General features: G+C 46.7%; 206 protein-coding genes, 4 tRNA genes, 2 other RNA genes, 5 pseudogenes, 2 riboswitches and 1 other annotated feature (1 of these 220 running past the window's edge). Of the genes and pseudogenes, 181 read left to right on the plus strand and 36 right to left on the minus strand.

The features are described 5' to 3' along the window. A partial coding sequence (locus DWX28_RS19710; RefSeq protein ID WP_147342070.1) for a hypothetical protein occupies nucleotides 1–202 on the plus strand: 202 nt, incomplete at its 5' end. Nucleotides 203–650: 448 nt separating this feature from the next. Here DWX28_RS19710 and DWX28_RS00125 read toward each other — a convergent pair. Then, nucleotides 651–1,100 carry an Rrf2 family transcriptional regulator gene (locus DWX28_RS00125; protein ID WP_118064724.1) on the minus strand — a complete coding sequence of 150 codons (450 nt, stop codon included), beginning with the start codon at nucleotides 1,098–1,100 and terminating at the stop codon, nucleotides 651–653. A 323-nt stretch (nucleotides 1,101–1,423) separates the two neighbouring features. Between DWX28_RS00125 and DWX28_RS00130 the strand changes: the two genes are divergently transcribed. Next, nucleotides 1,424–2,050 carry a DUF3786 domain-containing protein gene (locus DWX28_RS00130; protein ID WP_118251310.1) on the plus strand — a complete coding sequence of 209 codons (627 nt, stop codon included), beginning with the start codon at nucleotides 1,424–1,426 and terminating at the stop codon, nucleotides 2,048–2,050. Here the strand turns inward: DWX28_RS00130 and DWX28_RS00135 are convergent. After that, nucleotides 1,972–2,619, minus strand: coding sequence for a TetR/AcrR family transcriptional regulator (locus DWX28_RS00135; protein ID WP_118251311.1), 648 nt, complete (start codon nucleotides 2,617–2,619; stop codon nucleotides 1,972–1,974). The two genes, DWX28_RS00130 and DWX28_RS00135, sit on opposite strands and share 79 nt — an antisense overlap. A 168-nt stretch (nucleotides 2,620–2,787) precedes the next feature. On the opposite strand from DWX28_RS00135, the gene DWX28_RS00140 reads away from it, so the two are divergent. The 19 genes from DWX28_RS00140 to DWX28_RS00225 all read left to right on the plus strand — a co-directional run bounded on the left by DWX28_RS00140 (nucleotide 2,788) and on the right by DWX28_RS00225 (nucleotide 22,065). Continuing rightward, nucleotides 2,788–3,558 (plus strand): ATP-binding protein, encoded by a 771-nt coding sequence (locus DWX28_RS00140; RefSeq protein WP_118251312.1) that lies wholly within the window; start codon nucleotides 2,788–2,790, stop codon nucleotides 3,556–3,558. A gap of 85 nt (nucleotides 3,559–3,643) precedes the next feature. After that, nucleotides 3,644–4,576 carry an AAA family ATPase gene (locus tag DWX28_RS00145; protein WP_118251313.1) on the plus strand — a complete coding sequence of 311 codons (933 nt, stop codon included), beginning with the start codon at nucleotides 3,644–3,646 and terminating at the stop codon, nucleotides 4,574–4,576. A 6-nt stretch (nucleotides 4,577–4,582) separates the two neighbouring features. Next, entirely contained in the window at nucleotides 4,583–6,400 is a 1,818-nt protein-coding gene (locus DWX28_RS00150; RefSeq protein WP_118251314.1) for a cobaltochelatase CobT-related protein, read from the plus strand. Between the two features lie 16 nt (nucleotides 6,401–6,416). Continuing rightward, on the plus strand, nucleotides 6,417–6,611 hold the full coding sequence (locus DWX28_RS00155; protein WP_015542178.1) for a hypothetical protein: 195 nt from the start codon (nucleotides 6,417–6,419) through the stop codon (nucleotides 6,609–6,611). 22 nt (nucleotides 6,612–6,633) lie between these two features. Next, a complete protein-coding gene (locus DWX28_RS00160) occupies nucleotides 6,634–7,344 on the plus strand; it encodes an ATP-binding protein (protein ID WP_118251315.1) in 711 nt (236 codons plus the stop codon). Further along, on the plus strand, nucleotides 7,322–7,657 hold the full coding sequence (locus DWX28_RS00165; RefSeq protein ID WP_227222719.1) for a hypothetical protein: 336 nt from the start codon (nucleotides 7,322–7,324) through the stop codon (nucleotides 7,655–7,657). The genes DWX28_RS00160 and DWX28_RS00165 overlap by 23 nt, the downstream gene beginning before the upstream one ends. Before the next feature lie 200 nt (nucleotides 7,658–7,857). Next, entirely contained in the window at nucleotides 7,858–8,562 is a 705-nt protein-coding gene (locus DWX28_RS00170) for a LytR/AlgR family response regulator transcription factor (protein WP_118251316.1), read from the plus strand. Between the two features lie 149 nt (nucleotides 8,563–8,711). After that, nucleotides 8,712–9,893 (plus strand): ATP-binding protein, encoded by a 1,182-nt coding sequence (locus tag DWX28_RS00175; protein WP_243002273.1) that lies wholly within the window; start codon nucleotides 8,712–8,714, stop codon nucleotides 9,891–9,893. 141 nt (nucleotides 9,894–10,034) lie between these two features. Continuing rightward, nucleotides 10,035–12,896, plus strand: a complete 2,862-nt coding sequence (locus DWX28_RS00180) for a glycoside hydrolase family 3 C-terminal domain-containing protein (RefSeq protein WP_118251318.1) — start codon at nucleotides 10,035–10,037, stop codon at nucleotides 12,894–12,896. Between the two features lie 26 nt (nucleotides 12,897–12,922). Further along, nucleotides 12,923–15,361 (plus strand): glycoside hydrolase family 3 C-terminal domain-containing protein, encoded by a 2,439-nt coding sequence (locus DWX28_RS00185; protein ID WP_199611779.1) that lies wholly within the window; start codon nucleotides 12,923–12,925, stop codon nucleotides 15,359–15,361. Continuing rightward, a complete protein-coding gene (locus tag DWX28_RS00190; protein ID WP_118251320.1) occupies nucleotides 15,358–15,948 on the plus strand; it encodes a hypothetical protein in 591 nt (196 codons plus the stop codon). The genes DWX28_RS00185 and DWX28_RS00190 overlap by 4 nt, the downstream gene beginning before the upstream one ends. Before the next feature lie 303 nt (nucleotides 15,949–16,251). Beyond that, nucleotides 16,252–16,566, plus strand: coding sequence for a hypothetical protein (locus tag DWX28_RS19760; protein ID WP_243002275.1), 315 nt, complete (start codon nucleotides 16,252–16,254; stop codon nucleotides 16,564–16,566). Between the two features lie 21 nt (nucleotides 16,567–16,587). Further along, the gene (locus DWX28_RS00200; RefSeq protein WP_243002277.1) at nucleotides 16,588–17,508 is read left to right on the plus strand and encodes an RNA-guided endonuclease InsQ/TnpB family protein; all 921 of its coding nucleotides are present in this window, start codon (nucleotides 16,588–16,590) and stop codon (nucleotides 17,506–17,508) included. Between the two features lie 621 nt (nucleotides 17,509–18,129). Beyond that, nucleotides 18,130–19,548 carry a GH25 family lysozyme gene (locus DWX28_RS00205; protein ID WP_118251322.1) on the plus strand — a complete coding sequence of 473 codons (1,419 nt, stop codon included), beginning with the start codon at nucleotides 18,130–18,132 and terminating at the stop codon, nucleotides 19,546–19,548. A 96-nt stretch (nucleotides 19,549–19,644) separates the two neighbouring features. Further along, complete coding sequence (locus tag DWX28_RS00210) at nucleotides 19,645–20,259, plus strand: metallophosphoesterase (RefSeq protein ID WP_158565263.1); 615 nt, start codon at nucleotides 19,645–19,647, stop codon at nucleotides 20,257–20,259. A gap of 89 nt (nucleotides 20,260–20,348) precedes the next feature. Continuing rightward, entirely contained in the window at nucleotides 20,349–20,558 is a 210-nt protein-coding gene (locus DWX28_RS00215; RefSeq protein WP_118251324.1) for a hypothetical protein, read from the plus strand. Nucleotides 20,559–20,592: 34 nt separating this feature from the next. Continuing rightward, nucleotides 20,593–20,745, plus strand: coding sequence for a hypothetical protein (locus DWX28_RS19320; RefSeq protein WP_022215567.1), 153 nt, complete (start codon nucleotides 20,593–20,595; stop codon nucleotides 20,743–20,745). A gap of 119 nt (nucleotides 20,746–20,864) precedes the next feature. Beyond that, a complete protein-coding gene (locus tag DWX28_RS00220) occupies nucleotides 20,865–21,578 on the plus strand; it encodes a flavodoxin family protein (RefSeq protein WP_118251325.1) in 714 nt (237 codons plus the stop codon). A 7-nt stretch (nucleotides 21,579–21,585) separates the two neighbouring features. Further along, nucleotides 21,586–22,065, plus strand: a complete 480-nt coding sequence (locus DWX28_RS00225) for a DNA-deoxyinosine glycosylase (RefSeq protein ID WP_118251326.1) — start codon at nucleotides 21,586–21,588, stop codon at nucleotides 22,063–22,065. A 61-nt stretch (nucleotides 22,066–22,126) separates the two neighbouring features. Here DWX28_RS00225 and DWX28_RS00230 read toward each other — a convergent pair whose 3' ends face one another. Continuing rightward, nucleotides 22,127–24,067, minus strand: a complete 1,941-nt coding sequence (locus DWX28_RS00230; protein WP_118251327.1) for a hybrid sensor histidine kinase/response regulator — start codon at nucleotides 24,065–24,067, stop codon at nucleotides 22,127–22,129. A 175-nt stretch (nucleotides 24,068–24,242) separates the two neighbouring features. On the opposite strand from DWX28_RS00230, the pseudogene DWX28_RS00235 reads away from it, so the two are divergent. After that, nucleotides 24,243–24,569, plus strand: a pseudogene (locus tag DWX28_RS00235) (hydrolase); the annotation flags it as partial. A 116-nt stretch (nucleotides 24,570–24,685) separates the two neighbouring features. Further along, nucleotides 24,686–26,056 carry an MATE family efflux transporter gene (locus tag DWX28_RS00240; protein ID WP_118251328.1) on the plus strand — a complete coding sequence of 457 codons (1,371 nt, stop codon included), beginning with the start codon at nucleotides 24,686–24,688 and terminating at the stop codon, nucleotides 26,054–26,056. Nucleotides 26,057–26,074: 18 nt separating this feature from the next. Here DWX28_RS00240 and DWX28_RS00245 read toward each other — a convergent pair whose 3' ends face one another. Then, nucleotides 26,075–27,055: a restriction endonuclease gene (locus DWX28_RS00245; RefSeq protein ID WP_022215572.1), complete on the minus strand. Its 981-nt coding sequence runs from the start codon at nucleotides 27,053–27,055 to the stop codon at nucleotides 26,075–26,077. A gap of 212 nt (nucleotides 27,056–27,267) precedes the next feature. Here DWX28_RS00245 and DWX28_RS00250 point away from each other — a divergent pair, with 212 nt between their 5' ends. Continuing rightward, nucleotides 27,268–28,344 (plus strand): NAD(P)H-dependent flavin oxidoreductase, encoded by a 1,077-nt coding sequence (locus DWX28_RS00250; RefSeq protein ID WP_118251329.1) that lies wholly within the window; start codon nucleotides 27,268–27,270, stop codon nucleotides 28,342–28,344. 97 nt (nucleotides 28,345–28,441) lie between these two features. On the opposite strand, the gene ilvN is transcribed toward DWX28_RS00250, so the two are convergent. Beyond that, nucleotides 28,442–28,951: an acetolactate synthase small subunit gene (gene ilvN, locus DWX28_RS00255; RefSeq protein WP_022215574.1), complete on the minus strand. Its 510-nt coding sequence runs from the start codon at nucleotides 28,949–28,951 to the stop codon at nucleotides 28,442–28,444. 13 nt (nucleotides 28,952–28,964) lie between these two features. Next, entirely contained in the window at nucleotides 28,965–30,683 is a 1,719-nt protein-coding gene (gene ilvB, locus DWX28_RS00260; protein ID WP_118251330.1) for a biosynthetic-type acetolactate synthase large subunit, read from the minus strand. 66 nt (nucleotides 30,684–30,749) lie between these two features. Continuing rightward, nucleotides 30,750–30,995: a binding site (T-box leader), on the minus strand. 118 nt (nucleotides 30,996–31,113) lie between these two features. On the opposite strand from ilvB (DWX28_RS00260), the gene DWX28_RS00265 reads away from it, so the two are divergent. Genes DWX28_RS00265 through DWX28_RS00275 form a run of 3 tightly spaced genes read left to right on the plus strand, consistent with a single transcriptional unit; the run spans nucleotide 31,114 to nucleotide 34,259 of the window. After that, complete coding sequence (locus DWX28_RS00265; protein ID WP_022215576.1) at nucleotides 31,114–32,025, plus strand: radical SAM protein; 912 nt, start codon at nucleotides 31,114–31,116, stop codon at nucleotides 32,023–32,025. After that, nucleotides 32,026–33,225 (plus strand): 23S rRNA (uracil(1939)-C(5))-methyltransferase RlmD, encoded by a 1,200-nt coding sequence (rlmD, locus tag DWX28_RS00270; RefSeq protein ID WP_118251331.1) that lies wholly within the window; start codon nucleotides 32,026–32,028, stop codon nucleotides 33,223–33,225. A 44-nt stretch (nucleotides 33,226–33,269) separates the two neighbouring features. Next, nucleotides 33,270–34,259, plus strand: a complete 990-nt coding sequence (locus tag DWX28_RS00275; RefSeq protein ID WP_022215578.1) for a guanosine polyphosphate pyrophosphohydrolase/synthetase — start codon at nucleotides 33,270–33,272, stop codon at nucleotides 34,257–34,259. A 101-nt stretch (nucleotides 34,260–34,360) separates the two neighbouring features. On the opposite strand, the gene DWX28_RS00280 is transcribed toward DWX28_RS00275, so the two are convergent. Both DWX28_RS00280 and DWX28_RS00285 read right to left on the minus strand, forming a co-directional pair. After that, a complete protein-coding gene (locus DWX28_RS00280) occupies nucleotides 34,361–35,659 on the minus strand; it encodes an HlyC/CorC family transporter (protein WP_118251332.1) in 1,299 nt (432 codons plus the stop codon). 175 nt (nucleotides 35,660–35,834) lie between these two features. Then, nucleotides 35,835–36,707 carry a phosphoribosylaminoimidazolesuccinocarboxamide synthase gene (locus DWX28_RS00285; RefSeq protein ID WP_118251333.1) on the minus strand — a complete coding sequence of 291 codons (873 nt, stop codon included), beginning with the start codon at nucleotides 36,705–36,707 and terminating at the stop codon, nucleotides 35,835–35,837. Nucleotides 36,708–36,954: 247 nt separating this feature from the next. Between DWX28_RS00285 and DWX28_RS00290 the strand changes: the two genes are divergently transcribed. The 4 genes from DWX28_RS00290 to DWX28_RS00305 are packed head-to-tail and all read left to right on the plus strand — an operon-like array spanning nucleotide 36,955 to nucleotide 39,817. Continuing rightward, a complete protein-coding gene (locus tag DWX28_RS00290) occupies nucleotides 36,955–37,335 on the plus strand; it encodes a diacylglycerol kinase family protein (RefSeq protein WP_118251334.1) in 381 nt (126 codons plus the stop codon). A 34-nt stretch (nucleotides 37,336–37,369) separates the two neighbouring features. Continuing rightward, a complete protein-coding gene (locus tag DWX28_RS00295; RefSeq protein ID WP_179978631.1) occupies nucleotides 37,370–37,756 on the plus strand; it encodes a hypothetical protein in 387 nt (128 codons plus the stop codon). Between the two features lie 21 nt (nucleotides 37,757–37,777). Next, nucleotides 37,778–39,376, plus strand: coding sequence for an ABC1 kinase family protein (locus DWX28_RS00300; RefSeq protein WP_118251336.1), 1,599 nt, complete (start codon nucleotides 37,778–37,780; stop codon nucleotides 39,374–39,376). A 21-nt stretch (nucleotides 39,377–39,397) separates the two neighbouring features. Next, on the plus strand, nucleotides 39,398–39,817 hold the full coding sequence (locus DWX28_RS00305) for a C-GCAxxG-C-C family protein (protein WP_118251337.1): 420 nt from the start codon (nucleotides 39,398–39,400) through the stop codon (nucleotides 39,815–39,817). A 131-nt stretch (nucleotides 39,818–39,948) separates the two neighbouring features. On the opposite strand, the gene DWX28_RS00310 is transcribed toward DWX28_RS00305, so the two are convergent. Continuing rightward, on the minus strand, nucleotides 39,949–41,712 hold the full coding sequence (locus DWX28_RS00310) for an ABC transporter ATP-binding protein (RefSeq protein WP_118251338.1): 1,764 nt from the start codon (nucleotides 41,710–41,712) through the stop codon (nucleotides 39,949–39,951). Beyond that, nucleotides 41,709–43,490 (minus strand): ABC transporter ATP-binding protein, encoded by a 1,782-nt coding sequence (locus tag DWX28_RS00315; RefSeq protein WP_118251339.1) that lies wholly within the window; start codon nucleotides 43,488–43,490, stop codon nucleotides 41,709–41,711. The genes DWX28_RS00310 and DWX28_RS00315 overlap by 4 nt, the downstream gene beginning before the upstream one ends. Nucleotides 43,491–43,606: 116 nt before the next feature. Between DWX28_RS00315 and DWX28_RS00320 the strand changes: the two genes are divergently transcribed. Continuing rightward, complete coding sequence (locus DWX28_RS00320; RefSeq protein ID WP_118251340.1) at nucleotides 43,607–44,278, plus strand: YkgJ family cysteine cluster protein; 672 nt, start codon at nucleotides 43,607–43,609, stop codon at nucleotides 44,276–44,278. 26 nt (nucleotides 44,279–44,304) lie between these two features. Here the strand turns inward: DWX28_RS00320 and folK are convergent, their stop codons facing one another. From folK to folE, 4 genes are read right to left on the minus strand one after another with little or no spacing between them, the layout of a single operon-like run. Further along, nucleotides 44,305–45,123: a 2-amino-4-hydroxy-6-hydroxymethyldihydropteridine diphosphokinase gene (folK, locus tag DWX28_RS00325; RefSeq protein WP_118251341.1), complete on the minus strand. Its 819-nt coding sequence runs from the start codon at nucleotides 45,121–45,123 to the stop codon at nucleotides 44,305–44,307. After that, a complete protein-coding gene (folP, locus tag DWX28_RS00330) occupies nucleotides 45,123–45,938 on the minus strand; it encodes a dihydropteroate synthase (RefSeq protein ID WP_022215589.1) in 816 nt (271 codons plus the stop codon). The genes folK and folP overlap by 1 nt, the downstream gene beginning before the upstream one ends. Nucleotides 45,939–45,951: 13 nt before the next feature. After that, complete coding sequence (locus tag DWX28_RS00335) at nucleotides 45,952–46,431, minus strand: HD domain-containing protein (protein WP_118251342.1); 480 nt, start codon at nucleotides 46,429–46,431, stop codon at nucleotides 45,952–45,954. An 11-nt stretch (nucleotides 46,432–46,442) separates the two neighbouring features. Next, the gene (gene folE, locus DWX28_RS00340) at nucleotides 46,443–47,000 is read right to left on the minus strand and encodes a GTP cyclohydrolase I FolE (RefSeq protein ID WP_022215591.1); all 558 of its coding nucleotides are present in this window, start codon (nucleotides 46,998–47,000) and stop codon (nucleotides 46,443–46,445) included. A gap of 174 nt (nucleotides 47,001–47,174) precedes the next feature. Then, a riboswitch (THF riboswitch) is annotated at nucleotides 47,175–47,271 on the minus strand. Nucleotides 47,272–47,554: 283 nt separating this feature from the next. Between folE and DWX28_RS00345 the strand changes: the two genes are divergently transcribed. The 10 genes from DWX28_RS00345 (at nucleotide 47,555) to pap (ending at nucleotide 60,373) form a co-directional block, all read left to right on the plus strand. Continuing rightward, nucleotides 47,555–48,130, plus strand: a complete 576-nt coding sequence (locus DWX28_RS00345; protein WP_118251343.1) for an anthranilate synthase component II — start codon at nucleotides 47,555–47,557, stop codon at nucleotides 48,128–48,130. 105 nt (nucleotides 48,131–48,235) lie between these two features. Then, entirely contained in the window at nucleotides 48,236–49,597 is a 1,362-nt protein-coding gene (gene pabB, locus DWX28_RS00350; RefSeq protein ID WP_118251344.1) for an aminodeoxychorismate synthase component I, read from the plus strand. 19 nt (nucleotides 49,598–49,616) lie between these two features. Beyond that, nucleotides 49,617–50,363: an aminotransferase class IV gene (locus DWX28_RS00355; RefSeq protein ID WP_118251345.1), complete on the plus strand. Its 747-nt coding sequence runs from the start codon at nucleotides 49,617–49,619 to the stop codon at nucleotides 50,361–50,363. A gap of 144 nt (nucleotides 50,364–50,507) precedes the next feature. Further along, nucleotides 50,508–50,996, plus strand: a complete 489-nt coding sequence (locus DWX28_RS00360) for a MarR family winged helix-turn-helix transcriptional regulator (protein ID WP_022215595.1) — start codon at nucleotides 50,508–50,510, stop codon at nucleotides 50,994–50,996. Beyond that, nucleotides 50,989–52,722 (plus strand): ABC transporter ATP-binding protein, encoded by a 1,734-nt coding sequence (locus DWX28_RS00365; protein WP_118251346.1) that lies wholly within the window; start codon nucleotides 50,989–50,991, stop codon nucleotides 52,720–52,722. The genes DWX28_RS00360 and DWX28_RS00365 overlap by 8 nt, the downstream gene beginning before the upstream one ends. Next, nucleotides 52,715–54,613, plus strand: coding sequence for an ABC transporter ATP-binding protein (locus DWX28_RS00370; protein ID WP_022215597.1), 1,899 nt, complete (start codon nucleotides 52,715–52,717; stop codon nucleotides 54,611–54,613). Before DWX28_RS00365 ends, DWX28_RS00370 begins: the two co-directional genes overlap by 8 nt. A gap of 237 nt (nucleotides 54,614–54,850) precedes the next feature. Continuing rightward, entirely contained in the window at nucleotides 54,851–55,678 is an 828-nt protein-coding gene (locus DWX28_RS00375) for a Cof-type HAD-IIB family hydrolase (RefSeq protein ID WP_022215598.1), read from the plus strand. 194 nt (nucleotides 55,679–55,872) lie between these two features. Beyond that, nucleotides 55,873–57,777, plus strand: a complete 1,905-nt coding sequence (locus DWX28_RS00380) for a PTS beta-glucoside transporter subunit IIBCA (protein WP_118251347.1) — start codon at nucleotides 55,873–55,875, stop codon at nucleotides 57,775–57,777. A 129-nt stretch (nucleotides 57,778–57,906) separates the two neighbouring features. Then, nucleotides 57,907–58,878: a LacI family DNA-binding transcriptional regulator gene (locus DWX28_RS00385; RefSeq protein ID WP_022215600.1), complete on the plus strand. Its 972-nt coding sequence runs from the start codon at nucleotides 57,907–57,909 to the stop codon at nucleotides 58,876–58,878. 22 nt (nucleotides 58,879–58,900) lie between these two features. After that, complete coding sequence (pap, locus tag DWX28_RS00390; RefSeq protein WP_118251348.1) at nucleotides 58,901–60,373, plus strand: polyphosphate:AMP phosphotransferase; 1,473 nt, start codon at nucleotides 58,901–58,903, stop codon at nucleotides 60,371–60,373. Nucleotides 60,374–60,750: 377 nt separating this feature from the next. On the opposite strand, the gene nrdR is transcribed toward pap, so the two are convergent. Beyond that, the gene (gene nrdR, locus DWX28_RS00395; protein ID WP_022215602.1) at nucleotides 60,751–61,203 is read right to left on the minus strand and encodes a transcriptional regulator NrdR; all 453 of its coding nucleotides are present in this window, start codon (nucleotides 61,201–61,203) and stop codon (nucleotides 60,751–60,753) included. A gap of 123 nt (nucleotides 61,204–61,326) precedes the next feature. Between nrdR and DWX28_RS00400 the strand changes: the two genes are divergently transcribed. Then, on the plus strand, nucleotides 61,327–61,578 hold the full coding sequence (locus DWX28_RS00400; protein WP_118251486.1) for a YlmC/YmxH family sporulation protein: 252 nt from the start codon (nucleotides 61,327–61,329) through the stop codon (nucleotides 61,576–61,578). Nucleotides 61,579–61,694: 116 nt separating this feature from the next. After that, nucleotides 61,695–62,474 carry an RNA polymerase sporulation sigma factor SigG gene (gene sigG, locus DWX28_RS00405; RefSeq protein WP_022215603.1) on the plus strand — a complete coding sequence of 260 codons (780 nt, stop codon included), beginning with the start codon at nucleotides 61,695–61,697 and terminating at the stop codon, nucleotides 62,472–62,474. A gap of 65 nt (nucleotides 62,475–62,539) precedes the next feature. On the opposite strand, the gene gdhA is transcribed toward sigG, so the two are convergent. Continuing rightward, nucleotides 62,540–63,874, minus strand: a complete 1,335-nt coding sequence (gene gdhA, locus DWX28_RS00410; protein WP_022215604.1) for an NADP-specific glutamate dehydrogenase — start codon at nucleotides 63,872–63,874, stop codon at nucleotides 62,540–62,542. Between the two features lie 246 nt (nucleotides 63,875–64,120). Here gdhA and DWX28_RS00415 point away from each other — a divergent pair, with 246 nt between their 5' ends. The 9 genes from DWX28_RS00415 to DWX28_RS00455 all read left to right on the plus strand — a co-directional run bounded on the left by DWX28_RS00415 (nucleotide 64,121) and on the right by DWX28_RS00455 (nucleotide 71,621). Continuing rightward, nucleotides 64,121–65,341: an aminotransferase class I/II-fold pyridoxal phosphate-dependent enzyme gene (locus DWX28_RS00415; RefSeq protein WP_022215605.1), complete on the plus strand. Its 1,221-nt coding sequence runs from the start codon at nucleotides 64,121–64,123 to the stop codon at nucleotides 65,339–65,341. 174 nt (nucleotides 65,342–65,515) lie between these two features. After that, entirely contained in the window at nucleotides 65,516–66,877 is a 1,362-nt protein-coding gene (locus tag DWX28_RS00420; protein ID WP_022215606.1) for a citrate/2-methylcitrate synthase, read from the plus strand. 13 nt (nucleotides 66,878–66,890) lie between these two features. Then, complete coding sequence (locus DWX28_RS00425; RefSeq protein ID WP_022215607.1) at nucleotides 66,891–67,394, plus strand: YqeG family HAD IIIA-type phosphatase; 504 nt, start codon at nucleotides 66,891–66,893, stop codon at nucleotides 67,392–67,394. Continuing rightward, on the plus strand, nucleotides 67,391–67,903 hold the full coding sequence (locus DWX28_RS00430; protein WP_022215608.1) for a shikimate kinase: 513 nt from the start codon (nucleotides 67,391–67,393) through the stop codon (nucleotides 67,901–67,903). Before DWX28_RS00425 ends, DWX28_RS00430 begins: the two co-directional genes overlap by 4 nt. 74 nt (nucleotides 67,904–67,977) lie before the next feature. Further along, nucleotides 67,978–68,535: an elongation factor P gene (gene efp / locus DWX28_RS00435; RefSeq protein WP_022215609.1), complete on the plus strand. Its 558-nt coding sequence runs from the start codon at nucleotides 67,978–67,980 to the stop codon at nucleotides 68,533–68,535. Between the two features lie 73 nt (nucleotides 68,536–68,608). Beyond that, nucleotides 68,609–69,616 carry an aldo/keto reductase gene (locus tag DWX28_RS00440; protein ID WP_022215610.1) on the plus strand — a complete coding sequence of 336 codons (1,008 nt, stop codon included), beginning with the start codon at nucleotides 68,609–68,611 and terminating at the stop codon, nucleotides 69,614–69,616. A gap of 39 nt (nucleotides 69,617–69,655) precedes the next feature. Beyond that, entirely contained in the window at nucleotides 69,656–70,237 is a 582-nt protein-coding gene (locus tag DWX28_RS00445) for a nitroreductase family protein (protein WP_118251349.1), read from the plus strand. Between the two features lie 333 nt (nucleotides 70,238–70,570). Further along, nucleotides 70,571–70,927 (plus strand): CidA/LrgA family protein, encoded by a 357-nt coding sequence (locus DWX28_RS00450; protein ID WP_022215612.1) that lies wholly within the window; start codon nucleotides 70,571–70,573, stop codon nucleotides 70,925–70,927. Between the two features lies 1 nt (nucleotide 70,928). After that, complete coding sequence (locus DWX28_RS00455) at nucleotides 70,929–71,621, plus strand: LrgB family protein (RefSeq protein WP_022215613.1); 693 nt, start codon at nucleotides 70,929–70,931, stop codon at nucleotides 71,619–71,621. A 250-nt stretch (nucleotides 71,622–71,871) separates the two neighbouring features. Here the strand turns inward: DWX28_RS00455 and putP are convergent, their stop codons facing one another. Continuing rightward, nucleotides 71,872–73,410, minus strand: a complete 1,539-nt coding sequence (putP, locus tag DWX28_RS00460; RefSeq protein WP_118251350.1) for a sodium/proline symporter PutP — start codon at nucleotides 73,408–73,410, stop codon at nucleotides 71,872–71,874. A 310-nt stretch (nucleotides 73,411–73,720) separates the two neighbouring features. Between putP and DWX28_RS00465 the strand changes: the two genes are divergently transcribed. Further along, nucleotides 73,721–74,038 (plus strand): hypothetical protein, encoded by a 318-nt coding sequence (locus DWX28_RS00465; protein WP_022215615.1) that lies wholly within the window; start codon nucleotides 73,721–73,723, stop codon nucleotides 74,036–74,038. 46 nt (nucleotides 74,039–74,084) lie between these two features. After that, nucleotides 74,085–74,174, plus strand: a riboswitch (cyclic di-GMP riboswitch). Between the two features lie 130 nt (nucleotides 74,175–74,304). Here DWX28_RS00465 and ssrA read toward each other — a convergent pair. Next, nucleotides 74,305–74,653, minus strand: a transfer-messenger RNA (tmRNA) gene (gene ssrA / locus DWX28_RS00470). Nucleotides 74,654–74,878: 225 nt separating this feature from the next. Here ssrA and DWX28_RS00475 point away from each other — a divergent pair. From DWX28_RS00475 to DWX28_RS00595, 23 genes are all read left to right on the plus strand, one after another. Then, nucleotides 74,879–75,361, plus strand: a complete 483-nt coding sequence (locus tag DWX28_RS00475) for a transcriptional repressor (protein ID WP_118251351.1) — start codon at nucleotides 74,879–74,881, stop codon at nucleotides 75,359–75,361. A gap of 236 nt (nucleotides 75,362–75,597) precedes the next feature. Further along, entirely contained in the window at nucleotides 75,598–75,912 is a 315-nt protein-coding gene (locus tag DWX28_RS00480; protein ID WP_118251352.1) for a DUF6110 family protein, read from the plus strand. 74 nt (nucleotides 75,913–75,986) lie between these two features. Further along, nucleotides 75,987–78,059 carry a heavy metal translocating P-type ATPase gene (locus tag DWX28_RS00485; protein WP_022214553.1) on the plus strand — a complete coding sequence of 691 codons (2,073 nt, stop codon included), beginning with the start codon at nucleotides 75,987–75,989 and terminating at the stop codon, nucleotides 78,057–78,059. A 245-nt stretch (nucleotides 78,060–78,304) separates the two neighbouring features. Further along, on the plus strand, nucleotides 78,305–78,856 hold the full coding sequence (locus tag DWX28_RS00490) for a DUF3793 family protein (protein ID WP_118251353.1): 552 nt from the start codon (nucleotides 78,305–78,307) through the stop codon (nucleotides 78,854–78,856). 24 nt (nucleotides 78,857–78,880) lie between these two features. Then, a complete protein-coding gene (locus tag DWX28_RS00495) occupies nucleotides 78,881–79,303 on the plus strand; it encodes a flavodoxin (RefSeq protein WP_022214555.1) in 423 nt (140 codons plus the stop codon). A gap of 27 nt (nucleotides 79,304–79,330) precedes the next feature. Further along, on the plus strand, nucleotides 79,331–80,626 hold the full coding sequence (eno, locus tag DWX28_RS00500; RefSeq protein ID WP_022214556.1) for a phosphopyruvate hydratase: 1,296 nt from the start codon (nucleotides 79,331–79,333) through the stop codon (nucleotides 80,624–80,626). Nucleotides 80,627–80,923: 297 nt separating this feature from the next. Beyond that, complete coding sequence (locus DWX28_RS00510; protein ID WP_118251355.1) at nucleotides 80,924–82,579, plus strand: putative bifunctional diguanylate cyclase/phosphodiesterase; 1,656 nt, start codon at nucleotides 80,924–80,926, stop codon at nucleotides 82,577–82,579. 87 nt (nucleotides 82,580–82,666) lie between these two features. Then, complete coding sequence (locus DWX28_RS00515) at nucleotides 82,667–83,350, plus strand: response regulator transcription factor (RefSeq protein ID WP_022214558.1); 684 nt, start codon at nucleotides 82,667–82,669, stop codon at nucleotides 83,348–83,350. Then, nucleotides 83,347–84,879, plus strand: coding sequence for a sensor histidine kinase (locus DWX28_RS00520; protein ID WP_022214559.1), 1,533 nt, complete (start codon nucleotides 83,347–83,349; stop codon nucleotides 84,877–84,879). Before DWX28_RS00515 ends, DWX28_RS00520 begins: the two co-directional genes overlap by 4 nt. 100 nt (nucleotides 84,880–84,979) lie before the next feature. After that, entirely contained in the window at nucleotides 84,980–85,600 is a 621-nt protein-coding gene (hisH, locus tag DWX28_RS00525) for an imidazole glycerol phosphate synthase subunit HisH (RefSeq protein WP_022214560.1), read from the plus strand. A gap of 1 nt (nucleotide 85,601) precedes the next feature. Next, complete coding sequence (gene hisF, locus DWX28_RS00530) at nucleotides 85,602–86,360, plus strand: imidazole glycerol phosphate synthase subunit HisF (RefSeq protein WP_022214561.1); 759 nt, start codon at nucleotides 85,602–85,604, stop codon at nucleotides 86,358–86,360. Nucleotides 86,361–86,373: 13 nt separating this feature from the next. Then, nucleotides 86,374–87,069 carry a uracil-DNA glycosylase gene (gene ung, locus DWX28_RS00535; RefSeq protein ID WP_022214562.1) on the plus strand — a complete coding sequence of 232 codons (696 nt, stop codon included), beginning with the start codon at nucleotides 86,374–86,376 and terminating at the stop codon, nucleotides 87,067–87,069. 2 nt (nucleotides 87,070–87,071) lie between these two features. Further along, nucleotides 87,072–88,688: a putative polysaccharide biosynthesis protein gene (locus DWX28_RS00540; RefSeq protein WP_022214563.1), complete on the plus strand. Its 1,617-nt coding sequence runs from the start codon at nucleotides 87,072–87,074 to the stop codon at nucleotides 88,686–88,688. Between the two features lie 244 nt (nucleotides 88,689–88,932). Beyond that, entirely contained in the window at nucleotides 88,933–93,159 is a 4,227-nt protein-coding gene (locus DWX28_RS00545) for a 2-hydroxyacyl-CoA dehydratase (RefSeq protein ID WP_022214564.1), read from the plus strand. A 583-nt stretch (nucleotides 93,160–93,742) separates the two neighbouring features. Further along, nucleotides 93,743–94,885, plus strand: coding sequence for a tRNA guanosine(34) transglycosylase Tgt (gene tgt / locus DWX28_RS00555; protein ID WP_022214565.1), 1,143 nt, complete (start codon nucleotides 93,743–93,745; stop codon nucleotides 94,883–94,885). A gap of 106 nt (nucleotides 94,886–94,991) precedes the next feature. Further along, complete coding sequence (gene yajC / locus DWX28_RS00560; protein WP_022214566.1) at nucleotides 94,992–95,297, plus strand: preprotein translocase subunit YajC; 306 nt, start codon at nucleotides 94,992–94,994, stop codon at nucleotides 95,295–95,297. Between the two features lie 197 nt (nucleotides 95,298–95,494). Then, nucleotides 95,495–96,580 carry a 3-isopropylmalate dehydrogenase gene (leuB, locus tag DWX28_RS00565; RefSeq protein ID WP_022214567.1) on the plus strand — a complete coding sequence of 362 codons (1,086 nt, stop codon included), beginning with the start codon at nucleotides 95,495–95,497 and terminating at the stop codon, nucleotides 96,578–96,580. A gap of 70 nt (nucleotides 96,581–96,650) precedes the next feature. Next, nucleotides 96,651–98,324 carry a dihydroxy-acid dehydratase gene (gene ilvD, locus DWX28_RS00570; RefSeq protein ID WP_022214568.1) on the plus strand — a complete coding sequence of 558 codons (1,674 nt, stop codon included), beginning with the start codon at nucleotides 96,651–96,653 and terminating at the stop codon, nucleotides 98,322–98,324. A gap of 38 nt (nucleotides 98,325–98,362) precedes the next feature. Continuing rightward, the gene (ilvB, locus tag DWX28_RS00575) at nucleotides 98,363–100,054 is read left to right on the plus strand and encodes a biosynthetic-type acetolactate synthase large subunit (protein WP_118251357.1); all 1,692 of its coding nucleotides are present in this window, start codon (nucleotides 98,363–98,365) and stop codon (nucleotides 100,052–100,054) included. Beyond that, nucleotides 100,038–101,120 (plus strand): 3-phosphoserine/phosphohydroxythreonine transaminase, encoded by a 1,083-nt coding sequence (serC, locus tag DWX28_RS00580; protein ID WP_118251358.1) that lies wholly within the window; start codon nucleotides 100,038–100,040, stop codon nucleotides 101,118–101,120. Before ilvB (DWX28_RS00575) ends, serC begins: the two co-directional genes overlap by 17 nt. Next, complete coding sequence (locus DWX28_RS00585) at nucleotides 101,120–102,283, plus strand: phosphoglycerate dehydrogenase (RefSeq protein ID WP_118251359.1); 1,164 nt, start codon at nucleotides 101,120–101,122, stop codon at nucleotides 102,281–102,283. Before serC ends, DWX28_RS00585 begins: the two co-directional genes overlap by 1 nt. 332 nt (nucleotides 102,284–102,615) lie before the next feature. Further along, nucleotides 102,616–102,861 carry a hypothetical protein gene (locus tag DWX28_RS00590; RefSeq protein WP_118251360.1) on the plus strand — a complete coding sequence of 82 codons (246 nt, stop codon included), beginning with the start codon at nucleotides 102,616–102,618 and terminating at the stop codon, nucleotides 102,859–102,861. Between the two features lie 55 nt (nucleotides 102,862–102,916). Continuing rightward, nucleotides 102,917–103,231, plus strand: a complete 315-nt coding sequence (locus tag DWX28_RS00595; RefSeq protein WP_118251361.1) for a hypothetical protein — start codon at nucleotides 102,917–102,919, stop codon at nucleotides 103,229–103,231. Between the two features lie 3 nt (nucleotides 103,232–103,234). Here DWX28_RS00595 and DWX28_RS00600 read toward each other — a convergent pair whose 3' ends face one another. Further along, the gene (locus DWX28_RS00600) at nucleotides 103,235–104,206 is read right to left on the minus strand and encodes a carbohydrate kinase family protein (RefSeq protein WP_118251362.1); all 972 of its coding nucleotides are present in this window, start codon (nucleotides 104,204–104,206) and stop codon (nucleotides 103,235–103,237) included. 203 nt (nucleotides 104,207–104,409) lie between these two features. Between DWX28_RS00600 and glgB the strand changes: the two genes are divergently transcribed. The 9 genes from glgB to DWX28_RS00645 all read left to right on the plus strand — a co-directional run bounded on the left by glgB (nucleotide 104,410) and on the right by DWX28_RS00645 (nucleotide 115,063). Then, a complete protein-coding gene (glgB, locus tag DWX28_RS00605; RefSeq protein ID WP_022214575.1) occupies nucleotides 104,410–106,701 on the plus strand; it encodes a 1,4-alpha-glucan branching enzyme in 2,292 nt (763 codons plus the stop codon). A 100-nt stretch (nucleotides 106,702–106,801) separates the two neighbouring features. After that, nucleotides 106,802–106,874, plus strand: a tRNA-Thr gene (locus DWX28_RS00610). Between the two features lie 208 nt (nucleotides 106,875–107,082). Then, nucleotides 107,083–108,390, plus strand: coding sequence for an amidohydrolase (locus DWX28_RS00615; protein ID WP_118251363.1), 1,308 nt, complete (start codon nucleotides 107,083–107,085; stop codon nucleotides 108,388–108,390). A 24-nt stretch (nucleotides 108,391–108,414) separates the two neighbouring features. After that, the gene (locus DWX28_RS00620) at nucleotides 108,415–109,506 is read left to right on the plus strand and encodes an ABC transporter ATP-binding protein (protein WP_118251364.1); all 1,092 of its coding nucleotides are present in this window, start codon (nucleotides 108,415–108,417) and stop codon (nucleotides 109,504–109,506) included. Then, nucleotides 109,503–110,357: an ABC transporter permease gene (locus tag DWX28_RS00625; RefSeq protein WP_022214578.1), complete on the plus strand. Its 855-nt coding sequence runs from the start codon at nucleotides 109,503–109,505 to the stop codon at nucleotides 110,355–110,357. Before DWX28_RS00620 ends, DWX28_RS00625 begins: the two co-directional genes overlap by 4 nt. Next, on the plus strand, nucleotides 110,354–111,145 hold the full coding sequence (locus DWX28_RS00630) for an ABC transporter permease (protein ID WP_118251365.1): 792 nt from the start codon (nucleotides 110,354–110,356) through the stop codon (nucleotides 111,143–111,145). The genes DWX28_RS00625 and DWX28_RS00630 overlap by 4 nt, the downstream gene beginning before the upstream one ends. Before the next feature lie 91 nt (nucleotides 111,146–111,236). Beyond that, nucleotides 111,237–112,271, plus strand: a complete 1,035-nt coding sequence (locus DWX28_RS00635) for a polyamine ABC transporter substrate-binding protein (RefSeq protein ID WP_118251366.1) — start codon at nucleotides 111,237–111,239, stop codon at nucleotides 112,269–112,271. A 21-nt stretch (nucleotides 112,272–112,292) separates the two neighbouring features. Beyond that, nucleotides 112,293–113,921: a phosphoenolpyruvate--protein phosphotransferase gene (gene ptsP / locus DWX28_RS00640; RefSeq protein ID WP_022214581.1), complete on the plus strand. Its 1,629-nt coding sequence runs from the start codon at nucleotides 112,293–112,295 to the stop codon at nucleotides 113,919–113,921. Between the two features lie 2 nt (nucleotides 113,922–113,923). Continuing rightward, on the plus strand, nucleotides 113,924–115,063 hold the full coding sequence (locus DWX28_RS00645; RefSeq protein ID WP_118251367.1) for a DUF362 domain-containing protein: 1,140 nt from the start codon (nucleotides 113,924–113,926) through the stop codon (nucleotides 115,061–115,063). Between the two features lie 284 nt (nucleotides 115,064–115,347). On the opposite strand, the gene DWX28_RS00650 is transcribed toward DWX28_RS00645, so the two are convergent. Continuing rightward, nucleotides 115,348–116,217, minus strand: coding sequence for a homocysteine S-methyltransferase family protein (locus DWX28_RS00650; RefSeq protein WP_118251368.1), 870 nt, complete (start codon nucleotides 116,215–116,217; stop codon nucleotides 115,348–115,350). 407 nt (nucleotides 116,218–116,624) lie between these two features. Here DWX28_RS00650 and DWX28_RS00655 point away from each other — a divergent pair, with 407 nt between their 5' ends. From DWX28_RS00655 to DWX28_RS00705, 11 genes are all read left to right on the plus strand, one after another. Beyond that, on the plus strand, nucleotides 116,625–117,365 hold the full coding sequence (locus DWX28_RS00655) for a DUF3825 domain-containing protein (protein ID WP_022213565.1): 741 nt from the start codon (nucleotides 116,625–116,627) through the stop codon (nucleotides 117,363–117,365). A 221-nt stretch (nucleotides 117,366–117,586) separates the two neighbouring features. Further along, on the plus strand, nucleotides 117,587–118,660 hold the full coding sequence (locus DWX28_RS00660; protein ID WP_118251369.1) for an ABC transporter ATP-binding protein: 1,074 nt from the start codon (nucleotides 117,587–117,589) through the stop codon (nucleotides 118,658–118,660). Further along, nucleotides 118,650–119,465, plus strand: a complete 816-nt coding sequence (locus DWX28_RS00665) for an ABC transporter permease (protein WP_022215665.1) — start codon at nucleotides 118,650–118,652, stop codon at nucleotides 119,463–119,465. Before DWX28_RS00660 ends, DWX28_RS00665 begins: the two co-directional genes overlap by 11 nt. Beyond that, nucleotides 119,462–121,342 (plus strand): extracellular solute-binding protein, encoded by a 1,881-nt coding sequence (locus DWX28_RS00670; protein WP_118251370.1) that lies wholly within the window; start codon nucleotides 119,462–119,464, stop codon nucleotides 121,340–121,342. The genes DWX28_RS00665 and DWX28_RS00670 overlap by 4 nt, the downstream gene beginning before the upstream one ends. Continuing rightward, entirely contained in the window at nucleotides 121,339–121,995 is a 657-nt protein-coding gene (locus DWX28_RS00675; protein ID WP_118251371.1) for a DUF3786 domain-containing protein, read from the plus strand. Before DWX28_RS00670 ends, DWX28_RS00675 begins: the two co-directional genes overlap by 4 nt. A 273-nt stretch (nucleotides 121,996–122,268) precedes the next feature. Beyond that, nucleotides 122,269–122,751: a complex I 24 kDa subunit family protein gene (locus DWX28_RS00680; RefSeq protein ID WP_022215662.1), complete on the plus strand. Its 483-nt coding sequence runs from the start codon at nucleotides 122,269–122,271 to the stop codon at nucleotides 122,749–122,751. Continuing rightward, nucleotides 122,751–124,619 (plus strand): NADH-ubiquinone oxidoreductase-F iron-sulfur binding region domain-containing protein, encoded by a 1,869-nt coding sequence (locus tag DWX28_RS00685; protein ID WP_118251372.1) that lies wholly within the window; start codon nucleotides 122,751–122,753, stop codon nucleotides 124,617–124,619. Before DWX28_RS00680 ends, DWX28_RS00685 begins: the two co-directional genes overlap by 1 nt. A 26-nt stretch (nucleotides 124,620–124,645) precedes the next feature. Beyond that, the gene (gene fdhF, locus DWX28_RS00690) at nucleotides 124,646–127,351 is read left to right on the plus strand and encodes a formate dehydrogenase subunit alpha (protein WP_118251373.1); all 2,706 of its coding nucleotides are present in this window, start codon (nucleotides 124,646–124,648) and stop codon (nucleotides 127,349–127,351) included. Nucleotides 127,352–127,577: 226 nt separating this feature from the next. Continuing rightward, entirely contained in the window at nucleotides 127,578–128,783 is a 1,206-nt protein-coding gene (locus DWX28_RS00695) for a molybdopterin molybdotransferase MoeA (protein ID WP_118251488.1), read from the plus strand. A gap of 13 nt (nucleotides 128,784–128,796) precedes the next feature. Then, nucleotides 128,797–129,351, plus strand: coding sequence for a molybdopterin-guanine dinucleotide biosynthesis protein B (mobB, locus tag DWX28_RS00700; protein ID WP_118251489.1), 555 nt, complete (start codon nucleotides 128,797–128,799; stop codon nucleotides 129,349–129,351). A gap of 36 nt (nucleotides 129,352–129,387) precedes the next feature. Continuing rightward, on the plus strand, nucleotides 129,388–129,789 hold the full coding sequence (locus tag DWX28_RS00705) for a winged helix-turn-helix domain-containing protein (protein WP_118251374.1): 402 nt from the start codon (nucleotides 129,388–129,390) through the stop codon (nucleotides 129,787–129,789). A 73-nt stretch (nucleotides 129,790–129,862) separates the two neighbouring features. On the opposite strand, the gene fdhD is transcribed toward DWX28_RS00705, so the two are convergent. After that, the gene (gene fdhD / locus DWX28_RS00710) at nucleotides 129,863–130,666 is read right to left on the minus strand and encodes a formate dehydrogenase accessory sulfurtransferase FdhD (RefSeq protein WP_118251375.1); all 804 of its coding nucleotides are present in this window, start codon (nucleotides 130,664–130,666) and stop codon (nucleotides 129,863–129,865) included. Between the two features lie 156 nt (nucleotides 130,667–130,822). On the opposite strand from fdhD, the gene moaA reads away from it, so the two are divergent. From moaA to DWX28_RS00725, 3 genes are read left to right on the plus strand one after another with little or no spacing between them, the layout of a single operon-like run. After that, nucleotides 130,823–131,797 carry a GTP 3',8-cyclase MoaA gene (gene moaA, locus DWX28_RS00715; protein WP_118251376.1) on the plus strand — a complete coding sequence of 325 codons (975 nt, stop codon included), beginning with the start codon at nucleotides 130,823–130,825 and terminating at the stop codon, nucleotides 131,795–131,797. 21 nt (nucleotides 131,798–131,818) lie between these two features. Next, nucleotides 131,819–132,412 (plus strand): molybdenum cofactor guanylyltransferase, encoded by a 594-nt coding sequence (gene mobA, locus DWX28_RS00720; protein ID WP_158565264.1) that lies wholly within the window; start codon nucleotides 131,819–131,821, stop codon nucleotides 132,410–132,412. Between the two features lie 23 nt (nucleotides 132,413–132,435). Next, nucleotides 132,436–134,685, plus strand: a complete 2,250-nt coding sequence (locus DWX28_RS00725) for a glycoside hydrolase family 95 protein (protein ID WP_118251378.1) — start codon at nucleotides 132,436–132,438, stop codon at nucleotides 134,683–134,685. Here DWX28_RS00725 and DWX28_RS00730 read toward each other — a convergent pair. Next, the gene (locus DWX28_RS00730; protein WP_022215653.1) at nucleotides 134,673–135,506 is read right to left on the minus strand and encodes a helix-turn-helix transcriptional regulator; all 834 of its coding nucleotides are present in this window, start codon (nucleotides 135,504–135,506) and stop codon (nucleotides 134,673–134,675) included. The genes DWX28_RS00725 and DWX28_RS00730 overlap by 13 nt on opposite strands. Before the next feature lie 192 nt (nucleotides 135,507–135,698). Between DWX28_RS00730 and gnpA the strand changes: the two genes are divergently transcribed. Continuing rightward, complete coding sequence (gene gnpA, locus DWX28_RS00735; RefSeq protein WP_118251379.1) at nucleotides 135,699–137,861, plus strand: 1,3-beta-galactosyl-N-acetylhexosamine phosphorylase; 2,163 nt, start codon at nucleotides 135,699–135,701, stop codon at nucleotides 137,859–137,861. A 96-nt stretch (nucleotides 137,862–137,957) separates the two neighbouring features. Here gnpA and DWX28_RS00740 read toward each other — a convergent pair whose 3' ends face one another. Then, on the minus strand, nucleotides 137,958–139,136 hold the full coding sequence (locus DWX28_RS00740; protein WP_118251380.1) for a response regulator transcription factor: 1,179 nt from the start codon (nucleotides 139,134–139,136) through the stop codon (nucleotides 137,958–137,960). Nucleotides 139,137–139,160: 24 nt separating this feature from the next. Beyond that, nucleotides 139,161–140,945 carry a sensor histidine kinase gene (locus DWX28_RS00745; RefSeq protein ID WP_118251381.1) on the minus strand — a complete coding sequence of 595 codons (1,785 nt, stop codon included), beginning with the start codon at nucleotides 140,943–140,945 and terminating at the stop codon, nucleotides 139,161–139,163. A 234-nt stretch (nucleotides 140,946–141,179) separates the two neighbouring features. Here DWX28_RS00745 and DWX28_RS00750 point away from each other — a divergent pair, with 234 nt between their 5' ends. The 4 genes from DWX28_RS00750 to DWX28_RS00765 all read left to right on the plus strand — a co-directional run bounded on the left by DWX28_RS00750 (nucleotide 141,180) and on the right by DWX28_RS00765 (nucleotide 145,734). Further along, entirely contained in the window at nucleotides 141,180–142,526 is a 1,347-nt protein-coding gene (locus DWX28_RS00750; RefSeq protein WP_022215649.1) for a carbohydrate ABC transporter substrate-binding protein, read from the plus strand. Nucleotides 142,527–142,648: 122 nt separating this feature from the next. Then, nucleotides 142,649–143,530 carry a carbohydrate ABC transporter permease gene (locus DWX28_RS00755; RefSeq protein ID WP_022215648.1) on the plus strand — a complete coding sequence of 294 codons (882 nt, stop codon included), beginning with the start codon at nucleotides 142,649–142,651 and terminating at the stop codon, nucleotides 143,528–143,530. A gap of 11 nt (nucleotides 143,531–143,541) precedes the next feature. Beyond that, nucleotides 143,542–144,369: a carbohydrate ABC transporter permease gene (locus DWX28_RS00760; protein ID WP_022215647.1), complete on the plus strand. Its 828-nt coding sequence runs from the start codon at nucleotides 143,542–143,544 to the stop codon at nucleotides 144,367–144,369. A gap of 30 nt (nucleotides 144,370–144,399) precedes the next feature. Beyond that, complete coding sequence (locus tag DWX28_RS00765) at nucleotides 144,400–145,734, plus strand: alpha-L-fucosidase (protein ID WP_118251382.1); 1,335 nt, start codon at nucleotides 144,400–144,402, stop codon at nucleotides 145,732–145,734. A gap of 420 nt (nucleotides 145,735–146,154) precedes the next feature. Here DWX28_RS00765 and DWX28_RS00770 read toward each other — a convergent pair whose 3' ends face one another. Together DWX28_RS00770 and DWX28_RS00775 are read right to left on the minus strand one after the other, a co-directional pair. Beyond that, a complete protein-coding gene (locus DWX28_RS00770) occupies nucleotides 146,155–146,949 on the minus strand; it encodes an ABC transporter permease (protein WP_022215645.1) in 795 nt (264 codons plus the stop codon). Next, nucleotides 146,942–147,709, minus strand: a complete 768-nt coding sequence (locus tag DWX28_RS00775) for an ABC transporter ATP-binding protein (RefSeq protein WP_118251383.1) — start codon at nucleotides 147,707–147,709, stop codon at nucleotides 146,942–146,944. Before DWX28_RS00775 ends, DWX28_RS00770 begins: the two co-directional genes overlap by 8 nt. Before the next feature lie 134 nt (nucleotides 147,710–147,843). On the opposite strand from DWX28_RS00775, the gene DWX28_RS00780 reads away from it, so the two are divergent. The 7 genes from DWX28_RS00780 to DWX28_RS00810 all read left to right on the plus strand — a co-directional run bounded on the left by DWX28_RS00780 (nucleotide 147,844) and on the right by DWX28_RS00810 (nucleotide 156,003). Beyond that, a complete protein-coding gene (locus DWX28_RS00780) occupies nucleotides 147,844–148,503 on the plus strand; it encodes an epoxyqueuosine reductase QueH (protein WP_118251384.1) in 660 nt (219 codons plus the stop codon). Between the two features lie 100 nt (nucleotides 148,504–148,603). Beyond that, nucleotides 148,604–149,983: an argininosuccinate lyase gene (gene argH, locus DWX28_RS00785; RefSeq protein WP_118251385.1), complete on the plus strand. Its 1,380-nt coding sequence runs from the start codon at nucleotides 148,604–148,606 to the stop codon at nucleotides 149,981–149,983. 106 nt (nucleotides 149,984–150,089) lie between these two features. Continuing rightward, on the plus strand, nucleotides 150,090–151,175 hold the full coding sequence (asd, locus tag DWX28_RS00790; RefSeq protein ID WP_022215641.1) for an aspartate-semialdehyde dehydrogenase: 1,086 nt from the start codon (nucleotides 150,090–150,092) through the stop codon (nucleotides 151,173–151,175). Nucleotides 151,176–151,336: 161 nt separating this feature from the next. Continuing rightward, on the plus strand, nucleotides 151,337–152,368 hold the full coding sequence (gene selD / locus DWX28_RS00795) for a selenide, water dikinase SelD (protein WP_118251386.1): 1,032 nt from the start codon (nucleotides 151,337–151,339) through the stop codon (nucleotides 152,366–152,368). 163 nt (nucleotides 152,369–152,531) lie between these two features. Continuing rightward, nucleotides 152,532–153,290 (plus strand): formate/nitrite transporter family protein, encoded by a 759-nt coding sequence (locus DWX28_RS00800; RefSeq protein ID WP_022215639.1) that lies wholly within the window; start codon nucleotides 152,532–152,534, stop codon nucleotides 153,288–153,290. A gap of 1 nt (nucleotide 153,291) precedes the next feature. Beyond that, nucleotides 153,292–155,334, plus strand: coding sequence for a DNA topoisomerase (locus DWX28_RS00805; RefSeq protein ID WP_118251387.1), 2,043 nt, complete (start codon nucleotides 153,292–153,294; stop codon nucleotides 155,332–155,334). Further along, nucleotides 155,335–156,003 (plus strand): UDP-N-acetylglucosamine pyrophosphorylase, encoded by a 669-nt coding sequence (locus DWX28_RS00810; protein ID WP_118251388.1) that lies wholly within the window; start codon nucleotides 155,335–155,337, stop codon nucleotides 156,001–156,003. A gap of 3 nt (nucleotides 156,004–156,006) precedes the next feature. Here DWX28_RS00810 and DWX28_RS00815 read toward each other — a convergent pair whose 3' ends face one another. After that, entirely contained in the window at nucleotides 156,007–156,759 is a 753-nt protein-coding gene (locus DWX28_RS00815) for a TraX family protein (RefSeq protein WP_118251389.1), read from the minus strand. Nucleotides 156,760–156,918: 159 nt separating this feature from the next. Between DWX28_RS00815 and DWX28_RS00820 the strand changes: the two genes are divergently transcribed. The 7 genes from DWX28_RS00820 to DWX28_RS00850 all read left to right on the plus strand — a co-directional run bounded on the left by DWX28_RS00820 (nucleotide 156,919) and on the right by DWX28_RS00850 (nucleotide 163,389). Continuing rightward, nucleotides 156,919–157,683 (plus strand): alpha/beta hydrolase, encoded by a 765-nt coding sequence (locus tag DWX28_RS00820; protein ID WP_022215636.1) that lies wholly within the window; start codon nucleotides 156,919–156,921, stop codon nucleotides 157,681–157,683. Nucleotides 157,684–157,687: 4 nt separating this feature from the next. Beyond that, nucleotides 157,688–158,446: an esterase family protein gene (locus DWX28_RS00825; RefSeq protein WP_118251390.1), complete on the plus strand. Its 759-nt coding sequence runs from the start codon at nucleotides 157,688–157,690 to the stop codon at nucleotides 158,444–158,446. Between the two features lie 27 nt (nucleotides 158,447–158,473). Next, on the plus strand, nucleotides 158,474–159,670 hold the full coding sequence (locus DWX28_RS00830) for an ATP-grasp domain-containing protein (RefSeq protein ID WP_118251391.1): 1,197 nt from the start codon (nucleotides 158,474–158,476) through the stop codon (nucleotides 159,668–159,670). Nucleotides 159,671–159,789: 119 nt separating this feature from the next. Further along, the gene (locus DWX28_RS00835; protein WP_005422272.1) at nucleotides 159,790–160,482 is read left to right on the plus strand and encodes an iron-sulfur cluster assembly scaffold protein; all 693 of its coding nucleotides are present in this window, start codon (nucleotides 159,790–159,792) and stop codon (nucleotides 160,480–160,482) included. A gap of 33 nt (nucleotides 160,483–160,515) precedes the next feature. Beyond that, on the plus strand, nucleotides 160,516–161,526 hold the full coding sequence (locus DWX28_RS00840) for a GGGtGRT protein (protein WP_118251392.1): 1,011 nt from the start codon (nucleotides 160,516–160,518) through the stop codon (nucleotides 161,524–161,526). 244 nt (nucleotides 161,527–161,770) lie between these two features. Further along, nucleotides 161,771–162,244, plus strand: coding sequence for a hypothetical protein (locus tag DWX28_RS00845; RefSeq protein ID WP_118251393.1), 474 nt, complete (start codon nucleotides 161,771–161,773; stop codon nucleotides 162,242–162,244). A gap of 50 nt (nucleotides 162,245–162,294) precedes the next feature. Next, a complete protein-coding gene (locus DWX28_RS00850; protein ID WP_158565265.1) occupies nucleotides 162,295–163,389 on the plus strand; it encodes an acyltransferase family protein in 1,095 nt (364 codons plus the stop codon). Between the two features lie 60 nt (nucleotides 163,390–163,449). Here DWX28_RS00850 and DWX28_RS00855 read toward each other — a convergent pair whose 3' ends face one another. Next, nucleotides 163,450–164,931, minus strand: a complete 1,482-nt coding sequence (locus DWX28_RS00855) for a nucleotide sugar dehydrogenase (protein WP_118251395.1) — start codon at nucleotides 164,929–164,931, stop codon at nucleotides 163,450–163,452. 150 nt (nucleotides 164,932–165,081) lie between these two features. Continuing rightward, on the minus strand, nucleotides 165,082–166,560 hold the full coding sequence (locus DWX28_RS00860; RefSeq protein WP_118251396.1) for a glycosyltransferase family 2 protein: 1,479 nt from the start codon (nucleotides 166,558–166,560) through the stop codon (nucleotides 165,082–165,084). Nucleotides 166,561–166,761: 201 nt separating this feature from the next. Between DWX28_RS00860 and DWX28_RS00865 the strand changes: the two genes are divergently transcribed. The 6 genes from DWX28_RS00865 to tagD all read left to right on the plus strand — a co-directional run bounded on the left by DWX28_RS00865 (nucleotide 166,762) and on the right by tagD (nucleotide 174,740). After that, nucleotides 166,762–167,904 carry a glycosyltransferase family 2 protein gene (locus tag DWX28_RS00865; protein WP_118251397.1) on the plus strand — a complete coding sequence of 381 codons (1,143 nt, stop codon included), beginning with the start codon at nucleotides 166,762–166,764 and terminating at the stop codon, nucleotides 167,902–167,904. A gap of 89 nt (nucleotides 167,905–167,993) precedes the next feature. Continuing rightward, the gene (locus DWX28_RS00870) at nucleotides 167,994–170,393 is read left to right on the plus strand and encodes a glycosyltransferase (RefSeq protein ID WP_118251398.1); all 2,400 of its coding nucleotides are present in this window, start codon (nucleotides 167,994–167,996) and stop codon (nucleotides 170,391–170,393) included. A gap of 17 nt (nucleotides 170,394–170,410) precedes the next feature. Beyond that, entirely contained in the window at nucleotides 170,411–171,634 is a 1,224-nt protein-coding gene (locus DWX28_RS00875) for an FkbM family methyltransferase (RefSeq protein ID WP_118251399.1), read from the plus strand. A gap of 22 nt (nucleotides 171,635–171,656) precedes the next feature. Then, on the plus strand, nucleotides 171,657–172,778 hold the full coding sequence (gene glf, locus DWX28_RS00880) for a UDP-galactopyranose mutase (RefSeq protein WP_118251400.1): 1,122 nt from the start codon (nucleotides 171,657–171,659) through the stop codon (nucleotides 172,776–172,778). 126 nt (nucleotides 172,779–172,904) lie between these two features. Beyond that, nucleotides 172,905–174,296 carry an InlB B-repeat-containing protein gene (locus DWX28_RS00885; protein WP_118251401.1) on the plus strand — a complete coding sequence of 464 codons (1,392 nt, stop codon included), beginning with the start codon at nucleotides 172,905–172,907 and terminating at the stop codon, nucleotides 174,294–174,296. A gap of 36 nt (nucleotides 174,297–174,332) precedes the next feature. Then, complete coding sequence (gene tagD, locus DWX28_RS00890; protein ID WP_022215553.1) at nucleotides 174,333–174,740, plus strand: glycerol-3-phosphate cytidylyltransferase; 408 nt, start codon at nucleotides 174,333–174,335, stop codon at nucleotides 174,738–174,740. A gap of 13 nt (nucleotides 174,741–174,753) precedes the next feature. Here the strand turns inward: tagD and DWX28_RS00895 are convergent, their stop codons facing one another. Then, the gene (locus DWX28_RS00895) at nucleotides 174,754–175,596 is read right to left on the minus strand and encodes a polysaccharide deacetylase family protein (protein WP_022215552.1); all 843 of its coding nucleotides are present in this window, start codon (nucleotides 175,594–175,596) and stop codon (nucleotides 174,754–174,756) included. 522 nt (nucleotides 175,597–176,118) lie between these two features. Between DWX28_RS00895 and eno (DWX28_RS00900) the strand changes: the two genes are divergently transcribed. The 47 genes and pseudogenes from eno (DWX28_RS00900) to DWX28_RS01130 all read left to right on the plus strand — a co-directional run bounded on the left by eno (DWX28_RS00900) (nucleotide 176,119) and on the right by DWX28_RS01130 (nucleotide 220,789). Further along, nucleotides 176,119–177,444, plus strand: coding sequence for a phosphopyruvate hydratase (gene eno, locus DWX28_RS00900; protein ID WP_118251402.1), 1,326 nt, complete (start codon nucleotides 176,119–176,121; stop codon nucleotides 177,442–177,444). 312 nt (nucleotides 177,445–177,756) lie between these two features. Further along, on the plus strand, nucleotides 177,757–177,996 hold the full coding sequence (secG, locus tag DWX28_RS00905) for a preprotein translocase subunit SecG (protein ID WP_022215550.1): 240 nt from the start codon (nucleotides 177,757–177,759) through the stop codon (nucleotides 177,994–177,996). A gap of 73 nt (nucleotides 177,997–178,069) precedes the next feature. Continuing rightward, nucleotides 178,070–180,103, plus strand: coding sequence for a ribonuclease R (gene rnr / locus DWX28_RS00910; RefSeq protein ID WP_118251403.1), 2,034 nt, complete (start codon nucleotides 178,070–178,072; stop codon nucleotides 180,101–180,103). Nucleotides 180,104–180,116: 13 nt separating this feature from the next. Then, a complete protein-coding gene (gene smpB, locus DWX28_RS00915) occupies nucleotides 180,117–180,584 on the plus strand; it encodes an SsrA-binding protein SmpB (protein WP_022215548.1) in 468 nt (155 codons plus the stop codon). Between the two features lie 122 nt (nucleotides 180,585–180,706). After that, nucleotides 180,707–181,678 carry a hypothetical protein gene (locus DWX28_RS00920; RefSeq protein WP_022215547.1) on the plus strand — a complete coding sequence of 324 codons (972 nt, stop codon included), beginning with the start codon at nucleotides 180,707–180,709 and terminating at the stop codon, nucleotides 181,676–181,678. A 41-nt stretch (nucleotides 181,679–181,719) separates the two neighbouring features. Beyond that, nucleotides 181,720–182,415, plus strand: a complete 696-nt coding sequence (gene pyrH / locus DWX28_RS00925; protein WP_022215546.1) for a UMP kinase — start codon at nucleotides 181,720–181,722, stop codon at nucleotides 182,413–182,415. A gap of 29 nt (nucleotides 182,416–182,444) precedes the next feature. Next, nucleotides 182,445–182,996, plus strand: a complete 552-nt coding sequence (frr, locus tag DWX28_RS00930) for a ribosome recycling factor (protein WP_022215545.1) — start codon at nucleotides 182,445–182,447, stop codon at nucleotides 182,994–182,996. Between the two features lie 85 nt (nucleotides 182,997–183,081). Then, nucleotides 183,082–183,789, plus strand: a complete 708-nt coding sequence (locus tag DWX28_RS00935; protein ID WP_118251404.1) for an isoprenyl transferase — start codon at nucleotides 183,082–183,084, stop codon at nucleotides 183,787–183,789. 6 nt (nucleotides 183,790–183,795) lie between these two features. After that, a complete protein-coding gene (locus DWX28_RS00940) occupies nucleotides 183,796–184,590 on the plus strand; it encodes a phosphatidate cytidylyltransferase (protein ID WP_022215543.1) in 795 nt (264 codons plus the stop codon). 30 nt (nucleotides 184,591–184,620) lie between these two features. Further along, complete coding sequence (gene dxr / locus DWX28_RS00945) at nucleotides 184,621–185,763, plus strand: 1-deoxy-D-xylulose-5-phosphate reductoisomerase (protein ID WP_118251405.1); 1,143 nt, start codon at nucleotides 184,621–184,623, stop codon at nucleotides 185,761–185,763. Between the two features lies 1 nt (nucleotide 185,764). Next, nucleotides 185,765–187,054 carry an RIP metalloprotease RseP gene (gene rseP, locus DWX28_RS00950; RefSeq protein WP_118251406.1) on the plus strand — a complete coding sequence of 430 codons (1,290 nt, stop codon included), beginning with the start codon at nucleotides 185,765–185,767 and terminating at the stop codon, nucleotides 187,052–187,054. Between the two features lie 27 nt (nucleotides 187,055–187,081). Further along, a complete protein-coding gene (locus DWX28_RS00955; RefSeq protein ID WP_118251407.1) occupies nucleotides 187,082–188,002 on the plus strand; it encodes a phosphodiester glycosidase family protein in 921 nt (306 codons plus the stop codon). 72 nt (nucleotides 188,003–188,074) lie between these two features. Then, the gene (locus DWX28_RS00960) at nucleotides 188,075–189,343 is read left to right on the plus strand and encodes a peptidoglycan-binding protein (RefSeq protein ID WP_118251408.1); all 1,269 of its coding nucleotides are present in this window, start codon (nucleotides 188,075–188,077) and stop codon (nucleotides 189,341–189,343) included. A 115-nt stretch (nucleotides 189,344–189,458) separates the two neighbouring features. Then, nucleotides 189,459–189,543 (plus strand) — tRNA-Leu (locus DWX28_RS00965). Nucleotides 189,544–189,722: 179 nt separating this feature from the next. Then, nucleotides 189,723–189,807, plus strand: a tRNA-Leu gene (locus tag DWX28_RS00970). An 82-nt stretch (nucleotides 189,808–189,889) separates the two neighbouring features. Then, nucleotides 189,890–189,974, plus strand: a tRNA-Leu gene (locus tag DWX28_RS00975). A gap of 196 nt (nucleotides 189,975–190,170) precedes the next feature. Beyond that, nucleotides 190,171–191,178, plus strand: a complete 1,008-nt coding sequence (locus tag DWX28_RS00980) for a deoxyguanosinetriphosphate triphosphohydrolase (RefSeq protein ID WP_118251409.1) — start codon at nucleotides 190,171–190,173, stop codon at nucleotides 191,176–191,178. 20 nt (nucleotides 191,179–191,198) lie between these two features. Beyond that, on the plus strand, nucleotides 191,199–193,001 hold the full coding sequence (gene dnaG / locus DWX28_RS00985; RefSeq protein ID WP_118251410.1) for a DNA primase: 1,803 nt from the start codon (nucleotides 191,199–191,201) through the stop codon (nucleotides 192,999–193,001). A 39-nt stretch (nucleotides 193,002–193,040) separates the two neighbouring features. Continuing rightward, nucleotides 193,041–194,165: an RNA polymerase sigma factor RpoD gene (gene rpoD / locus DWX28_RS00990; RefSeq protein ID WP_022215535.1), complete on the plus strand. Its 1,125-nt coding sequence runs from the start codon at nucleotides 193,041–193,043 to the stop codon at nucleotides 194,163–194,165. Beyond that, the gene (locus tag DWX28_RS00995; protein WP_118251411.1) at nucleotides 194,165–194,908 is read left to right on the plus strand and encodes a tRNA (adenine(22)-N(1))-methyltransferase; all 744 of its coding nucleotides are present in this window, start codon (nucleotides 194,165–194,167) and stop codon (nucleotides 194,906–194,908) included. The genes rpoD and DWX28_RS00995 overlap by 1 nt, the downstream gene beginning before the upstream one ends. Beyond that, nucleotides 194,871–195,653 carry a Nif3-like dinuclear metal center hexameric protein gene (locus DWX28_RS01000; protein ID WP_118251412.1) on the plus strand — a complete coding sequence of 261 codons (783 nt, stop codon included), beginning with the start codon at nucleotides 194,871–194,873 and terminating at the stop codon, nucleotides 195,651–195,653. The genes DWX28_RS00995 and DWX28_RS01000 overlap by 38 nt, the downstream gene beginning before the upstream one ends. Nucleotides 195,654–195,698: 45 nt before the next feature. Further along, entirely contained in the window at nucleotides 195,699–197,354 is a 1,656-nt protein-coding gene (locus tag DWX28_RS01005; RefSeq protein WP_442857728.1) for a nucleoside kinase, read from the plus strand. Nucleotides 197,355–197,414: 60 nt separating this feature from the next. Beyond that, nucleotides 197,415–197,763, plus strand: an RNA gene (gene rnpB / locus DWX28_RS01010) — RNase P RNA component class A. Between the two features lie 373 nt (nucleotides 197,764–198,136). Further along, nucleotides 198,137–199,036 carry a DUF6017 domain-containing protein gene (locus DWX28_RS01015; protein WP_117515954.1) on the plus strand — a complete coding sequence of 300 codons (900 nt, stop codon included), beginning with the start codon at nucleotides 198,137–198,139 and terminating at the stop codon, nucleotides 199,034–199,036. Between the two features lie 6 nt (nucleotides 199,037–199,042). Then, nucleotides 199,043–199,531: a PcfB family protein gene (locus tag DWX28_RS01020; protein WP_118251414.1), complete on the plus strand. Its 489-nt coding sequence runs from the start codon at nucleotides 199,043–199,045 to the stop codon at nucleotides 199,529–199,531. Further along, a pseudogene (locus DWX28_RS01025) lies at nucleotides 199,528–199,824 on the plus strand (VirD4-like conjugal transfer protein, CD1115 family); the annotation flags it as partial. The gene DWX28_RS01020 and the pseudogene DWX28_RS01025, both read left to right, overlap by 4 nt. A 54-nt stretch (nucleotides 199,825–199,878) precedes the next feature. Next, the gene (locus DWX28_RS01030) at nucleotides 199,879–201,729 is read left to right on the plus strand and encodes a recombinase family protein (RefSeq protein WP_055304249.1); all 1,851 of its coding nucleotides are present in this window, start codon (nucleotides 199,879–199,881) and stop codon (nucleotides 201,727–201,729) included. Nucleotides 201,730–201,808: 79 nt separating this feature from the next. Further along, nucleotides 201,809–202,024, plus strand: a complete 216-nt coding sequence (locus tag DWX28_RS01035) for a transposon-encoded TnpW family protein (RefSeq protein WP_055304251.1) — start codon at nucleotides 201,809–201,811, stop codon at nucleotides 202,022–202,024. Nucleotides 202,025–202,158: 134 nt separating this feature from the next. After that, nucleotides 202,159–202,461: a hypothetical protein gene (locus DWX28_RS01040; RefSeq protein WP_055304253.1), complete on the plus strand. Its 303-nt coding sequence runs from the start codon at nucleotides 202,159–202,161 to the stop codon at nucleotides 202,459–202,461. 83 nt (nucleotides 202,462–202,544) lie between these two features. After that, nucleotides 202,545–203,105 (plus strand): RNA polymerase sigma factor, encoded by a 561-nt coding sequence (locus DWX28_RS01045; RefSeq protein ID WP_055304255.1) that lies wholly within the window; start codon nucleotides 202,545–202,547, stop codon nucleotides 203,103–203,105. Beyond that, on the plus strand, nucleotides 203,102–204,124 hold the full coding sequence (locus DWX28_RS01050) for a DUF4179 domain-containing protein (protein WP_055304257.1): 1,023 nt from the start codon (nucleotides 203,102–203,104) through the stop codon (nucleotides 204,122–204,124). The genes DWX28_RS01045 and DWX28_RS01050 overlap by 4 nt, the downstream gene beginning before the upstream one ends. Before the next feature lie 112 nt (nucleotides 204,125–204,236). After that, on the plus strand, nucleotides 204,237–204,533 hold the full coding sequence (locus DWX28_RS01055; RefSeq protein WP_117628576.1) for a DUF3847 domain-containing protein: 297 nt from the start codon (nucleotides 204,237–204,239) through the stop codon (nucleotides 204,531–204,533). A 252-nt stretch (nucleotides 204,534–204,785) separates the two neighbouring features. Beyond that, nucleotides 204,786–206,294 carry a MobQ family relaxase gene (gene mobQ / locus DWX28_RS01060; protein ID WP_227194740.1) on the plus strand — a complete coding sequence of 503 codons (1,509 nt, stop codon included), beginning with the start codon at nucleotides 204,786–204,788 and terminating at the stop codon, nucleotides 206,292–206,294. 16 nt (nucleotides 206,295–206,310) lie between these two features. Beyond that, nucleotides 206,311–208,188, plus strand: a complete 1,878-nt coding sequence (locus tag DWX28_RS01065; protein WP_117628574.1) for an AAA family ATPase — start codon at nucleotides 206,311–206,313, stop codon at nucleotides 208,186–208,188. Nucleotides 208,189–208,344: 156 nt separating this feature from the next. Continuing rightward, nucleotides 208,345–209,922 (plus strand): annotated as a pseudogene (locus DWX28_RS01070) (VirD4-like conjugal transfer protein, CD1115 family); the annotation flags it as partial. A 2-nt stretch (nucleotides 209,923–209,924) separates the two neighbouring features. Next, nucleotides 209,925–210,146, plus strand: coding sequence for a Maff2 family mobile element protein (locus tag DWX28_RS01075; RefSeq protein WP_087374121.1), 222 nt, complete (start codon nucleotides 209,925–209,927; stop codon nucleotides 210,144–210,146). 79 nt (nucleotides 210,147–210,225) lie between these two features. Next, a complete protein-coding gene (locus DWX28_RS01080) occupies nucleotides 210,226–211,080 on the plus strand; it encodes a VirB6/TrbL-like conjugal transfer protein, CD1112 family (RefSeq protein ID WP_050617401.1) in 855 nt (284 codons plus the stop codon). A 13-nt stretch (nucleotides 211,081–211,093) separates the two neighbouring features. Further along, on the plus strand, nucleotides 211,094–211,990 hold the full coding sequence (locus DWX28_RS01085; protein ID WP_165858883.1) for a radical SAM protein: 897 nt from the start codon (nucleotides 211,094–211,096) through the stop codon (nucleotides 211,988–211,990). Nucleotides 211,991–211,994: 4 nt separating this feature from the next. Next, on the plus strand, nucleotides 211,995–212,381 hold the full coding sequence (locus DWX28_RS01090) for a PrgI family protein (RefSeq protein WP_059004499.1): 387 nt from the start codon (nucleotides 211,995–211,997) through the stop codon (nucleotides 212,379–212,381). Continuing rightward, complete coding sequence (locus DWX28_RS01095; protein WP_118251417.1) at nucleotides 212,347–214,788, plus strand: VirB4-like conjugal transfer ATPase, CD1110 family; 2,442 nt, start codon at nucleotides 212,347–212,349, stop codon at nucleotides 214,786–214,788. The genes DWX28_RS01090 and DWX28_RS01095 overlap by 35 nt, the downstream gene beginning before the upstream one ends. After that, complete coding sequence (locus DWX28_RS01100; protein ID WP_059004497.1) at nucleotides 214,781–215,542, plus strand: BRO family protein; 762 nt, start codon at nucleotides 214,781–214,783, stop codon at nucleotides 215,540–215,542. The genes DWX28_RS01095 and DWX28_RS01100 overlap by 8 nt, the downstream gene beginning before the upstream one ends. A gap of 4 nt (nucleotides 215,543–215,546) precedes the next feature. Beyond that, nucleotides 215,547–216,167 (plus strand): hypothetical protein, encoded by a 621-nt coding sequence (locus DWX28_RS01105; protein WP_118251418.1) that lies wholly within the window; start codon nucleotides 215,547–215,549, stop codon nucleotides 216,165–216,167. Then, the gene (locus tag DWX28_RS01110; protein WP_118251419.1) at nucleotides 216,160–217,182 is read left to right on the plus strand and encodes a DNA cytosine methyltransferase; all 1,023 of its coding nucleotides are present in this window, start codon (nucleotides 216,160–216,162) and stop codon (nucleotides 217,180–217,182) included. Before DWX28_RS01105 ends, DWX28_RS01110 begins: the two co-directional genes overlap by 8 nt. Further along, entirely contained in the window at nucleotides 217,179–219,068 is a 1,890-nt protein-coding gene (locus DWX28_RS01115) for a C40 family peptidase (protein ID WP_243002280.1), read from the plus strand. Before DWX28_RS01110 ends, DWX28_RS01115 begins: the two co-directional genes overlap by 4 nt. A gap of 21 nt (nucleotides 219,069–219,089) precedes the next feature. Further along, complete coding sequence (locus tag DWX28_RS01120; RefSeq protein ID WP_330417569.1) at nucleotides 219,090–219,824, plus strand: phosphoadenosine phosphosulfate reductase; 735 nt, start codon at nucleotides 219,090–219,092, stop codon at nucleotides 219,822–219,824. Continuing rightward, nucleotides 219,811–220,101 carry a DUF4315 family protein gene (locus DWX28_RS01125; RefSeq protein WP_118251421.1) on the plus strand — a complete coding sequence of 97 codons (291 nt, stop codon included), beginning with the start codon at nucleotides 219,811–219,813 and terminating at the stop codon, nucleotides 220,099–220,101. The genes DWX28_RS01120 and DWX28_RS01125 overlap by 14 nt, the downstream gene beginning before the upstream one ends. Then, nucleotides 220,091–220,789: a DUF4366 domain-containing protein gene (locus DWX28_RS01130; protein WP_118251422.1), complete on the plus strand. Its 699-nt coding sequence runs from the start codon at nucleotides 220,091–220,093 to the stop codon at nucleotides 220,787–220,789. Before DWX28_RS01125 ends, DWX28_RS01130 begins: the two co-directional genes overlap by 11 nt. A gap of 70 nt (nucleotides 220,790–220,859) precedes the next feature. Here DWX28_RS01130 and DWX28_RS01135 read toward each other — a convergent pair whose 3' ends face one another. Then, nucleotides 220,860–221,213 (minus strand): hypothetical protein, encoded by a 354-nt coding sequence (locus tag DWX28_RS01135; RefSeq protein ID WP_118251423.1) that lies wholly within the window; start codon nucleotides 221,211–221,213, stop codon nucleotides 220,860–220,862. Nucleotides 221,214–221,298: 85 nt separating this feature from the next. On the opposite strand from DWX28_RS01135, the gene DWX28_RS01140 reads away from it, so the two are divergent. From DWX28_RS01140 to DWX28_RS19485, 6 genes and pseudogenes are all read left to right on the plus strand, one after another. Then, entirely contained in the window at nucleotides 221,299–223,398 is a 2,100-nt protein-coding gene (locus tag DWX28_RS01140; protein WP_118251424.1) for a DNA topoisomerase 3, read from the plus strand. Then, entirely contained in the window at nucleotides 223,385–223,921 is a 537-nt protein-coding gene (locus DWX28_RS01145) for a hypothetical protein (protein ID WP_243002282.1), read from the plus strand. Before DWX28_RS01140 ends, DWX28_RS01145 begins: the two co-directional genes overlap by 14 nt. A 12-nt stretch (nucleotides 223,922–223,933) precedes the next feature. Beyond that, nucleotides 223,934–224,488, plus strand: a pseudogene (locus DWX28_RS20710) (antirestriction protein ArdA); the annotation flags it as partial. Nucleotides 224,489–224,971: 483 nt separating this feature from the next. Further along, nucleotides 224,972–225,160: pseudogene (locus tag DWX28_RS20715) on the plus strand (hypothetical protein); the annotation flags it as partial. A 39-nt stretch (nucleotides 225,161–225,199) separates the two neighbouring features. After that, nucleotides 225,200–225,793, plus strand: coding sequence for a DUF3846 domain-containing protein (locus DWX28_RS20720; RefSeq protein WP_416386886.1), 594 nt, complete (start codon nucleotides 225,200–225,202; stop codon nucleotides 225,791–225,793). After that, nucleotides 225,790–225,966, plus strand: coding sequence for a hypothetical protein (locus tag DWX28_RS19485; RefSeq protein WP_173878860.1), 177 nt, complete (start codon nucleotides 225,790–225,792; stop codon nucleotides 225,964–225,966). The genes DWX28_RS20720 and DWX28_RS19485 overlap by 4 nt, the downstream gene beginning before the upstream one ends. 207 nt (nucleotides 225,967–226,173) lie before the next feature. Here DWX28_RS19485 and DWX28_RS01155 read toward each other — a convergent pair whose 3' ends face one another. Next, nucleotides 226,174–226,404, minus strand: coding sequence for a helix-turn-helix domain-containing protein (locus DWX28_RS01155; RefSeq protein ID WP_059004488.1), 231 nt, complete (start codon nucleotides 226,402–226,404; stop codon nucleotides 226,174–226,176). A gap of 157 nt (nucleotides 226,405–226,561) precedes the next feature. Between DWX28_RS01155 and DWX28_RS01160 the strand changes: the two genes are divergently transcribed. Beyond that, nucleotides 226,562–227,047 (plus strand): hypothetical protein, encoded by a 486-nt coding sequence (locus tag DWX28_RS01160; RefSeq protein ID WP_059004487.1) that lies wholly within the window; start codon nucleotides 226,562–226,564, stop codon nucleotides 227,045–227,047. Between the two features lie 196 nt (nucleotides 227,048–227,243). Here DWX28_RS01160 and DWX28_RS01165 read toward each other — a convergent pair whose 3' ends face one another. From DWX28_RS01165 to DWX28_RS01180, 4 genes are all read right to left on the minus strand, one after another. Next, nucleotides 227,244–227,597 (minus strand): DUF6050 family protein, encoded by a 354-nt coding sequence (locus tag DWX28_RS01165; RefSeq protein ID WP_118251426.1) that lies wholly within the window; start codon nucleotides 227,595–227,597, stop codon nucleotides 227,244–227,246. Between the two features lie 92 nt (nucleotides 227,598–227,689). Further along, nucleotides 227,690–229,039 (minus strand): relaxase/mobilization nuclease domain-containing protein, encoded by a 1,350-nt coding sequence (locus DWX28_RS01170; protein WP_118251427.1) that lies wholly within the window; start codon nucleotides 229,037–229,039, stop codon nucleotides 227,690–227,692. Further along, on the minus strand, nucleotides 229,000–229,329 hold the full coding sequence (locus tag DWX28_RS01175; RefSeq protein ID WP_118251428.1) for a plasmid mobilization protein: 330 nt from the start codon (nucleotides 229,327–229,329) through the stop codon (nucleotides 229,000–229,002). Before DWX28_RS01175 ends, DWX28_RS01170 begins: the two co-directional genes overlap by 40 nt. A 240-nt stretch (nucleotides 229,330–229,569) precedes the next feature. Further along, nucleotides 229,570–229,926, minus strand: a complete 357-nt coding sequence (locus DWX28_RS01180; RefSeq protein ID WP_002584957.1) for a helix-turn-helix transcriptional regulator — start codon at nucleotides 229,924–229,926, stop codon at nucleotides 229,570–229,572. A 398-nt stretch (nucleotides 229,927–230,324) separates the two neighbouring features. On the opposite strand from DWX28_RS01180, the gene DWX28_RS01185 reads away from it, so the two are divergent. Beyond that, complete coding sequence (locus DWX28_RS01185; protein WP_003431289.1) at nucleotides 230,325–230,510, plus strand: cysteine-rich KTR domain-containing protein; 186 nt, start codon at nucleotides 230,325–230,327, stop codon at nucleotides 230,508–230,510. A 16-nt stretch (nucleotides 230,511–230,526) separates the two neighbouring features. Beyond that, nucleotides 230,527–230,686 carry the beginning of a 23S rRNA (adenine(2503)-C(2))-methyltransferase RlmN gene (gene rlmN / locus DWX28_RS01190; protein WP_002584956.1) on the plus strand. It continues 824 nt past the right edge of the window, so 160 of the gene's 984 nt are visible here — the first part of the coding sequence; the start codon lies at nucleotides 230,527–230,529; its stop codon lies beyond the right edge, outside the window.

A 230,686-nucleotide genomic window follows, 5' to 3' on the forward strand; every position in this document is an offset into this window, starting at 1 on the left:
TTTTGTAGAACAGGTGGATATTTATGAGCAGGAGCAGCCAGATGGCAGATTTCTGAAGCACATAAAGTTCCGTTTTCCGGTGTATTTTGGAGACAGAGAGACACAGGAACTTTGTTGGGACAACGAAAGTATCGTTGAAACTGTGTGCCTCTTGAGCAACCGAAAACCAGATACCAGATGCCAAGGTGAAAATAGGCATTGATATGGATGATTATTACCGTATCAGGGAGAATGCTGAAAGCAAATAAACCTTTACAAAACCGAATAATACACTGAATTAAAGCAGGATAGAAGCTGTTGATGCGTTAGAAGATAACGTGTCAGCGGCTTTTTCTTTTTATCTGAAAATCTATTAGTCAAATCTGAAAGGAGTCAATTAAGTTAATGCACCAAAAAGAAAAGTATATCAGGCGCACGGGATCTTCTTGCTTAGGATCCGGTGAAGGATACGCCAGTGGCTGTGAATGGGATTGTTTCTATTCCTGTTGAGGAAATATATCCGTTTCATGATTATCCATTCCGGCTGTATGAGGGAGAATGCCTGGAAGACATGTACAGAGCATCAGGGAGTTTGCAGCAAGTGATACAGGAGAACTCTTGGAGTGAGTTTTCCAAAATTATCACAAAATGTTTCCTGCCTATTTCTCCTGTCATATAATGTTTTGCAAATTATTTTGCATGGATGTTCGCTGATAATAGGTATTTATGATATCCTGTAAAGTAATCGTATTCATTTTTCCTTCAGCAGTTTTTTGGATTTCATCATAGAATCCCTGCAAAGACAACTGAATATTAATACCAATGCCGCAATCGGGGTTGGTATGAGTATCTAAATGAAGCAGAGGTTTCTCGCCTTCAACTGCTTTATAAATATCCAGTAATGTGATCTGGTCTGCTGGTTTTGAAAGAGAAGGACGGGCATGTCCAGCTACACTGGTCATAAGTCCGGCTTTTTTTAGTTTTAACATAAGTTGGCGTACAAAGCCGGGATTTGTATGGACACTTTCTGCAATTGAGGCACTGGAGAGAGATTTTTCCTGGTTGATAGCAATCAGAACCATCACATGAACAGTATCGCTTAATTTCGTTGAATATTTCATGATAAGAAACTCCTTGTAGTATGATATAATGATTTTGGTTTCACGTTTTTGAGGCGAAAATATTTCTGGTTTGTCAAAAACATCCCAAGTTCTCAACAGCTCTTTTTAATGTGTTGAGAAACTGTACATATTTTTTATTTTGATGATTGTAAATAATATAATTACAACTATAATGAAATTTAAAGGAAAAGTCAACATAGGAATGAAACTTACGGAGGATGGTATAAATATGCTGATCGTAGACAAATTTATGAAACCACCAAAATCCTTGCATAAACATTGATTATTATATGATGCGATAAAATATTCACAAAGGAGAACTTATGGAATACAAAAATCAAACAGAAAATCGTGCATTTCAGGAAATGTTGCAGGCAGCAGTAAAACGGTTACAAAATCGTTCCGGAGAGGAGATTGCTGCAAAAAGTGGGGCTGTTTTTCATAGCAACCGAAATGTGCTTGAAGTACTGAGTTTTTATGAAACGATTGAAATTCAACTCCCTGAGTTTCGTATTAACTCAGACATGGACGAATGGCATTATCTGACATTGCTGCATTATCTGGATATGGCTGATGGAACAGAAGGTTCACAGAAGCTCATTACTTTTGGTAACCTGAAAGATGGATTGATTCGGGGAACCAGGTTTGACCGGACTGCAGAGCAGAAACTGGAAAAGCTTTTGCAGGATAAAGATCCTGAGAAAATTCAGAAAGCATGTAAAAATCTAGGTGCAGAATTCACAGAGACAAAGGCGGATCTGTGTGCTGTTTTTCCAGTTCTGCCAAGATATCCGGTAACTTTAAAGATATGGTTTGCAGATGAAGAATTTCCTGCATCTGGAAAACTATTTCTTCAAGATCATGCCAATCATTATCTGAGTGTAGAAGATGCAGTAACAGTCGGAGAAATCTTGCTGCAAAAATTATCGGAAGCATTTTCTTCCCTCTGATCATGAATCAGAAAACTTTCCAGTCCGGCTTTGATAAACTTGTCAATTGTTGTCTGAATCTGTTTCCAGTCATTACAGTGATTGCGGAGCATCAGTCTGTTGATGGAAAGGCAGCCATTCATTTGAAAATAAAAAACCGATTCTGCCTGCTCAAAGGTCAGGAGGCTGTGTGACATAAGCCAGGTCACATAGCCTTCTTTTGTATTTTCTGCTAATTTTTCCAGAAGAATGGGGGCAATTGCATCATCCAGAAACAGTGCCCTGTATTGTGATTCCATCTGTATTTTCTGACAGAACGGATAGGAACAGCTTTTTTGATTTAGACAGAATAAATGATCTACAGTTGTTAACATATCCTGAGTCATATCATTAAAAATATCTGATAATACATCATGGACATCGTAGTAATGAAGATAAAAAGTGCCACGGTTGATTTCAGCATTTTTGCAGATCTCTGTAACTGTAATTTTCGTAAAACTTTTCTGCTTTAACAATTCTAAGAACGTATCTTTTATGGTTTGCCTGGTATAGCGGGTACGGCGATCTTGTTTTCTCGTTTTTTCTGACATTATATACTCCTGTATTATTTGGGATCATATGATTCCTCAACAATTTTTCTGATGTGTTGAGTAACCATACAAATCTCACAGACTGATTATTGTAATTTATATAGTAACAACTATAATGAGGTTTAAAGAAAAAGTCAACAGATTGTTCAGAATTTTAGGAGGAAAAACATGGGACATGTAATTGCAGTATCAGGAAAAGGTGGCGTAGGGAAAACAACCCTTTGTGGATTGTTAATTCAATATTTATGTGAAAATAGAAAACATCCGGTTTTAGCTGTAGATGCAGATGCAAATGCGAATTTGAATGAAGTGCTCGGCGTTGAACCGGAGATTACACTCGGAGAACTGAGAGAAGAGATTGAACGTGCAGGAGTTGATCCACGATATCAGATTCCGGCAGGAATGACAAAACAGGCTTATCTGGAAATGCGTCTTTCCGATGCAATTGCAGAAGAAGACGATTATGATTTGATGGTAATGGGGCGAACCCAGGGACAGGGCTGCTATTGTTTTGTAAATGGTCTTGTGCAGACCCAGGTTCAGAAACTGCAAGGTCATTATCCATATATTGTGGTTGATAACGAAGCAGGTATGGAACATATCAGCAGAGGAATCCTGCCAATGATGGAAGTTGCGATTCTTGTAAGTGACTGTTCCAGAAGAGGTGTTCAGGCAGCCGGACGTATTGCAAAGCTGATGAAGGAGTTAAACTTTAAACCACAGAAAACTGGATTAATCGTGAATCGTGTTCCGGATGGAAAACTGGATGCCGGAACTCTGGAAGAAATTCGAAATCAGGGACTGGAATTGTTAGGGGTTGTGCCACATGATGACCAGGTATATCAGTATGACTGTGATGGAAAGCCGATCATACGGCTTCCGAAAGATTCTCCTGTAAGAAGTGCACTGGGAGAAATTGTAAAGAAGTTAGGATTGTGAATTGGAGGATTGAAAGTTTGAAGATTGAGTAAACAGAAATATTATCTAATTTGGTATAACCAATTGCAAAGAAAGGAAAATCTTCATGAGAAATCATTGGACAGAAATAGAAAAATATTTAGAAGACCAGAAGATAGCGCAGGAATTGATTGGAGAACTGAGAGATTTTCACATGCGTTATGAGGTAGAGAATCAGGTAAAGGAACGGGTAGAAAAACCGGATATCCTGTTTTATGGGAAAAAGATTCTGGAAATGTCAATAGCAGCGCTTCTTCAGGAAGATAACCTGTTACTTTCCGGTGCGAAAGCTACAGGAAAAAATGTACTATGTGAGACACTGGCATGGATATTCGGAAGACCGGAATACGACATTTCTTTTCATGTAAATACAGACAGTGCCGATCTGATTGGAACGGATACCTTTATAAATAATGAGGTTCACCTTCGGAAAGGCCCCATCTACCAATGCGCGGAATTTGGAGGATTTGGAATCCTGGACGAAATCAATATGGCAAAAAATGATGCGGTTTCTGTACTGCATGCCACGCTGGATCATCGGCGCAGAATCGATATTCCAGGATATAACAGGATTTTACTTCATCCGGCCACACGATTTATCGGCACGATGAATTATGGTTACGCAGGTACCAGAGAGCTAAATGAAGCATTGGTTTCAAGGTTTATGGTAATTGATATGCCTGAAATGGATGAGGATAGTGTCCTTTTTGTATTAAGACAACATTTTCCAGATGGGGAAAAAAGTGCACTGAAAGCTTTTGCAGGACTGTTTCTGGATCTGCAGATCAAAGCTTATCATGGAGAAATCTCAACAAAATCTCTTGACCTGAGAGGATTGGTTTCTGCTGTAAAAGCCACAAGAAGCGGACTTTCTCCAATTGATGCAATCCAGATGGGGATCATAAATAAAAGTTTTGATGTATTTGAAAAAGAAATCATAGAAGATGTGGTTTCTACCAGAATCCCATCTTCCTGGACCGGAAAAGACATATGGGGGTAAACTTGTATGGAGGATATCAGATGGCCGGCGGAACAACTGGAAGAACATCGTCTGGAGGTCAGCAATCGTATCAGAAATCTTTTTTGGACAGTCAGTGGTGATTATGGTATGGAATTTGAACCGGACACAGAAAAATATGTTTATTCAAAACAAACGGTTCTATATGAGGCAGTGAAGCAGGGTGCCTTTGCACGATATTTTGATCAGAAGAAACTTGGCATGTATTTGATGAAAAAATTACATTTTTCTGCTGGAGAAGATATGCTTTTACCTCTTGCTGGATTATGCATGGATGCTGCAGTGGAGCGCTTTATCATTCGAGAACGTTTGGGAACAAAGGAAATCAGAGAACAGGCGTTCAGAGAATTGGAAAAGGCCGAGGAAGAGCAGGTATCAGATAATGCTGGAACAGACCTGATTCACAGGATTAGGCTTCTGTATATAAGGCATGTTCTGAAGAACACAGACGATGAGGGAATGGATCCGCAGGCAGAGATTGCATTGTACAAGATTCTTTCTCTGAAGGATGCAGAAAATACGGAAGATGTCATAAACGTGATAGATGAGATTTATAACCATGTTCTGGATCCCTCTTTTGAAAAAAAGAATGGAAATCTGGAGAAGATTCTGAATTTACCGGATATGGCATTGGCCAATGACGCGTGGCAGGAATGCATGACAGATGAACAGATGGAAGACATCATTCAAAAATATCTTTCTAATATCAAAAAAAAGATGATGAGTCTGGATATCAGAAACAAAAAGAAAAAAAGATTTTATTTCTCTCCGGAAAATGAAGAAGTTCCGGAAAGCTCGGAGAATATAAATCCACAGGCAGTGCGACGGATACGGGAATATGTGGAACTGAATTACGGAAAATCGTATCTAAGTGAATCGGAGCAGGCCAGAGTCAACCGGAAATTTTGTACAGGAATTCACAAAAACTGTATCCTGTATCTTACAGATGGAATTTTACAGAGCCCTGTGATTAAAAATAATCAATACCGTTTTTCTCAGCTGCAGTTTGAAAAAAATAAAGCCTATTATGGAAATAATCACTGGATCATCAAAAGAAATATTTCTGTGTTGGCAGAGTCACTGAAACGGGCATTTATAATCCGAAAGGATGATTTTGTCAGCAGATCTGATGCAGGGCAGCTTGTTCCTGAGAGGTTATGGAAAATTGGAAGAACAGACGATGACAAGTTATTTAATAGAAAAAAGAGATCTGAAGATTCTGAGTTTGTAATAGACGTCCTGATTGATTCCAGTGGTTCCCAAGCAGGCAGACAGGCTCAGGTAGCGGCTCAGGGATATATTATCAGTGAAGCATTAAGCCAGGCAGGAATTCCTCATCGGGTGACAGGATACTGTGCTTTCTGGGGATATACAGTACTTCAGAGATTTCGGGATTATGAAGATCCAAGGGAAACAAATGAAAGAATCTTTCAATTTCGGGCGTATGCCAATAACAGAGATGGGCTTGCACTGAAAACAGTCTGTTCCTCTCTCATGGAGCGACCGGAAAAAAATAAGATTTTAATCGTATTAAGTGATGGAAAACCCTGTGATATGAGCATACAACGATCAGGAACCCGCCAGCCCAAGATCTATGACGGAGAAGGAGCTGTGAAAGATACTGCATATGAGGTGCGTCGGGCCAGAAATCAGGGAATTTTCGTAATTGGTATTTTTGTAGGGAATGAAGAAGAGCTCTCCGTGGAAAAGAGAATCTATGGAAAAGACTTTGCCTATATTCGTAATATCAGCAATTTTTCCCGTATGGTAGGAACTTTTTTGCGAAGACAAATTGATATGGAATGAAAATGGAGGAATCACTATGGGTAAAATTGAATTCGCCAATTGCCAGGATGTAAGAAATCAGAAAAAGATACAGGAATTAGATTGTCCACGCTGTCATGAACCGGGAGGCATTGAAGCCTTTGTGAAAGACGGGATACTTGCAGAGGATGGAGTATGTGATAACTGCGGATATATTCTTCCAGAAGGAACAGAACTGGAGGAAGTGGAGTAAGAAGCATTTAAGGAGATAACAGATGAAAATTGCTGTAACTGGAAAAGGCGGAGTAGGGAAAACTACGATATCTGCAGTATTAGCACGGCTGTATGCAGAAGAAGGGAAAAAAGTATTTGCTGTAGATGTGGATCCAGATGCAAATCTTGGACTTGCACTGGGTTTTTCAGAGGAAGAACTGGAGAGTATTACGCCTATCAGTAAAATGAGAAGGTTGATTGAGGAGAGAACAGGTGCAGATAAAAGTAATACTTTTTATAAAGTCAATCCAAAAGTGGATGATATTCCTGAAATTTATGGAAAAGAAAACAATGGTGTTCAACTTCTGGTTTTGGGAACTGTGGAAACTGCGGGAGGCGGATGTGTATGCCCTGAAAATGTAATGTTGAAACGAATTATTAATAATTTGGTTTTACATAGAGATGATATAGTAATCTTGGACATGGAAGCAGGACTTGAGCATTTAGGACGGGGAACAACGGAAGGAATGGATCAATTTATCGTCGTGATAGAGGCGGGGGCCAGAAGTGTTCAGACTTATAAAAATGTAAAACGTTTGGCAGAAGAATTGGGTGTAAAGGAGGTAAAGGTCATAGCAAATAAAATCAGAAATGATGAAGATGAAAAGTTTGTAAGGTCTAGAATTCCGAAGCAAGATTTTTTGGGATGTTATCCAAAATCTCAGGCTTACAGAAGATCAATTTGCGCTAATGGATATGGAGGCTGGTATTGAACACTTTGGACGTGGAATTGATAACGGTGTAGATTTGATATTGATAATCATAGATCCATCCTATGAATCCCTACAGCTTTCCAAAAAAATCGGGGAATTATCGGAAAGTATTCGAAAACCATTTTATTACGTTCTCAATAAAGTAACAAAAGAGAATCAGGAAATGATGTATGAAGCTGTATGGAATTCAAGTCGAGTCGCTGTATCTCTTAGTGCGGATCCCGGTATTATGGGAGAGGGACTGATGGGGAAAGAACTATCAGAAAAACCAGATGCTATTGAAAACTTAACAGAATTTCTACTTTCTATTTAAAGAACGAGGAGATTTACTGTGGATATATGATAAAAGAAAACCAGATTATACAGCTGTAATTTGTAATATTACATCCGCTTGACGCAAGAAAAAAGCAGTGATATACTGAAACAAAAATTATTTATAAAATAATAAAAACCTGGAACTATATTGTGTGATTGAACAGTTACAAAAAATGCAATTCTTGTGGAGGGTATGGGATGATACAGATTGCAATTGTGGAAGATGAAGAAATTTACGTAAAACAATTAACAGAGTATATCCGGAAATATCAAACGGAAAGGGGAAGAGCAATAAAGGTTACGGTATTTGGTGATGGAGAAGATATCACTGAGAATTACAGTGGCGGTTTTGACATTATTCTGATGGATATTCAGATGCGGTTCATGGATGGTATGACAGCAGCAGAAAAAATCCGTCAGATGGATCAGAAAGTAATTATTATGTTTATTACAAATATGATTCAATATGCAGTACGTGGATATGAAGTTGATGCAATGGATTATGTAGTAAAACCAGTTGAGTACTTTTCTTTTTCGCAGAAACTGGATAAAGCAGTTGGACGTATGCGCTCTGAGGTTAAAGAATTTCTTACGATTCCGATTGGGGAAGGAGTTGTAAAGATAGATATAGCAGATATCTATTTTATTGAGGGGCAGAGACATAATGTAATTTATTATACTTCGAGAGGAGATTACTGTTCAAGAATTACGATGAAAGAACTCGAAGAAAAACTTGCGGTACATAATTTTTTTCGATGTGCAAAGGGATATCTGGTAAATATGAATCATGTAGAGGGATTTGTTGGTTCTGATTGTGTGATCCATAATGTACATATACCTGTCAGCAGAACCAGAAAAAAAGAATTCATGAATCTACTTCTGCAAAATCTTAATATGGAATGATTTCATGCGAAATGGAGGATACTATGTTATATCAGGATATTCCAAGAACTTATACGGCAATAGCAGAGTGGGGATCGTGTTTGGTTTATCTTTATATCCTAAAAAAAGAAAACATGAAATCTGTACATTTTCTTACAGGCAGTCTTTTCATGTTGGCAATGCAGAGTATCTTTCTGACTTTGACAGGCAGCGTAACTGAAATTTTGTGGATTCCCTGTATGATGATCGCTGTAGGTATGATGTATGGATTTCTTATGGTCGGAGGAAATATGAAGCCTCTGGGAGCGGCTTATTGCTGTGCCCGTGCATTTGTTCTTGCTGAGTTTGCAGCTTCGCTGCAGTGGCAGATGGTATCTGTTGTACAGGCATGGGGGAATCAGAGCCTCTGGGTTGAAATTCTGATCACGATGGTTGTTTTTGGAGGCTGCTTTACTATTGATATTTATTTAGAAAAAGATCTTCTGAAGCAGAATTATCTTGAACAGATGACAGTAAAGGAAGTAGCAGCGGCGGCAATCATGGCTGTTGCAATCTTTGCTTTTAGTAATCTGAGCTTTTTAAATGAAAATGCACCATTTGCGAGCAGAGAACGTGCAGATATTTTTTCTATCAGAACACTGATCGATTTTGGAGGAATTGCAATCCTGCATGCTTATCAGAGCAGGATTAGTGAGTATATTGCCGAAAAAGAACTTTCAGCAATGAATGTGATCCTGAAAAGTCAATATGAGCAGTATCGAAATTATCAGGACAGTCTGGATCTCATACAGATGAAATATCATGACTTGAAGCATCAGATCACAGCACTTCGTGCAGAATCAGACGAAGAAAAACGTAAAAAATGGATTGATGCAATGGAGGAAGAAGTCTCTGCCTTTGAAAATATGAGCAAAACAGGTAATCAGGTGCTGGATACAATTCTTGCAGCTAAAATTTTTCATTGTCGAAAAAATTACATACAGATTACCTGTGTAGCGGATGGTAAGTTACTGGATTTTATACATGTAACAGATTTGTGTTCCATTTTTGGAAATGCATTGGATAATGCAATTGAACATGTAATTATGATACCGGAAGTGGAAAAAAGACTGATTCATCTGACGGTATCTGCAAAAAAGAGTTTTGTTTTTATTAAAATAGAAAATTATTGTGAAGATAAAATTCAGAAAAATGAAAATGATCTGATTACAACAACAAAAGTAGATCGACAAAACCATGGATTTGGATTAAAAAGCATTCGTACTGCTGTGGAGAAATATAATGGTTCTGTGGATTTTGGAGTGGATCAGAACTGGTTTGAATTAAAGATTCTTTTACCCAGAGTAATGTAAAGCTCTGGGTGTTTTTTTGCATTTCATGCCATATTTTTGCATGTTGTGCCAAAACCGGCACGATGAAAAAGATATGATATAGTAAGGTCAACAGGAAACAGTTCCTGAAATTACAGGACAGATAAAAAGGAGGAGAAGAGAATGATCAGTGTTGAAATGGAAGACGTCCTGGCGGTATTACAGTTGTGCAAACCGTATATTATCGGTATTGTTGCTGCACTTGTAATTGGAATCGTAATTATGATCGCGTGCCGCAGGATGTGCAGGGACAAAAAATTTCTGATAAGAAGGGAAGCTGCGATCGCAATGGTTCTTGCAGTTGTTGCCTGCGTGAATATGATCTGTTTTGGACCAATGGCTACGTTGATTGGACTTGCAACGGGAAATGGAACTTTAAGCGATGAAACAAATGAGGAAGCTGCGGAAGCAGCAGAAGAAATTATGGAAGACGGAATTGTTCTTCTGAAGAATGAAAGCCTGCTTCCTTTAAATGAAACAAAAAAAATGAATATTTTTGGCTGGGAATCTATTAATCCGGCTTACGGAGGAGCTGGTTCCGGTGGAATTAATGATCTGTATGATATTGTCAGTCTGAATCAGGGACTTGAAAATGCCGGATTTTCTATTAACCAGGAGCTGGTTGATTTTTATAACAATTATGGTGCAGATAATCCGGAAATGTCTATCCAGAAACAGAGTTGGACGTTACCGGAGCCACCTGTAGATACTTACAGTGATGAGCTTATTAAAAGTGCGAAAGAGTATTCTGATGTGGCAGTTGTGGTTCTTTCCAGAAAAGCAGGTGAAGGTCATAATGATATTCCTATGGATGTAAGAAAAGCAGCATATGATAATAATTCAGAGGAATATGATGATTTTCCTGAGGGAGAGCATTATTTACAGCTTTCACAAACTGAGAGAGATATGGTGGATATGGTTTGCTCAAACTTTGATAATGTGGTTGTGATTTATAATGGAGCAAATCAGTTTGAACTTGGTTTCGTAGATGAATATCCACAGATTAAATCTGTTGTATGGTGTCCCGGAACTGGAAATGTGGGATTTGATGCACTTGGTAAAGTTTTTTCAGGAGAAGTCAATCCTTCCGGAAAAACACCGGATACATTTATTTATGATATGACGACTGCTCCGTGGTGGAATAATGCAGAAAAAATCGAGTATATAAATCTGGCAGATATGGCAGTTGAGGGAATGAATGCAGGAACTGCTCAGGTGTATGCTCCGGCATTTACCAATTATGTGGAAGGTATTTATGTAGGATACAAGTACTATGAAACAGCTGCACAGGAAGGTGCGATTGATTACGATAAGACTGTACAGTATCCATTTGGATATGGTCTGAGTTACACAGAATTTGAACAGAAAATGGGTGAACTGGAGGAAAAAGACGGACAGATTTCTGTAGATGTAGAAGTAACCAACACAGGAGATGTTGCCGGAAAAGATGTAGTAGAAGTGTATTATAAACCGCCATATACAAATGGGGGAATTGAGAAATCTTCTGCAAATCTGATTGAGTTTGCAAAAACAGATCTGCTTCAGCCGGGAGAATCTCAGACTGTTACAGTTACATTTAGTATAGAAGATATGGCCTCTTATGATGAGAATAATGCAAAAGCATATGTTCTTGAAAAAGGCGATTATGTGATTTCTATCAACAGCGATTCACATACTGTGCTGGATCAGAAAACTTATACTGCAGATAAAGATGTAGTATATAAGGGAGAAAATAAAAGAGCATCAGATGATACTGCAGCAACAAATGTATTTGAAGATGCAAAAGGAGATATAACATATCTGTCACGTGCGGATCATTTTGCAAATTATGAAGAGGCTACAGCAGCGCCGGCATCTGCAGAGCTGGGTGAGCCATATGTTTCCGAATATCATCTGAACAGCAACTTTGACAAGACTACATACCTCAATGATAAGGATGTAATGCCGACAACGGGAGCAGATAATGGACTTACATTAGCTGATATGCGTGATGCTGATTATGACGATCCTCGTTGGGAAAAACTTCTGGATCAGCTTACTGTTGATGAAATGGCAAATATGATTGCAATGGCTGGTTATCAGACAGCAGCCATGGATTCTGTGGGAAAAGTGGCTACACTTGATTTCGATGGACCAGCAGCAATTAATAACAACTTTACAGGAGTTGGTTCTATTGGATTTCCAATTGAAGTTGTGGTTGCCTCCACATGGAATAAGGAACTTGCACAGGCCTGGGGTGAATGCATGGGCAAGATCAGTCAGGAAATGGGTGCAGAGGGCTGGTATGCACCAGGTATGAATACTCATAGAACCGCATTTGGAGCAAGAAACTATGAATATTTTTCAGAAGATGGAGTTCTTGCAGGAAATATGGGTGCAAATGCAGTAGAAGGTGCAAGAAAATATGGAGTTTATTCTTACATTAAGCATTTCGCACTGTATGAAGGAAATGCAAAGATGGTAAGTGTCTGGTCAAATGAGCAGGCAATCCGTGAAATCTATCTGAAACCATTTGAAATCTCTGTAAAACAGGGAGGCGCAAATGCGGTTATGGTTTCCTGGAGTTTCCTTGGAGATAAATGGACTGGAGAATGCAGTAATCTTATGAACACAGTTCTCAGAGATGAATGGGGCTTCAGGGGAATGGCGCTTACAGACTTCTTCCGAAACAATGGTCATGGATTTATGAATGCAGATGCAGCTCTGGCGAATGGGGTAGATGCAATGCTGTCCACATTCAACGGAGAAGAGAACAATGTAGCCAATCCGGAACATCCAACATCTGTACTTCAGATGAGAAATGCCTGCAAAAATGTCATGTATACAGTTGTAAGCAGCTGGGCTTATGATGGAGAACACGAAGAAACAGGTATGGAAAACTGGAAAAAAGCAGGAATTGGTATCGACATTGTAATAGCACTTTTCATGGCAGGAATGGAAGTACTGGTAATCAGAGGATATAAGAAAAGAAAGAGTGCTGAATAAGGATGAAAGTGGGATGGAAAACAATTATGAAACAGCAAAAATTGGTTGAAAAGATGACAATAGAAGAAAAGGCAGCGATACTCAGTGGAAAAACTGTCTGGCAGACCAGAGAAATTGACAGGCTTTCCATCCCGTCCATCTTTCTTTCAGATGGACCGCATGGAATCAGAAAACAGGCAGGAGCAGGAGACCATCTGGGACTGAATGCATCCTTGAATGCAACTTGTTTTCCCACAGCAGCGACGATAGCAAACAGCTGGAATCAGGATCTGGGGGAAGAGATTGGACAGGCTCTTGGAGAGGAAGCAGCAAGTATGGATGTAAATATCCTGCTTGGTCCGGGATTAAATATTAAAAGAAGCCCATTATGTGGAAGAAATTTTGAATATTTTTCAGAAGATCCATATCTTTCCGGTAAGATGGCGGCGTCATATATTCGTGGAATACAAAGTAAAGGCGTTTATGCCTGCCCGAAGCATCTGGCGGTTAACAGTCAGGAACTTCGGAGAATGGCAATGGACGCAATTGTTGACGAACGGACATTAAGAGAAATTTATCTGACCGGTTTTGAGATAGCTGTTAAAGAAGGACACGCAAAAGCAATCATGAGCAGTTACAACCAGATTAATGGGATTTATGCTAATGAGGACAAACATCTTTTGACAGATATCTTGCGCAAAGAATGGGGATTTGATGGAATTGTAGTAACAGACTGGGGCGGAAGCAATGACCATGTGAAAGGTGTTGCTGCCGGCTCAAATCTGGAGATGCCGTCCTGTGGGTACGATTCTGCAAGGGAAGTGATTGCTGCTGTCCGAAATGGAAAGCTGAAGGAAGCGGATTTAGATGAAAGAGTTGGAGAACTGGTGGATGCAGTGATGGAACTGACATCAGGGAAGAAGCTTTCAGATAAAAACTTTGACAGAAACGCACATCATCAACTGGCAAGGAAAGCAGCAGCAGAAAGCATGATTCTTCTGAAAAATGAAAAACAGATTCTTCCGCTGGATACCAAAAAATCCATCGCTATTATTGGAGATTTTGCTTTTTCACCCAGATATCAGGGGGCAGGATCTTCTATGGTCAATCCAACAAAAGTAGAAGATATGTCATCGATTTTGCAGCAATATGATTTGAATATTTTGGGAATGACAAGAGGCTATCATAGAAATGGAGATGTAGATGAGAATGATAGAAAGTTTGCATTAAATTTGTCTATGAACGCGGATATTGTAATTTTCTGTTTTGGTCTTGATGAGATCAGCGAATCAGAAGGACTGGACAGAACCCATATGCGTATTCCGCAGGATCAGATAGATCTTCTGCAGGATATCAGTAAAGTGAATGAAAATATTATTGGAATACTGAGTGCAGGATCTGCGATAGAAATGCCATGGCATACCTGCTGTAAAGCGATTTTGCATGGTTATCTGAATGGACAGGCAGGTGCTTCTGCAACATTGGATATTCTGACCGGAAAAGTGAATCCATCAGGAAGACTGGCAGAAACATATCCCATATCTTATGAACAGACACCGGCATTCCGATATTATCCAAGTAATGAGAAAACATCGGAATACCGCGAGAGTGTTTATGTGGGATATCGCTATTATGATACTTCAAAAGTACGGGTGCAATATCCATTTGGCTTTGGGCTTTCCTATACGGAATTTACATATTCTGATCTTATCATAGAAGAGGATGGAATCAAAGTATCGGTTACCAATACAGGTGACAGAGACGGAGCTGAGGTTGTTCAGATGTATGTAGGACTTCCTAATGCAATCGTGTTCCGACCGGAAAAAGAACTGAAAGGTTTTGCAAAAGTTTATTTAAAGGCAGGAGAAAGCAGACAGATCAGAATTCCCTTTGATGATAAGACATTCCGTTATTGGAATATAAAAACGGGACAGTGGGAAATAGAAACAGGAACTTATCAGATTATGGTAGGAGCCAGTGTTGCAGATATTCGTTTAACAGGTATGACTGAGAGAACAGGAAATAGTAAAGGGTATCCGTATAATCCGGCAAAAATGCCTTACTATTATACAGGAATCGTGCAGAAAATATCAGATGAGGAATTTCGTGAACTTCTTGGTCATGAGATACCGAACGGAAGATGGAGTGGAAATCTGGAAATCAATGATGCAATCTGCCAGATGTATTATGCAAAAAGCAGACTTGCAAGACTGATATATAGATGTCTCACAAAAATGAAAAAGAAGAGTGAAGAACAAGGGAAACCAGATCTGAATATTCTATTTATTTACAACATGCCATTTAGAGGTATTGCCAAGATGACCGGCGGGGCAGTCAGTATGGAAATGGTATATGGAATTGTCGATGCTGTGAATGGACACTTTATGCGTGGAGTAAAAAAAGTAGTTGGCGGATATTTCAGAAACAGAAGAAATAATAAGAAATATGAAAAATTATTAAAAGGAGCTGGAGGGAAGCGCAGATGAATCATATAAGAAATATATGGAAATGTTTTGAAGAGAAACATTCTGCTCTTGCAAAATGGCTTTATCAGATATTCTATTTTGTTATATTCAGTATGGGCGTGACAGTATTCCAGTATCTTGTATTTACATTTTTACCAGGGATTTTGGGAATTGGTCTGGCTGGTACAGAATTTATGTGGCCAAAGGTTTCTATGAATCTGTTTGGAGTAAAATTTACATGGAGTCTGCTGGGGTATAATGTATTGCGTGATGCAACGGGGAATATACTGATCGGTGGTGGACTTGGCTATTTTATCAGTTATGAACTGGGGTCATTTCTTGCACAGTGTATCAATTTTCCGCTTCAGAGAAATATTACTTTTAAAAGCCATGGAAATCCTGTATATCAGGCAATCTGGTATTTTGTTGCATGGGTGGTAATTTCACTGATCTGTAATGGATTTAATAATCTGTGGATGCCAGTTGCATCTGCATATGTGGCACCGGCAGTCTATAACATGCTTGTGACAATTATCACAGGTGGAGTTTCTATGGTGATTTTTTTCTTTGTGTTTAAAATTATTTTCCCAGAGGGGAAGGCTGAATAGAAGAAATTAGCAAGTATGCCTGAAATCTAATAATAAAAGAGATGAGGACAGGATGTGTTTATTTGAAAATAGCAAGATTTTGGGACAATAAGCGGGAATCCTCGGCAATTCAATTACCGAGATGAAAGCGCAGGAGTGTGCGTATCCGCACAAAAAATATAACAGCAAAAATTTATTTCTTATATCTCCTGATTCTTGTATTTGTTTTCAGAAGAAAGCAGGTCAGATCTGCGTTGAAAGGCAAGAGCATTTTGTGCTATGATATAAGCATAATAAAAACTATCAATCAGAAGGAGAATGGAGATGCTGCTGTCACATAAAACATCCATAAAGATCTGTCCGGAATATTCTAACATTATAGGGCATATGTGTTATGCGGCTTCCAAACTCTGGAATGTCTGCAACTATGAACGCCATCATTATAAAGAACTGGGACTGAAAAAGTATCCTGACTGGTATTATCAGAAAAAAGCACATAAAGGAGATCTGTGGTATAGACAGCTACCGTCACAGACAGCGCAGGAGACCTGCAAGCAGATGGACAAGGCATGGAAATCTTTTTATATCCTGAAAAAGACCGGAGGGATCAAAGAGCCAAATCCGCCCTGTTTTAAATAGGATAATATACCGGTCACATACATGCAGATGGGGATCCGGCATGAGAAAGGTTCAGACCAGCTGCGTCTGTCTCTGTCAAAGGATCTGAAAAGCTACATGGAAGAAACATATGGGATCCATGAAAAATTTCTATATCTTGAAAATAAGATTTTCAGGAACATGGATCATATAAAACAGCTGCGGATCTATCCGCCGGAAAATGGAACATGTGAGCTTATCGTTATCTATGAGATTGAAGAGCCGGAACAGCTTTCTCAGAATGGACATTATTTATCTGTTGATCTGGGACTTCATAATCTGATGACCTGTTATGATTCCGGAAATGGAAGAACTTTTATCCTGGGAAGGAAATATCTTTCATTGGAAAGATATTTTCATAAAGAGATTGCCAGAGTACAGTCTGCATGGTATGCACAGCAGTCGGAAGGAGGAATAAAATATCCAAAATCATCGAAACATATCCAGAGACTTTACAGGAAAAAGCAGAATACAGTGAAGGATTATCTTCACAAAGTGACCAGATGGATTGCAGAATATTGTAAAAAAGAAGATATCCGCTGTGTGGTTGTGGGAGACATCCGAAATATCCGTAAAGAAAAAGATATGGGACACAAGACCAACCAGAAGTTTCACGGACTGCCATATAACAAACTATATATCATGCTGGAATATAAGTTGAAACTGTATGGGATTCAATTGATAAAACAAGAGGAAAGCTATACCAGTCAGTGCAGCCCGTTTTCACCGGAAATATCAAAGAGATATGCAGAATCATCAAACCGAAAAGAGCGGGGTATGTATATAACTGACGGAGTAAGATTTAACGCAGATGCAGTAGGCGCGTTTAATATCCTGCGGAAATATCTTTCCGTATCCGGAAAACAAAAGGAACTGTCCGTAACCGGACTAAAAACATCAGAAATAATAAAAGTAGCTGCATAGCCGAAAGGCGAGCAGTATTGGTGTTATGGACGCACCCTGAAAAAAGGCGGTATCCCGCCAGATTTCAGATGCTCTGGTAACTTGTTGCCGAGTAGTTCACGAAATACCAACCATTGATTACGATGTCATCATCTACGATATAGGTCCACACGGTTGACGAAACATAGGTGATATTCGGCACAAGCTCAATGTTCGCCACATTGGTGGTATCAATGCGATACACCTGATAGGCCCAACCGAACCACGAGGTCCCACAGGCCCAGGACATCCGGTATCGCCTTTCATGCCACGAGGTCTGGCAGGTCCCTGTTCTCCTCTTGAACCCTGCTCTCCACGAGGTCCTTCTGGTCCCATAGGTCCGGGAGGACCCTGGATCGTTACGTAAGTGCCACAGGATCCGCTGCAGTTATTACAACAATTTCTGGATTTATTATTTGGACAGTTCATAACAAAATTCCCTGCATAAAATTTGTAGTTGCTTATATATTATGCAGAAGTGCCGCATATGAGAAAAATACAGCGAAATAAATGAAACAGTCTGAGAAGACCAGTAAAATCACAGTTTGGAGACAAATGGAATATGGATATAGAGAGAAGCTTTTGCCATAAGGAGACGCGGCTATGGAAATCAAAAGCATTGATGTATCAAGTTATCAGGGGAAGCCCGACTGGGCGAAAGTAAAGAAGGCGGGCATAAATTTTGCAATTCTTCGAATCCATCAGAAAAACGGACCAGATACAAGTTTTGAACATAATTATAAGGGATGCAGGGCGAATAAGATTGCTGTGGGTGGATACAAATACAGTTATGCTCTGACAGAAGCGCAGGCATTAAAAGAAGCAGAAGAAACACTCGCAGTCCTTGACGGGCGCGAACTGGATCTTCCGGTATTCTATGATCTGGAATGGGAGAAACAGAGAAAACTTGGAAAAGAGGCAGTCGAGAAGATTGCGGTGGCTTTTCTGGATCATATCAAAAAAGCAGGATACAGGGTCGGAATTTATTGTAATGTAGACTGGTATCAGAATGTTCTGAGTACAAAATTGAAATCCTATGACTTGTGGCTTGCCAGATACCCGGCAAATGATGATGGAACTGTGCAGACACGCCTTAAGCCGGAGCAGGGAATCGGCTGGCAGTATTCCAGCAAGGGAAAAGTTGCCGGGATCAGCGGAAACGTGGATATGGATCTGTTTTACAAAGATTATAAAGAAAAAGCAGAAGAGAAGAAAAAAACTACAGGAAATAAGTTGGAGAAACACATAAAACTTGGAAATTATTATGCCAACTATGGCGGTAAGAAACCGTATCTGGAAAAAAAGAGCAATGCATATCTGGATGATTTTACCAGAAATGCCGGCAGCAAAAACTATACGAAATTTGCCCGTGATGTCAATAACTGGGGACAGCCTGGATGCCAGGGGCAGCCGTGGTGTGCAGTTTATCAGTTCTGGAAACTGGTCAAAATATTTGGCCTGGCGAGGGCACTGCAGATCATGGGCGGTGGTTTTTATAACTGTCGGAGTGTGACGCGGCATGCGAAACAAAAAGGAACCTGGCATAGTACGCCGAAGAAGGGTGCGCTGGTCGTGTTCCGAAATGGGGCACATATTGGATCCGTTACGAAATATGATGACATTTATATTTATACAAACGAGGGAAATACATCCAGTACACCAGGCGTTGTAGCCAATGGCGGGTCATGCCGCAATAAAAAATACAAACGTACAGATCCGGCGATTGACGGGTATGTATGGATTGATTATAGCACTGCCTCCGACCAGAGATCCACAGAAACAGCAATCCATCTTGACAAGACTCCAAAGTGGGTGGGAATGGTGAATACAGCAGAACTCAATGTGCGCTCCTGGGCAGGTACAGAGTATCCAAGGATCAAGAAGTATCCGCTTCTTGCACAGCACAATCTTGTTGACGTGTGCAATACGATCAAAGCCGACGACGGCACAGCCTGGTATTATGTTCGGATCGTGAACAAATATTATGGTTTCGTGGCGGCCCGTTACATTACAAAAGTGTAAAAAATGAAAGCCCTGAGATAATACTGATAGTAGGCAGAGCAGCTTTTTTCCTGTACAATGGGAAATAACACAGGAAGAAAGAGGGCGATAAGGATTATGACTATGTGGCTTATTTTGATGATCGTCCTGGCAGTTTTGTCTTTTGCAGGGATTTTGTATCTTGCGAACAGGATTGGGAAATTTGCATTTATCAGAAAAATAACAAAAGGCAAAAAAGGATTCAGCACACTGACAGGACTTCTGATTGCTGTAGTTTATACCGCAGTTATCTGGATGGCATGGGGTTCTATGAATGCTATTGTGTGTATTCTGCATCTGATCGTATTCTGGATGGTCAGCGAAGCGATTTTTGCCCTGATCACAAAGATACGCAAAAAGACATTTGCAAAATATTATGCCGGGATCGTGGCGATTATTTTTACTGTATGCTATCTTGCAGCAGGCTGGTATCAGGCACATCATGTGTGGGAGAAGAAGTATGAGATACAGACAGATAAAGAAGTCGAGGATCTTAAGGTGGCAGTTTTTTCCGATTCACATACAGGAACGACATTTCATGGAGAAGGTTTTGCGGACCATATGAAGACCATCGAAGCACAGAATCCGGATGTTGTACTGATTGTTGGCGATTTTGTGGATGATGATACGACGAAGGAAGACAGGACAAGTCTGAGGATTATGCAGGAGGCCGTGAGACGAAGGAAGAACTGACAGCTGATCTGGATCCGGACAAGTTTTCTATCGTTCTGGATCATCAGCCACAGGATTATGAGGCACAGGCAGAGGCGGGCGTTGATCTGGTGCTTTCCGGGCATACTCACGGCGGACAGCTTTTTCCGCTTATGACGATCGAGAACCACACAGATCTGGCCCCGGATGACCGGGTTTACGGATACGAAAAAAGAGGCAGTACAAACTTTATCGTAACGTCAGGAATCTCAGACTGGGCGATCAAGTTCAAAACAGGATGCAGATCAGAATATCTGATGCTGGAGATTGACGGGAAATAAAATACAAAAATAAAAGAAGCACGGGGATATAGATATGGAACATGGAGAAAAGGAATACAGACTGCTGAAATCGGCATATGCTTTTTTGAACCGCCAGATATCACTGTATGAAAAAACGGTAGAGAGAAAAGTAGCAGAGTATAATCTTTTAACGAGGACCGTCAGCAGACCAGGGAAGCAGGAATGAATGAACATATCGCCAAGCCCCTCGATGCAAAGCCGCTGATGAGGAAGATCATGGAGTATTGTAAGCGCAGGGATGCATAAAGTAGATAGAAGAGATATAACAGGAAAGGAAGCGATACTGTGAAAATTACAGTTATACATGGTCAGAACCATAAGGGGAATACGTATATGATTGCGCATGAACTTGCGGAAAAGATCGGCGGGGAGGTGACGGAATTTTTCCTGCCGCGTGATTTTGATGAACCATGTCTCGGATGCTGGACGTGTTTTAACAAGGACCTGACACATTGCCCGCATTATAAGAAGCTCAAGCCTCTTATGGATGCGATGGATGAGGCGGATGTAGTAATTCTGGCAAGCCCGGTATATGTGTATCATGCGACCGGGCAGATGATGGCCTTTCTGGATCATTTTGGTACGAGATGGATGGTGCACCGGCCGGATGCACGTGCCTTCCAGAAGCAGGGCGTGGCGATTGCGACAGCTGCCGGCGGTGGCATGGCGAGCACGACGAAGGATCTTTATCACAGTATGTTTTTCTGGGGCTATCCGCGGATCTACCGCATGGGATTTGCTGTCAGGGCAGCGAAGCCATCCGAGATCCCGGAAGATATCCAGAAGAAGATCCACCAGGAGACCGACCGGATGGCAGCAAAGATCCGAAAAAATCATGCCCCATTCAAACCAACACTCAAGACCCGCATGTGGTTTTCGATGATACGCTGGATGCACAAAGCATTCTGGAAGTTCGAGCCGGATTATGGCTACTGGGAAGAACATGGATGGCACGGTAAGAACAGGCCGTGGAAGGTGAAACGGAAGAAAAGAGGATAAAGAAATTATGGAACATACAATAGACCCTGTATACGACGAACACTCACGGATATTGATACTTGGGAGTTTTCCGTCAGTGAAGTCCAGGGAGCAGAAGTTTTTTTACGGACATAAGCAGAACCGGTTCTGGAAAGTGCTTGCAGGGATTCTGGGATGTGAGGTGCCGCAGACGATAGAAGAAAAGAAAGCAATGCTCCTTGAGCATCATATTGCTGTGTGGGATGTGATCCAGAGCTGTGAGATCGAGGGCTCTTCCGATGCGAGCATCCGCGATGTGGTCCCAAATGATCTGTCCGAAATACTGGACACTGCTGACATCCAGGCAATCTATACGAATGGCGGCAAGGCGTACGAGCTGTACTGTAAATATATTTACCCGGTAAATGGCATCGAGGCACATAAGCTTCCGTCAACCAGCCCTGCCAATGCAGGCTATTCCCTGGACCGGCTCAAAGAAGCCTGGTCACAGATTAGTGAGTTTAAATAAAAAAGCAAACAAAATCCCCATCCAATGTCAGCCTGATACTGACCGGATGGGGATTTCTGACTTAATTTTCTTTTTTGGTTCGTATATGTTTTTCCAATACAGGAATCAGGACATTCATATCAACAGGTTTGGCGACATGGTCGTTCATTCCGACAAAGAGCGCTTTCTGACGGTCTTCGGCAAAAGCATTGGCAGTCATGGCGATGATCGGAATGCTGGAACGGAATGGATCCTCTAACTGTCGGATCTTGCGGGTGGCGTCATATCCGTTCATGACGGGCATCTGAATATCCATGAGGATCAGATCATAAAAATCAGGTGCTGCTTTCTCAAGTTTTTCCACACAGGCAACGCCGTTGCTGACACGGTCGACAAGCAGACCTTCTTCACTGAGAAGTTCGATGGCGATCTCAGCATTCAGATCATTATCCTCAGCAAGAAGGATCCTTTTTCCTGCAAGAGTTTTCTGTGGGCGGTCGGATGAGGATTTCCTTGGCTCAGCCTCTTCTTTGCGTGCAGTGCGGCATGGAATACAGATCGTAAAAGTGGAGCCTTTTCCCGGACTGCTCTGGATCTCGATCGTTCCATGCATCAGGTCTACCAGATTTTTTACGATACCCATGCCAAGACCGGTGCCTTCGATACCGCTTATGGTAGAAGAACGTTCACGTGAAAAGGATTCAAAAATATGTGCCTGGAATTCCTCGGACATACCGATACCATTGTCAGCAATAGAGATTTCCATGTAACACCAGTCGGCATCTTCATGCGGCTTCTGAGTAAGACAGCAGTCGATTTTTCCATTCTGCCCGGTGTATTTGATGGCATTGCTGATAACATTGAGTACAATCTCGGACAGATGGGAACTGTCAATATAGACATAAGGATTTGCAACCTGCTTATGTACGGTAATAGTCTGGTGCTTTTCCTGAACTGCCGTATTGAACATGACGATGCAGGAGTCAAAACTTTCTTCAATGTTGCAGATGCTTTCTTCGAGAACGATCTGGTTGTTTTCAATCCGGGCAATCTCCAGGATGTTGTCAATGATGGAGAGCATTTTTTGTCCGCAGGTGCGGATGTTGGAAAGATACTCGCTTAATTTGTCTGGTTCATGCAGATGATTCCGGGAAAGCCCTGCGTAGCCGATGATCGCATTCATAGGAGTCCGGATGTCGTGTGACATATTAAAGAGGAATGCGGATTTTGCCTTGTTTGCAGCTTCGGCGGCAGCGGCAGATTTCCTGAGGAGCATCTGCTGTTCCCTGTCCTTCGCCCTCTGGTTCTGCAGAATGTGATAAACACAGACAAGCAGAAGCAGTGCAATGATGGCTGCGGCGATTGCGATCTGGAGAGAATTCCGGCTGCTTTTGCTCAGAAAAGTATAGGCAGATTCCATGTCCATTTCGATGCAGAGTGCGCCGATGATCTCGTTGGAGCCATCGGTTGCCTTGACGGGATAGCATGCTGTGAAGATATGTCCCCATGTGGTGTCAATGGTCTCCTGCGAATAAATGGTTTTGCCTGACAGTGTAGAATTAATGTAGGGAATCATTTCATCCTCTATGTAGGTTCCCGGATAAGCAAAATCAGAGGTATCAAGATCGAGGCCATCGACCAGATAGATCAGTTTTCCCTCAGAGTTGCTTTTGGCAGTGTAGAGATATCGGGTGGAATTCAGGCTTCGGATCTGGTTCAAAGTAGTTTGAAGTGTCTGATACCGCTCAGAGGACATATCATCAACCGTGTTGATGTCCGTAAAGTCGTCCCTGGTAAAAGTGTTGGAAACAAGTTTGTGGATGGCATCGGAACAAGTGATATTCTGGTCAACGTTTGCCTCCAGAGTGCTGGTACTGTAGCTTTTTTGCAGTAGAAAAGTATAAACTGCGATAAGAAATACAGCCAGCAGAAATAAAAAGATATAATTGGACAGATGATGGATCTGCTTTGAACCAGAAGATGTGGGAGCAGAATCTTTGTCTGCATGTCTGGGCTTGCTCATGAAAATACCTCATTTCAGTTTTACAAAAGGGGAAGATGATACGAAATTCCACAGATGTTTTATTTCTATTATAACAGGACAGAAACAATCCTGTAAACAGGAAAACACAAAATTGACTTCAACATAGTAAAGTAGTATATTAATAGAAATTAAAATGTGTAGCAGGAGGAATTTTTATGGGATCACTGTTGGATGCGGGGCAACGATCGATGTAAAACCAGAGCACGAAATGGAAAAAGTCCTCTTCGCGGCAGATGAGCTTACAGGGCTGATCTGGGCAGTCGCTCTGATGCGTCCGTCCAAGAGTACAAAGGACATGGAATTTAAATCCTTCAAGAAAAAATACAAGAGCAAAGGTTTTGCGGCAGGATGTTCCAGAGAGGTCATCGAGCGCGGGGCAGAGCAGATTGGATGGGAACTTCCGAAGCTTCTGACCATGACTCTTGAGGCGATGGCGACCTGCGAAGATGAGATCCAGGCAGAGATGCGAAGCGAAGAGTAAAACTGACGAAAAACAGACAGAAATATTTTCAAAAATAATCAAAAAAACGGGTTTACGAATACCAAAAAGCAGTATATAATATGCATTCGATTAAAGAAAAAATAAGGAGTGTAGAGATGAAATCAGCACAGAATGATATGACTGTCGGAAATCCGATGAAGATTATTTTTGGCTTTACCCTGCCGATTTTTATCGGTAATGTATTTCAGCAGTTTTACAATATGGCAGATGCTGTGATCGTTGGTAAGTTTGTCGGAAACAAGGCTCTGGCGGCGGTCGGCAGCACGGGAACGATCATGTTTCTGATCTATGGTTTTGTCGTGGGAATGACGGCTGGTTTTACTGTCCTCACGGCGCAGAAATTCGGAGCCGGTGATATGAAGGGCATGCGAAAGACAGTAGCGGGAGCAGGGATTCTTTCTTTTGTAGTCGGAGCACTTCTGACGATACTGTTTATGGCATTTATGAAACCGCTTCTGATCCTTATGAATACGCCATCGGATATTTTTGCGGACGCATATTCGTACATAATGATCGTCAGCGGCGGAATCCTGGCACAGATGCTTTATAATCTTCTGTCCAGTATCCTCAGGGCGCTTGGAAACAGTAAGCTTCCGCTTGTATTTCTTATTATAAGCGCACTTTTGAACATTGTCCTGGATCTTGTGTTTATCGTAGGATTCGGGATGGGCGCGAAGGGAGCCGCAGTTGCGACGGTTATTGCACAGGGCGTTTCCGGAATCCTCTGCCTGTTTTATATCATTGCGAAGATTCCGATTCTTCATTTGAAGCGTGAAGATCTGGATGTTGGAAGTACGATCTACAAAAACCAGCTTCGGATCGGAGTTCCGATGGCACTGCAGTATTCGATCACAGCGATCGGTACCATGATGGTGCAGTCTTCCTTAAATATCCTCGGATCAACACTGGTTGCAGCGTACACGGCAGCAGGCAAGATCGAGCAGGTGGTAACACAGGCATATGTGGCAATGGGAACGACGATGGCAACTTATGCAGCCCAGAATATGGGCGCCGGTTCTGTGAAGCGTATCCGTGAAGGATTCAAGGCATGTACGGTTATTGGTGTTGTATATTCCTTCGTGGCAGCAGGATTTATCATGACTGTCGGCAAATATATGACCTATCTTTTTGTATCAGAAGATGTTGATATCATTATGAATTCCGTAGATATTTATCTGAAATGTATCGGGATTTTCTTTATTCCGCTGGCAGTGGTAAATATTTACCGAAATGGTATTCAGGGACTTGGCTATGGACTCCTTCCGATGATGGCGGGTGTCGCAGAGCTGATCGGACGAGGCGTTGTAGCGGTGATCGCCGGGGCAAAGAGAAGCTATCCGGGTGTCTGTCTGGCAGGTCCGGCAGCCTGGGTGCTTGCGGGCGGCCTTCTGATCGTGATGTATTATTTTATCATGAATGTAAATATGAGAAAGATCTTTGGCACAAATGGCAAAGACCACAAATAAAAAAAATCAGGACAGTTTTCAGTCGGAACTGTCCTGATTTTTTTTGTTCTTTTTGGGGATGCGGTGCAGATAAAACTGAGAATTGTTGATTCTCTGAAGGCGGTAGTGGTCTTTCATGGAGCGGTTCATTTCTTTTTCGAGGAGAGCAAGATCTTTGGCAGAGCATTCGTCTATGTGATAAAGAAATTTTTCTCCGTAGTCGGCTTCCTCAGAGGACAGAAACTGCACTTTGGAGCGAAGCCCCTGAGAGAGAAGTCTGGTGTAGGCTTTGCCGGTATTCTGGTTTGATAAAGTCCTCTGATGGTCAGTGGAATCCTGGCCGTCGCTGTCAGAGCTTTTTTGCCGCTGCAAAAAAATGGCATGTCCGGAGAGAAGGACTGCCGGGAGCAAAAATACCGGAAGAACCTCAGAAGGAAGGATCTTTGCTGCCCCGGAAAACAGAAGCAGGAAAAACAGGATCAGATACAAAGCTCCGGAAAGCAGGTTCAGTGACAAAAAACGCCATCCGAAGATACCCAAAAGGGAGGCAGTGACCGCCAGAAAAACATCCAGATAGTTCAGAAGAGACGGTTTTGGATACTGAAAAATCTGCATGGAAGCACCCGCAGCAATTCCTGCCAGAAGAAAAAGAAACAGAAAAGCATGGATCAGTTTGCGGAATTTTCCTGTTTCTCTGCCAGGTGAACAATGCTCCCATAATTCTACTTCCAGTTTATCGGCGAGTTCTCTTGCAGCTTTTGTGAAGGTATGGTTTGTCATGACCACAGCACGGTCACAGTCATAGAAGCGAGCCCCGCTGTATGCTTCCTGTACCGCCTTGTTTCCGACTGGAGCAGAATAATATTTACACTGTATGCCGTATTTCACCCCTGATTTGTATGCGATCACATCAATCCCCTGGTCGCCGCTTGGTGGTGTAACGCTTACTTTGCGATAGCCCTTGGTTTTGAGAAATGCCGCGCAGCGGTGTTCAAATTCAAATCCATCCTGATAGTTCATAAAAAACTTCCTCTTTGTCAGTCTGTATAGTATGAAGCTATTTTAGTAAAAAGAGTCTGATTTGTCCAATGATTTTTAATAAAAACATAAGTAGTAATAAAAACTATATAAACTAGAAAAAGATTCAGCAATACATTGACATCACAATTACGAAAGAGTATACTATCAAATAGTTTGATAATCAAAATAAATGATAGATGGGAGAAATCAGGATGAATACAGATAAAAGCACACTCAAAGAACTTCGCATTGGAGAAAAGACGGCGCAGCTTCCGATCATCCAGGGCGGTATGGGAGTCGGGATCAGCCGGAGCAGTCTTGCCGGAGCGGTAGCGCGAGAGGGCGGCGTTGGGGTGATCTCGACGGCACAGATTGGATATGATGAAGAGGGATTTGAGCAAGATCAGGCAAAATGTAACCGTATCGCGATAGGGAAGCATGTAAAGAAAGCAAAAGAAATCGCGGGCGGCAGAGGACTTGTCGGGGTCAATATCATGGTGGCATTGAAACATTATGAGGAACATGTCCGGGAATCGGTGAAAGCAGGCGCAGATGTGATCATCAGCGGAGCGGGACTTCCGATGGATCTTCCGAAACTGGTGAGCGAAAAGTCAGGAACGAAGATCGCACCAATCGTTTCTTCCAGGCGTGCGGCGAATCTGATCCTCAAAATGTGGGCACACAGATACGACAGGACAGCAGATTTTATTGTGATCGAAGGACCGAAAGCAGGGGGACATCTTGGATTTTCCAGGGAGCAGCTGGCAGATATAAATGCGTTGGATTTTGATGAAGAAATCTGCAGGATCATCGAATGCAAAAAGGAATACGAAGAGAAATTTGACAGAAAGATCCCGGTGATCGTTGCGGGAGGGATTTTTGACCGGGCAGATATTGATCATATGATGGGACTTGGCGCAGATGGTGTGCAGATCGCAAGTAGATTTGTGGCGACAGAGGAGTGTGATGCTTCTGACGCGTACAAGAGAGCCTACATTGAGGCGGAGGAATCTGATATCCAGATCGTACAGAGCCCGGTGGGAATGCCGGGACGTGCGCTTCGAAATGAATTTATCCGGCATCTGGAGGCAGGAAGAGAGCCGATCCGTAAATGCTACAATTGTCTGGAAAAATGTGACCCGCGCAAAGTCCCGTACTGCATTACAAAAGCACTGATCGAGGCAGTGAAAGGAAACCTTGATAAGGGACTGATCTTCTGTGGAGCGAATGTTGGAAAGATCCATGAGATGACGACCGTTCATGAACTGATGCAGGAACTGGCATATTAAAAAAAGAAGTTAAACAGTGCAAAAAACAGGCAGCATTTGATCTTGTACAATAACCAGTCATAAAAGACGGGGGACAAGATCAGTGCTGCCTGTTGATTTATCGTTCCATCATGCTGATGGACTCAATTCCGACACTTCCGCCGCGAACAACTTCGATGTATTTGAATTCTTCTTTGATCAGTTTGACAACGGCATCGTTTTTGGTTGCAGTCTGGACAAACTCAAGAAGAAGGCTGTCCTTGCCATAATCGATGACTCTTGCCTTGAAGGTCTCTGCGATCTGGAAAAGTTCCACCTTGTCTGCTGCAGAGCATTTCTTGACTTTGATGTAAAGAATCTCTTTCATGCGGACGAAGATATCTGTAAAGTCAATGACTTTGATGACTTCGACCATGCGGTTTAACTGCTTTTTGATCTGTTCAAATGTTTCATCGTCGCTGACAGTTGCGATCGTCATTCTGGAGATTGTAGGATCCTCAGTGGTTCCAACGGTAAGACTGTCCAGGTTATAGGACTTTCCGGAAAAAAGCCCGGAGATCTTGGAGAGTACACCTACCTGGTTTTCTACATAGAGAGAGATCCATCTTGTTTTCATTCCTTTATCCATATCCTGATTCCTCCTAACAATCCATGATCATATCTGCAAGTGTTCCACCTGGTTTGATCATAGGATAGACCATTTCCTCCGGATCGATCAGAAACTCGATGATCGTAGGTCTTTTCTTATTTTTCTTTGCTTCTTCAAAAGCGGCGGCGATTTCTTCACGTTTGGAGACGCGGATGCCTTTGGCACCATAGCTTTCGGCGAGTTTGACGAAATCCGGTGTGTATTCCGGATATTCTTCACCATCAGTACGGCGGGAGAGGGCACCGGCTCTTAAGTTGGTCATTGCGTAACGTTTGCCGTAGAATAATTTCTGCCACTGGCGTACCATTCCGAGATAAGTGTTGTTGAAGATGCAGCAGATGATCGGTAATTCTTCCAGAACTGCAGTTGCGAGTTCCTGAATGTTCATCTGTACACCGCCGTCACCGGAGATGGAGATGACAGGAGTATCCAGATTGCCGATTTGTGCACCGATCGCACCGGGGAGGCCATAGCCCATGGTGCCGAGACCGCCGGACATGATGAGCTGACGTTTCTCAGTGATATCGACAAACTGAGAAGTAAGCATCTGGTGCTGTCCAACGTCGGTGACGATGATCGCGTCATCAAACTGTTCGTTGATCGCTGCAAAAATATCAAGAGGTCCCATAAGCGGGCGATTTTTCATGGTAAGTGGATGTTCGTTCTTCCATCCTTCGATTTCGGAAAGCCATTTTTTGGTACCGCAGTTGGTAACGTATTCAGCCATTTTTGTGATCGCTTCTTTGGCATCGGCAACGATCGGAACATCTACGTGGATGTTTCTGGAAATAGATGCGGTATCAATATCAATATGAACGATCTGCGCGTTTGGTGCAAACTCGTGGAGCTTGCCGGTGATACGGTCGTTGAAACGGGTTCCGATGGAGAACAGGAGGTCACAGTTGCTGACTGCCATGTTTGCAGCATAGGAACCATGCATTCCAAGGTTTCCGATGAATAACGGGTGCTTTGTGGAGATCGCGCCACGTCCCATGACAGTTGTAACGACTGGAACCTGTGTTTTCTCAACTACAGTGGTAAAAATCTCGTTTGCGTGAGCGATATTTACACCGCCGCCTGCGAGGAACAGAGGCTTCTTGGCTTTCTGAAGCATCTTGAGGGCTTTTTTGAGCTGGCCCATGTGAACGCTGGTGTTTGGTTTGTAGCCGCGGATATTTACACTCTTAGGATATTCTGCGCTTCCAAGTTCAGCCATGACGTCCTTAGGAAGGTCGATAAGAACAGGTCCCGGACGGCCGGTTCTTGCGATATAAAAAGCTTCTTTGATGATGCGGCCGAGGTCCTCACGGTTACGGACGGTTACGCCATATTTGGTGATGCTGCGGGTGATCCCTACGATGTCAACTTCCTGGAAAGCGTCGTTTCCGATCAGATGTCTGGCAACCTGGCCGGTAAAACATACGAGAGGAACGCTGTCATAGTTGGCAGTTGCAAGTCCGGTGACAAGGTTGGTAGCACCAGGACCGCTGGTTACAAGACATACGCCGACTTTGCCGGTAGTTCTTGCATAGGCATCTGCTTCATGGACAAGTGCCTGTTCATGGCGCGGAAGGATAATGTCGATCCCGTTCTGTCTGTATAATTCGTCACTGATATCGATGGTGCATGCACCAGGATATCCGAATAAAGTTTCAACACCTTCTTCTTTTAAGGCTTTTACTAAAAGCTTGTTTCCTGAAATCTGTTTCAAATAAAACCCCTCCTTTGATAAAAAAGATTCTGATACCATAAAAAAAGTCCCAAGCATATAATATATGCTCAGGACGGATAAATCCGTGGTACCACCTGATTTCAGAGAATACTCTCCCTCTGTCAGTACATGATCATACTGCTTTCCTGTAACGTGGAAACTACGTTGAAGCCTACTGTATGATTCTGATGAGATCATGGTTCAGTTCACTGCTCGGGGACTACTTCCATAATTCTGTCACGAAGGTTCACACCAGCCACCTTCTCTCTGGGCATCCTGAAATCATGTACTGCTTCCCGTCACTGCATTTAAAGATATTTGAAAATTTATGATAATTATACGGGAAGCAACAGAATTTGTCAACGAATAACTTGGATTTTGGGTTCTTTTTTGGTAGAATAGGGGGAGTTAAAAAGAAAGAAGAAATTTTATGCAGGAAGAATTACAGACAATGCTGAAGGACTGCCATCTCTGTCCGAGAAACTGCGGCGTGGATCGCCTGGCGGGCCAGAAGGGATTCTGCGGCGTGGATGCAGGGATCATGGTAGCACGGGCTGCCCTTCATATGTGGGAAGAACCGTGTATTTCAGGAAAAGAAGGCTCCGGGGCGGTGTTTTTTTCCGGCTGTTCCCTGGGATGTGCGTTCTGCCAGAACCGGACGATTTCCAAAGGGCAGAGCGGTAAGGTGATCACAGTGGAGTACCTTGCAGAACTTTTTCTGGATCTGCAGGTACAGAAGGCAAACAATATCAATCTGGTGACGGCGGGACATTTTCTGCCGCAGGTGCGGGAAGCACTGATCCTTGCGAAAGAGCAGGGGCTTACGATCCCGGTGGTGTACAACAGCAGTGGATATGAAAAAGCCGAGATGCTGCGGTATCTGGAGGGGCTGGTCGATATTTATCTTCCGGATCTTAAATATCTGGAGGCTGACCTTGCGGGGAAATATTCACATGCAAAGGATTATCCGGAAGTTGCTATGAAAGCACTGGAAGAAATGGTTCGTCAGGTCGGAATGCCGGAGTTTGACGAGCGGGGAATGATGAAAAAAGGTGTGATCGTGCGTCATCTGCTTTTGCCGGGACATGTACGGAATTCCAAAAAGGTACTGGAATATTTATATGGGACTTATGGTGACCAGATCTATATCAGCCTGATGAGCCAGTACACGCCGATGCCGGCGATGAAAGACGATCCGCAGTTATCCAGAAAAGTTACGGACAGAGAGTATGACCGCCTGCTCGACCATGCGATCTCTCTTGGAGTGACGAATTGTTTTATCCAGGAGGGTGAGACGGCAAAAGAAAGTTTTATACCGGAATTCAACGGAGAAGGAGTATAAATGACATCAGAAAAGAAATTCAAAAACAATAAGAAAAATTACAAGGCAAAGTCTGCCACGAAATCACTCTGTCCAGTGCATGGCAAATGCGGTGGATGTCAGCTACTTGACATGCCGTATGAGCAGCAGTTAAAGAGAAAACAGACAGAGGTTGCGAAACTTCTGAAGCCATACTGTCAGGTGGAGAAGATTATAGGAATGGATGATCCGTTCCATTACAGAAACAAAGTTCATGCCGTTTTCGGTCATAAGAAAGACGGTACCGTGATCTCAGGAATCTATCAGGAGGGAACGCATTTTATTGTGCCGGTTGATGAATGTCTGATCGAGGATCAGAGAGCAGATGCGATCATCCGTGATATCCGCGGGCTGCTGAAATCTTTCAAGATCAAAACTTATAATGAAGACACGGGATACGGTCTGTTTCGTCATGTGCTGATCCGTACCGGCTATCACAGCGGACAGATCATGGTAGTTCTGGTACTCGGTTCTCCGATCCTGCCGTCCAAGAACAACTTCGTCAAGGCACTGCGTAAGCTTCATCCGGAGATCACGACGATCGTTCTCAATGTAAACGGACAAAAGACAAGCATGATCCTTGGCGAGAAGGAAACGGTTCTTTATGGAAAGGGTTATATCGAAGATGAACTCTGCGGAAAGACTTTCCGTATTTCCTCCAAATCTTTCTATCAGGTCAATCCGGTTCAGACAGAGAAACTGTACGGCAAAGCAATCGAACTGGCAGGACTTACCGGCAAAGAGCGCGTGATTGATGCATACTGCGGAATCGGAACCATCGGTCTGATCGCCAGCGACAAGGCAAAAGAAGTCATCAGCGTGGAACTGAATTCCGACGCCGTGCGTGATGCGATCGCAAATGCGAAACGCAACGGAATCAAAAATGTCCGTTTCTACAACAACGATGCAGGCGTTTTCATGCGCCAGATGGCAGACGCCGGAGAAAGCGCAGACGTTGTCTTCATGGACCCGCCGAGAAGCGGAAGCGACGAGAAGTTCCTCTCTTCCGTGATCACCCTGCACCCAAAGAAGATCGTCTACGTCTCCTGCGACCCGACAACCCTCGCACGAGACCTCAAATACCTCACCAAACACGGCTACAAAGCCCGCCGCGTCATCCCCGTAGACATGTTCCCGGCGACCGAGCATTGCGAGAATTGTGTGCTGCTTGAGAGAAAATAACAATAAAAGATCCAACGGCTGATAAAACAGAGGGGGCACAAACTATGATCACATTAAACGATTACCTATATTCAGGAGATACGCTTCTGCGGATCCTTCATAATTATTCGGGGGATCTCCGCAGGGATGCGCGGAAGAGCAGGAATGAGATCGATCTGGCGCATTGTAATTTTTTGCTGCAGATCACGGAGCTTCTGGAACATAATGATTTCCTTACTGCGCAGTCTCAGAAGATTCGGGAATTTTATAAGTATATGGCGAGGGAGTATCCGTTTCTGGCGTTTACGTTCAAGGGCAGGATCAAATCCCTGATCCGTGCGGAGGAGAAATTCAACGGTTATATTGTAGAATATATTTATGATTATCATATGGAACATGGAACTTATCCATCCGTTTCCGAGATCAAAAACCGCCTGACCTGTTTTCGTGACCTGATCGCTTACCGGATTGTGATCTCCATGCCGAGATGCCATCTCAAGAGCGAGCAGGACAGAGAAAAAGTAGAAGAGAAGTATCTCTATGAGATTGCAAATGTACTTCCGGCCTTTCTGGAAGAACGTGGATTTACGGTAGAGTCAGCGAGAGGGATCATGGAGAGTCCGTCAGAGTTTCTGAATGATGAGGTCCGTCCATATTACCGCGACTATGTTGCAGGAAAAACGCCGCAGGATTATCGATCACTACATATCACATTGTATGATAACAGTTCCAGATGTTTTATGGAGGTCCAGCTCCGGACAAAGTCCATGGACGATGTGGCTGAGATCGGACCAGCAAACCATCTTGGCTATGAGAAAGGACAGGACGAGGCGAGAGCAAGGAGAGATGCGATCCCGGAGGGAGAGTGCATTTATTTTGATGAGGCGTATGAAAGAGGGATGCGTCTTCAGAAACTGGAACTTTCGAAGCTTGATGTCAATATGTTTGCAGCAGTGAACAACAGCCTGATCAATGACGGATGCGGCCTGTACAGGGGAAGACTGATCCTTCCGTATGAGCATCTGTCACGGTTCCAGAACGATCTGATAGATTAGAGAAAAAAACTGGCATGTCCCATTGCAATATAATAAGAAAAGCCCGTTTCCGGCAGAATCAATTACTGTGATTGCCGGAGCGGGCTTTATTATTAGGATAATCAGGATTCTTTGCTTTCGTCAGGTTCCTCTGCATCTTCAACAGCAGGTTCTGGAAGATAGACATGTACCCGTTCGATACGGTTCTTGTCAAGCTTGTCGACAACCAGTCTGACATTGTCAGTGGTGACAACTTCATCGCCATCCTCTGGGAGCCGGTCGAGATGTTCGATGATCAGACCGCCGAGAGAATCATAATCCTCGGAAGTAAATTCCGTATGAAGATGATCGTTGACATCGTCAAGGCTCATGGAGCCCTCAACAATATATTCCTGATCGGAAATTTTCTTGATGAGTTCGTCTTCGTTCTCGTCGTATTCGTCGTGAATCTCACCGACGATCTCCTCAAGGATATCCTCGAGGGTGATAAGACCGGTCATCTCGCCGTATTCGTCAAGAACGATAGCGATATTAAAAGTAGATTCCCTCATTTCCACGAGAAGATCAGAGATATCCTTGTATTCATAGGTAAAATGTGGCTTACGGAGAAAGTTCCTGATATCAAAAGGATCATCCTGATTATAAAGAAGAAGGTCCTTCATATTGATGATACCAACGATATTGTCCTGTGTGTCCTCATAGACTGGAAGACGGGTAAATCTGTCTGTACGGAAAATATCGATCAGTTCTTCGTAAGTATTGTTTACGTTGGCAAAAGTTACATTGACACGGGGAACCATGATGTCCTTGGCATCTGCATCTCCGAGATCGAAAACGTTGTAGATCATTTTTTTCTCGTCGGATTCAATGACGCCATCTTCGTGGCTGACATCCACGATGGTACGGAGCTCTTCCTCGGTCATGGCTTTGTTGACAGCATCCGGATCTACATGCAGGATGTACAGGAAAAATCTGGATATCAAATTGATCACAAAGATCACGGGTGTCATGAGAGTCATCAGAAAATGAATGACAGTGATATAACGCAGGGTAAGCTTTTCGGAATTAAGTGTTGCATAGTTTTTTGGTGTGATCTCTCCGAATACCAGGATCGCAACTGTCAGTGCCAGCGTTGCAATGCTGACCATGTAGCCTCCCAGGTGATATGCAAGTGTAGTTGCAAGCGATGATGCATATACGTTTACGATGTTGTTACCAATCAGGATCGCACTGAGCATCTTGGGAGTCTTATTCTCCAGAATGTCCAGGGCAAGAGCTGCTCGTCTGTTGCCGTCATCTGACAGGGTACGAAGCCGGATCCTGTTTACAGACATCAGTGCTGTCTCAATCGAAGAGAAGAAAGCAGAGAGTGCCAGCAAAACAGCAAGTACGATAAATTGGTAAGTGTCACGTATGTCCACTTTAAATGTTCACTCCTTTGGTGTTTTAATAAAAATAAAATAAATACCTTAATGGTAAAAATATGCATTTATTATATACTGTTTTTATTACTTTGGCAAGTTTTTATAAAAGAGCATATACAACGAAAAAACTGCCCGACCTGTCAGTGGCGGGCAGTTATGAAGCATAGATTGATCATGCAAGTTCTTTGCCGGTAAGCATCTTGTATGCCTGGAGATATTTGGCGATGGTCTTGTCAACGATCTCCTGCGGAAGTGTCCAGTCATTTCCTGGATTGGCTTTGAGCCAGTCACGTGCGAACTGTTTGTCGAAGGATGGCTGTCCATGTCCTGGTTCGTAGCCTTCTAATGGCCAGAAACGGGAGCTGTCAGGAGTAAGCATCTCATCACCAATCACCATGTTTCCGTCCTCGTCAAGACCGAATTCGAACTTGGTGTCTGCGATGATGATTCCCTTGCTCAGTGCATATTCTGCACATTTTTTATATAATGCGATGGTATTGTCACGAAGTTTTTCTGCAAGCTCGCGTCCTCTGCCCGGGAAGTATTTCTCCAGGTGGTCGATGCTCTGCTCGAAGGAGATATTCTCGTCGTGATCACCGATCTCAGCTTTGGTAGATGGTGTGTAGATCGGCTCAGGCAGCTTGTCGGATTCCTTTAAACCTTCCGGAAGTTTGATACCACAGACAGTGCCGTTTTCTTTGTAGCTTGCCCAGCCGCTTCCGGTGATATAGCCACGGACGATACACTCGATCGGGAGCATGTTGAGCTTACGGCACATCATGGATTTGCCTTCGTATTTCTCCTGCTGGAAAAATTCCGGCATATCCTTTACATCGACAGAAATCATATGGTTGGGCAGAATATCCTCTGTCAGATCGAACCAGAATTTGGACATCTGTGTCAGTACAGTGCCTTTTTTGGTGACTTCATTGTTCAGGATCACATCGAAACAACTGATACGGTCGGTGGCAACCATGATCAGGCTGTCGCCATTGTCATAAATCTCACGTACTTTACCTTCTTTGATTGGTTTTAATTCCTGCATCTTCTCATACCTCGTCATTTGGTTTTTTGATTGGAAATTTTACAGTAGTAAAGTATCACTTTTTATGCCGGACTGTCAAGAGAGATTTTGACAAGCATGTGATTAAATGCAAAAAATATATATTAATGTGAAAATTTGCACAGAACTATGGTTGTTTTAGGACAATTCTGTTATAATATAACTAAACGAATTGCGCAGCTTGCTGCGGAACAATCCGTATATAGAAGACAAAAGGCAGGTGAGCAGAATGGCAGGCAGAAAGAAGGATCCGCTGCACAAGAGCTTTAGTTATGCTTTTGAAGGGATTTTTACTTGCATCAGAAATGAAAGAAATATGAAGATACATATTGCAGTCGCGGCTCTTGTCGTGATCGCCGGATGGATCCTGGGACTTTCGATCACAGAATGGTGCATCTGTCTTGGGCTGTTCGGGCTTGTGATGGCACTGGAACTGGTCAACACAGCAGTTGAGGCTGTGGTAGATCTCGTGACCACCGAGCGTCATCCGCTTGCAAAGATCGCCAAGGATACGGCAGCAGGAGCAGTCCTGATCGCAGCGATCATGGCAGCGATCGTCGGACTTCTGATCTTTGTACCGAAAGGGCTTTTGTTTCTGAAGCAACTTTAAAAATGATAAGATTTTATGAAAGGAGATATATATTATGGAATTAGGAGACGGACTTAAAAAACTTTTACTCGCAGGCGTAGGTACTGTTGCAGTGACAGCAGAGAAATCCAAGGAGATCCTGGACGAGCTGGTTAAGAAAGGTGAACTTACCGTAGAGCAGGGCAAGGTTCTGAATCAGGAACTGAAACACAACATCAAAGAAACAATCAAGACCAAGACAACACCTGCACCGAAAGCACCGAAGGAAGACATCAAGGATACCCTTGCCAAACTTTCACCGGAGCAGCTTGCAGAACTCAAAGAGCAGATCCTCAAGATGGAAGCACCAAAGGCAGAGGAAGCACCAAAAACCGAAGAAGCTCCAAAGGAAGAAGCTCCTGCAGCAGCTGAAGAGCCGGCACAGGAAACAACGGAAGAATAAACAACAGAAACGGAGCAGCAAATGAGCAGACCAGACAATGAAGCAGAGCAGAAAGACGGCTACGGAGAGCGCCTCAAAGAAATCACCGCTGTTCTGAAGAAACATTCTATCACGCGAGGTGTCTCTCCGGAGAAACTTCGTCTTATACTGGAAGATCTGGGCCCAACTTATATCAAGTTGGGTCAGCTTATGTCACTTCGTTCAGACATCCTTCCCAAGCGTTACTGTGATGAGCTGATGAAACTGTGTTCCGATGTACCGCCGATGCCTTTTTCGGAGGTGATCGAGGTTTTGGAAGAGTCGATGGGATGTCCCTGGCAGGCAGAGTTCAAAGAGATCCAGGAGCGACCACTCGGTTCCGCCTCCATTGCACAGGTTCACCGGGCAACGCTCAAAACAGGCGAGGAAGTTGTCGTCAAAGTACAGCGCAAGGGAATCTACGAGACGATGGCAAGGGACATTGGCCTGATGCACAAGGCAGTGCGGCTGATGCCGCCGGTCAGCATCAAGGGTGCCGTTGACCTGAACATGGTCTTAAGCGAACTGTGGACAGTGACACAGGAGGAGATGAACTTCCTGACAGAAGCCGCCAACATTTCCGAGTTTGCCAAAAAGAACAAGGGCGTTGCCTTTGTAAAAACGCCGATCCTGTATCGGGAATATACGACGACGCATGTACTGGTCATGGAATATATTGACGGGATCGCGATTAACGATAAAGAAAAACTTCTGCAGAACGGCTATGACCTGAATGAGATCGGAAGCAAGTTTGTGGACAACTTTATCAAGCAGGTGATCGAGGATGGCTTTTTCCATGCGGATCCTCATCCTGGCAATGTGCGGATCCAGGGCGGCAAGATCGTCTGGATCGATATGGGGATGATGGGAAGGCTCACGGAGAGAGACAGAGAACTGATCAGCCAGGCTGTGGAAGGCGTGGCACTGAATGATATCGGAAAGATCCAGGATGCAGTTCTGGCACTTGGAGAATTCAAGGGCAAACCCGACCACAGCAAGCTCTATCAGGATATCCAGGATCTGATGGAGAAATATGGAACTGCAGATATCGGAAATATCGATCTTGCAGAGGTCATGGTAGATCTCATGGAGGTCATGAAGGAAAACAAGATCATGATGCCTCACGGACTTACCATGCTGGCGCGGGGTCTGACTCATGTAGAAGGAGTCCTTGCAGATATCAGTCCGGAGATCAATATGGTCCAGATTGCGGCAGCCCGCATCAAAGAAGAATTTTTTGGCGAGGGAAACTGGAAGAAGGAGCTCAGGGCAAATACCAAAAACATCTACCGGTCCTTCAAGAAATCCATCGAAGTTCCGTCGCTTGCAGCAGATTTTCTGCAGGGCTGCATGAAGGGACAGACGAAGATCAATCTGGATCTCCATGTGGCAGATGATCTTTCCAGACTGCTCCGAAGGCTGGTGCGAAATATCGTTATGGGACTGTGGGTGATGGCACTTCTGATCAGTTCCAGTATTATCTGTACGACAGATATGAAGCCAAAGCTGTGGGGGATCCCGGCGTTGGGAGCACTGGGGTATATCAGTGCGTTTATCATTGTGATGTATGTGTTTTTGAAACACTTTTTTTCAAAAAAATAATACCAGGAGGAATTTTTTTAAATGAGTACAAAAGCAGAACAGGCGATCGCATTTCACGATCAGGGATATAACTGTGCACAGGCAGTTGCATGTTCATTCTGTGAGGAGTTTGGAGTGGACAGAGAAGAGATGTTCAAGATCGCAGAAGGATTTGGTTTCGGAATGGGGATCATGGATATGTGCGGTGCGCTGTCAGGAATGATGATGGTGATCGGACTGCAGAACAGTGTGGGAGATCCGGAGAAAGGCAAGATGACCAAGGGCGATACCTACAAGAAAGCCAAAGCCTACATCAACAAATTTGCAGAGCAGAACGGCTCCTATCTCTGCCGCGACCTCAAAGGCGTAGAGACCGGAAAAATTCTCCGTGCCTGCCCGGACTGCATCCGCGATGCAGTTGCCCTGACAGAAGAATATCTGGCATCACAGAAAGAGAAATAATAATATCAATAACAAACAAAAATCCTGCCACAGCAGAGAGGAATACCTTTCTGGTCCGGCAGGATTTTTTGATATTGCATATTGAGGAAACACCGGCGGTGCATTCATTGATCTTTACGAAAGATCCAGGATCATTCAGCAACTTTGACAAACTGGCTGTTATAAAGATTCTGGTAAAATCCGCCTTTCGCCATCAGTTCTTCGTGAGAGCCCTGTTCGATGATGCTTCCGTCTTTCATGACGAGGATCTCGTCTGCATTTCGGATCGTGGACAGACGGTGTGCAACGATGAAGCTGGTACGACCCTCCATCAGACGATCAAACGCTTCCTGAACCATGAGTTCGGTTCGTGTATCGATGCTTGATGTTGCTTCATCCAGGATCAGCATAGGCGGCAGGCAGAGCATGACACGGGTGATGCACAGAAGCTGCTTCTCACCCTGGCTTAAGCTGTCTTCCTTGAGCATGGTATCAAGTTTGTCCGGGAGACGGCGGATGAATTCCCAGCTGTGGGAACGCTTTGCTGCCTCGATGATCTCTTCGTCAGTGGCATCTGGTTTGCCGATGTTGATATTGTCACGGACAGTACCGTTTTTGATCCAGGTTTCCTGAAGGACCATACCGAAGCTGCTTCGTAAGGAATGGCGGGAGATCTCGTTGATCGGATGTCCGTCGATGGAAATGGTTCCTCCGGTCACATCATAAAATCTCATCAGCAGGTTGATAAAAGTAGTTTTACCGCATCCGGTCGGTCCAACGATCGCGATACGTTTACCAGGCTCTGCATGGAGATTGAAGTCTTCGATAAGCTTCTTGTCCGGAACATAGCGGAAGCTGACATTGTCGATATCGACTTCACCTTTAACATCGGAAATCGTTTCCTCAGGATCTTTGCTTTCCGGTTCTTCTTCCAGAAGTGCGAAGATTCTGGTGGCGCAGGCAAGTGCGTTCTGAAGTTCTGTGATAACGGAACTGATATCATTGAATGGTTTCATGTACTGGTTCGCATAGGAGAGCAGTACAGAAAGTCCGCCGACAGTCAGAGCACCGCCAGGAATCATAAAGGCACCGACCAGAGCTACACCTGCGTAGATGACGTTGTTTACGAAACGGGTAGACGGGTTGGTCAGACTACTGTAGAAGACAGCTTTCTGGCTGCATTCCTTTAATTCCTGGTTGATCTCGGCAAAGCGAGCAGAGGATTTGTCCTCGTAACCAAATGCCTGAACGATCTTCTGGTTTCCAATCATTTCCTCGATGAGAGCAGTCTGACGGCCGCGGGCATCACTCTGTTTCCGGAACATATGGAAAGAACGTGAGGAAATGAATTTTGCCACAAAGAAGCTGAGTGGTGTCAGGACAATGACCATCAGTGTGATCCAGAAGTTCTTGGAAAACATGAAGATCAGAGTACCGATGATCGTCACGATACCGGAAAAAAGCTGTGTAAATCCAAGCAGAAGACCATCGGAAAGGATATCCGTATCCGCAATGACACGGCTGATGATATCTCCGGTACTGTGTCCGTCCAGATAGGAAAGCGGAAGCTTCTGGATGTGACGGATCGCTTTGGCACGGATGTCCTGCACGGTACGGAAAGTCATACGGTTGTTGATGATGTTCATGATCCAGGTAGCAAGACTGGATACAACGACCATGACAAGGATCCTGGAAAGGTAATACCACATCCTCTGGAAGTTTACCTGATGTTCTGCAACGACCTGGTCGATTGCGTCACCAAACAGTACCGGCACGTAGAGCTGAAGGACTACGGAGACTGCGGCAAGGATGATACTGAGAATCAGGAGCAGACGGTATCTTCCGATGAAACGGAGTACCTTCCACAAAGTTTCTGTGCTGTTTGCATTTGACTGCTGTTTGTTTTTTGTACTCATGATAAGGTCACCTCCGCAGCATTGCCGGAAACGGCAGTTTTTGAAGAATCATATTTTGCCCGTTCTTCAGGGAACTGGGAGAAGTAGATCGCTCGGTAGATCTCGCAGGAGCGGATCAGGTCATCATGAATGCCTTTGCCGACAAGCTCACCATCGTTCAGAACGAGGATCAGGTCTGCCTGACGGATGCTGGCAGCTCGCTGAGATACCAGGAAGGTGGTGACATTGCCGCTCAACTGATGCAGGGATTTACGAAGTGCTGCATCTGTCGCAAAGTCAAGTGCACTGGCACTGTCGTCCAGGATCAGGAATTCTGGTTTCTTGACAACGGCACGCGCGATGGTGAGACGCTGTTTCTGTCCTCCGGAAAGGTTGCGGCCATTTTGTTCCAGTTTGAAATCAAGCTGACCATCCTTGCCTTCGACGATCTCACGCGCCTGGGCTGTTGTGAGTGCATCCCAGATCTCTGCATCTGTGGCATCGTCGCGTCCCCATTTCATGTTTTCGCGGATCGTTCCTTTAAAGAGGGCTGCACGCTGTGGTACAACACCGATTTTTTCACGGAGGTCATGCTGGCTGTAACTGCGGATATCCTGTCCATCAATACGGACAGTACCCTGTGTCGCATCATAAAAACGTGCGATCAGATTGACAAGTGTGGATTTACCGCTTCCGGTACCGCCGATGATACCAACTGTCTGGCCTTTTTTGACAGAGAAGCTGATATCGGAAAGGCTTGGTTCGCTGGAACCTGCATAGGCAAAAGTAACGTTCTCGAATTCGAGGGCATTTTTGCCGGAAGTCTGAGCAGCGGAAGCTGCCGGGTACTCCATGGAAGTTTTTACTTTGAGGATATCTGCCACACGGCCTGCACAGGCTGCGGATTTGTTGAGGGTGATGATCAGGGAAGCCAGTTTGATAAGCTCGACGATCATCTGTGCCATATAGTTGTAGAGCGCTACGACCTCACCCTGCTGCATGTTTCCAAGGTTTACCTGGAGACCGGCGTTGCTGATCAGGATGACAGTCGCGATGTTGATGAGTACGTAAGTCACCGGATTGAGAAGGGCAGAAAGTCTGCCGACGAATTCATTTAATTTAGTGAGCTGTTCGTTGCTCTCGTCAAATTCCTGTACGGATTCTTTTTCGCGGCAGAATGCACGGATGACGCGTACACCGGTGAGGTTTTCTCTGGTCAGTCTTGTGACGGTATCCAGACGGCTCTGTACCTTGCGGAAAAGCGGGATACTGAGATACATGATCACAAAAACGACCAGAAACAGGAATGGGATCGCAACGGCGAAGACCAGGGCACAGCGGAAGTTGATGGTGAATGCCATGACCATGGAGCCGAGTACGATAAACGGGCTTCGAAGAAGAAGACGAAGTCCCATATTTACACCATTCTGTACCTGGTTGATATCGTCGGTAAGGCGGGTGATCAGAGTGTCTGTTCCGAGGGTGTCGAGTTCCGTGTAAGAAAGTTTCTGTACATGGTCATAGACAGCCTGACGGAGTTCTGTGGCAAATCCAACGCTGGCCTTTGCAGCAAAAAACTGGGCTGTGATGCTGACTGTAAGTCCTGCAGCAGCCATCAGGACAAGGATAAAAAACCGTTCGATAATGTAATGACGGTCATTTCCTGTGATACCCACATCGATGATCTGGGCGATGACTACCGGAACAAGCAGGTCAAACACAACTTCCAGAAATTTGAAGAAAGGTGCAAGGATGCTTTCTTTCTTGTAGTTTCTCAGGTAGATTGCGAGAGATCGCATTTTGTGTTTCCTCCATTTTTCTTGATGATTGACAATCCCTATTATAGTCCTGTATCATAAGGCTTGCAACGATTAAAAACAATATTTACTTATTATAGAAGAAAAGGGGTAGAAATATGCGGCGTGAGGTAACTCTGGAAGAGATTTCAGATGGAAGATTATATGATGCAAATGATATGGTAAAGGCAGACTGTCAGGATTGTAAGGGATGCTGCGACTGCTGTAAGGGAATGGGAGATTCTGTGATCCTGGATCCGTATGATGTCTGTCGTCTGTCAAGAGGACTTGGAAAACAGCCACAGGAACTGATCGGGACAGTTCTGGAACTTGGCGTATCTGACGGAAATATCCTTCCACATCTGATGATGAAGGGAAAAGAAGAGAGCTGTGTGTTCTTAAATGAAGAGGGCAGATGTTCTGTGCATGCGATCCGTCCGGGATTCTGCCGCCTGTTTCCACTTGGAAGATATTATACAGAAGATGGCTTTAAGTATATCATCCAGATCCATGAATGTGCGAAGAAAAACCGCTCCAAGATCAAAGTAAAGAAATGGATCGACACACCGGATCTTCGGCAGTACGAGAAATTTGTCTGGGACTGGCATCAGTTCCTTTTGGATGTGCAGGAAGTTTTTTATCAGACAGAGGACACGGAACTGATCAGAAACCTGAATATGTATGTGATCAGCCGTTTCTATACGAAACCGTATGAAGAATCACAGGACTTCTATGCACAGTTCTACGAACGTCTGAAAGAAGCAAAAAACCTTCTGAGCCTTGGAGTATGACTCCGGACTCAGAAGGTCTGAAAGCTTTATTTGGCGAGAAGTTCATCGAGAAGCTGGTGGATGGTTTTGTTCAGTACCGGATGACGGTAGTGTGATGCGATCTCATCCATCGGTTTCAGCACAAAATCACGGTTTTGCACGTCGATATGCGGAATGTGAAGATCCGGAGTGTCGATGATCTCATTGTCATAAAAGAGAATGTCAAGATCCAGGGTACGTGGCCCCCAGTGGATCAGGCGTTCGCGGTTGGCTTCTGCCTCCAGTTCATGAAGTCTGTCGAGCAGTTCTTCCGGAGTCAGGAGTGTACGGAGTCTCAGGACTCCATTCAGAAATTCATCCTGTTCTACACCACCGTAAGGTTCTGTGACCAGATATTTGGACACAGCTTCCACTTCGCAGTCTGGTGTATCTTTGAGTCCCTGGATCCCGTTATCCAGGTATTTCTTTTTGTCCCCGAGGTTGGAGCCGAAAGCTACATAGGCAGTGTGCCAGCTTCTGGTGATCTCAACGGCAACGGTATCGAGCGGAAGCCCTACAGGAGCCCATGGTTTCTCGATGCGGAGTGTGATCTTTTTTAATAAGGGCAGTTCCGAAAGGAGCATCTGGCAGAGATTTTCGGCGAGAGCTTCGAGAAGTTTGTAGGTGTGCTCTTTGGCGAACTTCGTGATCATGTGGCTGACTTCTCCGTAATGGATGGAGGCTGTCAGCTCATCGGTCAGGCCGGCCTTTCGGGTATCTGTGTAAAGAGTCGCAGATACGACAAATTTCTGTCCGAGTACATTTTCCTCCGGAAATACTCCGTGGTTTGCAAAAATCTCAAGGTTTCTGATCTCGATCTTATCCATTATTTTATGTTCCTTCCAAGAATTGCTTCAGTCATCAGTACGGCACGTTTGTTTTCTTTGACATCGTGGACGCGGACGAAAGCACAGCCCTTCATAACGCCGATGACGGAAGTGGCAATGGTACCTTCTACACGCTGGTCAACCGGGAGATCCAGAGCAAGACCGATCATGGACTTGCGGGAAGTTCCGAGCAGTACCGGGAATCCAAGGTGCTGGAAAAGTTCCAGATGGTTCATGGTCTCCAGGTTCATCTCGTAAGTTTTGCCGAAGCCTACACCCGGGTCGAGGATGATGCGCTCATCTTTGATGCCGGCTTTTCTTGCGATGTTGACACATTCCTGTGTCTCTGCAAGCATATCAATAAGGAAGTTATTGTATTCTGTGTTTGCCTTATTGTGCATCAGGCAGCAGGCAGCGTCGTGCTTTGCGATGACACCGGCCATTTCCGGGTCGTATTTGAGTCCCCAGACATCGTTTACAAGGTCTGCGCCTGCCTGAACAGCGACATCAGCAACGCTTCCTTTGTAAGTGTCAACGGAGATCGGCACGTCGAAATGCTTGCGGAGTGCCTCGATGACTGGAACGACACGGGCAGCTTCTTCCTCTGCACTGACCGGTGTATGGCCCGGACGGGTAGACTCGCCGCCGACATCCAGAATATCCGCACCGTCAGCGATCATGGCTTCTGCGTGCTTGAGGGCGTGATCCATGGTGTTCCATTTGCCGCCGTCTGAGAAGGAATCCGGTGTTACGTTGAGGATTCCCATGATATATGTTCTGTTAGTTACATCGAATTCACGATTTCCTATTTTCATGACAGGTTCTCCTTTAGTATTGAATTGTCATATTTTTTTTCTGCGGGGACCAGTAGCATTCTGGTTCTGCCACACAGAGAAAACAATTCCTGGATTTTTTGTCAGCTTCGTAGATGAGCTGGCTGAGCACTGGAACCTCATCACTGGAAGAACGGTGCTCGCGGATCGCAGAGAGGATCGCTTCTTTTTCTTCGGAAGAGAAGTCAAGGTCAGAAAGGATCGTTTCTGCAATGCGGGCACCTGCCTCGTCGTGAGGTGTCCCGACAGTATACTGTTCTGCACGGCCGATATCATGGAGAAGGGCAGTGCAGTAAATAAGTTCACGGGGACAGGAAATTCCACGTTCCAGTGAAAATATGTAAGCAAGACGTGCTACATCAAGGAAATGCTCCGGGGTGTGCCGGCAGAATATACGGTCTGCCTCAAGTCGGGTCAGTTCCTTAAGATTCTGCTGATAGAGGGGGTGTTCCCAGATTTCCTGGACTCTCTTCATCGCTGGCTCCATCAGTCTTTTACCATGGCGAGGAACTGTTTCTGGAGTTCGATATTATTCTTGAATTCGCCTCTGGTGATAACGGTCATGGTCTTGCTGCCTGGTTTCTTGATTCCGCGCATTGTCATGCAGGTGTGTTCTGCTTCAAGCATGACCATAACTCCCTTTGGTTCAAGAACACGATCCAGGGCATCTGCGATCTGAACAGTCAGTCGTTCCTGGATCTGCGGTCTTCTTGCATAAACGTCTACAGTACGGGCGAGCTTGCTGAGACCGGTTACTTTGCCATTCGGGATATAGGCAATGTGTGCCTTGCCGTAAAATGGCATCAGATGATGTTCGCACATGGAATAAAAAGTGATGTCCTTTTCGAGAACCATCTCGTTGTTCTCTACCTGGAACTGTTTCAGAAGATGCTGGTCAGCTTCTTCGTCCAGACCACCGTAGATTTCGGTGCACATACGTGCGATACGGTCTGGTGTATCTTTAAGTCCTTCACGGTCAGGATTTTCACCGATCCCTTCGAGAAGAAGACGGATCGCCTGTTCTACTTTTGCTTTGTCTACCATAAAAAATGACAACCTCCTTGAAATATAAATAAAAATTTACGATACCATGGAGATTGTCTTTTTTTTGTCGAGGTAATACTGTGATTTATAAAAGCAAAAAGATATCTCCAATTGTGATAGAACGTATGTCGAAAAACGTATCCCTACACAATATGAGATATCCTCTTATATTGTCGCAACGGGTGCGGGCTCTATACCGTAAGACGTACTTTTCGTTTCAGCGACAACTCCCCATTCGCTGAACACTTGACGCATAAAGTCCTATTTTGCATATCATTCATTTCGAGTTTAGTATAGCATATATGCATGAGATATAAAAGATAAAATTTATCGAAAAAAGGCATCATTTTACAGCAAACTGATAAAAAAAGACAATATTCGATGGAAAAAGATAAACCTTGACGGCAAGGGCTGGCTGTGGTAGCATAGAGTTACTTTATAGAAAAAAGAGATTCGCAGATTACGGACCGATCAGGGATAACGACTGTGTGCATTTTTTTGTGCGCGGTTGTTGTCCCTTTTTTTGTATGTTTTTAATGCAGGAGGGAACGCATATGTATTTGATGATCGATAATTATGATTCATTTGTATATAATCTCAAGGCTTACTTTGAGGAACTGGGACGGAAGATCCTGGTGCGGCGCAGTGACCAGATCACGATGGAGGAGATTGAGAAAATGAACCCGGAGGGGATCATCCTTTCCCCGGGACCGAAGCGTCCGTGGGATGCGGCTGTGTGTGTGGAGGCAGTCAGGAGATTTCAGGGAAGGATTCCGATCCTCGGAGTCTGCCTTGGACATCAGGTGCTTGGATTCTGCAGCGGTGCGTCTGTCCACAAGGGGGAGCGTCCGATGCATGGTAAGGTTACACCGCTCCACAACCAGGGAACGGGAGTTTTTGGCGGGCTTCCTGAGAAGTTTCGTGTGACGAGATATCATTCTCTGATCGTAGATAAGGAAAGTGTTCCCTCAGAATGGCAGGTGGACGCTGTGGCAGAGGATGGAGCTGTTATGGGAATCTCTCATAAGATACTGCCTTTGTACGGCGTGCAGTTCCACCCGGAGGCAGTTCTTACGGAGTATGGACATGAGATCCTTGAGAATTTCTGCCGGATCGCGGAGAATGCGTGAGCTATATAGCAATGATGCATTTATATATAGAAGAAAAATGAATTTTTATACAATAGCAGTTTCTGCAAAAAAGTGAGCAGGGATTAATGACAGGAAGGAAAAACTATGTACCATAAACAACGACAGATCAAAAAATTAACTACATATATACCGGTGGCAGAAACTTTCCGCGCGCTGGCATCGGAGCAGGATTGTGTATTCCTGGATTCTTCTCTGGTCAATGACCTTGGAAGATTTTCCATTATTGGAGCCTGCCCGTACCTCAAACTGGTGAAGGACGGGGAGAAATTTTTTATCAATGAAAAAGAAGAGACAGGGATCACCTTTGAAGATTATCTGCGAAACTACCTGAGAGACCATGTCGATCAGAATGAGAGCGAGCTTCCGCTGGTCTCCGGCGCAGTGGGATATTTTTCTTATGATTATGGGCGCAAACTGCAGGGCGTTCCGTCCGGGGAAAAAGACCTCGTGGAGATCCCGGATGCCGTGCTGACCTTTTATGATGTCTATCTCATTGAGGACTGTCACCAGAAAGAAGCATATCTGGTTGCAAATGGGATCACAGCGGATGCTTCTGAGAAGATCCGGGAAATGGAGCAGAAAATCCGGCAGCGGACAGAGAGAAAAGAAGAACAGAGAGTTCCTCACAATATCATCGTAACACCGAACTTCGAAAAAGAAGAATACAAAAAAGCCGTGGACGACATGATCCACTATATTATAGAAGGAGATATCTACATCACAAACATGACACAGCAGCTCACCATCGAGAGCGATAAGGCTCCACTGGATGTTTTTTATGACCTTCGCAAAAACAATCCGTCACCGTTCGGCGGGTACATGGATCATGGCGATTTCCAGATCGTCTGTGCTTCTCCGGAACGTTTCCTCAAGATGAAAAAAGGTCACGTCAACACAAGACCGATCAAAGGTACACGAAAAAGAGGCGCGACTCTGGAAGAAGACCTTCTGATGCGTACCGAACTGGAAAACTCTGAGAAGGACAAGAGTGAACTCCTGATGATCGTCGATCTGGAACGAAATGACCTGAATCGGGTGTGTAAACCGGGCAGTGTGAAGGTGACAGAACTTTTTACAGTAGAAGAATACGCGACTGTTTTTCACCTCGTTTCTGACATCGAGGGAGCTCTGGAAGAGGGCAAAAACTTTGTAGACCTTCTGGAAGCAGCATTTCCAGGCGGGTCGATCACAGGGGCTCCGAAATATCGTGCGATGGAGATCATAGATGAACTTGAACATGGGAAGAGAAATCTGTATACTGGATCTATAGGATATCTGACCCTGGATGGAGACTGTGATTTCAACATCGTGATCCGCACTGCCCTTCACAAAGACGGGAAATATTTCCTCGGCGCAGGCGGCGGCATCACAGCGGAATCTGATCTGGAGTTTGAGTATGAGGAGACGCTCCAGAAAGCGAAGGCGATTCTGGAAGCGTTAAGCTAAAAAAGTATGGGGGAACGGTATGGACATTAAATTAGATGAGGGGTTCCAGTTCGGACTGGGTGCATTTGAGACGATTGCAGTAGAAGAGGGAAGACCGATCCTGCTTGACCGTCATCTGAGGAGACTTGAGAGGGCGGCAGCGTTTTTTGGATTTGGTCCGGCTTCTGTGCGGGGTGTCACAGAAGAAGCGGTCCACAAATTTATCGCAGATCAGAGTGAAGAGGAAACACGGCACGGAGCGGTAAAGGTCGTTCTTTCCGGCGAAAACGTGCTCTTTCAGATGCGAGGCAATCCATATACAGAAGAAAAATATCTCCGGGGATTCGTAGCCGATATCAGCAAGGTGAAACGAAATGAAACCTCTCAGCTTGTGTACCACAAGACCCTGAACTATGGCGACTGCATCCTCGAAAAAAGAGCCGCCACAGCAGCCGGGATCCAGGAGAGAGTTTTTCTGAACACCAAAGGGCAGATCTGCGAGGGCGCAGTCAGCAATATTTTCTTTGTCCGCAAAAACAAGATCTACACTCCACAGCTTTCCTGCGGGCTCCTTCCGGGCATCCTGCGGGAATATGTTCTTGAGAACTTCGAAGTAAACGAAACGGTGATCTACCCGGAAGAACTGATGTATTATGACGAATGTTTCGTGACAAATTCCCTCATGGGAGTCATGCCCGTCCGCCAGCTCGGGAACATCTGCTTCCCCCACAGAACCAGAGCCGACGAAGTCCGGACCCTATACGAAAGCCAGAAAATGTCCCTGTAAGGAGGGGCATTTTTTTGTGTACAAAAGTTCACACAAAAAAATAGATAAAACAACTTGACATTAAAAAATCATATTTGTATAATATCAAAAGTTAGGATGCGAACTAATTTAAGGAATCGGTGAAAGGGGGAACTCGCTGTTTCGATGAAAGAAACGGAAGAAAAACTGACAAATATGCACGTGGGAAGGCTGATCCATATGATGTCGCATCAGATGAAGCGGGATTCCAACAGTGTGGCATCGGCGATCGAGAACGATGAGCTGACGATCATGCAGAAACATGTGCTGAAATTTGTTCTTCTGGAGTCTCTCCACAGAGACCTTTATCAGAAGGATATTGAAGAAGAATTTCAGATCAGGAAATCCACAGTCACAGGGATCCTCAAACTCATGGAGAAACATGGGTATATTTACAGAGAAAGTGTAAAGAAGGATGCCAGGCTGAAACGGATCGTTCCGACTGCGAAAGCAGAAGAGATGCGGCCGAAGATCCTGGAACATATCCAGAAAACAGAGGCAAGGCTGATCGAAGGGATAGCCCCGGAGGATGTTCTGATCTGCAAAAAAGCATTGGGACAGATGCTGTGTAATCTGTCAGAAATGAATAAGGAGGAAAATCAAAAAGATGAATAAGACACTTTTTAAATCCATCAGAGAATACAAGAAGCAGTCCATGCTGGCTCCAATCCTTGTCATCCTCGAAGTACTGATGGAAGTGCTCATTCCTCTGGAGATGGCAAAGATCATCGACGTTGGTATCGCCAACGGTGATCTGGGATACATCGTACAGAGGGGGATCATCCTGGTCGCAATGGCGATGCTCGCGCTGTTTTTTGGCGTGCAGGCCGGAAATATGGCAGCAGTTGCAGCGGCAGGATATGCGAAAAATCTTCGTCACGATATTTTTTATAAGGTACAGGATTTTTCATTCAAAAACATTGACCATTTTTCCACATCCGGTCTGGTCACACGAATGACGACCGATATCACAAACGTACAGATGGCATACATGATGAGTATCCGTCTTCTGGCGAGAGCTCCGATCATGGTGATCTTATCTTGGGTCATGACACTTTTGATCAATGTCAAGATCGCACTTCTGTTCCTGGTCGTGATCCCGGTTCTCGGCGGCGCACTGATGTACATTGCAAAAAAAGCACATCCGCATTTTATCAAAGTATTTGACGAGTACGATGAGCTGAACAATTCCGTTCAGGAAAACGTCAACGCTGCCCGTGTAGTGAAAGCTTTTGTAAGAGAAGATTATGAGGTAAATAAATTCCATGGGGTATCCAAATACGTTTATACCCTGTTCACAAAGGCTGAAAAGATCGTTGCATGGAATGCGCCGACCATGCAGTTTATGATGTATGCGGTCGTTCTTCTGATCGCTGTGATCGGTGGACGCAGTATTGTGTTTGGAACCATGGAGACAGGTGAGCTGACAAGTGTGATCGTCTATGCACTGCAGATCCTGATGTCTCTGAATATGGTAACTTTTGTATTTGTTATGATCATGATCGCAGAGGCTTCTACAGACCGTATCACAGAGGTTCTTAATGAAGTGCCTGAGATGCAGGACAGATCTGATGCAGTCAGAGAAGTCCCGAGCGGCGATATCGTTTTTGACCATGTAAACTTCAGCTATGCCGGAGAGGGCGGAAATCTTTCGCTGAAAGATGTAAACCTTCATATTAAATCCGGACAGACAGTCGGAATCATCGGTGGAACAGGAAGTGCCAAATCCACACTGGTTCAGATGATCCCGAGACTTTACGATGTCACCGGCGGTGCAGTCAAAGTTGGCGGGATCGATGTAAGAGACTACAACCTGGAAGTGCTCCGTGATCAGGTATCCATGGTGCTCCAGAAAAACGTCCTTTTCTCTGGTTTCATCTACGAAAACATCCGTTGGGGTGATGAGCATGCTTCTGACGAAGAAGTAAGACGTGTATGTAAGCTGGCGCAGGCAGATGGTTTCGTTACAGAATTCCCGAATGGCTACGATACCATGATCGTTCAGGGTGGAAATAACGTTTCCGGTGGCCAGAAACAGCGACTCTGTATCGCACGTGCTCTTCTGAAAAAACCGAAGATCCTGATCCTTGACGATTCTACCAGTGCGGTAGATACCAAGACAGATGCCCTGATCCGTAAAGCTTTCCGCGAGGAGATCCCGGATACGACCAAGATCATCATTGCACAGCGTGTTTCTTCTATAGAAGATGCGGACCAGATCATTGTTCTGGATGGCGGCCAGATTGTCGGAGTGGGAACTTCCGAAGAACTTCTGAAGACAAATGAAATTTACAGAGAAGTATACGAATCTCAGGTGAAGGGAGGCGAAGAGGATGAGTAATAACAGCAAAAATAAAAAACCGCGAATGACAAAGAAAGATCTGCAGACAGCAAAGCGTCTTATGAAATATATGACAGGAAAATACAAATTTCAGTTTATCCTTGTATTTTTCTGTATCCTGATCAGTGCGGTGGCAACAACAGCAGTTTCTCTTTCTCTGAGATATCTTCTGGATGATTTTATCCTTCCTCTGATTGGACAGAAGAGCCCGGATTTCGCCGGACTTTATAAGGCGCTGACGGTTCTTGGATGTGTCTTCCTGGCAGGTGTTGCTGCGACTTTTATCTATACAAGGATGATGGTATATATCGGACAGGGCGTCTTAAAGAGAGTGCGAGACGATATGTTTGAACATATGCAGACTCTGCCGATCCGCTATTTTGACCAGAATACAAACGGTTCGATCATGAGTCTTTATACGAATGATACGGATACCCTGAGACAGATGATCAGCCAGGCGATCCCGCAGGCGTTGATGGCACTGTTTACGATTGTCGTTACCTTTATTTCCATGCTGGTTCTGAGCCCGCTGCTCACGATCCTGGCGGTTTTGATCATTTTCCTGATGCTGTTTGTCACAGGAAAGATCGGTGCAAAGAGTGGAAAATACTTCGTTCGACAGCAGATGTCTCTCGCAGATGTGACAGGTTTTGTCGAAGAGCGTATGAACGGACAGCGTGTTGTCAAAGTTTTTAACCATGAAAAGAAATCCGAAGAGGAATTTGACAAACTGAACGAGGCTCTTTTTGAGAGTGCGGCACAGGCGAACAAATACGGTAACATGATGGGGCCGGTCATCGGAAACATCGGAAACCTGCAGTTTGTCCTGACAGCAGTTCTCGGCGGGATCCTTTCCGTTGCAGGAGTTGGGGGGATCACACTTGGTGTCATGGCTTCCTACCTGCAGTTTACCAAGAGCTTTACACAGCCGTTCATGCAGGTGGCACAGCAGTTTAACTCCATCGTCATGGCACTTGCCGGTGCAGAGCGTATCTTTAACCTGATCGATGAGAAGCCGGAGGATGACGAAGGTTATGTAACTCTCGTCAATGCGAAAAAAGATGCCAACGGAAACATCACAGAGTGCAAGGAGAGAACGGGCATGTGGGCATGGAAACATCCGCATTCCGCAGACGGTTCTGTATCTTACACAGAGCTCAAAGGTGATGTAAGGTTCGAAGATGTAACTTTTGGCTACAATGAGGACAAAACCATCCTCCACGACATCAGCCTCTATGCAAAACCGGGTCAGAAACTTGCATTCGTAGGTTCTACCGGAGCAGGAAAAACAACGATCACCAACCTGATCAACCGTTTCTACGATATCCAGGATGGAAAGATCCGTTATGATGGAATCAATATCACAAAGATCAAAAAAGACGACCTGAGACATTCCCTCGGTATCGTTCTTCAGGATACACACCTGTTTACCGGAACGATCCGTGACAACATCCGTTACGGTAAGCTGGATGCGACAGATGAGGAAATCTATGCAGCAGCCAAACTTGCCCATGCAGATCAGTTTATCCAGATGCTTCCGAAGGGATATGATACCATGTTAAGTGGTGACGGCGAGGAATTATCCCAGGGGCAGAGACAGCTTCTCTCCATTGCCAGGGCAGCCGTTGCAGACCCGCCGGTACTCATTCTTGATGAGGCAACTTCAAGCATCGATACCCGTACAGAGAGCATTGTTCAGCAGGGTATGGACAACCTGATGAAAGGCCGTACCGTATTTGTTATCGCCCACAGACTTTCTACAATCCGAAACAGCGATGCGATCATTGTTCTGGAACACGGAAAGATCATCGAGAGAGGTGACCATAAGGATCTGATCAAGCAGAAAGGTACTTATTATCAGCTTTACACAGGAAAGCTGGAACTTTCATAAAAAAATAAAAGATCATCCTACGACAAAGAGAAATGGCAGACGTTCTGTTTACGCAGGGCCGATGCCATTTCTTTTTTGTTTTTATGAAACAGAAACGAAAACGATTTCATATATTATGCACAAAAAGATATTGAAAATATTATATAAAACGACAGTTTACAAATATATCGACAAGAAATATAATAAAATCAATGAAAACGATTACATATTAATATAAAAGGGAGAAATGAAAGATCTATGAAACCAAAAGCTATTTTTCTGGATATTGATGGAACACTGACAGAGCCGGGAACCAATGTGCCTCCGGCTTCTGCCCTGGAAGCGATCAGGAGGGCACAGGAAGCAGGAAATTATGTTTTTCTCTGCACAGGACGCAATTATGCAATGCTGTCTCCACTTCTGAAATACGGATTTGACGGAGTTGTGGCAAGCTCCGGTGGTTATGTGGCGTGCAGGGACGAGGTAATCTACGACAGCCCGATGACAGACGAGGAGCGTGACCGCATGAGCCGGCTTCTGAAAGAAAACGGGATCTTCCGGACGATCGAGTGCGTGGAGGGAGCTTTTACAGATGACGACTTCAAGAACTTCCTCAGGGAACATGCAAACGAAGGGGAAAACAGTGAAATGCTCCGCTGGCAGGAACAGATCGAGAAGGATCTGAATATCTTACCAATGGAAGCCTACAAGGGTCAGGCGGTATACAAGATGGTCGTTATGAGTCCGTCCATGGAAAGTCTTGAGATCTGCCGGGAAGAACTGAAGGATGATTTTTCCTTCTGTATCCAGGAGCCGAGAGGCGGGTTTGTAAACGGCGAGATCATAAGCCGCAGATTTGACAAAGGAACCGGCGTGCTGAAAGTATGTGAACATCTGGGGATTCCCCTGGAAGATTCGGTCGGCTTCGGCGACAGTATGAATGACAAGGAAATGCTGGAAGTCGCAGGATTAAGTGTCTGCATGGAAAACGGCAGTGCGGAGATGAAGAAGATCGCCGACGTGATCTGCCCGTCCGTGACAGAAGATGGAATAAAAAAAGCATTTGAAAAATATCATTTAATGTAGTGCTTTTATGCGGTCCTTCAAAGACTGCAAACAGGAGGTGAAAACGATTACAGAAATATACACAAAAATGACCTTTGATGTTTGGCTGAAATGCCGGTTTACAAATGAAACAAAAAGGGTTATATTAAAGATACGAAATGTAAACGATTTCACACAAGAGCGCAAAGTAAAAACAAAGGAAAGAGGGAGAGAAAATGGCAATGGATTATGCAAAGTGTGCAAAAGAAATCTTTGATACCGTTGGCGGCAGATCCAATCTTGTAAGTGCGGCACATTGTGCAACGAGACTGCGTCTGGTAACGGTAGACAACAGCAAGATCGATATGAAGAAACTTGAGAACATCGATGGTGTGAAAGGTGTTTTCAGTAACAACGGACAGCTTCAGCTCATCATCGGAACCGGCACAGTAAATAAGGTATACGATGAATTCCTCAAGGTCAGCGGAATGACAGCAGCGACCAAAGAAGAGGTGAAGGCAGCAGCGGCAGCGAAACAGCCGGTATTTAAACGAATGATCAAGGCACTGGGAGATGTTTTCGTGCCGATCCTTCCGGCGATCGTAGCATCTGGTCTTATGATGGGACTGGTAGAGGCACTTGGTAAGGCAATGCCTGCATTTGCAGGAAGCGACTGGTACGGGATCCTCGACCTGTTTTCAAACACAGCATTTACCTTCCTGCCGATCCTGATCGCAGTATCTGCGGCAAGAGTATTCGGCGGAAATATTTTCCTAGGTGCAGTCATCGGTATGATCATGATCCACCCGAACCTTATCAACGCATGGTCTGTAGCATCTATGGATGCAGCTGACATCCCGGTATGGCATCTGTTTGGATTTTCCATCAGACAGGTTGGATATCAGGGTCATGTAATTCCTGTTATCATCGCAGTATGGATCATGTGCAAGCTGGAGAACTGGCTGCATAAACATGTTCCGGAGATGATTGACCTTTTTGTAACGCCACTTTGTACCGTACTGATCACAGGTTTCCTTACCATCGGACTGATCGGACCGGTATTCTCCACAGCAGAAACTTATGTACTTGAATTTGCGTCCTGGATCATCACAGTAGGACACGGAATCGGAGCAATGATCATGGGTGCGATCTATCCGCTCACAGTAGTCTGCGGTATCCACCACATGTACAATGTAATTGAAGCAGGTATGCTTGCTTCTGACGGGCTGAATATCTGGATGCCGATCGCATCCGCAGCAAACTTTGCACAGGGAGCTGCCTGCCTCGCAGTCGGCCTCAAAGCAAGAAACTACAAGACAAAATCAATCTCCATCCCGTCTGCATTATCCGCAGCACTTGGAATTACAGAACCGGCGATCTTCGGTGTAAACCTTCGTTTCATGAAACCTCTTGTATGTGGTATGGCAGGTGGTGCCGTTGGAGCCCTGCTTGGATCCATTTTCCACATTGGAGCAACTTCTTACGGAGTTACAGGAATCCCGGGATTCCTTACCACACTGGATTATTCCGCACAGTATGCGATCATGCTGGCAGTTTCCTTCGCAGTAGCATTCGCACTGACCTGGTTCACCTGGAAAGAAGACCCGGAAGATGCCAAAGTGACAGCAGCAAAAACAGATGACGCTCCGACAGCAACAGAAGAGACAGCAGAAGAAGTAACGGTAGACGGTACAGCAAAGAAACTGTATGCACCGATCCAGGGAACCATTGTTCCGAGAAATGAGATCCCGGATGATACGTTTGCAGCAGGCGTTCTCGGTGACGGTGTCGGAATCGACCCGGAAGAAGGCGTTGTCGTGGCTCCGTTTGACGGCGAGATCTCTTCTGTAACAGATACAAAACATGCAATCGGTATCACAGGACCGGCAGATATGGAAGTCCTGATCCATGTAGGTGTTGATACCGTAAACATGAAAGGTGACGGATTTGAGCTTCTGGTAGAAGAAGGACAGAAAGTCAAAGCAGGCCAGAAGCTGATGACTTTTGACATCGCAAAGATCAAAGCAGCCGGATACAGCCCGGTAGCGGCAGTGCTTCTGACAAACAGTGATGATTATCCGGAATTTAAAGTAGTAAAAACAGGAAAGACCCAGAGACTGGAAGAAGTCTTTACCGTATAAAATTAAATAATAAGTAAGAGAAGGCACTGTCAGATTCCTGGATTAGATCCGTATTTGACAGTGCCTTTTTTTTATGAAACGTGGTAACAAAAGCAAAATTGTGTTATACTACAGCAAAGGGGAAAAAGCATGAATATAAGTGAAATAGCAAAATTAGCAGGTGTGTCCAGTGCGGCAGTTTCTCGTTACTTTAACAACGGATATATTTCAGAAGAGAAGAAAGAGGCGATCCGCAAAGTTGTAGAGCAGACAGGCTATCGCCCTTCCATCCAGGCACAGACACTCCGTACCAAAAAAACAAAAATGATCGGTGTGATCGTACCAAAGATCGCATCCGCATCCATAGGCAAGATCGTAGAAGGAGTTCTCTCTGTACTGAATGAGAGCGGTTATCAGATGCTCCTCGCGGTGACACAGAACGATCCGAAGAAAGAACTGGAATATCTTTCTGCTTTTAACGACAAGCAGGTGGACGGCGTGATCCTCGCTGCGACAGTAGTGACCGCCGAGCATAAGAAGATCCTTAAGAACCTGTCTGTACCGGTGATCCTGGTAGGACAGCAGTATTCCGGCCATTGCTGTGTGTATCATGATGATTATCACGCTACCAGAGATCTCACAGAAGCCGTTCTCGATATGGGAAGGAAAAATCCGGGATATATCGGCGCGATCATGCAGGACAAGGCAGTTGGCGCAGAACGTTTTGGCGGTTATGAAGATGCTGTAAAAAAAGCCGGCATAGAGAAGGCGGCACAGCAGACGGTGATTTCTGCATTTACTTCTGATTCCGGTTATGAGAAGGCGGGAGAACTGCTTGCGAAGTATCCGGAGCTTGATGCAGTCATCTGTGCGACAGATACCATGGCTGCCGGAGCCGTCCGTTATCTGAGAGAGCATGGAAAGAAAGTCCCGGAGGATATTCTGGTTGCGGGACATGGAGATTCTGAGATCGCGAGAGTGATCACACCGCCGATCCCTACCGTGCATTTTTCTTATGAGAAGAGCGGTGAGATGGCAGTGGAGATGCTGATCGAAATGATGGGACAGGGTGAAACAGCGGTCAGAGAGGTGAAGCTTGGCTATTCTCTGATCAATATATAATAAAAGAAATGGGGTGCGTTTTTTGCTGAAAACATGGATACCGGGAGAAACTCCCGAGAAAGAGGAACTGAAACAGCAGCTCGATGCGGCAAGAAAGAAACTTTATGATCTTCAGATGAAGATCAAGGAGCACAAACTTCCGGTGCTGGTGCTTTTTGAGGGATGGAGTGCCGCCGGCAAGGGCAGTATGATCGGCAAGGTGATCAAGAATATCGACCCGAGATTTTTTAAGGTGGCGACGATGTCAGCTCCGTCTGAGGAGGAACTGCGCAGACCATTTCTTTACCGCTACATGTGCCAGATCCCGGAGCAGGGCAAATTTACTTTTCTGGATTCCGGATGGATGGAGCAGACGACGCAGGAAGTGCTCCGTAAGGAACTGACCGGAGAGGATTATGAGAAGCGGATCGAGAGCATCCGCCGGTTTGAGCGTCAGCTTACGGATAATGGTTATCTGGTGCTCAAGTTCTTTATGCAGATCGACAAAGAAGAGCAGAAATTCCGCATGGATAAACTCTGTTCCAGTCAGGATACACGCTGGAGAGTGTCAGAATTCGACAAATGGCAGCAGGAACATTACCGCAAATGCGAGAAAGTCTATGACCGCTATCTCAAGGATACGAATGCATCAACCTCTCCATGGTATATCATAGACGCCAGGGACAAGAAATGGGCAGAATTACAGGTGATGGATACACTGGTGAGCAGCATTGAGGTTGCCCTCCAGAACCAGAGCCATTCCGTTCCGATCCTTCAGAATATCTTCCCTTTGGTAAAGATGCCGAAACTGGCAGATGTTGAGCTTGCCGGCAAGACGATCGACGATGAGGAATATGACAAGGAACTTAAGAAACTCCAGAGTAAATTAAGTGAACTCCATAACCGTCTCTACCGCAAACGGATCCCGGTGATCATCACATACGAAGGATGGGATGCTGCCGGCAAGGGTGGAAATATCAAGAGAATCACAGGTGCACTTGATCCACGCGGATACGAGGTGCATCCGATCGCCAGCCCGGAACCACACGAAAAAGCCCGCCATTATCTGTGGCGTTTCTGGACGAGACTTCCAAAGGACGGTCATATCGCAATTTTTGACCGTACCTGGTATGGACGCGTCATGGTGGAGCGACTGGAAGGATTCTGCAGTGAAAATGACTGGAAACGCGCTTACAATGAAATGAACGAATTTGAGAAAGAACTGTCCGACTGGGGAGCTGTGATCATCAAATTCTGGGTTCAGATTGACAAGGATACACAGCTTGCACGGTTTAATGACCGTCAGAACAATCCTGAGAAACAATGGAAGATCACGGATGAGGACTGGAGAAACCGTGAGAAATGGGATCAGTATGAGGAGGCGGTCAATGAGATGCTCAAGAAGACTAGTACGGCTTATGCGCCGTGGCATATTCTTGAGTCGGTGGATAAGAAGTATGCGCGCATTAAGGCGCTCAAGATTGTGATCAAAGAGTTGGAAAAAGCCCTGAAATAAGGGCTTTTTTGATGCCCTTATTATCCCTGTTTTTTATTATTTCCTTTAATCCTGGGGATTTGGATGCTTGGGAGCAGAGCAAACCGCGAAGGGACGTTGCCCGTCCCCTCGCCACCCCTCGGCTGGGTGTTTGACGGAAATTTTGTCGTGTGGGATGCCCTTTGAAAAATTCTCCTGGTGCAACAAGTCGGGAAACTTTCGTATAAATGGATTCGAAATTTGCACTGTGTCTCAGGGTGCCTGCGTCTGCATTTTCTAAGGCTCCCCCACAAGACAAAATTCCCGTCAAACATTCAGGAGGGCACTGAAAAAGTCTACAAGGTAACCGCCTTAACAAAAAAGTGTCGATACAAATCGACGGGTCCCAGGGCAGTACCCTACGGCTCCATAAACTTTTTTAGTTCATCCATAAAAGTACTAACATCCTTAAACTCACGATACACCGACGCAAACCGCACATATGCAACAGCATCGAGATCCTTCAAATGCTCCATAACGATCTCGCCGATGCGAGTACTGGAAATCTCCTTATCCGCGCTCTCAAAAATAGACCCCTCGATGGAGTCAATCATAGACTCAATCTTCTCGATCGGGATCGGGCGTTTGTAGCACGCACGAAGAACACCGTCCTGGATCTTAGAACGGTGATAAGCTTCTCTTGTCTGATCCTTCTTGATGACACTTAATGGAATAGTCTCAACCTTCTCATAAGTGGTAAATCTCTTGCCGCAGGATTCACACATCCTTCTCCTGCGGATCGCATTGGTATCTTCGACAGGTCTGGAATCAACGACCTTGGTATTATCCTGATTACAAAATGGGCATCTCACGGTATTATCCCTCTTTTCCCTTTTATGGGCTAATTATACTGTATTTTTTTGGGTAATGTCAATAAATTACAGTGTATATTTCCGGCATTTTATGCATATATTTTTGAAAAAAATGGTGTCTGTATGCGTCTTTGCGAATTAAGGCAAAAAGAGATCATAAATATCCGCACCTGCAGAAGTCTTGGCTGTCCGATCGATCTGGAATTTGATGAAAGAAGCGGAAAGATCACAGCACTGATCGTTCCCGGACCTGGCAGATTCTGCTGTTTCTGGGGACGGGAAAGTGAATTTATCATCCCATGGAGCAGCGTCCGTCAGATCGGAGGAGATATCATCCTGGTGGAACTCCCGGAAGAAAAATGTCCTCACAGATAGTACCTTTTGCAAAACTGTCAAGGACTTATATTTTTTATATTTTTCGCAAAAAAGAATATTTCATATCCTCCCTGAGAATCATCTTTAGTACCAACTGAAATAAGGAGGATATTTCGATGGCACTAAACAAAGTTGAGATCTGCGGAGTGAACACAGCCAGTCTTCCAGTTCTGGCTCCGGAGGAGAAGGAGGAACTTTTTGAAAAGATAAAAGCCGGTGATAAGGAAGCGAGAGAGCGTTACATCAAGGGAAATCTGCGGCTTGTCTTAAGTGTGATCAAACGATTTCAGAACAGCAGTGAAAATGCGGATGATCTTTTTCAGATCGGCTGTATCGGACTTATGAAGGCCATTGATAATTTTGACACGACTTTGATGGTCAAGTTTTCTACTTATGCAGTGCCAATGATCATAGGGGAGATCCGGAGGTATCTGCGGGACAACAGCAGTATCCGTGTCAGCCGTTCGCTTCGTGACATTGCGTACAAGGCAATCTATGCCAAAGAAAGTTACATGAAAAAGAACCTGCGGGAACCGACGATCGCGGAGATCGCAGAAGAGATTGGGATTGAAAAAGAGATGATCGTGTACGCCCTCGATGCGATCCAGAACCCGGTCAGTCTCTTTGAACCGGTATATTCTGAAGGGGGAGACACCCTGTATGTGATGGATCAGATCAGTGACAAGAAAAACAAAGAAGATCACTGGCTGGAAAATCTTTCGCTCAGAGAGGCGATGAACCGCCTCGGGGAGAGGGAGAGACACATCATTGATATGCGGTTTTATGAGGGAAAAACGCAGATGGAAGTGGCAGAAGAGATCGGGATCTCCCAGGCACAGGTCAGCCGTCTGGAAAAAACTGCCCTTCGAAATATGAGAAATTATCTTCGTCCATAACAAAAAGCTCCGGCATGAAAACCGGAGCTTTTTGAATATCAATGATTCGCAGAGGAGGAAATTAATTAAACAAGGCCCTGAGCGATCATTGCGTCTACAACTTTTTCGAAGCCGGCGATGTTAGCACCTGCAACGAAGTTATCTGGCATGTCATAACGTTTTGCAGCGTCATCGATCTTAGCGTAGATGTCTTTCATGATCTGATGAAGTTTGGCATCAACTTCTTCTGCTGTCCAGGAAAGTCTCTGGGAGTTCTGGCTCATTTCCAGTGCGGAAGTAGCAACACCACCGGCGTTGGATGCTTTTCCAGGAAGGAAGAGAACGCCGTTTGCCATAGCGTATTCTGTAGCTTCTCTTGTAGTAGGCATGTTAGCACCTTCTACGATATATTTGCAGCCGTTTGCTATCAGAGTCTTAACGCCGTCAACATCAAGTTCGTTCTGAGTTGCGCATGGAAGGTAAACATCACATTTGATGTTCCAGATTCCAGTACCTTCTGTGTAGGTAGCACCTTCTACACGGTCAGCATATTCTTTGATACGTCCACGTTTTACTTCTTTGATGTCTTTGACAACGTCGAGATTGATTCCGTTTGGATCATATACATATCCGTTAGAGTCACACAGAGCAACAACTTTGGCACCAAGCTGAGTAGCTTTCTGGATTGCATAGATTGCAACGTTTCCGGAACCTGTAACAACGACTGTCTTTCCTTCGAGAGAATCGTTGTGAGCCTGCATCAGCTCGTTGAGGATATATACAACACCGTATCCTGTTGCTTCTGTACGGATGAGGGATCCGCCGTAGGTAAGTCCTTTACCTGTCAGAACGCCTTCATAGAGGCCACGGATACGTTTGTACTGTCCGAACAGGAATCCGATCTCACGTCCGCCAACACCGATATCACCAGCCGGTACGTCTGTGTCAGCACCGATATATTTGGAAAGCTCTGTCATAAAGCTCTGGCAGAATGCCATAACTTCTCTGTCGGATTTGCCTTTAGGATCGAAGTTGGAACCACCTTTACCACCACCGATCGGAAGACCTGTCAGAGAGTTCTTGAATACCTGCTCGAAACCAAGGAATTTAAGAATGCTCTGGTTTACTGTAGGATGGAAACGAAGACCTCCCTTGTAAGGTCCGATTGCACTGTTGAACTGTACACGGTATCCTTTGTTGATCTGTACGTTCCCGTTGTCATCGATCCACGGAACACGGAAAGAGATGATTCTTTCTGGCTCTACCAGACGCTCCAGGATGGAAAGGCTGCGGTATTTCTCCTCGTTACGGTCGATAACAACCTTAAGGGAATCCAGAACTTCTTTTACTGCCTGATGAAATTCCGGTTCACCAGGATTCTGTGCAACGACTCTTTCATAAACTTCTTCTGTGTAAGACATGACGATTTTCCTCCTCGTTTGTTCGCGTATAAAAAATAATAACGTCTTTGTGGGGCTTACAAATGCCCAGACACTATTATACACGAAAGTGGTAAAGTTGAAAAGGGGAATATTAATTTTTTTTATATCTTACTAAATTTGTATGAATATGACAATAATATCCGAAATTTTTTTATCTTGATAAAATGACCTGAATATGAGATTATAGTAAAAACTATGTAAAATCTCAGAGAGGAGTTGATAAAAATGAGAACATTTGACAAATCTGCCAAGCTAGATAATGTACTGTATGATGTAAGAGGACCGGTGGTTGACGAGGCGGCGAAGATGGAGGAAGAGGGTAAGGAGATCCTGAAGCTTAATATCGGAAATCCATATCCTTTTGGTTTCTCAGCTCCTCAGGAAGTGATCCTGGACATGCTGAGTAATATCCGCACTTCACAGGGCTATTCGGATTCCAAGGGTATTTTTTCTGCCCGCAAGGCGATCATGCAGTATGCACAGCTTCGCGGGATCCCGAATGTGACCATGAATGATATCTATACAGGAAATGGTGTCAGTGAACTTATCAGCCTGTGTATGCAGGCACTTCTGGATAATGGAGATGAGATTTTGATCCCGGCACCGGATTATCCACTGTGGACGGCGACTGCGACACTGGCAGGAGGCAAGGTCGTACATTATATCTGTGACGAGCAGTCTGACTGGTATCCAGATATCGAGGATATCAGAAGCAAGATCACGGACAGGACCAAAGCGATCGTTATCATCAACCCGAATAACCCGACAGGTGCTGTCTATCCGAAGGAGATCCTGGAGCAGATCGCGCAGATCGCCAGAGAGAAGGAACTGATCATTTTTTCTGATGAGATCTATGACCGTCTTGTCATGGACGGATATCAGCATACTTCGATCGCATCTCTTGCACCGGATGTATTCTGCGTGACATTTTCCGGACTTTCCAAATCCCATATGATCGCAGGATTCCGTATCGGCTGGATGATCTTAAGCGGAGCCAAGGAGCGTGCGAAGGGTTATATAGAAGGAATCAAGATGCTTTCTTCCATGCGTCTCTGTTCCAATGTGCCGGCGCAGGCGATAGTACAGACTGCCCTTGGCGGTTACCAGAGCGTTGCAGAGTATGTGAAACCGGGCGGAAGAGTTTATGAGCAGAGAGAGTGCATTTACAATGCCTTAAAGGATATCCCGGGAATCAGCGTTGTGAAGCCGCATGCGGCATTTTATATTTTCCCGAAACTGGATGTGGAGAAATTTAATATCACGGATGACGAGCAGTTTGCACTGGATTTCCTGCATGAGAAGCAGGTGCTTCTTGTACCGGGCAAAGGCTTCAACTGGGGTGCACCGGATCATTTCCGTGTGGTTTATCTGCCGAATACAAGGCAGCTTGAGACTGCTTCACAGAAACTTAAAGAATTTTTGAGCACCTACCGTCAGGGCAGATAAAGGAAAGCCTGGCAAAGGCAGTGTGCATTTTTGGGATAGACCAAAATGAGTTTTGATGGTATACTGTATCTACTGTGTTGTAAACGATTACTGCGAACAGTAACGTAAAACTACGGTAACAACGGGGAGGGAGTTTGATCGAGAAAAAGCAAAGGACTTGAAAGGAGACTTACAATGGCAGGATTTAATATGAAGGTAACACCGGAGATCGAACAGCTTACAGAGGCATGTAAGGACCACACTACGATGGATCTTTCTTTATATGGTAAGTATGATGTCAAGCGTGGTCTGCGTGATATCAATGGTAAGGGTGTTCTCGCCGGACTGACCCAGGTGTCCAATGTACAGGCGGTCAAGGTTGTAGACGGTAAGGAGGTTCCATGTGCAGGAAGCCTTTATTACAGAGGTTACAATATCAAAGATCTCACGAACGGTTTTGTCAAGGATAACCGTTTTGGTTTCGAAGAGACTACATATCTTCTTCTGTTCGGTACTCTGCCGAATGAGAAGCAGCTTGAGGATTTTAAGGAACTTCTGGCAAATCAGCGGTCACTTCCGCGAAATTTTGTCAGGGATGTCATCATGAAGGCACCGGGACGTGATATCATGAATGCTCTGTCAAGAAGTGTCCTTACTTTGTATTCTTATGACAATAATCCGGATGATATTTCCTTACCGAATGTTCTGAGACAGTGCCTGAATCTGATCAGTATTTTTCCACTGTTGTCAGTTTATGGTTATCAGGCGTATAATCATTATGTGAGAGGCAAGAGTCTTTATATCCACAATCCGAAGAAGGAACTTTCCACAGCGGAAAATATCCTCCGTATGCTGCGCCCGGATAAGCAATACACAGATCTGGAAGCGAAGATCCTGGATCTTGCCCTGATCCTTCACATGGAGCATGGCGGTGGTAACAACTCTACATTTACCACACATGTTGTGTCTTCATCCGGAACAGATACCTATTCCGCGATCGCGGCATCACTTGGTTCCCTCAAAGGACCAAAGCACGGCGGTGCCAACATCAAGGTTGTCCAGATGTTCCAGGATATGAAGAAGGAAGTCAAGAACTGGGAAGATGAGGATGCGGTGAGAGCATATCTCAAGCGTCTCCTTCATAAAGAAGCCTTTGATAAGAGAGGTCTGATCTATGGTATGGGTCATGCGATCTATTCTGTTTCCGATCCGAGAGCAGAAGTCCTTCGAGGTTTTGTAGAAAGCCTCGCGAAAGAAAAGGGACGCATGAAGGATTACAGACTGTACTCCATGGTTGAGTGGATGGCTCCTGAAGTTATCGCAGAGGAACGACGCATCTACAAGGGTGTCAGCGCGAACGTGGACTTTTACAGCGGCTTTGTATACAGCATGCTGGATCTGCCGCTTGAGCTGTACACACCAATGTTTGCGGTTGCCCGTATCGTAGGATGGAGCGCGCATCGTATGGAAGAGCTGATCAATACAGACAAGATCATCCGTCCTGCATACAAGAACGTGCTTCCGGCAGCGGAGTATGTACCGCTTAAAGAAAGATAGACAGGAGAAGAAAATGTTTCGATGTTTTTTTCCGGATGAATATGTGGATTCCACATATGTGATCGATTTTGAAAAACTGTATCAGGAAGGATACAGAGGTTTGATCTTTGATATTGATAATACACTTGTGCCGCATGGGGCACCGGCAGATACACGTGCGATCGCACTGTTTCGGCGTCTTAAGAAGCTGGGATTTGGCTGCTGCCTTTTATCCAACAATCAGAAGAAGAGAGTGGCTTCTTTTAATGATGCGGTCCAGGTGAATTATATTGAGAACGCACACAAGCCTTCTGTGAGAAATTATAACAGGGCAATGGAGATTCTGGGTACGAATACTGAGAATACCATTTTTATAGGAGATCAGCTTTTTACCGATGTATACGGAGCCAAGAGAGCCGGCATCCGCAATATTCTGGTCAAGCCGATCGATCCGAAAGAAGAAATCCAGATCGTGCTCAAGCGCTATCTGGAAAAAATAGTACTATACTTTTATGAGAAAGAGGAGGGGATTTCATGAACCATGTGGTGATCATCGGGTTTATGGGTTCAGGTAAAACAAGAGTAGGAAAACAGCTGTCCAAGGATCTGGGGTTATCATTTGTCGATCTGGAGAGACTGATCACAAGAAAGATGAACATGTCTGCCAGAGAGATCTTTCAGCGGTTTGGTGAACCGTATTACCGTGCACTGGAGACAGTTGCACTCAAACAGTTTATTCAGGACAATGAACGCAGAGTCATTTCTCTGGGAGCAGGACTTCCGCTTCAGGAGCAGAATGAGAAATATCTCAAGGAGCTCGGCACAGTCGTTTATCTGAAGGGTTCACTGGCAACTCTCAAGAAACGTCTGGAAGGTTCCAGCAAGGATCCGATGCTTGACGGTGATGACCGCGATGAGAAGATCAAGAAGCTTCTGAAACAGAGAGATCCGGTTTATCAGAAGTTTGCAGACGTTACGGTTGTTACCGGAGAGAAGCCATTTGAAGAGCTGATCAAAGAAATTGAAGAGAAATTAGCTGCACAATAAAAAAAGTAGTTGAAAAATCTTCATGTGTATTATAAAATAATTGATAGCGACAACATAAGAAGGAGGAAATTAAAATGATTTCAGCAGGTGATTTCAGAAACGGTGTCACAATTGAAATTGAAGGAAATGTATGTCAGATCGTTGAGTTCCAGCATGTAAAACCTGGAAAGGGCGCTGCATTCGTAAGAACAAAATATAAAAATATCATTACAGGAGCTGTACTGGAGAAATCTTTCCGTCCAACAGAGAAGTTCCCGCAGGCACGTATCGACCGTGTAGACATGAGCTATCTGTACAACGATGGAGATCTTTACAACTTCATGAATGTTGAGACTTATGACCAGGTTGCACTTACCAAAGAGCAGGTTGGAGATTCTCTCAAATTCGTTAAGGAGAACGAAGTTGTTAAAGTTTGCTCCTGGAACGGAAACGTATATGCAATCGAGCCGCCTCTGTTCGTAGAGCTTGAGGTTATCGAGACTGAGCCAGGATTCGCTGGAAACACAGCACAGGGTGCTACCAAACCGGCAACTGTTGAGACTGGCGCACAGGTAATGGTTCCTCTGTTTGTAAACCAGGGCGACAAACTGAAAATCGATACAAGAACAGGTGAATATCTGTCTCGTGTATAATTAATAGGAAATGATAGGATACCACCGGAGAGATTCGGTGGTATTTTTTTATAAAAAAGGAAGAGGGTGTATTATGGAATACAGAATACTTGGAAAAACAGGACTTAAGATCTCGCGTATGGGATTTGGAGGAATTCCGATCCAGAAGATTGACGAGGAAGGCACCAGAAAACTGCTTCACGAGATGATGGAGATGGGAGTCAACTATATTGATTCTGCAAGAGGATATACCGTCAGTGAGCAGTACATCGGATATGGTCTGGAGGGAATCCGTGATAAATTTGTGCTTGCGACCAAATCCATGTCCAGAACAAAAGAAGCAATGGCAGCGGATATTGAGACAAGTCTTGGAAATTTCCGCACAGACTATATCGACCTTTATCAGGTACACAACCCAAGCATGGAACAGCTTGATCAGGTGATCGGCGAGGGCGGTGCATTGGAAGCTCTGATGGAAGCGAAGGCAGCGGGCAAGATCGGACATATCGGACTGACTGCACATTCTACAGCTGTTTTTGAGCGTGCACTGGGACTTGACTGGGTGGAAACGATCATGTTCCCATACAATATCGTAGAACAGCAGGGTGCAGAACTCATCCATAAATGCGCAGAGAAAAACATCGGCTTTATCGATATGAAACCATTGGCAGGCGGTGCGATCGAGGATGCGACCCTGGCACTTCGCTATGTCTGTTCCAATCCTGATGTGACCGTCGTGATCCCGGGAATGGCAGAAGTCCGTGAACTGGAGCAGAACCTTGCCGCATGTTCCAACACAGAACCACTCGCCGACGAAGAATTAAAAGCAATGGACAAAGTCCGCGAACAGCTCGGTACCGATTTCTGCCGCAGATGCAACTACTGCGCGCCATGTACCGTTGGAATCAACATTCCAAGCGTGTTCCTGTTCGCAGGCTACCTTCAGAGATACGACCTCGCAGACTGGGCAAAAGACCGTTACAGCACACTGAAAGTAAAAGCTTCTGCCTGCATCGGCTGCGGCAAATGCGAGCCAAGATGCCCGTACCATCTGCCGATCCGCGAGAAACTCAAGAAGTGTGCGCAGGATATGGGAGAATAAATCTGTTTTTTACAGAAGAAAATCAAGGGAGATACACAAATGTTCAAAGATATTGTAAAAGCAAGCAGAAGCTACAGAGGTTATGACGAATCCTATCGTTTCAGAAGAGAAGAACTGGAGGATTTCGTGGACTGTGCACGTTTTGCACCATCCAGTGTGAATGCGCAGCCGTTTCGGTATTATCTGGCGTGGGAGAAGGAGGAGGTTGACCGTATCCAGAAACTGACAAACTGGGCGAGAGCACTCCCTGAGATGCAGCTTCCACATCCGGGAAAATGCCCGACCGGATTTATCATCATCTGTCAGGATCTGAATCTCGGAGCTTCTATCCCGAGATACCAGAAGGATGTTGGAATCGTTGCACAGACCATGCTTCTCGCAGCAGCTGAGAAAGGGCTCGGCGGTTGTATGATCGGAAATTACAATGCAGATTCCGTCAAAAAAGAACTGAGTCTGGCAGAAAATCTTGCCCCGGTACTGATCGTAGCGTTTGGCAAACCGGCAGAAGAGATCGTGATCAAAGAGATTGAGGAAGGTGAAAGTATCGCCTACTATCGCGCCGAAAACGATGTACACTACGTACCAAAACGCAAACTGTCAGATATCCTCATAAAGAAATAAATTACAAGAGATGAAAGAATAACCCATTCCAGAGCTGCTACAGTACCGGGATGGGTTATATTATTGGAATCATTTATATCTTTGGATATAAAGTTTGTGCAGTAGTGGAGGAAGCAAGAATCCCTGAGGTTTGATTGTGGGGAATGCCAAAACAGCATTCTTTTTGAAAGATCACTGATGTAGCTTTTATACAGACCAAAAATTGACATTTTTCAAACTGTTACATAAAAAACTGCCGATATAACGGCAGTTTTTTGTACTTTTTTTGACTTGTTATGACAAAAAAGGATGTGCTATAATAGACAGCAGTGAATTTTTTAGGAGGCGAAAAAAGTGAAATATCTGAGACAGTTTGGAATCATCCTTGCTGTGACCTGTGCGGGGGAGATCATGAAGTATTTTATCCCGCTTCCGATACCGGGCAGTATCTATGGACTGATTCTGATGTTTGTGCTTCTTTTGACAAAGGTGATCAAAGTAGAGCACGTAAAGGAGACCGGTGAATTTCTGATCGAGATCATGCCGCTTATGTTCATTCCGGCAGGCGTTGGTCTGATCACATCCTGGAGCCAGCTGCAGTCTTTTCTGGTGCCGCTCCTGGTAATCACAGTCGTATCGACGTTTGTAGTCATGATCGTTACAGGAAAGGTTACAGATTTTTTAATATCCAGAAAAGAGGGAAAGAAGTAAGATGGACAATTTAATCATGAGTTCGGCAACGGTAGGGATCGTGATCAGCCTTCTGGCATATGAGATCGGGCTTGCAGCACAGCGTAAATGGAAGCTGGCGTTATTAAATCCGCTTCTGATCTCTATTGCGATCGTGATCGCGTTTCTGGTAGTTTTTCATGTGGATTATGAAAGCTACAATATGAGTGCAAAATACCTGAGCTACCTTCTGACACCTGCGACGGTAAGCCTGGCGATCCCTCTGTATCTGCAGCTTGATCTGCTGAAAAAGAATATCGGGGCGATCTTTGGCGGAGTTATTTCAGGCGTTATCGCAAGTCTTGGAACGGTACTTGTAATGTCGATCGTATTCGGTCTGAGCCACAAAGAATATGTGACCATGCTTCCGAAGTCTATTACGACAGCAATCGGTATGGGCATTTCTGAGGAGCTTGGCGGATATGTGACAATTTCTGTTGCAGTGATCATCATTACAGGTGTTCTTGGAAACATGTTTGCAGAATACATCTGCAAACTGTTCCGCATCAAGAGTCCGATCTCCAGAGGACTTGCGATCGGTACAGCATCTCATGCGGTAGGTACAGCAAGAGCAATGGAGCTTGGAGAAGTAGAGGGAGCGATGAGCAGTCTGGCGATCGTTGTGTGCGGTCTGTGCACTGTCATTGGAGCTTCGATCTTTTCCTATCTCTGGTAAAATAAAAAGTAAAAGACATCGTAACTGTTCAGTATCCTCACAGTTACGAGTCAAAATGAATTCCAAATCACCTTCGGTGATGGCATTTTGACTTGTATGTCTCGGGATTTTGGCAAAAACATGCCAAAACACCTCGCGGGATATTACCTACTGAATAGTTTCAAGACATCAAAAAAAGAAACCGTGGAATCCAGTTAAAAAGGATTCTGCGGTTTCTTTTTTTGTTGTTTTGAAATGATTGCTGAAATTTTTATTCAGCCATTTTTTTCTGAACCAGTTCGAACTCGTCTGTGATCTCTTTGGATGGAGCTTTGGTAGCAAGGCTTACTACAATGATCATCACACTGGAGATCAGGAATGCCGGAAGGAGTTCATAGAAGTTCAGGAAGGAAACGTTTGGACGGACCAGATATTTCCATACGAATACCATAACACCGCCGGAAACCATTCCTGCGAGAGCTCCCTGCCAGTTGGTACGCTTCCAGAACAGTGCAAAGAGCACGACCGGACCGAATACAGCACCGAAACCTGCCCATGCAAAAGATACGATGTTGAATACAGAACTGTCCGGGTTGCGGGCAATGATAACTGCGATCACAGCAATCAAAAGCAGGGTAACACGGTCAGTGAGCATGGTCTCCTGTTTCTTCTTATTCTTCAGGACTGCACCGAAAAGGTCGGAAGAAACAGCAGAAGAAGCAGCCAGAAGCTGTGAATCTGCGGTGGACATCGTAGATGCCAGGATTCCTGCAAGGATCGTACCGCCGAGCAGTGCCGGAAGTACACCGTGTGTGCTCAAGAGGTCTGCAATCTTGACGATAATGGTTTCTGAATTAGCTCCATGAAGCATTTCCAGTTCGCCGGCTTCTGTCATTCCAAGACCGATGACACCGATCATAACGGCAACTGCGAGGGAAATCACAACCCAGGTAGTAGCCACTCTTCTGGATAAGGAAAGTTTCTTCTCATCTTCGATCGCCATGAAACGAAGAAGGATGTGAGGCATTCCGAAATATCCAAGTCCCCATGCCAGCATAGAAACGATGTTGATGAGCGGATAAGCTGCTTCTGTGCCTGTTTCCGGGTTGTAAGTGGTCATCATGGTAAGGTATCCAGGCAGTGACTTTGCGTGGCTGATAACTGCGTCAGGACCGCCTGCAACAGATACTCCGAAGCCAAATACAATGATCAGTGCGATGGACATGATGATGCTCTGGATAAAGTCTGTGGTGGATGCCGCAAGGAATCCTCCAAGAGTCGTATATCCGACGATGATCAGTGCACTGATGATCATGGCAGTCAGATATTTTACTCCGAACAGACTGGAGAACAGTTTTCCGCAGGCAGCGAAACCGGAAGCTGTATATGGAATAAAGAAGATCACAATAAAAATAGCTCCGATCGACTGCAGGATCCTGCGGTCGTCCCTGAAACGATTGCTGAAAAAGGACGGTAAAGTAATAGAGTTTCCTGCTACATGAGTGTAGAGACGGATTCTCTTAGCTACGATTTTCCAGTTAAGGTATGTACCGATTGCGAGTCCGATCGCGGTCCAGCCTGCGTCTGCGATACCGGAAAGATATGCAAGACCAGGAAGTCCCATAAGGAGCCAGCTGCTCATATCGGAGGCTTCTGCACTCATTGCGGTTACCAGAGGACCAAGCTTACGACCGCCCAGATAAAAGTCTGAGGTATCGTTGTTCTGCTTGGAACAGAGATAGCCGACAAAGAGCATTGCACCAAGATAGATAATGATCGCAATCATGATACAGATGTGTGCTGTTGTCATAAATTCCTCTCCCTTCTGAAGTTGAAATGTATATTTATACATCGTTGATATGCATATACATACAATATTATTAGAAAATCCGTCAAAAGTAAAGAAATTTCTTCTCAATAAAAGATCAGGTTTTCTGAAAAAAACAAAAATCCCTAAAATCGCCGCAAACCCTCATAAAATAAGGCTGAAATTGAACAGGAATGAAAAAGATTTGTCGAATTTTTCAATAAATTGTCAGACGAATTTTGTTGACGTTTGGCGGGATTCTTTATAGAATAAGGGTGAAACCTATAGTATTGCACAAACGGAGGATAGAAAATTGGAAAAAATGACCGAAGTTGCAATTGTGAATTGCATCGAAAAAATGATGACGGAAAGGAGAGAAAAAATACTCGAATCTGATGAATACATCAGACAGGACGTAGACGATCTGAAAGAGCTGGAAGAAAGATACGCCGGCATGAATCTTCCTTACATGTTCAGAAGGGTGATCGATGATTATATCGCCTGCCTGGAATCAAAGAGTGAAAGATATGCAGATCTGTCTTATGTCAGGGGTATGGGTGATGCGATCTTCCTGCTCAAAAACATCGGTGCTCTCGGAAGCCCGGAAGCACTCAGCGTAAATGCAGAATAACTAATGAAACAATATCGTTTATGCAATAAAAGAGTATATTTATTTTATATTTAAAAGGCATAGCCGGGGAAATCCGGTGACGCAAAACTATAGGGTCTAAGCAAATGAAACAAATGTATGACAGCCAGTTGCACCTACAAGATATATATAGATCTTTTAAGAATCAGGAAAAAAGAATTACATATTCAGTAATACAAAAGATAACAAAAAGCTGACGCACATCTCCGTAGGTTTCGAAAGATGTGCGTCAGCTTTTTGATGCCATAAAATGGACCTGAGGGGAATCGAACCCCTGTCCGAAAGCCTATCCCTTGCGGTATCTCCCATCACAGTCGCTGATTTGACATTCCCTTGGCAGTACGCCCACCGACAGGCTTACTGCTTTGGTAGCTTCATGATACATCTACCGGGGCAAAGCTTACCCGGCAAGGTTTCTCACATAGTCGACACCAGATTCCTGATGTGTGAGTGCATCAGGGCTGATGAGCAGCGCTTAGGCTGCTAACGCGTACTGTTCGTCTGCGTTTATATTTAGTTTCCCGGTTGATACGCAGTCCAGGAGTCTGCGGATGGCTGCCTCAACTTCAAAACCCCCGTCGAAACCAGTACAAGCCCCAAACGTTTGGTGAAGGCTGAGCCTCCTTAGAAATACTGGTAAACAGACGATGCTCTTGTTTTGACTGTTTCTTATTATATGCAATAAAAGTTCCAGTTGTCAAGGGGAAGACAAAATTTCCGATTAAATTTCTTTCTGATAAAAAATAATCTTGACAGAAAAGGTTAGGTGATGTAAACTTTTGATAGTTGAATCGAACTAACTGAACGGACGGGAGTGATAGAATGGAAGCACTGAGAGAGATAATCTTTGAAGACGAAATGGAAACGGAAGTGAATTCCTGCCGTGATCAGCAGTATCAGCGGAGTAATATGCAGAGAAGTGCGATCATGAACAGACTTCGCCAGGCTGGCTGCAGAATTACAAAACAGAGAAAAATCATACTTGATATTATCCTGCAGGAGGAATGCACCTGCTGTAAGGAAATTTATTTTCTGGCATCAAAGAGAGATCCTAACATCGGAATGGCTACGATATACCGCATGATCAATCTCCTGGAAGAGATCGGTGCCCTCAAGAGGAAACGCGCTTACCGCATCTGCAATGAGGAATCCCCGGTACATATCTGCAGTGTCAAGCTGGATGACTACACCAGCATCCGCCTGGACGGTGAGAAACTGCGCCAGGTGATCGAGAAAGGCATGGAATCTTTTGGCTATCTGCACGACAGACGGGTACGCAGTATTTCAATGGAGAGCGGCGAATAACCGCTTTCCATGCACCTTTTCATAGGAAAGTATATAAAAATCCATCAAAAAATCCCTTATATTTTTATACATAAATGAGAAAATTTCTCAGAAGTGCAAGTTAGGCTGGACTTTTATTTGACGCATATTATAATGGTTGTAATGTCAAGGGACGGAACAGAAACCTATCATCCCGATGACAATAAAATACACTACATTAATTAGTAAATAATTTTACAACAGGAGGTATAAGTATAATGATCAAATTTAACACAAAACACAGCGGACTTTTTGCAGCAGGAGTAGTATTCGGAACAGCAGGTATCAAAGTACTTTCCAGCAAGGATGCAAAGAAACTTTATACCAACTGCACAGCAGCCGTTCTTCGTGCCAAAGACTGCGTTATGAAGACAGTATCCAAGGTTCAGGAAAACGCAGAGGATATCTATGCAGAAGCTAAGCAGATCAACGAAGACCGTGCCGCAGCAGAGGAAGCTTTTGAAGATGCAGCAGAGGAAGAAACTGTAGAAGAGACCACAGAAGAAACTGTAGAGACTGCAGAAGAAGAGTAAGAAATATCAAAAAAGAACACCTGTGGTAATCACTGCAGGTGTTTTTTATTAACAAACATGCGAGGAAAGATTATATGAAATTCAAAATAGAGCATCAGATCAAAGGCAGAGTCAGGATCCATATCTGCCAGAAGAGAATGACCTGCCGCCAGGCAGATCAGCTCGAATATTTTCTCAGCGGCCTGGAAGGCGTAACGGCTGTCAAAGTAGTAGAGCGTAATCAGGATGCGGTCATCTGCTACAATGGAGATAAACTGGCAATTCTGAAAGCGGTACAGAAGTTTTCATACGGTGCTTCCGAGGCTCCGGAGAGCTATCTCCAGAACTCCGGCCGTGAGATGAACAGCGAATACTGGGAAAAAATGGTAAATCATGTTGTGGTTCATTACGGCAAGAAGCTGTTCCTTCCAATGCCGGTCAGAACTGTACTTACCACATTACATTCTATGAAATATATTTGGAAGGGTATCCGCACTCTTGCAAAACGCAAGATCGAAGTATCCGTACTTGATGCAACAGCGATCGGAGTATCCATTTTCCGTGGAGATTTCTCGACAGCATCTTCCGTTATGTTCCTGTTAGGCTTCGGTGAGATCCTTGAGGACTGGACACATAAGAAATCTGTAGACGACCTGGCAAGAAGCATGTCCCTCAATGTAAGCAAAGTATGGCTTGTGACAGAGGGCGGAGAAGTCCTTGTAAATTCTGACCAGATCAAACCTGGCGATGAAGTCAAGATCCATATGGGAACCGTGATCCCATTCGACGGTATCGTTACAGCCGGAGAGGGAATGGTCAACCAGGCATCTCTTACAGGAGAATCCATGCCGGTTGTAAAACGCGAAGCAAGCTATGCATATGCAGGAACTGTTGTTGAGGAAGGTGAGATCACCATCCGTGTCAAAGAAACATCCGGTTCCACCAAGTTTGAGAAGATCGTTACCATGATCGAAGAAACCGAGAAACTTAAATCAGCAGTAGAGAGCAAGGCAGAACATCTTGCAGACAGCCTTGTGCCGTACACACTTGCAGGAACAGGACTTACCTACCTGCTCACCAGAAACGTGACCAAGGCACTGTCTATCCTTATGGTAGACTTCTCCTGCGCTCTGAAACTTGCAATGCCGATCTCCGTGCTTGCAGCGATCCGCGAAGCAAATGCACACAAGATCACAGTCAAGGGCGGCAAATTCCTGGAGGCAGTTGCTGAGGCAGACACCATCGTATTTGATAAGACAGGAACATTGACTAAGGCAAAACCGACGGTAGTAGACGTTGTTTCCTTTAACGGCGAGTCCAAGGATGATCTTCTTCGTCTTGCAGCCTGCATGGAAGAGCATTTCCCACATTCTATGGCAAAAGCAGTCATGGATGCGGCTAAGGACCGCGGCCTGACTCATGAAGAAATGCACTCTAAAGTAGAATATATCGTAGCACACGGAATCTCCACGACTGTAGATGGAAGAAAAGCCATCATCGGAAGCCATCACTTCGTATTCGAAGATGAGAAGTGCACGATCCCGGAGGGCAAAGAAGAAGAATTTGCAAGTCTTCCGCCGGAATACTCTCACCTGTATCTTGGCATCGAGGGTGAGCTGGCAGCTGTTATCTGCATCGAAGATCCGCTGCGTCCGGAGGCACCGGAAGTGATCCGCAAACTGCATGAAGCAGGATTTACACAGATCGTCATGATGACAGGCGACAGCGACCGTACAGCCAAAGCGATCGCAGCCAGAGTCGGTGTAGACAAATATTATTCTGAAGTACTTCCGGAAGACAAGGCAAGATTTATCGAGGAAGCAAGAGAAAGCGGACACAAAGTCCTGATGGTCGGCGATGGGATCAACGATTCACCGGCACTTTCCGCTGCAGATGTCGGAATCGCGATCAGTGATGGTGCAGAACTTGCAAGAGAGATCTCCGATATCACGATCGGCGCAGATGATCTGTCTGTTATGGTCACACTCAAAGAGATCAGCAACGGTCTGATGACCAAGATCCACAAGAACTACAGACGTATCATGGGTATCAACGGAACCCTGATCGCACTCGGTGTGACAGGCGTGATCCAGCCGACAATGTCTGCACTTCTTCACAATACATCCACACTGCTGATCGGTATGGATTCCATGAAATCTGTCCTTTAAAAAATAGCTGAAAAAATAAAAAAGTTAAATGCAAAAAACTCTTGACAGCACAGGTGAAATATAGTACTATCATCTCAGTTAGTTAGTTCTAACCAAGAGCGTAATATTTTACGGGTATGGAGACATATCCGTAAAATTTAAAAGCTAAGTTAGTTAAAACTAATCTATTTCCTGCGCGCAAAAGCGAGAATCAGTAAATCCTTTTTCCTTGCAGGAAGCATCATGAGCGAGATGGAGGTAACCAAATGTTAGAATCAGGTATTGTTGCGCATTGCGCTCCGACGCTTGCAGGGATAAAAACGGCAAATATGTTTAACTATCTGCCGGATGATATGGAGGATCTGCCAAGAGAGGTACAGGAAGAAAACCGTAAGCTGAATGGAAAAGGGGTTTATGTGGAAATACTGAGAACAGGCGAGAAGAGAGCACTGATCTACGTCTACCGGAAAAACAAGCTGGAAGCTGATCTGAACAGGGAAGGAGCCGAGAACATCCTTCAGACCTGTGGATACGAATGCCGGGGAACGGACTGCTGTCTTCGCAAACTTCAGGACCGCTTTTTTCAGTATGAATGCTTCCCTCATGAGGTGGGACTGTTCCTGGGATATCCTCTGGATGATGTGACAGGATTTATTGAACAGAAGGGAAAAAATTACAAGTGCTGTGGGATCTGGAAGGTTTACGGAGATGAGCAGAAGACCCAGGTGATCTTCCGGAAACTGAAGAAATGTTCAGAAATCTATCAGAAATTATTTGCCGATGGCAGAAGCATCCTTCAGCTCACCGTCGCAGCATGATCAAGAAAGGACAGGTAAAAGAATATGAGTAAAGTAGCAGTTGTATATTGGAGTTCTACAGGAAACACAGAGAGCATGGCAAATGCAGTAGCAGACGGAGCAAAAGAAGCAGGCGCAGAAGTTACTGTATTTGAGACAGCAGACTTTGAGGCAGCAAAAGTAGACGAATTTGATGCAATCGCATTCGGATGCCCGGCTATGGGAGATGAAGTACTGGAAGAAGATGAGTTCGAGCCAATGTTCAGCTCCTGTGAAGAAAAACTCTCCGGCAAAAAGATCGGTCTTTTCGGATCCTACGGATGGGGCGATGGAGACTGGATGCACAACTGGGAAGCTAAATGCAAAGAGGACGGAGCTGTTCTTGTAGCAGACGGTGTGATCTGTCAGGAAGAACCAGACGATGAAGCAGTAGAAAACTGCAAAGCATTAGGAAAAGCACTGGCATAAATCTACAGATCAAGGAGTAAAAAGATCATGAACTATTTGGAAATTGAAAAAGTCATCGGCCGTGAGATCATGGATTCCAGAGGAAATCCGACAGTAGAAGCAGAAGTAACCCTGATCGACGGTACCGTAGGAAGAGGAACAGCACCAAGCGGCGCATCTACAGGTGAATTTGAGGCACTGGAACTCCGCGACGGTGACAAAGCAAGATATCTCGGAAAAGGTGTTTTGAAAGCAGTAGAAAACATCAACACAAAGATCAGCGAAGCGATCGTTGGCCTGGATGCATCTGATATCTATGCAGTAGACAAGGCAATGATCGAGGCAGACGGCACAAAAGACAAATCAAATCTTGGAGCCAATGCGATCCTTGCAGTTTCTATCGCAACAGCAAGAGCAGCTTCCCTTGCACTGGAGATCCCGCTGTATCGTTTGCTTGGAGGAATTTCCGGAAACCGTCTTCCTGTTCCGATGATGAATATCTTAAACGGTGGAGCTCATGCAGCAAATACTGTTGACGTGCAGGAGTTTATGGTCATGCCTGTAGGAGCACCTACATTCCGTGAAGCACTGCGCTGGTGTGCAGAAGTTTTCCATGCACTTGCTGCACTTCTTAAAGCAGAAGGACTTGCTACTTCCGTAGGAGATGAAGGTGGTTTTGCACCGAACCTCGCAAGTGATGAAGAAGCGATCCAGTACATCCTCAAAGCGATCGAAAAAGCAGGATACGAGCCAGGCAAAGATTTCATGCTTGCCATGGACGCAGCTTCCAGCGAATGGAAAGGTGAGAAGAAGGGCGAGTACATCCTTCCGAAAGCAGGCACCAAATTTACTTCTGAAAGTCTGATCCAGCACTGGAAACAGCTTGTAGAGAAATATCCGATCATTTCTATCGAAGATGCCCTGGATGAAGAAGATTGGGAAGGCTGGCAGCTTCTGACCAAAGAACTTGGCGGAAAAGTACAGCTTGTAGGTGACGATTTATTCGTAACCAATACAGAGCGTCTGAAGAAAGGTATTGATCTTGGATGCGGAAACTCTATTCTGATCAAACTCAACCAGATCGGTTCTGTTTCTGAAACTCTTGAAGCGATCAAGATGGCACATAAAGCAGGATATACAGCAATTTCTTCTCATCGTTCCGGTGAGACAGAAGATACAACGATCGCAGATCTTGCAGTTGCACTGAATACCTGCCAGATCAAGACAGGAGCACCAAGCCGTACAGAGCGCGTGGCAAAATACAACCAGCTTCTCCGTATTGAAGAAGAACTTGGAAGTGCTGCTGTATATCCGGGAATGGGAGCTTTTAACGTAAAACGCTGAGCATTCAGAATATAACCTGGATCTTTTGGAAGTTTTTTATAAGAATCAAGAATACTGTCGTGAGAAAATGTTGATTTTTGTGGATACTTTTTCTCTGCGGCAGTATTTTTTTTGTGATAATAGTTACTATTTGTTGGATAATCAGTGGGGAAAGCAACAAAAACGGAAAAATTTGTTGATTTAGGAATTTTCAGATATTGCAATCAAACCATCATTATATTATACTGTACGTATAAAATTGGATAATAATGTATATGAGGTGATTCTATCAGTTACCAATGGGAAGGAATTTATAGAATGAGTAGAACATATCATCAGCGTGCCAGGATTCTGGTAGTAGATAATTCAGAGATCAACAGAGAAATGCTGAACGATATTCTGGGAGAGACTTATGAGATAAGGCTGGCTGGAAGCGGTCGCGAAGCTCTCGAGATTCTTGAGAAGGAACACTGGAATCTGGAACTGGTGCTGCTGAAGCTGGAAATGCCGGATATTGACGGCTATGAGCTTCTGGAGATCATGAGAGAGAAGATGTGGCTGGAGGAATTTGCCGTGATCGCCGTGATCGCGAGCCTGACTGCCGATGTCAAGAGAGCATACAGACTTGGGGTCTGCGACTGTTTCAGACTTCCTTATGTGACAAGCATCTTAAGTCATCGTATCGAGAATGCGATCGTCACACATGAGAAGGAGTACAGAGACTATCTGACGGGAGCCTATAACCGCCGCGGCTTTATTTATATGGTAGAGAAATTCCTGAATCACTGTGAGGACAGATCCAAATACGCGATCGTATTTTTTAATATCAAGAGTTTCAAGGCGACCAATGAACTACTTGGAATCAAGGAAGGCGACCATATCCTGGACAGCCTCTATGATGAGATAGAGCAGTCTTTCCTGAAACCGATCTATGTGGGCAGGATCGAAGCAGACCACTTTGTGAGCTTTGTAGAGCGTGACCGGATTTCCGGAGAGAAGCTGGCAGATTTCTGTGATCAGGTTTTTGATGTCAGCAATAAGAAGATCCGTGTGCACTGCAGATGCGGTATCTTTTATCTTAAGGACGAGCCGATGCCGGTTTCCGGAATGATCGACCGTGCCAAACTTGCGAAGCAGTACATTGTGGATGAATATCTCAAGCCATATGCGGTTTTTGACCATAATATGGATATGGCATATATTGACAATGCAGAGATCACAACAGAATTTGAGGAAGCGATCGCAAACGAAGAACTGGAAGTCTACTATCAGCCGATCGTAGATTCTGTGACAGGCAAGATCATGTCTGCGGAGGCTCTGATCCGCTGGATCCATCCGAAGAAGGGATTTATCTCCCCGGGGATCTTTGTGCCGAAGCTGGAGGAGGATGGTTCCATTTCCAAACTTGACCGTTATGTATTCCAGAAGGTACGTGCCTATATCCGCGGCAGATATGAGAAGGGACTGGAAGTCGTTCCTGTTTCCATGAACCTTTCCTGGATGGATTTTTATGATGAGACACTGATCGAGGAGATCATTGATTTCCTGGAGCATGCGGAATTCCCGTCCAGACTGATCCGTTTTGAGATCACCGAGACTTCTTATGCGGCACTCGAGGAGAATGTCGGCAATGTCCTCAACAAGATCAAGGAAAAGGGAGCCTGGATCCTTCTGGATGATTTTGGAAGCGGTTATTCTTCCTTTAATATGTTGCAGAAATTTTCCTTCGATATTCTCAAGATCGACATGTCCTTTACAAGAGAGATCGAAGCGAACTCAAGAGCAAGGAAACTGATCCCGCTGATCATAGAAGCAGCTCATGCACTGGATGCCAGAACAGTGGCTGAGGGTGCGGAGACCAAAGAGCAGGTAGAGTTCCTTAAGGAACATGGATGTGATTATATTCAGGGATATTATTTCTACCGTCCAATGAAAAAAGACGAATTTTCTGAGAAACTGGACCAGAATTCCTGAAATCGTTCACAAAACAAACATAAATCTCTGATAAGATGATAGCATTGAAATACAACAAAAGAAATTTTTTGATTGGAGGAATCAGAGATGGAAGCCCCGAAAATTCTTGTAGTAGATGATGAAAGCCGTATGAGGAAGCTGGTGAGAGATTTCCTGGAGAAGAAGAATTTCCAGGTACTTGAGGCAGGCGACGGCGAAGAAGCAATGGATATTTTCTACGAGGAAAAGGATATCGCCCTCATCCTTCTGGATGTCATGATGCCAAAGATGGATGGATGGGAAGTGTGCAGGGAGATCCGTAAGAATTCCAAGGTGCCGATCATCATGCTGACAGCGAGAGGTGATGAGAGGGACGAGCTCCTTGGATTTGACCTCGGAGTAGATGAATACATTTCAAAACCATTCAGTCCGAAGATCCTGGTCGCCAGAGTGGAGGCGATCCTTCGAAGGACCGGACAGGACGTAGGAGGCGATGTCCTGTCGGCAGGAGGGATCGTGATCGACAAGGCGGCACATCAGGCATCTGTTGATGGTGAGCCGATGGAACTGAGCTTTAAGGAGTTTGAACTTCTGACTTATTTCCTTGAGAACCAGGGGATCGCTCTTTCCAGAGAGAAGATCTTGAATTCTGTATGGAATTATGATTATTTCGGCGATGCCAGAACGATTGATACGCACGTCAAGAAGCTGAGAAGCAAGATGGGTGCGAAGGGAGAATATATCAAGACTGTCTGGGGAATGGGTTACAAATTTGAGGTGGATGAACAATGAGATTTTTCCACAAAGATTCAGATAAGAAGCGGAAGAACAGGAAGTTCCATCCGCTGCGCCGACAGATAGCAGTCCTGTTTATTGGACTGCTTCTTCTTTCTATGGTCGTGATCACCCTGATCAATGGGTTATTCCTGGAACATTATTATATCAGCCGCAAGACAGAAGTGCTGAAGGAAGCGGTAGAGAAGCTGGAGAACCTTGAGGTTGAGACAGATTCCGATGGAAACAGCAGTGCGGAAGTCTCGGATGAGATGTTCAAGGACTGTTCTGAGAACAACCTTACCTGGGTCATGGTCACAGCAGACGGACAGACGATCTGTTCTGTTGGAAGCAATGAGGATCTTCTGCAGGCCAGACTGGTCGGATATGTATACGATCTTGATCAGAAGAAGAACAAGGAGAAAGTTCTCCAGAAAAATGACAATTATGTGATCCAGCAGGTCAGTGACCGCTTTGCCAGAATGGAATATGTGGAGAGCTGGGGAGAACTGGGGAATGGATGCTATTTCCTGATCCGTACTCCGCTTGAGAGTATCCGGGAGAGTGTCGCGATCTCCAACAGTTTTTATTTCTATGTGGGACTTGGGATTATTGCTCTCAGCGGACTGGTGGTTTGGGTGATCACGAAGCGTATCACAAAGCCGATCAGTGAACTGACACAGCTTTCTACCAAGATGAGTGAACTGGATTTTGATGCGAAATATCATAGCCAGGCGGGCAATGAGATCGATGAGCTTGGAGAGAACTTCAACCGCATGTCTGAACAGCTTGAGAAGACGATCTCCGAACTGAAATCGGCGAACAATCAGCTGCTCAAGGATATTGAGAATAAAGAAAAGATCGACCAGATGCGTCAGGAGTTCCTGAACAACGTCTCTCATGAACTCAAGACCCCGATCGCACTGGTACAGGGATATGCCGAGGGACTGAAGGAAAATATTTCAGATGACCCGGAGAGCAGGGAATTTTACTGCGATGTCATCATGGATGAAGCGGCCAAGATGAATAAGCTGGTTAAGAACCTTCTGACTCTGAACCAGCTGGAATCCGGCAGGGATGAAGTTTCCATGGAGAGATTTGATATCGTAAGTCTGATCCGCGGAGTACTGCAGTCCATGGATATCATGATCCAGCAGAAAGAAGCGAAGGTAAGTTTCGAGGCATCAGAGCCGGTCTATGTCTGGGCAGATGAGTTCAAGATCGAGGAAGTTGTGACGAACTATACCAGCAACGCACTGAATCATCTGAACGGTGAGAAGGAGATCGAGATCCGTGTGATCCCGGAGGATGACCGTGTCAGAGTGACTGTATTTAACACAGGAACACCGATCCCGGAGGAGGATGTTCCGAAACTGTGGAATAAATTTTACAAAGTGGACAAGGCAAGGACCAGAGAATACGGTGGAAGTGGTATCGGGCTTTCTATCGTAAAAGCCATCATGGAAGGCCTGCACCAGCAGTATGGTGTACAGAATTATGACAATGGCGTAGAGTTCTGGTTTACGCTCGACCGCAAAAATGATTAAAAAAGAAGCAGATGTAAAGAAACCACTTTGCATCTGCTTCTTTTTGCGGTATACTTGGACATGATGATCAACATGAATAAAGACAGGATGTGAGATACGAATGATAGGTATTATCGATTACGATGCAGGAAACATCAAAAGTGTGGAGAAAGCACTTGCCTACCTTGGCGAAGAAACCGTTGTATCCCGTGACCCGCAGGTGCTCCTTCGGGCAGACAAAGTGATCCTTCCGGGAGTTGGAAGCTTCGGCGAAGCAATGGAAAACTTACATAAATATGGTTTGGTTCCGGTGATCCAGGACATGATAAAGAAAGGAACCCCGTTTCTTGGGATTTGTCTTGGATTACAGCTTTTATTTGAAAGCAGCGAAGAGACACCGGGTGTAGAAGGACTTGGGATCCTTAAAGGCAAGATCTTGCGTATTCCGCCATCTCCGGGACTCAAGATCCCGCACATGGGATGGAATTCCCTGCACCTTCAGAATAACGGAAGACTGTTTAAGGATATCCCGGAAGATACCCATGTATATTTTGTACATTCCTATTATCTCCAGGCAGAAGATCCGCAGATCGTGAAGGCAGTGACTGAGTACAGCACAACGATCCATGCTTCTGTCGAGAAGGACAATGTATTTGCCTGCCAGTTCCATCCGGAAAAGAGCAGCAAGTACGGACTTAAGATCCTCGAAAACTTTGCGAAACTTGAGAAGGAGGGGAACTGATATGTTTACAAAGAGAATCATTCCCTGTCTGGATGTAAACAACGGACGTGTGGTAAAGGGCGTTAATTTTGTAGATCTCAAAGATGCGGGAGATCCTGTGGAGATCGCCAAAGCTTACGATGCAGCCGGTGCAGATGAGCTTGTTTTTCTGGATATCACAGCATCCTGTGAAGAACGTGACACGGTTGTGGATATGGTGCGTCAGGTTGCGGCAAATGTATTTATTCCGTTTACCGTCGGCGGCGGTATCCGTACGGTAGACGATTTCAAGAAACTTCTCCGTGAGGGTGCAGACAAGATCTCTGTCAATTCCGCAGCGATCGACCGTCCGGAGCTTATCACAGAGGCAGCAGAGAAGTTCGGAAGCCAGTGTGTTGTCGTGGCGATTGATGCCAAACGAAGAGAAGACGGCGGCTGGAACATCTACAAACACGGTGGACGTCTGGATACCGGCATTGATGCCATTGAATGGGCCGAAAAGGTCGAGCGTCTCGGTGCAGGTGAGATCCTTCTTACCAGCATGGACTGTGACGGGACCAAAGCAGGATACGATATTGAACTGACCAGAGCGATCGCAGACGCAGTTTCTATTCCGGTCATTGCATCTGGCGGTGCAGGAACTCTGGAACATTTTTATGATGCACTGACAGAGGGCGGTGCAGATGCCGCGCTGGCAGCATCTTTATTCCATTACAAAGAATTGGAGATCCGTCAGGTGAAGGATTATCTGGCAGAGAGAGGGATTTCCGTTCGAAGATAAGAGGTGATAATACATGGCTCCTTTATCGGGAGAATGGCTGGAAGCATTAAAGGATGAATTCCATCAGCCATATTATGCAAAATTATATAAGACAGTTATGCAGGAGTATCAGACACGGAAGATCTTTCCTCCGGCAGATGATATGTTCAATGCATTTCATTTTACACCGCTGAGCCAGGTGAAGGTCGTGATTCTTGGACAAGACCCGTACCACAATGACGGACAGGCGCACGGACTGTGCTTTTCTGTCAAAAGGGATGTCGAGGTTCCGCCGTCACTGGTGAATATTTATCAGGAATTACACGATGATCTGGGATGCTATATCCCGGACAATGGATATCTGGAAAAATGGGCAAAGCAGGGCGTGCTTATGCTGAACACCGTTTTGACTGTCCGCGCACATCAGGCAAATTCCCACCGTGGGATCGGATGGGAGCAGTTTACCGATGCTGCGATTCGGATCTTGAATGAGCAGGACCGTCCGATCGTTTTCCTTCTCTGGGGACGTCCGGCACAGATGAAGAAATCCATGCTCAACAATCCGAAGCATCTGATCCTGGAGGCACCGCACCCAAGCCCGCTGTCCGCGTACAGGGGATTTTTCGGATGCCATCATTTCAGTAAGACAAATGAATTTCTGGTTCAGAACGGACTGGACCCGATCGACTGGCAGATCGAAAATAAAGCAGAACAGGAAAATAAGGAGTAAAAATGAGTCAGAAGAACAATTTAGTCAAAAACGCGTCCTTTCTGATGATCGCGGCAATGATTTCCAAGGTCATCGGATTATTATATAAGAGCCCGCTTTCTTCTATTGTAGGAAATATGGGCATGGGCTATATCAGCCTTGCACAGAATGCCTACATGATCCTTCTGATGATCGCTTCTTTCAGTATCCCGCAGGCAGTTTCCAAACTGATCTCCGAGAGGATTGCTTTAAAAGATTACAAAAATGCACAGAAGATCTTTCGCGGATCCCTGATCTACGCTGCGATCATAGGCGGGATCGTGGCACTGGTATGCTTGTTTGGGGCGAGATTCATCATCCCGAGCAACCAGCCGAATGCCGTGCTGGCACTCCAGATCCTGTCTCCAACGATCTTCCTTTCCGGAATCCTTGGTGTGTACAGAGGATATTTCCAGGCATACCGAAATATGATGCCGACTTCCATCTCACAGATCCTGGAACAGATCTTTAATGCGGCAGTCAGCCTGATCGCTGCATGGATGTTTATCAAATATTTTGCAGACGGCAGTGATGGAAGTGTCGCAAAATGGGGAGCAGCCGGTTCTACTGTGGGAACGACTGCAGGTGTTGTAACTGCGCTGATCTTTATGCTCCTTGTATACGGAGTCAACCGCAGAGCTATCAAGAGAAGAGTGGCAGGAGATCATTACCATGAAGAGGAAACTTATGGTGAGATTCTGAAACTGATCATCCTGATCGTTTCTCCGATTATCCTGAGTTCTTTTATTTACAATATCAATGGTTATCTCAATGGTGTCCTGTATTCCGAGATCATGGGAAAACATGGCGTGGATTCCGATACGATCAGTATGCTTTATGCAGAATATGCGACTTATTTTATGAGTATCATCAACATCCCGCTGACACTTTCCAGTGCAGCTCCGACATCCATGATACCGGAGGTTTCTGCCCTGTATGCGACGGGTGACATTGACGAGACCAGAAGGAGAGTTGACCAGACAGTCCAGCTTTCTATGTTTATTTCCATTCCGTGTGCAGTCGGACTTGCCGTGCTTGCACAGCCGATCGTGTCTCTGCTTTTTGGCGGAACAAACGGTGTGGCAGGAAAACTCCTGCTGCTTGGATCCTTTACGATTCTTCTGAATGGAATGTCAAACATTTCCAATGGTGTCCTTCAGGGTATCGGCAAGCCGAAGATCCCGATGATGACTGCAGCAGTGGCGCTTTTGGTCGATGTGATCGTGGTCGTATTACTTTTGATGTTTACAGATCTTGGCATTTATGCGCTTCTGGTGGCGATGATCGTCTATGCGGTCGTTGTCTGCGTGATGAATGATTTCTTTATGAAAAAATATCTGGATTATAAGAATCCGTGGAAGGCAGCCTATGTAAGCCCGATCCTTGCATCGGTTGTCATGGGTGTTGTGGCAGGTGCTGTATACTACGGACTGCATGTGATCCTGCCGTCAAACTTTATCTGCCTTGGCGTATCCATCGTTCTGGCAGCGACAGCGTATTTCCTGGCTTATATTCTGGTTGACAAGACTGCTTCCGAGCGCCTTTCCAGAATGCCGGGCGGCGCTTATCTGGTAAGGATCGCAAACAGATTCCACAGATAAAAGGATATGACATAAAATATAATATTCAGGATCAAAAGCATTTTCGGACATGGTTTCGGAGGTGCTTTTTTTCTGCTACTCGGGCAGGAGAGTAACAAATTCTTGAAGTTGGTCATTGTCATTTGTAAAACTTTGTCGTATAATGTTACGGAATTCGATTTGAAAAAACACTTTTTAATAAGAAAGAACACGTTACACATTCATATCTGTATATATACAGTTTTATGACGAGGAGGTCGATTTATTGAATACATACACATTGGGAATTGATATCGGATCTACTACAGTAAAGATTGCGATTCTTGATGAAAACGATCAGCTTCTGTTTGCAGATTACGAACGTCATTTTGCAAACATCCAGGAAACACTGGCTGATCTGTTGGAGAAAGCCCATGCAAAACTTGGAGAGATGACACTCTGCCCGGTGATCACAGGTTCTGGTGGTCTGACACTTGCGAACCATCTGGAAATCCCGTTCGTGCAGGAGGTTATCGCGGTTTCTACTTCTTTGCAGAAGATCGCACCGCAGACAGATGTTGCGATTGAGCTTGGCGGTGAGGATGCCAAGATCATCTATTTTGAGGGTGGAAACATTGAACAGCGAATGAACGGTATCTGTGCCGGAGGTACAGGTTCCTTTATCGACCAGATGGCATCCCTGCTTCAGACAGATGCTACCGGTCTGAATGAATATGCAAAAAATTACAAAGCACTTTATCCGATCGCTGCCCGCTGCGGTGTATTTGCAAAGACGGATATCCAGCCGCTGATCAACGAGGGCGCAACGAAGGAAGACCTGTCTGCATCTATTTTCCAGGCAGTTGTAAACCAGACGATTTCCGGTCTTGCCTGCGGTAAACCGATTCGTGGTCATGTAGCATTCCTTGGCGGTCCTCTGCATTTCCTTTCCGAGCTCAAGACGGCGTTTATCAGAACTCTGAAACTGGATGATGAGCATACGATCGTTCCGGAGAATTCTCATCTTTTTGCTGCGATTGGTTCTGCACTGAATGCGAAGAAAGATGTGACGGTTTCCCTGACAGATCTTAAAGACAGACTGCGTCATTCAATCAAGCTTGACTTCGAAGTAGAGCGTATGGAGCCGTTGTTTGCGACAGAGGAAGATTACGAAGCATTTAACAAACGCCAGTCTTCTTACAAAGTTGCAACAGGCGATCTGGCAAGCTATAAGGGTAACTGCTATCTTGGTATCGATGCCGGATCTACCACGACAAAGACTGCACTGGTAGGAGAGGATGGAAGCCTTCTTTATTCCTTCTACAGTAATAACAACGGAAGCCCGCTCAAGACAGCAATCCGTTCTATCCAGGAAATCTATTCCAAACTTCCGGAAGGCGCAAATATCGCCTATGCATGCTCTACCGGTTATGGTGAGGCTCTTATAAAGGCAGCGCTTCTTCTGGATGAGGGAGAGGTTGAGACTGTATCTCATTACTATGCAGCAGCATTTTTTGATCCGGAAGTAGACTGTATCCTGGACATCGGTGGTCAGGATATGAAGTGTATCAAGATCAAGAACCAGACCGTAGACAGCGTACAGTTAAATGAGGCATGTTCTTCCGGCTGTGGTTCCTTTATCGAGACTTTTGCGAAATCTCTGAACTACAGTGTGCAGGATTTTGCGAAGGCAGCGCTTTTTGCACAGCATCCAATCGACCTTGGAACACGCTGTACCGTATTTATGAACTCCAAGGTAAAACAGGCGCAAAAAGAGGGCGCGGAGGTATCTGATATTTCCGCAGGTCTTGCGTACTCTGTTATCAAGAACGCGCTTTACAAGGTTATCAAGGTTTCTGATGCGACAGAACTTGGCAGGCATATCGTTGTACAGGGTGGTACTTTTTATAATGATGCGGTACTCCGAAGCTTTGAGAAGATCGCAAGCTGTGAAGCGATCCGTCCGGATATCGCAGGTATCATGGGTGCGTTTGGTGCGGCTCTGATCGCGAGAGAGCGTTATGAGACGGGCAAAAAGACAACAATGCTTTCCATTGACAAGATCAATGAGCTGAAATATACAACATCTATGGCAAACTGCCGCGGATGTACCAATAACTGCCGTCTGACCATCAATAAATTTACCGGCGGCCGTCAGTTCATCAGTGGAAACCGCTGTGAGAGAGGTATCGGCAAAGAGAAAAACAAGGATCATGTGCCGAACCTTTATGAATATAAATACAAGAGACTGTTTTCCTATGAGCCGTTAAGCCCGGATCAGGCAATCAGGGGACAGGTGGGTATCCCGCGTGTCCTGAACATGTTTGAGAATTATCCGTTCTGGTATACATTCTTTACCAAACTGAAATATGAAGTGGTGCTTTCGCCGACTTCTACCAGAAAGCTCTACGAGCTTGGCATTGAGTCCATCCCGAGTGAATCAGAGTGTTATCCGGCGAAGCTGGCACATGGTCATGTGAGCTGGCTGATCAAAAAAGGTGTGAAATTTATTTTCTATCCTTGTGTTCCGTATGAACGAAATGAGTTCCCGGATGCAGTCAACCATTATAACTGCCCGATCGTTACTTCTTATGCAGAAAACATCAAGAACAATGTGGATGAGCTCAAAGATCCGAGCATCAAGTTTATGAATCCGTTTATGGCATTTACGACCGAAGCGATCCTGACAGACCGTCTGGTACAGGTATTTAAGGATATTCCGGCAGAGGAAGTAAAGGCAGCAGCTCATGCGGCATGGGAAGAACTTGCCCAGGCACGTAAAGATGTGCAGAAAAAGGGCGAGGAGACTCTTCAGTACCTTAAGGATACCGGACGAAGAGGAATCGTCCTTGCAGGCCGTCCGTATCACATCGACCCTGAAATCCATCATGGTATCCCGGATCTGATCAACAGTTATGGTATTGCGGTATTTACAGAGGATTCTATTTCTCATCTTGCAGAAGTAGAGCGTCCAATCCGTGTCAATGACCAGTGGATGTATCATTCCCGTCTGTATGCGGCAGCAAACTTTGTCAAAAAACAGGATAATCTGGATCTGATCCAGCTCAATTCCTTTGGATGTGGTCTGGATGCGGTTACAACAGATGAGGTTTATGAGATCCTCGATGGCAGCGGCAAGATCTATACCTGCCTGAAGATCGATGAGGTGAATAACCTTGGAGCGGCAAGGATCCGTGTACGTTCCCTGCTGGCAGCACTCCGTGCAAAAGATGCACAGCATAAAGAGCGTGAGATCAAACCGTCTTCTATCGAGAAGGTTGTATTTACCAAGCAGATGCGTAAGGATTATACGATCCTCTGCCCGCAGATGTCACCGTTCCATTTCGGAATCCTGCAGGCTGCATTTAATACCTGTGGATATCATCTGGAAGTCCTTCCGAATGATAATAAGCATGCAGTCGATGTGGGACTGAAATATGTAAATAATGATGCCTGCTATCCGTCTCTGATGGTAGTCGGACAGGTTATGGATGCGCTTCTTTCCGGCAAGTATGACCTGAACAAAACGGCTGTCATCATGTCTCAGACAGGTGGTGGATGCCGTGCGTCCAACTATATCGCATTTATCCGCCGTGCACTCAAGAAGACCGGCATGGAGCAGGTTCCGGTTATTTCCATCAACTTAAGTGGTCTGGAAAGCAATCCGGGATTCAAGCTGACGCTTCCACTGATCAAGCGAGTATGCTATGGTGCAGTGTTTGGAGATATCCTGATGAAATGCGTTTACCGCATGCGTCCGTATGAGGTGGAAGAGGGAATCGTCAACCGTAAGCATAAGATCTGGGAGCAGAGGGTGATCTCCTTCCTGACGGGAAGCAGTGTCAGCCACAGCCAGTTCAAGAAGATGTGCCATGAGATGGTACATGAGTTTGATATGATCCCGATCACCGGTGAGAAGAAGCCGAGAGTTGGTATTGTTGGTGAGATCCTTGTCAAGTTCCTTCCGGCTGCGAACAATCATCTGGCAGAACTTCTGGAAGCAGAAGGTGCCGAGGCAGTCTGCCCGGATCTGATCGACTTTATCAATTATTGTTTCTACAACCAGAACTTCAAATGTGAGTTCCTTGGATTCAAGAAAAATAAAGCAACGATCGCAAACTGGGGAATCAAGGCAATTGAATGGCTGCGTAAACCTATGAATGAAGCTCTGGCACAGAGCCGCCATTTTACTCCGTCTGCCGATATTGCAGATCTGGCAAAGATGGCAGAACCGATCGTTTCTCCTGGAAACCAGACCGGTGAAGGATGGTTCCTGACCGGCGAGATGATGGAACTGATCCATGGCGGTGTACCGAACATCGTATGTATCCAGCCGTTTGCATGTCTGCCGAACCATATTGTGGGTAAAGGTGTTATCAAGGAGATCCGGAGGGAGCATCCGGAGGCTAATATTGTGGCAATTGATTATGATCCGGGTGCGAGTGAAGTTAACCAGCTGAATCGTATAAAATTGATGCTTTCTACGGCTGTTAAAAATTTGAATAAAAATTAGTTTTTGGAAAAAAGAAAACCCTTAGGGGGAGCATCTCAGAGTCTGCGAAGGCCGAAGCTCCCCCTAAGAACCCCCTCCTTGGCCACGCGGTTTTGGCGTGGGGACGGGCGTGCGCGTGTCGCGCGCGTCGCCCTGGGTGTTGGTTTGAATAAAGTTAATAAAAAATGGGAGAGCACGCAGCCTATGGCTGCGATGGTCTCTCATTTTTGGTTGGAAAAGAGTTATGTCTTGAACTTTTTTTCTTTCTACCTTCAGTTTGGTGCGGTGTGGGATAGCGGAGGAGATGAGGTGTGCGGGGTGGGGTGAGCTTGAGAGGGTTCGTTGAGGTGCTTGGGAGGTGGGAGTTTGCGTTGGGAATAAAATTGTCACTGTTTGAGCGTAGCGAGTTTGACAATTTTATTCCCGTTTTTAGCAAAATCACAGCTTCCTTAGTACCTCAGAACCCTCGAACCTCGCCCCACCCCGCACACCTCATCTCCGTAACATACATACCATCCACCCATCCAAACATTCCCCTTTACCATTTTCCTTCTGTCTGGTATACTTAAAATCAAATGCAAATCATACAGAAAGAGGAACAAAAATGGCAAAATATACATTAATGAAAACGGAGGGGCGTGCGAAGAGGGCTCAGTTTGAGACTGTGCATGGTACGATCCAGACTCCGGTGTTTATGAATGTGGGTACGATCGGGGCGATCAAGGGAGCTGTTTCTACGCAGGATCTTTATGAGATCGGAACACAGGTGGAGCTTTCCAATACTTATCATCTCCATGTACGTCCTGGTGACAAGATCGTGAAGCAGCTTGGCGGACTCCATAAATTTATGAACTGGGAGCGTCCGATCCTGACGGATTCCGGCGGATTCCAGGTCTTTTCCCTTGCAAAACTCCGCAAGATCAAAGAAGAAGGCGTACATTTCCAGTCACATATTGACGGACACAAAATCTTCATGGGACCGGAAGAGAGTATGCAGATTCAGTCCAACCTTGCTTCTACGATCGCAATGGCATTCGACGAATGTCCGAGCAGCGTGGCAGACAGAGACTATGTACAGCAGTCTGTAGAGCGAACCACCCGCTGGCTTGCACGATGCAAGAAAGAAATGGACCGTCTCAACAGCCTGCCGGATACTATCAATAAAGAACAGTTACTGTTTGGAATCAACCAGGGAGCCGTATATGAAGATATCCGTATCGAACACGCCAAAGAAATTTCCAAAATGAATCTGGACGGCTATGCAGTTGGCGGACTTGCCGTAGGCGAGACCCATGAAGAGATGTACCGCATCCTTGATGCTGTTGTACCATATCTTCCACAGGATAAGCCGACTTACCTTATGGGTGTCGGAACACCGGCGAATATTCTTGAGGGCGTAGAGAGAGGAATTGATTTCTTTGACTGCGTATATCCGAGCCGTAACGGTCGTCATGGTCATGTATACACCAACCACGGCAAGATGAATATGTTCAATGCAAAGTATGAACTGGATACCCGTCCGATCGAGGAGGGCTGCGGCTGTCCGGCATGCCGCCATTACAGCAGAGCCTATATCCGCCATCTTCTCAAGGCAAAAGAAATGCTTGGAATGCGTCTCTGCGTTCTGCACAACCTGTACTTCTATAATCATATGATGGAAGAAATCCGCGATGCACTGGATGAAGGCAGATTTGCTGATTACAAAAAAATGCGTCTGGAAGGATTTGCAGCAGGAGAACAGAAATAACACACAAAATGCAGAAAAATACTTGAAGTAAAAGGCTTTTTTGTGTATGATAGTGTGTAGTGTTCCTGAATAGCAGGAATGTAAGTTAGAACAGGAGGAATCATAAATGAGCAGCACAGCAAGCAGTACCGCAAGCATGGGTATGATGATTTTATGGATGGTTGTTATCTTTGGAGTAATGTATTTCCTGATGATCCGTCCTCAGAAGAAAGAGCAGAAGAGACTTCAGGCAATGCTCAACAGCATGGAAGTCGGTGACAGTATCGTTACCACAAGCGGCTTCTATGGAGTGATCATCGACATGACAGAAGAAGATGTGATTGTAGAATTCGGCAATAACAAGAACTGCCGTATCCCAATGAGAAAACAGGCTATTGCAGAGGTGGAGAAGGCAGAACAGGCATCCGCATAACTGCAAATAAGAAAGTAAGTGCTGCGTCAGATGCGGCACTTCTTTTTTTATAAAAATCGTTTACTTTTATAACACGTTCTAACTTTTACGTAGTAAAGGGTTGAAAAGTGCCAGAAAGTGCGTTATTATAATAACAATATCCATGAGGAAAGGACTCTGCGCAAGATTCGTGTGATGCAGAGAGAGGAAATGAAAAGATGGAATACAAGATTGCATTGATTCCAGGAGATGGAATCGGACCGGAAATTGTCAGTGAAGCCAAAAAAGTTCTCGATAAAGTATGTGAGAAATACAACCACACCTTTACTTATTCAGAGGTACTGCTTGGAGGCGCATCTATTGATGTCCACGGCGTACCGCTTACAGATGAGGCAATTGCTACAGCCAAAGCCTCTGACGCAGTTCTGATGGGCTCTATCGGCGGTGATGCAAAGACATCCCCATGGTACAAACTGGAGCCGTCCAAACGTCCGGAAGCAGGACTCCTTGCTATCCGTAAAGCACTGAACCTTTTTGCAAACCTTCGTCCGGCATACCTTTACAAAGAACTCGAAGAAGCCTGCCCGATCAAAAAAGAAGTGATCGGAGACAACGGATTTGACATGATCATCGTCCGTGAGCTGACCGGCGGTCTTTACTTCGGCGAAAGAAAGACCATTGAAGAAGACGGTGTAAAGAAAGCAATCGATACACTTTCCTACAATGAAAATGAGATCCGCCGTATCGCGATCAAAGCCTTTGACATCGCAATGAAGAGAAGAAAGAAAGTCACAAGCGTAGACAAGGCAAACGTTCTGGATTCTTCCAGACTCTGGAGAAAAGTCGTAGAAGAAGTTGCAAAGGATTACCCGGAAGTAACTCTGGAGCATATGCTGGTTGACAACTGTGCAATGCAGCTTGTACATGATCCGGCACAGTTCGACGTTATCCTGACAGAGAACATGTTTGGCGATATTTTATCTGATGAGGCAAGTATGGTGACAGGTTCCATCGGAATGCTTTCTTCTGCAAGCCTCAATGAGACCAAATTTGGTCTGTATGAGCCAAGCCACGGATCCGCACCGGATATCGCAGGACAGAATAAAGCAAACCCGATCGCAACGATCCTTTCCGCAGCAATGCTGCTCCGTTACTCACTCAACCTTGACGAAGAGGCAGACGCAGTAGAGGCAGCTGTACAGAAAGTCCTGACAGACGGATACCGTACAGGTGACATCATGTCCGAAGGATGCAAAGCTGTCGGAACAAAAGAAATGGGAGATCTGATCGCAGCAGCGGTGTAAGATACCAGGAGTGCTATGCACAGAACAATCCGTAGGTATCGTATAGATTGAATAAAGAGGAGATAATAAAATGAGAAGTGATTCAGTAAAAACAGGCTCACAGCAGGCACCTCACCGTTCCCTGTTTAATGCCCTTGGATTAACAAAAGAAGAGATGGAACGTCCGTTAGTCGGAATCGTAAGTTCCTACAATGAGATCGTACCTGGCCATATGAACCTTGACAAGATCGTAGCAGCCGTAAAACAGGGGGTTGCAATGGCTGGCGGTACACCGATCGTATTCCCGGCGATCGCTGTCTGTGACGGTATCGCAATGGGACACATCGGAATGAAATACTCTCTGGTAACAAGAGATCTGATTGCAGACTCTACAGAGGCAATGGCAATGGCTCATCAGTTTGATGCCCTTGTTATGGTTCCGAACTGTGACAAAAACGTACCTGGACTTCTGATGGCAGCAGCCAGGATCAACGTTCCGACTGTATTCGTAAGCGGCGGTCCGATGATGGCAGGTCATATCCACGGACACAAGACAAGCCTTTCCAGTATGTTCGAAGCTGTTGGATCTTATGCAGCAGGCAAGATCACAGAAGACGAACTGACAGAATTCGAGAACAAAACATGTCCTACATGTGGATCCTGTTCCGGTATGTACACTGCAAACTCCATGAACTGTCTGACTGAGGTTCTTGGTATGGGACTTCGTGGAAACGGAACCATTCCGGCAGTATATTCCGAACGTATCCGTCTTGCAAAACATGCAGGTATGCAGGTTATGGAAATGTACCGCAGAAACATCCGTCCGAGAGACATCATGACAAAGGAAGCAATCCTGAATGCCCTGACGGTAGATATGGCACTTGGATGTTCTACCAACAGTATGCTTCATCTTCCGGCGATCGCTCATGAAGTGGGAATGGACTTTGATATCAGTTTCGCAAACGAGATCAGTGCAAAGACACCGAACCTCTGCCACCTTGCACCGGCAGGCCCGACTTACATGGAAGATCTCAATGAAGCCGGCGGTGTTTACGCAGTCATGAACGAGCTGAACAAAAAAGGACTTCTCCATACAGAATGCATGACAGTAACAGGCAAAACAGTAGGCGAAAATATCAAAGACTGTGTAAACCTCAATCCTGAAGTTATCCGCCCGATCGACAATCCATACAGCCAGACCGGTGGACTTGCAGTCCTCAAAGGAAATATCGCTCCTGACGGCGGTGTCGTAAAACGTTCCGCAGTCGTAGAAGAAATGATGGTACACGAAGGACCGGCAAGAGTCTTTGACTGCGAAGAAGATGCGATCGCAGCGATCAAAGGCGGCAAGATCGTAGCCGGAGACGTTGTAGTCATCCGTTATGAAGGACCAAAAGGCGGTCCTGGAATGAGAGAGATGCTGAATCCGACATCTGCGATCGCAGGTATGGGACTTGGATCTTCTGTAGCTCTTATCACAGACGGACGTTTCAGTGGTGCATCCCGTGGAGCTTCCATCGGACATGTTTCACCGGAGGCAGCCGTAGGTGGACCAATCGCCTTGATCGAAGAAGGCGACATCATCAGCATCAACATTCCGGAACTCAAACTGGAAGTCAAAGTATCTGATGAAGAGATGGCAGCAAGAAAAGCAAAATGGCAGCCACGTGAACCAAGAGTCACAACCGGATATCTTGCAAGATATGCTGCAATGGTTACCTCAGGCAACAGAGGAGCGATCCTTGAAGTGCCGAAAGCAAAATAACTGAAATCATTCATTTTATATACACAGGAGGAAACACAATGCAGCTTACAGGTGCAGAGATCATCATTGAGTGCCTTAAGGAACAGAAAGTAGATACTGTTTTCGGTTATCCGGGAGGCGCGATCCTCAATGTCTATGATGCTCTTTATAAACACAGTGATGAGATCCACCACGTTCTGACTTCTCATGAACAGGGTGCATCTCATGCGGCAGACGGTTATGCCCGTGCTACAGGCAAAGTCGGAGTGTGCCTGGCAACCTCCGGGCCTGGAGCTACAAACCTGGTTACCGGTATCGCGACCGCATACATGGATTCTGTTCCAGTCGTAGCGATCACCGCTAACGTAGGCAAACCACTTCTCGGAAGAGATTCTTTCCAGGAAGTTGATATTGCCGGTATTGTAATGCCGGTCACAAAACACAGTTTTATCGTAAAAGACATCTCCATGCTGGCAGACACACTCCGCAAGGCATTTTATATTGCCAAGAGCGGACGTCCGGGACCGGTACTGGTGGATGTGACCAAAGATGTAACAGCAGCAACTTATGAATATTCCCTGCGCCGTCCGGCTACGATCAACCGTGAGACTGAGACGATCCGCAGAGAAGATCTGGAAACTGCTGCACAGATGATCGAGGAAGCAAAGAAGCCGTATATTTTTGTCGGCGGCGGATGTGTGATCTCCGGAGCTTCCAAGGAGATCAGCGAACTGGCACATAAGATCCAGGCTCCGGTCTGCGATAGCCTTATGGGCAAGGGCGCTTTTTCCGGAGAAGATCCTCTGTATACAGGAATGCTTGGCATGCATGGAACCAAGACTTCCGACCTTGGCGTGACACAGTGCGACCTTCTGATCGTTCTGGGTGCACGTTTCAGTGACCGTGTCACAGGAAATGCCAAGACCTTTGCAAAACAGGCAAAGATCCTGCAGATCGATGTCGATGCGGCAGAAATTAACAAGAATGTTGTGGTAGATGCGTCTGTAATCGGAGATGTAAGAGAAGTTCTCCGCAGACTTCTGGAAATGATTCCGGAAAAACAGCATCCGGAGTGGATCGAGCATATTCAGGAGATGAAAGCCAAATATCCTCTGAGTTATGATCATTCCCAGCTCACAGGACCATACATTATAGAGAAACTCTACGAAATCACAGGTGGAGATGCAATTATCTCAACAGATGTCGGTCAGCACCAGATGTGGGCCGCACAGTACTTCAAGTACAAAGAACCTCGTACCTTCCTGACTTCCGGTGGTCTCGGAACGATGGGATACGGACTTGGAGCTGCAATCGGTGCCAAGATGGGAAGACCGGACAAAACAGTTGTCAACATCGCTGGAGACGGCTGTTTCCGAATGAACATGAATGAGATCGCGACAGCAGTACGCTGCCATAAACAGCTTTTACAGATTGTCATGAACAATCATGTACTGGGTATGGTACGTCAGTGGCAGACCTTATTCTATGAACACAGATATTCACACACCGTCCTTGACGATGCCGTGGATTTTGTGAAAATATCTGAGGGCATGGGAGCGAAAGCAATCCGTGTTACGAAGATGGAAGAAGTAGAGCCGGCGATCCGCGAGGCTCTCGCAACAGACGGACCTGTAGTACTGGACTGCTGGATCGATCAGGATCTCAGCGTGTTCCCGATGGTACCGGCAGGCGCAAGTCTGAATGAAGTTTTTGACGAGGAGGATATGAAGAACAATGAGCAGAGTGTATAATTTTTCTGCAGGACCGGCCGTACTGCCGGAACCTGTGCTGAAAGAAGTAGCAGATGAGATGATGGATTATCAGGGAACAGGCATGTCCGTAATGGAGATGAGCCACAGAAGTCCTGAATTCCAGAAGATCATCGATGATGCAGAGCAGGATCTCAGAGACCTGATGAACATCCCGGATAACTACAAGGTATTATTCCTTCAGGGTGGTGCTTCTCAGCAGTTTGCCATGATTCCGATGAACCTTATGAAAAACGGAGTAGCTGACTATATTGTTACCGGTCAGTGGGCAAAAAAAGCATATCAGGAAGCACAGAAATACGGAAAGGTAAACAAGATCGCCTCTTCCGAAGACAAAACCTTCTCTTATATCCCGGACTGCAGCGATCTTCCGATCAGCCCGGATGCAGATTATGTATACATTTGTGAAAATAATACAATTTACGGAACAAAATTCAAAACTCTTCCGAATACAAAGGGAAAAACTCTGGTAGCAGACGTTTCTTCCTGCTTCTTATCTGAGCCTGTAGATGTAACCAAATACGGCATCATCTACGGTGGTGTCCAGAAAAATATCGGACCTGCAGGTATGGTAATCGTCATCATCCGCGAAGACCTCATCACAGAGGATGTCCTTCCGGGAACACCAACCATGCTTACATATAAGACACATGCAGATGCAGGTTCCCTGTACAACACACCGAACGCTTACTGCATCTATGTATGCGGCAAAGTCTTCAAATGGCTCAAAGCTATGGGCGGACTGGAGGAAATGCAGAGAAGAAACATCGAGAAAGCCAAGATCCTCTATGATTTCCTGGATCAGAGCAAACTCTTCAAAGGCACAGTAGAGCCGGCTTCCCGTTCTCTGATGAATGTTCCTTTCGTTACAGGTGACAAAGACATGGATGCTAAATTCGTCAAAGAAGCAAAGGCAGCAGGTCTTGTAAACCTCAAAGGACACAGAACTGTAGGCGGTATGCGTGCAAGTATCTACAATGCAATGCCAAAAGAAGGCGTAGAAGCCCTTGTTGCATTCATGAAAAAATTCGAGGAGGAAAATGCATAATGTTCCAGTATAAATGCCTCAATCCAATCTCCCAGACAGGTCTCGGCCTGTTTGGAGATGATTACAAACAGACAGAAGAAATGAACGATGCCGATGCAGTCCTGGTAAGAAGTGCCAAGATGCATGACATGGAACTTCCGGAAAATGTCAAAGTCATTGCCCGTGCAGGTGCAGGTGTCAACAACATCCCGGTTGATGTATGCGCAGAAAAAGGTATCGTAGTATTCAACACACCAGGTGCAAACGCAAACGGTGTTAAGGAGCTTGTTCTTGCAGGAATGCTCCTTGCTTCCCGTGATATCGTTGGTGGTATCGAGTGGGTAGCACACGAAGAAGACAAAGAACATATCGACAAACTGGCTGAGAAACAGAAAAAACAGTTTGCAGGATGTGAGATCAGCGGTAAGAAGCTTGGTATTATCGGTCTTGGTGCGATCGGAGCCATGGTTGCGAACTCTGCAACACATCTGGGAATGGAAGTTTACGGATATGACCCATTCATCTCCATCGATGCAGCATGGAACCTTTCCAGAACCATCAAACACAGCAAATCCCTGGATGAGATCTACAGCCAGTGCGACTACATCACCATCCATGTACCGCTTACAGACAACACACGCAAGATGATCGACAAAGAAGCTTTCACAAAGATGAAAGACGGTGTCGTTCTTCTGAACTTCGCAAGAGACCTTCTCGTTGACGAGGAAGCCCTTGTAGAAGCTCTTGACAGCGGAAAGGTAAAGAAATATGTTACTGACTTTGCAAATGCAACTGTAGCAGGCAGACCGGGAATCCTTGTAACACCACATCTTGGTGCATCCACAGAGGAATCTGAAGAAAACTGTGCAGTTATGGCAGTCAAAGAAGTCAGAGATTTCCTCGAAAACGGAAATATCAAAAACTCCGTAAACTTCCCGAACTGCGACATGGGAACCTGCGTGGCAGTTGGACGTATCACCATCGCTCACAAGAACATCCCGAACATGATCAGCCAGTTCACCAAGATCCTTGGTAGTGAGGGACTGAACATCGCGGATATGACCAACAAGAGCCGTGGTGGATATGCATACACCATCATCGACCTGGAAAGCGCAGCATCCAAAGAAGCTCTGGATGAACTCAGAGCAATCGAAGGCGTGTCTAAGGTGCGCGTGATCAAATAGACCAGTGGGGACGGAGAAAAGTGGCCTTTTTTCTATCCCTGTGGCTTTTACAAATCCCCATGGCGAAAACTGTGGGGATTTTTGTCGATGAAAACAGCTTGTATTATCTGGATGACAGTGTTACAATTCTTTTAAATTATTTATCTCATCATATCTAATGGCAGTTCAGCCAGCAAAATCCACAATCATGCAAAGTTACGATTATATATAGAAAAAGTCCGTGAAGTCTTGAAAAATTCAGCGGTAGTTTGTATAATAGAGCCACAGAACAAAACGGCGTAATTTTCCTGAGCTTTTTCTATTAAGATCATTAAGAAAAACAAGGAGGACGCATGCCGGGAAAGAAAAACACAAGCAGGAAATCACGCACAAACTCACAGAAAAATCCCATAACCTATCAGAACAAAGACGTTGTCTCCAAGATATGTGGAAAACAGATGAAAGAGAAAACTCTTTCCGTTTATGGAGTAAATCGAAGAAAATATCTCCAGCAGAATTCAGGCAGGAGAGCCGCTTTCAGAAGAAGAACAGATGCAGTTCGTGATATTACCGCTTGTCCATGCTTGAAAGGCAGCTAAGCAGCAGTGTATCCGAAGATATTTTGAACTGGCAAAAAGAATAGAATCTTCCCATATGCAGATTTTCCTTCTGTCAGGACTTCTGGTCTTTACAGATAAAGTAATCGCAAAAGAAGATTCAGAAAGGATCAAAAGGCGGATCAATATGACACAGGTAGGAAGACTTTACGAAGAAGAGAAACAGGAAGCGTTGAGGGAGCTTGAGAGGAAACTTAATAATGAAAACCGAAAAAAGATACAGAATCTGAAGAAAGAGCATCGTCATACACTGCAGAAATCGAAACAAGAACAGCGTGAGATACTTCAGAAGAAAGAAGCCCGGAAATTCTTAGAATTGTCCGAGCTTTTTTGTATACATAAACGATGTTAAAAATTATTTACGGCTTGCGATAAATTCCTCTACTTCCTCACGTGTCGGCATAACTCTCAGGGCACCTTTGCGTGTGGTGATGAGGGATGCGGCTGCGTTTGCGAAGGTGAGGAGCTCTTTGAGATTTTCCTCTGTGAGATTCTCAAGACCGTGATCGAGAACATAGTTTAATGTGCTTGCACAGAAGGTATCTCCGGCACCGGTTGTCTCGATGGTGTTTTCCTGGAGGAAAGGAGCTGCCTCTACGATCATGTCCTTGTAGTATGCGCGGCTTCCGTCCTTGCCCATGGTGATGAGGATGAGCGGGATGTTGTATTTTTCCTGGATCATGGCAGCACCCTTGTCATAATCTGTGGTTCCGCACATGAACTCTACCTCATTGTCAGAAATCTTTAATACATCACATTTGGACATGCCATATTCGATCTCCGCACGGGCATCCTCGAGAGATTTCCAGAGAGGCGGACGCAGGTTCGGGTCAAAGGTGATGATGCATCCGGCTTCTTTCGCAAGATCGATCGCGTGGCGTGTAGCTTCACGTACACCCTCATGAGTAGAAGAAAGTGTTCCAAAGTGGAAGATACGGGAAGCTTCGATCAGATCCTTCTGAACTTCTTCTTTGGTGAGCATCATATCTGCGCCCGGATCACGATAGAAAGAAAAGTCACGGTCACCATCCGGATAAGTATGTACGAAAGCGAGTGTGGTGTGGCAGTTTTCATCCATGATAAGGTTACGGGTGTCAATGCCGACTTCCTCAACAGCAGTCTTTAACTGTGTACCAAACATGTCTTTGCCGACTTTGCCGATGAAAGCAGTCTTTTTGCCAAGACGTTCCAGCATGGCGAGCACGTTACATGGAGCACCGCCAGGGTTTGCTTCCATCAGGGGATTGCCCTGAGAACTGTTTCCGTTTTCTGTAAAGTCGATCAGTAATTCGCCGAGAGCGGTTACGTCAAATTTTCTGTTTTCCATAATGAAAAACCTCCTTGGATTTCTGAATTCTGTTTCCTGTGTATCAGAAAAACTCTAGTTTCAATTTATCGTACCAGAGCAGTTTTGTCAAACAAATTTCGTTCTATTCTTTATTTTTATTGGAAAAAATGATAAACTATTATCAAAGAGATGACATTTGCAGAAACGTTTGACAGCAGCATCTCAGAATGGAGGCAGTAGTTATGGAAAGCAAAGCATACGAATATATGGACTGGCCGAGAATTGAAGCAGTGGTTTACGGAGAGGAAGCATCCCCGAAGGATGTCATGGCTCCGCGTCTTACGACAGACGGCGTTCTGATCCAGGGATTTTTCCCGGAGGCAGATAAAACAGAAGTTCTGGTCGGCTCCCGCAAATATGAAATGGAGCAGGAAGACGAAGCAGGCTATTTCGCAGCAATGATCCCGGGAAGAAAGATCCCGGATTATAAATATCGCGTCACCAAAGGAGAAGAAACAAAGGAATTTGCAGATCCTTATGCATTCTCCGGCCAGATCACAGAAGCAGAGGAAAAAGCTTTCTGCGCTGGTGTTTATTATCACGCGTATGAGAAACTGGGTGCACATCCGATGAAAATTAATGGTGTCAAGGGAACCAGCTTTGCAGTATGGGCACCGAACGCGATGCGTGTCAGTGTTGTAGGTGATTTCAATGCGTGGGACGGAAGATGCCATGCGATGCACAGAATGCCGATGTCCGGTATCTTTGAGCTTTTTATCCCGGATGTAAAGGCAGGAGATATCTACAAATATGAACTGAAACTCAAGGGAAACAGGATCGAGCTGAAATCCGATCCATACGCGGCATGCACCGAAGTTCCACCGGCAAATGCATCTGTTGTGACAGATACCAGCACTTTCCAGTGGGAAGATGAGATCTGGATGAAAGAGCGTAAGAAATTCAGCGACCGCAAACAGCCAATCTCCATTTATGAAACTTCTCTTACAGAATGGAAAGATGCCACAGAGCTCGCAGATTTTGTAAAGAAACTGAACTATACCCATGTAGAACTGCATCCGGTCATGGAATACCTTGATGACGAAGCAGGAGAATACAGCACATTTGCTTATTATGCACCGACCAGAAGATTTGGCACACCAGAGGATTTTCAGAAGGTTGTCAATGAACTTCACAAGGCAGGGATCGGTCTGATCCTTGACTGGACACCGTCTCATTTCCCGAGAGTGGAGGGAGGTCTTGAGCTTTTTGACGGAACACCGTTGTATGAGAATCCAGATCCGTCCATGGCGATCCATCCGATCTGGGGAACTCTTCTTTACAATTTCGACAGCCCGATGGTTAAGGATTTCCTTCTGGCAAACGCTTTTTACTGGCTGGAAGTTTATCATGCAGACGGACTCCGCCTGGACGATGTAGATTCCATGCTGTATCTTGATTTCGGCAGGGAATACGGACAATGGAAGCCGAACATCTACGGAACAAATGAAAACCTGGAAGCAGTAGAATTCCTGAAACATCTGAATTCCATCCTTGATAAGAAACTTCCGGGAACCCTCACGATCGCACAGGAGGACGGCCTCTGGTCCGAACTCACCGGAAGCGTGGAGGATGACAACATCGGATTCGACTACAAATGGAACAACAACTGGGCAGGAGATTTTCTTGCTTACCTTTCCAAAGATCCGATCGAGAGAAAATATGTCCACGATCAGCTCACTCTGTCCATGATCTATGCTTACTGTGAGCATTATGTACTGCCGCTCGGAAACCGTGAGGCAGGAAATCTCGCTGAATTTATGGAGAAACTTCCGGGAGATGAGGCACAGAAATTAAGCCAGGTTCGTGCGGCATATGCCTATATGATGATGCATCCGGGCTGTACCATGATGGCTCCGGGCAAAGAACTTCCAGAGGAGATGGAGAAATTTATCCATGACCTCAATGAGCTGTACCGCACCCATCCGGCACTGATCCAGAAGGATGATGAGTACGATGGATTTGAATGGATCCAGCTTATGAAATATGAGGAAAACGTCCTGACTTTCATGAGAAAGACAGACAAGCCGGAAGAAACGCTTCTCGTTGTATGCAACTTCGCGGCTGTTCCATATACAGACTATAAAGTAGGCGTTCCGTTCTTCGGCAAATACAAAGAAATCTTCAACACCGACGCCAAAGAATATGGCGGACAGGGAACGGTAAATCCGAGAGGAAAGACTTGCAAGCAGGATGAGTGCGATGAGAGAGAGTATTCCATCAAACTCAAAGTTCCTGCACTTGGCGTGACAGTATTTTCCTGCACACCGACCAAGAAAAGAGAAGCAGTCTCTGCCCCGGTGAAGAAAACTGAGAAAAAACCTGTGGCAAAGAAACCTCGCGTTTCCAGAAAATCTTCCAGGGCCGCTGTCAAGGAACCGGCGGCTACAGTGAAAGAGGAGAAGAAAGTTCTTGTAAAAGAAGCAGTTACTGCACCAAAGAAAACCAGAAAAACTGTAGCGAAAGAAACAGCATAAAAAATAATTCGCTGTAAATGAAGTTACAGCATAAAAATTAAAATTTGTTCTTGATTTTTCTGAGAAATCAGGTATAATAATGGTTGTGTTTCAGACACAGGCTGGAATAGCTCAGTCGGTAGAGCACTTCACTCGTAATGAAGGGGTCGTGAGTTCGAGTCTCATTTCCAGCTTGCCATTAACAGGATCCGGATACTTTGAACAAGGTATCCGGATTTTTGTGTTATGCGGAGAATTTTTTTGTACTTTTTCAGTGCTTGCATTGCTGAAAATTTATGTTATCATTATGAGATAAAGATTTGTTGCTTTTATAACGTATTAACTTGTAAAAGTCAGTTGCTGTGAACGAAGTGAACAGTAACGAAAGGAATGATGAAACAAATGCTAGATAAAATAGAAGAAAAAATCCTTCAGAGGATAGACGCAGACAGAGAGCAGATCATAAGCTTTGCAGAGGATATCGCGGCACATCCGGAACCGGGTTTTGAGGAAATACGGACGTCGCAGAAGGCGGCACAGTTTCTTAAGAACCTTGGATATGAAGTGACAGAACATCTTGTCCGCACCGGTGTAAGAGGTGACAAAAAGATCACAGACGGTCCGAACCTCACAGTCATCGGGGAACTGGATGCGATCGGATGCAAGTCACATCCAATGGCAGATTCTGTTACCGGCGTGGCACATGCCTGCGGACATCACGCACAGATGGCAGCAATGATCGGCTGTGCGATCGCGCTGGCAGATTCGGAGATCCAGAAGGAACTCGGCGGCAGTCTTTCTTTCCTTGCGGTTCCCGCTGAGGAATATATTGACGCAGACAAGAGAGCATGTCTTCGCCAGGAAGGGATCGAATTCTGCTGCGGCAAGAGCGAGATGATCCGCACAGGAGTTTTTGATGATACGGATATTGCGCTGACGACCCATGTGCATATGGTTCCGGTCGAGGAGGATTTTTACCTGGGAAATCCGGCGTGCAACGGTTACAGTGCAGAACGAGTCACTGTCAGAGGCAAGGCCGCACACGGGGCGATCGATCCGTGGAACGGTGTCAACGCCCTCAGCATCACGACCAGCGCTATCCAGATGATGGGACTGATGCGAGAGACTTTCCGCGAGGAAGACCATGTACGCCTCCACAATGTGATCCGTAAGGCCGGTGATGTCATCAACAGTGTGCCGGATGAGGCGGTGATAGAAACGAAGGTGAGGGCAGCTTCGCTTGAGAAACTGGAGGAGATCATGGATATGGTCAACCGCGCTTATGACGGAGCAGCCTATGCATTCGGCGGCAGGATCGAGCGGGAAATACTCCAGGGCTATATGCCGATCCTTCCGAGAGAGGCAGATACGGCACTTCTGGAGGCGGCAGAGGATCTGGAACTTGAGTATCGCACTGTACAGAAGGGCGATTTCAACAATGCCTGCACGGATGTAGGCGATCTGAGCCACCTGATGCCGGTCGTGAATTTTACATTCAAGGGCTTTGAAGGCAAACTCCATGGGGCAGACTTCCGTATCACAGATCCGGAAAAGGCATACATCCTTCCGGCAAAACTGCTTGCCCTGACCGTGTACAAACTCTTAAGAAACGGCGGAGAGCAGGCCGGAAAGATCTGCACAGAGTTTACCCCGGTTTTTGACAGAGAAAGTTATACTGCTTATATCAGAAAGCAGACAGAGCAAAAATAAAACAGCAGGAGGACAGGCAGAAAAATGGCAGAAACATGTTTGGAATTAAAAAAGATCAAGAAATCTTTTTCAAAGGATGAAACCGTTCTCAAAGAGATCAGTCTTTCCATCGGAAAAGGCGAATTTATTACACTTCTGGGATCTTCCGGATGTGGCAAGACGACAACTTTGCGTATCATCGCGGGCCTTGAGACACCGGATTCCGGTCAGGTATTTCTGGACGGTAAAGATGTGACAGATCTTGCACCGGAAGCGAGAGACGTAAACACAGTATTTCAGAATTACGCCCTGTTTCCGCATATGACCGTTGCAGACAACATCGGCTACGGACTGAAACTTAAGAAAGTTCCGAAAGCCGAGATCAGAAAACGTGTCGCCGAAATGCTGGAACTGGTACAGCTTCCGGGATATGAGAAGCGTAAACCGTCAGAACTCTCCGGTGGACAGAGACAGCGAGTTGCGATCGCACGTTCTCTGGTAAATAATCCGAAGGTCCTTCTTCTTGATGAGCCTCTGGGAGCATTGGATCTCCAGCTCCGCCGCGCGATGCAGCTGGAACTTAAGAAATTACAGAAAAAACTTGGCATCACGTTTGTCTACATCACACATGACCAGGAAGAAGCGATCAATATGTCAGACCGTATCGCAGTCATGAACCAGGGAAGATTTGAGCAGATCGGTTCCCCGGATGAGATCTACAATCATCCAAAGACCAGCTATGTGGCAACTTTTGTCGGAAATGCAAACATCCTTAAGGGAACTGTAGAAGCAATGGAAAGCGATCAGGTGCGCGTAAGCCTTGTAGGAGGAACTGTTCTGGCAGCGGCAGACGGCAATGTTTTACAGGCAGGAACACCGGTGACACTGGCAGTCCGGAGCGAAAATATCGTTCTTGACGAAACCTGTCAGAAAGGTCTTGACGCAGAAGTAGTCGAGAAGAGTTTTGCCGGAGGTCTTCTCCGCGTTGTACTGAAACTTACCGACGGAACAGAAGTGATCGCAAGCAGATACGGCATCGATGCGAGCGTGCAGCCAGGACAGAAAGTAACCTGTTTCTTTGAACCGGAGAATGCCGTTCTGGTAGATCTTGACACAGAAAGCGGGGCAGAATCATGAAAAAAAAGAAATCCGGCTCTGTCTGGATGATCCTGCCGTTATACATCTTTACGATCATTTTTGTGGCAGGACCGCTGCTTTATATGCTGGCACTGAGCTTTGCACAGCCAAAAGCAGGACACGGCGTGGAGTGGACATTTACACTTGCAAATTATAAAAAGATCCTTGACCCTGTCTACATGCAGACCTTTACAGGATCTTTCCAGCTTGCCCTGACCAGTACCCTGATTATCTGCCTGGTCGGATATCCGTTTGGATATTTTATGGCAAAACTTTCCGACAAATGGAAAAAACGCGCGATGATCTTTCTGATGCTGCCGTTTTGGGTAAACTCCCTGATCCGACTTTACGGATGGATGATCATCCTTCAGACCAAAGGGCTTCTGAACCATGTGCTCAAAAGCCTTGGGCTGATCGAGAAGCCGCTTCGTATCCTTTACAGCTATCCGGCGATCGTGATCGGTATGACCTATGTGCTGCTTCCGTTTATGATCCTTTCTGTCTATTCCAGCGCGGAGAAACTGGACTGGTCGCTCGTCGAGGCGGCAAGAGATCTCGGAGCGAGCCCGTTTAAGGCTTTTTGGACAGTATCTTTCAAACTGACTCTGCCAGGTCTTCTTTCCGGTGTGATCTTGACATTTATCCCGTCCATGGGACTGTTTTTCATCGCAGATATCCTGGGTGGAAACAAGATCGTGCTTGTTGGAAGTCTGATCCAGGAACAGATGACAAGAGGAAATAACTGGCCGTTCGCGGCGGCACTGGCTGTGGTATTGATGATCCTTACGACACTGATGATCATGCTGTACCGCAAAGTCACAAATGCAAAAGAATTGGAGGGTGTGGGATGAAAAAGAATTCAAAACTCTCCAGGTTTTACCTTGGATTGATTTTTGTACTGATGTATCTGCCGATCGCAGTCGTCATCGTATTTTCTTTTAATGAATCAAAACTTCCGGTGCGTTTTACCGGATTTTCCCTGAAATGGTATCAGGAGCTTTTTTCTGACAGCGCAATGATCGAGGCACTTGGAAATAGTTTGTTCCTTGGAGTGTTAAGCTGCTTTGTATCGGCGGTGATCGGAACTCTTGGGGCAGTCGGGCTTTCCAGGATCCACTGGAAGACAAAGGGAATCTTGGAATATATTTCCATCCTGCCGCTGATGATCCCGGAAATCATCCTTGGTATGGTCCTGATGGCTTTTTTCTATATGATGAATCTGCCGTTTGGTATGCTGACGCTCCTGATCGGACACACCGTTTTCTGCGTGCCGTATATTCTTATGGAAGTAAAAGCACGCCTTGCGGGAATGGACCCGTCGCTTGAGGAAGCGGCGAGGGACCTTGGTGCAGGACCGTTTCGGGCATTTTGGGATATTATCCTTCCGCTCATAATGCCGGCGGTAATGTCAGGTTCCCTTCTGGCATTTGCAATGTCCATGGATGATGTGGTCATCAGTATTTTTATTAACGGACCGCGTCTTTCTACTCTGCCGATCAAGGTCTACACACAGATCAAGACAGGCGTGACCCCGGAGGTCAATGCACTCTGTACGATCATGCTGGCGGTGACCCTTCTGATCCTGCTCGTTTATACCGCAATAGGAAAGTTTACAGGCAGAAATCAGAAAAAGAATTAAGAAAGTCTTTTCAATGAAACAAAAGTAAGATATACTAAACATGTCTGGGGTTTGTTAAAATCGAAACAAGACAAGAAGAGGAGAAAAAGTTATGAAAAAATTAGTGGTATGTGCATTATGTGCGGCACTCGTAGTTCCAACACTCGCAGTTTCTGTTCAGGCAGATGACTCCAAAGAACTGGTGCTCTACACATGGGAGAACATGTTCCCGCAGGAAGTTCTTGACGGATTCGAAGAAGAAACAGGAATCAAGGTCGTTTATTCTAATTTTGATACAGATGAAAACATGCTGGAGAAACTTTCCATGGCAAAAGGCGGAGATTATGATGTTGTCGTAGCAGATGACTATATCATCCAGACTGCCATCGAGGAAGGCCTGGTGGAGAAACTTGACACATCCAAGCTGTCAGGATGGGAAAACATCAACCCGCTTTATCAGGGACAGTTCTATGATCCGAACGATGAATATACAGCACCATACGGTGCAGGCATTCCGCTGATCGTTTACGATCCGGAGCTGGTGGACATCGATATCAAAGGCTATAATGACCTCTGGGATGCCTCTTTAGAGGACAGCATTGCCCTGACTGCCAATTACCGTGTGCTCAACGGTATCACAAATCTTGCTCTTGGCCAGGACTTTAATGACCAGAATACAGATGATATCGCCAAAACAGGGGAGAAGCTTCTGGAGTTAGCACCAAACGTGCGTCTGATTCAGGATGACAATACACAGGATGCGCTTCTTAATGGGGAAGCAAGTGTTGCCTTCCTTTATACATCTCAGGTAACAGCAGCCCTTCAGGAAAATCCGGATCTCAAAGTGGTATATCCGGAAGAGGGACTTGGCTTTGGCGTTATGGGAATGTTCATCCCGAGCCAGGCACCGGACAAGGATGAGGCTTATCAGTTCATGGACTACATCCTTCAGCCGGAAAACGCAGCAAAATGTTTCGATTATATCGGATATTACTGCACAAACAAAGCAGCAGATTCCCTGCTTGAGAATCAGGACCTTGTTGTTCCGGATTCTGTAACAGAAGGATCAGCAGTAGAAAACATCAGCGCGGAGGCAGATGAGGCCTACAATAAGAACTGGACGGAGTTCAAGGCTGCCTGCAACTGATAGAAACAAGGGGGAAGCAGGATGGAAATCTACAAAGGTATTGCTACCTTTTCGGGAATTGCCATCGGAAAAATCTTATATTACAGCAGAGGGGAATATCAGATACGTCAGTGTCTGGTAAGCAACATCAAAAAAGAGATCGAGGATTTTCGTAAAGCGAAGGAGCAGGCGGTAGCGAAGCTCAAAGAACTTTACGAAGCCAATAAATCTCTGAATGAGCAGGAGGCCAGGACTTTCCTTAATCAGGCAAAGCTCCTGGAATCCGGAAGCTTCCAGAATGCGATCGAGAGCAGCATTGCCAACGAAAAGGTCAATGCTGCTTATGCAGTTATGACAAATCGTGATGAGCTGGTAGAGACCTTCCGCAACCTGGAAGAACCGGTGATCCGTAAGAGGATTTCAGACATTCAGGAAATATCCAACCGTCTGATCCAGATCCTCGGCGGAGCGGCGATCCGGATCAATCTGGGAGAGGAACCGGTGATCCTGGTGGCAGAGGCTCTGTCACCGACTGAGATCATGGAGATGGACAAGGAGAAACTTCTTGCCGTTGTCATGCATCATGGATCAGCCGTTTCTCATGCCTCCATTATGACAAAGACAATGGAGATCCCAACTCTGGTAGACATTGCACCGGATGACGAGTGGGATGGTATGACCGCGATCGTGGATGGTTATACAGGAACCATGTATCTGAATCCGGATGCAGAGATCAAGAAAGAATACGAGATCCGTCTTGAGGCGGATCGAAGAGAACGAGAAGAACTTCTCAAACTCAAGACACAGAAGGATGAGACGAAGGATGGAACAAAGATCGGTCTGTACGCAAATATCGGCAACATGAGCGATCTGAGCAGTGTCCTTTTTTACGGGGCTTCCGGCATTGGGCTCCTTCGAAGTGAATTCCAGTATCTTGGAAGGGAAAACTATCCGAGGGAGAATGAGCTGTTTCATGCGTACAAGAAGCTGGCAGAGACGATGGGAGAGCGTACAGCAGTGATCCGTACCGCCGATCTCGGAGCTGACAAGCAGGCTTCTTATCTGGATATTCCGGCGGAGACCAACCCGATCATGGGAAACCGTGGCATCCGTCTCTGTCTTGACCGTAAGAAGATGTTCAAGGCACAGCTTCGTGCGATCTACCGTGCCAGTGCCTATGGTAATCTTGCGATGATGTATCCGATGATCGATTCCGAAGAAGAGATGGATCAGATCGAGGAGATCATTCAGGAGGTCAAGGCAGGACTCGATGAAAAAGAAATTCCTTACCGTAATATCCGGACAGGTATCATGATCGAGACACCGGCAGCGGTTATGATCAGCCAGGAACTGGCAAGGAGAGTCAACTTCCTGAGCATCGGAACAAATGACCTGACACAGTATACACTTGCTATGGATAGGCAGAATCCTCTGCTCAAGGACAAATACAACGATCATCACCCGGCGGTGCTCCGTATGATCAAGATGGTAGTGGAAGCTGCACATCAGGAGAACCGTCAGGCAGGGATCTGTGGTGAGATCGCAGCAGATACGGAACTGACAGAAACCTTCCTTCAGATGGGGGTTGATTTCTTGTCTGTAGTGCCGGCGTGCATCCTTCCGGTCAGAAAGGCGATCCGCGAGACAGATCTGAGTTCTCAGCGAGGGTGATTATGAATAAAAAAAGCAAAGTGATCCTTCTTCCCTGTAATTCTTACAGGGAAGAACTTGTTTATGAGAATCTGGAGACCGGCCTTGAACTTCTGGGCAGTCTCGAATCTATTGTCGGCAAAGAAGAATCGGTTCTTCTGAAACCTAACCTTCTCAAGAAAGCAGAAGCTGATAAAGCTGTTATCACACATCCTGTGATAGTTGGCATGTTTGCTAGGCTGATGCGGGAGAAGGGGTATCAGGATATTATTCTGGCAGATTCGTGCGGCAATGGAACAACAACGAAAGTCATTCACGGAACAGGTATGGATACCTATCTTGATAAATTTGATATTCCGGCGATCGACTATACCAAGGGGGTCCATGTGGAGAATCCGGATGGGATCCAGGCGAAAGAGTTTGTCCTTCCTGCGGAACTTCTGGAGAGGGACTGCGTGATCTCTCTGTGCAAGATGAAGACGCATGCACTGGAACGTATCACAGGGGCGGTCAAGAACAGTTATGGATTCATCTATGGATTTCACAAGGCGAAGGGGCATACTCTGTATCCGAGCGCGGACAGTTTCGCCAGAATGCTGGTGGATCTGAACCAGTATGTGAAACCACGGCTGTATATCATGGATGGAATTGTTGCGATGGAGGGGAACGGACCTGGCTCCGGCGATCCGGCTCCGATGAATGTGATATTGATGTCGCAAGACCCGGTCGCACTGGACAGTGTGTTTTGTCATCTGATCCATCTGAAACCGGAGATGGTCCCGACAAATTATCACGGTGAGAAGATGGGACTTGGAACTTGGAAGGAAGAAGAGATCGAGCTTCTGACACCCGGCGGTCCGATCCGTATGGAGGATGCGGTGGCACAGTATGGGAACCCATACTTTGATGTAGACAGGAGAGTGGCGCGTTCCGGTATGTGGGAGCGTCTGGCGAAGGCTCTGAATATTTTTCAGAAGAAGCCATATATCCAGTCAGACAAGTGTATCCGCTGCGGGATCTGCGTCAAGAGCTGCCCGGTCCCGGAGAAAGCTGTGAATTTCCGAAACGGCAGAGAAAACCCGCCGGTCTATGATTACAGGAAATGCATCCGCTGCTTCTGCTGCCAGGAAATGTGCCCGGAGAAAGCGATTCATGTGAAATGAGAGGCGTGGCTGGCATGAGGCATCGGGATGCGCGAGATACTTGTGTTCGATGCCGATTATTGTTGGAGACTGGGGTGTGTGGCATCGGAATTCCTAATGCCTCCTGAACTCGATGCTGAGTGTGGGGAAATGGATGGCACTAGACATCGGATTGTGGGAAATTAGAAACAGGGAACGGGGGCTTTTGGAGCTGCAAACCACGTTCCCTGTTGATTGTATTGAATATTGAGGAGGTGCTAGTGGCGCGTCCCCAGATAGGATGATGTCCTGTGAACAGGTGCGAGTTATCGGATGCTATCGTGCAGTGCCTTGATAAATGCCGGAGTTGTTCCGCAGCATCCACCGACGACGGATGCGCCGCTTTCAATCAGAACTTTCATATAAGATGCAAAATCTTCTGCATTCATGCTGTATACGGCCTGTCCTTTGTCATCGATGGTCGGCATGCCGGCGTTTGGTTTGGCGATGACTGGGATGGATACATTTTCTTTGATGCTTCGTACGACGGATACAAGCTGGTCCGGTCCGACGGAGCAGTTGATACCGACTGCGTCTGCACCGGCTGCTTCAAGAGAAACAGAAGCTTCGATAGCATTGCCACCGCTGAAGATACTTCCATCCGCCTCTACAGTCATGGTGCACATGATCGGAAGATCACATACAGAACTTGCAGCGTCGACTGCGGCGAGAGTTTCTTCGATGTTGATCATGGTCTCTGCTGCGATCAGGTCAATGCCTGCATCGGCAAGGATACGAACCTGTTCCTGGTACATATCAAAAGCTTCTGTGTAGGTATAATTACCATCTGCAGTGATAAAAGAACCGGAAGTCGTGATATCACCGGCTACGTAGACACCATTTCCGGCGAGTTCTCTGGAATATCCGACGAGAGTACGGTTGATCTCCTCGATACGGTCTGTCAGTCCATGTTTGGCAAGATTCATACGGTTTCCGCCAAAAGTCGGAGCATAGATGACCTGGCTTCCAGCCTGGATATAGGCACGCTGGAGATCCTGGATGACATCCTTATGGTCAATAACCCAGGTCTCGGTACAGATGCCGCGCGGCATGCCGCTCGCCATCAGATTGGAACCGGTAGCTCCATCCAGAATCAGGATATTTTCGGTCAGTTTACGGAATTCTTCTTTTGTCATGAGTTTGTTGCCTCCTTGATGAAAAATAAAATGTATAAGCAACTTACCTGGCAAGCTCCGCATTTCCGTCGGAAGGTGCTTATTTCAGTTTCCTATTATAGCATGGGATGTTTTGAATGTCGAGATGTGGTTCCTATTTACAGGTAATATCCCGCGAGGTGTTTTGCCATGAATATGACAAAATCCCGATAACGAGATGCGATATCTGTCGACATTTGTCGATGGAAAAAAGTTGCTGTTTTTATCAAAATATGGTAGCTTAAAAATATAATCTTTACCCGGCAGTTCTGTCGGTGAATTTCCCAAAATAATATTATATCAGGGTACAAAATTTCAGAGTCCATTCCTGCCTGCGGGAAATGGAAACTGGTTTTGCAGAAAAAATAAAAAGTTTATAAGGAGGCATCATGAATTTATTCGACTATACGTACTGCGGGAATTATAACCGGCAGATACAGAATCTCTCCAGGATCGTTCCGGAGAAATGGAGTTTTGGCAGCACAGAAGACAATGGAATCCTCAAAGGTTATCTGGAGCACACTTTTCAGAGGGTATATGAGGAAGGCAAAATACTGGAAACAGATAACTATGCAATTTTTAATACAGGATTATTTAATCGCTATTATCAGCCGGTCTATGTTTATTTTATCCCAAATCTTGTCCCGGACAGGCAGAGATGGTTCCTGGAGGGATTTTATACGGAATACAATCTTCTCAAAGCTGGAATTGTAGACCTTCCGGAACGTGCAGAATATGTGCAGAACCCAGCAGAGCTTGTCTTTGATATCGGACTGGATATTGTTCCACAGTATGAGCACATTTTTGAGGAAGCAGAGAATAGCCAGCGTCTTCCGGAAACGATCCGCAACAGCGTCATGAAAGTCCAGCTTTTTGACGGGGCACTGCGGCAGACGAAGCGGATGCTGGAAGCAGATTACCGCACTGCGATCCCTCAGTATTATAATCACGGCATTCAGTTTCTCATCCCTGTATGTCTGCAGGACCCTGCAAAAGCAGACCTCGCCCTCGCCTGCGTCAAGACAGAAGACGGCAATAAATACCTCGGCAGGACGTGCCTCACCCTCAAAATGGCCTATCACAACGCAAGACTTCTGGCAAAGATCCACAGCAGCTGGCTATGTCCGTAACTAAAGCAACACTGTAAAAACCACTCGTTCATAACGAACGTGGTGGCTTTTACAGTGTGCTGGCAAACAAGAGAAAGCACGTGTGAACTCCATATAAATAAAGGTTGTAAAAATATCGTAAAATCTATTGAAATCGAAATGTTTTTGTGATACAAAAGTAAAGTTACCATTCATATATTTTTCATTTCAAAAGAGGGGATATTTTTAGGGAGGAACAGCCAATGAGCAATAAGCTGATCGACTTGATCGACATTTCCAAATCCTACGGGATGCAGACAGTTCTGGATGAACTGAATCTTTATATCAGGGAGAATGAATTCCTGACACTTCTTGGACCGAGTGGATGTGGAAAAACTACCACACTTCGTATTTTGGGAGGCTTTGAGATGCCGGATAAGGGTCGTGTGATCTTTGACGGGCAGGATATCACTGATCTTCCGCCTAATAAGCGACAGCTGAATACCGTATTTCAGAAGTATGCGTTATTTACACATATGAATATTGCGGAGAATATTGCCTTTGGATTAAAGATAAAAAATAAAAGTAAACAATATATCCATGACAAGATCAAATACGCACTGAAACTCGTCAACCTGGACGGCTTCGAGAACCGTATGCCGGACTCCTTAAGTGGCGGCCAGCAGCAGCGTATCGCTATCGCAAGAGCAATCGTAAATGAGCCGAAGGTCCTTCTTCTGGATGAGCCTCTGGGCGCTCTGGACCTCAAGATGCGCCAGGATATGCAGTACGAGCTGATCCGTCTCAAGAACGAACTGGGGATCACTTTCCTGTATGTAACACATGATCAGGAAGAAGCCCTTACCATGTCTGACACTATCGTAGTTATGAACCAGGGTTACATCCAGCAGATCGGAACTCCGGAGAAAATCTACAACGAGCCGGAGAATGCTTTCGTGGCAGATTTTATCGGTGAGAGTAATATCATTTCTGCAACGATGGTGCAGGATCGTCTTGTCAAGATCCTCGGAGTGAATTTCCCGTGCGTGGACGAAGGATTCGGACAGAACAAACCGGTTGACGTTGTTATCCGTCCGGAGGATATCGACCTTCTCAAACCGGGTGAAGGAAGCATCGACGGTGTTGTCACACACCTGATCTTTAAAGGTGTTCATTATGAGATGGAAGTCATGGCAAATAACTATGAATGGCTGGTACACAGCACAGATATGTTCCCGGTTGGAACGGAAGTCAGCATCCATGTAGATCCGTTTGACATCCAGATCATGAAAAAACCGGAATCAGAAGATGAGGAGGCGGTAAACATTGAAGAATAAGCGTCTGCTTGCCGGACCTTATCTTTTCTGGTCCGCATCTTTTGTCGTGATCCCGCTTCTGGTGATCGTTTATTATGCATTTACCAGCGATGAGGGAACTTTTACATTTTCAAACCTGGCACAGATCACGACACCGGAGAATCTGAAGGCTCTGGGAATGTCCATCCTTCTGTCTTTCTTAAGTACCGCGATCTGTCTGATCCTTGCCTATCCGCTGGCAATGATCCTGAGCCAGAACAAAGTCAGTCAGACAAGTTTTATCGTGCTGATCTTTATCCTGCCGATGTGGATGAACTTTCTTCTCCGCACCCTGGCATGGCAGACACTGCTTGAAAAAAACGGTGTCATCAACAGCGTGTTGAGTTTCCTGCATCTGTCGGCACTGGAGATCATCAATACACCGTATGCGATCATCCTTGGTATGGTGTACAACTTCCTGCCGTTCATGGTGCTTCCGATCTATAACGTACTGATCAAGATCGACAGCAATGTTATCAACGCGGCACGTGACCTGGGAGCAAATCCGGTACAGACTTTCTGCAAGGTTATTTTTCCGCTGAGTATCCCGGGTGTGATCAGCGGTATCACTATGGTATTTGTACCGGCACTGACAACATTCGTTATCTCCGACCTTCTGGGAGGCGGTAAGATTCTCCTGATCGGAAACGTGATCGAGCAGTCCTTTAAACAGAACAGCAACTGGCATGTCGGAAGTGGACTTTCTCTTGTGCTGATGGTATTCATCATTGCAAGTATGGCACTTGTGGCAAAATACGACAACGAAGACGGGGGTGCGACATTTTGATCAGAAAATACTTACAGAAAATATACCTGGCTCTTATTTTTATTTTGCTGTATGCACCGATCGTGACGCTGGTCGTGCTGTCCTTTAACCAGTCCAAGACGAGAGCGAAGTGGGGCGGATTTACCCTGAAATGGTACAAAGAACTGTTCCAGAACGAACAGATCATGAGTGCCTTTTATACGACACTGATCATTGCCTTTGTCTCAGCGGCGATCGCAACGATCATCGGAACGGCAGCAGCAATCGCCATTCAGGGAATGAAGCAGAAATGGAAGACCATGTACATGGGTCTTACCAACATCCCGATGATGAATGCAGAGATCGTTATGGGTGTGTCATTGATGCTTCTCTTTATTGCTTTTCACATGACACTTGGTTTCGGCACCATCCTGATCGCGCATATTACGTTCAATATTCCGTATGTGATCCTGAGTGTGTCACCGAAGCTGAAACAGACAAACCGTTATACATATGAAGCGGCAATGGACCTCGGGGCATCCCCGGTCAAGGCTTTCTTCAAGGTGGTTTTCCCGGATATCGTGCCGGGAGTCCTCTCCGGATTTATGCTGGCGTTTACCATGTCCCTGGATGATTTCGTTATCACCCACTTTACCAAGGGACCTGGGATCGACACACTTTCCACCAAGATCTATACAGAGGTACGAAAGGGAATCAAACCGGAGATCTATGCACTTTCCACGATCATGTTCGTGACGGTGCTTGTCCTTCTGATCCTGGTCAACTATTCTCCGAAGGAAGAAGAGGAGACCACAGCCAGAAAGAAAGTCCGCAGACCATCCAAAGTCAAGAAGATCATCATCCGCCGTGTGATTCCGGTGACGATCTGCATCCTCTTTATCGGAGGCGGATTCTACTATGCGGAAGAAAGCGGTGTCGTGAATGATGATAAACTGGTTGTTTACAACTGGGGTGAATACATCGATCCGGAAGTCCTGACCATATTTGAGGAAGAGACAGGGATCAATGTTGTTTACGAAGAATTTGAGACAAACGAGATCCTTTATCCGAAGGTAAGTTCCGGTGCAATCGCATACGACGTGGTCTGCCCGAGTGATTATATGATCCAGCGAATGATCGAGAATGACCTGCTTACAGAGATCAACTTTGACAACATTCCGAATATCAAGAATATCGGCAAGCAGTATATGGAACAGTCCAGACAGTTTGACCCGGAGAATAAATATTCCGTACCATACTGCTGGGGAACTGTCGGTATCCTTTACAACAAGACTATGGTGGATGAGCCGGTCAACAGCTGGTCGATCCTCTGGGATCCGAAATACAAGGACAACATTCTGATGCAGGATTCTGTCCGTGATGCGTTTGGCGCGACACTGAAATATCTCGGATATTCTCTGAACTCCACCGATCTTGATGAACTGACGGAAGCCAAGAACCTTCTGATCGAGCAGAAACCTCTGGTGCAGGCATATGTCATCGATCAGGTGCGTGACAAGATGATCGGAAACGAGGCAGCTCTTGGCGTGATCTATTCCGGCGAGGCAATCTACACACAGAAAGAAAATCCGAACCTGGAATACGTGATCCCGAAGGAAGGCTCCAATATCTGGATCGATTCCTGGGTAATTCCGAAGAATGCAGAGCACAAGGAAAATGCAGAAAAATTCATCAACTTCCTCTGCAGACCGGACATTGCGCTGATGAACTTTGAATATATCACTTACTCCACACCGAATGAGGCCGCAAGAGAGCTGATCGAGGATGAATCCATCCGAAACAGTGAGATCGCTTTCCCGGATCTTTCCAAGTATGACAATCTGGAAACTTTCCAGTATCTTGGAACAGAGGCGGATCAGGTATACGGAGATCTGTGGAACAAGGTAAAATCATCATGAAAACAAACGAAAAAGTATCCAATTATATAAAACTCTGCAGCGAATGGGCAGAGAAATTTCTTCAGATGGACAAAGAAGAATTAAAGAAAAGACTTCCTGAACTGAAAGAAGAGGACGGTTATCTCAAGATCACACACTTCGGAGTCCCGTTTGGGATCCGCCTGGATGATGGCAGGATCGACTGCCTGGATGGAAAAGGCGAAGCAAATGCGACGGAGATGCTGAATATCTACACCCTTCTCGGCTATGTCAGGGAAAATGCTTCCTTCATGGACAAGTGGGTGCCGTTTGCGGATCTTCGTGATGCGAGACCTTTTGGGCCTGCATACAAGATCGGTGTGACGGATGTGTTCGCGGCGACTTTTTCCGGTCATGCGAAGGAACTTAGGGAGGCTTTTCTTAAGCTGAACGGTACAGAACTTCCACAGGGAGATGTCGGCTACCAGATCAATGCCTTTGAATGCGAACCGATGCGGTTCTATTTCTGGGACTGTGACGATGAATTTGAGGCACAGGGAAATATCCTGTTTGATTACAGCGCGACAGATTTTAATCATGTGGAGAGCGCTGTCTCCACGGCAGAGATGGGCGTAAAGAGACTGGCAGAACTGGCGGGGCTTCCGCTTCGTGGGAAATCCTTCGGTATGCAGTAAGCTACCATAAAATCAAGAAATATCAACAGACAAAGACACTGGAATGAAAAGAGACATTTCAGTGTCTTTTTGTGCATTATTTTGAAAAAATGTCGAGTTAACTATAACTTACCGAGTTGTTTTGTAAAATTATACAAAAAATAATTGTAAAATCAGGGCTAAAATAAGCAAAATACACAAAAAATACTTGAAATATGAAAAAACATCTTCTATAATAAAAATATATGTGGGAGCAATGCAAAAACACAGTGAACGTGAAAAGGAGGGAACTGAATGTTAGACAAATCATACTATGATAAGGCAGATGAGATCATCGCTGTTTATGGACGCAAGCCGGATTCTCTGATCCCGATCATGCAGGACATCCAGGCAGCGTATCGTTATCTGCCGAAAGAACTTCTGAACTATGTAGCAGATGAGATCGGGGTAACCCGTTCAAGAGCATATAGTGTGGCAACATTCTATGAGAATTTTTCATTCGAAGCAAAAGGTAAATATGTGATCAAGGTATGTGACGGAACTGCCTGTCATGTAAGGAAATCTGTACCGGTCAGAGAAGCCCTGATGAAGGAGCTTGGACTGAATGACAAGAAGCACACCACAGATGATATGCTTTTTACTGTAGAGATCGTATCCTGTCTGGGTGCATGCGGACTTGCACCGGTCATGATGGTCAATGACGATGTTCATCCGAAGATGACTCCGGATCTGGCAGTAGAGCTGATCCACAAACTGCGAGAGGGAGGTGCCGAGTAATGTTTTTACATAACAGAGAAGAACTTCAGAACCTGCGTAAAGAAGCAGAGGAACGTCTGCATGCAGCGAAGCTTCGCGTCCTGGTCTGTGCAGGAACCGGATGTATTGCCAGCGGCTCCAAGGAAATTTATGACAAGATGAAAGAACTGTCCGAGGGAAACGGACAGGTTTCTGTAGAATTTGAGGGAGAAGTTCCGCATCCTGAGATCAGAAAGAGCGGATGCCACGGATTCTGTGAGATGGGACCTCTGATGAGGATCGAGCCTCTCGGAATCCTCTATATCAAGGTCAAAGTTGAGGACTGCGAAGAAATTTATGAGAAGACGATCTGCCAGGGACAGCCGATCGAGAGACTGTTGTATCATAAGGACGGACAGGTTTACCAGAGTGAGGAAGCGATTCCGTTCTATGCTGGACAGATGCGTCTGGTACTTAAGAACTGCGGACATATCAACGCAGAGAATATCGAGGAGTATATCGCTGTAGGCGGCTATTCCGCACTGGAGAAGGTACTTTTTGACATAGACAAGGATACAGCACTGGATATGATGGAAGAATCCGGCCTCCGTGGACGAGGCGGCGGTGGATTCCCGGCCGGCAGGAAATGGAAACAGGTTGCCCGTCAGAAGGAAACCCAGCGTTATGTTGTATGTAATGGTGACGAGGGTGACCCGGGTGCGTTCATGGATCGAAGCATCATGGAAGGTGACCCGCACAAGATGCTCGAGGGTATGCTGATCGGTTCTTACCTGACCGGTGCACAGAATGCATATATTTATGTGCGTGCCGAGTATCCTCTGGCAGTAGAGCGTCTGCAGAAAGCGATCGCACAGGCAGAGGAGTACGGTCTGATCGGTGACAATGTCCTCGGAACAGATTTCTGCATCCATTTCCACATCAACCGTGGAGCGGGAGCTTTCGTCTGTGGTGAGGGCAGTGCCCTGACAGCTTCTATCGAAGGTAAGAGAGGTATGCCGCGTGTGAAACCGCCGCGTACAGTAGAGCAGGGACTTTTTGCAAAACCAACCGTATTAAACAACGTTGAGACTTATGCCAACGTACCAATGATCATCACCAATGGTGTTGAGTGGTACAGAAGCATCGGTACAGAAGGAAGCCCGGGAACCAAGGCATTCGCACTTACCGGTAACGTAAACAATACCGGTCTTATCGAAGTTCCGATGGGAACCACACTCCGTACCATCATTTATGATATCGGAGGCGGTCTCAAGGGCGGCGGTAAATTCAAGGGTGTTCAGATCGGTGGACCTTCCGGCGGATGTCTCGTAGAAGAGAATCTGGACGTTCCGCTTGATTTTGACCAGGTTAAGAAATACAATGCGATCATCGGTTCCGGCGGTCTGGTTGTTATGGACGAGAGCACCTGTATGGTCGATGTTGCGAAATTCTTCATGGGATTCACTCAGAGAGAATCCTGCGGAAAATGCGGTCCGTGCCGAATCGGAACGAAGCGTATGCTCGAACTCCTTGAGAAGATCACAGACGGCAAGGGCGAGATGGAAGACCTTGACAAACTGGAAGAAACAGCGAAATTCATCCAGGCGCGTTCTCTCTGCGGACTTGGCAAGAGTGCACCTCTTCCGGTCCTCAGTACGCTCAAGAACTTCCGTGACGAATATATCGAACATATCGTAGAGGGTAAATGCCGTGCCCATGTCTGCGAGGCAATGAAAGTTTACGAGATCGATCCTGAGAAATGTAAAGGATGTACGAAATGTGCACGTAACTGTCCGGTTGGTGCGATCGCAGGCGAGAAGAAACAGCCGCACAAGATTGATCCGTCCAAATGTATCAAATGCGGAAGTTGTATGGACAACTGCCCGTTTGGTGCGATCGGCGTGAAATAAACAGATGCAGAAAAGGAGGGAACGACATGATTCATTTGACGATTGATGGCAAGCCTGTTGAAGTCGAGAAGGGTACGACCATCCTTCACGCAGCCAAGAAGGTAGGGATTACGATTCCTACTCTGTGCTATATAGAAGATCTACTGCCGGACGGTTCCTGCCGTTTATGTGTAGTTGAAGTAAAGAATAATGGAAGAACAAAAATAGATACCGCCTGTACGATGCAGGTTTCTGAGGGTGACGAAGTTTTCACCATGTCAGAAAAAGTAGTCGAGTCAAGAAAACAGACACTGGATCTGCTTCTGTCCGACCACAACACTCACTGTTTCTCCTGTCCGGGCAACGGTGACTGTAAACTTCAGGACTATGCTTATGAGTATGGTGTAGAAACATCAAGTTATACAGGAGCGAAGAGCGGTGGAGAGATTGATGATTCCAACAAATTTTTTACCTATGATCCAAGCCTCTGTATCCTGTGCCACAGATGTGTCAACACCTGTAACCAGATCGTAGGAAGAGGCGCGATCGCAACTCTGGAACGTGGTTTCCAGTCCGTGATCGGAAACGGTGAAGGTCTCTGGGCAGACGGCACCTGCGAGTCCTGCGGAAACTGTGTACAGGCATGTCCGACCGGTGCGCTCACCATGAAACGAAGAAAGAAATACCGTGCATACCAAATCGACAAGAAAGTCCTTACTACCTGCCCGCACTGTGCGACAGGATGTCAGTATTACCTGCTTGTCAAGGACGGTAAGATCGTAGATACAGAAGCTTATGACGGACCGTCAAACAAAGGACTTCTCTGTGTTAAGGGACGAAGCGGAAGCTTTGACTTCGTACATCATCCGTCCAGGATCACAGATCCGCTGATCAAGAACAAAGAAACCGGTAAATTTGAGAAAGCAACCTGGGACGAGGCTCTTGATCTGGTTGCATCCAAATTTATGGAGATCAAGAAGAAATATGGTTCCGAATCTCTGGCTGGTTTTGCATGCTCCCGTTCACCGAACGAGGATATCTACATGGTCCAGAAGATGGTCCGTACCTGCTTCGGAACCAACAATACCGATAACTGTGCACGTGTATGCCACTCCGCATCTGTAGCAGGTCTGGCGATGACACTTGGTTCCGGCGCGATGACCAACCCGATCGAGGATATCACCAAGAAACCAGATGTGATCATGCTCGTAGGTTCCAACCCGGAAGAAGCACATCCGGTCGTTGGTATGCAGATCCGTCAGGCAGTACAGCGCGGCTGCAAGCTGATCGTTGTTGACCCGCGTGATATCGGTCTTGCAAAACATGCAGACATTCATCTGAAACTGAAACCAGGTACCAACGTTGCATTCGCAAATGGTATCATGAACGTGATCATTTCCGAGGGACTTCAGGATGACAAATTTATCGCAGAGAGAACCGAGGGTTATGAGAAGATCAAAGAGATCGTTAAGGATTATACACCAGAACGTGTAGCTCAGATCTGCCACATTGATGCTGACGACTTAAGAAAAGCAGCGATCATGTACGCAAAAGCTGACAAGGCACCGATCATCTACTGCCTTGGTGTAACCGAGCATTCCACCGGTACAGAGGGTGTTATGTCCATGTCCAACATGGCACTTCTGGTCGGCAAACTTGGCCGTGAGGGCTGTGGTGTCAACCCGCTCCGTGGTCAGAACAACGTACAGGGGGCCTGCGATATGGGAGCAAGCCCTGGAGACTTCCCTGGATACCAGAAAGTAGCCAATCCGGAAGTAATTGCCAAATTTGAAAAAGCATGGAACACCAAGCTGAACCCGAATCCGGGACTTCATGCAACAGAGGTATTCCCGGCAGCGATCAAGGGTGACATCAAAGGTCTTTATATCTATGGTGAAGACCCGGTTGTTACCGATCCGGATACACATCACATCATCAAGGCACTGGAAAGCCTGGAATTCTTTGTGATCCAGGAACTCTTCATGACAGAGACCGCAGAATATGCAGATGTCATCCTTCCAGGTGTCAGCTATGCAGAAAAAGAGGGAACCTTTACAAATACAGAACGTCGTGTACAGCGTGTGCGTAAAGCAGTGACGATTCCGGGAAATGCAAGACTGGATACCGATATCCTCATCGATTTGATGAACCGTATGGGATATCCGCAGACGCACCTGACTTCCGCCCAGATCATGGATGAAATCGCATCTGTAACACCATCCTTCGGCGGAATCAGCCATGCACGTCTGGACAGCGAAGAAGTAGGCGGCAAGGGCCTCCAGTGGCCATGCCCGACCAAGGATCATCCTGGAACACCGATCATGCACGTCGGCAAATTTGCGAGAGGACTTGGATGGTTCTATCCGGCAGAGTACATTCCGTCAGCAGAGCTTCCGGATGAGGAATATCCGATCATCCTTATGACCGGACGAATCCTGTATCATTACACAACAAGAGCAATGACAGGAAAGACACCGGAACTGATGGAGATCGAGGGCAGATCTTTCATCGAAATGAATGAGCAGGATGCTGAGAAACTGGGAATCAAGAACGGCGACAGAGTACGTGTGACCTCCAGACGAGGACAGATCGAATCCACCGCCCGTGTGGGAACCAAAGTATCCAAGGGAGAATCCTGGATGCCATTCCACTTCCCGGATGGAAATGCAAACTGGCTGACAAATGCAGCACTTGATAAATATGCAAGAATCCCGGAATACAAAGTATGTGCGATCCGAATTGAAAAAGCATAAGATCAGATGTTATAAATGATTCAGAACAGAGGATATTTTCAGAGACCGGAGAGGTGTCGAAAATATCCTCTGCTTTTTTGTTCAAAAGAAGCGAAAAGGTTGAGCTTTTTTTGTCTATATGTTACAATAAATCGAAAACAGGATTGTGACATTTTGTTGAGAAAAAAATATCATTAATCAGACACCAGTTTGGAAAACGATGTTTGAAGGACAGGGGAGAAATGTTTTGGAAAATCTCAGGGTAGAAGAAGCAATTGAGCAATTGCTGATGTATACGAAAGCGGTACAGGAAGCGGAAACTGTGTCTTTACTTTCAGCAAACGGCAGGATACTGGCAGAGGACATGAAAGCAGAGAGAGACAATCCTCCATTTGACCGTGCACCGGTAGATGGCTATGCCTGTAAGGCTGAGGATCTGGCGGGAGCACTGCCGGAAAAGCCGGTCACACTCAAAGTGATCCGGGAAGTTGATGCCGGAGAATATTTTGACGGAACCGTGCAGCACGGGGAAGCGGTACGTATTATGACAGGTGCGGCGATTCCGGCAGGATGTAACTGCTGCGTCAGACAGGAAAATACGGATTATGGAGAGGATACCGTACAGATCTACAAGAGCATGGAACAGTGGGAGGACTACTGTTTTCAGGGTGAAGACTTTAAGAAAGGTACAGTTTTACTGAAAAAGGGTACAAAACTCAGTTTTATAGAGATAGGAATCCTTGCCAGCATGGGTGTGGCAGAAGTTCCTGTTATAAGACGGGCGAGAGTTGCGGTCCTGACAACCGGTGATGAAGTGATGAAGCCGGGAGAGGAACTGAAACTGGGCAAGATCTATGACTGCAACCAGAGTCTCCTTGCAGCGAGACTGATGGATTTTGGCGCAGAACTGACACGGATCGATAAGATCCCGGACAACCCGCAGGATATGGCAGAGGCAGTCAGAGAAGCGGCGGAGGTTTCAGATCTGATCATTACAACGGGCGCGGTATCCGTAGGCAAGAAGGATATCATGCACGAGGTAGTCCGGATCCTGGGAGCACAGAGGATTTTTTGGCGGCTTGAGATGAAGCCGGGAATGCCGACGCTTTTTTCTGTCTATGAAGGCACACCGATGCTCAGTCTTTCTGGAAATCCTTTTGGGGCGGCGGTATCTGTGGATCTTCTGATCCGTCCGATGATCCAGAAGCTGACACAGGACGACACACTTCGTCCGGTAAGGAAGAAATGTACTCTGACGAATGATTTTGGTAAGAGTGTCGGAGGACGCCGTTATGTACGTGCGGTCACAGACGGAGAAACCGTGACGATCCCTACCAAGATCCATTCGAATGGAATCCTTTCGACCATGGCAGGATGTAACTGTCTGATCGAGATGCAGAAGGGAAAGACCGGAAGTCATGCAGGAGAAGAAGCGGAAGTTCTTCTTCTGTGACAGGATGAGCGAAATGAAAGAACAGAAGGGTCAGAAGGGTCAGCTGATACTGGCAGTAAGCGGAGTCAAAAATTCGGGAAAAACAACATTGATCGCATCACTTTTGTCGAAGCTGGAACAAAAAGGTCTTAAAGCTGCTGTGATCAAGCATGACGGGCATGAGTTTGAAGCGGATATACCGGGGACAGACACCTGGAGATTCGGGGAAGCCGGAGCCTGCGGGACGCTTGTTTTTTCCGGGACGAAATATATGATGGTCAAATATCAGCCGGCACCAGAGACGGACGAACTGATCGCCTGCTTTCCTGAGGCAGATGTGGTCTTGCTGGAGGGCTTTAAATATTCAGAATACCCCAAGATCGAGGTCATACGACGGGGAAATTCTTCGAGATCTGTCTGTGATCCGAGATTCCTTCTGGGAATCGTGACGGATCTTCGAAGGGAAGAACTGGATGCGGCGGGAAGCGCTTTGCCGGAAGAACTGCCATTTTTTGACCTGAATGAAACAGAAGTTCTGTCGGATTGGATTTATTGCTTATGGAGACAGAGACAGACCGGACGGCAATGACCAGCACAGCAAAAATGAGGAGTAACAAAACGCGGAATGAGTGAAAAAACAGAGAATATTACAACGGAGCAGCAGAATGAGGACGCAGTGCTTGGCGTAAAGACCAAGATTGTTCTGTCGAAGAATGTTGATTTTTTTGGACCGGGGCTTTTTCATCTTCTTCAGTATATTGATGAAGAAGGGACGATCCATGCGGCATCCAAAAAGATGGGAATGTCCTATTCCAAATGCTGGAAGCTTCTGAACCGGGCGGAGGAACAGATGGGATTTACTTTTCTTGACCGCTATAACGGCGGACCGCACGGAGGAAATTCAAGGATCACGGAAGAAGGCCGTGAGTTTATGAGACGCTATGAAGCATTACTGGAAGAAATGAAAGAAATGAGCCAGAAGGCTTTTGAGAAATATTTTAAGGAATATTTTAAGGAATATTTGTAGCTATGAGGCTGCGGCAGGATGTTTCGTTTCGAACAGAAGCATCCTGTCGCAGTTTCTGCACAGATAAGAAAGATCAGACCTGACTGAAGACTTTCATCCGGTCTCTTCTGGCGGCACAGATGAGGGTCAGGCGATAGGTTTTGGCAAGCTCGATCGCCTCTGTGGTAGGAGACGCCTTGCTGGAAAGCACCGGAATTCCGGCATAGATCGCTTTCATTGCCATATCGGTCGGGATCCTTCCGCTGGAATAGACCATGCATTCCTTAAGGTCGATTTGGTGACGGAGAGCATAGCCGATCACTTTGTCAAGTGCGTTGTGCCGTCCGATGTCCTCACAGGAAAAAAGAATCTCGTCTCTGCGGGCAAGGAGACAGCTGTGGGTGGCGAAGGTGACACCGTGAAGCGGCATCCCATCGGCAAAGGTGTCTGCCATGTGGAAGATCCATTCCGGTTTCCACTCGATCGGGGTGACAGGAAGCGGCGGATAGTCAGATGAGAAATAATCATTCAGGATGTGGTTGCCGGTGCAGCAGGTAGGGGTGGTCTCTACGAAGGAAGTGTTTTTCTTTGCATCGGTCGCCTGAGACTGTTTGAGATAAACCTTGGCGCGCTTGCCGTACTCGCAGATGTAGATCTGCTCGACATCGTCGATGGACTGGATGATATGTTCCGTCAGGAGCCGTCCTAGGACGAGCTCTGTGAGATTCTGTGGGAGGCAGATCAGTTTCATGGTAAGCTGGTCATTGAGATAGACATCAATCAGATGTTCATTGAGGACCTGTTCTTCTTTGGTAAGGATCTCACCTTCCCTGCCGATGAACTGATAGGTTTGTGTTTCCAGTAGTGGAAGATCGTGGTATTGTTCGTTAATATGCATAATTTCTCCAATGCTAAAAAGTTTTTATTGTATATATTTATAGATAAGTATAGCAGAAGTCAGAGGATTTCAAAAGAACAAATTAAGATATAAAACAATAAAAGCCTTTTTAAAGTGGGGTAGACAAAATAAAAAAGGAACGGAGAAAATTTAACTATGAAAGACAGATATGGACGTGAGATCGATTATCTTCGGATTTCGATCACCGACAGGTGCAATCTCAGATGCATTTACTGTATGCCGGAAGAGGGAATCTGCCAGATCTCACATGGAGAGATCCTGACCTACGATGAGATCCAGAGAGTCTGCCGCTGTATGACAACTCTGGGGATCAAAAAAATAAAACTGACCGGCGGCGAGCCTCTGACAAGAAAGAACAGTGCCGCACTGGTACGGATGCTCAAAGAACTTCCGGGAATAGAGAAAGTAACGCTGACGACAAATGGTGTCCTTCTGGGGGAGCAGATCAGTGAACTGGCAGAGGCAGGGATCGACAATATCAATATCAGCCTGGATACGCTGAATGAAGAGGCATTCGGAAAGATCACGCGAAGAGAGGGCCTTCCTAAAGTTCTGGAGAGCATGAAGGAGGCTCTGAAATATCCACAGATCGGTCTCAAGATCAACTGTGTACCGGTGATCGATGATCCGCAGAATCTGGTGGAAGTCGCCAGGATTGCGAGAGACCATCCGATCCATGTGCGCTTTATCGAGATGATGCCGATCGGATACGGCAAAGAGTTCCGTTTCCGGGGAGAAGATGAGATCTGTTCGATCCTTGAGAGTGCTTATGGCAAGATGACACCAGTTACAGAGCACTACGGAAATGGTCCGTGCCATTATTACGAAATCGAAGGCTTTCAGGGAAAAATCGGTTTTATCAGTGCGATGACACACAAATTCTGTTCGCAGTGCAACCGTGTCAGAATGACTGCAGAGGGTTATCTCAAAGCCTGTCTGCAGTATCAGACCGGAATAAGCCTCAAGGCACTGATGAGAAACGGATGCACTGACGAAGAACTGACCGAGGCGATCCGCAAAGTGATCTGGGAAAAACCGGGCGAGCATCATTTTACTTCACAGGCGATCGACGAGGATGAACTTAAGCTGATGTCACAGATCGGTGGCTGAAAAGGAAACAGGGGGATGTATATGGGCGAAAACAAACTTGCAATGATCGTTCTGGCAGGAGGAGCCAGCAGCCGCATGGGAAAAGAAAAGAGCGACCTTAAGCTTGACGGGAAATCTTTTCTGGAGATCCAGATCCAGAAGGGAAGCGACCTGGGTGTTGGCAGGATCTACGTCTCAGGCTATCGCGGCGCACACTGCACAGAAGAGATCGTTATGGACAGGATCAAAGAAAGAGGACCTCTCGGCGGCCTCGAAGCCTGTCTTAATAAAGCAGCCCAGGATGGAGCGGACCGGTGTATTGTCCTTGGCGTAGACACCCCGCTGGTGCCGGTATCCGAACTCCAGAACCTCATTCAGAGTGCCAGCACAGATGATCAGAACCGCGTCACCCTTCTCCGTCACAATGGCAAAGAAGAATCCCTGATGGCAGTCTACGAGACCAGTTTGTCAGGTGACATCCGCGCCTTTCTGGAACGCGGGCAATCTTCGGTTTTCCGTTTCCTCAATGAGATCGGTTATTCCTGCTATGACACGCAGGAAGATGACAGGTATTTTACGAACATTAACGATCCAAAGGTATATGAAGAAGTATCTAAAGAAAATTTTCAGGCATAGAAGATATCTGGGAGAATAATAAAATGAATGAGTTATCATTGGTTTTTAACGGACCGGCAGGAGTATGGAATGAGGCACTTCCTCTGGGGAACGGTTCTATGGGAGCGATGTCATATGGATGGCTTCGGGAGGAAAAGATCGAGTTGAATCTGGATACACTCTGGTCCGGGACCGGAAGAAGCAAAGAAAACAAAAATACAGATGTGGACTGGGATCTTTTGCGCCAGAAGATCTTTGCCGGAGAGTATGAAGAGGCGGAATCCTATTGCAAAGAGAACATCCTTGGCGACTGGACAGAGAGCTATCTTCCGGCAGGAAATCTGCATATTGATGCAAACATACCTGAGTTAAAAGAGCATGGGTCATACCAGAGACAGCTTTCACTTAAGGATGCGCTGGAACAGGTTGTATATTGTCAGGACGGGCAGGGATATCAAAGAGAATTTTTTGTAAGTATGTCAGAACCGGTCATGGCGCTTCATTATAAGGCCGACGCAGGCAGCAGTCTGGAACTGCGTATTTCTCTGGACAGTCAGATAAGGCATGCATGTTCTGCTTTTGGGACAAGTGGACTTGTGCTGGAGGGACAGGCTCCGGTCTATGCGGCACCGTCGTATTATTCCTGTGAGCATCCGATCGTCTATGAAGAGGGAAAAGGAACACGGTTTGCGATCGCTATTTCCGTGCAGGCACCGAACGGCTGCATCCGTCAAAAAGACAACACGCTTCTCGTGACTGCAGATAATGATGTGTATATTTATCTGTCCGGGATAACGGACTTTCAGGCACAGGATTCTTATTTATCCAGAAAGAAACAGATGCTGGAACAGATCTGTGACCTTTCATATCCACAATTAAAGGAAGTTCACAAGAAGGCATATGCAGCCTATTTTGACCGGATGGATTTTACACTGACTCCCGGTGTGCAGAATGATCTTATAACAAAAATGTTTCACTATGCCCGTTATCTTATGATCTCTTCCTCTAAGCCTGGCACACAGTGTGCAAACCTTCAGGGAATCTGGAACCATGACTTAAGAGCTCCGTGGAGCAGCAACTATACGGTAAACATCAATACAGAAATGAATTACTGGATGGCAGAGAAGGCGAACTTAAGCGACTGCCATGAGCCGCTGTTTGATCTGATCGAACGGACTGCCTCGCGTGGAAAAAAGACGGCAAAAGAAGTCTATCATCTGGATGGATGGGTGAGCCATCATAATGTGGATATCTGGGGGCATTCCAGCCCGGTCGGATATTTCGGGCAGGATGAAAATCCCTGTACCTACTCTATGTGGCCGATGAGTTCCGGGTGGCTCTGCAGTCATCTGTGGGAGCATTACCGCTACACACTGGACAGAGAGTTTCTGAGAGAAAAAGCCTTTCCACTTATCCGGGGAGCAGTGGAATTTTATCTGGGATATCTGGTGCCTTATGACGGATACCTCGTCACAGCACCATCTACGTCGCCGGAAAATACATTTACAGCCTCGGATCACAGTGTCCATAGTGTGACCTTTGGTTCGACAATGGATTGCAGTATCCTGAAGGAATTGTTTGGAAATTATCTGAAAGCCTGTGAGATCCTCGATATCACAGATCTTATGAATGAAGTAAAAGCTGCACTCAAAAAACTACCGCCATTTAAGATCGGGAAAGAAGGACAGCTTCAGGAGTGGTATCTGGATTATCCGGAAGTGGATGTGCACCACAGACATGTTTCGCAGCTATACGGGCTTTATCCGGGAAATTTGATCCACAGAGAGGACGAAGAACTTCTGGTTGCCTGCCGCGTGGCACTGGACAGAAGAGGAGACGAGGGAACCGGCTGGTGCATGGCATGGAAGGCATGTCTCTGGGCGCGGCTCGGAGATGGAGAGCGTGCGTTGAAGCTTTTGAAAAATCAGCTTCGCGTTACAAAAGAAGAAACTTGCAGTCTGGTCGGCGGCGGGATCTACCCGAATATGCTCTGTGCACATCCGCCATTTCAGATCGACGGGAATTTCGGGTTTGCGGCTGCTGTCCTGGAAATGCTGGTACAGTATCAGGATGACAGGATCTTCTTTCTTCCGGCACTTCCGACGGAGTGGAAGGATGGAAAGATAAGCGGCCTTAGGGCACCGGGCGGCATTACCATTGACTTTGTCTGGAAAGACAGATGCATTACCGAATGCAGTCTGCGATCACAGACAGATACGGTACGCACACTTTTGTACAATGGAACCGAGAAGAAAGTAATGCTGAAAACAGATGTCATCTGTCATATTGTCTGATTCTTTTTGCTGCGGCGGTACTCCCCGGCGGTCATGCCGCAGTATTTCCGGAAACTCTGTGCCAGATAACTCTGCGAGGAAAATCCGGCAAGATGAGCAATATCAGAAATTTCATGGTCTGTATTCTCCAGGAGATTTTTGCATACTTCGATCCGGCGGTGGGTCAGATAGCTGATTGGGGAGATGCCGTAGTAGCGTGTGAATTCGTGACTCAGATAATATTTATTCAGATGACTTAAGCTGGCAAGCTGTTCCAGGTTGATGTCATCGCTGTAGTGGGAATCCAGATAACGCTTGACGAGGGCACATTCTTTGCTTGGATGAAAGGATGGAAACAACTGGAAATCAGAGACGGCAAAGCGGCGGAGCTGGGCGATCAGAATGGCAAGCGTATGTTTGCAGATCTCTTCATAACCATCGTTTTTTTCATCCAGTTCCTGAAAAAGGGAATGAAAATAAAACAAAAGGTCGGCATGTTTCTGGCGGCAGTGAAAGATCTGGAATTCTTTCTGATCCTGGAAGGAAAAACTGATCCCGTCCACACCGACCGTATAATAAGAAAGCGGCGAGGCACTTAGGGAAGTTTCCGTATGCTGGATATGAGGGTTGACGATGATCAGGTCATCTTTTTTAATAGAAAAACGCTGGTTTTCGATCAGGAATTCCCCGCTTCCCTCACTGACGTAAAAGAGTTCCGTGAATGCATGGGTATGTGGGATACTGGGCCAGTCTTCCTCATAGTGGGAAGAAGAGGCGTTCACCAGGGCAGCTTCCGTTGAAAAAGGAGTATCGTCCGAAAAAGAAAAAAACCGTGTGCTCATGTGTACCTCCCGGGTCCGAAATATTTTTCAACTGTCAGGATAGCACAAAAGATAAAATACCGCAAGATTTCTAAAAAGCATAGCAAGAACAACGTTGAAAAACAGAGAAAAAGGACGTATTCTGATAGTATCTGAAAGAGAACAGAAACAGATGATAAACCAAATACATAAATATAAAACGGAGGTACACCTATGAGCCAGAACAAAGGCAGAGTTACGATCCCGACAAACCTGGATGTGGTAAAGGAAACACTGGATATCGTAGAGGAATGGGGCGCAGATGCGATCCGTGACTGCGATGGAACAGAGTTCCCGGCAGAACTCAAAGACACAGGCGCAAAGATCTACGCTACTTATTATACAACAAGAAAAGACAATGCATGGGCAAAGGCAAACCCGGATGAGATCCAGCAGATGTACATCATGAGTTCTTTCCATACAGCAACGGAGGAGAAGCTTGAGATCCACCTTATGGATCACCTTTACCCGGACATGCTGAAAGTAAATACCCGTGACGACATCACCAGATGGTGGGAAGTCATTGACCGTACCACAGGCGAAGTCGTTCCGACAGATCAGTGGTCTTATGACGAAGAGAGAGGAAATGTCGTGATCACACCGGCGAAGCTTTTTCATGAATATACGGTCAGCTTTCTGGCATATATCATGTGGGACCCGGTTCATATGTACAATGCTGTTGTAAACGACTGGAAGGACGTAGAGCCGCAGATCACTTTTGATGTGCGCCAGCCGAAGACAAGGGCACATTCTCTGGAGCGTCTCCGTCGTTTCCTTGATACGCATCAATATGTGGATGTAGTACGTTTTACGACATTTTTCCATCAGTTTACCCTGATCTTTGATGAGCTTGCGAGAGAAAAATATGTAGACTGGTTCGGCTACTCCGCATCTGTCAGCCCGTATATCCTTGAGCAGTTTGAAAAAGAAGTAGGATATGCATTCCGTCCGGAATACATTATCGACCAGGGCTACATGAATAATACATACCGTATTCCGTCCAAAGAATTTAAGGACTTCCAGGCTTTCCAGAGAAGAGAAGTTGCGAAGCTTGCCAAAGAGATGGTAGACATTGTCCATGAATATGGCAAGGAAGCCATGATGTTCATGGGCGATCACTGGATCGGCATGGAGCCGTTTATGGACGAGTTTGCCTCCATCGGACTGGATGCTGTCGTTGGAAGTGTCGGAAACGGTGCGACCTTACGTCTGTTCAGCGATATCAAGAACGTAAAATATACAGAAGGACGTTTCCTTCCGTACTTTTTCCCGGATACCTTCCATGAGGGCGGCGATCCGGTCAAGGAAGCCAAAGTAAACTGGGTAACAGCAAGACGTGCGATCCTTCGAAGCCCGATTCAGAGGATCGGTTACGGCGGATACCTGAAACTTGCTCTGGAATTCCCGGATTTTGTACAGTATATCAAAGAGGTATGTCAGGAATTCCGTACACTCTATGACAATATCCAGGGCGTGACCCCATACTGTGTGAAGCGTGTAGCTGTCCTGAACTGCTGGGGAAAAATGCGTTCCTGGGGCAACCACATGGTACATCACGCAATTTATTACAAACAGAATTATTCTTACTTTGGGATCATCGAGGCTTTGAGCGGTGCACCGTTTGATGTTTCTTTCATCAGTTTTGATGATATCCTGGAAAATAAGGATCTGCTGAAAAACTTTGATGTTGTGATCAACGTAGGCGATGCAGATACCGCACAGAGCGGCGGCGAGTACTGGGTAAACGAAACGATCATCACTGCCGTAAAAGAATTTGTCTACAACGGCGGCGGCTTCATCGGAGTCGGCGAACCGGCAGCCCATCAGTGGCAGGGACATTATTTCCAGCTTGACGATGTGCTTGGAGTAGAAGAAGAAAACGGCTTTAACCTGAACAAAGACAAATACAACTGGGAAGAACACAGAGATCACTTTATCCTGGCAGACAGTGACGGAGATGTTGATTTCGGTGAAGGAAAGAAAAATATCTATGCACTTGACGGAACTGAGATCCTGATCCAGAAAGACCAGGAAGTGCAGATGGCAGTCAGGACCTTCGGAAAAGGCCGCGGTGTCTATATCAGCGGACTTCCGTACAGCTTCAAGAACAGCCGTGTCCTCTACCGTGCAGTCCTCTGGTCCGCATCCGCAGAGGAAGAGCTGAACTGCTGGTATTCCACAAACTACAATGTAGAAGTCCATGCCTATGTAAAGAACGGCAAATACTGTGTCGTAAACAACACCTACGAGCCGCAGGACACCGTTGTATACAAAGGCGACGGAAGCAGCTTCGAACTTCACATGGAAGCAAATGAGATCAAGTGGTACCAGATCTGAGAAGCGAAAATATCTAAGAAATAGAAGAATGATGTGATAAGAAAAAAGGTATGAGACCATAGAAGTTAAATCTGTGGTTTCATACCTTTTTGAGATTTACTGATGAAATCGTTTCCCGTATTCTGAAGGGGAAATTCCCATACATTTCTTGAACAGCCTGCTGAAATAGAGCTGGTCATCGATCCCTACCATCGTGGAGATCTCTTTGAGCGAAAGCCGGTTGTCTTTGATCATGGTAGCGGCTTTACGTATCCGGAGATTGTTCAGATAACTGGTGATGCTTGTTCCTACCTCTGATTTAAAAACGCGGCACAGATAGCTGGAACTTAAGCTGACATTTGCGGAAATGGAGGACAGTGTGAGCCGGTGCATATAATTTTCTTCGATATATGTGAGGGTTTTGGCAATATCGTCTGTATAATGCCCTTCATTTATGGTAAAGGTCTGATAAGTATTTCTGGCTTCTTCATAGTCCGGAAGATTTTCCTGATATGGCATATCCGGGGCGAAGGACTGGTACATGGTGAATCGGTTGTATAGTTTTTTTACGAGCTGAGCGACTTTCATCTGGCCTGCATCCAGTTCTTTCTGGGAAAAGACTACCAGTGCACTGTAGTCGTTCAGTACAAGGATATATGGCTGCAGTACGCCCTGTACTGCGTCCAGGATCATATCACACAGAAGTTTCCCCGAGATAGAAAAGGCTTCATTGGACAGAAATTTTTCAAAGGTTACGTAGCAGACGGCACATGGTTCCTGCATAAAGCGCAGGTCTGTGCCGGCGTTTTGGGCTGTAAAGGAGGAAAGGGAAGATTCTCCCTCAAAAAAGGAGAGGAGCAGGCGGGTTCTGTTCTCGGATACGGTTTCTGTTGGAACAGGAACTTTCCTGTCGGCTTTTTCCTGCAGCTTTTCGGTCGTTTTGTTCAGGCAGGCAAGAAGAGTGTCCGGACTGATCTTGATCTTTAACAGATAGTCTGCCGCACCCAGAAGGAGCGCGCTCCGCACAGAATCAAAATCCTCATAATTGCTGAGGACGAGGATCTCTCCGGGATAATTTTTTTCTTTCAGGGTACGGATCAGTTCCAGTCCGTCCATTTCCGGCATTTTGAGGTCGGTGATGATCACATCCGGTTGATGTTTTTCGATGAGAGACATGGCTTCCAGACCGTTTGAGGCGGTCCCGCAGATGGAGAAACCGTGTTCTTCCCAGGGGAGGATCGAGCGGAGGGCGATTTTTACAATGGGTTCATCATCTATAATAAGTATACTGTACATTTGAGTCCTTTCTGAGCGGGTTGTCTATTCTTCTGGCTGCTGTGACAGGGTATCAGCATAAAGCTTTGGCAGTGTCAGGGTACAGGTGGTGCCTTTGCCCGGGTGACTGTCGATCTTTAATCCGTATTCCCGTCCGAAGTTAAGCTGGATCCGGTCATTTACATTTGCTACGCCGATTTTTTTGCGGTCTTTGTGCGGGTTCAGATCAGTCCGGGTCATCTCGAATCCTTTTCCGTTATCCTGAAGTTCCAGGATCATATGTCCGTCTTCCTCCCAGCAGGTAATATGGATCTTCATGACAGAACCATCATCGGAAGAACCATGCATCACGGAATTTTCGGCGAGCGGCTGCAGGATCAGCTTGGGAACGAGGCAGGAGAGCAGCTCTTCATCCTCCATATGGAAAGAATATTCGAAACTTCCTGCATACCGGATGCGGAGAATGGCAAAATAATTTTCCAGATTTTCCAGCTCTTCCTTCACGGTGATATATTCATTCTTATTTGTGAGCGTGTTCTGAAGAAGGCTGCTGAGTGCCTGGATTCCGTCGCTGACGATCTGATCATTGTGCATGGCTGCCACAAAGCGCAGACTGTTTAAGGTGTTAAAAAGAAAATGAGGATTGAGCTGATACTGGAGCATCTGAAGCTCCAGTTCTCTCTTTTTCTTTTCCTGTTCTTTTTGCTGTTCGAGCAGATTCTGGATGATATCTGCCATGTGGTTCATGCTGCCGGACAGGTCCGAAAGTTCATCTTTGTGGTTATCCTGAATACGGACGTTCAGGTTTCCGTGGGATAATTCTTTACAGAAATTCAGCATGCTTCTGATCGGGGATGTGATTCCCGGATATACCATTGCGACGATCCCAATGCACATGAGGACCAGGATCACCGCCACGATCAGGATCCGGCGAAGCATGGTATAAACTTCGGAATTGATATAATGATAAGGCATGGTGTACACAAAAAGCTGGTTGAGATTTTTGTTGAAAATGTAAGTGACCAGCTGTTCTTCGCCATCTTTGTGGATGCTGAAGGAATCGGTCCTGGAAGGAAGCTTCTGCTGGATATTTTTGAGGAATTCGCTGTCAACCTTTTTGCCGAGTGCGATATTTCTGTCCCAGGACGAAAGAACCGAACCGTCCATGTTCATATACATAATATTAGAAGAATCTGCCAGCCCTACCGGTTCGAGCACGGTCTTGGAAAAAATCTTCTCATCGATGGAGATCAGGGTGTAACCGATCACACGGCTTTCGCTGTACTGCTCATAGATCCTTCTTCCAAGGACCAGGATATCTCTGTCGCGGTAGGTGTGCACATATGCCCATACATCCTGATTTTCCTGGCGCAGCCGATCGAGGAGCATATCCACATCATCCTGATAGAAACCGTCATAGCCAAGGTCATAAAAAATATTTCCGTCGGTATCATATACCGTGATATTTTTGGCCTGTGCCGGATAGATGATCTTGGTACGGATCATGCTCTGGATCTCATTGATCGCCTGATTTTTCTCTATATCTGACATATCTTTGTTCAGAAGCCCGTCCTTGATCTCTTCGCTGATGCAGATAGAGCCGCACAGATACTGATATTTTTCGATCTCACTTACCATATTCAGATTGATCATCGATAAAGTCTGGGAAATGGAAGCAGAAAGTTTTTCCCGAAGTGCTACGGAAAAGATATGAAAGGAATAGCCGCTGATCCCTGCCAATGGTATAATGGATATCAGCAAAAGGGCAATGACAAGTCTTGTTTTGATACTGAATTTACGAAATCCCTGATAACGTTGTTTTTTATTCATTTTTCCCCCACCTTTTTATCCATTATACTAAAAAAAGTCAGGATAATCCATCCAAAACACAAATAGAAAAAGATTGTACATATTTATCACAAGAAAATCCATATCGTATAATTTTTATAAGAGAAAGTTCCATAAGCAGGGATGTTTTGTTAATTTACTACAAAAATATTTTGCCGTATACTGTCATCATAAGGCGAACGTAAAAAAAGCCAGCATGAAGGAGGAAACAAACATATGAAGAAAAGATTTGCAGCTTCTGCTATGATCCTTGCGATGAGCGCGGCTACCGTACTCTCACCGCTCACTGCATTTGCAGACGCAGAAGAACAGGAACTGAACATCGCGATCTTCCAGGGTGGATATGGAGATGCTTACTGGAATCAGATGGTAGAACTTTTTGAGGAAAGCCATGAGGGCGTAAAAGTAAACATGACCATCAGCCCTACCATCGGTGATATCATCCGTCCGCAGATCGTTGCCGGAAATGTACCGGATTTTATCTGTCTGAATGATGGCGGTGAGGACGGCGTGATCCTTTCTCTGATCAAAGAACATGCACTTCTGAACCTGAACGATGTTTTTGATGGCGAAAACTATGCAGGAACCGGTACACTCCGTGATGATATCACAGATGGAATCCTTGCAAGCAGCAAATGTGCCCCATATGGAGATGGTGATATCTATCTCGCACCGTTCAACAGCGGTCCGCAGGGCCTGATCTACAACAAGACATTCTTCGATGAAAACAATCTGGAAGTTCCGAAGACCTGGGATGAGTTCTTTGCCCTTGGCGATACAGTCAAAGACATCGACGGACGTTCTCTCTTCACTTATCAGGGAATCTATCCGGGATACATGGAAGAAATGCTCTGGCCGGCAATCGCAAATGAGTGCGGCGAAGAAGCCCTCACAAAGATCGCAAATTATGAAGAAGGTTCTTTCAATAACGAAGGCGTGCTGAAAGCCCTCACCCATATCAAAGAGATCGCAGATAAGGGATATCTTCTGGAAGGTACGGTAGGTATGAACCATACAGAATCCCAGACAGAGATGATGCTTGGAAAAGCTGCTTTCATCACAAACGGAACCTGGATGGAAAATGAGATGCAGGATGCTCCGAGAGAAGACAGATTTGAGTTTGCCATGGCTCCGATCCCGACAGAGAATGCAGACGATGTCCACTATGTATTCGACAGCTGTGAGCAGTTTTCCATTCCGGCAGCTGCAAAGAATCAGGAACTCGCAAAAGAATTCCTTCGTTTCCTGTACAGCGATGAATCTGTATCTGCATTTGCAGAAGCTTCCGGTGCCCTTTATGCAACAAAGAGTGCCCGTGAAGTAGCAAAAGACAAACTTTCTACAGCAATCTACAATATGTATGGAATCTATGATGAAGCAAATGCATCTTCTCTGATCATGAGCTTCTCAGCAGTTCCGGCTGACTGTAAGATCAATCCAAAAGATGAGATCTTCAACCCGATCACTTCTGTTATGAACGACGAAATGACAGTAGAAGAGTGGGCACAGAACGTAGAAGACGCTTTTGCACAGATTCGTGCAGATCAGGAAGCTGCCAAATAAATATCTTTGTCATCTACAGGACGGACGTTGTCCGATTAAGCGAAAAGGCTGCTGCACAATGTATGCGGCAGCCTTTTTTTACCCCAAAATGATTTGAAATCTGAAAAAAGGAGTGACCAGACGTGGTAAAAAAGCCCAAATTATTCATAGCTTTGTGTACGCTTCCCGCGCTGATTCTTACGGTCGTTTTTATGATCGTACCGATGCTGAATGCCATCTACCTGTCGTTTACCAGTTCCACTGCGCTCAGTGTTGGATTCAACAGTAAATTTGTATTTCTGGATAATTATATTTATATGTTCAAAGACAAGGACTTTGTGCAGGCACTTTTTAATACATTTAAACTGATGCTTGTGATCCCGGCTCTGACGATCTTTCTGAGCCTGGTATTTGCTTTTATCCTTACACAGGGAGAACTCCGGGAGAAATCTTTTTATCGTACGGTATTCTTTTTCCCGAGTGTTGTCTCTATGACGGTTGTCGGGATCGTATGGTCTTTTGTATTTAATCCGACAAGAGGAATCCTCAATCATATGCTGGATCTGTTTAACCTTTCTTCCTGGAAGCATGCCTGGCTGGGAGAGGGAAAAACAGCGCTCTGGTGTATCGGTGCCGCACTGGTATGGCAGGCGATCGGTTATTATATGGTAATGCATGTGGCTTCGATCGACGGGATCTCTCAGGAAATCTATGAAGCTGCCTCGATCGACGGAGCGACCGGAGTCCAGAAGTTTTTCAGGATCACGATCCCGCTTCTCCGCAGGTCCATCGGAACAACTTATATCCTTGCCCTATCAGGAACGATCAATCTGAGTTTTACCCTGTCCAATGTTATGACAGGAGGAGGACCGAACGGTGCTTCCAGTGTCCTTCTGCAGTATATGTACACGCAGGGTATGCGGAATGCAAACTTTGGCTATGCGATGGCGATCGCCATGTTTACGCTTCTGCTTGCGATCGTGCTTGCGATGATTTCACGAAAACTGTCAGCCGAGAAAGAATAGGAGGGAGACTGATGAAAACTGTAAGAACCTGGTGTATCAGGATCCTGATGATTCTGTTTACGATTATTTTTCTTTATCCGCTTTTCTGGAACCTGATGTCTGCGTTCAAGACGAATGCGGAATATCTGACAGATCCTTATGCGCTGCCGGTATCATTGAACCTGGATAATTTTGTAGCTGCATGGCAGAAGGCAAATATTGCGGCATATTTTGGAAATTCTGTGTTTGTAACGGTGCTGTCTACGGCATTGCTTCTGCTGTTTGTCATACCGATTTCTTATGTACTGGCAAGATACCGCTTTGCCGGGAGCAAACTGATCTCAACGATCTATATGGCATGTATTTTCCTCCAGGCAACGTATATCATGATCCCGCTGTTCTTGGAATTACAGGCGATCAACGGACTGAATAATCTGCCGGTACTCTGCCTGGTCTATGCGGTCATGCAGTTTCCGTTCTGCATCTTTACTCTGCAGGGCTTTATGTCTGCTGTGCCAAAAGACTATGAAGAATCTGCCCGGATCGATGGTGCCACAAACCTTCAGCTTCTTCTGAAAGTTATGGTCCCGCTTGCAAAACCGGGAATTGCAACGATCACAATGTTGAGCGCGATGGGCTTCTGGAATGAATATCCGCTGGCACTGGTTCTTCTGACCGATGATGCCAAAAAGACCCTTCCGATCGGAATGGCAAATCTGTTTGAAGTACAGAAGTATGCGACAGACTGGGGTGCACTGTTTGCGGGACTTGTGATCATTATGATCCCGACCATGATCATTTATCTGATCGGACAGAGATATCTGCTGCAGGGAATCGGTGCAGGCGGTCTGAAAGGGTGAATTGGATTTTTTTGAAGAAGGAGAAGAGATATGCCGACAGATCAGGAATTGATTAAGATTGTTCCGTCGAAGCGTCAGCTTAAGTATCAGGAAACGGAATTTTATGCATTTTTTCACTTTGGGATGAATACGTACACGAACCGGGAATGGGGAGACGGTACGGAAGATTCCGGGATTTTTGATCCGCAGGAATTTGATGCCGGTCAATGGGTATCGGCAGTGAAAGCGGCAGGAATGAAAGGCGTGATCCTTACCTGCAAGCATCATGACGGATTTTGTCTGTGGTCGACGAAATATACGCAGCACAGTGTCGCTTCCAGTCCATGGAGGGATGGGGTAGGGGATGTAGTGCGGGAAGTTTCGGATACCTGCCGCCGTTATGGATTGAAGTTTGGAATCTATCTTTCTCCGTGGGATCGGAATCAGCCATGTTATGGAAGTGGGAAGGAATATGACGATTATTATATTGCACAGTTGACAGAACTGCTGACCGGGTATGGGGAGATCTTCAGTGTCTGGCTGGACGGGGCCTGTGGGGAAGGTCCGAATGGAAAGAAGCAGGTTTATGACTGGGAGAGATATTATGCATGTGTACGGAACTATCAGCCAGATGCCTGCATCTGCGTCTGCGGACCGGATATCCGATGGTGCGGAAATGAAGCCGGCGATGTAAGAAACTCAGAGTGGAGTGTAGTTCCTGCACGGACGGCCCTGACAGAAAGTGTGCAGGAAAGAAGCCAGCAGTCGGACGATGAAGAATTCCGCCAGAGGAAGATCACCAGTGATATGGAAGACCTTGGAAGCCGTGCCGCTCTTGAGGGCGAACGTGACCTGATCTGGTATCCGGCAGAAGTAAATACCTCGATCCGGCCGGGATGGTTTTATCATCCGGAAGAGGATGACCAGGTAAAAAGCCTGGAAGAACTGGTCCATATCTATCTGGGGTCTGTTGGTGGAAATGCAACGTTTCTTCTGAATATCCCGCCGATGCCGAACGGGCTTCTGCATGAGAATGATGTGGAGCGCCTGAGGGAACTGGGAGAATGGCAGCAGAGAAGCTTTTCCCGTAATCTGCTGGAAGAATCCCACAGGCCGGTGGAACTTGTCTTCGCACTGGATGAAGCAGAAGATGTCGGGTATCTGGTCTTAAAAGAAGAGATCCGGCACAGTCAGAGAGTAGAGGCTTTTGAAGTATTTGTAAGGGATCAGGGAGAGTGGGAGAAAGTCTATACCGGAACCGTGATCGGCTACAAAAAAATCATCCCGGTTTTTAAAGAAAACGTGAGAGAGATCAGGATCGTACTGAACGATTACAGAGTTCTGCCACAGATTTCCTTTGTTGGAGTGTATCCTGGGAAGAAATGATGAATTGTGATACAGAAAGTTATGTCAGATGCATCTGGAGAGAATCTGGAAATTGATCTGATATGTATATAGCTGTATGAAAGTCATCCAAAAGGGATTGAAAATTACCCTGATATGCATATGGCAGAATTTAAACCATCCAAATTACAGGCAAACATTGACTTGATTACAAGAAATAAAGTATAGAGCCAACCAAAAAAGAGAAAACAGATGACCAAAATTCTACAAAGACAAAAATAAACCATCCAGGAGCACTGCAAATGGATGGTTTATTTTATGGAAAACAGAAAACAAGTCACTTAAGAAGTTTGAAATGGATGACTTGAATTTTCGAAAGTTGTGAAAGGTCCCATTGTCGTCCATAGAACAGATGACCTGAATTCTATTAAATGAGAAATGGGTCGGCAGAGGATGGCATGTTTACCATTTCTGGGCATGCTTCTCAATAAAATCCAGAATGGCATACAGCCCTATCGCAATGATACACAGGATCACGATGGACATCAGCACCCATGTCAGTTTGAAAGTCTGGGAGCCGTAGATGATCAGGTAGCCAAGTCCCTGGCGGGCGCCGATGAATTCTCCGATGATCACGCCGACAAGGCACAATCCAATATTGACTTTCATCACACTTAAGATGAGGGGCACAGAAGACGGAAGGACGATCTTTGTCAGTTCGTCTTTTTTTGTGCCGCCGAGGGTGCGGATGAGCTTGAGTTTCTCTGGGTCGGCTTCGCGGAAACCTGTGTAGAGATTGATGATTGAGCCAAAGATCGCCACAGATATTCCGGCAACGATGATCGTCCGGACGTTGGCACCAAGCCAGACGATCAGAAGCGGGGCGAGGGCGGATTTTGGCAGGCTGTTCAGGACGACGAGGTAAGGCTCCAGGATCCGCGAAAGCTTCGGACAGCACCACAGAAGAACCGCTGTGCCGATTCCAAGAAAAACAGTAAAAGCAAAGCTGACCAGAGTCTCCATCAGCGTGATGCCAATGTGTGTAAAAAGAGACTGATCCTGCACCATCCGAAGAAACGTCTGCCAGATCTCAGAAGGACTGCTGAAGATAAAAGAGTCGATCCAGCCCCGTCTGGCAGACACTTCCCACAAAAGCAGAAAGCCCAGGAACAAAAAGATCCTGGACACATGGATCAGATATTTTTCACGCCGGACACGAAAGAGATATTGTTTCTGTGCAGGGGAAAGGTCAGGCATACTGGTTCAGCTCCTTCCAGATTAGATTGAAATAAGACTTAAATTCCGGTGCACTGCGCGAGGCAAGAGGGGTTCTCTCATCCAGCGACAGCCGGATTGTGACAATGCGGGCGACCTGAGCAGGGCGGGCAGAAAGGATGACCACGCGATCTGCCATACTGATCGCCTCAGAAATATCATGTGTGACCAGGATTGCGGTTTTTTGCTCTTTCTTGAGGATGCGGCCGATGTCATCGCTGACATTTAACCGTGTCTGATAATCCAGCGCGGAAAAAGGTTCGTCAAGCAAAAGAAGCTCCGGTTTCAGGGCGAGTGTGCGGATGAGAGCTGCGCGCTGGCGCATGCCGCCGGATAACTGCGAAGGACGGGCTGTGCGGAATTTGTTGAGCCCGTAGGTATCAAGCATTTCTTCGATATAGGCAAGTTTTTCGGGCGTTTTTTCTCTGCGAATCTCGAGACCGAGGAGGACATTTCGATAGATATTTCTCCACTCCAGAAGATGATCTTTCTGGAGCATATATCCAATGCGCGGATCGCCGGGGGACGGAGGGATGCCGTTCATAAGGATCGTGCCTTCCTCTGCCGGGAACATGCCGCAGATCAGGTTCAGAAGCGTGGATTTCCCACAGCCGGACGGACCGACAACAGCAAGGAATTCGCCGGGCATCAGGTCAAACGATATATTTGAAAGGGCTTTTGTCTCTCCGGATACGGTATGGTAAGAAAGAGAAACATTTCTGATCTCCAGAAGGGGTTTCATACAAAATACCTCAAAAGAGAATCTATATTTTAAGATATGCGGGAGAGGGCATCTGTGTTATGATAGGAAAAAGGATTCCGTCGATAGCCTGATACAGGGGATCCACATAGAAATCTTACAAGAGGAATACTATCATGAACAAACGAAACTATCAGAAAGAACTTGATAAACTTATCGATAATATAAAAAAAGAAGGCAGAGTCCCGCGGCTTTTTCTCCACAGCTGCTGTGCGCCGTGCAGCAGTTACGTGCTGGAATATTTATCCCAGTATTTTGAGATCACTGTGTTTTTTTACAATCCCAATATTTCATTAGAGGAAGAATATCGCAAACGAGTCGCAGAGATTCGCCGTCTGGTAGCTGAAATGCCGTTCACACACCCGGTCCACATCGAAGAGGGCGCCTACGATCCGCAGGTCTTTTATGAAATGGCAAAAGGCATGGAAAAAGTTCCGGAGGGCGGTGAACGCTGTTTCAAATGCTACCGTCTCCGCATGGAAGAAGCCGCAAAACTTGCCGAAGAAGGCGGTTATGACTACTTCACAACAACCCTCTCGATCAGCCCGCTCAAAAACACAGAGAAGATCAACGAGATCGGAGAAGAACTGGCAGAAATCTATAAAGTACCCCATCTTCCATCCGATTTCAAGAAGAAAAATGGCTATAAACGTTCCATCGAACTGTCCCACGAATACGATCTTTACCGGCAGAATTACTGTGGCTGCGTCTTTTCGAAGCGCGAACAGGAAGAAAAATTGAAGCAAAAACAAATTTCAGAGGGTTCTGCTCTTTGATTTTTCACTGGAATGTGGTAAACTGATAACAAATTATGCGTTGTCAGGACTCGTTGAAGAACCGGCAGCAGCAAAATCACCGTACAATAAGGAGGACATTATGGCACAGTTATGGGGAGGACGTTTCACGAAGGAAACGGACAAACTTGTATACAACTTTAATGCATCTATTTCATTTGACCAGAAATTTTATAAACAGGACATCCGCGGAAGCAAAGCGCATGTCAGAATGCTTGCAAAGCAGGGAATCCTGACAGAAGAGGAGAGAGATCAGATTCTTGAAGGACTGGATGGCATCCTTGCAGACGTGGAATCCGGCAAGCTGGAGATCACATCCGAATATGAGGATATCCACAGCTTTGTTGAGGCAAATCTGATCGACCGCATCGGAGATCCTGGCAAGAAGCTTCACACAGGAAGAAGCCGTAACGACCAGGTTGCCCTTGACATGAAACTTTATGTCCGCGACGAGATCGAAGAGATCGACGCAGAACTCAAGAAACTTCTGGAAGCACTCCAGACCATTATGGAAAACAATGTGCACACCTACATGCCTGGATTCACACATCTTCAGAAAGCACAGCCTGTTACCCTGGCACACCATGTAGGTGCATATTTCGAGATGTTCCGCAGAGACAGAAGCCGTATGGCAGACATCCGCAAACGTATGAACACCTGTCCGCTCGGTGCAGGCGCACTTGCAGGAACCACCTACCCGCTGGACAGATTTTATACAGCAGAGCTGCTTGGCTTTGATGAGCCGACAAGAAACAGCATGGATTCCGTATCTGACAGGGATTACGTGATCGAGCTTCTTTCTGCTATGTCCACTGTCATGATGCATCTGAGCCGTTTCTGCGAGGAGATCATCCTCTGGAACTCCAACGAGTACCGTTTCGTTGAGATCGACGATGCCTACAGCACCGGAAGCAGCATCATGCCGCAGAAGAAGAATCCGGATATCGCAGAGCTTGTAAGAGGAAAAACAGGCCGTGTCTATGGTGCGCTGACTTCCATCCTTACAACCATGAAAGGCATTCCGCTCGCCTACAACAAAGACATGCAGGAAGACAAGGAACTGACCTTTGACGCGATCGACACAGTAAAAGGCTGTATCGCCCTGTTCACAGGCATGGTTTCCACCATGGAATTCCGCAAGGATGTTATGGAAGCAAGCGCAAAGAATGGCTTTACCAACGCGACAGATGCCGCTGACTATCTCGTAAACCACGGGGTACCGTTCCGTGATGCACATGGTATCGTAGGCCGCCTTGTCCTGACCTGTATCGACAAAGGAATCTCTCTGGATGAGCTTCCGCTTGAAGAGTACAAAGAGATCTCTCCGGTCTTCGAGCAGGACATCTATGAAGCAATCAGCATGAAGACCTGCGTAGAAAAACGTGAGACTTACGGTGCACCTGGCCCGAAGGTCATGGAGCAGATCATCGCATTAAATCGCGAATATTTAAAAAATAATTAAAAAACCTCTTGCATTTTTATACAAAGTGGTATAGTATGTACAAAGAAAACAGATGTGTGCCACACAAAGACACATAAGAATAAATGAGTGAGGAGAAAATGTTATTATGAGCGAAAAACTGAGAGTCGGCATTTTAGGTGCTACTGGTATGGTAGGACAGAGATTTATCTCCCTTCTGGAGAATCATCCGTGGTTTGAGGTTGTTACCCTTGCTGCAAGCCCGAGAAGCGCAGGCAAGACCTACGAAGAAGCAGTAGGCGGAAGATGGAAAATGGACACTCCGATGCCGGAAGCAGTAAAGAAGATCGTTGTCATGAACGTAAACGAAGTAGAAAAAGTTGCTTCTACTGTAGATTTCGTATTTTCAGCAGTTGACATGTCCAAGGACGAGATCAAAGCGATCGAAGAAGAATACGCAAAGACAGAGACTCCTGTTGTATCCAACAACAGCGCACATCGCTGGACACCGGATGTACCAATGGTAGTGCCGGAGATCAACCCGGAACACTTCGATGTTATCAAATATCAGCAGAAACGTCTTGGAACAACAAGAGGATTCATCGCTGTTAAACCAAACTGCTCCATCCAGAGCTACGCACCGGTACTTACTGCATGGAAAGAATTCGAGCCATATGAAGTAGTTGCTACTACATACCAGGCAATCTCCGGAGCAGGAAAAACCTTCAAAGACTGGCCAGAAATGGAACACAACATCATTCCATACATCGGTGGAGAAGAAGAGAAGAGCGAGAAAGAGCCGCTGAGACTGTGGGGCAAGATCGAAGACGGTGTGATCGTACCGGCTACAGAGCCAGTCATCACCTGCCAGTGCCTGCGTGTTCCGGTACTGAACGGACATACAGCAGCAGTATTCGTTAAATTCCGCAAGAAACCTACCAAAGAGCAGCTGATCGAAGCCCTGAGAAACTTCAAGGGACTTCCACAGGAACTGGAACTTCCGAGCGCACCGAAGCACTTTATCCAGTACCTCGAAGAAGACAACCGTCCGCAGGTAAGCGAGGATGTCAACTACGAAAACGGAATGGGCGTATCTATCGGACGTCTCCGTGAGGACAAAGTTTATGATTACAAATTCGTAGGACTTTCCCACAACACCGTAAGAGGAGCTGCCGGCGGAGCTGTACTTTGTGCAGAGACACTCAAGGCAAAAGGATATATCACAAAGAAATAAATCCAAACATAAAAAACAGGAGAACCGTTCTGTCAGAAAGAAATCTGGCAGGGCGGTTTTTTTGCGGTGGAGAATCTGGAGAATTTGTGTTATGATAAAGTCTAAGACTGAAAAATGATTTTTCATAAAAACATATAATATAGAAGGGAGTATCAGACAAAATGGAAAAGGTGTATCTGACAAAACTTGCACCAAACTGTGGTTGTGCTGCCAAGGTAGGACCGGGCACGCTTGCGGGAGTGCTCTGCAAACTGCCGAAATTTCATGATGAACATCTTCTTGTGGGAACAGAAACCTCAGATGATGCGGCTGTCTACAAGATCTCAGACGAACTGGCAATGATCCAGACTCTGGATTTCTTTACGCCGGTGGCAGATGATCCTTATGATTTCGGACAGATCGCAGCGGCGAATGCCCTGAGTGATGTCTACGCGATGGGCGGCGAACCAAAGACCGCACTGAATATCGTAGCGTTTCCGAAGGAGATGGATACCGAGATCCTGGGCGAGATCCTCAAGGGAGGCGCAGACAAAGTACTGGAGGCAGGCGCAGTCCTTGCAGGCGGTCATACGATCCAGGATGACACACCGAAATATGGTTTAAGTGTGACAGGCTTCGTCCATCCGGCGAAATTCTGGAAAAATTACGGGGCGCAGACCGGCGATAAGCTGATCCTTACCAAACCTCTTGGAACGGGGATCGTCAATACCGCGATCAAAGCGGACCTTGTATCGGAGGAAGCACGTGAGGCAGCTCTCAGATCCATGAAGACACTGAACAAATACGCAGCAGAGATCCTGAAGAAGTATACGGTCCATGCGTGTACGGATGTCACGGGCTTCGGTCTTGGCGGTCATGGAACCGAGATGGCAGAGGGCAGCCAGAAGACACTGGTGATCGACACGAGATTCCTGCCGGTTCTTCCGGATGTAGAGGAATATGCATCTATGGGCCTCATTCCGGGCGGCGCATACCGCAACCGTGAATTCGCGGGCAAAGCAGGATATGAGAGTAGCGCAGAGCTCTGGAGAGAGGATCTTGTGTTTGACCCACAGACATCCGGAGGACTTCTGGCAGCAGTTCCGGCAGAGGAAGCCGAGAAGCTTCTTGCCGAATTAAAAGGGCTTGATCTGCCCTGTGCAGTGATCGGTGAGGTCATTGACAGGAAAGATTACGCATTACTGATCCGATAGCTGAAAGTTATCAGTAAATGGAAAAGTTTATAGATAAAATACCGAACTTTAACCGATTTTTGTTGAGAAAAATTGTTCAAAATGCTATAATAAGTGAACACAATATGCGGAGGACACATTGAAGTACAAATACAATGTGTTCAGGGAAAGGGAGGTATTTTTTATGAATCACGAGGATGTACAGAAATTATCAAATGCAGCAAACGCGAAGATCACCCTTCTTCAGAACGATTTTCTGAAGTACTTTATGCGGGCGATCATGGCAGGATTCTTCATTGTGGTTGCGATGATTTTCTCTAATGTAGTCGGTAATGTTTTTGCCGGAGCAGAGGAGCCGGCGTGGGGCAAGTTCCTGGGAGCACTGGTGTTCTCGATCGCAGTCCTTCTGATCTCCATGGTCGGAGGAGAGCTTTTTACAGGAAATAACCTGGTCATGGCGTTTGGGGTCTATGACAAGCGAGTGACTCTGGGTGATGCCGGTAAGGTATGGCTTGTCAGCTACATAGGGAACTTTGTTGGATGCCTGATCCTGTCCCTGATCTTTGTATGGGCGGGCGCATCAGGAACCAAGGATTATTTTGCTGGTTTTATCGGAAACAAACTTGCGATCCCGGCAGGTCAGATGTTTTTCCGTGCAGTTCTGTGTAATTTCTTTGTATGTCTCGGGGTACTTTGCGGAATCAAATTAAAGAGTGAAGCCGCGAAGTTCCTGATGATCGTTATGTGTATCTCAGGATTCGTTGTTAGCGGATTTGAGCACTGCGTTGCAAATATGGGTATTTTTGTGACAGCAGCCTGCCTGGTACCAGGACTTTCCGTTGGTGCGATGATCAAGAGCATGGTGATCGTCACACTGGGAAATATGGTCGGTGGTGCAGTACTTCTTGCATGGCCGCTTAGAAAGATGAGTGCAGATCAATAATATGGGTAAGGTTTTATATATTGCAGAGAAACCGAGCGTCGCTCAGGAATTTGCAAAAGCATTAAAAATCAACGGACAGAGAAAAGACGGATACTTAGAATCTCAGGATTCCATAGTGACCTGGTGTGTAGGACACCTGGTCACTATGAGCTATCCCGAAAAATATGACATCAAATACAAAAGGTGGAGTTTTGATACCCTGCCTTTTTTGCCGCGCGAATTTAAATACGAGGTGATTCCGGGGGTTCAGAAACAGTTTGACATTGTGAAAGGGCTTCTGAACCGGCCGGATGTAGAGATCATCTATGTGTGTACCGACTCCGGGCGAGAGGGAGAATATATTTACCGTCTGGTCGCACAGATGGCAGGAGTGAAGGACAAGAAACAGAGACGAGTCTGGATCGATTCCCAGACGGAGGAGGAGATCCTCAGGGGGATCCGCGAAGCGAAGGACCTGTCATCCTATGACAATCTGGCGAATTCTGCCTACCTCCGCGCCAAGGAGGACTATCTCATGGGGATTAATTTTTCCAGAGTGCTCACACTGCGCTACGGAAACAGCGTTTCGAGCTACCTTAAGAGCAAATATCAGGCGATCGCGGTAGGCCGCGTTATGACCTGTGTCCTTGGCATGGTCGTGCGCAGGGAAAGAGAGATCCGCTCTTTCGTCAAGACACCATTCTACAGGGTGATCTCAGGAATCACACTGGAAGGGGAGAAATTCGACGGTGAATGGAGAGCCGTGGAGGGAAGCCGTTATTTCCAGTCTCCTTATTTATACAAGGAAAATGGTTTCAAAGAAAAGAAACACGCACAGGAACTGATCGATTTTCTGAGCACGGAGCAGCCGCTCAGATGCAGCGTTGACAAGATTGAGCGCAAGAAAGAAAACAAGAACCCGCCGCTTCTTTTTAACCTGGCGGAGCTTCAGAATGTCTGCTCCAAGCTGTTCAAGATCAGCCCGGATGAGACTCTCCGTATCACGCAGGAACTCTATGAGAAGAAACTTGTCACTTATCCGCGAACGGACGCCAGAGTGCTTTCTACCGCAGTATCAAAGGAGATTTACAAGAATATCTCAGGACTTCGCAATTATCCTGCGATCGGAACTACCGCAGAAGAAGTCCTTCAGATGGGAAGCTACAAGACGATCGCGAAGACAAGATACGTCAATGACAAGCAGATCACAGATCACTATGCGATCATTCCGACCGGTCAGGGCTTAAATGCACTGAACAGTCTGCCGGTCACTTCACAGAGAGTCTATGAGACGATCGTGCGTCGTTTTCTGTGCATTTTCTGTCCGCCGGCAGTCTATCAGAAAGTCAGCCTGGTGACAATGATGCAGGGGGAGAAGTTTTTTTCCAGCTTCAAGGTACTTCAGGAGGAAGGATACCTTAAATATGCGACGAATTCTTTCGCCCGCAGAGGCGCAAAAGCGCAGGATACAGAAAAAAGTGACAGTGAGGATGTCTCCTGTGATGCACAGCTTCTTGCTGCATTGCATAAGCTCAAAAAGGGTGATATACTGACGGTAGATTCGCTGGATATCAAAGAAGGCGAAACTTCACCGCCGAAACGCTACAATTCCGGTTCGATGATCCTTGCAATGGAAAATGCAGGACAGCTCATCGAGGACGAGGAACTGCGTGCGCAGATCAAGGGAAGCGGGATCGGAACGAGTGCGACCAGGGCAGAGATCCTGAAGAAACTTTTTTCCATCAAATATCTTGCCCTGAACAAGAAGACACAGGTGATTACGCCGACGCTTCTCGGGGAGATGATCTTTGATGTGGTCTACTGTTCCATTCGCCAGCTTCTGAACCCGGAACTGACTGCAAGCTGGGAAAAGGGTCTGAATTATGTCGCAGAGGGCAGTATCACGTCTCAGGAATATATGGACAAACTGGAGCATTTTGTCAGGATCCGTACCGACCAGGTGGAACAGAGCAACTATCAGTATGCACTGCGGCAGTTTTTTGATGCGGCGGCGGTCAATTATCAGAAAAAACAGACAACGCCAAAACGAGGAGGAAAAGTATAAATGTTAAAGGATTTTACAATCGCAAATCTCTTGGATCTAAACGAGACGATCGCAGGTGAATTATTTGAGGGCAAAACCTATCCGTGGGAAGTCCTTCCGGAGATCGGAGCTTTTATCGTAAAGCTCGGTGAGACACTGGATCCGCAGGAATATGACTGTAAGGACGGCAACATCTGGATCGCAAAAAGCGCGAAAGTGGCACCGACTGCCTGCATCAACGGACCGGCGATCATCGGTAAGGAAGCAGAAGTGCGTCACTGTGCATTCATCCGTGGAAACGCCATCGTAGGTGAGGGTGCTGTCGTAGGAAACTCCACAGAGCTTAAGAATGCCGTATTATTCAACAAAGTACAGGTTCCGCATTACAACTATGTAGGGGATTCTGTCCTTGGATACAAATCCCATATGGGAGCCGGTTCCATCTGCTCTAACGTAAAATCCGACAAGAAGCTTGTCGTAGTCAAGGACGGCGATGAGAAGATCGAGACAGGTGTCAAGAAATTCGGAGCAATGCTCGGAGATCATGTAGAGGTTGGCTGTGGTTCTGTCCTGAATCCGGGAACTGTGATCGGAAGAAATTCCAATATCTACCCGCTTTCACCAGTAAGAGGCTGCATTCCTGCAGACAGTATCTACAAAAATGCAGCAGAGATCGTCAAAAAGAATTAATATTTAACTGAGAAAAAGAATCTGCCGGAGGATCACCAGGATTGTGAGATGCACCGGGTAAAACAGATAAAAGAAATATTTCGCGGCTTTTCCCTGGATAAAGCCGCGTTTTCCATTGTACATATTAATGGAGATAAAGGAAAAGCACATTTTCCATTCGTAATTCATCCAGAGTGTGCTGACAAGTGCCTGCAGGATCCGCCGCGTGCGGAACAGGTACATGATCATGATGAGCAGAAAACCATGCCAGCCATAATCAGCATGGAAAATATAAGAAAAGCCAAAAAGTCCCACGATACAGGATAATTGAAGGACCGGTTTTTCCCACAGAGCTTCCAGTGCACAGAGCCCGAGATATCCGAGGAACAGAGTAAAAAATACATTCTGCGTCGGATGATGCCAGGTATTGCTGAATACGAAATTCCACGGGATCTCAGAGATCAGCGCGAAGAGAAGCAGGTTCTGTCCGTATTTGCGGCGGTTCCTCGTGTGAAGGAAGCCCTCGATCAGAAGGAAACAGAAGATCGGGAAGGCAGATCTGCCGATATCACGGACGATGCGGTACCAGGTGATCTCTGTGGAACCAATGGTAAAGAGTACCCGGAGGGCAGGTTTCCAGTTGGCGAGGATCAGAACGCCGGTGTGGTCGATCAGCATCAGGATACAGGCAAGAAGTTTCAGGGCACTGCCGCTTAAGATCTGAAATCTTGCCGGAAAAATACTGGGAGGCAGTGTCTGCTGTGTTTGCGTAGTCATAAAAATCTCCTTATGTAAAATAAAATTTTTCAAAATGAACAACATCATTTTAACACAAAACGATCTGCTTTACCAAGTTTCTTGTCTGGAAAAGCAGATTGTGCTATATTAAAGTAATAAAGTGAAACGGTAAAACAGCGCAGTTAGGAGGAAAAGATTATGGTAAACAGACATAAGATCCAGATTCCCGAGCTGACCGGGGAGGAAGAGAGGAATCTTTATATTTATCTTCCGGATTCCTATGACTGGGACCGGGAACGATATTATCCTGTTTTGTATATGTTTGACGGACATAATGTCTTTTTTGATTCTGATGCCACCTATGGGAAATGCTGGGGCATGAAGGAATACATGGATCATACCAATACACAGGTGATCATTGTGGCAGTCGAATGCAACCACAGCCCGGACAATGGACGGCTCAAGGAGTATGCTCCGTTCAGCTTTCATGACGCAAGATGCGGTAGCATCGCAGCAAAGGGTGCGATTACGATGGACTGGATGGTCCACACGCTGAAACCTCAGATCGACCGGGATCTTAGAACTCTCAGCGACCGGGAGCATACGTTTATCGCAGGAAGCTCCATGGGCGGACTGATGAGCCTGTATGCAGTGGCACAGTACAATTCTGTTTTTGGCAGAGCAGCGGCACTGTCTCCGTCTGTATGGACAAATGTCGACAAACTGGAACAGCTCATCCGCAGGACAAAGATCCGGCAGAATACAGTGATCTATATGGACTATGGTTCTGTAGAACTGGAACAGCGCCCAAAGATCCGCAGAGATTTTGAGCGGATCGCGGCGGCATTTTTCCAGAAGAAAGTCCTTCTGGAGGCAAGGATCATCCCGGGCGGCACACACTGCGAGGCAAGCTGGGAGAGACAGATCCCGTTTTTTATGAATACACTTTTGTACGAGGAATAAAGAGATGGAAGTACAATACAGAAAAGAATACAGTCCTGCCCTGGGGCGGGACATGGAATGCAAAATCTATGGACACAAGGGCAGACCGGTGCTCTTTATCCCGTGTCAGGATGGACGTTTTTTTGATTTCGAAAATTTCCAGATGACAGATACCTGGAGCCCGTGGCTGGAATCCGGTGAAGTGATGGTGTTTTCCATAGATACGATCGATCAGGAGACCTGGTCAGATACGGCCGGGGATCCGTACTGGCGCATCCGTCGGTATGAACAGTGGCTTCAGTATATTACAGATGAGATGGTCCCTTTTATGCGGGAGATGGTCAACGAGAGGAATGGCTGGACGGGATATCCGGGGATCATGGTGTTTGGATGCAGCCTGGGTGCGACGCATGCGGCAAATCTTTATTTCAGAAGACCGGATCTGTTTGACCGGCTTCTGGCTTTGAGCGGTCTTTATTCAGCAGGATACGGCTTCGGTTCCTACACGGACGAGGTGGTGCGCCGGAATTCGCTGGTGGATTTCCTCGGTGATATGCCAAAGGATGATCCAAGGATCGCGCTGTATAATCTCAAGAAAGCAGTCATCTGCGTCGGTCAGGGACCATGGGAACTTCCGGACTCCACGAGGCAGCTCGCGCAGATCCTTGCCCAGAAGGATATCCATGCCTGGGTGGATTTCTGGGGCTATGACTGTTCTCACGACTGGTACTGGTGGTATAAACAGGTAGAATATTTTGTTCCATATCTGTTAAAAAACGATTGATAAAATCTAAAAGGAAAGAGTGATATTATGAAAAATTTTCTGTTTATTTCTCCAAATTTTCCTGAAAATTACTGGATGTTCTGCCGGGAACTCAAGAAAAACGGGCTGAATGTCCTCGGGATCGGAGATCAGCCTTATGAGGAATTGAGCCAGGGACTGAAAGACAGCCTGGATGAATACTATAAGGTCAGCAGTCTCGAAAATGAGGAAGAAGTATACCGTGCGGTTGCATTCCTGATCTTCAAGCACGGACGCATCGACTGGCTGGAGTCCAACAACGAGTACTGGCTGGAGCGTGATGCCAGACTCCGTACCGCCTTCCATATCACAAGCGGTTTTCAGGAGGACGATATTCCGAGGATCAAATACAAATCTAAGATGAAAGCATACTATGTACAGGCGGGAATCCCGACAGCACGCTATCATCTGGTAGATACTCTGGAAGAATGTGAGAAATTTATCAAAGAAGTCGGCTATCCGGTGGTCGTAAAACCGGATAATGGAGTAGGGGCAAGCCATACTTACAAACTGGAAGATCAGGGGCAGCTCGAAGAATTTTTCCGAACGAAGGAACCGGAAGTTTCCTATATAATGGAGGAGTTCGTAGTCGCGGAGGTAAATTCCTACGATGCCATCATCGATTCCAACGGAGATCCGATCTTCGAAACAGGAAATGTGACACCGATCTCCATCATGGATATCGTGAACCACGAGGACAATGCGCTCTTTTATATCGTGAAGCAGCTTTCCAGTGATGTCAGGCTGGCAGGCCGTGCCACGGTCAAAAGTTTCAATGTACGGAGCCGCTTCGTACATTTTGAGTTTTTCCGCCTGCAGAAAGACCAGAAGGGTCTTGGAAGAAAGGGTGATATCGTCGGTCTTGAGGTAAATATGCGCCCATGTGGCGGATTTTCTCCGGATATGATGGATTTTGCATGCAAGACCGATGTTTATAAGATCTGGGCAGACATGATTGCCTTTAACCGGACGCAGATGCAGCCGGGAGACAGAGAGTACTGTGCATTTGTGGGACGAAGGGACGGTAAGAAATTTATCCTGGGTCATGAAGACATCATGACAAAATACAGCAAAAATATCCGTATGGCAGACCGTCTGCCGGATGTTCTGGCGGCCGCGATGGGCAACCAGATCTACATTGCGACGTTCCAGAGCAAGCGTGAAATGGATAATTTTTTTCAAGATGCACTGAAATATGAGTTTTAATGACAAAAACACTCAAGTTTGACTGGACTAACAAGGGGTTTTATGAGAAAATACTGTCAGGTTGTTAGTTTATCTTTTAACAACATTATAGTAAATCTATACTTGAAAGGAGTTTTAACATGATTTATTCACGCGAAGTAGAAGAAATGTGCCCAGTTGCACAGGGTGTGCATCACGGAGCTGCTCCGATTCCGGAAGAAGCAAAATGGGTTCAGGCTAAGGAAGTAAAGGACATTTCCGGTTTCACACATGGTGTAGGCTGGTGTGCTCCGCAGCAGGGTGCCTGTAAGCTGTCCCTGAACGTAAAAGAAGGTATCATCCAGGAAGCTCTGGTTGAGACAATCGGATGTTCAGGTATGACTCATTCCGCAGCTATGGCATCTGAGATCCTTCCAGGACTTACTGTTATGGAAGCTCTGAACACAGACCTTGTATGTGATGCTATCAACACAGCTATGAGAGAACTGTTCCTTCAGATCGTTTACGGACGTTCTCAGTCTGCTTTCTCTGAAGACGGACTTGCAGTAGGTGCAGGACTTGAGGATCTTGGTAAAGGACTTCGTTCTCAGGTTGGTACAATGTACGGAACACTCAAGAAAGGTCCTCGTTACCTGGAAATGGCAGAAGGCTATGTTACAGGTATCGCTCTTGACGAAGATAATGAAATTATCGGTTATCAGTTTGTAAGCCTTGGCAAAATGACTGACTTCATCAAAAAAGGTGATGACCCGAACACTGCATGGGAAAAAGCAAAAGGTCAGTACGGCCGTGTTGCAGATGCTGTTAAGATCATCGACCCACGTAAAGAATAATTATACCGATTATAATTTCAGGAGGATAAGTAAATGGCTTTATTTGAATCATATGAGAGACGAATTGACAAAATCAATTCAGTTTTAAACAGCTATGGAATCGCTTCTATCGAAGAAGCAGAGAAAATCACCAAAGATGCAGGCCTTGACGTATACAACCAGATCAAAGGCATCCAGCCGATCTGCTTCGAGAACGCTTGCTGGGCATACATCGTAGGTGCAGCTATCGCAATCAAAAAAGACTGCAGAAGAGCAGCAGACGCTGCAGCAGCTATCGGTGAAGGACTTCAGGCTTTCTGTATTCCTGGATCCGTTGCTGACACACGTAAAGTAGGTCTTGGACATGGTAACCTTGGTAAAATGCTTCTGGAAGAAGAAACAGACTGCTTCTGCTTCCTGGCTGGACATGAGTCCTTCGCAGCAGCTGAGGGTGCTATCGGTATCGCTGAGAAAGCAAACAAAGTTCGTCAGAAACCTCTTCGTGTTATCCTGAACGGTCTTGGAAAAGACGCTGCTCAGATCATCTCCCGTATCAACGGATTTACATATGTAGAGACTGAGTATGATCCATACAAGAACGAAGTTAAAGAAGTATTCCGCAAATCCTACTCTGAGGGACTTCGTGCAAAAGTTAACTGCTACGGCGCTAACAGCGTTCCGGAAGGTGTTGCTATCATGTGGAAAGAAGGCGTTGACGTTTCTATCACAGGTAACTCCACAAACCCGACACGTTTCCAGCATCCGGTTGCAGGTACTTACAAGAAAGAATGCAACGAAAAAGGAAAGAAATACTTCTCCGTTGCATCCGGCGGTGGTACAGGACGTACACTTCACCCAGACAACATGGCAGCAGGTCCTGCTTCCTACGGTATGACCGATACACTTGGACGTATGCATTCTGACGCTCAGTTCGCAGGATCCTCTTCCGTACCGGCTCACGTAGAAATGATGGGTCTCATCGGCGCAGGTAACAACCCGATGGTTGGTATGACTGTTGCTGTAGCAGTTGCCGTACAGGAAGCTGCTGACGCTGGCAAGTTCTAAAGAATATTTCATGTAACAACTGAATTTCTAACAAATAGAGTTAGATACGTCATTTTGAGCAAAATGCCCATGACGTGTCTAACTTTTTTATATTTTGTCATTTTTTCAATGGCTTATATACGTCTTTTAATAATAGCCATAAACAACCAATGAACCTTGGCAATTTATAATAGACTTCACATTCTGGACGTGATACAATAACTTTAACGGGATCAAGCAGATTGGCAGGATAAGGAGAGATTGAATGACAGAACATGAAATGTTGGAACTGATTTTACAAAAGATAACAGGTCTAGAAGATAAAGTAACAGGTCTAGAAGACAAAGTGACAGGCCTAGAGAATAAAGTAACAGGTCTTGAAGACAGGATGACAGGCTTTGAGGACAGGATGACAGGTCTTGAGAACAAAGTAACAGGTCTAGAAGATGGACAACAGAATATTCTTCAGCAGATAGATGAAAAGATAACAGCATCAGAAGAAAGAATGATGCAGAAAATGGACGAGAAACTCACTCATTCTGAAAATCTTATCCTTCATGAACTGGACAGAGTACAGGAGCATCTGGAAACAGATGTTCAGAAAGTAGAGAGAAATCTGGAAGAGTTACAGCAGTACTACAGAATCACAAAACTTGAGAACGACAACACTTCATTACTTCTTAAAATGTACAATAACATGCAGAAAGAGATTGAAGAACTCAAAGCGAAAATAGCATAAATATGAAAGTCTCTCAGAGAGCTGATCTGGGAGACTTTTTGAGGTACAGGATGAATACAGAAAAAAGATATTACAACATAGAATTTCTCCGCTTCGCGTTTGCCATATGCATCGTATATTTCCACCTGCTCCATTCTTTTATGATGGACTATACAGGCAACGCGGATCTTTATATCCGGCTGGCGGAGCAGTCGAAGTATGCGAAGTATATTGTGGAGTGTTTCTTTATCATATCGGGATATTTTCTTTATCATACGATACAGAGACATCCGGAGATGACCACGCAGGGATTTATCATGCGAAGGATAATCCGTCTGTGGCCGGTGCTGGCGTGTTCGATCATGATCTCGGCGGTGTTTTTTGGAAAATCGATCTATGCGTCCTTTGTGGATTTGTTGTTTTTGCAGTCCAGCGGGCTGGCGACGGACTGGCAGGGACTGAACTGGTATGTGTCGGCATTTTTTGTGGTGGAGATTTTTTATTTTGTGCTGTATAAATGCTTTCGGAACTCGGCAAAGATGAAGCTTCTGATCTGCATGCTGATCTATTTTGGTTATGAGATCAACATCAATGCCATGGACGGCGGTTTCGGACGTAAGATGTTCCATGGAATCATCAACCTTGGCATGGCACGCGCAGTCGCCGGGATCGGCCTTGGATATCTGTTTGCGATAGAGTGGGCAAATTTTACAGCGACATGGAAAAAACAAAAACAGGTACAGGAAAGGACAAGCGGTATAGAAGTCTGGCTGATCAGAGTATTGGAGATTCTGACGTTGTCGATGCTTCTGATAGACTTTTTTTGCAGTTCAAAAGCATATGATAATCAGTTTATTGTGATAATTCTGTTTCCGGTATTTTTTGCCTGTCTGCTGACAAGAAGAGGCGTTTTTTCGGAGCTGACAGATCACAAAATGATAGGTCTTCCTGGAAGATATGCTTATTCCATTTATGTTATGCAGGAAGCTGTATTCGCAGTATTAAAAAGGACACTCTGGAAAAATACGGTATTTCTTCATGATTATCCTGTGCCGGCGCTTACAGTCTCAATTCTGGTGACAATAATGGCAGGTATAGTGACTTATCATCTGGTAGAACGACCGGCTACGAAGGTACTGAAGAAAAGATTACAGGTTTATATATAAAAATCCTGTCATCTCAGAAGCTTGAAGCTTTAGAGATGACAGGATTTGTTTTATTTTTTATCAGTCTCTCTGAAAAAGATCCCGGCTGTAGACTTTGTCCTTTACTTCGTCCAGGCAGGAATTATAACGGTTGGCGATGATACAGTCGCACTGCTGTTTGAATTCATCCAGATCGTTTACGATTTTGCTTCCGAAAAATGTAGAACCATTTTCGAGAGTTGGTTCATAAATGATCACGGTTGCTCCTTTCGCCTTAATTCTCTTCATGACACCCTGGATAGAGGACTGACGGAAGTTATCAGAATTGGATTTCATAGTCAGACGGTAAACACCGATGGTAACAGGCTTTTCCATGGAGGAATTGAAAGTATTTCCCTCATCATAGGCGTAATAACCGGCTTTCTGGAGGACACGGTCAGCGATGAAGTCTTTACGGGTACGATTACTTTCGACAATAGCGCTCATCATATTCTGTGGAACATTATTGTAATTGGCGAGAAGCTGCTTCGTATCCTTCGGCAGACAATAACCGCCGTAACCAAAGGAAGGGTTATTGTAGTGAGTACCGATACGTGGGTCAAGGCAGACACCCTGGATGATATCTTGTGTGTTGAGTCCCTTCATTTCAGCGTAAGTGTCAAGTTCGTTGAAATAAGATACACGGAGCGCAAGATAAGTATTGGCAAACAGCTTGACAGCCTCAGCTTCTGTAAATCCCATAAATAAGGTATCGATATTTTCCTTGAGAGCACCCTCCTGCAGAAGTGCTGCAAAGTTCTGAGAAGCCTGTACAAGAGCCGGATCTTCCGGATCGGTGGATACAATGATACGACTTGGATACAGGTTGTCGTATAAAGCCTTGGATTCACGAAGAAATTCCGGGCTGAAGATGATTTTTGAGGTGTGATATTTTTTGCGGACAGATTCCGTATAGCCGACAGGGATGGTGGATTTGATAACCATGATGGCGTCAGGATTAACTTTGAGCACCAGTTCGATCACGGCTTCTACGGCAGAAGTGTCAAAATAGTTTTTCTGGCTGTCATAGTTGGTAGGTGCGGCAATTACGACATAGTCCGCATTTTTGTAGGCAGAAATTCCATCCAGCGTAGCGGTAAGATCCAGGTCTTTTTCTGCAAGGTATTTCTCAATATATTCATCCTGAATAGGAGATTTGCGCTGATTGATCAGATCCACTTTTTCCGGGATGATGTCAACGGCTGTTACATGGTTATGCTGGGCAAGAAGAGTGGCAATGGAAAGACCTACATATCCGGTACCTGCAACTGCGATGTTGAGTGGAGATGGAGAGCCAAGTCTGGTTGAAGAAGCTTCTGTAAATACATCAGAAGGTTCAAATCCAAGTACCTCGGCCAGATTTTCCAGCTGACTGATAGATGGAACAAAATCCTTCTTTTCAAGGCGGGAGATTAATGCGCGGTTGATACCGGTAGCAAGAGAAAGATCCTGCTGAGTCATATTTTTCTGCTGGCGTTTGTCGGATACCAGAGTTGAAAGTAAAGTCATTGATAATTTTTTCATGAAAATGCTCCTTAGAATGTTCGCTTAAATAACAATAATATGTTGATAAGATGATGATATCATAGAAAAAACAGGAAATCAAGAAAAAATATAGCACAAAATGTTATTTTAAATAACACTTTGTGCCGGGCGATAATTATGATATTGCAATCAGAAGAAGCTCCTGCGTTTCTTTAAAGATAATGTGTGCGAAACGATGGACAACTGGCAGGATGTTCCGGATGAAGAAGTAACAGCCGGAAAAGATGACTCCGCACGGAGACTTTTGAATCTGACAGGCTGACTGTCACAGACCATATAGAACAGCAGAGTACTTTGTCCATGAAGAAAGCGCAGAGGAATTTTTACTTCGAAATCCAAAAACTGTGACAGAAGTGTTCCGTCAAATACAAAATCAGAAGATGTATTTGCTGACCAGTCACAGTAAAAAATACGGGCTTTCAGCATGTGGCGCTGCAACTGTACATAAAGTGCAGACGGATATGGAAATCTGCTGTTGAATTTTACAGATCCTGTAATCCTCAGATCTTTTCCTGAAATTTCAGCATGAAATAATTTCAGAAGATAGGATGAGGCAGGATAAAGCTTCAAATTCCCATACTGAAAAAAAAGATCTTCTGGTGCATGCGTCAGGGTGCCATTTCCTTTTTTGAAAGAGATGATATAGTCTTTCTGTTCGCGGGAAAGATTTTTCTGTTCCAGAATGATCTTATCGTCGATGGATTGCAGCAGTTCCTTAAGGAGTGTCCGGAATTCCAGATGTTCAGCCGTAGTCAGGACAGATTCCGGTATTTCAGGCACGCCGAACCGGCTCTGGAGATCATACATGACATTATACTGGACAAAAAATGGAATTTTACCATATTTTTGGCGGGCAGAGTGAAGTGCCCACTGAAGATAATTTTTCAGACAGTCAAGATACCATTCTCTGTGTAGTTTTGTGCCATTCAGAGCAGAATTCTGTGTGTTTCGAAAACGATAATAATAGCAGCCGGAAGGGACAATTCCATAGTATGGGTGATCGAGCAGAAGCTGCATGATCACTTTTGCATCTTCTGCATAGCGCAGAGAAGTATCAAAAGAATGATCGTTAAGTACATTATGCTTTATAAAGGAAGAAGCAATAGACATCTGTACATAGGAGTACTGGACATTCAGATCAATGATCTGATCTTTGCCGTCCCGGTATTTATAGTTGAGCCGATGGGCGTTTTCCTTTTTTTCAAAAAACTGTATCGGAACAGATACAAGACTGATCTGATCATCAACAGTGGAAAAAAAGTTGTATACAGCAGAAAGCGTATTTGGAGAAAGTTTGTCGTCTCCGTCCAGGAAATTCAGGTACTTTCCGGATGCAAGTGCAATTCCGGCATTCCTGGCAGAAGCAGCACCTCCGTTTGGTTTGTGCAGCACTTTAATATTATATGGATATAATGCCTGATAATGGTCACAGATTTCACCGGAAGAATCTGTAGATCCATCGTCAACAAGAATAAGTTCAACAGATTCTTTAAAACCAATATCCTGACAGAGAATACTTTCAACAGTTTCAGAAAGATAGGAAGCTACATTGTATACGGCAGTAATGATTGAAAATTTAAAAGGATATGTTCTTGAATCGTGATTCATGGTGTGATCTCCTTACCTAAGAATATGTGTATCATATCATAAAATGGTAAAACAGGTCAGGAAAATATAAAAACATAAAACATATTTAATATAGTTTATATATTTATAAATAAATTGTAATATGAGAAATGAATTTGCTAAATATATGCAGTTTATGCTATACTACAGCTATCATATACAGAAAAAGTGAGGACACAACCTATGAAAGACGTGGGTAAAAGGGAGAGCAGCCGGGCGATTTCTGTCATTATTCCTGCTTACAATATCGAGAAATATATAGATCAGTGTCTGGACAGTCTTCAGGCTCAGACATTTGATGATTTTGAAGTGATCTGTGTAGATGATGGATCGGATGATCGGACACGTGAAAGAATTCGAGAACATATAAAGAAAGATCAGAGGATCAGACTGATAGAGATGCCACATTGCGGCCTGGCAGGAGCTATGCGAAATACAGGAATCGAAAACGCAGATGGAAAGTATTGCCTGTTTCTGGATGGAGATGACTTCTTTGAGCCGGATATGCTGAAAAAGAGTTACGAAAAAGCAGAAGAAGATGATGCCGATATCTGTCTTTTTGATGCGCGGCTGTATAATGAAAAAACAAAAGTCTATAAAGAAATTGATTATATTATACAGAAAGAGTATCTCCCCGCGGAAATTCCATTTGAGGGCAGAAAAATGCCATATACTCTGAACATCACGACAGGTTGTCCCTGGAGTAAACTGATCCGCAAAGATCTGATCGATGAATATCAGTTACGCTTCATGCTGCTTCCACGCAGCAATGATATTTACTTTATATTTATGGCAATGGCACTGGCGAAGCGTATTACAGTAGTGCCAGAGGTCTTTGTGAATTACAGACAGTCGGGAGAAAGCCTTCAGGCAAACAATGCAAAATCTCCCTGGAACTGGTATGAGGCAGTGAAATCAATAAGAAATGAACTGGAGAAACAGGGAATTTACAAAGATCTGGAGTGCAGTTTTCGTAATATGGCGTTTGGCATAGCAATTTATAATCTGTGCTCCCTGAAAAGCGCGGAAACATATTGTGAAGTATATGAGGGACTTCGTAATAAGGTGTTTCAGGAATTTGACCTGAAAAATTTTTCGAAGGAAGAATGCTATTCCTACAACAAAAAGAAATATGAGATTTATGAAAATATTCTGAAATACGATGTGCAGCAGTATCTGTTTGAAGAAATAAAGAAACTCAAACAGGAAAAATCTTATTGGGTAAAGCGTGCCAAAAATGCAGAAAAAAAGGAAAATATGCATATTACCCAAAAAGCCGGAAAGGCATTGCGCAAGGTTGGCAAAATATTTCGAATGTCCGAATAGCAAAACTGAACAGAGAATAGTAACTTGCGAACAGAATAAGTCTGTGTTATAGTGCAGCTGATTAAAATAACAGATTGAGGATTGTTAAAATGAATATAAAAAATAATGAAAACCCATTAGTGTCAGTAATCGTTCCGATTTGTAACGTAGAACCGTATATCCACAGATGTTTGGACAGTATTATCGGTCAGACACTCAAAAATATTGAAATTATATGCGTCGAAGACCACTCTGATGACCGTTCAGCAGAAATTCTGAAGGAGTATGCGGACAGGGATAACCGTATCAAGGCAATCTTCCATGAGACAAATCTCAGTACTTCCCAGGCAAGAAAAGATGGTGTGGCTGTTTCTTGTGGAAAGTATATTATGTTTGTAGATGGTGATGATGAGCTTTGCCCGGATGCCTGTCAGATCGCCTCAGAGACAATTGAGAAATATGGTACAGATATGGTACAGTTTGACACAGAAGTAGTAAACTGTGCAGGGGGTTCAGAAGAGCGTATTCAGATGAATCAGAGATTTCTGTTTCCATGTCTGGAGGAGATCCGCGCGGAGAATCTGATCTTTTCCTGCTGGAAAGAAAAGAAAGTGGGATTCAGCCTGTGGAATAAAATCTTTAATGGTGAAATATGCCGCCAGGCATTTGCCGATGTAGAAGATGGCTTTTATCCAAAGGCACAGGATCTGTATGCATTTTTCCTGATTGCGTATTATTCCAGGAGCTATATGGGAATTGAAAATCGTCTGTACAGATATATGTTTGGTATAGGTGTGACCGGAAGTGATTATATTTCTATTCCGAAGTTTGATGTTATGATGACTGAGAAGCAGATCTGGGAATGCCTGGTACGTTTTATTGACAAAAAACAGGAACAGGAGAAGTATAAGGAGATCCTGGATGGGATTTATCAGCATTTTCTGGCAGACTGTGTCAGCCGCTGGCAGAATAATCTGCAGACAGAAAATATTTCCGAAGGCTTTGATCATCTGGTGGATACCTGGGGACTGGAAGATGTCATTTCAAAATTAGCAGAAAGAAACTGGCACAAATCTGTTGAACTGGCAGAAAAGATGGTGGATGTAGACTACTTCAAAACTACCAGAAACAAGGGCAACGAGATTAAAACGATTGGAATTTACTATCGTTCTATTAAAAACGGCGGTGCACAGCGAGTAGTTGCAGTTCTGGCAAATGAATGGGCCAAAATGCGTGATGCCAAAGGAGATCCTGTTTATAAAGTAGTGCTGGTGACAGATGAAGAAACAGAAGACGGTGAGGGAATCCCGGAGTATGAACTGGATTACGCAGTTGTCAGAGAATATATTCCGTCATCAGAGACAGCAGTTCGCGAACATTATAAAGAGCGATACCATGCATGGAGCACAATTATCGAGAAACATAAGATTGATCTGATGGTTACAGGAATGTGGGTAGCACCATGTACAATGTGGGATATGCTCAGCATTAAGGGACAGCCGTCAAAACCAGGATTTATAATTCATGCACACAGTTTTACCAGTGTTCCTTTTGGTTTTGTGTCAGATAAATTTGCAGAACTGATGTATGATTATCAGATCTGTGACGGTGTTGTTGTACTGTCAGAAGTGGATGAGAAGTATGTAAAATGCTTCAATCCTCATGTGACATATATTTCGAATCCAATCACTTTTTCTACAGGCAATATGAAAGAAGTCAAAAAAGAAGAGAATAATATTCTGTGGCTTGGCAGGATTGCAAAGGAGAAGCAGCCTCTGGATGTAGTCTATGCCATGGAACATATAGTGAAAGAATTTCCGGATATCAGGCTCCATATGGTAGGTGATGGAGATGAGAAACTGACAGAAATGCTGAAGAATCTGATCTGCCAGCTGGGACTTCAGGATAATGTCATACTGGAAGGATTCACATCAGAAGTAGAGAAATACTACGAAAAAGCACAGCTTCTGATGTATACATCAGAATATGAGGGCTTTCCGATGGTATTCTGTGAGGCGTTATCTCATGGGACACCGATCGTTACCTATGATATGCCATGGCTTACATTTATAAGAGATGGACGCGGAATCGTTACCAGCAGACAGAAACGTCCGGATCTTCTGGCACAGAAAGTCACAGAACTTCTCCGGAATTCAGAAGAATGCAGACGGCTTGCTGAGGAAGGAAAGCAGCACATCAAAGAACTGGAGGCCGTGGACATTGGTCAGACATGGAAACAGTTTTTTGATACTTTATATGAAGAAAAAGAAATAGATGAAGACAGCGTAGACAATGTTATTTTCCGTTTCCTTACCAGCTATGCCTATAAGGGAAAGCAGGGCAGGATCAAAAATATGGAAGGTCAGATTACACGTCTGAAAGAACAAAAAACACGAGAGGTTAAAGCAGCACAGAGAAAGGTCAAAAATTCAGAAACTTTTAAAGTGGGTAAGACAATCCTTTATGTCCCAAGAAAAATGAAAAAGTTTCTTAAACGACTTTCGAAATAAGTAGGAGGCAGCTGAAAATGAGTAAAAAAATACTGAAAAAGATTATTCCTGCGACGTTTGACAAGGTAGAAAAAGATAACCGAAAAATTGCGAAGCAGCTGGAAAAGACATTTGATAATCATATCGACAGGAGTCTGAAGGAACAGCAGAAAACAAACAAAGCAGAAATCCGCAAAGCAGAAAACAATATAGTTGCACTGATTCGTGAATGTATTACCAGAGTCAGGGATGTGATCTGGAAACTGGATCATAATTTTCCAAAAATCCATAAGGAATTGAGCCAGATTTCAGATCAGCTGGAGCAGGTTCCAAAGAAATATGAATATAACAACAATTATGAACGAAAAGTTATTACTTCCTTTTATGAAATGTATGAGAGACCAGATTTTAAGGAGAAATTTCTGAATTTAATAGAGGGTCTGGATCCGGAAGATGTAGAAGAAATTGTCAAAATTCTGCAGAGACAGAGACTGGTCAAAGACACTATGGGGCAGAAAGTTGACCTTTTCAGCGAGGAAGAGCAGAAACAGATTCTGGAAATGGACAGGGAACTGAAGCAGCAGATCTTTCGTGTAGCGGATGATATGTACTGCTACAAACACTATTTTCTTCCGATTCGACATTTTGAGGCGAGTGTGTTTATTTATAAACATGGAATTGACTGCATCGAGCATCCGGAATCCATTCAGAATAAAGATATTCTGGACGTAGGAGGATATATCGGAGATTCTATACTGATATTGAAGCCGTTAACCCAGAGGAGAGTTTACAGTTTTGAAGCTACGGAAAAGAACTTCACACTGATGAAAGAGACAATCAAGCTTAATCATCTGGAGAACGTTATTCCTGAACATATGGCACTGGGAAGAGAAAAGGGAAGCATGGAGATGAAACTGGCAGGTCCATCCAGCGCATTTCATGAAAATGGTGTTGCGACAGTAACCGGAACAGAAACGGTACAGGTAGATACACTGGATGCTTATATGGAAGGAACAGATATTGAAGTCGGCCTTATAAAAGTAGATATTGAGGGGGCGGAACAGGATTTCCTTGCAGGCGCAAGAAAAACTATCGAGAAACATAAACCAGTTCTGCTGATGAGTATATATCATAATGCAGATGATTTCTTTGATATCAAACCAATTATTGAAAGCTGGAATCTGGGATATAAGTTCAGGATTCATAAACCGGTGGATTATTCTGTTTCCAGAGAAGTGCTTCTGATCGCAGAAGTCAGATGATGAAAAGTAGAGGGTTGATTTCATGAATAAACATTATGATTATCTGGTAGTCGGTGCAGGGCTTTATGGTGCAGTTTTTGCACATGAGGCCCAAAAAGCAGGGAAATCCGTTCTTGTGATTGACAAGCGTCCGAATATTGCCGGAAATGTATATACAGAAGACATAGAAAAAATTCATGTGCATAAATACGGAGCACATATTTTCCATACCAATAATAAAAAAGTCTGGGATTATATCACTCAGTTTGCGGAATTTAACCGTTTTACAAACAGCCCGGTGGCCAATTATCACGGAGAACTTTATTCACTTCCATTTAATATGTACACATTCAATAAAATGTGGGGCGTGGTAACTCCACAGGAGGCGGAAGCCCGGATCGAAGAACAGAAGCGTGAGGCAGGAATCAAAGAACCGAAGAATCTGGAGGAACAGGCAATCTCTCTGGTAGGAAGAGATATTTTTGAGAAACTGATCAAAGGATATACCGAGAAACAGTGGGGCAGAAGCTGCAGGGAGCTTCCGGCGTTTATCATCAAGAGACTGCCGGTGAGGCTGACTTTTGACAATAACTATTTCAATGCACTGTATCAGGGGATTCCGATGGGCGGTTATACCAGAATGGTTGCAAATATGCTGGATGGCATTGAGGTTCGCCTGGAGGAAGATTATCTTGAAAAGAAAGATGAGTGGGATGCACTTGCGGACAAAGTAATCTATACTGGTCCGATTGATGCGTATTTTGGATATCAGATGGGCTATCTGGAATATCGTTCTGTGCGTTTTGAGACAGAACTTCTTGATAAACCAAATTTCCAGGGGAATGCAGCAGTCAATTATACGGATGTTGAAACTCCGTGGACCAGAATTATTGAGCACAAATGGTTTGAGTTTGGCAAAGATGATGATGGACAGGAAATTCCCAAAACCGTGATCAGCCGTGAATACAGTTCTGAATGGAAACCTGGAGATGAGCCCTATTATCCGGTAAATGATGAGAAAAACGGGGAACTTTACGAGAAGTACAAAAATCTTGCTGAAAAAGAAAAAAAAGTGATTTTTGGTGGGCGCCTGGGCGAATATAAGTACTATGATATGGACGCAGTAATCGCATCTGCGCTTTCGATGTGTGAAAAAGAACTCTGAAATATGACAAAAATATGAAACTCTGATGAAATTTGTATTGCATCAGAATTGGAAAACTGTTATAGTAAAACTCGGAAACAAGAAAAATTACGATTTGATGAGAAGACATAAGTAAGGAGTTTTTTTATGAGAAAAGCCACGGTAAACAGGTGGAGAGGAATCATCTTTTTGACAGTGTTGTTTGGTTTCCTGCTTCTGGCAGCCAGCAGACCGGTTTCGGCTCAGGCAGCCACTACAGAGAAGTGTAAAGTTGTTTTTGCGAATTCCAATGGCGTAGTTTCTAATGATACATTTCGTAAGTGGGCCAGGACTGTAACTAAGGGGAGTTATATTCAGCTTCCGACAGTAAACCGTTCCGGTTATAAATGCGTATGGGTAGAGAAGAGTGGGACCAAAGAGCTGAAATATGCTACAGGAAGGAATGTGAGAATTACAAAAAACACGAAATTCTGTCTGCGTTATTATAAGCTCTATACGGTAAGATACTATACCATGAATGGAGGCAAAGAATATACCAGCCTGCGGGAACAGGGATATCAGGGTCAGGTGCTGACATTTCCTCTGCATCCGACGGCGACGGGGTATAAGTTCCTCGGATGGAGTACTTCTATAAATGGTAAAACAGTCAAAAAAGAGGGCGACAGTCTGCGTGTTACCGGTAATATGAAGTTTTATATTGTCGGAAAGAAAATTACAGGAGTCAATCTCCGTAAATACGACGGAACGGTATGGAAAATTGTGGATACCAGTTCCGGAAGTGCAACATTTCCGGCAGTAAACCTGAACAGCGCAAATATGTGTCTGGGCTGGTCACGTACCAAGGGAAAAACAACCAATCCTGAATATAAGGCAGGCGATAAAATTCCTACCAGAACAGGAAACTATTATATGGTTGTATTTTTCTCAAAACAGGATCGTGCACCGGCATCAATTATAAAACCTACGAAACATCAGATGGTTTATTTTGTAGGAGATTCCAGAACGGTTGGGCTTCAGCTTGCCCTTGGAAATTCTGCTCCTTCAAATGTAGATTTTGTATGTAAAGGAAATCAGGGACTTGACTGGTTCCGACAGACTGGTTACAGGGAACTGCTCCGGAAACTGTCGAAGCAGTCACGTAAGACAAAGAAAGCGGTTATTATTAATCTCGGTGTAAATGATATGAGTAACATCAATACATATGTTGTTTACATGAGAAAAGTGTCCGAAAATCTCAAACAGAATTATAATTGTGATATGTATTATCTTTCTGTAAATCCGGTGAACAGTGCCATGATTCGAAGCTATGGTGCCGGAACGAGAACAGAAGCACAGGTGGCAGCTTTTAATAAGACAATTTATCAGAAATTATGCAGTGGAAGTGATCGTGCGTTTATTTATATTAATACCTGTACGAACCTTCAGAAATATGGATGGAGCAGCAACCGTTATGATGCAGGAATCTATGATGGACTTCATTATTCGGTTGAAACGACTCTCCGTATTTATGGCTACTGTATCAGGAAGCTGAATGCCTGATCTATTATTGAAATCAGAGAGGAATCTTTATTAATTATGAAACGAGTAATCACATACGGAACTTTCGACCTGCTTCATTATGGGCATATCAATCTTTTGCGTCGTGCCAGACAGCTTGGAGATTATCTGATCGTAGGTCTTTCCACAGATGAGTTCAACTGGAATGAAAAGCAGAAGAAATGTTATTTCTCCTACGAAAAAAGGAAACAGCTTCTGGAGGCAATCCGTTATGTGGATCTTGTAATTCCGGAAGAAAACTGGGAACAGAAACGTTCCGACGTAAAAGAATATCATGTAGATACCTTTGTGATGGGAGATGACTGGAAAGGTAAGTTTGATTTCCTCAAAGAAGAAGGCTGCGAGGTGGTTTACCTGCCACGTACACCTGAGATCTCCAGTTCCCAGATCAAGGAAGATCTTCACACAAAAGAACAGCAGAAATAATGACTGACCGGGGTTACGCCTCGGTCAGTTCTTTTATGGAGTGGAACTGGTAGCCCATTTCTTCCCATCTGGTGAGAAGTTCATCCAGGATCGCGGCGTTCGTGGAGGAAGTATTGTGGAGCAGAACGATCGCACCAGGGTGGATCCGGGGAATCAGTTTCTGGAAAGCTTCTTCCTTCGAGGGCTGCTGCTCCTGGATCCAGTCCACATAGGCAAGACTCCAGAAAAAGGTGGAATAGCCAAGTTCTTTTGCCATGGAAAGATTTTCTGTGCTGTAGACACCGCGGGGCGGCCGGTAAAATTTGGTCATGGGTTCGCCCGTTACGGAAGTATAGAGTTCTTCCACGCCTTCAAGTTCCTTCTGAAAGGATTCCATCGAAGAAATCTGAGACATATCCGGATGGGTCATCGTATGGTTTCCCACAATATGCCCCTCTGTGATCATGCGTTTGATAAGATCGGGATTATCTTTGATAAAATTTCCGACAGCAAAAAAGACAGCGGGAGCCTGGTGCTTTTTAAGTGCCTCCAGGATTGCAGGGGTGTTTCCATTCTCATATCCGGCATCAAAAGTCAGATAGAGGATTTTTTCGTCAGTATCGCTGGCATAATAGGCGTTGTACTGTTTCAGATCATCGATGGTGGCGTTTCCGGCAGGACGTTTTCCTTCTTCCTGAAAACTTAATCCCCAGCTTGCACTTTGGACAGAAGCAGAGGTTTCTTTTGTGGGAGAAAGCGTTCCGGTGAGGATTCCAAGCAGACTGCCGAGGGTAAAAGCACCGGCCAGCAGAAGGAGAGAACATAAAAAGCGGGATTTCTTTATGTAGTGAAAGACAAGAATAAAAAAAGATGTCATGGGAATCTCCATGTAGATGTTTGATTCAGTATATGTAAGAAGACAAAAAATTAGAGCCATCAGATGAATTATTTAATCTGGTGGCTCTTCTACTGTTCATTGTCCAATGGAACGTACCTCCTGTTTAGTTTATAAAACATTTGGAATAATTATGAGTTTACGTTTCTGGTGGTCCGTACCTCTCTTCCTGAAATTATGATGTGTTAAGATTTACGTTTCTGGTGGTCTGTACCTGCCTTTCTTAAAGTATTGGGGTTCGCTTAAGTTTTCGGTGGTCTCACGCCTTTCTGTTTGTTTTTTTGTTTTCGTTCCTTTGTTTTATGTACTTAATATAACAGATAAAATTACATTTGTCAACAATAAAAATAAAAATTTAAAAATAAATATTTTGTATACAGCAAACAATACAATAAAAATAGAATTATCTGAAAATAATACAGAAAATGAAATTGCGACGATCTCTGCATAGAAAGAAGCATCAGGGGAAAACTAAGTTTATCATTTGATGAAGGAGGTAATCTCATGTTGCGTTATCTACCTGTACGCAGGATCCACGCAAGACAGGTTCTGGACTCCAGAGGAACACCTACTGTTGAGGTGGAAGCTACCGTAGGCGAAGGGATCATTGGAATTGAGGGATATACAGCGAGGGCGATCGTGCCATCCGGAGCATCGACAGGAAGATTTGAGGCGGTGGAACTCCGGGATGGAGAAAAAGGATATTATGTCGGATTAAGTGTGCGAAAAGCAGTCGAAAATGTAAATATCAGACTGGCGGAAGCCATTCTTGGAGAAAATGCGCTGAATCAGGTGCGGATCGACGAGCTTCTGATTAAGGCAGATGGAACGGAAAACAAGAGCAGTGCCGGGGCAAATGCAACTCTGGGCGTTTCCATGGCGGTTGCCCGGGCAGCGGCGATGGCGCTTCGGATTCCGCTTTATCAGTATCTTGGCGGCTGCCATACAAGAAAAATGCCGGTTCCGATGATGAATATCCTGAATGGAGGAAAGCATGCGGACAACACTGTAGATCTGCAGGAATTCATGATCATGCCCTGCGGTGCCGGGAATTTTGAAGATGGGATCCGGATGTGTGTGGAGATCTATCAGTTTCTCAAGATCCTTCTCAGAGAGAACGGCCTTTCGACAGCGGTAGGGGATGAAGGTGGTTTTGCGCCAGATCTCAAAGATTCCAGGGATGTCCTGCGGCTGATCCTTGAGGCAGTTGAAAAAGCAGGGTATGAACCGGGAAAAGATATTTTTATTGCGATCGATGCAGCAGCCAGTGAACTTTATGATGAAGAACAGGGTGTGTACCGTTTTCCGGGTGAGAGTAAGATGAAAGCCGAAGAAGTGCTCCGGGATGCGGCAGAAATGATCGATTATTATGAAGAACTTCTGGAAGAATTTCCAATCATTTCAATTGAGGATGGTCTTAATGAGGATGACTGGGAAGGCTGGAAAACAATGACAGAACGTCTCGGAGACAGGCTGCAGCTTGTGGGAGATGATCTTTTTGTCACAAATGTCAAAAGACTTTCCTGTGGAATCAGGCTTGAGGCGGCAAATGCGATCCTCGTCAAAGTAAACCAGATCGGTACCTTAAGCGAGGCGATGGATGCAGTGAAAATGGCGCAGCACGCAGGATACCGTGCGATCATCTCACATCGTTCGGGCGAGACAGAAGATGCTTTTATCGCAGATCTTGCAGTGGCGACAGGAGCCGGGCAGATCAAGACAGGAGCACCATGCCGCTCTGACCGGAATGCGAAATACAATCAGCTCATCCGGATCAGTGAATTGCTTGGAGAAGATGCTGTTTATGAAAATCCATTTCAAAAAGAGTGACGTCTGAATAAAAAATGCGGTGTACAGGATCCGATTCTGTCTGCACAGTGCCAAAAAAGCAGGGGGAATCGGATTTTTGCCCTGAAACTTATCCAAAAACGGTTGAAATCCAGAGGGCGGTATGGTACAATCTTATTACTGTCCACAGGTAATATTCCGCGAGGTGTTTTGCCATGAATATGGCAAAATCCCGAGACATACAGGGCAAAATGCCATCACCGAAGGTGATTTGAAATGCATTTTGACCAAGTTACTGTGAACGAAGTGAACAGTAACACAATATTTTGCAGTTGATTAGGAGGTGTAACCGAAGTGCAGATTTTGAGAACAATACTGACTATTATTTTTGCTATAGATTGTATTGCGCTGACTGTTGTTGTTCTGATGCAGGAAGGCAAGCAGCAGGGCCTGGGTGGAACGATTTCAGGTGCCTCAGATACATACTGGGGAAGAAACAAGGGACGTTCTATGGAAGGTGGCCTTGTAAGAGCAACTACGATCATGGCAGTGTTATTTTTTATACTGGCAGCTGTTTTAAATATGAATTTTTAGTCAAAGGAAACACTCTTGTATAAATTGCAAGAGTGCTTTTTTTACGTTGGATATCAATAAAGGAGAGCTTTAGGTGAGCAGAAAGAAAAACTGGGAAAAGAAAAAGAAATTTTCCAAGGGCAAACAGATAAAGAAAGATAAATTTAAATTAAAGAAAAGAGATCTCCGGGAGTTTGAGAAACAGGGCCTGATCAAAGAGGGTACCTTCATAGGCAACCAGAAGGGCTTTGGATTTGTGGAACTTGAGGACGAGGAAGATGATATCTTTATTCCGGCAAATTCTGTAGGAACTGCCATGCATCAGGACAAGGTGAGAGTCCTTGTGAAGAAGAAGTCCGGCAGCGGGAAGCGTCAGGAGGGCACGGTTGTCGAAATCCTTGAGCGTGGGACCACGGAGGTTGTGGGTACTTTTCAGAGAGAACGTGATTATGGATTTGTACTTTGTGACAATCAGAAGTATGCAAAGGATATCTATATCGCAGCTAAGAATTCCAAGGGAGTCCGTGATGGCGACAAGGTCGTGGCAGAGATCATTGATTATGGAGATGAGAGACATAAGCCGGAAGGCAGGATCAAGGAGGATATGGGAAGCATAAATGCACCTGGAACGGATATCCTGGCGATCGTGAAGAGTTTCAATATCCCGTCAGAGTTCCCGCCGAAGGTCATCACACAGGCAGGACGTGTTCCGGATCACGTGCTTGATGCCGACAGAGATGGCAGGATGGACCTCACACATCTTCAGACCGTGACGATTGACGGAGAGGATGCCAAGGACCTCGATGATGCGATCTCTCTTACAAAAGAAGGCGATATCTATCATCTTGGTGTGCATATCGCAGATGTGAGCAACTATGTTCAGGGAGGCAGCGCACTGGACAAAGAAGCACTAAAGAGAGGAACCAGTGTGTACCTTGCAGACCGTGTGATCCCGATGCTTCCGGAGCGGCTTTCAAATGGAATCTGTTCACTGAACCAGGGAGAGGATCGACTGACTTTAAGCTGTCTTATGGATATTGACAAGAACGGCCAGGTGATCGATCACAAGATCGCAGAGACGATCATCCGCGTGGATCGAAGAATGAGTTATACGCAGGTACGCTGCATCCTGGAAGACGGCGATACTGAGACAAGCCTTGAGTATGCGGATTTTGTGCCAATGTTTTTCCTGATGAAAGAACTTTCAGAGCTTCTTCGGAGCCGCAGGCACCACAGAGGATCGATCGACTTTGATTTTCCGGAGAGCAAGATCACCCTCAACGGCGCGGGAAGAGCGATCGATGTGCAGGCTTATGAGGCGAATGTGGCGACAGAGATCATTGAGGATTTCATGCTGATGGCAAATGAGACCGTTGCAAAGGAGTACTGTCAGGGTGAGTATCCGTTTGTATACCGTACTCACGAGACCCCGGATCCGGAACGTGTGGAGAGTCTTCTGACGCTTCTTCGAAACCAGGGGATCTCTGTGCAGAAGGCCGGTGAGGAGATCACCCCGAAGGAGATCCAGGAGATCATCGAAAGTATCCAGGGACTGCCGAATGAGACAATGATCAGCCGTCTGACCCTGCGTACGATGAAGCAGGCAAAATATACGACACAGTGCAGCGGTCACTTTGGTCTTGCAGCGAAATATTACTGTCATTTTACTTCTCCGATCAGGAGATATCCAGATTTACAGATCCACCGTATCATTCGTGATAATATAAGGGGGAGACTTCAGAGAGAAGGAAAGACAGAGCATTACAGAGAGATCCTCGAACATGTTGCACAGCAGTCCAGTGCATGTGAGAGAAGGGCACAGGAAGCAGAGAGAGAGTCAGACCGCTTAAAGAAAGCTGAATACATGTCTTATCATCTCGGTGAAGAATTTGAGGGCATCATTTCAGGCGTGACTGCTTATGGATTCTATGTGGAACTTCCGAATACCGTCGAGGGACTTGTTCATGTGACGAGCCTTCGGGACGATTATTATTCTTATAACGAAGAAACTTATGAGCTGAGCGGCGAACTGAGCCACAAAGTCTACCATCTCGGACAGAAAGTAAGAGTCAGGGTGGCAGATGCGGATGCTCTGAAGAGAACGGTAGATTTTACCGTTGTTGAGTAAAGGAGGGAATTTTATGGCGAAAGCAACAGGGATCAAACTGATCGCCAACAACAAAAAAGCCTTTCATGATTATTTTATAGAGGACACTTATGAAGCCGGTATTTCTCTGGCAGGAACAGAGGTAAAGTCCCTTCGTATGGGCAAGTGCAGTGTCAAGGAATCTTTTATCCGTGTAGAAAAAGGCGAAGTATATATCTATGGAATGCACATCAGCCCCTATGAGAAGGGAAATATCTTTAACAAGGATCCTCTGCGTGTCAGGAAGCTTCTTCTTCACAGACATGAGATCAACAAGATCGAGGGCAAACTTCAGGAAAAAGGTCTCACGCTGGTTCCTCTCAAGGTGTATTTCAAGGGCAGTCTGGTAAAGGTTGAAGTTGGTGTGGCGCGAGGCAAGAAGCTCTATGACAAGAGACAGGATATTGCAAAGAAAGACCAGCGAAGAGAAGCTGAGAGAGAGTTTAAGGTTAAAAATCTGTAACTTTAAAAATTGTATGAATTTTGGGACATTTAGTTGACAAGAATCTGAGACTCTGTATAATTAAGTTAAATAATAATGACATCATAGGACTATTACGTAATAGGAAACAGGAGGGAATAGATATGCTCAAAAAACGTTATTTGGCCATTGCAGGGCTTGCTGTGCTGGCAATAGCTGCATCAGGCTGTGGCAAGAAGAATACAACGGAACAGACACCAGTCCAGGTAACGCCTACTGAAACTCCTCAGGCGACACCTACGGTTACGATAGAACTTGTAAATATGGAAGAGACAACGGAGAAAAATGTAATCGGTGAAAAGACAGCAACAGCTTCCAAGGTTGCTATTGTAAACCGCACCGGTTCAGAGATTGCATCTATCTATATCAGAGAGACGCCATCTGATGATGCAGATGAGGACACTGCTGACGAATGGGGTGATGATCTTGTAAATGGTATGTTCACTCTTAAGAATGGAGAGAATGCAGTTTATTATTATGAGAAGCCATCTTCTTCAGGAAGCACATACGATATTCGTATCGCCTACACAGATGAAGATGCAAACGAATGTTTCTTCAGAAAACTGCCACTGGCATCTATGAAGCAGATTACTCTTCGAATGGACGGAGAGGGAGAAGATTCGATTCCTTATGCAACGTATTTTACAACAACTGGAAGTAAAGAAGTATCTACTCTGAATGAAGTGAAGAAGAGACTTGGTCTTGACACCGATAGCGAAGAAGATGTGACACCGACTCCGGATCCATCTGATTCAGCCGATCCGACGCAGGCACCGGATGATTCTGATAACACAGCCAATCCGACACAGGCACCAAATCCGGATGATAACAACAATAACAGTAATAACGGTGACGACGGAGATAATACAAGTCCGACAGATTCTACGATTCGGACAGCAGAGGGATATATTGGCAGATCATTGGATGATCTGGTTTCAGCGATTGGCGATTCCAATTCATCAGAATATGACGAAGACCCGGATAATGGCACAAGCGGTTATTATTATTACGGAAACTTCACGGTTTCAACAACTGTAGATGCCGATGGAAACGAAGTTGTTACAGGCGTATGGTAAGAATACTGATGCAGATGCATCGGAGGAAAGGATAAATAACTATGAAGAGGATTTTACTGAAATTAAGTGGAGAGGCTCTGGCAGGAGCAGAGAAGAAAGGATTTGATGAGGCTACAGTCATCGCTGTTGCAAAGCAGATCCGCACAATTGTAGAAGAGGGAACTCAGGTAGGTATTGTGATCGGAGGAGGAAACTTCTGGAGAGGACGTACCAGTGAGACCATCGACCGCAATAAGGCAGATCAGATCGGTATGCTGGCTACAGTCATGAACTGCATCTATGTATCTGATATCTGCAGATATCTGGGACTTCGCACAGAGATTTTTACACCGTTCGAATGCGGCGCATTTACAAGCCTCTATTCCAAAGATGCAGTAGAGGAAGGCTTTGCACAGGGCAAGGTTCTGTTCTTCGCAGGCGGTACAGGCCATCCGTATTTCTCTACAGATACAGCAACCGTACTTCGCGCTGTTGAGATCGAGGCAGAGGCGATCCTTCTTGCCAAAGCCGTAGATGGAATCTATGACAGCGATCCGAAGGTTAACCCGAACGCTGTGAAATACGATGAGATCAGCATTCAGGAAGTCGTTGACAAGAAACTGGCAGCTATGGACCTTACAGCATCTATCATGTGCCTGGAGCAAAAAATGCCAATGCTTGTTTTTGGCCTTGAGGAAGAGAACAGCATCATCAATACAGTTCATGGTAAATTCAACGGAACCAAGGTAACTGTATAAAATAAAATTACAAGAGGGAGATTTGACAAATGGATGAAAGAGTTCAGAAATATGAGCAGAAAATGACCAAGACACTGAAAGGCTTCGAGGAGGAACTGACAACGATCCGTGCAGGACGTGCAAACCCGCATATTCTTGACAAGATCACCGTAGATTATTATGGAAGCCCGACACCGCTTCAGCAGGTGGCAAACATCACAGTGCCGGAGGCACGTATGATCCAGATCCAGCCATGGGAAGCAAGCCTGATCAAAGGAATCGAGAAAGCAATCCTTACATCTGATCTGGGACTGAACCCGAACAACGATGGTAAACTGATCCGTCTGGTACTTCCGGAGCTCACAGAGGAGCGTCGTAAAGAGCTGGTAAAGGATGTCAAGAAGAAAGGTGAGGCTGCCAAAGTTGCTGTCCGCAATGTCCGCCGTGATGCAAACGATGCATTCAAGAAACTTGGCAAGCAGGACGTTTCCGAGGATGAGATCAAAGACCTTGAGGATGCTGTACAGAAACTGACAGATAAATTTGTCAAAAAGATCGATGAAGCAGTAGATACCAAAGCAAAAGAAATCCTGACTGTATAATCCCGGTCAGGTGGGGAATGAGGAGAGGGAGAGCCGGAAACAGGCTCTCTTTCTGTTGCATAAAAAGAAATAAGAGGAGAAACATATGAGAGTACCAAATCATATAGCTATCATTCTTGACGGAAACGGCAGATGGGCGAAGGCAAAGGGGATGCCGAGAGGATACGGACATATCAAGGGATGTGCGAATCTGGAGACGATCTGTGATGATATCAAGGATCTTGGCGTAAAATACCTGACGGTCTATGCTTTTTCGACAGAGAACTGGAAACGATCCAGAGAAGAAGTAGAGGGCTTGATGAAGCTGTTCCGAAGCTATCTCAAAAAATGCATGAAAAGCGCAGAGAAAAACCATATGCGTGTCAAGGTCATCGGTGATCCATCCGCGTTTGCGCCGGATATTCAGGAGAAGATCCGCCAGCTTGAGGAGTTTTCCAAGGATTACGATGAGCTTTATTTCCAGATTGCACTGAATTATGGAAGCCGTGACGAAATCGTGCGAGGTGTGCGTAAACTGGCTCAGGATGTGGCAGACGGCAAACTGGTTCCGGATGCGATCGATGAGTCATGCTTTGAGAATTATCTGGATACTGTCGGAGTTCCGGATCCGGATCTTATGATCCGCACAAGTGGAGAATTAAGACTTTCCAACTTTCTTATGTGGCAGCTGGCTTATACAGAATTTTATTTCACAGATGTTCCGTGGCCAGATTTCCATAAGGAAGAATTAATTAAGGCAATTGAGAAATATAATGAGAGAGACCGCAGATATGGCGGGGTCAAGGAGGAGTAAATAAAGATGTTTAAGACACGATTGATCAGTGGTATCTTTCTGGTGATTGCAGCACTTCTGACGATCATCAGTGGAGGATATGTACTTTTTGTAACTTTGCTCTGTGTTTCTCTTCTTGGAATCCAGGAACTTTATAAGGCAATGGGTGTCCATAAGGATGGCGTAGGACTTCTGGAACTCGCAGGATATCTGGGGACGATCCTGTATTATGCTTCTCTGCTCCTTGGATTTGAGAGATACGGAATGATGGCAGTCCTTCTGGGACTGGTGCTTCTGATGTTTGTATATGTGTTTACATATCCGAAATATGAAGCGGATCAGGTGATGTCAGCATTTTTTGGAATCGTTTATGTGGCAGTCATGCTTTCCTTTATTTTCCTTACGAGAAATCTTGAGGGAGGTAAATTCCTTGTATGGCTGATCTTCCTCTGCTCCTGGGGATGTGATACCTGTGCCTATTGCGTGGGAATGCTGATCGGCAAACACAAGATGGCACCTGTATTGAGCCCTAAGAAATCCGTCGAGGGAGCTGTCGGCGGTGTTGTGGGAGCAGCAGCACTTGGCGCGATCTATGCGGCTGTGACTCATGGACCGATAGTGGAATATGCAGTGATCTGTGCAGTCGGTGCACTGATCTCTATGGTAGGAGATCTTGCTGCATCTGCGATCAAGAGAAATCGCGGCATCAAGGATTACGGCAAGCTGATCCCGGGACATGGAGGCATCCTTGACCGTTTTGACAGTGTGATCTTTACTTCACCGATCATCTTTTATCTTGCGAAGATGATCCTTGGTTTATAAAATTCAGATGAATGGAGGAACTCTGTTTTTATGAAGAAAATTGCGATATTAGGTTCAACAGGTTCTATCGGAACACAGACACTGGATGTTGTGCGCGCAAACGGCGATATTGAAGTCCTTGGTATCAGCGCAGGACGGAATATTGCGAAGCTGGAAGAGCAGGTCAGGGAATTTTCTCCGCAGCTCGTGGCAGTCTGGGATGAAAATGCAGCCAGAGATCTGGCACAGAAGATCCAGGATACAGATACGAAGGTAGTGTCCGGTATGGACGGACTTTTGGAACTGGCAGCAATGCCGGAGACGGAAATCCTTGTTACCGCGATCGTGGGAATGCTTGGGATCCGTCCTACGATCGAGGCGATCCGTGCAGGTAAGGATATTGCGCTGGCAAACAAGGAAACTCTGGTAACTGCAGGACATCTGATCATGCCGATGGCAGAGGAATATGGTGTGAAGATCCTGCCAGTGGACAGTGAACACAGCGCGATCTTCCAGTCTCTGAACGGAGAACATAAGGAAGAAGTACATAAACTTCTGATCACAGCGTCCGGCGGACCTTTCCGTGGAAGAAAGAGAGCTGATCTGGAGCATGTGACCCTGGAGGATACCCTGAAACACCCGAACTGGGTAATGGGACAGAAGATCACTGTAGATTCCGCAACTCTTGTCAATAAAGGGCTTGAGGTCATGGAGGCGAAGTGGCTTTTTGGTATGGATCTGGATCATATCCAGGTTGTTGTACAGCCGCAGAGTGTGATCCATTCCATGGTAGAGTTCAAGGATGGAGGAATCATCGCCCAGCTTGGAACACCGGATATGCGCCTTCCGATCCAGTATGCGCTTTATTATCCTCATAGAAGATATCTTGCGGGAGACCGGCTTGATTTTGCGAAACTTGGACAGATCACATTTGAGGAACCGGATATGGAGACCTTCCTGGGACTTCCGATGGCAATCCAGGCATCCAGAGAGGGCGGTTCCATGCCGACCGTATTTAACGCGGCGAATGAACTGGCAGTAAAGAAATTCCTGCACCGTGAGATCCGGTTCCTGGATATTTATGATATTATCGGGCAGGCTATGGAAAGACATATAAAGATCGAGCATCCACAGCTTGAGGATATTCTGGCAGTAGAAAACGAGACTTATCAGTGGATTGAAAGCAGGTGGTAAATTGAAGATTCTGATTGCGATCATCATTTTCAGTGCAATCATTTTGATACATGAGCTGGGACATTTTCTCCTGGCGAAATTGAACGGGATCAGTGTGACGGAGTTTTCTCTTGGAATGGGACCGAGATTATTCAGTGTCCAAAAAGGAGAGACACGTTACTCTGTGAAATTACTTCCTCTTGGCGGTTCCTGTGCCATGGTTGGCGAGGATACGGCAGAGGAAGAACTTCCGGGATCTTTTAATGCGGCTCCGGTATGGGGCAGGATCTCTGTCGTGGCGGCAGGCCCGGTCTTTAACTTTATTCTGGCATTTATCCTGTCGGTGATCATTGTCGGTTTTGTCGGTTATGATCCGGCAGAGATCGTGGAAGTACAGCAGGATTCTGCCGCGTCAGAGGCAGGACTTGAGGCAGGCGATGTGATCACGGAATACAATGGATACCATGTGGATCTGGCGAAGGATCTGTATGTGTACAGTTATCTGAACTCACTCAATGAGGGAGATACAGTTACACTTAAAGTACGCCGCGATGGCGAAACGAAGGAAATCCAGTATACACCGGATGTTTCGGTGAGATATCTTCTTGGATTTAACCGTTCGGATGCATCTTCGATGACAGTAGAATCTCTGATCGAGGGAATGCCTCTTGAAGCGGCGGGGCTTCAGCCGGGAGATACGATCACGGCGATCAACGGAACAGAGGTTGCGGATGGAGAAGCATATGATGCTTACCTTCAGGAGCACCCGCTTTCAGATGAGCCGGTGGAGATTACTTATGTGCGTGACGGACTGGATTACACGGCAACGATCACGCCGCAGGAATACCGCACACCGGTACTTGGATTTTCCTATAATCTGGGATATCAGAAGGCGAACGGGCTTGAAGTGCTGAAATATGGTACCCTGGAAGTGAAATATATGATCCGTACTACACTTCTGAGTCTGAAACAGCTTGTTACAGGCGGCCTCGGCTTTAAGGATCTGAGCGGCCCGGTGGGGGTTGTGGATGCGATCGGAACCACTTATGAGGAGAGCAAGAGCGAGGGCGCGCTGATGCTCTGGATGAATATGCTCAACATGGCGGTCCTTTTGTCGGCAAACCTTGGTGTAATGAACCTTCTGCCTCTTCCAGCACTTGACGGAGGAAGACTGGTATTTCTGATCGTAGAAGCAGTCCGCCGCAAACCGATCAACCGAGAGATCGAGGGTATGGTCCATTTTGCGGGGCTGATGCTTCTGATGGCACTGATGGTCGTGGTCATGTATAATGATATTATGAAGATTTTCTGATATAGTTACAGAAGTGGTATTGAGGTTATGAGAAATAAAATTTTGGCATCGCTCATGCTGGCAGGACTGTTCCTCGGCAGTGGTTTCTGTTATCCAGAAAGCATGACCCTGGCAGCAGAACAGCAGAAGAATACAGATTATACGAATGATGACCTGAATTATGAAACAGATACTCTCAAAGTAAATATAGAGCAGAAGGACACTGGTTATACGAAATACTGGGTAGCACATGTGCAGACATTCAGTACCGAACAGCTGAAATCTGCTCTATGTGGTGGAATTTATGGTAATCCGCGCAAGACAACTTCGGAGGAGCTTGCTGCACATGATGGTATCATTGGAATCAATGGCAGTGCGTTTTCCTATGGTTCGGGCGAACCTGCACCTGGCAAGACGATGATCAAGAAAGGCATAGTTTATAATGATGTCTATTCCAATGGAAATATCTTCTGCGTAACAGAAGACGGCGGGATGTTTACCGCTGCTGCGGGAATGACAACGAAGGATCTTCTGAACCGTGGTGTGCAGGATACATACTGTTTTGGACCGACGCTTGTGGAGAATGGTGAAGCAAGTGAGATTTCCGGACAGTTCCACCAGACTTCCAGATATCAGAGAGCAGCAGTCGGGATGGTAAATCCCGGCGACTATTATCTGGTGGTTGTAGATGGTAAGGGATACGGCGGTTCTCAGGGAATGACATATCAGGAACTGCAGCAGGTATTTACAGATCTTGGATGTGATTATGCATACAATCTTGACGGCGGAGGTTCCGCAACCCTGGTATTCAAAGGCAAAGTGCTGAATACCCTGACCGACAACGGCAAAGAAAGAGCTTGCGGAGATATCCTCTATTTTGTGGATGCGGGTAATGGCTCTGAGGGAAAAGACATTGTTGTACATGAGAATGAAGGAATGATAAGCTCATCGGGAGACTCTATATGGTAGTCTCCCGATTTTTGTGCTGTTTTACGCTCCTGTGGCATAAACTATCCTGAGAGCTTTTAGCAGGAGAAATGAATGAGATCTTATGGAGATATCCGGGCGCAGCAGGAGAACGTTGATGAGGGCGGGCTCAAAGTAACAGTGATGACGGCAGACGGGACACGACCGGTGGAGAATGCACTGGTCAGGATCTCGTATACCGGGGAGAGTGGTCAGACGATCGAGGAGGTCAGGACGGATTCGTCCGGGCAGACGCCGGTCCTGGAAGTAAAAACACCGCCGCTGGAGTACAGCATGGAGCCATCGGAGCAGCAGCCATATGCGGAATATACGGTTCAGGTGGAAGCGGAAGGGTTTGAGAATTCCGAGGTTGCCGGGACACAGGTGCTTCCGAGTGTCCTTGCCCAGCAGACGGTCAGCGTTAATTTTCAGGCAAATGCTTCGTTTGAGCGGCTTGTGATCGGACCTCATACTCTGTGGGGCGAATACCCGCCGAAGATCGAAGAAGCAGAAGTAAAGCCTGTGGATGAAAGCGGCGAGATCGTTCTGAGCCGCGTAGTGATCCCGGAATACATCGTTGTCCATGATGGTTCCGTGAACGATACGACAGCAAGGGACTATTATGTGCGTTACAAAGATTACATCAAAAATGTAGCGAGCAGCGAAATCTATGCGACCTGGCCGGACGATACGATCCGGGCAAATGTACTGGTGATCATGTCATTTACCCTGAACCGTGTCTATACCGAGTGGTACCGGAACAAAGGCAAAGACTTCACGATCACTTCATCCACAGCCTACGACCACAAATGGATCCCGGGAAGAAATATTTTTGACAGTATTTCCAGGATCGTGGATGAACTTTTTGAAAATTATCTGTCCAGACCGGATGTGAGACAGCCAATCCTGACCCAGTACTGTGACGGGCGTCAGGTGCAGTGCCGTAATCGCGGGTGGATGACGCAGTGGGGCAGCAAGGCTCTGGGAGACCAGGGATATTCGCCGATCGAAATCCTCAGATATTTCTATGGAAGTGATATATATATCAATGTTGCAGAAGAAGTATCAGGGATTCCGGCGTCCTGGCCGGGATATGATCTCAATATCGGGGCGACAGGCCCAAAAGTCCGCCAGATGCAGGAACAGTTAAATGTGATCGCCGGAGCATATCCGGCAGTGCCGAAAGTGGGCGTGGACGGAATCTATGGAGAGCAGACAAAAGCTTCTGTACAGAAATTCCAGAACGTTTTCGGGCTTCCTGAGACCGGTATCACCGATTATCCGACCTGGTATAAGATCCAGGAAATCTACGTTGCGGTCAGCAGGATTGCAGAATTGAATTAAATTTACAAAAAAACGAAAAAATTTCAAAAAAAGGCTTGACTTTGCCAATTGTTTCTGGTATTCTACTACATGTCGCGAGGGAAAAGCAAAAAGAATTCCCGAGGAAATGCGATATGCGGAAGTGTCGGAACTGGCAGACGAGCAAGACTAAGGATCTTGTAAGCATTGCGCTTGTGTGGGTTCAAGTCCCATCTTCCGCATGAAAGAGAGCCCTGTATCTACGAAGGTACAGGGCTTTTTGCTACCCGGAAATCCACTGAAAAAAGCGGAGAAAAAAATTGAAAAAATTAAAAAAAGGTATTGACTATATGGATAGCATTTGATATACTACCACTTGTCGCGAGGGAAGAGCAAAAGAATTCCCGAGGAAATGCGATATGCGGAAGTGTCGGAACTGGCAGACGAGCAAGACTAAGGATCTTGTGAGCATTGCGCTCGTGTGGGTTCAAGTCCCATCTTCCGCATGAAAGGTATTGACTTTTACATTACCTTTTGTTATATTAATATCTATCGCGAGGAAGCAATTGTTTCCAAGAAATGCGGTATGCGGAAGTGTCGGAACTGGCAGACGAGCAAGACTAAGGATCTTGTAAGCATTGCGCTTGTGTGGGTTCAAGTCCCATCTTCCGCATGAGAGAGAACTCCTGTTAAATCAGGAGTTTTTTTTATGCCATAGCAGATAACTCCATAATGTTCTGCCGATACAAAAAAAGAAATTTTTTTTGAAAAAAAGAGGAATTTGAAACATTATGTAGAATATAATTAATATAGGGTATTTTGTCGTTACTGTGAACCATAGTGTTTTTGCACCTGTGGAGGTAGTGCCTATGAATATACGGGAGAAGATGGAACAGCAGGAACTGGAACTTTTGAGTCCATATGCGGCGTGCAGCGTTCATTCCAGAGGCAGGGAACGCACCGAGGAGGAATGCGATGTCAGGACCGTTTATCAGAGAGACCGTGACCGGATTCTCCACAGCAAGGCATTTCGCAGACTGAAAGATAAGACACAGGTGTTTCTTGCACCGCACGGGGACCATTACAGGAACCGGCTCACGCATACACTTGAGGTATCGCAGATCGCACGCACGATAGCCAAGGCACTTCGCCTGAATGAAGATCTGGTGGAGGCGATCGCGCTCGGACATGATCTTGGACATACACCATTTGGGCATGCGGGGGAGCATGCGCTTGATGAGATCCATCCGGGTGGTTTTACTCATTACCGTCAGAGTATTCGTGTCGTGCAGATCCTGGAGAAGAACGGTGAGGGACTGAACCTTACATGGGAAGTGAGGGATGGCATTCTGAACCATCGGCTCAGCGGCAGTCCTGCGACACTGGAAGGACAGGTTGTCCGCTTTTCCGACAAAATAGCTTATATCCATCATGATATGGATGATGCACAGAGAGCAGGTATCCTGACAGAAGATGATATCCCTGTGACGCTTCGGATACTTCTGGGGTATACAACGAGGGAGAGACTGAATACTTTTGTGCATGATATCATAGAGAACAGCCTTGAGAGAGACCATATCTGTATGTCGGAGAGAATTTTCACGGCACTGATGGATCTTCGGACGATTATGTTCCAGAATGTATATACGCATCCGGAGGCAAAGAGAGAAGAACACAAAGCAGTCAGAATGCTTAAGAAACTATATGAATATTATATCGAGAACCCGGAACAGATGTCCAGGGAATATCAGGAACTCATGAAGCGAGGAGAGCCCGGATCCCAGGCGGTCTGTGATTACCTTTCTGGTATGACAGACCAGTATTCCATGGAGAAGTTCCGGCAGATATACATACCAAAGTCCTGGGAAGGCTATTAAGCAGCAGAGGAGGATGGGCAATGCGTTATTCGGACGATATCATTGAAGAAGTACGTCAGAAGAATGATATTGTAGATGTGGTATCCCAATATGTGAAATTAACCAGGAAGGGCAGTTCCTATTTTGGGTTATGTCCTTTCCACAATGAGAAGACACCTTCATTTTCCGTAACACCGGGGAAGCAGATGTATTATTGCTTTGGCTGCGGAGCCGGTGGGAATGTTTTTAATTTTATCATGGAATATGAGAACTATACGTTTGGTGAGGCTTTGAAACATCTGGCTGACCGTGCGGGAGTGGAACTTCCCCAGATCGAGTATTCCAAAGAAGTGAGAGAGAAGGCACAGGAGCGCGCAGAGCTTCTGGAGATCAACAAGCAGGCCGCGCAGTATTTCTACTATCAGCTCCGTACAGAGAAGGGCGCGCAGGGGTATCAGTACCTTACAGGGCGCGGACTCAGTGAGGAGACGATGCGTAAGTTCGGGCTTGGGTATTCGGACAAATTCGGCGGTGGACTGTATCAGTTCCTTAAGTCCAAGGGTTACGGTGATGACCGGCTTCGGGAATCCGGGCTTTTTAATGTGGACGAGCGTCATGGGATGTATGATAAGTTCTGGAACCGTGTGATCTTTCCGATCATGGATGTCAATAACCGTGTGATCGGTTTTGGCGGACGTGTGATGGGTGACGGCAAACCGAAGTATCTGAACTCCCCGGAGACCAAGATCTTTGACAAGAGCCGTAACCTGTACGGACTTAATGTCGCGAGGACAACGAGGAGGAAATATCTGATTCTTTGTGAAGGATACATGGATGTGATTTCCATGCACCAGGCAGGTTTTACGAATGCAGTGGCCTCGCTTGGAACGGCACTGACTTCCGGTCATGCCAGCCTTTTGAAGCGTTATACGCAGGAAGTCCTGCTTCTCTACGACAGTGATGAGGCAGGTGTCCGTGCGGCGCTCCGTGCGATCCCGATCCTGCGGGAAGCTGGCGTCAATTCCAGAGTTGTGAATCTGCGGCCATATAAGGATCCGGATGAATTTATCAAGAACCTTGGAGCGGAAGCTTTTGAGGAACGGCTTGAGCAGGCGTCGGACAGCTTTATGTTCCGGGTCAGTATTGCAGAGAGCGAGTTCCCGATGGAGGAGCCGCAGGGGCAGAACCGTTTCTTTGAACGTTGTGCAGAGATGCTTCTGGAACTGAAGGATGAACTGGAGCGGAACCTCTATATCGAGGCGATCGTTAAGAAGTACCGCGGTCAGTACGGTATCAGCGTGGAGGATCTCCGTAAGAGAGTCAATACACTGGCTCTTAAGGGCACACCGGCAGAACGCCGCATCCAGCCAAAGAAAAGTCAGAAAGGTGCACCTAAGAAAAAGAAGGACAGTGCTTCTGATCAGGCGCAGAAACTGATGCTGACCTGGATCGTCACCTATCCTAAGATCTTTGACAAAGTGGCACAGTATCTGACACCGGAGGACTTTGTGGTTCCCCTGTACAGGGAAGTAGCGCAGATGCTTTTTTCTCAGAGGGAAGAAGGCGAGGTAAATCCGGCCAGACTCCTGAACAGTTTCACAGACAGTGAAGAGCAGAGAGAAGTTGCATCGCTGTTTAATGCGACGATCCATCTGGAGACTCCCAAGGAGCAGGATCAGGCTTTTGCCGACACGCTTCTTCGGATCAAGACAGAGAGTCTTGCAGAAAGAAACCGCAACTGGAATCCCACGGATATGGCGGGACTTCAGGAAATCATCAAAGCAAAAAAAGAATTAGAGGAACTCGGCCGAAAACGCCGGGATCTGCATATTTCTTTTGAATAAGGATAAAATATAAACACTATATGGAGGGAATAAGCACCTATGGAAATGAATATGGGCAAATTCAGCGAAAAACTGGTTGAGCTTCTGGAGCTTGCAAAAAAGAAAAAGAACGTATTGGAATACCAGGAGATCAGTGATTTCTTCAAAGACCAGCCTCTTGAAGTTGAACAGATGGAAAAGGTATACGATTTCCTGGAAGCCAGCGGAGTCGATGTGCTCCGTATTTCAGGCAATGATGACAGCCTGATGCTGGACGATGATGCAGAGCTGGACAAGCTGGATGATGAGGAAGAGATCGAACTGGATAAGATCGATCTTTCTGTACCGGAAGGTGTCAGCATTGAAGACCCTGTCCGTATGTACCTCAAGGAAATCGGTAAAGTCAGCCTTCTTACAGCAGATGAGGAGATCGAGCTTGCAAAGCGTATGGAGCAGGGCGATGAGGATGCCAAGAAACGTCTGGCAGAAGCTAACCTTCGTCTTGTAGTCAGCATTGCAAAGCGTTATGTAGGACGTGGAATGCTGTTTCTGGATCTGATCCAGGAGGGAAACTTAGGTCTTATTAAAGCCGTTGAGAAATTCGATTACCGCAAGGGATATAAATTCAGTACTTATGCAACATGGTGGATCCGTCAGGCGATCACAAGAGCGATCGCTGACCAGGCAAGAACGATCCGTATCCCTGTGCATATGGTAGAAACTATCAACAAGCTGATCCGCGTTTCCCGTCAGTTACTCCAGGAGTTAGGCCGTGAACCTACCCCGGAAGAAATCGCAGAAGAGATGGATATGAATGTTGACAGAGTACGTGAGATCCTCAAGATCTCTCAGGAACCGGTATCTCTGGAAACTCCGATCGGTGAGGAGGAGGACAGCCACCTTGGAGATTTCATCCAGGATGACAACGTGCCGGTACCGGCAGATGCAGCAGCATTTACTCTTCTCAAGGAACAGCTGATCGAAGTTCTCGGAACTCTTACCGAGAGAGAACAGAAAGTCCTGAGACTGCGTTTCGGACTGGACGATGGACGTGCACGTACCCTTGAGGAAGTTGGTAAGGAATTCAACGTTACAAGAGAGCGTATCCGTCAGATCGAAGCCAAAGCACTGCGTAAACTGCGTCATCCGAGCCGCAGCCGCAAACTGAAGGATTATCTGGACTGATGGGCGCATCTGTACAGATTTCCAGGAGACTTGGCGCGATCGCCGATCTGGTGACACAAGGAAACCGGCTGGTAGATGTGGGATGTGATCATGGATATCTGCCGGTATACCTGAAACTTGAGAACAGGATTCCAAGCGCGATCGCAACAGATGTTGCGGAGGGACCGTTGTCTCGTGCGCACGAGCATATTGAACAGTACGGACTGGGCTCTTACATAGAGACAAGACGCTGTGACGGACTTGCCGATATCGGACATGGCGAGGGAGATACCCTTGTCATTGCCGGCATGGGCGGTCCTCTGATGGAGCGTATCCTTAACGATGGCAGAAGCGTCTGGGATGATTTTCAGGAAATGATCCTTCAGCCGCAGTCAGATATTCCACATTTCAGGCATTTTCTTCTGGAGAATGGATTCCATATCATAGAAGAAGAGATGATCCTTGAGGACGGTAAGTTTTATCCGATCATGAAGGTGAAACGAAATACGGAAACGGAGCCTGAGGTGTGGAGCGCGCAGGAGGAAATGTTTGGAAAAATCCTTCTTGAGAGAAAGCATCCGGTTCTTGAGAAATTCCTGGAAAGAGAGCTCAGGATCCATGAGGAGATCCTTGAGAAGCTCAAAGAAGCTTCCGGGGAGAGCGCAGTAAACCGCAAAAAAGAAGTTGAGGAGGAGCGGCAGCTAATCCTGGCTGCCCTGGACCGATATGAAAGTAAAGGAACTGACAGCGTGGCTGGAGAATAAATATCCGGCAAAAGCAGCAGAACACTGGGACAATGTAGGACTTTTGGTTGGTGATGATGAGGCAGAAGTTTCTCATGTTTTTCTTGCACTGGATCTGACGGAGGAAACTCTGGAAGAAGCGATCCAGGCGGGGGCAGATATGATCATTACGCATCATCCGATGATCTTTAGTGGAATCAAAAAGATCAACAATCATGATTTCACCGGAAGGAGGATCATGCGCCTGATCCAGAATCATATCTGCTATTATGCCATGCATACGAATTATGATGTCCTTGGCATGGCAGATTTGAGTGCAGATTATCTGAAACTTGAGGAGCGGGAAGTTCTTTCTGTGACAGAGGAGACCAGGGACCGCTGTGAGGGATTGGGCCGTGTCGGCATGCTTTCGAAGCAGATGAGCCTCAGAGAATGCGGAGAATTTGTAAAGGCTGCGCTTTCGCTGAATGATGTTAAGATTTATGGAGATCTTGAGCAGCCGGTGCACAGAGCTGCGATCTGTACAGGAAGCGGCAAGAGCATGATCTCAGACGTGCTCGCCAAAGGTGCGGATGTGTATGTCACCGGTGATATTGACCATCATACAGGAATTGATGCAGTGGCAGCAGGACTGGCGGTCATCGATGCCGGTCACTACGGCACAGAATATATTTTTATGGATGCCATGAAAAAGAAGCTCGGCGAAAACTTCCCGGAACTTCCGATCACATGTGCAAAAGTAAAAAGCCCGTATACGATATTGTAGATATCGAACTATAACTATAAAAACGGGAGGGTTTTTATGGAGAATATGGCAAAAGTAACGATCAATGGCGAAACGAAAGAATATCCCTGTGGAACTTCCTACAGGGATATTGTCAATGAATACCAGAAAGATACAGAGGCTCCGATCATACTGGTCACGGTGGATGGGAGACTTCGGGAGCTTCATAAGAGGGTCAAGGGTGACTGCCAGGTAGAGTTTGTCACTACCAGAGACCATATTGGCTTTTCTACGTACAAGAGAAGTGCCTGCCTTGTACTGCTCAAAGCAATCTACGATGTGGCAGGCAAGGACGCGGTCGAGAAGGTGGAGATCCATTATTCCGTTGGCTCCGGCTATTATTTTACAATGACTGGATTTGCAGGATTGGATCAGGACTTTCTGGATCAGGTCAGAACACAGATGCATGAGATCGTAGATGCAAAGGTGCCGATCTGCAAGCGTTCCGTCAATACAGATGAGGCGATCGCACTGTTTCACCATCATCACATGTATGACAAGGAGAAGCTGTTCCGGTACCGCCGTGTTTCCAAGGTGAATATCTATAATATTGGAAACTATGAGGATTATTTCTATGGATATATGGCAGATCATACCGGCTATGTGAAATATTTTGACCTCAAGCTTTATGATGAGGGCTTTGTCCTGGAACTGCCGGAGCGTAAGGATCCATCCGTGATTCCGCCGTTTGCTCCGGAGGAAAAAATCTTCCAGGTGCAGAAGGAATCCCAGGAATGGGCAGAGAAAATGGATATTTCCTATGTCGGCGATCTGAATGACCGCATTACCAGTGAGGGCGTGCGGAACATCCTTCTGGTGCAGGAAGCGCTCCAGGAAGCTAAGATCTCCAGGATCGCACAGCAGATCGTGGAGGACGGCAGCAAAAAATTCATTATGATCGCAGGACCGTCTTCCTCCGGAAAGACCAGCTTTTCGCATCGTCTGTCGATCCAGCTCACAGCACATGGCATGAAGCCGCATCCGATCGCCGTAGATAATTATTTCAAAAACAGAGAAGATACGCCTCTGGATGAATATGGCGAGAGAAATTATGAATGCCTGGAAGCACTGGATGTGGAGAAATTTAATGAGGATATGCTGGCACTTCTTCGGGGAGAGTGCATTGAACTGCCGGTATTTAACTTTGTGACAGGTCACAGGGAATACAGAGGAGATTTCCTTGAACTTGGGAAAGATGATGTCCTCGTTATCGAGGGAATCCATGGACTCAATGATAAACTGAGCCATTCCCTCCCGAAAGAAAGTAAATTCAAAATCTACATCAGTGCACTGACACAGCTGAATGTCGACAAGCACAACCGTATTCCGACCACAGATGGCAGACTGATCCGAAGGATCGTGCGTGATGCAAGAACACGTGGAACGAGCGCAAAGGATACGATCGCCAGATGGCCGTCGGTAAGAAGAGGAGAGGAAGCAAATATCTTCCCGTATCAGGAAGAAGCAGATGTGATGTTCAACTCCGCACTTGTCTATGAACTGGCATGCCTGAAGCTGTATGCAGAGCCGCTTCTGTTCGGAATCAGTAAGAAGGAACCGGAGTATCTGGAGGCGAAACGCCTTCTCAAATTCTTGGATTATTTTGTTGCAGTACCGAGCGATGATATCCCGCGGAATTCTCTTCTTAGGGAGTTTGTAGGGGGAAGCTGCTTTGATGTGTGACCTTGTGAAATAAATTTGTACTTTACTTAAAGGCAGATTCGTGTTAGAATAGCATTCGTGCGAGCAGGCCAGGTGATCGCGGCTGTACAGACGAAAGGGTACAGACGAGGAAAGTCCGGGCTTCACAGGGCAGGATGCCGGATAACGTCCGGTGGAGGTGACTCCCAGACCAGTGCAACAGAAATAAACCGCCTCCTTTGGAGGTAAGGGTGGAAAGGCAGTGTAAGAGACTACCGCCGTTGTGGTAACAGAACGGGCACATGTAAACTCCATTCGAAGCAAGACCGAAAAGAAAGCAATACGGCTGCCCGTCGTGCTTTCAGGTGGGTCGCTCGAGCCAGCTGGCAACGGCTGGCCTAGACAGATGATCACTCAACGACATAACCCGGCTTATCGGTCTGCTCGCACAAAAAAAGAAACGCTCATTTCCCCGCCTCCTAATAAGAAAACATGAGATAGTCCAGTAAAATCAATGTTTTCAGAGGCAAGGAACACGATGTGAAGTCAAAAAATCAAATACTGGCAGGATAAAGGGTGCTGATGTGAAATATCAGCACCCTTTTCCTGTCCCAAACGCCATAGGGAATCCTATGGCGTTTTTACTTTCCATCAAGTACACGGAAAACTGTATTGAAAGGGGTGAGAAATCGAAGGTATTTCTTCATGTAGGAAATGCAAATCAAGTGTCCATAGGTTTTCCCACATGGAGAAGCAAGTGGGCACAGAATTGAATTTTTTCCGAAAACGAACACTTTTCCAGACCGCCGGAGGGAGGTGAGATTATGGCGGTATTTCGCATTGAGAAAACCCGCGACTACACGGTGATGGCAAACCATCATCTGCGGAACACGGCACTGTCGCTGAAAGCGAAGGGGCTGCTGTCCCTCATGCTATCCTTGCCGGAGGATTGGGACTACACCACCAAAGGTCTTGCGCGGATATGCCGGGATGGAGTGGACAGCATTTGTGCTACGGTCCGGGAGCTGGAGGATGCGGGATACATTATCCGTGAAAGAGTCCGCAACGCCAACGGGCGGCTCGGCAGCATCGAGTACACGATTTTGGAGCAGCCCAGGCCGCCGGAACCTAAACCGGGAAAACCTGAACGGGAAAATCCAGTTCAGGTAAAACCAGTCTTGGATTCTCCTGTCTTGGGAAAACCTGAACAGGAAAAACCCGCACAATTAAATACTAAAGGATCAAGTAACCAAATATCAAATACTGATTCATCAAGTACGGAAGGATCAAATCCTATCCAATCAAGTCCCCAAACCCCCGCAGAGACCAAACGAACCGGACGGGACTGGATGCGGGAGCGAGAGAGCTATCGGGAACTGATTTTGGAGAATATCGAGTATGACTATCTATGCCGGGATGACCGGCTGGATCGGGATATGCTGAATGAACTGGTGGAACTCATGGTGGATACCGTCTGTTCCCGCAGGGAAACGATCCGCATTGCCGGGGACGACTATCCGGCGGAGGTGGTCAAATCCCGGTTCCTGAAGCTGAACAGTTCTCACATCGAGTATGTGTTGGACCGTATGCGGGAGAACACCACCTATGTCCGCAACATCAAGAAATATCTGCTGGCTGCCCTGTATAACGCCCCGGCCACCATCGACAGCTACTATGCGTCCCTGGTGAACCACGATCTGTACGGCAGCGGAGAAAGGAGGTAATCACTCATGCAGGAAGAAGTCACCCAGCGCACCGTTGCCCTCTGCGTGGAGGCCACCAAGCTCTCCGCCGGAATGCTGCAACAGGCCATGAAAAAAGTGCTGGACGAGATGCAGAAAGGCGTGACCGACCACAAGAGTAAACTGCACCACGGCAAGCAGACCCTCCGGCAACTGATGAAGCACAACACCGGCGTTTCCAACATCGAGATCACCGACCAAAACATCCGGGCCTTTTCCGCCACCGCCAAGAAATACGGCATTGACTTCGCGCTGAAAAAGGACACCAGCGGCGAGATACCCCGCTACCTGGTGTTCTTCAAGGGCCGGGATGCCGACGTTATCACGGCGGCCTTCCGGGAGTTCTCCGCAAAGAACCTGGAGAAAGAGAAAAAGCCCTCCATCCGCAAGGAACTGGAGCAGGCAAAGCAGCAGGCCAAAGCCCAGCACCGCCAGCGGGAGAAGGTCAAGACCAAAGACCGGGGTGTGGAATTATGACGGTTGACTGGAAGAAAAAGCTGCTCCCCAACCTCCCATATCTACTGTTCGTGTATCTCTTTGATAAGCTCTGCCAGGCGGTGCGCCTCGCGCCCGGCCTTGACGCCTCTGAAAAGTTTCTGCATTTGAGCCAGGGCTTTACGGAGGCGTTTTCTTCTGCGGCGCCCAGCCTGCACCTATTAGACCTGCTGGCAGGTATCGCCGGGGCGATCATTGTTCGGCTGGCGGTGTACGCCAAAGGGAAAAACGCCCGCAAATACCGCAAGGGCATTGAATACGGCAGCGCCCGATGGAGTGCATAATCTTAACTGTAAACAACGACTTTATGGACGCAGGAGGATATGCACATGAGCAATTACAATAAAATCACAGCCCTTTACTCCCGCCTTTCCGTAGGCGACGAAGACAGGGACGGCGGCGAGAGCAACAGCATACAGAACCAAAAAATCTTTTTAGAGAACTACGCCAAAGGACAGCACCTAACCAATATCCGCCACTACATTGACGACGACGAAAGCGGCAGGTTCTTTGACCGTTCCGCTTATTCCCGCATGATTGAAGATGTGGAAAGCGGCAAAATCGGTGTCTGCATTATGAAAGACCTTACCCGCTGGGGGCGCGACTATCTCCAAGTTGGCAACGCTATGGAGATTTTCAGACGGAACAATGTACGCTTTATCGCAGTCAACAACGGTATAGACAGCGAAAACCCCGACACATTAGAGTTTGCCCCCTTTATCAATATCATGTCGGAGTGGTACGCAAAGGACATCAGCAAGAAAGTGAAAACGGGCATTAAGACCAAAGGCATGAGTGGAAAGCCGATTGCCACCGAAGCCCCTTACGGCTATATCAAAGCCCCGGACAACAAGGATTTTTGGATAATCGACGAGGAAGCCGCCGAGGTTGTACGCCTTATTTTCCGTCTGTTTTTGGACGGGAAAAACCGAAACCAAATCGCCGTATATCTGACACAGGAGCAAATCCCAACCCCCACTTTCTACATGAAAGACCGCGGGCGGGGAACTTGTAAAAATAAGACGCTCAACGAGGATAACCGTTACAAGTGGAACAAAGCCACGCTGACCCATATCCTCACGCGGCAGGAGTATTGCGGCGATGTAGTCAACTTCAAGACCACAAAGCATTTCCGGGATAAGCGAAACCACTATGTAGACAGAAGCCAGTGGCACATCACAGAAAATGTGCATGAGCCGATTATTGACCGCACCGACTTTGAAAATGTGCAGCGGATTTTGGAAAACGCACCTGTCAAACGCCCCAACGGGGACGGAGAAATCCACCCTCTGTCCGGCTTGCTTTTCTGTAAAGACTGCGGTGCAAAAATGCACATTCGCATAGATTACCGAAACGGCGGCAAGCGCCATGTTGCCTATTGCAGCGAGTACCACAAGGGAAAAGCCAAAAATCCCAAGTGCAGCTCCCCGCACATCATGGACGCGGATCTGCTTATGCAGACCGTCGCAGATGTGCTGAAAAAAATCGCGGAATACTCTATCAGCAACCGGGCAGAGTTTGAAGCCTTAGTGAAAAAGAGCCTTGCCATGCAGCAGACCGACAAGACAAAGAAACAGCAGAAGCGTATCCCGCAAATCACGACGCGCCTTGAACAGATTGACAAGGTGCTGAATAAACTTTATGAGGACAACGCGCTGGGTACTATCCCACAAGACCGCTATGAGCAGATGTCGCAGAAGTATTCCGAAGAATACTACTCACTGAAAGCCGAGCTTGAACAGCTTAGGGAACAGCTATCCGCTTTTGAGAACGCGGGAGGACGGGCGCAGAAGTTTGTAAAGCTGATAGACCGTTACGCTGACTTTACCGACCTTACCCCGACTATCCTCAACGAGTTTATCAGCCGGATTGAAGTGCATGAGCGTGACAAGAAAAGGGCGAAACAGGCTATTCAGCATATCGGGATATATTTTAACCATATCGGCAGATTTGAAAATGAACTGACACAGCTTGCAGAGCCGACAGAGCAGGAAATCCGGCAAATGCGTGAGGAAATCGAAGAAGCAAGAAAGGAAAAGAGCCGCGCCTACCACCGCAACTATTCAAGAGAATACCGGGCGAGAAATCTTGAAAAGAGGCGGGAGTACGACCGTATCAAAGCGCGGGAATATCGGGCGAAGAAAAAGGCGCAGGCTGCCGCCGCACTGTCCGCACCATAAAACAGAATAGCAACATCATAGAGGGATTTTCCGAACTACGGGAAGTCCCTTTTTTACGCCCGGAGAAAGGAGTAACCTATTGACAGAAAAGAAAGGAACACCCACCCCGCCGACCAAACCGGACGGAGTTATCACGACACAGAGAAACGGGCAGACCATTGTTGCGGAGCTGTTTTTTAACCACAACGCCACAGAAACATTCTCCGACAAGCTGCTGAAAACGATACTTGCCGACAGTCTGCGTTTTTCTGCGTCTGACGGTCAAGAGCCGGAAAAAACAGAAATCTTGCGATAACAGCCGCCCCGACGATACATTCCCCGTTTGGGCGGTTTTTATCGTCAAAAACGCAGTTTTCCCCAAGTCAAGAGCCGAGGAAAACACCCGAAAAACACCCCTATTGCGTAACAGGGACGCAGAAAGGAGCTTGCATGAGAACAGGGCTTACCAAACAGGAAAAGACCACCGATATATGGTTTGACGAGAAAGACCCCCTTATCCATATCCGCACCCACAACACCAACCTCAAAAAGCGGCTTGCCGCTTATGCCGAGCAGTACCCCGACGAGTGCTACCAGACCGACACAGACCACGAAACAGGCTGCATGGAGTTTGATATTGCAAAGGGGCGTTTCTCTTTCCGTCTGACCGCCCCATACAATGAGCAACGCCGGAGAGCCGCCAGCGAAGCGGCGAAAGCTAACGCAAGCAATCTCACGCGAAGTGTGGTATAATTTTTTGAAAAAGTTTGAGATTTGATGTAGTATTCGTCGTTAAAACCGTAGTATATAGGTGAAGCCGGAGAGGAGGCGGTGCAATGATAGAGGATGAAAAAATCATAGAAATGTTTTTTGAACGTTCAGAACAAGGCATACGGGAGTTGGATATAAAATACGGAACAGTCTGCCACAATCTTTCCTATCATATCGTAGGAAGTAGGCAGAACGCAGAGGAATGTGTAAACGACGCTTATTTAGGTGTATGGAACACTATTCCCCCTGCACGACCTAACCCACTTTTATCCTATGTTCTGAAAATCGTTCGGAACATTTCAATCAAAATTTATTGGAGAAAGGAAGCAGCCAAACGAAGCAGCCATTACACGATTGCTTTGGAGGAAATTGAAACCTATGTAGCAGATACTCACACAGTAGAAGCAGAAATTGAAGCTAAAGAATTAGCCCGTATCATTGAAAGTTTTTTAGATACGCTGACTACTGAAAACCGCGTTATTTTCATGCGCCGCTATTGGTTTTCTGACAGCTACAAAGACATAGCCGAGGTTGTGGGGCTTTCAGAGAAAAATGTCTCTGTCCGGCTGACCCGTATCCGCGAAAAGATGAAACAATATTTAATTGAAAGAGAGGTCTTTATATGAACGCAAAGAAGTTTTCCGACGCTATGAGCGAGCTTGACAACAAATACATTGACGAAGCCCTTAACTATAAGAAAAAGGTCAAGAAGCCCATTTGGATTAAATGGGGAGCTATGGTAGCCAGTTTGCTCCTTGTTTTTACCATGTCTGTTCCAGCATTAGCGGCAGCAGATTTTGGACCAGCTTATAATCTACTCTACAAGGTATCTCCGGCAATTGCCCAAAAGTTAAAGCCTGTTAGTATGTCCTGCGAGGATAATGGGATTAAGTTTGAAGTAATTTCGGCTTATGTTGAGGGTAGCGAAGCAAAGATTTTTATTTCCGTACAAGATATTGACGGAGATAGAATTGATGAAACGACAGATTTGTTTGATAGCTTTAGTATCAATACACCTTTTGATTGTAGCAGTTCGTGTGAAAATATAAGCTATGACACCGAAACAAAAACCGCCACTTTCCTAATTTCTATATCACAATGGAATGAAAAAGACATTATTGGTGAGAAAATTACTTTTTGTGTCCGAGAAATGCTGAGCAATAAGCAGGAATATGATGCGATATTGACAGATTTGGATTTGACCCAAATTAGTGCTACACCAAAAACAATTACCCCGACTCAAATTTGGGGTGGTGGGGGAACAAACTACAATGAAATGGAAAACAATTTTCAGGCATTGAAAACAACAGGTATTCTGTGTTCCCCTATTGCTGAGGTAGATATTACAGCCATGGGATATGTGGATGGGAAATTGCATATACAAGTCAAGTACGAGGATAGTTTAGAAACGGATAATCATGGCTATATCTATTTCAAAAATGACAAAGGAGAGGAAATCCACTGTATCGCAAATATTGCATTTTCTACTGATAGTGAACATCAAGAACGGTATGTGGAATATGTTTATGATTTGTCAGATGTTGATTTAACCCAATATAAAGTATATGGATATTTTGTTACGAGCGATACACATATCGAAGGAAATTGGAGTGTTACTTTCCCTTTAGAAAGCATAAGTCAATAAGTTTTCGTAGTTACCGATATAAATACAAACCAAATAATTCAATGAGAGCAGCCTTTTTCACACAAAAACGGCTGCTCTTTTCTATGCTATGAGCAGAAAGGAGCGATCAACCATGACAAAGCCAAGAGAGAAAACCCGCGAGGAACTGCAAGCCGAAATCGAGGACGGAAAAAAGAAAATCCGGCAGTTTGAGAACCGGGAAAAGGTGCTGCGGCAAAAGCTGTCGCAAGAGGAACGCCGGACACGCAGCCACCGCCTTATTGTCCGAGGCGCAGTCTTTGAAAGCATTGTGCCGGAAGCAAAGAACATGAGCGACGAGGAAGCCGCAGCACTTCTTAGGTTTGCACTGACGAGTGAGCTGGTACGGGAATATCTGAAAAAACGAGCCGAGAACGGGAACGCTGAATAAATCCCTTAGACACTAAGGGCGCACTTATACACCCTAACGGGCGTGTGCGCTCTGCCGAGGGCTTTATCTTAAGCACAGGGATTTTACCCCGCGCTACGATTGGCGGCTTTGCCGCAGACAGGGGACGCTACACTTCCCCTGCGACAGCTTGCGCTGTCTACCCTTTTGTGTACTTGCGGAAACCGAACACCTTGCTACGCAAGCTATTCATTTTCCACAAGTTTTATATCCGCTATACTGGAGGTGATACCCATAGCCATTTACCATTGTAACATCAGCATAGTCAGTCGGGGCAAAGGCAAATCAGCAGTTGCCGCAGCCGCCTACCGAAGCGGCGAAAAGCTGACAAACGAGTGGGACGGAATGACCCACGACTACACCCGCAAAGGCGGCGTTGTCCATACCGAAATCATGCTGCCGCCCCATGCCCCGCCCTCTTTCTCTGACCGTTCTACCCTATGGAACAGCGTGGAACTTTATGAGAAAGCCGGGAACGCCCAGCTTGCGCGTGAGATTGACGCAGCACTCCCCATAGAATTATCACGAGAGGAACAGATACGGCTTGTCCGGGAATACTGTTCCTCTCAATTTGTTTCTAAAGGAATGTGCGTGGATTTTGCTATCCATGACACCGACAGCGGCAACCCCCATTGTCATATCATGCTGACCATGCGACCACTTGACGAGCGCGGCGCGTGGGCGGCGAAGTCTAAAAAGGAATATGACCTTGATGAAAACGGGGAGCGCATACGCTTGCCGAATGGCAGATACAAGACCCACAAGGTTGACCTCACAGGCTGGAACGACAAAGGCAACGCCCTCTTGTGGCGCAAAGCGTGGGCTGATATTTCAAACAGCTATCTTGAACGCGCCGGAAGCACAGAGCGTATCGACCACCGCAGCAACGCCGAGAGAGGAATTGACGAGATACCTACTGTCCACATGGGCGTAGCCGCCTGTCAAATGGAGAAGAAAGGCATAGCCACCGAGAAAGGCGAACTGAACCGGGCTATCCGCAAATCAAACAGACTGATAAAGGAAATCCGGGCGCAGATCGGCAACCTCAAAGAATGGATTGCCGGACTGCTTGCGGCGTGGGAAACTTCCCCAAGAAAACAACAACCGCCAAAATCTCCGAACCTTGCAAATCTTCTGATGAAGTATTTGGGCGTTCAGAGGGAAAAGAGCCGGAAGTATTCGCAGAGCTGGCAGCACCAACACGCAGCCGACGAACTGAAAACCATATCACAGGCAGCCAATTATCTTGCGGAGCATGGTATCTCTACACTTGACGAGTTGGACGCTTCTCTTTCCTCTGTCAGTGATGAAGCCTTTTCTATCCGGGAGGGAATGAAAGCCGCCGAGCAGCGCATGAAAGAGCTGCAAAAGCTGATAGAGAACGGAGAGAATTATTTGCAGTATAAGCCCATTCATGCCGAACTAAAAAAGCTGAAAAACGGCTGGACGAACAAACGGGATAAGTATGAGGAAGCCCACCGCGCCGAGCTGACCTTATGGAACGCAGCAAGCCGCTATCTCCATGCAAATCTGACGGATACAAAGACGCTGCCTATCTCCAAATGGAAACAGGAATACGCCGACCTCAAAGAGCAGAGAGATACTGACTACACCAAACTGAAAGCTACCCGCGCCGAAGTTGCCGAGCTTCAGAAGATACGCAAGTGCGTCGATATTGCGCTGAAAGCCGAGCAGCCGGAGCAAACACAGAGCCGCACCAAGCGGCACGATATAGACCGCTGAAAGGAGTTGAAATTTTATGTATTACACCCAAGAACAAATAGACTGCGCCAACCAAGCCGACCTTGTTTCTTTTCTGCAAGGACAGGGCGAGCAGCTTACCCGCGCCGGACAGGAATACCGCTGGAAACGGCATGACAGCTTGACTATTCGGGGAAACAAATGGTACAGGCACAGCCAGAGCAAAGGCGGCGCACCCATTGATTTTGTCATGGAGTTTTTCGGAAAGAGCTTTACCGAAGCCGTAGAACTGCTGACAGGAGAAAAAGGCGCAGCACCGCCGCCGGACAGACCAAGCCCCGCGTCCTTTTCTGACTTTCGACTGCCGCCCCACAACACCGACAACCACATAGCGAGGAACTTCCTCACAGCCGCCCGCCACATTGATGAAGATGTGTCGGGCTTTTTCTTTTCCACCGGGGATATTTACGAGGAAGCCGCCCACCATAACGCCGTATTCGTAGGACGGGACGAGGACGGAGTACCACGATACGCCCACCAACGCGGCACAGCCGGGAACTTCCGGCTTGATGTGAAAGGCAGCGACAAAGCCTTTAACTTCTGCTATCGGGGCGAGGGCGAAAGATTGTTTGTCTTTGAAGCCCCTATTGACCTGTTATCTTTTCTCTGTCTGTTCAAAAAGGACTGGCAGAAGCAAAGCTATCTTGCGCTGGGTGGCGTGGGAGATAAAGCCCTTATGCGCTTTCTCTCTGACCGCCCGAACATCAAGACCGTATATCTCTGCCTTGACAGCGACCAAGCCGGAAACGACGCTTGTAGCCGCCTTGTGGAGCTTATGCCGGAGGGCTTGACCGTCCACCGCCTTATCCCTCTTTTCAAAGACTGGAACGAGGTGCAGACGCGCCGGGGCGAAATCACAGACGGGAAATATCTGCGGGAAGCTGTCTATGGATTGAAAGAACCGCCACAGGAAGAAACCGTTGAGATTATCCGCATGAGCGAGGTTGACACACAGACCGTTGAATGGCTATGGGAGCCGTATATCCCCTTTGGGAAAGTAACCATAGTACAGGGCAACCCCGGCGAGGGAAAGACCACCTTTGCGCTGCGCCTTGCCGCTGCCTGTACCACTGGCGGGACGCTTCCGGGCATGAAGCCCATACAGCCGTTTCAAGTTATTTATCAGACCGCCGAGGACGGTTTGGGAGATACCGTCAAACCCCGCTTGATAGAAGCCGCCGCAGACCTTGACCGGGTGCTTGTGATTGATGAAGCAAAACGGGAGCTTACCCTGTCCGACGAGCGCATAGAGAAAGCAATCATACAGAACGGGGCGCGTCTGATTATCCTTGACCCCATACAGGCGTATATGGGCGACAAAGCCGACATGAACAAGGCAAACGAGGTGCGCCCCATTTTTCGCCGCCTTGCCGAAGTTGCGGAGCGTACCGGGTGCGCCGTTATCCTTATCGGACACCTTAACAAAGCTGCCGGAGGACAGAGCGCATACAGGGGCTTAGGTTCTATCGACTTTAGAGCCGCAGCAAGGAGCGTCCTTTTAATCGGGCGCGTGAAGCGTGAGCCGAATGTGCGTGTTATCATTCACGACAAATCTTCCCTTGCGCCGGAGGGAAAGCCCGTTGCCTTTTGCCTTGACCCGGAAACAGGCTTTGAGTGGATAGGCGAATATGATATAACTGCCGACGAGCTGCTGTCCGGCGCGGGCGGCAACAACGCCACCAAAACCGAACAGGCTGAAAAGCTGATACTTGACCTACTGGCAGACGGAAAAGAACTTGCCAGCGAGGACATAGAGAAAGCCGCAGCCGACGCGGGAATTTCTGCCCGTACTGTCCGGGCGGCAAAGAAAAACCTTGACGGGCGCATTACCTCAAAGCGTATCGGCGCAGCATGGTATCACGCCCTAAAAAAGTGAACTGGCAAAATCCAAGTGGCAAAACCCAGATACCTTGCCACTTTGCCACTTCGCCACTTCAACCATAATCCCACAGCCCCATGTATGACCGCGTGGGGCTTTATCGTGGAAAAAAGAGCATATGTCGCGTCAATAACTCTAAAAAGCACTTGACAAAACGCTTCATGGGGCACGGCGGCAGATATTGCCCCCTATGTCGATCCGGTCCCCGACTGGAACATCCCTCTGACCCAGACGGAAAAGCTCACCATGTCCAGCCGCCCGAAAAATCCCAAGTACGCCCGGAACAAAAACATCTTGGTCATCGGCGGCAGCGGCAGCGGCAAGACCCGTTTCTTCGTCAAGCCCTCCCTCATGCAGATGCACAGCAGCTATGTGGTCACCGATCCCAAAGGACAGCTTTTGTCCGAGGTGGGAACCATGCTGCGGCGGGGCGCCCCCAAGCTGGACGAGAACGGAAAGCCCATGCGGGACGCCCGCGGGAAGGTCATCTATGAGCCGTACCGCATCAAGGTCCTCAACACCATCAACTTCAAAAAGAGCATGAAATACAACCCCTTCGCCTACATCCGGTCAGAGAAAGACATCCTCAAACTGGTCAATGTCATCATCGCCAACACCAAAGGCGACGGAGAAAAATCCTCGGAAGATTTTTGGGTCAAGGCCGAGCGCCTTTTGTACTGCGCTCTGATCGGGTACATCTGGTACGAGGCGGAGCCGGAGGAGCGAAACTTCCTCACGCTGCTGGAGCTCATCAACGCATCGGAGGCCCGAGAGGACGACGAGGAATTTCAGAGCCCCGTTGACCTGCTTTTTGCCAAGCTGGAGAAGGAGCACCCGGACCACTTCGCCGTAAAGCAATACCGTAAATTCAAGCTGGCCGCCGGCAAGACTCTGAAATCCATTCTGATTAGCTGCGGCGCCCGCCTTGCTCCCTTCGATATAGCGGAGCTGCGGGAGATCATGTCGGACGATGAACTGGAGCTGGATACCCTGGGCGACCGGAAAACGGCGCTGTTCCTCATTATGAGCGACACGGATACCACCTTCAACTTCGTCATCGCCATGCTGCAAAGCCAGCTATTCAATCTTCTTTGTGACAAGGCGGACGACGTGTACGGCGGCAGGCTGCCCGTCCATGTACGGTGCCTCCTGGACGAGTTTGCCAATATCGGGCAGATACCCAACTTTGATAAGCTGATCGCCACCATCCGAAGCCGGGAAATCTCGGCTTCTATTATTTTGCAGTCCCAAAGCCAGTTAAAGACCATCTACAAGGACGCCGCAGATACCATTGTGGGCAACTGCGACACCACCTTGTTTTTGGGAGGCAAGGAGAAATCCACCCTGAAAGAAATCTCGGAGCTGCTGGGCAAGGAGACCATCGACAGCTTCAATCAATCCGAGAACCGGGGCAGCCAGGTTTCCCACGGCCTCAACTATCAGAAATTAGGAAAGGAGCTGATGACCCAGGACGAGATCGCGGTGATGGACGGAGGCAAGTGTATCTTGCAGCTTCGAGGGGTACGGCCGTTTTTCAGCGACAAGTTTGATATAACGAAGCATCCCCGCTACAAGTACCTTGCCGATGCCGACAAGAAAAACACCTTTGACATTGAACGGTACATGAAACGCAGACCGGCCATCGTGAAGCCGGACGAGCCTTTCGATCTGTACGAATTGAAAGCCACCGACCTTCAACCCAACAATTCAACTGAACGAAAGGAACTGTGAATATGAGCTTTTTTACTAACGCTATCGACGTTTTGCAGACTCTGGTCATCGCCCTGGGCGGCGGCCTGTGCGTGTGGGGCGGCATCAACCTTCTGGAAGGTTACGGCCAGGACAACCCGGCCTCCAAGAGCCAGGGCATCAAGCAGCTCATGGCGGGCGGCGGCGTTGCCCTCATCGGCATCACCCTGATCCCTCTGCTGTCCGGTCTGCTGTCCACCACCTAATGATTCTCCAAAACCGGCGGGGGCTTTCGCTTCATAGCGGGAGCCCCCGCAAAGGAGGTGATCTCCCTTGATATTGGATATGATCCAGGAGTGGTTCAAGGAACTGCTCATTGACGGTATCATTTCAAACCTGACCGGGATGTTTGATACCCTGAACACAAAGGTGGGCGAGATCGCCGGGGAGGTCGGCATGACGCCCGCCGCCTGGAACAGCAGCATCTTCAACATGATCCGCAACCTCTCGGAGACGGTGATCGTCCCCATCGCGGGCATCATTCTCACCTTCGTCATGTGCTACGAGCTGATCCAGCTCATCATCGAGAAAAATAACCTCCACGACTTCGACACCTGGATTTTCTTCAAGTGGATTTTCAAGACCTTCTGCGCCGTGCTGATCGTCACCAACACCTGGAACATCGTCATGGCGGTGTTCGATGTGGCGCAGAATGTGGTCAGCCAGTCGGCGGGGGTCATCATTTCGGACGCGGGCATTGACATTTCCGGCGTAGTGGGCGATCTGGAGACCCAGCTTGCCGACTGGAGCGTGGGCGCCCTGCTGGGGCTGTGGTTCCAGAGCGTGTTCGTGGGGCTGTGTACGCAGATTCTTTCCATCTGCATCTTCCTGGTGATCTACGGCAGAATGATTGAGGTGTATTTGGTCACCTCCATAGGGCCGATTCCCTTTGCCACGATGGTCAACCGGGAATGGGGCTCCACGGGGCAGAACTACCTTCGCTCCCTGCTGGCCCTGGGCTTCCAGGCCTTCCTCATTATGATCTGCGTGGGCATCTATGCCGTGCTGGTGGAGGGCATCTCCACATCCGGCGACAACATATCTGCGGCCATATGGGGGTGCATGGGCTATACGGTTCTGCTGTGCTACACATTGTTCAAGACCGGCAGCCTGGCAAAATCCCTGTTCGGCGCCCACTAAAGGAGGCAGATATTTGAGAGTAGGCCTTATTGATGTGGACTCGCACAATTTTCCCAACCTGTGCCTGATGAAGCTCTCGGAGTATCACACCAGACGCGGGGACCGGGTGGAATGGTGGGACCCTGCAAAGCAATATGACCTTGTTTATAAAAGCCGGGTATTTACAGACACCTATTCCAAAGACACCATACAGGTGAGCAACGCGGATAAGGTCATCCGGGGCGGTACAGGTTACGGCCCCGGCGAAAACCTCCCGCATGAGATTGAGCATATTCGGCCGGACTATTTTCTATATCCGCGGTTTTTAGGTACAGCCTATGGCTTTTTAAGCCGTGGCTGTCCAAGGAACTGCGGATTTTGCATTGTCAGCGGAAAAGAAGGGCGCAGGAGCGTCCGGGTGGCTGATCTTTCCGAGTTTTGGAATGGTGAGGAAGAAATCAAACTGATGGACCCGAACCTGCTTGCCTGTCCCGACCATGAAAGGCTCATTGAGCAGCTAATTGAGAGCCGGGCGCTGGTGGACTTTACCCAGGGGCTCGATATTCGCCTTATCAGCCGTGATAATGTATCTCTGCTGAACAAAGTGCGGACAAAAGCGGTGCATTTCGCATGGGATAACCCGGACGAGGACCTGACGGAGTATTTTCGTCGCTTTCGTGAACTTACTTCCATAAAGAGCGACCGAAACCGCCGTGTCTATGTCCTGACCAATTACGGCAGCACCCATGAACAGGATTTGTACCGGGTAAACACCTTGCGGGCATTGGGATATGATCCCTATGTGATGATCTATGAGCGCCCCACGGCTCCACGCATTACTCGCCATCTGCAAAGATGGGTAAATAACAAACGGATTTTTCATTCCGTATCAGATTTTAAGGACTATGCGCCGATGAAGAAGGAGGTGTGAAATATTGGCTTATGTAACGATCCCGAAGGACCTGAGTCGGATACAGAGCAAGGTCCTGTTCGGGCTGACCAAACGACAAGTGATCTGTTTCGGAGCGGCGGCGCTGGTAGGCGTGCCGCTTTTCTTTTTGGCAAAGGCGAGCCTGGGGACCACCACGGCGGCGCTGTGCATGATTCTGGTGATGCTGCCCTTTTTCCTGTTCGCCATGTATGAGAAGAATGGGCAGCCGCTTGAAGTGTTCCTGGGCCATCTGATCCAGAACAAATTCATTCGGCCGAAGGTCCGCATCTACCAGACCAACAATCTCTATTCCGCCCTGGTGCGGCAATCCCAACTGGAACAGGAGGTGAAGCGGATTGCGAGAAAAGGCAGAAAAACCGGCAAAGCGTAAGCTCACCCGTGCCGAGCGCAAGCAGATCGAGGCGGTGATCCGGCAGGCAAAGGGCGATGGGAAAGCCCATACGGTGCAGGACAGCATCCCGTTTCAGAATATGTTCCCCGACGGCCTGTGCAGGCTGGAGGGCGGGACCTTCTCCAAGACGATTGCCTTTGAGGATGTGAATTACCGTCTGGCGGGGCCGGAGGACCAGCGGAGCATCTTTGAAAGCCTTTGCGACTTCTATAACGGCTACGATCCCTCCATCGGCGTCCAGGTCACTTTGGACAGCCGCAGCGGAGGCAGCGCCGCCGATGAAATGTTCGGTATCACCAGACAGGGCAATGACCTGGACCCCATCCGGGACGAGGCGGTGGACATCCTGCGGATGCAGTATAAGCGGGGCAACAACGGTTATGTGAAAACCAAGTATGTGACCCTGACCATCGAGGCGGAGAACCTTCCGGCAGCGCGGGCGCGTTTTGCCCGTATCGAGACCGACACCCTGAACCGCTTCAAGGTCATGGGGGCGGCGGCTCATGTGCTGGACGGAAAGGAACGGCTGGAGCTGCTTTACAACATTCTCCACCCGGCAGACGGCCTCCGTCCGGAGGGTGGGCAGTTCGCCTTTGAATGGGACTGGCTCCCGGCCAGCGGCCTTTCGGTGAAGGACTTCATTGCTCCGTCCTCCTTCCACTTCGGAGAGACCCGCACCTTCCGCATTGGCAAACGGTACGGGGCGGTGTCCTTCCTGCAAATTCTGGCGCCGGAGATGCACGACCGTATCCTCACCGACTTCATGGAGGCGGACGGGAATATCATGGTAACCATGCACATCCGAGGCATCAACCAGAACGAGGCCATCAAAATGGTCAAGCGGAAGATCACCGACCTGGACGCCATGAAGATACAGGAGCAGAAGCGGGCGGTGCGCAGCGGCTACGATATGGACATTCTTCCTTCGGATCTCTCCACCTACGGCGGCGCGGCAAAGGACCTTCTTACCGACCTGCAATCCCGTAACGAGAGAATGTTCAACATGACCTTCCTGGTGCTGCACACGGCGGAGACCCGCCAAAAGCTGGAGATCGCCGTATCCCAGGCGGCCAGCGTCGCCCAGACCTACAACTGCCTTCTGACCCGGCTGGACTTTCAGCAGGAGGACGGGCTTATGAGCAGCCTTCCCCTGGGGCTCAATCGCATCAAGATCGAACGGAGCCTGACCACATCGGCTCTGGCGGTGTTCGTCCCCTTTGTCACCCAGGAGGTATTCATGGGCGGCGACGCCATGTACTACGGGCTCAACGCCCTTTCCAACAACATGATCCTGCTGGACCGCAAGCAATCCCGCTGTCCCAACGGCCTTGTATTCGGCACCCCCGGCAGCGGCAAATCCATGAGCTGCAAGCGGGAGATCACCTTTATCATGCTGATGACCCAGGATAATGTCATCATCTGCGACCCGGAGGACGAGTATTCGCCCCTGGTGAAGCGATTGGGCGGTCAGGTGATCCGGCTGTCCCCGTCCAGCACCGACTATGTGAACCCCCTGGACATCAACCTCAACTACTCCGAGGAAGAAAACCCGCTGGCGCTGAAAAGCGACTTCGTGCTGTCCTTCTGCGAGCTCATTATGGGCAGCAAGACCGGCCTGGAGGCCATCGAGAAAACCGTCATCGACCGGGCGGTGCAGATGATCTATCAGCCCTACTTTGCCGACCCCCGGCCGGAGAATATGCCGATTTTGGGCGACCTGATGAACGCCCTGCTGTCCCAGCACATCCCGGAGGCCGACCGGGTGGCCCAGGCATTGGACCTGTATGTGAACGGTTCGCTGAACTTCTTCAACCACCGTACCACCGTGGACATCTCCAATCGCCTTGTCTGCTTTGACATCAAGGGCCTGGGCAAGAACCTGAAAAAGCCGGGGATGCTCATTGTCCAGGACGCGGTGTGGAATACCGTCACCATCAACCGAGCCATTGGACGGTCTACCTGGTATTTCGTGGACGAGTTCCACCTTCTGCTGAAGGAGGAACAGACCGCCGCGTACAGCGCCGAGATTTGGAAACGGTTCAGAAAGTGGGGCGGCATCCCCACCGGGGCGACCCAGAACCCCAAGGACCTGCTTTCCTCTCCGGAGATCGAAAATATCCTGGAGAACAGCGATTTCATCTATATGCTCAACCAGGCAGCAGGCGACCGGAAGATACTGGCGGAGCGGCTGAATATTTCTTCTGAACAGCTTGCCTATGTGACCAACTCCGAGCCGGGCCACGGGCTGCTGTTCTTCAACAATGTCATCCTGCCCTTTGCGGATGACTTCCCGAAAGACACCGAGCTCTATAAATTGCTCACCACCAAGCCCAGCGAGGTTGCACACGAAACTGTGGACGATGAAAAGGAGGACCAGAATGGATAACAAGATGGCGGTTTTCAATAACCGCGAATTTGGCAGCATCCGAGTGATCGAGCAGAACGGCAATTATCTGTTTTGCGGAAAAGATATTGCAAAAGCGCTCGGATACCAACGCACGGCTGATGCCATTTCAGCCCATTGCAAAGGGGTCTGCGTTTTACCGACCCCTTCTAATGGCGGGATTCAACAGATGAAATTCATTTCCGAGGGTGATGTGTACCGCCTGATTGTTCATAGTCGGCTGCCTGGTGCGGAACGCTTTGAAAAATGGGTGTTTGACGAAGTTCTCCCCATGATCCGCAAGACGGGCGGGTATATGACTGCCTCCCTTCTGGAGCAGGCGGCGGAAAAGCCGGAAATACTTCTGGCTTTTGCCGACCAGCTTCTTGCCGAGCATGAGAAAAACCGGCAGCTCTCCGGCGAGGTGGAACGGCTGCGGCCGAAAGCAGATTTCTATGACGCCTTTGTCCATGAAGAAAACTGCACCAATATCCGGGCTACGGCGAAGGAACTGCAAATCGGGGAGCGTGCGTTTTGCCGTTTCCTGATGGACGCGGGATTTCTGTACCGCTGCCCGGCCGGATACCTTCTGCCCTATGCCAAGCCCTCCAATGACGGGTTGTTCCGTGTGAAGGACTTCTGGAAATATGGGCATTTTGGACAGCAGACCTTGATTACGCCCCAGGGCAAAAATGTAATCCGTCTGTTGCTGGATGATGGGCAAATGCGGCTGGAATGGAAGGAAAGGATGGGATAAGGATATGGAACAGGAAAAGCTGTATGTCATCGAGGAAAAGACCTATGAGGCACATATCGACGAGGAAGTGCATCTCTACGGGCTGCTTCATCAGCTTGCCTTCCTTGCCGGAAAAATCAAGGACCGGGAAGATGTGGAGGCGTTCATTGCGGCGGCGAAGCGGTACGGCCAGATCGCCGATGACAAGTTTGACGCCTGGAACATTCCCGGCCGTTACCTGGTGTTCGGCGACAAGGCGGACCTTGCCGGGATGAAGGCGCGAGAGCTGTGCGAACTGGACGCCTTCTATGTGGAGTGTGAGGACGACGAACCCGAACCGGGCAGCGGCCGCCAGGAGGAACACTATCTGATCCCCGGCAGCGGATTCCGGCTGCTGGTGAGCGAACTGCACATGTTCCTGGTGACTTGGTACAGCATCGCCAAGTGTCTGTCGCAGGCGCAGAACGAGAAGGATTTTCTCCGCCTGCAAAAGAAATACGGGAACTATGAAAAGACGCTGAACAGGCTGCGCCGCAAGCTGGGTCTTTCCGCTGATAGTAACTTTTGTCAGGATGAATTGGAGGCGGCGGTCATCAAGCGGTTCCGGGCGGAGCTGATCCCTGGGGAGCAGATCAGCCATGAATAAGCTCACCCATGTCAGCCTGTTTTCCGGCATCGGCGGGCTGGACCTGGCGGCAGAGGCGGCAGGCTTTGAAACGGTCTGTCAATGCGAGTGGGCGGACTATCCATTTTCCATCCTGCAAAAGCATTGGCCGGATGTGCCGAAGTTCCGGGACATCACCACATTCACGAAGGAGGCGTTTTTTGAGAAAACAGGACTTGAAACCATCACGATCCTCTCCGGCGGATTTCCATGCCAGCCCTTCTCCACCGCCGGAAAACGGCGGGGCTTTGCGGATGAACGCTACCTGTGGCCGGAGATGTGCCGCGTTATTGCCGAACTGCGGCCCCGTTGGGTGCTTGGGGAAAATGTTGCTGGCTTCATCAATATGGGGCTCGACAAAACGATTTTTGACCTGGCAAAAGCGGGATACGCTGTTCTCCCATTCGTATTTCCGGCTTGCGGCGTCGGCGCATGGCATGAGCGCCAGAGAACTTTTATCGTCGCGGCTGATGTTTCCCACACCCCTTGCCTCCGACAAATCCACGGGGCGGGACGCTGCCAACCTGGATGTGTTCCTGTCGGACAATGGGATATTCCGCAAGCGAAACAAGGACGGGACGATCTGGAGCCTGTCCCTGTCGGCGGCGGTGTTCTATCTGACCCCGGCGGCGTCGGAGGGCTACCGTTCCACCTTGAAACCGGCGGCCTTCCGGGACAAATCCCCGTCCTCCAACCTGTCGGCCCAGGTGATCCGGCAGGAGCAGCCCCTTTCCGAGAAAGCGGCGCTGAACCCGGATTGGGTGGAATGGCTCATGGGATTCCCCCCGAAATGGACGGACGCATCCTATGGCGTGCCGAGCCCGAAGGAGTCCCCCGCATGACCGAGGACACGGACAACCGGGCGCTGCGGCTGAAAACCCTGGGGAACGCGGTCTGCCCACCTCAGGCCTATCCCATTTTCCAGTACATCGCCATGATCGAAACCGGGGCGTGTGCCAACATCTGCCCCTATGGAACAGGAGGTGACGCACCTTGAAAGAATGGAAAGCCCCCGAAAAGGAGGCGCAGAAGATGACCCGTGACGGGGCGGTATCCGTCAACCTGGTCACGGGCAAGACTACCTATCACTCTGACCGCACGCCGGAGCAAGACCATTCTGCATCCGGCGAAACGGTGGGCGCCGCTGGAAAAGCGGTGGACCGTGTGGAACTGCACCGGGAACAGGCAGCAGCCAAAAAGAAGCGCCGGAAACAGCGCAGAGCCTATCGGGAGGGCGAGGCGGCAGCGGGTCGCCCATCCTCCCGATTGCAGTTTTCCGAGGCAGACCAGGCCAAGCCGGAGCTGCAAGGGGCCATCCGCAAGTCGGACAAGGCGGCGGACCGGCTGGATGCCGCCAGGGACGCGATTCCCAATAAGAGTCCGGGAAAGCCCCACGCCAATCCGCTGTCCCGCCCCATTCAAGAGGCGGGGGCGGCCATCCACGGCAAGGTTCGGGAGGTGGAGCAGGAAAATTCCGGCGTCCAGTCGGGCCACCTGGGAGAACGCGGCATTGAGAAGGCTGTGGGCTACGGAAACCGCCGTGTCCAGAACTGGCGGGCGGAACGCAAGCTGAAACCCTGGCGGGACGCAGCAAAGGCGGAGCAGGCGGCGGTCAAGGCCAATGCGGATTTCTACTATCGGAAAGCCGTGGCGGAGAACCCCCAGCTTGCGTCCAATCCCATCTCCCGCCTGTGGCAGAAACGGAAGCTGCAAAAGCAATATGCGGCGGCATACCGGGCGGCGGGCAAGACCGCCCAGGCTGGAAAAACAGCGGAAACCACGGCAAAGGCGGCCAAAAAAACCGCCCAGGAGTCCAAGCGCACCGCCCTTTTCCTGAAACGGCATTGGAAGGGCGCGCTGATCGTGGGCGGCATCGGCCTTCTGCTTGTGATGCTGCTGGGCTCCCTGCAATCCTGTTCCTCCATGTTCGGCGGCGGGGTGTCCAATATCATGGCATCTTCCTATCTGTCCGAGGATTCCGATATGCTGGCGGCGGAAGAAGCCTACTGCGCCAAAGAGGATGAATTGCGGGAATACCTGGATACCTACGAGGCCACCCACGACTATGACGAGTATCACTTCGACCTGGACGAGATCGAGCATGACCCCTATGTGCTGATCTCCATTCTGTCGGCGCTCCATGATGGGGTGTTCACCATCGACCAGGTACAGGGCGACCTTCAAACCCTCTTTGACAAGCAATACATTCTCACCGAAACCGTGACCACGGAGACCCGCTATCGGACGGAAACAAGGACGGACAGCGAGGGCAACCCTTATACGGTTCGGGTGCCCTATACCTGGACCATCTGCACCGTCACGCTGGAAAACTTCGACCTCTCCCATGTGCCGGTCTATATGATGGGCGAGGATCAGCTTTCCTTGTACGCTACCTATATGTCCACCCTGGGCAACCGCCCCGACCTGTTTCCGTCCTCCGGGTATGTGAACAAATACATTGAAAACCCGCCCACCGCCTGGGAGATTCCCACTGAATATCTCACGGACGAGCGGTTCAACACCCTCATTACCGAGGCGGAAAAATACCTGGGTTATCCCTATGTGTGGGGCGGCAGCAGCCCCAGCACTTCCTTTGATTGCAGCGGCTTCGTCAGTTATGTGCTGACCAACAGCGGCCTGTGCAATACCGGGCGGCTGGGCGCCCAGGGGCTCTACAACATTTCCACCCCGGTATCCGATCCCCAGCCTGGCGATTTGGTGTTCTTTGTGGGCACCTACGACACAACCGGCGTATCTCATGTAGGCATTTATGTGGGCGACGGGATGATGCTGCATTGCGGCGACCCCATCCAGTATTCCAACCTGAACACGAGCTACTGGCAGTCCCATTTCTACGCATACGGCAGACCGCCGTACAACTGATGGAGGTGATGAAGCATCAATATGGTTTCCTATGGGGGCGGCGCCAACAGCACCGCCCTTTTAATCGGGCTGCACCAGCACCGTATCCCGGTGGACCTGATCCTCTTTGCGGATACGGGGGCGGAGCATCCCCATACCTATGCCTATCTGGAGGTGATGGATTCCTGGCTGAAGGACCACGGGATGCCGCCCATTACCAGAGTGTATAAGACCACCCGTGACGGGAAACGGCTGACGCTGGAGGATGAATGTCTGCAAAGTTGCAGCCTTCCGTCTATCGCCTACGGCTTCAAGCGGTGTTCCCTGAAACACAAGATCGGGCCGCAAGAAAAGTTCTGCAACCATTACCCGCCGTGTCAAAAGGCGTGGGCGGCGGGCAAACGGGTGGTCAAATTCATCGGCTACGATGCGGGCGAGGGCTACCGCAGCGACAAGGTTCTGCTGGGCGACCTGGCCGACCGAAAATACAGCAAGTGGTATCCCCTAATGGAATGGGGATGGACGCGGGACGATTGCATCCGGCAGATCGAGGCGGCAGGGCTGCCCCAGCCGGGAAAATCGTCCTGTTTTTTCTGCCCCAGCATGAAACCCGACGAGATCACCGCCCTGCGGGAGCAGCATCCCGATTTGTTCCGCCGCGCCCTGGCGCTGGAGGACAACGCCCGGAAAAACCTGAAAACGGTCAAGGGCCTGGGGCGGAACTATTCCTGGAGAGAACGATTTGGAAAGGAGTTTTGCACACATGGCAACGGTTGAGAAAATCCGCAAGGACATTGAAAAGACGAAGGAGAAGATTTCCGCCCAGCAGAAGCGCCTTCGGGAACTGGAGGCGCAGCTCACCGAGGAAGAAAACCTGGAGATCGTCCGCATGGTCAAGGCGGTGCGTATGGACAACAAGGAGCTGACCGCCTTCCTGAAGGCCTACGCCAGCGGCCTTATCACCCTGCCCGACGGGATGATGGAGGCGGAGGCAGCGGCTGACACCGACGACGAGGATGTGGAAGGAATGGAGGATGGCGAAGATGAAGCGTAACAGAGTTTTCCGCCTTCTGGCGTCCTTGACGGTGGTGGTCCTGTGCATGACCGCCTTTTCCGTCACCGCCTTTGCGGGCGGCGGGGATGGAGACTATTACACCGGGGAGCCCGCCGAGACGACCCCGGAACCCACCGAGGAACCGGCCACCGGAGGCATGGAGCCGGAGGGCCAGCCCCTTACCCCGGAGGGCAACGCCACGCTGGTGGACGATTATTACGGCGATAAGCAGCTTATCACCGTGACCACAAAAGCGGGCAACTATTTTTACATCCTGATCGACCGGGCAAACGAGGACAAGGAGACCGCCGTTCACTTCTTGAACCAGGTGGATGAAGCTGACCTGATGGCGCTGCTGGAGGACGGACAGACGGAGGAACAGCCTGCGGCTTGTACCTGCGCCGAGAAATGCCAGGCCGGTGCGGTGAATACTGCCTGTCCGGTCTGTTCGGTGAATATGAGCGAGTGTGCCGGAAAAGCGCCGGAGGTGGAGCCGGAGCCTGAACCGGAGCTGGAGAAGGAGTCCGGCAGCGGCGGAGCCCTGGTGCTGATCCTGCTGCTGGCGGCCCTGGGCGGCGGCGGAGCCTTTGCCTACATCAAGTTCATCAAGCCCAAGCAGAGTGCAAAGGTCAGCGCCGACCCGGACGATTATGAGTTTGAGGACGAGGAATACGAAAACGAGAACTAAATTGTAAAAAACTTGCTGCATAAGAATAATAAAAGCACCAGCGTTTAAGGCACTGGTGCTTTTCTGCCGCTTAGGTTCTGTATTCTTCTGGATTTATATCATTAAATTTCAGATTGTAAAGCAGATCAGTCAAATCTTCAATGATAAGGTGGACTATAAAAATCAAGCCATTATTATTGATTCCTCTAACTCTGGCCTCATTTTCGCTTACATATTTTTCTTTTAAAATACCGTTCACATCAGGAATTGTGTCTGGTGAAACATTGATGTTTTTAAAGCCGCACTTTGTCGCAATAAGTTGAACAATAGAGCCGTTCTCTATGCTTTCACAAACCGTATCAATCGGCAACGACTGGCCCTCATCAATCATTCTCAACAATTCTTTAGCAAAAAATCCCAATTGAGCAAATGTTGCAGTTTCCATAAGTCAACATTCTCCTTCAAAACTTGGTGTTTAATTAAAATGATAGCATATCAAAAAATTTCAGTCAATGTAAAGGAGGCATCTTTTGAAACTTGTAGTTTGTGAAAAGCCGAGTGTAGCAAAGAGTATCGCATCGGCCCTGGGTGTCACATCCAGGGCCGATGGCTATTTTGAGGGCGGCGGTTGGCTCATTTCCTGGTGCATCGGGCATCTGGTGGGGCTGGCGGATGCGGCCGCCTACGATGACCGCTACAAGAAATGGCGGTATGAGGACCTTCCCATCCTGCCTGACCCCTTTCGCTATGTGGTGTCCGAGGAAAAGGCTGACCAGTTCCACGTTCTCCGTTCCCTGATGGAGCGCCCTGATGTGACGGAGCTGGTCAACGCCTGCGACGCGGGACGCGAAGGTGAGCTGATCTTCCGGCTGGTCTATGAGGCTGCCGGATGTTCCAAACCTTTCTCCCGCCTCTGGATTTCTTCGATGGCGGACGCGGCGATCCGGGAGGGCTTTGCCAACCTGCGCCCCGGTAAGGACTATGATCCTCTGTATCAGTCGGCACTTTGCCGCCAAAAGGCGGACTGGCTTATTGGTATCAATGCCTCACGGCTCTTTTCGGTGTTGTATCATCGAACGTTAAATATTGGGCGGGTGCAGACGCCCACCCTGGCGATGCTGGCCGACCGGGACGGTAAGATCGTCCTGTTCCGCAAGGAGAAATACCATCATGTGCGGCTGGCGCTGGAGGGAGCCGAGGCGGTCAGCGACCGCATTGTTTCCCCGGAGGACGCCCAGGCCATCCAAAACGCCTGTGAGGGGCAGCGGGCCGTGTGTGTATCCCTGGCGCGGGATAAAAAGACGGAAAGGCCACCCAAGCTGTACGACCTGACCACCTTGCAGCGGGAGGCAAACCGGGTATTCGGCTACACGGCCAAGCAAACCCTGGACTACGCCCAGTCGCTCTATGAAAAGAAGCTGTTGACCTATCCCCGGACGGACAGCCGATATCTGACCGAAGACATGGCGGAGACCGCCTCCGTGGTCCTGCATCTGGCGGCGCGGGTGCCGCCCTTCGACGCCTGCCCGGAGTTTTTCCCTGATGTTCTGACGCTGGTGAACGACAAGGAGGTATCCGACCACCACGCCCTGATTCCCACCCTAGAGCTGGAAAAGGCGGATGTGCCTGCGCTGCCTGTGGGCGAGCGCAATATCCTTCTGATGGTCTGCTGCAAGCTGCTGTGTGCGGCAGCGGAGCCTTTTGTGTATGAGACGGTCACGGCCACCTTTGATTGCGGTGGCCGCACTTTCACGGCAAAAGGAAAGCAGGTGCTTTCCCAGGGCTGGCAAGCCATCCAGGAGGTGTTCCGTTCCTCCCTGAAGGAGAAGCCGGAGGATGAAGATACCGAGGGTGTCCTTCCCGCCTTGACCGAGGGGCAGGTCTTTGAGCCGGTCTCCGCCTCCGTCACCGAGCACTTCACTTCGCCCCCCAAGCCCTACACCGAGGACACCCTTCTGTCGGCTATGGAGAACGCGGGCAAGGAAGATATGCCGGACGAGGCAGAGCGCAAGGGCCTGGGCACCCCGGCGACCAGGGCGGCCATCATTGAAAAACTGGTGTCCGGCGGATTCGTGGAGCGCAAGGGCAAAAACCTGATCCCTACAAAGGCGGGTGTCAACCTGGTCACGGTACTGCCGGAACTGCTGACCTCTCCCAAACTCACAGCGGATTGGGAGCAGCGGTTGAACGAGGTGGCAAAGGGCCAGGTGTCGCCGGAGGACTTCATGGACGGGATCGAAGCAATGGCGGCGGAGTTGGTGCGGAAATACTCCCACATTTCCGAGGATGGGCAAAAGCTGTTCCAGCCGGAGAAGGAGACGGTAGGCCTGTGCCCCCGCTGCGGCAAGCCGGTCTATGAGGGCAAGAAGAACTTCGCCTGTTCGGACCGGGCCTGTCAGTTTGTCATGTGGAAGAATGACCGTTTCTGGACCAGCCGCCGCAAGGAAATGACCCGGAAGATTGCGGCCGACCTTCTGAAAAAGGGCCGTACCTCCGTCAAGGGGATGTGGTCGGAGAAGAAAGGCTCCACCTATGACGCTGTGGTAATCCTGGACGATACCGGCGGCAAGTATGTCAATTTCAAGCTGGAGTTTCCCAAACGAAAGGATGGTGTGCATGGCAAAAAGTAAAGCCGAGGTCAACTTCATGGAGCATTTGAAACCGCTGCTCCCCGCAGGTGGTGACGCAAGCGAGCTGGAGGCAGCGGCCCAGACACTTGCCGGACTTCCCCCGGAGGACCGCGACCTCCTGGCCGCTGTCCAGGAGTCGCCCTATCGCCTGACGACTCTGGAGCAGTTCCGGGAGTTCCCCGCCAACACCGAGTATTTTGTCCTGGAGCCCAACATCCGCAAAGTGGAGGATGTGGGCTGGCGCTATCTGGCGCAGCATTTGGACGTCCTTCTGCCCCCGGAGCTGCTGGACGCCATTGATCCCGTTCCCTTCGGCAACCACGCCATGCAGGAGGAACAGGGGTGCTTCACCAGTAAAGGGTATCTCACCCTTTCCGGCGACGAGTGGGAACATGAGCGCCCCAGAGAGAGGCAGACGGAGAAAAAGCCCTCTATCAAGGAGCGGCTGGAACAGAGCCGGAAGGAATGTGCCAATCAGAGCAGGGCGCAGCCCCATCGGGAAAAGCCTGCGCCGGAGCGATAAGGAGGTGTCGCTATGCCCCATTATGACTATGACAAAGATTATCCCTTTTCCGCTTTCATCACCAACCTGGGCAAATACAACGAGGGCGCCCTTGTGGGCGAATGGGTGAAGTTCCCCACCACGGCGGAGGAACTGAAAAAGGTCTTTGAGCGCATCGGGATCGGTGCGAAGGACGACTTCGGGCAGACCTATGAGGAATGGTTCATCACGGACTACGACTGCTATGTGGATGGCCTCTATGACCTGTTGGGCGAGTACGCCAACCTGGACGAGCTGAACTACCTGGCCTCCAAACTGGACGACATGAGCCAGGATGAATACGAGCGGTTCCAAGCGGCCATGGAGATCGGCGACCACACGGGCAGCATCCAGGAACTTATCAACCTGACGGAGAACCTGGACTGCTACGACGTTTACCCCGACATCCACGACCACGACGATCTGGGCCGGTATTACATCGAGGAACTGGACGCCATGCAGGTGCCGGAGCATCTGCGCAACTACATCGACTATGAGGCCTACGGACGGGACATCGCCCTGGAGGAAAGCGGCCAGTTCACCGACCTGGGCTATGTGCGGGATACCGGGGACAGTTTCCATGAGTATTACGATGGCGAGCGCGGCAGCATCCCGGAGGAATACCGGGTGATGACCTTCCAGGACGACATCCCTGAAGAAGAAATTTCGGAATGGGCCATGGACCTTGCCTACGATATGGACGAGTTTTTCCGGCAGAACGATCCGCAGTATGCCGCCGAGCACCCGGAGGAACATGCGGCGAAGGAAGAAATCTACGAGAACCTTTCCGATTGCCGCATTGCCTCTCTGGAAGAAAAGCTGAAGGCGTTGGGCCAGACCCCGGAGGACTACCTTCCCTCCGAGTTGGAGAAGTTCAAGGAGGCTGTGGGCTACGAGGCATATTTGGATGTGGACCCGCAGGTGATCCGGGAGGCCATTGAAAACCCGAATCAGTCCCATGTGGACGAGATGCTGGCCTTTGCGGAGCAGGCAAACCGGGAGTATGAGGCGGAGTTGTACGGGCAGCAAGCGGCGCCTACCCCGGATGACCGAGAGACCGGCGAGACGGTGCGGACCCCCAGGGGCACCTTCCATGTGACGGATATGAGCCGGGAACAGATGGAAGCAGCCGGATACGGTTTCCACCACGAGTCCGAGGACGGAAAGTATCTCATCATGGCCAACGGCAGCCGCGCCTTTGCCATCCCCAGCGGAGACGCACCCGAACATACCGCGCCGGAGAAATTGACTGTCCTGGTGGTGGAGCCCATGAAGGAACCCTATGTGAAGGAGATCGACCCCGGCCTCCATGCGCTGCAAGCGGAGGTGGGCGGCGACATTGCCGCCTCCTATCCCTTTGACGATCCGGTGGGGCTGGTGCTGAACGATGAAGGCAAGCTCATCGGTCTGGACCTGAACCGCTCCCTCCGGGACGAGCATGGGGAGATTTACGACATCGTGGCGGGCACCTTCCTGGTGGTGGGCCTGGGGCCGGAGAGCTTCGCATCCCTGCCCCCGGACATGATCCAGAAATACACCGAGCAATTCAAGCGGCCGGAGCTGTTCGCCAGCATCAACGGGCAGATCGTGTCCGTTCCCGTGGAGCCGGAAAACCCGCTGCGCACGGCGGAAATGACCCTGGAGGATGACTACGGCATGATCGACGGGATCATCAACAACGGCCGCCGTGGTGAGGAATTGCAGAAAGCCCAGACCGAGGCGCGCAGGACCACGCCGGAGAAAAAGCCTTCCATCCGGGAGCGACTGGAGGACGCAAAACGGGAGTGCGCGGAACGGAAAAGCCCGGACAAGCCTGCCCCGCAGAAGAAGCCCCCGGAGCTGGGCGACTTATGAGCCGGAGCAAGAAATGGCGTCTGGAATGGGCGTTCTTCCTGGGCGAGAACGGCAGGCGTCAGTATAACAAGCTCTGCAAAGGCTGCGTTCATCCCTGCAAGCAGAGTTTCCGGGCGGTGGTGTTGTCCTGTCCGCACTATCTTTCCCTCCGTTCCAAAAAGTGCGGGAATTAGGGTTCAAAACAGGCGAAGAAACAGCCTGTGGCGGCTTTTCCGTGTAGGGGCAGTATGATTTCCCATGTGGAGCGGCAGGGTGTTTCTGCATAGGAAAAACGCCGGATTTTCACCTTTTATCAAGCAAAATGGGAGCGTCAACATCGGATGCAGTTATCCGAGGTTGGCGCTCCCATTCTTTTTTTGTTCTGGCTGCGTCGCAGTCGATCAGTCATCCTCTAACAGCTTGGAGGGTGGGATTTTCAGCACTTGGGCGATCTTGAACAATGTTTCAAGAGATACGCCACGAACCGTACCTGTTCCTTCTACCTGACCAACGAAGTTGACACTTTTCCCGATCCTCTCCGCAAGGACCTCCTGTGTCATCCCCGCCTTTTTTCTGTAATATGCGATCTTCAAGCCCAAAGTGATATAGCGTTCTGGAAACTCCGTTTGCATAATATCACCTCCTGATATTATGCTACCAACAAAACAGGTAAATTATAATTGAAACCAATTAGAGGATTATTTACTTTAAGTCAATGATTGTATATAATGAGAAGTGGATTATTTACTTTGTTGGAGAGGCTGGCTTGAAAATGGCGAAGATAGAACCGTGAACATATTTACCGTTAGTTTTTTTGGACACAGGATCATCCCGGAGTTTCGTGAGGCGGAGGATCGTGTGGAGGCGCTGGTTCATGCGCTGCTTTTGGAAAAGGAGTATGTGGAGTTCCTGGTCGGACGGGACGGAGATTTTGACCAGATCGTTTCCTCCGCTGTCAAACGCCAGAAGCGGATTGTACGAGATGACAACAGTTCCTTGATTTGGATACTGCCATATCCCACGGCGGAGTTACACAACAATACGGAAAACTTTGAAGCCTATTATGATGAAATCGAAATATGCGGCAGCGCGGCCAGCAGCCACCCGAAAGGTGCTTTTCAAATTCGCAACCGGCAGATGGTGAAGCGAAGCGATCTCGTTGTATTCTATGTGGACCATACAGGCGGCGGAGCTTATCAGACCATGCGCTATGCGCAGAAAGAAAAAAAGAATATACTAAATCTTGCTGGGGAAGGATACGGAGAAAAAGAATGAGCGCCATCATCTTTCGGTGATGGCGCTCATTTTCAGTAGCAGTAGTAGGTGCTGTGGGAATGTGTGTAAACGGTCAAAGGGGCGGAGCTGTGGGAAACAATGTTTGCGGGCTGTGGGAAAGCTGACAGCTTTTCCATCGGGCCGTGAATATTTGTTTTCCATCGGTGAAGCGGCCGTTTTCCACATTTCCATAGTGCTATTCTGGGATATAGGAAGTCCCTCTTGTTATGAACAGTCGATAGATGGTCAAGGGAATATACCAGGCAGACACCAGCAGTCGCCAGACCAGGACGAAACCGCCAATCACTCCGCCAATAATAAAGTTCAGCAGAAACAACGGAAGGGCGGTTCCCAAAGAGCCGCCCGGCACGATCCAGGCAAACATCCGTGGGATGCCAAAAGGCAGACCGCAAAGGATGAACAGCCATACATAGTCGGTGACTCCATCTTTTGTGCAGGCGGATTTGAAAATGCAGTACAGCAAAGCCGCCACCGCCACGGGCAGCACGCTCTTTTTGAAAAACTCTTTGATTACTTCGGATTTCGTCACAGTCAGCACCTCCATTCCTGGTTCCATTATATCAGCCGGATAACCATGCGCCCAGGGGTTTTGCAAAGACTGTCAAAAGCGCCCAATCCCCGTTACTCCAAGTCGTTGCTCCGCTGCCGCTGCTGTTCCTGTTCCTTCGGCCTTTCCAGCAGGGCGTCCACATTCTGGCGGAGGGTGTCATATTCCTTTTCCTCCCGTTGTATCTTCCGAAGTTCCGTTTGCAGGGCGGCCTTGCGGGCGGAGAGTCCTTCCAGTTCTGCTTTCACCTTATCGGAGGAAGGAAGTTTGGTGAGTCCGGCCTTTTTGATCTCCCTGGCTGCCGCCTCGAATAAGATGATCTCGCTCTCAAAGCCGCGCAGGAATTTTTCCTTGTCCTTTGATGCCTTGTATCGGTCATAGACAGGTTTCAGCTTGCGGTAGGTGTCGATCTGCTTTCCCAGAAGGGCATGGTCGGCGATCCGTTGTTCCGTATCCCGCAGGCTTTCCCTGGTACGGATGGAGGCGGCGGCAACGGCGTCGCACCGTTCCACCAATTCCTCATAGCTGCCGATGCCGTGTTCGGTGAGAAAGTTCATGGTAGCGGCCGCACGTTTCAGATTCTCAATGGTTGCCCACCGCTGGTATCCGGCGTTCTGCTGGGCCTTGATATTGTTCTGAATGTCAATGAGCAGGCTGACCCTCCCGCTGCGTTGCCGGGGCTGTCTGGAGGGGCGGGGGCCTCCGGCAATGCGGGAGACAACGGCTTCTTCCGTGTAATCGGCGCCCAGGGTTTTGAGCCGGGTGAACCTTTCCTGGTCCGGCGCCCTGGCGGAGATATACTTTCCTCGCTTGATTTCGTACCCTTCCCGCTGCAACCGGGCAAGCAAATCTTCCAGGCTGGAGGACACGGGGATCAGCCGGTCGATGGCGGCTTTCAGCTTTGCCTTGTAACTGGTGCCGTTCTGTGCGGCCTGATGCTCAATGTAGCTCTTACCCTTATCCCGGCCAGGGACGATGACGGATAAGCCGTGTTCTTTACACAGCCGGTCGCTGGCCCGGCGTATCTCGTGATAGCTGCGCTTGTTGGAATGGTAGTGCTTGTGGTCGGTGAAGCTGACCGCATTGAAAATCAGGTGATTATGGACGTGATCCTTGTCAATGTGAGTGGTGAGGACGAATTCATATTTGCCGCCCAGGACCTCCCGTGCCAGTTCCATGCCGATCCGGTGGGCTTCCTCTGGCGACACCTCCCCAGGCTCAAAGGCTTGGATCAGGTGGCGGCCCAGGTGTGTGCCCTTGTCAATAGCATGGCGGCGTGTCCATTCAAATTCAATGTCGGCGGTCTCGGCGGCGCAGCCGAAGGAGGACACCAGCAGTTTCCCATCCGTCTTGTCGGGGTTGCAGATATAGTCAATCGCCGCTTTCAGCGTTGACTTAATAGGATGCGTCTTTGTAACTGCCATATCTGATCCAGCCTTTCCCGGATTTCCTCCATGTCGGCCTGATAGGTGGGACCTCCGGCGTTGACTCGTTTGGCGATCTGATTGATGTTCCGGCCAATGGCGGACAGGAGCTTGTTCATCTCCTTGATGTCCCTGGTGTCCACCTGGATGATATATCCGTCAATCGCCATCTTCCGCAGGTAGGCGCCCATCCTCTTTGTCTGGAGCTGAGCCATCTTCTGTTCCATCAGTTCCTTTTCCTCGGCGGTCACATAGAACTTCACCTGGATATTTCGTTTTCGGTTTGCCATCGTGGTATCTCGCCTCTTTTCGTATCAGGGTTTGGGATGTTCCCAACAAGCATTTTTCGGGTTTAGGGAGAGGGTTCCCTAAAGCCAAAAATCGCAAGCGGGTACTCGCTTGCTGTGCTTGCTATCTACTCCATACCCCCACCGAAAGGCGGTATTTGTTGCGCGTTCCTTTGATTTTGGACGCAAAAAAAGATTGCAGCCGCCATGCGCTGCAATCTCCCGATTTCTCATATTGTGAGGTTAATCCTCTGCTTTTTCGACTTCCGTTATCTCCCTTGCTGTTGCGGTTACAATCCGTATGCCTTTATCGCTCATACCGTCCAGCAGCGCGTCAAGCTGCCGCCGCCCGGTGGATTTCTCCGCATTGCTGTTCGGGAAGAAAAATTGATCTACCGAAATATGATACCGGGTTACAAGGTCATAGAATACCTGTAAACTCGGCTGTTGTCCCTTGTTCTCGATATTCGCAAGGTAGCGCGGGGAAATATATAACTCGTCGCTTACCTTTTTGCGGCTCTCGCCGTATTCATTTCTCGCGGCTTTTATAGCTGCCCCGAAAGCCTTAAAGTCGTACAATGGTACGGGTCTTTTTGCCATTTTCATTCACCCTGTTACATTTTACAGTTCACCTTTCTTTTTGGATATGTCCACACAATTCATATCATTAGGTTAAATACTTCCTGTTGTGTATTGACAGTAGACTGATTTTCTGATAAAATAAAATTTATGTAAAAGGAGGCGGCGTTTATGTTGCATAGCATGCGTATTAGATAAGCATTGAAAAAAAGGATTTTCCCATTTTCAACATGGGCTTTTTTGTCATGCTTATTTTGCGGATGCTATACAAAAAACTAACGACGTATAGATATAGTATAGACATAGTGCAAGCTATGCCTTAGTTTTGTTGTACTGCTCTGTGCATTATAAATGCAGGTCAATGCTCATGTTGAGGATTGACCTGCATTTTTTTGTGTAAAAAGGACGAGTGAAATATAATGCTTAAAAAATATTGGATAAAATGTCCGATTTGTAACGGAAAGACGAGAGTTCAAGTATTTCATAATACTGTATTAAAAGATTTTCCTCTTTTCTGCCCTAAATGCAAATTGACGCATATCATTGATGTAGAAAAATTAGAGATTGTAATCAAAAATACAGAAAAACAAACTTTTATTATTTAGAAGAAAGGATATAAAAATGAAACGTTTACCTAAATATACGCCTGCGGAAGTACGGAATGATCCATACGGATTTACTTACAAAGAAATGTCGGAAGTTATTGGCGAGAATGAAGCAAAAGCCTTATATGAAGAATTATATAAGCAATTACCACGCAAAAAAAATCTATCAATGTTGG

This window comes from Blautia sp. AF19-10LB (assembly GCF_003461245.1).
Lineage (GTDB): Bacteria > Bacillota > Clostridia > Lachnospirales > Lachnospiraceae > Blautia_A > Blautia_A intestinihominis.

Coding starts and splice junctions, on each gene's coding strand:
- DWX28_RS00125 (WP_118064724.1), bottom strand. CDS start 1,100: ATGAAATATTCAACGAAATTAAGCGATACTGTTCATGTGATGGTTCTG.
- DWX28_RS00130 (WP_118251310.1), top strand. CDS start 1,424: ATGGAATACAAAAATCAAACAGAAAATCGTGCATTTCAGGAAATGTTG.
- DWX28_RS00135 (WP_118251311.1), bottom strand. CDS start 2,619: ATGTCAGAAAAAACGAGAAAACAAGATCGCCGTACCCGCTATACCAGG.
- DWX28_RS00140 (WP_118251312.1), top strand. CDS start 2,788: ATGGGACATGTAATTGCAGTATCAGGAAAAGGTGGCGTAGGGAAAACA.
- DWX28_RS00145 (WP_118251313.1), top strand. CDS start 3,644: ATGAGAAATCATTGGACAGAAATAGAAAAATATTTAGAAGACCAGAAG.
- DWX28_RS00150 (WP_118251314.1), top strand. CDS start 4,583: ATGGAGGATATCAGATGGCCGGCGGAACAACTGGAAGAACATCGTCTG.
- DWX28_RS00155 (WP_015542178.1), top strand. CDS start 6,417: ATGGGTAAAATTGAATTCGCCAATTGCCAGGATGTAAGAAATCAGAAA.
- DWX28_RS00160 (WP_118251315.1), top strand. CDS start 6,634: ATGAAAATTGCTGTAACTGGAAAAGGCGGAGTAGGGAAAACTACGATA.
- DWX28_RS00165 (WP_227222719.1), top strand. CDS start 7,322: ATGGATATGGAGGCTGGTATTGAACACTTTGGACGTGGAATTGATAAC.
- DWX28_RS00170 (WP_118251316.1), top strand. CDS start 7,858: ATGATACAGATTGCAATTGTGGAAGATGAAGAAATTTACGTAAAACAA.
- DWX28_RS00175 (WP_243002273.1), top strand. CDS start 8,712: ATGTTGGCAATGCAGAGTATCTTTCTGACTTTGACAGGCAGCGTAACT.
- DWX28_RS00180 (WP_118251318.1), top strand. CDS start 10,035: ATGATCAGTGTTGAAATGGAAGACGTCCTGGCGGTATTACAGTTGTGC.
- DWX28_RS00185 (WP_199611779.1), top strand. CDS start 12,923: ATGAAACAGCAAAAATTGGTTGAAAAGATGACAATAGAAGAAAAGGCA.
- DWX28_RS00190 (WP_118251320.1), top strand. CDS start 15,358: ATGAATCATATAAGAAATATATGGAAATGTTTTGAAGAGAAACATTCT.
- DWX28_RS19760 (WP_243002275.1), top strand. CDS start 16,252: ATGCTGCTGTCACATAAAACATCCATAAAGATCTGTCCGGAATATTCT.
- DWX28_RS00200 (WP_243002277.1), top strand. CDS start 16,588: ATGCAGATGGGGATCCGGCATGAGAAAGGTTCAGACCAGCTGCGTCTG.
- DWX28_RS00205 (WP_118251322.1), top strand. CDS start 18,130: ATGGAAATCAAAAGCATTGATGTATCAAGTTATCAGGGGAAGCCCGAC.
- DWX28_RS00210 (WP_158565263.1), top strand. CDS start 19,645: ATGACTATGTGGCTTATTTTGATGATCGTCCTGGCAGTTTTGTCTTTT.
- DWX28_RS19320 (WP_022215567.1), top strand. CDS start 20,593: ATGGAACATGGAGAAAAGGAATACAGACTGCTGAAATCGGCATATGCT.
- DWX28_RS00225 (WP_118251326.1), top strand. CDS start 21,586: ATGGAACATACAATAGACCCTGTATACGACGAACACTCACGGATATTG.
- DWX28_RS00230 (WP_118251327.1), bottom strand. CDS start 24,067: ATGAGCAAGCCCAGACATGCAGACAAAGATTCTGCTCCCACATCTTCT.
- DWX28_RS00240 (WP_118251328.1), top strand. CDS start 24,686: ATGAAATCAGCACAGAATGATATGACTGTCGGAAATCCGATGAAGATT.
- DWX28_RS00245 (WP_022215572.1), bottom strand. CDS start 27,055: ATGAACTATCAGGATGGATTTGAATTTGAACACCGCTGCGCGGCATTT.
- DWX28_RS00250 (WP_118251329.1), top strand. CDS start 27,268: ATGAATACAGATAAAAGCACACTCAAAGAACTTCGCATTGGAGAAAAG.
- ilvN (WP_022215574.1), bottom strand. CDS start 28,951: ATGGATAAAGGAATGAAAACAAGATGGATCTCTCTCTATGTAGAAAAC.
- DWX28_RS00265 (WP_022215576.1), top strand. CDS start 31,114: ATGCAGGAAGAATTACAGACAATGCTGAAGGACTGCCATCTCTGTCCG.
- rlmD (WP_118251331.1), top strand. CDS start 32,026: ATGACATCAGAAAAGAAATTCAAAAACAATAAGAAAAATTACAAGGCA.
- DWX28_RS00275 (WP_022215578.1), top strand. CDS start 33,270: ATGATCACATTAAACGATTACCTATATTCAGGAGATACGCTTCTGCGG.
- DWX28_RS00285 (WP_118251333.1), bottom strand. CDS start 36,707: ATGCAGGAATTAAAACCAATCAAAGAAGGTAAAGTACGTGAGATTTAT.
- DWX28_RS00290 (WP_118251334.1), top strand. CDS start 36,955: ATGGCAGGCAGAAAGAAGGATCCGCTGCACAAGAGCTTTAGTTATGCT.
- DWX28_RS00295 (WP_179978631.1), top strand. CDS start 37,370: ATGGAATTAGGAGACGGACTTAAAAAACTTTTACTCGCAGGCGTAGGT.
- DWX28_RS00300 (WP_118251336.1), top strand. CDS start 37,778: ATGAGCAGACCAGACAATGAAGCAGAGCAGAAAGACGGCTACGGAGAG.
- DWX28_RS00305 (WP_118251337.1), top strand. CDS start 39,398: ATGAGTACAAAAGCAGAACAGGCGATCGCATTTCACGATCAGGGATAT.
- DWX28_RS00310 (WP_118251338.1), bottom strand. CDS start 41,712: ATGAGTACAAAAAACAAACAGCAGTCAAATGCAAACAGCACAGAAACT.
- DWX28_RS00315 (WP_118251339.1), bottom strand. CDS start 43,490: ATGCGATCTCTCGCAATCTACCTGAGAAACTACAAGAAAGAAAGCATC.
- DWX28_RS00320 (WP_118251340.1), top strand. CDS start 43,607: ATGCGGCGTGAGGTAACTCTGGAAGAGATTTCAGATGGAAGATTATAT.
- folK (WP_118251341.1), bottom strand. CDS start 45,123: ATGGATAAGATCGAGATCAGAAACCTTGAGATTTTTGCAAACCACGGA.
- folP (WP_022215589.1), bottom strand. CDS start 45,938: ATGAAAATAGGAAATCGTGAATTCGATGTAACTAACAGAACATATATC.
- DWX28_RS00335 (WP_118251342.1), bottom strand. CDS start 46,431: ATGAAGAGAGTCCAGGAAATCTGGGAACACCCCCTCTATCAGCAGAAT.
- folE (WP_022215591.1), bottom strand. CDS start 47,000: ATGGTAGACAAAGCAAAAGTAGAACAGGCGATCCGTCTTCTTCTCGAA.
- DWX28_RS00345 (WP_118251343.1), top strand. CDS start 47,555: ATGTATTTGATGATCGATAATTATGATTCATTTGTATATAATCTCAAG.
- pabB (WP_118251344.1), top strand. CDS start 48,236: ATGTACCATAAACAACGACAGATCAAAAAATTAACTACATATATACCG.
- DWX28_RS00355 (WP_118251345.1), top strand. CDS start 49,617: ATGGACATTAAATTAGATGAGGGGTTCCAGTTCGGACTGGGTGCATTT.
- DWX28_RS00360 (WP_022215595.1), top strand. CDS start 50,508: ATGAAAGAAACGGAAGAAAAACTGACAAATATGCACGTGGGAAGGCTG.
- DWX28_RS00365 (WP_118251346.1), top strand. CDS start 50,989: ATGAATAAGACACTTTTTAAATCCATCAGAGAATACAAGAAGCAGTCC.
- DWX28_RS00370 (WP_022215597.1), top strand. CDS start 52,715: ATGAGTAATAACAGCAAAAATAAAAAACCGCGAATGACAAAGAAAGAT.
- DWX28_RS00375 (WP_022215598.1), top strand. CDS start 54,851: ATGAAACCAAAAGCTATTTTTCTGGATATTGATGGAACACTGACAGAG.
- DWX28_RS00380 (WP_118251347.1), top strand. CDS start 55,873: ATGGCAATGGATTATGCAAAGTGTGCAAAAGAAATCTTTGATACCGTT.
- DWX28_RS00385 (WP_022215600.1), top strand. CDS start 57,907: ATGAATATAAGTGAAATAGCAAAATTAGCAGGTGTGTCCAGTGCGGCA.
- DWX28_RS00400 (WP_118251486.1), top strand. CDS start 61,327: ATGCGTCTTTGCGAATTAAGGCAAAAAGAGATCATAAATATCCGCACC.
- sigG (WP_022215603.1), top strand. CDS start 61,695: ATGGCACTAAACAAAGTTGAGATCTGCGGAGTGAACACAGCCAGTCTT.
- gdhA (WP_022215604.1), bottom strand. CDS start 63,874: ATGTCTTACACAGAAGAAGTTTATGAAAGAGTCGTTGCACAGAATCCT.
- DWX28_RS00415 (WP_022215605.1), top strand. CDS start 64,121: ATGAGAACATTTGACAAATCTGCCAAGCTAGATAATGTACTGTATGAT.
- DWX28_RS00420 (WP_022215606.1), top strand. CDS start 65,516: ATGGCAGGATTTAATATGAAGGTAACACCGGAGATCGAACAGCTTACA.
- DWX28_RS00425 (WP_022215607.1), top strand. CDS start 66,891: ATGTTTCGATGTTTTTTTCCGGATGAATATGTGGATTCCACATATGTG.
- DWX28_RS00430 (WP_022215608.1), top strand. CDS start 67,391: ATGAACCATGTGGTGATCATCGGGTTTATGGGTTCAGGTAAAACAAGA.
- efp (WP_022215609.1), top strand. CDS start 67,978: ATGATTTCAGCAGGTGATTTCAGAAACGGTGTCACAATTGAAATTGAA.
- DWX28_RS00440 (WP_022215610.1), top strand. CDS start 68,609: ATGGAATACAGAATACTTGGAAAAACAGGACTTAAGATCTCGCGTATG.
- DWX28_RS00445 (WP_118251349.1), top strand. CDS start 69,656: ATGTTCAAAGATATTGTAAAAGCAAGCAGAAGCTACAGAGGTTATGAC.
- DWX28_RS00455 (WP_022215613.1), top strand. CDS start 70,929: ATGGACAATTTAATCATGAGTTCGGCAACGGTAGGGATCGTGATCAGC.
- putP (WP_118251350.1), bottom strand. CDS start 73,410: ATGACAACAGCACACATCTGTATCATGATTGCGATCATTATCTATCTT.
- DWX28_RS00475 (WP_118251351.1), top strand. CDS start 74,879: ATGGAAGCACTGAGAGAGATAATCTTTGAAGACGAAATGGAAACGGAA.
- DWX28_RS00480 (WP_118251352.1), top strand. CDS start 75,598: ATGATCAAATTTAACACAAAACACAGCGGACTTTTTGCAGCAGGAGTA.
- DWX28_RS00485 (WP_022214553.1), top strand. CDS start 75,987: ATGAAATTCAAAATAGAGCATCAGATCAAAGGCAGAGTCAGGATCCAT.
- DWX28_RS00490 (WP_118251353.1), top strand. CDS start 78,305: ATGTTAGAATCAGGTATTGTTGCGCATTGCGCTCCGACGCTTGCAGGG.
- DWX28_RS00495 (WP_022214555.1), top strand. CDS start 78,881: ATGAGTAAAGTAGCAGTTGTATATTGGAGTTCTACAGGAAACACAGAG.
- eno (WP_022214556.1), top strand. CDS start 79,331: ATGAACTATTTGGAAATTGAAAAAGTCATCGGCCGTGAGATCATGGAT.
- DWX28_RS00510 (WP_118251355.1), top strand. CDS start 80,924: ATGAGTAGAACATATCATCAGCGTGCCAGGATTCTGGTAGTAGATAAT.
- DWX28_RS00515 (WP_022214558.1), top strand. CDS start 82,667: ATGGAAGCCCCGAAAATTCTTGTAGTAGATGATGAAAGCCGTATGAGG.
- DWX28_RS00520 (WP_022214559.1), top strand. CDS start 83,347: ATGAGATTTTTCCACAAAGATTCAGATAAGAAGCGGAAGAACAGGAAG.
- hisH (WP_022214560.1), top strand. CDS start 84,980: ATGATAGGTATTATCGATTACGATGCAGGAAACATCAAAAGTGTGGAG.
- hisF (WP_022214561.1), top strand. CDS start 85,602: ATGTTTACAAAGAGAATCATTCCCTGTCTGGATGTAAACAACGGACGT.
- ung (WP_022214562.1), top strand. CDS start 86,374: ATGGCTCCTTTATCGGGAGAATGGCTGGAAGCATTAAAGGATGAATTC.
- DWX28_RS00540 (WP_022214563.1), top strand. CDS start 87,072: ATGAGTCAGAAGAACAATTTAGTCAAAAACGCGTCCTTTCTGATGATC.
- tgt (WP_022214565.1), top strand. CDS start 93,743: ATGGCAAAATATACATTAATGAAAACGGAGGGGCGTGCGAAGAGGGCT.
- yajC (WP_022214566.1), top strand. CDS start 94,992: ATGAGCAGCACAGCAAGCAGTACCGCAAGCATGGGTATGATGATTTTA.
- leuB (WP_022214567.1), top strand. CDS start 95,495: ATGGAATACAAGATTGCATTGATTCCAGGAGATGGAATCGGACCGGAA.
- ilvD (WP_022214568.1), top strand. CDS start 96,651: ATGAGAAGTGATTCAGTAAAAACAGGCTCACAGCAGGCACCTCACCGT.
- ilvB (WP_118251357.1), top strand. CDS start 98,363: ATGCAGCTTACAGGTGCAGAGATCATCATTGAGTGCCTTAAGGAACAG.
- serC (WP_118251358.1), top strand. CDS start 100,038: ATGAGCAGAGTGTATAATTTTTCTGCAGGACCGGCCGTACTGCCGGAA.
- DWX28_RS00585 (WP_118251359.1), top strand. CDS start 101,120: ATGTTCCAGTATAAATGCCTCAATCCAATCTCCCAGACAGGTCTCGGC.
- DWX28_RS00590 (WP_118251360.1), top strand. CDS start 102,616: ATGCCGGGAAAGAAAAACACAAGCAGGAAATCACGCACAAACTCACAG.
- DWX28_RS00595 (WP_118251361.1), top strand. CDS start 102,917: ATGCAGATTTTCCTTCTGTCAGGACTTCTGGTCTTTACAGATAAAGTA.
- DWX28_RS00600 (WP_118251362.1), bottom strand. CDS start 104,206: ATGGAAAACAGAAAATTTGACGTAACCGCTCTCGGCGAATTACTGATC.
- glgB (WP_022214575.1), top strand. CDS start 104,410: ATGGAAAGCAAAGCATACGAATATATGGACTGGCCGAGAATTGAAGCA.
- DWX28_RS00615 (WP_118251363.1), top strand. CDS start 107,083: ATGCTAGATAAAATAGAAGAAAAAATCCTTCAGAGGATAGACGCAGAC.
- DWX28_RS00620 (WP_118251364.1), top strand. CDS start 108,415: ATGGCAGAAACATGTTTGGAATTAAAAAAGATCAAGAAATCTTTTTCA.
- DWX28_RS00625 (WP_022214578.1), top strand. CDS start 109,503: ATGAAAAAAAAGAAATCCGGCTCTGTCTGGATGATCCTGCCGTTATAC.
- DWX28_RS00630 (WP_118251365.1), top strand. CDS start 110,354: ATGAAAAAGAATTCAAAACTCTCCAGGTTTTACCTTGGATTGATTTTT.
- DWX28_RS00635 (WP_118251366.1), top strand. CDS start 111,237: ATGAAAAAATTAGTGGTATGTGCATTATGTGCGGCACTCGTAGTTCCA.
- ptsP (WP_022214581.1), top strand. CDS start 112,293: ATGGAAATCTACAAAGGTATTGCTACCTTTTCGGGAATTGCCATCGGA.
- DWX28_RS00645 (WP_118251367.1), top strand. CDS start 113,924: ATGAATAAAAAAAGCAAAGTGATCCTTCTTCCCTGTAATTCTTACAGG.
- DWX28_RS00650 (WP_118251368.1), bottom strand. CDS start 116,217: ATGACAAAAGAAGAATTCCGTAAACTGACCGAAAATATCCTGATTCTG.
- DWX28_RS00655 (WP_022213565.1), top strand. CDS start 116,625: ATGAATTTATTCGACTATACGTACTGCGGGAATTATAACCGGCAGATA.
- DWX28_RS00660 (WP_118251369.1), top strand. CDS start 117,587: ATGAGCAATAAGCTGATCGACTTGATCGACATTTCCAAATCCTACGGG.
- DWX28_RS00675 (WP_118251371.1), top strand. CDS start 121,339: ATGAAAACAAACGAAAAAGTATCCAATTATATAAAACTCTGCAGCGAA.
- DWX28_RS00680 (WP_022215662.1), top strand. CDS start 122,269: ATGTTAGACAAATCATACTATGATAAGGCAGATGAGATCATCGCTGTT.
- DWX28_RS00685 (WP_118251372.1), top strand. CDS start 122,751: ATGTTTTTACATAACAGAGAAGAACTTCAGAACCTGCGTAAAGAAGCA.
- fdhF (WP_118251373.1), top strand. CDS start 124,646: ATGATTCATTTGACGATTGATGGCAAGCCTGTTGAAGTCGAGAAGGGT.
- mobB (WP_118251489.1), top strand. CDS start 128,797: ATGAAAGAACAGAAGGGTCAGAAGGGTCAGCTGATACTGGCAGTAAGC.
- DWX28_RS00705 (WP_118251374.1), top strand. CDS start 129,388: ATGAGTGAAAAAACAGAGAATATTACAACGGAGCAGCAGAATGAGGAC.
- fdhD (WP_118251375.1), bottom strand. CDS start 130,666: ATGCATATTAACGAACAATACCACGATCTTCCACTACTGGAAACACAA.
- moaA (WP_118251376.1), top strand. CDS start 130,823: ATGAAAGACAGATATGGACGTGAGATCGATTATCTTCGGATTTCGATC.
- mobA (WP_158565264.1), top strand. CDS start 131,819: ATGGGCGAAAACAAACTTGCAATGATCGTTCTGGCAGGAGGAGCCAGC.
- DWX28_RS00725 (WP_118251378.1), top strand. CDS start 132,436: ATGAATGAGTTATCATTGGTTTTTAACGGACCGGCAGGAGTATGGAAT.
- DWX28_RS00730 (WP_022215653.1), bottom strand. CDS start 135,506: ATGAGCACACGGTTTTTTTCTTTTTCGGACGATACTCCTTTTTCAACG.
- gnpA (WP_118251379.1), top strand. CDS start 135,699: ATGAGCCAGAACAAAGGCAGAGTTACGATCCCGACAAACCTGGATGTG.
- DWX28_RS00740 (WP_118251380.1), bottom strand. CDS start 139,136: ATGTACAGTATACTTATTATAGATGATGAACCCATTGTAAAAATCGCC.
- DWX28_RS00745 (WP_118251381.1), bottom strand. CDS start 140,945: ATGAATAAAAAACAACGTTATCAGGGATTTCGTAAATTCAGTATCAAA.
- DWX28_RS00750 (WP_022215649.1), top strand. CDS start 141,180: ATGAAGAAAAGATTTGCAGCTTCTGCTATGATCCTTGCGATGAGCGCG.
- DWX28_RS00760 (WP_022215647.1), top strand. CDS start 143,542: ATGAAAACTGTAAGAACCTGGTGTATCAGGATCCTGATGATTCTGTTT.
- DWX28_RS00765 (WP_118251382.1), top strand. CDS start 144,400: ATGCCGACAGATCAGGAATTGATTAAGATTGTTCCGTCGAAGCGTCAG.
- DWX28_RS00770 (WP_022215645.1), bottom strand. CDS start 146,949: ATGCCTGACCTTTCCCCTGCACAGAAACAATATCTCTTTCGTGTCCGG.
- DWX28_RS00775 (WP_118251383.1), bottom strand. CDS start 147,709: ATGAAACCCCTTCTGGAGATCAGAAATGTTTCTCTTTCTTACCATACC.
- DWX28_RS00780 (WP_118251384.1), top strand. CDS start 147,844: ATGAACAAACGAAACTATCAGAAAGAACTTGATAAACTTATCGATAAT.
- argH (WP_118251385.1), top strand. CDS start 148,604: ATGGCACAGTTATGGGGAGGACGTTTCACGAAGGAAACGGACAAACTT.
- asd (WP_022215641.1), top strand. CDS start 150,090: ATGAGCGAAAAACTGAGAGTCGGCATTTTAGGTGCTACTGGTATGGTA.
- selD (WP_118251386.1), top strand. CDS start 151,337: ATGGAAAAGGTGTATCTGACAAAACTTGCACCAAACTGTGGTTGTGCT.
- DWX28_RS00800 (WP_022215639.1), top strand. CDS start 152,532: ATGAATCACGAGGATGTACAGAAATTATCAAATGCAGCAAACGCGAAG.
- DWX28_RS00805 (WP_118251387.1), top strand. CDS start 153,292: ATGGGTAAGGTTTTATATATTGCAGAGAAACCGAGCGTCGCTCAGGAA.
- DWX28_RS00810 (WP_118251388.1), top strand. CDS start 155,335: ATGTTAAAGGATTTTACAATCGCAAATCTCTTGGATCTAAACGAGACG.
- DWX28_RS00815 (WP_118251389.1), bottom strand. CDS start 156,759: ATGACTACGCAAACACAGCAGACACTGCCTCCCAGTATTTTTCCGGCA.
- DWX28_RS00820 (WP_022215636.1), top strand. CDS start 156,919: ATGGTAAACAGACATAAGATCCAGATTCCCGAGCTGACCGGGGAGGAA.
- DWX28_RS00825 (WP_118251390.1), top strand. CDS start 157,688: ATGGAAGTACAATACAGAAAAGAATACAGTCCTGCCCTGGGGCGGGAC.
- DWX28_RS00830 (WP_118251391.1), top strand. CDS start 158,474: ATGAAAAATTTTCTGTTTATTTCTCCAAATTTTCCTGAAAATTACTGG.
- DWX28_RS00835 (WP_005422272.1), top strand. CDS start 159,790: ATGATTTATTCACGCGAAGTAGAAGAAATGTGCCCAGTTGCACAGGGT.
- DWX28_RS00840 (WP_118251392.1), top strand. CDS start 160,516: ATGGCTTTATTTGAATCATATGAGAGACGAATTGACAAAATCAATTCA.
- DWX28_RS00845 (WP_118251393.1), top strand. CDS start 161,771: ATGACAGAACATGAAATGTTGGAACTGATTTTACAAAAGATAACAGGT.
- DWX28_RS00850 (WP_158565265.1), top strand. CDS start 162,295: ATGAATACAGAAAAAAGATATTACAACATAGAATTTCTCCGCTTCGCG.
- DWX28_RS00855 (WP_118251395.1), bottom strand. CDS start 164,931: ATGAAAAAATTATCAATGACTTTACTTTCAACTCTGGTATCCGACAAA.
- DWX28_RS00860 (WP_118251396.1), bottom strand. CDS start 166,560: ATGAATCACGATTCAAGAACATATCCTTTTAAATTTTCAATCATTACT.
- DWX28_RS00865 (WP_118251397.1), top strand. CDS start 166,762: ATGAAAGACGTGGGTAAAAGGGAGAGCAGCCGGGCGATTTCTGTCATT.
- DWX28_RS00870 (WP_118251398.1), top strand. CDS start 167,994: ATGAATATAAAAAATAATGAAAACCCATTAGTGTCAGTAATCGTTCCG.
- DWX28_RS00875 (WP_118251399.1), top strand. CDS start 170,411: ATGAGTAAAAAAATACTGAAAAAGATTATTCCTGCGACGTTTGACAAG.
- glf (WP_118251400.1), top strand. CDS start 171,657: ATGAATAAACATTATGATTATCTGGTAGTCGGTGCAGGGCTTTATGGT.
- DWX28_RS00885 (WP_118251401.1), top strand. CDS start 172,905: ATGAGAAAAGCCACGGTAAACAGGTGGAGAGGAATCATCTTTTTGACA.
- tagD (WP_022215553.1), top strand. CDS start 174,333: ATGAAACGAGTAATCACATACGGAACTTTCGACCTGCTTCATTATGGG.
- DWX28_RS00895 (WP_022215552.1), bottom strand. CDS start 175,596: ATGACATCTTTTTTTATTCTTGTCTTTCACTACATAAAGAAATCCCGC.
- eno (WP_118251402.1), top strand. CDS start 176,119: ATGTTGCGTTATCTACCTGTACGCAGGATCCACGCAAGACAGGTTCTG.
- smpB (WP_022215548.1), top strand. CDS start 180,117: ATGGCGAAAGCAACAGGGATCAAACTGATCGCCAACAACAAAAAAGCC.
- DWX28_RS00920 (WP_022215547.1), top strand. CDS start 180,707: ATGCTCAAAAAACGTTATTTGGCCATTGCAGGGCTTGCTGTGCTGGCA.
- pyrH (WP_022215546.1), top strand. CDS start 181,720: ATGAAGAGGATTTTACTGAAATTAAGTGGAGAGGCTCTGGCAGGAGCA.
- frr (WP_022215545.1), top strand. CDS start 182,445: ATGGATGAAAGAGTTCAGAAATATGAGCAGAAAATGACCAAGACACTG.
- DWX28_RS00935 (WP_118251404.1), top strand. CDS start 183,082: ATGAGAGTACCAAATCATATAGCTATCATTCTTGACGGAAACGGCAGA.
- DWX28_RS00940 (WP_022215543.1), top strand. CDS start 183,796: ATGTTTAAGACACGATTGATCAGTGGTATCTTTCTGGTGATTGCAGCA.
- dxr (WP_118251405.1), top strand. CDS start 184,621: ATGAAGAAAATTGCGATATTAGGTTCAACAGGTTCTATCGGAACACAG.
- DWX28_RS00955 (WP_118251407.1), top strand. CDS start 187,082: ATGAGAAATAAAATTTTGGCATCGCTCATGCTGGCAGGACTGTTCCTC.
- DWX28_RS00960 (WP_118251408.1), top strand. CDS start 188,075: ATGAGATCTTATGGAGATATCCGGGCGCAGCAGGAGAACGTTGATGAG.
- DWX28_RS00980 (WP_118251409.1), top strand. CDS start 190,171: ATGAATATACGGGAGAAGATGGAACAGCAGGAACTGGAACTTTTGAGT.
- dnaG (WP_118251410.1), top strand. CDS start 191,199: ATGCGTTATTCGGACGATATCATTGAAGAAGTACGTCAGAAGAATGAT.
- rpoD (WP_022215535.1), top strand. CDS start 193,041: ATGGAAATGAATATGGGCAAATTCAGCGAAAAACTGGTTGAGCTTCTG.
- DWX28_RS00995 (WP_118251411.1), top strand. CDS start 194,165: ATGGGCGCATCTGTACAGATTTCCAGGAGACTTGGCGCGATCGCCGAT.
- DWX28_RS01000 (WP_118251412.1), top strand. CDS start 194,871: ATGAAAGTAAAGGAACTGACAGCGTGGCTGGAGAATAAATATCCGGCA.
- DWX28_RS01005 (WP_442857728.1), top strand. CDS start 195,699: ATGGCAAAAGTAACGATCAATGGCGAAACGAAAGAATATCCCTGTGGA.
- DWX28_RS01015 (WP_117515954.1), top strand. CDS start 198,137: ATGGCGGTATTTCGCATTGAGAAAACCCGCGACTACACGGTGATGGCA.
- DWX28_RS01020 (WP_118251414.1), top strand. CDS start 199,043: ATGCAGGAAGAAGTCACCCAGCGCACCGTTGCCCTCTGCGTGGAGGCC.
- DWX28_RS01030 (WP_055304249.1), top strand. CDS start 199,879: ATGAGCAATTACAATAAAATCACAGCCCTTTACTCCCGCCTTTCCGTA.
- DWX28_RS01040 (WP_055304253.1), top strand. CDS start 202,159: ATGAGAACAGGGCTTACCAAACAGGAAAAGACCACCGATATATGGTTT.
- DWX28_RS01045 (WP_055304255.1), top strand. CDS start 202,545: ATGATAGAGGATGAAAAAATCATAGAAATGTTTTTTGAACGTTCAGAA.
- DWX28_RS01050 (WP_055304257.1), top strand. CDS start 203,102: ATGAACGCAAAGAAGTTTTCCGACGCTATGAGCGAGCTTGACAACAAA.
- DWX28_RS01055 (WP_117628576.1), top strand. CDS start 204,237: ATGACAAAGCCAAGAGAGAAAACCCGCGAGGAACTGCAAGCCGAAATC.
- DWX28_RS01065 (WP_117628574.1), top strand. CDS start 206,311: ATGTATTACACCCAAGAACAAATAGACTGCGCCAACCAAGCCGACCTT.
- DWX28_RS01075 (WP_087374121.1), top strand. CDS start 209,925: ATGAGCTTTTTTACTAACGCTATCGACGTTTTGCAGACTCTGGTCATC.
- DWX28_RS01080 (WP_050617401.1), top strand. CDS start 210,226: ATGATCCAGGAGTGGTTCAAGGAACTGCTCATTGACGGTATCATTTCA.
- DWX28_RS01100 (WP_059004497.1), top strand. CDS start 214,781: ATGGATAACAAGATGGCGGTTTTCAATAACCGCGAATTTGGCAGCATC.
- DWX28_RS01105 (WP_118251418.1), top strand. CDS start 215,547: ATGGAACAGGAAAAGCTGTATGTCATCGAGGAAAAGACCTATGAGGCA.
- DWX28_RS01110 (WP_118251419.1), top strand. CDS start 216,160: ATGAATAAGCTCACCCATGTCAGCCTGTTTTCCGGCATCGGCGGGCTG.
- DWX28_RS01120 (WP_330417569.1), top strand. CDS start 219,090: ATGGTTTCCTATGGGGGCGGCGCCAACAGCACCGCCCTTTTAATCGGG.
- DWX28_RS01125 (WP_118251421.1), top strand. CDS start 219,811: ATGGCAACGGTTGAGAAAATCCGCAAGGACATTGAAAAGACGAAGGAG.
- DWX28_RS01130 (WP_118251422.1), top strand. CDS start 220,091: ATGAAGCGTAACAGAGTTTTCCGCCTTCTGGCGTCCTTGACGGTGGTG.
- DWX28_RS01135 (WP_118251423.1), bottom strand. CDS start 221,213: ATGGAAACTGCAACATTTGCTCAATTGGGATTTTTTGCTAAAGAATTG.
- DWX28_RS01145 (WP_243002282.1), top strand. CDS start 223,385: ATGGCAAAAAGTAAAGCCGAGGTCAACTTCATGGAGCATTTGAAACCG.
- DWX28_RS19485 (WP_173878860.1), top strand. CDS start 225,790: ATGAGCCGGAGCAAGAAATGGCGTCTGGAATGGGCGTTCTTCCTGGGC.
- DWX28_RS01155 (WP_059004488.1), bottom strand. CDS start 226,404: ATGCAAACGGAGTTTCCAGAACGCTATATCACTTTGGGCTTGAAGATC.
- DWX28_RS01170 (WP_118251427.1), bottom strand. CDS start 229,039: ATGGCAGTTACAAAGACGCATCCTATTAAGTCAACGCTGAAAGCGGCG.
- DWX28_RS01175 (WP_118251428.1), bottom strand. CDS start 229,329: ATGGCAAACCGAAAACGAAATATCCAGGTGAAGTTCTATGTGACCGCC.
- DWX28_RS01180 (WP_002584957.1), bottom strand. CDS start 229,926: ATGGCAAAAAGACCCGTACCATTGTACGACTTTAAGGCTTTCGGGGCA.
- DWX28_RS01185 (WP_003431289.1), top strand. CDS start 230,325: ATGCTTAAAAAATATTGGATAAAATGTCCGATTTGTAACGGAAAGACG.